At 73.2% G+C, this 230,686-nt stretch carries 171 protein-coding genes, 3 pseudogenes and 1 riboswitch (1 of these 175 cut by a window edge); of the genes and pseudogenes, 77 read left to right on the top strand and 97 right to left on the bottom strand.

Translation table 11 applies throughout. The features are described 5' to 3' along the window. From ACYVLT_RS04065 to ACYVLT_RS04015, 11 genes are all read right to left on the bottom strand, one after another. A protein-coding gene (locus ACYVLT_RS04065; RefSeq protein WP_461118726.1) for a non-ribosomal peptide synthetase crosses the window boundary here: on the bottom strand, positions 1 to 8,303 show its 5' portion. Its footprint begins 1,822 nt before the window's first position; only the first 8,303 of its 10,125 coding nucleotides appear in the window; the start codon lies at positions 8,301 to 8,303; the stop codon falls past the left edge of the window. Beyond that, on the bottom strand, positions 8,300 to 22,597 hold the full coding sequence (locus ACYVLT_RS04060; RefSeq protein ID WP_461118725.1) for an amino acid adenylation domain-containing protein: 14,298 nt from the start codon (positions 22,595 to 22,597) through the stop codon (positions 8,300 to 8,302). The genes ACYVLT_RS04065 and ACYVLT_RS04060 overlap by 4 nt, the downstream gene beginning before the upstream one ends. A 39-nt stretch (positions 22,598 to 22,636) precedes the next feature. Continuing rightward, positions 22,637 to 22,843: an MbtH family protein gene (locus tag ACYVLT_RS04055; protein WP_461118724.1), complete on the bottom strand. Its 207-nt coding sequence runs from the start codon at positions 22,841 to 22,843 to the stop codon at positions 22,637 to 22,639. 270 nt (positions 22,844 to 23,113) lie between these two features. Beyond that, entirely contained in the window at positions 23,114 to 24,520 is a 1,407-nt protein-coding gene (locus ACYVLT_RS04050; protein WP_461118723.1) for an amidase family protein, read from the bottom strand. Next, a complete protein-coding gene (locus ACYVLT_RS04045) occupies positions 24,513 to 25,730 on the bottom strand; it encodes an MFS transporter (protein WP_461118722.1) in 1,218 nt (405 codons plus the stop codon). Before ACYVLT_RS04045 ends, ACYVLT_RS04050 begins: the two co-directional genes overlap by 8 nt. Then, positions 25,727 to 25,861 (bottom strand): hypothetical protein, encoded by a 135-nt coding sequence (locus tag ACYVLT_RS04040; protein ID WP_461118721.1) that lies wholly within the window; start codon positions 25,859 to 25,861, stop codon positions 25,727 to 25,729. The genes ACYVLT_RS04045 and ACYVLT_RS04040 overlap by 4 nt, the downstream gene beginning before the upstream one ends. Then, positions 25,858 to 27,138 (bottom strand): glutamate synthase-related protein, encoded by a 1,281-nt coding sequence (locus tag ACYVLT_RS04035; RefSeq protein WP_461118720.1) that lies wholly within the window; start codon positions 27,136 to 27,138, stop codon positions 25,858 to 25,860. The genes ACYVLT_RS04040 and ACYVLT_RS04035 overlap by 4 nt, the downstream gene beginning before the upstream one ends. Continuing rightward, a complete protein-coding gene (locus ACYVLT_RS04030; RefSeq protein WP_461118719.1) occupies positions 27,135 to 28,160 on the bottom strand; it encodes an asparagine synthetase A in 1,026 nt (341 codons plus the stop codon). Before ACYVLT_RS04030 ends, ACYVLT_RS04035 begins: the two co-directional genes overlap by 4 nt. A gap of 45 nt (positions 28,161 to 28,205) precedes the next feature. Next, on the bottom strand, positions 28,206 to 29,510 hold the full coding sequence (locus ACYVLT_RS04025; RefSeq protein WP_461118718.1) for a methylaspartate mutase: 1,305 nt from the start codon (positions 29,508 to 29,510) through the stop codon (positions 28,206 to 28,208). Then, positions 29,507 to 29,947 carry a cobalamin B12-binding domain-containing protein gene (locus ACYVLT_RS04020; RefSeq protein WP_461118717.1) on the bottom strand — a complete coding sequence of 147 codons (441 nt, stop codon included), beginning with the start codon at positions 29,945 to 29,947 and terminating at the stop codon, positions 29,507 to 29,509. The genes ACYVLT_RS04025 and ACYVLT_RS04020 overlap by 4 nt, the downstream gene beginning before the upstream one ends. Positions 29,948 to 29,985: 38 nt before the next feature. Beyond that, the gene (locus ACYVLT_RS04015) at positions 29,986 to 31,209 is read right to left on the bottom strand and encodes a helix-turn-helix domain-containing protein (RefSeq protein ID WP_461119239.1); all 1,224 of its coding nucleotides are present in this window, start codon (positions 31,207 to 31,209) and stop codon (positions 29,986 to 29,988) included. Between the two features lie 284 nt (positions 31,210 to 31,493). Here ACYVLT_RS04015 and ACYVLT_RS04010 point away from each other — a divergent pair, with 284 nt between their 5' ends. Further along, complete coding sequence (locus tag ACYVLT_RS04010; RefSeq protein ID WP_461118716.1) at positions 31,494 to 31,751, top strand: hypothetical protein; 258 nt, start codon at positions 31,494 to 31,496, stop codon at positions 31,749 to 31,751. A 1-nt stretch (position 31,752) separates the two neighbouring features. Here the strand turns inward: ACYVLT_RS04010 and ACYVLT_RS04005 are convergent, their stop codons facing one another. The 9 genes from ACYVLT_RS04005 to ACYVLT_RS03965 all read right to left on the bottom strand — a co-directional run bounded on the left by ACYVLT_RS04005 (position 31,753) and on the right by ACYVLT_RS03965 (position 45,216). Continuing rightward, the gene (locus ACYVLT_RS04005) at positions 31,753 to 34,743 is read right to left on the bottom strand and encodes an AfsR/SARP family transcriptional regulator (protein ID WP_461118715.1); all 2,991 of its coding nucleotides are present in this window, start codon (positions 34,741 to 34,743) and stop codon (positions 31,753 to 31,755) included. Between the two features lie 125 nt (positions 34,744 to 34,868). Further along, positions 34,869 to 35,255, bottom strand: a complete 387-nt coding sequence (locus tag ACYVLT_RS04000; RefSeq protein WP_461118714.1) for a nuclear transport factor 2 family protein — start codon at positions 35,253 to 35,255, stop codon at positions 34,869 to 34,871. A gap of 142 nt (positions 35,256 to 35,397) precedes the next feature. After that, entirely contained in the window at positions 35,398 to 36,939 is a 1,542-nt protein-coding gene (locus ACYVLT_RS03995; protein WP_461118713.1) for a thiopeptide-type bacteriocin biosynthesis protein, read from the bottom strand. Beyond that, the gene (locus ACYVLT_RS03990) at positions 36,936 to 38,045 is read right to left on the bottom strand and encodes a hypothetical protein (RefSeq protein ID WP_461118712.1); all 1,110 of its coding nucleotides are present in this window, start codon (positions 38,043 to 38,045) and stop codon (positions 36,936 to 36,938) included. The genes ACYVLT_RS03995 and ACYVLT_RS03990 overlap by 4 nt, the downstream gene beginning before the upstream one ends. Continuing rightward, positions 38,042 to 39,727 (bottom strand): YcaO-like family protein, encoded by a 1,686-nt coding sequence (locus tag ACYVLT_RS03985; protein ID WP_461118711.1) that lies wholly within the window; start codon positions 39,725 to 39,727, stop codon positions 38,042 to 38,044. Before ACYVLT_RS03985 ends, ACYVLT_RS03990 begins: the two co-directional genes overlap by 4 nt. After that, the gene (locus ACYVLT_RS03980; RefSeq protein ID WP_461118710.1) at positions 39,724 to 41,475 is read right to left on the bottom strand and encodes a hypothetical protein; all 1,752 of its coding nucleotides are present in this window, start codon (positions 41,473 to 41,475) and stop codon (positions 39,724 to 39,726) included. The genes ACYVLT_RS03985 and ACYVLT_RS03980 overlap by 4 nt, the downstream gene beginning before the upstream one ends. Further along, a complete protein-coding gene (locus ACYVLT_RS03975; RefSeq protein WP_461118709.1) occupies positions 41,472 to 42,548 on the bottom strand; it encodes a hypothetical protein in 1,077 nt (358 codons plus the stop codon). Before ACYVLT_RS03975 ends, ACYVLT_RS03980 begins: the two co-directional genes overlap by 4 nt. Then, positions 42,545 to 44,974: a lantibiotic dehydratase gene (locus tag ACYVLT_RS03970; protein ID WP_461118708.1), complete on the bottom strand. Its 2,430-nt coding sequence runs from the start codon at positions 44,972 to 44,974 to the stop codon at positions 42,545 to 42,547. The genes ACYVLT_RS03975 and ACYVLT_RS03970 overlap by 4 nt, the downstream gene beginning before the upstream one ends. Before the next feature lie 71 nt (positions 44,975 to 45,045). After that, positions 45,046 to 45,216: a thiazolylpeptide-type bacteriocin gene (locus ACYVLT_RS03965; RefSeq protein WP_461118707.1), complete on the bottom strand. Its 171-nt coding sequence runs from the start codon at positions 45,214 to 45,216 to the stop codon at positions 45,046 to 45,048. 344 nt (positions 45,217 to 45,560) lie between these two features. On the opposite strand from ACYVLT_RS03965, the gene ACYVLT_RS03960 reads away from it, so the two are divergent. Next, positions 45,561 to 46,361, top strand: a complete 801-nt coding sequence (locus ACYVLT_RS03960) for an AfsR/SARP family transcriptional regulator (protein WP_461118706.1) — start codon at positions 45,561 to 45,563, stop codon at positions 46,359 to 46,361. A gap of 27 nt (positions 46,362 to 46,388) precedes the next feature. On the opposite strand, the gene ACYVLT_RS03955 is transcribed toward ACYVLT_RS03960, so the two are convergent. Continuing rightward, positions 46,389 to 47,225, bottom strand: coding sequence for an NYN domain-containing protein (locus ACYVLT_RS03955; RefSeq protein ID WP_461118705.1), 837 nt, complete (start codon positions 47,223 to 47,225; stop codon positions 46,389 to 46,391). A 113-nt stretch (positions 47,226 to 47,338) separates the two neighbouring features. On the opposite strand from ACYVLT_RS03955, the gene ACYVLT_RS03950 reads away from it, so the two are divergent. Then, positions 47,339 to 47,515: a hypothetical protein gene (locus ACYVLT_RS03950; protein WP_461118704.1), complete on the top strand. Its 177-nt coding sequence runs from the start codon at positions 47,339 to 47,341 to the stop codon at positions 47,513 to 47,515. Between the two features lie 78 nt (positions 47,516 to 47,593). Further along, positions 47,594 to 47,998: a hypothetical protein gene (locus tag ACYVLT_RS03945; RefSeq protein WP_461118703.1), complete on the top strand. Its 405-nt coding sequence runs from the start codon at positions 47,594 to 47,596 to the stop codon at positions 47,996 to 47,998. Here ACYVLT_RS03945 and ACYVLT_RS03940 read toward each other — a convergent pair. Then, positions 47,988 to 48,821: a DMT family protein gene (locus tag ACYVLT_RS03940; RefSeq protein WP_461118702.1), complete on the bottom strand. Its 834-nt coding sequence runs from the start codon at positions 48,819 to 48,821 to the stop codon at positions 47,988 to 47,990. The two genes, ACYVLT_RS03945 and ACYVLT_RS03940, sit on opposite strands and share 11 nt — an antisense overlap. Positions 48,822 to 49,082: 261 nt before the next feature. On the opposite strand from ACYVLT_RS03940, the gene ACYVLT_RS03935 reads away from it, so the two are divergent. Continuing rightward, positions 49,083 to 50,738 carry a tannase/feruloyl esterase family alpha/beta hydrolase gene (locus ACYVLT_RS03935; protein WP_461118701.1) on the top strand — a complete coding sequence of 552 codons (1,656 nt, stop codon included), beginning with the start codon at positions 49,083 to 49,085 and terminating at the stop codon, positions 50,736 to 50,738. 246 nt (positions 50,739 to 50,984) lie between these two features. On the opposite strand, the gene ACYVLT_RS03930 is transcribed toward ACYVLT_RS03935, so the two are convergent. Continuing rightward, positions 50,985 to 52,892 (bottom strand): helix-turn-helix domain-containing protein, encoded by a 1,908-nt coding sequence (locus ACYVLT_RS03930; RefSeq protein WP_461118700.1) that lies wholly within the window; start codon positions 52,890 to 52,892, stop codon positions 50,985 to 50,987. 280 nt (positions 52,893 to 53,172) lie between these two features. Here ACYVLT_RS03930 and ACYVLT_RS03925 point away from each other — a divergent pair, with 280 nt between their 5' ends. Together ACYVLT_RS03925 and ACYVLT_RS03920 are read left to right on the top strand one after the other, a co-directional pair. Continuing rightward, positions 53,173 to 55,407: a WD40/YVTN/BNR-like repeat-containing protein gene (locus tag ACYVLT_RS03925; protein ID WP_461118699.1), complete on the top strand. Its 2,235-nt coding sequence runs from the start codon at positions 53,173 to 53,175 to the stop codon at positions 55,405 to 55,407. A gap of 46 nt (positions 55,408 to 55,453) precedes the next feature. Next, entirely contained in the window at positions 55,454 to 56,680 is a 1,227-nt protein-coding gene (locus ACYVLT_RS03920) for a M20 metallopeptidase family protein (RefSeq protein ID WP_461118698.1), read from the top strand. 46 nt (positions 56,681 to 56,726) lie between these two features. Here ACYVLT_RS03920 and ACYVLT_RS03915 read toward each other — a convergent pair whose 3' ends face one another. Together ACYVLT_RS03915 and ACYVLT_RS03910 are read right to left on the bottom strand one after the other, a co-directional pair. After that, positions 56,727 to 57,797 (bottom strand): cellulose binding domain-containing protein, encoded by a 1,071-nt coding sequence (locus ACYVLT_RS03915; protein ID WP_461118697.1) that lies wholly within the window; start codon positions 57,795 to 57,797, stop codon positions 56,727 to 56,729. A gap of 28 nt (positions 57,798 to 57,825) precedes the next feature. Beyond that, on the bottom strand, positions 57,826 to 59,169 hold the full coding sequence (locus ACYVLT_RS03910; protein WP_461118696.1) for an extracellular catalytic domain type 1 short-chain-length polyhydroxyalkanoate depolymerase: 1,344 nt from the start codon (positions 59,167 to 59,169) through the stop codon (positions 57,826 to 57,828). Between the two features lie 485 nt (positions 59,170 to 59,654). On the opposite strand from ACYVLT_RS03910, the gene ACYVLT_RS03905 reads away from it, so the two are divergent. After that, positions 59,655 to 62,792 carry a TIR domain-containing protein gene (locus ACYVLT_RS03905; RefSeq protein ID WP_461118695.1) on the top strand — a complete coding sequence of 1,046 codons (3,138 nt, stop codon included), beginning with the start codon at positions 59,655 to 59,657 and terminating at the stop codon, positions 62,790 to 62,792. An 88-nt stretch (positions 62,793 to 62,880) separates the two neighbouring features. Here the strand turns inward: ACYVLT_RS03905 and ACYVLT_RS03900 are convergent, their stop codons facing one another. Further along, positions 62,881 to 64,266, bottom strand: a complete 1,386-nt coding sequence (locus ACYVLT_RS03900; RefSeq protein ID WP_461118694.1) for a pectate lyase family protein — start codon at positions 64,264 to 64,266, stop codon at positions 62,881 to 62,883. Positions 64,267 to 64,599: 333 nt separating this feature from the next. Between ACYVLT_RS03900 and ACYVLT_RS03895 the strand changes: the two genes are divergently transcribed. From ACYVLT_RS03895 to ACYVLT_RS03885, 3 genes are all read left to right on the top strand, one after another. Then, entirely contained in the window at positions 64,600 to 65,943 is a 1,344-nt protein-coding gene (locus ACYVLT_RS03895) for an alpha/beta hydrolase (protein WP_461118693.1), read from the top strand. A gap of 61 nt (positions 65,944 to 66,004) precedes the next feature. Next, a complete protein-coding gene (locus ACYVLT_RS03890) occupies positions 66,005 to 66,457 on the top strand; it encodes a VOC family protein (protein ID WP_461118692.1) in 453 nt (150 codons plus the stop codon). 41 nt (positions 66,458 to 66,498) lie between these two features. Then, on the top strand, positions 66,499 to 67,707 hold the full coding sequence (locus ACYVLT_RS03885) for an amidohydrolase (protein WP_461118691.1): 1,209 nt from the start codon (positions 66,499 to 66,501) through the stop codon (positions 67,705 to 67,707). Positions 67,708 to 67,791: 84 nt separating this feature from the next. On the opposite strand, the gene ACYVLT_RS03880 is transcribed toward ACYVLT_RS03885, so the two are convergent. Then, positions 67,792 to 70,131, bottom strand: coding sequence for a SpoIIE family protein phosphatase (locus tag ACYVLT_RS03880; protein ID WP_461118690.1), 2,340 nt, complete (start codon positions 70,129 to 70,131; stop codon positions 67,792 to 67,794). A gap of 208 nt (positions 70,132 to 70,339) precedes the next feature. Here ACYVLT_RS03880 and ACYVLT_RS03875 point away from each other — a divergent pair, with 208 nt between their 5' ends. The 4 genes from ACYVLT_RS03875 (at position 70,340) to ACYVLT_RS03860 (ending at position 78,524) form a co-directional block, all read left to right on the top strand. Beyond that, positions 70,340 to 72,166, top strand: a complete 1,827-nt coding sequence (locus tag ACYVLT_RS03875; protein WP_461118689.1) for a hypothetical protein — start codon at positions 70,340 to 70,342, stop codon at positions 72,164 to 72,166. 795 nt (positions 72,167 to 72,961) lie between these two features. Continuing rightward, positions 72,962 to 74,854 (top strand): FG-GAP repeat domain-containing protein, encoded by a 1,893-nt coding sequence (locus ACYVLT_RS03870; protein WP_461118688.1) that lies wholly within the window; start codon positions 72,962 to 72,964, stop codon positions 74,852 to 74,854. Continuing rightward, positions 74,851 to 75,843, top strand: a complete 993-nt coding sequence (locus ACYVLT_RS03865; protein WP_461118687.1) for an enediyne biosynthesis protein UnbU — start codon at positions 74,851 to 74,853, stop codon at positions 75,841 to 75,843. The genes ACYVLT_RS03870 and ACYVLT_RS03865 overlap by 4 nt, the downstream gene beginning before the upstream one ends. Then, on the top strand, positions 75,840 to 78,524 hold the full coding sequence (locus ACYVLT_RS03860) for an SDR family NAD(P)-dependent oxidoreductase (RefSeq protein WP_461118686.1): 2,685 nt from the start codon (positions 75,840 to 75,842) through the stop codon (positions 78,522 to 78,524). Before ACYVLT_RS03865 ends, ACYVLT_RS03860 begins: the two co-directional genes overlap by 4 nt. Here the strand turns inward: ACYVLT_RS03860 and ACYVLT_RS03855 are convergent. Next, the gene (locus ACYVLT_RS03855) at positions 78,521 to 79,171 is read right to left on the bottom strand and encodes a winged helix-turn-helix transcriptional regulator (RefSeq protein WP_461118685.1); all 651 of its coding nucleotides are present in this window, start codon (positions 79,169 to 79,171) and stop codon (positions 78,521 to 78,523) included. The genes ACYVLT_RS03860 and ACYVLT_RS03855 overlap by 4 nt on opposite strands. Before the next feature lie 267 nt (positions 79,172 to 79,438). Between ACYVLT_RS03855 and ACYVLT_RS03850 the strand changes: the two genes are divergently transcribed. Then, complete coding sequence (locus ACYVLT_RS03850; RefSeq protein WP_461118684.1) at positions 79,439 to 79,882, top strand: SRPBCC family protein; 444 nt, start codon at positions 79,439 to 79,441, stop codon at positions 79,880 to 79,882. A 66-nt stretch (positions 79,883 to 79,948) separates the two neighbouring features. Here the strand turns inward: ACYVLT_RS03850 and ACYVLT_RS03845 are convergent, their stop codons facing one another. After that, positions 79,949 to 81,145 (bottom strand): HEAT repeat domain-containing protein, encoded by a 1,197-nt coding sequence (locus tag ACYVLT_RS03845; protein ID WP_461118683.1) that lies wholly within the window; start codon positions 81,143 to 81,145, stop codon positions 79,949 to 79,951. 287 nt (positions 81,146 to 81,432) lie between these two features. Here ACYVLT_RS03845 and ACYVLT_RS03840 point away from each other — a divergent pair, with 287 nt between their 5' ends. The 4 genes from ACYVLT_RS03840 to ACYVLT_RS03825 all read left to right on the top strand — a co-directional run bounded on the left by ACYVLT_RS03840 (position 81,433) and on the right by ACYVLT_RS03825 (position 86,095). Then, on the top strand, positions 81,433 to 82,794 hold the full coding sequence (locus ACYVLT_RS03840) for an ABC1 kinase family protein (protein ID WP_461118682.1): 1,362 nt from the start codon (positions 81,433 to 81,435) through the stop codon (positions 82,792 to 82,794). A 75-nt stretch (positions 82,795 to 82,869) separates the two neighbouring features. Further along, positions 82,870 to 83,490 carry a cysteine dioxygenase gene (locus ACYVLT_RS03835; RefSeq protein WP_360465016.1) on the top strand — a complete coding sequence of 207 codons (621 nt, stop codon included), beginning with the start codon at positions 82,870 to 82,872 and terminating at the stop codon, positions 83,488 to 83,490. A 76-nt stretch (positions 83,491 to 83,566) separates the two neighbouring features. Continuing rightward, positions 83,567 to 84,745, top strand: a complete 1,179-nt coding sequence (locus tag ACYVLT_RS03830; RefSeq protein ID WP_461118681.1) for an SMP-30/gluconolactonase/LRE family protein — start codon at positions 83,567 to 83,569, stop codon at positions 84,743 to 84,745. 72 nt (positions 84,746 to 84,817) lie between these two features. Continuing rightward, positions 84,818 to 86,095 carry an MFS transporter gene (locus tag ACYVLT_RS03825; protein WP_461118680.1) on the top strand — a complete coding sequence of 426 codons (1,278 nt, stop codon included), beginning with the start codon at positions 84,818 to 84,820 and terminating at the stop codon, positions 86,093 to 86,095. Positions 86,096 to 86,170: 75 nt separating this feature from the next. Here ACYVLT_RS03825 and ACYVLT_RS03820 read toward each other — a convergent pair whose 3' ends face one another. The 3 genes from ACYVLT_RS03820 to ACYVLT_RS03810 all read right to left on the bottom strand — a co-directional run bounded on the left by ACYVLT_RS03820 (position 86,171) and on the right by ACYVLT_RS03810 (position 88,350). Continuing rightward, positions 86,171 to 86,863: a cation transporter gene (locus tag ACYVLT_RS03820; RefSeq protein ID WP_461118679.1), complete on the bottom strand. Its 693-nt coding sequence runs from the start codon at positions 86,861 to 86,863 to the stop codon at positions 86,171 to 86,173. Next, on the bottom strand, positions 86,860 to 87,207 hold the full coding sequence (gene cmtR, locus ACYVLT_RS03815) for a Cd(II)/Pb(II)-sensing metalloregulatory transcriptional regulator CmtR (RefSeq protein ID WP_461118678.1): 348 nt from the start codon (positions 87,205 to 87,207) through the stop codon (positions 86,860 to 86,862). The genes ACYVLT_RS03820 and cmtR overlap by 4 nt, the downstream gene beginning before the upstream one ends. 66 nt (positions 87,208 to 87,273) lie before the next feature. Continuing rightward, entirely contained in the window at positions 87,274 to 88,350 is a 1,077-nt protein-coding gene (locus ACYVLT_RS03810) for a GNAT family N-acetyltransferase (RefSeq protein WP_461118677.1), read from the bottom strand. A 55-nt stretch (positions 88,351 to 88,405) separates the two neighbouring features. Between ACYVLT_RS03810 and ACYVLT_RS03805 the strand changes: the two genes are divergently transcribed. The 5 genes from ACYVLT_RS03805 (at position 88,406) to ACYVLT_RS03785 (ending at position 94,717) form a co-directional block, all read left to right on the top strand. Next, on the top strand, positions 88,406 to 88,855 hold the full coding sequence (locus ACYVLT_RS03805) for a MarR family winged helix-turn-helix transcriptional regulator (RefSeq protein WP_461118676.1): 450 nt from the start codon (positions 88,406 to 88,408) through the stop codon (positions 88,853 to 88,855). A 111-nt stretch (positions 88,856 to 88,966) separates the two neighbouring features. Then, positions 88,967 to 89,194, top strand: coding sequence for a hypothetical protein (locus ACYVLT_RS03800; protein WP_461118675.1), 228 nt, complete (start codon positions 88,967 to 88,969; stop codon positions 89,192 to 89,194). A gap of 158 nt (positions 89,195 to 89,352) precedes the next feature. Continuing rightward, positions 89,353 to 90,972: an outer membrane protein assembly factor BamB family protein gene (locus ACYVLT_RS03795; protein WP_461118674.1), complete on the top strand. Its 1,620-nt coding sequence runs from the start codon at positions 89,353 to 89,355 to the stop codon at positions 90,970 to 90,972. A gap of 165 nt (positions 90,973 to 91,137) precedes the next feature. Next, complete coding sequence (locus tag ACYVLT_RS03790; protein ID WP_461118673.1) at positions 91,138 to 93,963, top strand: AfsR/SARP family transcriptional regulator; 2,826 nt, start codon at positions 91,138 to 91,140, stop codon at positions 93,961 to 93,963. Positions 93,964 to 93,967: 4 nt separating this feature from the next. Then, positions 93,968 to 94,717, top strand: coding sequence for a DinB family protein (locus ACYVLT_RS03785; RefSeq protein ID WP_461118672.1), 750 nt, complete (start codon positions 93,968 to 93,970; stop codon positions 94,715 to 94,717). Between the two features lie 58 nt (positions 94,718 to 94,775). Here ACYVLT_RS03785 and ACYVLT_RS03780 read toward each other — a convergent pair whose 3' ends face one another. From ACYVLT_RS03780 to ACYVLT_RS03770, 3 genes are read right to left on the bottom strand one after another with little or no spacing between them, the layout of a single operon-like run. After that, positions 94,776 to 96,431 carry a serine/threonine-protein kinase gene (locus ACYVLT_RS03780; RefSeq protein WP_461118671.1) on the bottom strand — a complete coding sequence of 552 codons (1,656 nt, stop codon included), beginning with the start codon at positions 96,429 to 96,431 and terminating at the stop codon, positions 94,776 to 94,778. Between the two features lie 44 nt (positions 96,432 to 96,475). Beyond that, positions 96,476 to 97,249, bottom strand: coding sequence for an ABC transporter permease (locus ACYVLT_RS03775; RefSeq protein WP_461118670.1), 774 nt, complete (start codon positions 97,247 to 97,249; stop codon positions 96,476 to 96,478). After that, the gene (locus ACYVLT_RS03770) at positions 97,246 to 97,995 is read right to left on the bottom strand and encodes an ABC transporter ATP-binding protein (protein ID WP_461118669.1); all 750 of its coding nucleotides are present in this window, start codon (positions 97,993 to 97,995) and stop codon (positions 97,246 to 97,248) included. The genes ACYVLT_RS03775 and ACYVLT_RS03770 overlap by 4 nt, the downstream gene beginning before the upstream one ends. 114 nt (positions 97,996 to 98,109) lie before the next feature. Between ACYVLT_RS03770 and ACYVLT_RS03765 the strand changes: the two genes are divergently transcribed. Together ACYVLT_RS03765 and ACYVLT_RS03760 are read left to right on the top strand one after the other, a co-directional pair. Then, a complete protein-coding gene (locus tag ACYVLT_RS03765) occupies positions 98,110 to 99,252 on the top strand; it encodes an ABC transporter substrate-binding protein (protein WP_461118668.1) in 1,143 nt (380 codons plus the stop codon). Next, complete coding sequence (locus ACYVLT_RS03760) at positions 99,249 to 99,938, top strand: class I SAM-dependent methyltransferase (RefSeq protein WP_461118667.1); 690 nt, start codon at positions 99,249 to 99,251, stop codon at positions 99,936 to 99,938. The genes ACYVLT_RS03765 and ACYVLT_RS03760 overlap by 4 nt, the downstream gene beginning before the upstream one ends. Positions 99,939 to 100,028: 90 nt before the next feature. On the opposite strand, the gene ACYVLT_RS03755 is transcribed toward ACYVLT_RS03760, so the two are convergent. From ACYVLT_RS03755 to ACYVLT_RS03745, 3 genes are all read right to left on the bottom strand, one after another. Then, on the bottom strand, positions 100,029 to 100,580 hold the full coding sequence (locus ACYVLT_RS03755) for a carboxymuconolactone decarboxylase family protein (protein ID WP_461118666.1): 552 nt from the start codon (positions 100,578 to 100,580) through the stop codon (positions 100,029 to 100,031). 1 nt (position 100,581) lies between these two features. Next, complete coding sequence (locus ACYVLT_RS03750) at positions 100,582 to 101,187, bottom strand: TetR/AcrR family transcriptional regulator (RefSeq protein WP_461118665.1); 606 nt, start codon at positions 101,185 to 101,187, stop codon at positions 100,582 to 100,584. 519 nt (positions 101,188 to 101,706) lie between these two features. Next, positions 101,707 to 102,222: a mycothiol transferase gene (locus ACYVLT_RS03745; RefSeq protein ID WP_461118664.1), complete on the bottom strand. Its 516-nt coding sequence runs from the start codon at positions 102,220 to 102,222 to the stop codon at positions 101,707 to 101,709. A gap of 142 nt (positions 102,223 to 102,364) precedes the next feature. Between ACYVLT_RS03745 and ACYVLT_RS03740 the strand changes: the two genes are divergently transcribed. Then, the gene (locus tag ACYVLT_RS03740; RefSeq protein WP_461118663.1) at positions 102,365 to 102,580 is read left to right on the top strand and encodes a hypervirulence associated TUDOR domain-containing protein; all 216 of its coding nucleotides are present in this window, start codon (positions 102,365 to 102,367) and stop codon (positions 102,578 to 102,580) included. A gap of 75 nt (positions 102,581 to 102,655) precedes the next feature. Here ACYVLT_RS03740 and ACYVLT_RS03735 read toward each other — a convergent pair whose 3' ends face one another. Then, on the bottom strand, positions 102,656 to 103,276 hold the full coding sequence (locus tag ACYVLT_RS03735; RefSeq protein WP_461118662.1) for an RICIN domain-containing protein: 621 nt from the start codon (positions 103,274 to 103,276) through the stop codon (positions 102,656 to 102,658). A gap of 469 nt (positions 103,277 to 103,745) precedes the next feature. Between ACYVLT_RS03735 and ACYVLT_RS03730 the strand changes: the two genes are divergently transcribed. The 4 genes from ACYVLT_RS03730 to ACYVLT_RS03715 all read left to right on the top strand — a co-directional run bounded on the left by ACYVLT_RS03730 (position 103,746) and on the right by ACYVLT_RS03715 (position 110,308). Next, entirely contained in the window at positions 103,746 to 104,747 is a 1,002-nt protein-coding gene (locus ACYVLT_RS03730) for a carbohydrate-binding protein (RefSeq protein WP_461118661.1), read from the top strand. 460 nt (positions 104,748 to 105,207) lie between these two features. Further along, entirely contained in the window at positions 105,208 to 105,834 is a 627-nt protein-coding gene (locus ACYVLT_RS03725; protein ID WP_461118660.1) for a hypothetical protein, read from the top strand. Positions 105,835 to 105,941: 107 nt separating this feature from the next. Then, the gene (locus ACYVLT_RS03720) at positions 105,942 to 107,282 is read left to right on the top strand and encodes an MFS transporter (protein WP_461119238.1); all 1,341 of its coding nucleotides are present in this window, start codon (positions 105,942 to 105,944) and stop codon (positions 107,280 to 107,282) included. Beyond that, positions 107,279 to 110,308 carry an ATP-binding protein gene (locus ACYVLT_RS03715; RefSeq protein WP_461118659.1) on the top strand — a complete coding sequence of 1,010 codons (3,030 nt, stop codon included), beginning with the start codon at positions 107,279 to 107,281 and terminating at the stop codon, positions 110,306 to 110,308. The genes ACYVLT_RS03720 and ACYVLT_RS03715 overlap by 4 nt, the downstream gene beginning before the upstream one ends. 20 nt (positions 110,309 to 110,328) lie before the next feature. Here the strand turns inward: ACYVLT_RS03715 and ACYVLT_RS03710 are convergent, their stop codons facing one another. Further along, positions 110,329 to 112,167 carry an ABC transporter ATP-binding protein gene (locus ACYVLT_RS03710; protein ID WP_461118658.1) on the bottom strand — a complete coding sequence of 613 codons (1,839 nt, stop codon included), beginning with the start codon at positions 112,165 to 112,167 and terminating at the stop codon, positions 110,329 to 110,331. 150 nt (positions 112,168 to 112,317) lie between these two features. Between ACYVLT_RS03710 and ACYVLT_RS03705 the strand changes: the two genes are divergently transcribed. From ACYVLT_RS03705 to ACYVLT_RS03695, 3 genes are all read left to right on the top strand, one after another. After that, the gene (locus ACYVLT_RS03705) at positions 112,318 to 116,040 is read left to right on the top strand and encodes a S8 family serine peptidase (RefSeq protein WP_461118657.1); all 3,723 of its coding nucleotides are present in this window, start codon (positions 112,318 to 112,320) and stop codon (positions 116,038 to 116,040) included. Positions 116,041 to 116,263: 223 nt separating this feature from the next. Further along, positions 116,264 to 116,932: a polysaccharide deacetylase family protein gene (locus ACYVLT_RS03700; RefSeq protein WP_461118656.1), complete on the top strand. Its 669-nt coding sequence runs from the start codon at positions 116,264 to 116,266 to the stop codon at positions 116,930 to 116,932. Positions 116,933 to 116,964: 32 nt separating this feature from the next. After that, complete coding sequence (locus ACYVLT_RS03695) at positions 116,965 to 118,218, top strand: SGNH/GDSL hydrolase family protein (RefSeq protein ID WP_461118655.1); 1,254 nt, start codon at positions 116,965 to 116,967, stop codon at positions 118,216 to 118,218. A 188-nt stretch (positions 118,219 to 118,406) separates the two neighbouring features. Here the strand turns inward: ACYVLT_RS03695 and ACYVLT_RS03690 are convergent, their stop codons facing one another. The 4 genes from ACYVLT_RS03690 to ACYVLT_RS03675 all read right to left on the bottom strand — a co-directional run bounded on the left by ACYVLT_RS03690 (position 118,407) and on the right by ACYVLT_RS03675 (position 122,584). Next, a complete protein-coding gene (locus tag ACYVLT_RS03690; RefSeq protein WP_461118654.1) occupies positions 118,407 to 119,078 on the bottom strand; it encodes a DUF2306 domain-containing protein in 672 nt (223 codons plus the stop codon). 147 nt (positions 119,079 to 119,225) lie between these two features. After that, on the bottom strand, positions 119,226 to 119,894 hold the full coding sequence (locus ACYVLT_RS03685) for a response regulator transcription factor (protein WP_461118653.1): 669 nt from the start codon (positions 119,892 to 119,894) through the stop codon (positions 119,226 to 119,228). Beyond that, positions 119,891 to 121,030 (bottom strand): sensor histidine kinase, encoded by a 1,140-nt coding sequence (locus ACYVLT_RS03680; protein ID WP_461118652.1) that lies wholly within the window; start codon positions 121,028 to 121,030, stop codon positions 119,891 to 119,893. The genes ACYVLT_RS03685 and ACYVLT_RS03680 overlap by 4 nt, the downstream gene beginning before the upstream one ends. Positions 121,031 to 121,183: 153 nt before the next feature. Beyond that, on the bottom strand, positions 121,184 to 122,584 hold the full coding sequence (locus tag ACYVLT_RS03675) for an aminotransferase-like domain-containing protein (protein WP_461118651.1): 1,401 nt from the start codon (positions 122,582 to 122,584) through the stop codon (positions 121,184 to 121,186). Between the two features lie 63 nt (positions 122,585 to 122,647). On the opposite strand from ACYVLT_RS03675, the gene ACYVLT_RS03670 reads away from it, so the two are divergent. Continuing rightward, on the top strand, positions 122,648 to 123,805 hold the full coding sequence (locus tag ACYVLT_RS03670; RefSeq protein ID WP_461118650.1) for a trans-sulfuration enzyme family protein: 1,158 nt from the start codon (positions 122,648 to 122,650) through the stop codon (positions 123,803 to 123,805). A 112-nt stretch (positions 123,806 to 123,917) separates the two neighbouring features. Here the strand turns inward: ACYVLT_RS03670 and ACYVLT_RS03665 are convergent, their stop codons facing one another. Next, positions 123,918 to 124,955 carry a LacI family DNA-binding transcriptional regulator gene (locus tag ACYVLT_RS03665; RefSeq protein WP_461118649.1) on the bottom strand — a complete coding sequence of 346 codons (1,038 nt, stop codon included), beginning with the start codon at positions 124,953 to 124,955 and terminating at the stop codon, positions 123,918 to 123,920. A 244-nt stretch (positions 124,956 to 125,199) separates the two neighbouring features. Between ACYVLT_RS03665 and ACYVLT_RS03660 the strand changes: the two genes are divergently transcribed. After that, entirely contained in the window at positions 125,200 to 126,864 is a 1,665-nt protein-coding gene (locus ACYVLT_RS03660; RefSeq protein WP_461118648.1) for a sigma-70 family RNA polymerase sigma factor, read from the top strand. Positions 126,865 to 127,017: 153 nt separating this feature from the next. Continuing rightward, positions 127,018 to 127,413 carry an ATP-binding protein gene (locus ACYVLT_RS03655; RefSeq protein ID WP_461118647.1) on the top strand — a complete coding sequence of 132 codons (396 nt, stop codon included), beginning with the start codon at positions 127,018 to 127,020 and terminating at the stop codon, positions 127,411 to 127,413. A gap of 13 nt (positions 127,414 to 127,426) precedes the next feature. Here the strand turns inward: ACYVLT_RS03655 and ACYVLT_RS03650 are convergent, their stop codons facing one another. Genes ACYVLT_RS03650 through ACYVLT_RS03625 form a run of 6 tightly spaced genes read right to left on the bottom strand, consistent with a single transcriptional unit; the run spans position 127,427 to position 131,927 of the window. Beyond that, entirely contained in the window at positions 127,427 to 128,986 is a 1,560-nt protein-coding gene (locus tag ACYVLT_RS03650) for a serine/threonine-protein kinase (protein WP_461118646.1), read from the bottom strand. Next, positions 128,986 to 129,717, bottom strand: a complete 732-nt coding sequence (locus ACYVLT_RS03645) for a spermine/spermidine synthase domain-containing protein (protein WP_461118645.1) — start codon at positions 129,715 to 129,717, stop codon at positions 128,986 to 128,988. Before ACYVLT_RS03645 ends, ACYVLT_RS03650 begins: the two co-directional genes overlap by 1 nt. 9 nt (positions 129,718 to 129,726) lie before the next feature. After that, positions 129,727 to 130,140, bottom strand: coding sequence for an arsenate-mycothiol transferase ArsC (locus ACYVLT_RS03640; protein ID WP_461118644.1), 414 nt, complete (start codon positions 130,138 to 130,140; stop codon positions 129,727 to 129,729). After that, positions 130,137 to 130,841, bottom strand: coding sequence for an aquaporin (locus ACYVLT_RS03635; protein ID WP_461118643.1), 705 nt, complete (start codon positions 130,839 to 130,841; stop codon positions 130,137 to 130,139). The genes ACYVLT_RS03640 and ACYVLT_RS03635 overlap by 4 nt, the downstream gene beginning before the upstream one ends. Continuing rightward, a complete protein-coding gene (locus tag ACYVLT_RS03630) occupies positions 130,842 to 131,531 on the bottom strand; it encodes an arsenate reductase/protein-tyrosine-phosphatase family protein (protein WP_461118642.1) in 690 nt (229 codons plus the stop codon). Positions 131,532 to 131,564: 33 nt separating this feature from the next. Further along, on the bottom strand, positions 131,565 to 131,927 hold the full coding sequence (locus ACYVLT_RS03625; protein WP_461119237.1) for an MmcQ/YjbR family DNA-binding protein: 363 nt from the start codon (positions 131,925 to 131,927) through the stop codon (positions 131,565 to 131,567). 154 nt (positions 131,928 to 132,081) lie between these two features. Between ACYVLT_RS03625 and ligD the strand changes: the two genes are divergently transcribed. Continuing rightward, complete coding sequence (gene ligD, locus ACYVLT_RS03620; protein WP_461118641.1) at positions 132,082 to 133,074, top strand: non-homologous end-joining DNA ligase; 993 nt, start codon at positions 132,082 to 132,084, stop codon at positions 133,072 to 133,074. A gap of 64 nt (positions 133,075 to 133,138) precedes the next feature. Continuing rightward, the gene (locus ACYVLT_RS03615; protein ID WP_461118640.1) at positions 133,139 to 133,615 is read left to right on the top strand and encodes a DinB family protein; all 477 of its coding nucleotides are present in this window, start codon (positions 133,139 to 133,141) and stop codon (positions 133,613 to 133,615) included. Here the strand turns inward: ACYVLT_RS03615 and ACYVLT_RS03610 are convergent. Continuing rightward, positions 133,612 to 134,061 carry a hypothetical protein gene (locus ACYVLT_RS03610; RefSeq protein WP_461118639.1) on the bottom strand — a complete coding sequence of 150 codons (450 nt, stop codon included), beginning with the start codon at positions 134,059 to 134,061 and terminating at the stop codon, positions 133,612 to 133,614. The two genes, ACYVLT_RS03615 and ACYVLT_RS03610, sit on opposite strands and share 4 nt — an antisense overlap. A 123-nt stretch (positions 134,062 to 134,184) precedes the next feature. Here ACYVLT_RS03610 and ACYVLT_RS03605 point away from each other — a divergent pair, with 123 nt between their 5' ends. The 3 genes from ACYVLT_RS03605 to ACYVLT_RS03595 are packed head-to-tail and all read left to right on the top strand — an operon-like array spanning position 134,185 to position 135,994. Next, a complete protein-coding gene (locus ACYVLT_RS03605; protein WP_461118638.1) occupies positions 134,185 to 135,279 on the top strand; it encodes a VanZ family protein in 1,095 nt (364 codons plus the stop codon). Positions 135,280 to 135,311: 32 nt separating this feature from the next. Continuing rightward, on the top strand, positions 135,312 to 135,608 hold the full coding sequence (locus ACYVLT_RS03600) for an ArsR/SmtB family transcription factor (protein WP_461118637.1): 297 nt from the start codon (positions 135,312 to 135,314) through the stop codon (positions 135,606 to 135,608). Then, complete coding sequence (locus ACYVLT_RS03595; protein ID WP_461118636.1) at positions 135,605 to 135,994, top strand: VOC family protein; 390 nt, start codon at positions 135,605 to 135,607, stop codon at positions 135,992 to 135,994. The genes ACYVLT_RS03600 and ACYVLT_RS03595 overlap by 4 nt, the downstream gene beginning before the upstream one ends. Positions 135,995 to 136,074: 80 nt before the next feature. On the opposite strand, the gene ACYVLT_RS03590 is transcribed toward ACYVLT_RS03595, so the two are convergent. The 3 genes from ACYVLT_RS03590 to ACYVLT_RS03580 all read right to left on the bottom strand — a co-directional run bounded on the left by ACYVLT_RS03590 (position 136,075) and on the right by ACYVLT_RS03580 (position 139,415). Then, complete coding sequence (locus ACYVLT_RS03590; RefSeq protein WP_461118635.1) at positions 136,075 to 137,688, bottom strand: acyl-CoA carboxylase subunit beta; 1,614 nt, start codon at positions 137,686 to 137,688, stop codon at positions 136,075 to 136,077. A gap of 219 nt (positions 137,689 to 137,907) precedes the next feature. Then, positions 137,908 to 138,567 carry a hypothetical protein gene (locus ACYVLT_RS03585; RefSeq protein ID WP_360458551.1) on the bottom strand — a complete coding sequence of 220 codons (660 nt, stop codon included), beginning with the start codon at positions 138,565 to 138,567 and terminating at the stop codon, positions 137,908 to 137,910. Next, on the bottom strand, positions 138,564 to 139,415 hold the full coding sequence (locus ACYVLT_RS03580) for a hypothetical protein (protein WP_461118634.1): 852 nt from the start codon (positions 139,413 to 139,415) through the stop codon (positions 138,564 to 138,566). The genes ACYVLT_RS03585 and ACYVLT_RS03580 overlap by 4 nt, the downstream gene beginning before the upstream one ends. Before the next feature lie 231 nt (positions 139,416 to 139,646). Then, positions 139,647 to 139,733: riboswitch (ZMP/ZTP riboswitch) on the top strand. 28 nt (positions 139,734 to 139,761) lie between these two features. On the opposite strand from ACYVLT_RS03580, the gene ACYVLT_RS03575 reads away from it, so the two are divergent. Continuing rightward, positions 139,762 to 141,018 (top strand): serine hydroxymethyltransferase, encoded by a 1,257-nt coding sequence (locus ACYVLT_RS03575; RefSeq protein ID WP_461118633.1) that lies wholly within the window; start codon positions 139,762 to 139,764, stop codon positions 141,016 to 141,018. Here ACYVLT_RS03575 and ACYVLT_RS03570 read toward each other — a convergent pair. Then, positions 140,994 to 141,797, bottom strand: coding sequence for a Clp protease N-terminal domain-containing protein (locus ACYVLT_RS03570; protein WP_461118632.1), 804 nt, complete (start codon positions 141,795 to 141,797; stop codon positions 140,994 to 140,996). The genes ACYVLT_RS03575 and ACYVLT_RS03570 overlap by 25 nt on opposite strands. A gap of 71 nt (positions 141,798 to 141,868) precedes the next feature. Beyond that, positions 141,869 to 142,792: a prolyl aminopeptidase gene (gene pip, locus ACYVLT_RS03565; RefSeq protein ID WP_461118631.1), complete on the bottom strand. Its 924-nt coding sequence runs from the start codon at positions 142,790 to 142,792 to the stop codon at positions 141,869 to 141,871. Positions 142,793 to 143,039: 247 nt separating this feature from the next. On the opposite strand from pip, the gene ACYVLT_RS03560 reads away from it, so the two are divergent. After that, positions 143,040 to 144,440, top strand: coding sequence for a carotenoid oxygenase family protein (locus ACYVLT_RS03560; protein WP_461118630.1), 1,401 nt, complete (start codon positions 143,040 to 143,042; stop codon positions 144,438 to 144,440). On the opposite strand, the gene ACYVLT_RS03555 is transcribed toward ACYVLT_RS03560, so the two are convergent. Continuing rightward, positions 144,421 to 144,705 (bottom strand): isoamylase early set domain-containing protein, encoded by a 285-nt coding sequence (locus ACYVLT_RS03555; RefSeq protein ID WP_461118629.1) that lies wholly within the window; start codon positions 144,703 to 144,705, stop codon positions 144,421 to 144,423. The two genes, ACYVLT_RS03560 and ACYVLT_RS03555, sit on opposite strands and share 20 nt — an antisense overlap. A 262-nt stretch (positions 144,706 to 144,967) precedes the next feature. On the opposite strand from ACYVLT_RS03555, the gene ACYVLT_RS03550 reads away from it, so the two are divergent. The 5 genes from ACYVLT_RS03550 to ACYVLT_RS03530 all read left to right on the top strand — a co-directional run bounded on the left by ACYVLT_RS03550 (position 144,968) and on the right by ACYVLT_RS03530 (position 150,250). Beyond that, positions 144,968 to 145,783 (top strand): helix-turn-helix domain-containing GNAT family N-acetyltransferase, encoded by an 816-nt coding sequence (locus ACYVLT_RS03550; protein ID WP_461118628.1) that lies wholly within the window; start codon positions 144,968 to 144,970, stop codon positions 145,781 to 145,783. A 155-nt stretch (positions 145,784 to 145,938) separates the two neighbouring features. Continuing rightward, complete coding sequence (locus tag ACYVLT_RS03545; RefSeq protein ID WP_461118627.1) at positions 145,939 to 147,195, top strand: glycosyltransferase; 1,257 nt, start codon at positions 145,939 to 145,941, stop codon at positions 147,193 to 147,195. A 96-nt stretch (positions 147,196 to 147,291) separates the two neighbouring features. Next, positions 147,292 to 147,957, top strand: coding sequence for a TetR/AcrR family transcriptional regulator (locus ACYVLT_RS03540; protein WP_461118626.1), 666 nt, complete (start codon positions 147,292 to 147,294; stop codon positions 147,955 to 147,957). A 26-nt stretch (positions 147,958 to 147,983) separates the two neighbouring features. Beyond that, a complete protein-coding gene (locus tag ACYVLT_RS03535) occupies positions 147,984 to 149,519 on the top strand; it encodes an MDR family MFS transporter (protein ID WP_461118625.1) in 1,536 nt (511 codons plus the stop codon). A gap of 131 nt (positions 149,520 to 149,650) precedes the next feature. Continuing rightward, a complete protein-coding gene (locus ACYVLT_RS03530) occupies positions 149,651 to 150,250 on the top strand; it encodes a TetR/AcrR family transcriptional regulator (protein WP_461118624.1) in 600 nt (199 codons plus the stop codon). Between the two features lie 5 nt (positions 150,251 to 150,255). Here ACYVLT_RS03530 and ACYVLT_RS03525 read toward each other — a convergent pair whose 3' ends face one another. Continuing rightward, complete coding sequence (locus ACYVLT_RS03525; RefSeq protein ID WP_461118623.1) at positions 150,256 to 151,044, bottom strand: MBL fold metallo-hydrolase; 789 nt, start codon at positions 151,042 to 151,044, stop codon at positions 150,256 to 150,258. A 291-nt stretch (positions 151,045 to 151,335) separates the two neighbouring features. Between ACYVLT_RS03525 and ACYVLT_RS03520 the strand changes: the two genes are divergently transcribed. From ACYVLT_RS03520 to ACYVLT_RS03510, 3 genes are all read left to right on the top strand, one after another. After that, positions 151,336 to 151,794 carry a MarR family winged helix-turn-helix transcriptional regulator gene (locus ACYVLT_RS03520; protein ID WP_461118622.1) on the top strand — a complete coding sequence of 153 codons (459 nt, stop codon included), beginning with the start codon at positions 151,336 to 151,338 and terminating at the stop codon, positions 151,792 to 151,794. Continuing rightward, on the top strand, positions 151,791 to 153,332 hold the full coding sequence (locus ACYVLT_RS03515; protein WP_461118621.1) for an MDR family MFS transporter: 1,542 nt from the start codon (positions 151,791 to 151,793) through the stop codon (positions 153,330 to 153,332). Before ACYVLT_RS03520 ends, ACYVLT_RS03515 begins: the two co-directional genes overlap by 4 nt. Positions 153,333 to 153,449: 117 nt before the next feature. After that, positions 153,450 to 153,896, top strand: coding sequence for a DUF6010 family protein (locus tag ACYVLT_RS03510; protein ID WP_461118620.1), 447 nt, complete (start codon positions 153,450 to 153,452; stop codon positions 153,894 to 153,896). Here the strand turns inward: ACYVLT_RS03510 and ACYVLT_RS03505 are convergent. From ACYVLT_RS03505 to ACYVLT_RS03490, 4 genes are all read right to left on the bottom strand, one after another. Next, the gene (locus ACYVLT_RS03505) at positions 153,816 to 154,367 is read right to left on the bottom strand and encodes a hypothetical protein (RefSeq protein WP_461118619.1); all 552 of its coding nucleotides are present in this window, start codon (positions 154,365 to 154,367) and stop codon (positions 153,816 to 153,818) included. The genes ACYVLT_RS03510 and ACYVLT_RS03505 overlap by 81 nt on opposite strands. Further along, a complete protein-coding gene (locus ACYVLT_RS03500) occupies positions 154,367 to 156,088 on the bottom strand; it encodes a PHP domain-containing protein (RefSeq protein ID WP_461118618.1) in 1,722 nt (573 codons plus the stop codon). Before ACYVLT_RS03500 ends, ACYVLT_RS03505 begins: the two co-directional genes overlap by 1 nt. A gap of 183 nt (positions 156,089 to 156,271) precedes the next feature. Beyond that, the gene (locus tag ACYVLT_RS03495; RefSeq protein ID WP_461119236.1) at positions 156,272 to 158,113 is read right to left on the bottom strand and encodes a helix-turn-helix domain-containing protein; all 1,842 of its coding nucleotides are present in this window, start codon (positions 158,111 to 158,113) and stop codon (positions 156,272 to 156,274) included. A 352-nt stretch (positions 158,114 to 158,465) separates the two neighbouring features. Further along, positions 158,466 to 158,807 carry an ArsR/SmtB family transcription factor gene (locus tag ACYVLT_RS03490; RefSeq protein WP_461118617.1) on the bottom strand — a complete coding sequence of 114 codons (342 nt, stop codon included), beginning with the start codon at positions 158,805 to 158,807 and terminating at the stop codon, positions 158,466 to 158,468. A gap of 167 nt (positions 158,808 to 158,974) precedes the next feature. Between ACYVLT_RS03490 and ACYVLT_RS03485 the strand changes: the two genes are divergently transcribed. Continuing rightward, positions 158,975 to 160,438 carry an MFS transporter gene (locus ACYVLT_RS03485; protein WP_461118616.1) on the top strand — a complete coding sequence of 488 codons (1,464 nt, stop codon included), beginning with the start codon at positions 158,975 to 158,977 and terminating at the stop codon, positions 160,436 to 160,438. A gap of 85 nt (positions 160,439 to 160,523) precedes the next feature. After that, on the top strand, positions 160,524 to 162,029 hold the full coding sequence (locus tag ACYVLT_RS03480) for an FAD-dependent monooxygenase (protein WP_461118615.1): 1,506 nt from the start codon (positions 160,524 to 160,526) through the stop codon (positions 162,027 to 162,029). Positions 162,030 to 162,097: 68 nt separating this feature from the next. Here the strand turns inward: ACYVLT_RS03480 and ACYVLT_RS03475 are convergent, their stop codons facing one another. After that, a complete protein-coding gene (locus tag ACYVLT_RS03475; RefSeq protein WP_461118614.1) occupies positions 162,098 to 163,807 on the bottom strand; it encodes a BBE domain-containing protein in 1,710 nt (569 codons plus the stop codon). A 5-nt stretch (positions 163,808 to 163,812) separates the two neighbouring features. Further along, positions 163,813 to 164,307, bottom strand: a complete 495-nt coding sequence (locus tag ACYVLT_RS03470) for a cupin domain-containing protein (RefSeq protein ID WP_461118613.1) — start codon at positions 164,305 to 164,307, stop codon at positions 163,813 to 163,815. 238 nt (positions 164,308 to 164,545) lie between these two features. Here ACYVLT_RS03470 and ACYVLT_RS03465 point away from each other — a divergent pair, with 238 nt between their 5' ends. The 3 genes from ACYVLT_RS03465 to ACYVLT_RS03455 are packed head-to-tail and all read left to right on the top strand — an operon-like array spanning position 164,546 to position 167,987. Further along, positions 164,546 to 165,514 (top strand): oxidoreductase, encoded by a 969-nt coding sequence (locus ACYVLT_RS03465; protein WP_461118612.1) that lies wholly within the window; start codon positions 164,546 to 164,548, stop codon positions 165,512 to 165,514. Beyond that, the gene (locus ACYVLT_RS03460) at positions 165,514 to 166,617 is read left to right on the top strand and encodes an AMP-binding protein (RefSeq protein ID WP_461118611.1); all 1,104 of its coding nucleotides are present in this window, start codon (positions 165,514 to 165,516) and stop codon (positions 166,615 to 166,617) included. Before ACYVLT_RS03465 ends, ACYVLT_RS03460 begins: the two co-directional genes overlap by 1 nt. After that, positions 166,617 to 167,987, top strand: coding sequence for an aldehyde dehydrogenase family protein (locus ACYVLT_RS03455; RefSeq protein ID WP_461118610.1), 1,371 nt, complete (start codon positions 166,617 to 166,619; stop codon positions 167,985 to 167,987). Before ACYVLT_RS03460 ends, ACYVLT_RS03455 begins: the two co-directional genes overlap by 1 nt. A 114-nt stretch (positions 167,988 to 168,101) precedes the next feature. On the opposite strand, the gene ACYVLT_RS03450 is transcribed toward ACYVLT_RS03455, so the two are convergent. Genes ACYVLT_RS03450 through ACYVLT_RS03430 form a run of 5 tightly spaced genes read right to left on the bottom strand, consistent with a single transcriptional unit; the run spans position 168,102 to position 173,814 of the window. After that, positions 168,102 to 169,298, bottom strand: coding sequence for a 3-hydroxybenzoate 6-monooxygenase (locus ACYVLT_RS03450; protein ID WP_461118609.1), 1,197 nt, complete (start codon positions 169,296 to 169,298; stop codon positions 168,102 to 168,104). Positions 169,299 to 169,308: 10 nt separating this feature from the next. Next, positions 169,309 to 171,177, bottom strand: coding sequence for an anthranilate synthase family protein (locus ACYVLT_RS03445; RefSeq protein ID WP_461118608.1), 1,869 nt, complete (start codon positions 171,175 to 171,177; stop codon positions 169,309 to 169,311). Then, entirely contained in the window at positions 171,174 to 171,836 is a 663-nt protein-coding gene (locus tag ACYVLT_RS03440; RefSeq protein WP_461118607.1) for an isochorismatase family protein, read from the bottom strand. Before ACYVLT_RS03440 ends, ACYVLT_RS03445 begins: the two co-directional genes overlap by 4 nt. 21 nt (positions 171,837 to 171,857) lie before the next feature. Further along, positions 171,858 to 172,628 carry a 2,3-dihydro-2,3-dihydroxybenzoate dehydrogenase gene (locus ACYVLT_RS03435; protein ID WP_461118606.1) on the bottom strand — a complete coding sequence of 257 codons (771 nt, stop codon included), beginning with the start codon at positions 172,626 to 172,628 and terminating at the stop codon, positions 171,858 to 171,860. 16 nt (positions 172,629 to 172,644) lie between these two features. After that, positions 172,645 to 173,814, bottom strand: a complete 1,170-nt coding sequence (locus ACYVLT_RS03430) for a 3-deoxy-7-phosphoheptulonate synthase (RefSeq protein ID WP_461118605.1) — start codon at positions 173,812 to 173,814, stop codon at positions 172,645 to 172,647. A gap of 419 nt (positions 173,815 to 174,233) precedes the next feature. On the opposite strand from ACYVLT_RS03430, the pseudogene ACYVLT_RS03425 reads away from it, so the two are divergent. Further along, a pseudogene (locus ACYVLT_RS03425) lies at positions 174,234 to 175,370 on the top strand (IS701 family transposase); the annotation flags it as partial. A 181-nt stretch (positions 175,371 to 175,551) separates the two neighbouring features. Beyond that, positions 175,552 to 178,092, top strand: coding sequence for an FxSxx-COOH system tetratricopeptide repeat protein (gene fxsT, locus ACYVLT_RS03420; protein ID WP_461118604.1), 2,541 nt, complete (start codon positions 175,552 to 175,554; stop codon positions 178,090 to 178,092). Positions 178,093 to 178,158: 66 nt separating this feature from the next. On the opposite strand, the gene ACYVLT_RS03415 is transcribed toward fxsT, so the two are convergent. Beyond that, entirely contained in the window at positions 178,159 to 179,304 is a 1,146-nt protein-coding gene (locus ACYVLT_RS03415) for a hypothetical protein (RefSeq protein ID WP_461118603.1), read from the bottom strand. Between the two features lie 97 nt (positions 179,305 to 179,401). Here ACYVLT_RS03415 and ACYVLT_RS03410 point away from each other — a divergent pair, with 97 nt between their 5' ends. Both ACYVLT_RS03410 and ACYVLT_RS03405 read left to right on the top strand, forming a co-directional pair. Next, a complete protein-coding gene (locus tag ACYVLT_RS03410) occupies positions 179,402 to 180,262 on the top strand; it encodes a fructosamine kinase family protein (protein ID WP_461118602.1) in 861 nt (286 codons plus the stop codon). Between the two features lie 121 nt (positions 180,263 to 180,383). After that, on the top strand, positions 180,384 to 183,608 hold the full coding sequence (locus tag ACYVLT_RS03405) for a S8 family serine peptidase (protein WP_461118601.1): 3,225 nt from the start codon (positions 180,384 to 180,386) through the stop codon (positions 183,606 to 183,608). 46 nt (positions 183,609 to 183,654) lie between these two features. Here ACYVLT_RS03405 and ACYVLT_RS03400 read toward each other — a convergent pair whose 3' ends face one another. Next, a complete protein-coding gene (locus tag ACYVLT_RS03400) occupies positions 183,655 to 184,257 on the bottom strand; it encodes an HD domain-containing protein (protein ID WP_461118600.1) in 603 nt (200 codons plus the stop codon). 145 nt (positions 184,258 to 184,402) lie between these two features. Between ACYVLT_RS03400 and ACYVLT_RS03395 the strand changes: the two genes are divergently transcribed. Beyond that, positions 184,403 to 185,269, top strand: a complete 867-nt coding sequence (locus tag ACYVLT_RS03395; RefSeq protein WP_461118599.1) for a DUF4082 domain-containing protein — start codon at positions 184,403 to 184,405, stop codon at positions 185,267 to 185,269. A gap of 4 nt (positions 185,270 to 185,273) precedes the next feature. Here ACYVLT_RS03395 and ACYVLT_RS03390 read toward each other — a convergent pair whose 3' ends face one another. From ACYVLT_RS03390 to ACYVLT_RS03375, 4 genes are all read right to left on the bottom strand, one after another. Then, positions 185,274 to 185,660, bottom strand: a complete 387-nt coding sequence (locus ACYVLT_RS03390) for a nuclear transport factor 2 family protein (protein WP_461118598.1) — start codon at positions 185,658 to 185,660, stop codon at positions 185,274 to 185,276. Positions 185,661 to 185,673: 13 nt separating this feature from the next. Beyond that, positions 185,674 to 187,689: an FAD-dependent oxidoreductase gene (locus ACYVLT_RS03385; RefSeq protein WP_461118597.1), complete on the bottom strand. Its 2,016-nt coding sequence runs from the start codon at positions 187,687 to 187,689 to the stop codon at positions 185,674 to 185,676. Further along, positions 187,686 to 188,231, bottom strand: coding sequence for a PadR family transcriptional regulator (locus ACYVLT_RS03380; RefSeq protein ID WP_461118596.1), 546 nt, complete (start codon positions 188,229 to 188,231; stop codon positions 187,686 to 187,688). Before ACYVLT_RS03380 ends, ACYVLT_RS03385 begins: the two co-directional genes overlap by 4 nt. Positions 188,232 to 188,333: 102 nt before the next feature. After that, the gene (locus ACYVLT_RS03375; protein ID WP_461118595.1) at positions 188,334 to 189,041 is read right to left on the bottom strand and encodes a TetR/AcrR family transcriptional regulator; all 708 of its coding nucleotides are present in this window, start codon (positions 189,039 to 189,041) and stop codon (positions 188,334 to 188,336) included. Positions 189,042 to 189,174: 133 nt separating this feature from the next. Between ACYVLT_RS03375 and ACYVLT_RS03370 the strand changes: the two genes are divergently transcribed. After that, positions 189,175 to 189,579 (top strand): VOC family protein, encoded by a 405-nt coding sequence (locus tag ACYVLT_RS03370; protein WP_461118594.1) that lies wholly within the window; start codon positions 189,175 to 189,177, stop codon positions 189,577 to 189,579. A 75-nt stretch (positions 189,580 to 189,654) separates the two neighbouring features. Here ACYVLT_RS03370 and ACYVLT_RS03365 read toward each other — a convergent pair whose 3' ends face one another. After that, positions 189,655 to 190,161, bottom strand: a complete 507-nt coding sequence (locus ACYVLT_RS03365) for an RICIN domain-containing protein (protein WP_461118593.1) — start codon at positions 190,159 to 190,161, stop codon at positions 189,655 to 189,657. A gap of 162 nt (positions 190,162 to 190,323) precedes the next feature. On the opposite strand from ACYVLT_RS03365, the gene ACYVLT_RS03360 reads away from it, so the two are divergent. Next, positions 190,324 to 191,358 carry a helix-turn-helix transcriptional regulator gene (locus ACYVLT_RS03360; protein WP_461118592.1) on the top strand — a complete coding sequence of 345 codons (1,035 nt, stop codon included), beginning with the start codon at positions 190,324 to 190,326 and terminating at the stop codon, positions 191,356 to 191,358. An 84-nt stretch (positions 191,359 to 191,442) separates the two neighbouring features. On the opposite strand, the gene ACYVLT_RS03355 is transcribed toward ACYVLT_RS03360, so the two are convergent. The 4 genes from ACYVLT_RS03355 to ACYVLT_RS03340 all read right to left on the bottom strand — a co-directional run bounded on the left by ACYVLT_RS03355 (position 191,443) and on the right by ACYVLT_RS03340 (position 196,309). Next, a complete protein-coding gene (locus ACYVLT_RS03355) occupies positions 191,443 to 192,714 on the bottom strand; it encodes a M28 family metallopeptidase (RefSeq protein ID WP_461118591.1) in 1,272 nt (423 codons plus the stop codon). 174 nt (positions 192,715 to 192,888) lie between these two features. Then, complete coding sequence (locus ACYVLT_RS03350; protein WP_461118590.1) at positions 192,889 to 193,833, bottom strand: DNA polymerase domain-containing protein; 945 nt, start codon at positions 193,831 to 193,833, stop codon at positions 192,889 to 192,891. An 88-nt stretch (positions 193,834 to 193,921) separates the two neighbouring features. Further along, positions 193,922 to 195,310 carry a glycosyl hydrolase family 18 protein gene (locus ACYVLT_RS03345; protein WP_461118589.1) on the bottom strand — a complete coding sequence of 463 codons (1,389 nt, stop codon included), beginning with the start codon at positions 195,308 to 195,310 and terminating at the stop codon, positions 193,922 to 193,924. A gap of 108 nt (positions 195,311 to 195,418) precedes the next feature. Next, complete coding sequence (locus ACYVLT_RS03340) at positions 195,419 to 196,309, bottom strand: sigma-70 family RNA polymerase sigma factor (RefSeq protein ID WP_461118588.1); 891 nt, start codon at positions 196,307 to 196,309, stop codon at positions 195,419 to 195,421. A gap of 104 nt (positions 196,310 to 196,413) precedes the next feature. On the opposite strand from ACYVLT_RS03340, the gene ACYVLT_RS03335 reads away from it, so the two are divergent. Further along, a complete protein-coding gene (locus ACYVLT_RS03335) occupies positions 196,414 to 196,872 on the top strand; it encodes an SRPBCC family protein (RefSeq protein WP_461118587.1) in 459 nt (152 codons plus the stop codon). 195 nt (positions 196,873 to 197,067) lie between these two features. Further along, positions 197,068 to 197,394 (top strand): DUF1540 domain-containing protein, encoded by a 327-nt coding sequence (locus ACYVLT_RS03330; RefSeq protein ID WP_360465313.1) that lies wholly within the window; start codon positions 197,068 to 197,070, stop codon positions 197,392 to 197,394. A 79-nt stretch (positions 197,395 to 197,473) separates the two neighbouring features. Here ACYVLT_RS03330 and ACYVLT_RS03325 read toward each other — a convergent pair whose 3' ends face one another. Genes ACYVLT_RS03325 through ACYVLT_RS03310 form a run of 4 tightly spaced genes read right to left on the bottom strand, consistent with a single transcriptional unit; the run spans position 197,474 to position 201,850 of the window. After that, positions 197,474 to 197,965, bottom strand: a complete 492-nt coding sequence (locus tag ACYVLT_RS03325) for a DoxX family protein (protein WP_461118586.1) — start codon at positions 197,963 to 197,965, stop codon at positions 197,474 to 197,476. 56 nt (positions 197,966 to 198,021) lie between these two features. Then, positions 198,022 to 199,641: a hypothetical protein gene (locus ACYVLT_RS03320; protein ID WP_461118585.1), complete on the bottom strand. Its 1,620-nt coding sequence runs from the start codon at positions 199,639 to 199,641 to the stop codon at positions 198,022 to 198,024. 17 nt (positions 199,642 to 199,658) lie between these two features. Then, complete coding sequence (locus ACYVLT_RS03315) at positions 199,659 to 200,657, bottom strand: FkbO/Hyg5 family chorismatase (RefSeq protein WP_461118584.1); 999 nt, start codon at positions 200,655 to 200,657, stop codon at positions 199,659 to 199,661. Positions 200,658 to 200,671: 14 nt separating this feature from the next. Beyond that, positions 200,672 to 201,850: a 3-deoxy-7-phosphoheptulonate synthase gene (locus tag ACYVLT_RS03310; protein WP_461118583.1), complete on the bottom strand. Its 1,179-nt coding sequence runs from the start codon at positions 201,848 to 201,850 to the stop codon at positions 200,672 to 200,674. A 269-nt stretch (positions 201,851 to 202,119) separates the two neighbouring features. Here ACYVLT_RS03310 and ACYVLT_RS03305 point away from each other — a divergent pair, with 269 nt between their 5' ends. The 4 genes from ACYVLT_RS03305 (at position 202,120) to ACYVLT_RS03290 (ending at position 205,122) form a co-directional block, all read left to right on the top strand. After that, entirely contained in the window at positions 202,120 to 202,668 is a 549-nt protein-coding gene (locus ACYVLT_RS03305; protein WP_461118582.1) for a hypothetical protein, read from the top strand. After that, on the top strand, positions 202,656 to 203,906 hold the full coding sequence (locus ACYVLT_RS03300; protein ID WP_461118581.1) for a sensor histidine kinase: 1,251 nt from the start codon (positions 202,656 to 202,658) through the stop codon (positions 203,904 to 203,906). Before ACYVLT_RS03305 ends, ACYVLT_RS03300 begins: the two co-directional genes overlap by 13 nt. Further along, positions 203,903 to 204,604, top strand: a complete 702-nt coding sequence (locus ACYVLT_RS03295) for a response regulator (protein WP_461118580.1) — start codon at positions 203,903 to 203,905, stop codon at positions 204,602 to 204,604. The genes ACYVLT_RS03300 and ACYVLT_RS03295 overlap by 4 nt, the downstream gene beginning before the upstream one ends. Before the next feature lie 251 nt (positions 204,605 to 204,855). Then, positions 204,856 to 205,122: a hypothetical protein gene (locus ACYVLT_RS03290; RefSeq protein WP_461118579.1), complete on the top strand. Its 267-nt coding sequence runs from the start codon at positions 204,856 to 204,858 to the stop codon at positions 205,120 to 205,122. Positions 205,123 to 205,356: 234 nt separating this feature from the next. Here ACYVLT_RS03290 and ACYVLT_RS03285 read toward each other — a convergent pair whose 3' ends face one another. Beyond that, entirely contained in the window at positions 205,357 to 208,422 is a 3,066-nt protein-coding gene (locus ACYVLT_RS03285; RefSeq protein WP_461118578.1) for a discoidin domain-containing protein, read from the bottom strand. Between the two features lie 189 nt (positions 208,423 to 208,611). Here ACYVLT_RS03285 and ACYVLT_RS03280 point away from each other — a divergent pair, with 189 nt between their 5' ends. Next, positions 208,612 to 209,025, top strand: a complete 414-nt coding sequence (locus tag ACYVLT_RS03280) for a hypothetical protein (protein ID WP_360463757.1) — start codon at positions 208,612 to 208,614, stop codon at positions 209,023 to 209,025. Positions 209,026 to 209,112: 87 nt separating this feature from the next. Here ACYVLT_RS03280 and ACYVLT_RS03275 read toward each other — a convergent pair whose 3' ends face one another. From ACYVLT_RS03275 to ACYVLT_RS03245, 7 genes are all read right to left on the bottom strand, one after another. Further along, entirely contained in the window at positions 209,113 to 210,489 is a 1,377-nt protein-coding gene (locus ACYVLT_RS03275; protein ID WP_461118577.1) for an FAD-binding oxidoreductase, read from the bottom strand. Continuing rightward, a complete protein-coding gene (locus ACYVLT_RS03270; protein WP_461118576.1) occupies positions 210,482 to 212,368 on the bottom strand; it encodes an ABC transporter ATP-binding protein in 1,887 nt (628 codons plus the stop codon). The genes ACYVLT_RS03275 and ACYVLT_RS03270 overlap by 8 nt, the downstream gene beginning before the upstream one ends. Continuing rightward, positions 212,365 to 215,250: a type 2 lanthipeptide synthetase LanM family protein gene (locus ACYVLT_RS03265; RefSeq protein WP_461118575.1), complete on the bottom strand. Its 2,886-nt coding sequence runs from the start codon at positions 215,248 to 215,250 to the stop codon at positions 212,365 to 212,367. The genes ACYVLT_RS03270 and ACYVLT_RS03265 overlap by 4 nt, the downstream gene beginning before the upstream one ends. Next, entirely contained in the window at positions 215,187 to 215,378 is a 192-nt protein-coding gene (locus tag ACYVLT_RS03260; RefSeq protein WP_360463768.1) for a DUF6229 family protein, read from the bottom strand. The genes ACYVLT_RS03265 and ACYVLT_RS03260 overlap by 64 nt, the downstream gene beginning before the upstream one ends. Before the next feature lie 83 nt (positions 215,379 to 215,461). Beyond that, a complete protein-coding gene (locus ACYVLT_RS03255) occupies positions 215,462 to 216,235 on the bottom strand; it encodes an AfsR/SARP family transcriptional regulator (protein WP_461118574.1) in 774 nt (257 codons plus the stop codon). 149 nt (positions 216,236 to 216,384) lie between these two features. Further along, positions 216,385 to 217,866, bottom strand: coding sequence for a bifunctional 3-(3-hydroxy-phenyl)propionate/3-hydroxycinnamic acid hydroxylase (locus tag ACYVLT_RS03250; RefSeq protein ID WP_461118573.1), 1,482 nt, complete (start codon positions 217,864 to 217,866; stop codon positions 216,385 to 216,387). Positions 217,867 to 217,924: 58 nt separating this feature from the next. Beyond that, positions 217,925 to 220,951: a BTAD domain-containing putative transcriptional regulator gene (locus ACYVLT_RS03245; protein WP_461118572.1), complete on the bottom strand. Its 3,027-nt coding sequence runs from the start codon at positions 220,949 to 220,951 to the stop codon at positions 217,925 to 217,927. Here ACYVLT_RS03245 and ACYVLT_RS03240 point away from each other — a divergent pair. Next, positions 220,950 to 222,629, top strand: a complete 1,680-nt coding sequence (locus ACYVLT_RS03240; protein ID WP_461118571.1) for an NAD(P)/FAD-dependent oxidoreductase — start codon at positions 220,950 to 220,952, stop codon at positions 222,627 to 222,629. The two genes, ACYVLT_RS03245 and ACYVLT_RS03240, sit on opposite strands and share 2 nt — an antisense overlap. Positions 222,630 to 222,634: 5 nt before the next feature. Beyond that, positions 222,635 to 224,083 (top strand): ATP-binding protein, encoded by a 1,449-nt coding sequence (locus ACYVLT_RS03235; RefSeq protein WP_461119235.1) that lies wholly within the window; start codon positions 222,635 to 222,637, stop codon positions 224,081 to 224,083. Positions 224,084 to 224,297: 214 nt separating this feature from the next. On the opposite strand, the pseudogene ACYVLT_RS03230 reads toward ACYVLT_RS03235, so the two are convergent. Continuing rightward, positions 224,298 to 225,074: pseudogene (locus ACYVLT_RS03230) on the bottom strand (WD40 repeat domain-containing protein); the annotation flags it as partial. Here ACYVLT_RS03230 and ACYVLT_RS03225 point away from each other — a divergent pair. The 3 genes from ACYVLT_RS03225 (at position 224,982) to ACYVLT_RS03215 (ending at position 227,424) form a co-directional block, all read left to right on the top strand. Further along, a complete protein-coding gene (locus tag ACYVLT_RS03225) occupies positions 224,982 to 225,461 on the top strand; it encodes a WD40 repeat domain-containing protein (protein WP_461118570.1) in 480 nt (159 codons plus the stop codon). The pseudogene ACYVLT_RS03230 and the gene ACYVLT_RS03225 overlap by 93 nt on opposite strands. 805 nt (positions 225,462 to 226,266) lie before the next feature. Next, the gene (locus ACYVLT_RS03220) at positions 226,267 to 226,560 is read left to right on the top strand and encodes a hypothetical protein (protein ID WP_461118569.1); all 294 of its coding nucleotides are present in this window, start codon (positions 226,267 to 226,269) and stop codon (positions 226,558 to 226,560) included. Between the two features lie 366 nt (positions 226,561 to 226,926). After that, complete coding sequence (locus ACYVLT_RS03215; RefSeq protein ID WP_461119234.1) at positions 226,927 to 227,424, top strand: LGFP repeat-containing protein; 498 nt, start codon at positions 226,927 to 226,929, stop codon at positions 227,422 to 227,424. A 555-nt stretch (positions 227,425 to 227,979) separates the two neighbouring features. On the opposite strand, the pseudogene ACYVLT_RS03210 reads toward ACYVLT_RS03215, so the two are convergent. The 3 genes and pseudogenes from ACYVLT_RS03210 to ACYVLT_RS03200 form a co-directional block, all read right to left on the bottom strand. Beyond that, positions 227,980 to 228,516: pseudogene (locus ACYVLT_RS03210) on the bottom strand (transposase); the annotation flags it as partial. Between the two features lie 778 nt (positions 228,517 to 229,294). Next, positions 229,295 to 229,423 (bottom strand): hypothetical protein, encoded by a 129-nt coding sequence (locus tag ACYVLT_RS03205; protein WP_461118568.1) that lies wholly within the window; start codon positions 229,421 to 229,423, stop codon positions 229,295 to 229,297. A gap of 609 nt (positions 229,424 to 230,032) precedes the next feature. Further along, positions 230,033 to 230,524, bottom strand: a complete 492-nt coding sequence (locus tag ACYVLT_RS03200) for a hypothetical protein (protein ID WP_461118567.1) — start codon at positions 230,522 to 230,524, stop codon at positions 230,033 to 230,035. Positions 230,525 to 230,686 lie beyond the last annotated feature (162 nt).

The raw sequence follows: 230,686 nt of genomic DNA, 5'->3' as shown, positions 1-230,686 counted from the left end.
TGCGCCGTGGTGACGCCCTCGCGGCGGATCAGGTCGGCCAGGTACGCGGGGTCGCGGTGCCCGTCGGGCCGGGCCACGACCAGCGCCGCGCCCACCTGGAACGGCCAGAAGAACTCCCACACCGACACGTCGAAGCTCGACGGCGTCTTCTGCAGCACGCGGTCGCGCGGGGTGAGCCGGTACTCGTCCTGCATCCACAGCAGCCGGTTGACGATCGCGGTGTGCTCGACCACCACGCCCTTGGGACGGCCGGTGGAGCCGGAGGTGTAGATGACGTACGCCGGGTCGCCGCCGCGCACGTCCGGCAGCACCACCCCGGGCACGGGCTCGTCCGCCAAGCCGCGCAACGCCTCCGCGTCGAGCACCAGCACGGGGTCGGCGTCGGCGAGCATGAACGCCACCCGGTCGGCGGGGTAGCCCGGGTCCACCGGCAGGTAGGCCGCGCCCGCCCGGTGCACCGCGTGCAGCGCGACGACCAGGTCGACCGACCGGGGCAGCACCACGGCCACCACCCGTTCGCGTGCCGCGCCCTTGGCGTGCAGTGCCGCCGCGAGCCGTTCGATCCGGGCGTCCAGCTCGGCGTAGGTGATCGACTGCGGTTCGCCGCCCGGCCCTTCGGCGATCACGGCGACGGCGTCCGGCGTGCGGCGGGCCTGGGCGGTGAACAACGCGGGCAGCGTCGTGTCGGGCACGGTCCGCGCGGTGTCGTTCCACGCCACCAGCACCCGTTCGCGCTCGTCGTCGCCGAGCAGGTCCACCTCGCCCAGCCGGAGGTCGGGCTCCTCGGTGACGGCGGTCAGGACGCGGACCAGCCGGTCGGCCAGCGACCGCGCGGTGCCGGCGTCGAACAGGTCCTCCCGGTAGAGGAGGGCGCCCTCGACGCCGGCGGGCGCGCCGGCACCGTCGCGGGTCTCGCGCAGGCCGACGCTCAGGTCGAACGCGGTGGTGCCGGACGTGACGCCCACCGGTTCGACGGTCAGGTCCGGCAGGCGCAGGGTCGCCTCACCGGTGTTCTGCAGGGTCAGCAGCACCTGGCACAGCGGGTGCCGGGTGAGCGAGCGGGGCGGGTTGAGCCGTTCCACGAGCCGTTCGAACGGGACGTCCTGGTGGTCGTAGGCGGCGAGGTCGGTGTCGCGGACGCGGGCGAGGAGTTCGCGGAACGTGGGGTCGCCTGAGGTGTCGGTGCGCAGTACGAGGGTGTTGACGAAGAAGCCGACCAGGTCGTCGAGGGCTTCGTCGGTGCGGCCCGCGACCGGCGTGCCGATCGGGATGTCGACGCCCGCGCCGACCCGCGTCAGCAGCGTCGCCAGCGCGGCCTGGAACACCATGAACGGAGTGGTGCGGGTGGTCCGGGCCAGGTCGAGGACGGCGCGGTGCAGGTCGGCGTCCAGCACCAGCGGCACCCGGCCTCCGTGCTGCGCGGACGTCGCGGGCCGGGGTCGGTCGACCGGCAGCTCCAGCTCGTCGGGCACGCCCGCCAACGCGTCGACCCAGAACCCGAGCCTGCCCGCGCCGTCCGGGCCGTCCTCGTCGCCGAGCAGCTCCCGTTGCCAGAGCGCGTAGTCGGCGTACTGGACGGGCAGCGGCGCCCAGCCCGGCGCGGTACCGGCGCGGCGGGCGGTGTAGGCGTCGGTCAGGTCGCGCAGCAGCGGTCCCATCGACCAGCCGTCGCCCGCGATGTGGTGCAGCACCAGCATGAGCACGTGCTCGTCGTCGGCCAGGCGCACCACGGCGGTGCGCAGCGGCAGGTCCGCGGTCAGGTCGAACGGCGTCGAGACGATCCGGCGCAGTGCCGCGTCCAGGTCGTCGGGGGTGCGGTCGAGCAGCGTGAACGGCGCCGTGACGCCGTGGCGGACCTGTTGGTGGGGCGTGCCGCCGACCTCGGGGAACACCGTCCGCAACGCCTCGTGCCGGTCGACCACGTCGGCCAGCGCGGCCCGCAGGGCGGCCACGTCCAGGTTCCCCCGCAGGCGCAGCGCGACCGGCACCGCGTAGCTGGGGTTCCGCTCGTCCAGCCGGTTGACGAACCACAGGCGGCGCTGCGCGAACGACAGCGGCACCAGGTCGGGCCGGGTGGTCGGGCGGAGGGCGGGACGGGTGGGCGTGCCGCGGTCCAGGCACGTGTCGAGCCCGGCGGGCGTGGGGTGGGTGAACAGGTCGGCCACCGCGAGCTCCGCGTTCAGGGCGGTGCGGACCCGGCTGACGAGTCGGGTGGCCAGCAGCGAGTGCCCGCCCAGGTCGAAGAAGTCGTCGTCCGGCCCCACCGCGGGCACGCCCAGCAGCTCGGCGAACAAGCCGCACAGGATCTCCTCGCGCGGCGTGCGCGGGGTGCGGTGGCCGGTGACGAGTTCCGGTGCGGGCAGGGCGCGGCGGTCGAGCTTGCCGTTGGGCGTCAACGGGAGCGCGTCGAGCACGACCAGCGCGGTCGGCACCATGTGTTCGGGCAGCACGGTCGCGAGATGCGTGCGGAGGACGCCGGTGTCCAGCGGTCCGCGCGGCACGACGTACCCGACGAGGCTCTTCAACCCCGGCCGGTCCTCCCGCACCACGACCGCCGCGTGCGCCACGGACGGGTGGCCCGCCAGCACGGACTCGACCTCGCCCAGCTCGATGCGGAACCCGCGCAACTTCACCTGGTGGTCGGCGCGGCCCGCGAACTCCAGCTCGCCCCGCGCGTTCCACCGCACCAGGTCGCCGGTCCGGTACATGCGCTCGCCCGGCGCGCCGAACGGGCACGCGGTGAACCGCTCGGCGGTCAGTCCGGGACGGTCGTGGTAACCGCGCGCCAACCCGGCGCCCGCCAGGTACAGCTCACCCACGACACCGACGGGCACCGGCCCCAGCCGGGCGTCCAGCACGAGGGCCCGGGTGTTGGCGACCGGCCGGCCGATCGACGGCGCCACCTCGGCCCGCGCCACCTCAGCCAGTCCGACTTCGGCCGGTCCGCCCTGAGCCCGCCCGACATGAGCTGGTGCGGCATCGGTTCGGCCGACATCGGTTCGCGGGTCGGGTGGCACGTCACCGGCCGTTGCCACGACCGAGAACTCCGTCGGACCGTAGTGGTTGACCAGTCGGAACGGTGCGTGCGCCGGTGGACGGCGGCGCAGTGCGTCACCGCCGGTGAGCACGACGCGCAGCCCGGTCGGCCGCGCCGCCAGGTCGTCCAGCACCAGTTCCAGCCGGGGCGTGGGCAGGAAGCACGTGGTCAGCCCGGTCTCGGCGATCCAGGCCACCAGCGCGTCGCCGTCGGCCAGTACGTGGTCCTCCGGCAGGTGCACGGACGCACCCGCCGTCAGCTGCGGCCAGACCTCCCAGACCGCCGCGTCGAAGCCCTGCGCGGCGACCTGCCCGGTCCGGTCGGCCGGGGTGACGTCGTACTCGCGGACGTGCCACGCGCACAGGTCGGCCAGCCCGCCGTGGTCCACCACGACACCCTTGGGCCGACCGGTCGAGCCGGACGTGTAGATCACGTAGGCGGCGTCGTCCGCGCGCACCGGCACGTCCACGGCCGGCGCGTCCGGCAGGTCCTCCAGGCACACCGCGACAGGCCCCGTCACGCGGTCCCGCAACGCCCGCTCGGTCACCACCACGGGCGCGGCGGAGTCGGCGAGCATGTGCGCCAGCCGTTCGGCCGGGTAGTCGGGGTCCAGCGGCAGGTAGGCGGCGCCGGTCCGCAGGACGCCCAGCAGCGCGGCGATCCCGGCGGGGGAGCGGTGCAGGCACACGCCGACCACCGAGCCGGGCCGCACGCCGAGCGCGAGCAGCCGGTGCGCCACCCGGTTCGCCGCCACGTCGAGCTCGGCGAACGTCACGGCCCCGACCGCCGGGGCGTCCGGCGTCTCCCGAACCCACCGCGCCACCTGCGCCGGCACCGACGCCCACCCGTGCACCGGGACCGCGGTGTCGTTCCAGTCCGTGAGCACCCGGTCCCGCTCGCCGGGCACGAGGACGTCGAGGTCGCTCAACCGGGTGGCGGGGTCGGCGGTGGCGAGCAGCCGCTCCAGCCGCGCCACCAGCGCGCGGGCGGTGCCGTCGTCGAACAGGTCGGCGGCGTACTCCAGGTTCGCGGTCAGCCCGCCGTCGTGCTCGGTGACCGCCAGCACCAGGTCGAACTTGGCCGTCGGGGTCCACGCCGACACGGGCTCGACGGCCAGCCCGGGCAGGGACGACCCACCGCCGCCCGCGTTGTTCTGCACGACCAGGGTCACCTGGAACAGCGGGTGCCGCGACAGCGAGCGCGTCGGGTTCAGCTCCTCCACGACCCGCTCGAACGGCACGTCCTGGTGGTCGTAGGCGGCCAGGTCGGCGGCGCGCACCCGGGCCAGCAGCTCGCCGAACGCGGGGTCGCCGGAGGTGTCGGCCCGCAGCACGAGCGTGTTGACGAAGAAGCCGACCGCGTCGTCCAGCGCCTCGTCGGTGCGGCCCGCCACGGGCGAGCCGATCGGGATGTCGGTGCCCGCGCCCAACCGGGTCAGCAGGGCGGCGAGGGCGGCGTGCAGCACCATGGACGTCGTGCTGCCGGTCGCGTCGGCCAACGCCCGCACCGCGTCCCGGGTGGCGGTCCCGAACTCGGCCGCCACCAGTCCGCCGCGCCCGGACGGCACCGCCGGCCGGGGCCGGTCCGCGGGCAGGTCGAGCTGCTCGGGCACACCGGCGAGCGTGTCGCGCCAGAACGCGAGCTGGGTCGAGACCAGGCTGTCCGGGTCGTCCTCGTCGCCGAGCAGCTCCCGTTGCCACAGCGCGTAGTCCGCGTACTGCACCGGCAGCGGCGCCCAGTCGGGCGCGTCACCGCCGACCCGGGCGCCGTAGGCGGTGGCGAGGTCGCGCAGCAGCGGGGCCTTGGACCAGCCGTCGCTGGCGATGTGGTGCAGCACCAGCACGAGCACGTGCTCCACCGGCGAGATCACGAGCAGGTGCGCGCGCAGCGGCGGTTCCGCGGCGAGGTCGAACGCGTACGACGACAGCTCCGCCACGGTCGCGTCCACGTCGGTGTCCGGTCCTCCGGCGGACACGACGGTCAACTCCGCCGCGGTGTCCAGGACCCGCTGTACCGGTTCGCCGTCCACCTGCGGGAACACCGTGCGCAGCGATTCGTGCCGCGCCACCACGTCGGCGAGGGCGGCGCGCAGCGCGGTCACGTCCAGGTCGCCGCGCAGCCGCAGCGCCCACGGCGAGTTGTAGGCCGCCGAACCCAGCTGGTGCAGCACCCACAGGCGTTGCTGCGCGAACGACAGCGGCAGCGGGTCGGGGCGGTCGGCGGGGCGCAGCGGGGGCCGGGTGGAACCGGTCGTGAGGCGGCAGGCGAGACCGCGCGGAGTCGGCGCGGCGAACAGGTCGCGGATGCCGAGCTCCGCGCCCAACGCGCCGCGCACCCGGCTCACCAGCCGTGTCGCGAGCAGCGAGTGCCCGCCCAGCGCGAAGAAGTCGTCCTCCGCGCCCACCGCCGGCAGCCCCAGCACCTGCGCGAACAACCCGCACAGGATCTCTTCCTGCGGTGTGCGCGGCTCACCGTCACCCGCCGCGTGCGAGGGTGCGGGCAACGCGCGTCGGTCCAGCTTGCCGTTCGGTGTGCGCGGCAGCTCGTCCAGCACGACCACGGCCGACGGCACCAGGTGCTCGGGCAGCAGCGCCATGACGTGCTCGCGCACCTCGGCGGGAGTCACGCCGCCGACCACGTAGGCGACCAGCCGGTCCTCGCGCACCACCACGGCGCTCTGCCGCACGCCGGGGTGCCGGTCGACGGCGGCACGCACCTCGGCCGGCTCCACCCGGAACCCGCGCAGCTTCACCTGGTCGTCGGCCCGGCCCACGTACTCCAGCACGCCGTCGTGCCGCAGCCGCACCAGGTCGCCCGTGCGGTACATCCGCCGTCCCACCCGGAACGGGTCCGCGACGAACCGCTCGGCGGTCGCGGCCGGCGCGCCGAGGTAGCCGTGCGCGAGGCCCGCGCCGGCCAGGTGCAGCTCGCCGACACCGCCGGGCGGCACCAGCTCCAGCCGCCCGTCCAGCACGTAGCCGTGCTTGCCGCCGACCGGCCGCCCGATCGGCACGGACCGCGCGGACAGGTCGGCGTCGGTGATCTCGTGCGCCGTGCTGTAGCCCATGCTCTCGGCCGGACCGTAACCGTTGGTCAGCCGCACGTGCGGGTGCTCGGCCAGGGCCTTCGCCACGTGCGCCTGCGACGCGGCCTCGCCGCCGGTCATCGCCCGGCGCACGGCCGCGAACACCTCGGGGTGCTCGTCCAGCACGTGGTTGAACAGGCTGGCGGAGGCCTTGAACACGGTGACGCCGTGCTCGACGACCAGCCGCGCGATGTCGGCGGGGTCGGGCGGTCCGGCTGGGTGCAGCACGCACGTGCCGCCGTGCAGGAGCGCCCCCAGCAGTTCGGTGGCGAACGCGTCCCACGAGACCGGCGCGGCCTGCAACCACACCTGGTCGGCGTCGAACTCCGCGTAGTGCTGCCCGGTGAGCGTCGCGACCAGCGCGCGGTGCGGTGCCAGCACGCCCTTCGGCTCGCCGGTGGAGCCCGAGGTGAACATGACGACGGCGGGTGACTCGGGCGAGACCGCCACGGCGGGCGCGTGGTCGGGGCTGGTCGCGCCGGGGTCGACGAACCGGGCTTCGACGCCGTCGAGCGGCGTGCCGACGACCGCGGTGACACCGGCCCGCCGGACGACCTCGCGCAGCCGGTCGGCCGGGAAGGCGGTGTCCAGCAACGTGTAGCAGCTCCCGGCCTTGAGCACGCCGAGCAGCGCGGCGACCAGCGCCGGTCCCCGGTCGAGGTGCACACCGACCACCGCGTCGGCAGGCACCCGGTGCGCGATCCGGTTGGCCCACCGGTCCAGTTCGGCGTACGTGACGCGTCCGCCGTCGTGGACGAGCGCGGTCTTCTCGGGCGTCGCGGCGGCACGTGCGGCGAACAGCTCGTGCACGGTGGCGTCGAGGTGCCCACGACCGGGGTCGGTCAGCGCGGCGCGTTCGTCGTCGTGCAGCAGGGGCAGCGTGCCGATCCGGGCGCCGGGGTCGGCGGCCGCGGCCTCCAGCAGCCGGACCAGCCGCCGGCCGAACGCGGCCACGGTGGGCCGGTCGAACAGGTCGACCGAGTAGTCCCAGTCGATCCGCAGGCCGCCCGCGTCGGGCCGCTCGCGGAACCCGATGGTCATGTCGAACTTCACCGCGCCGGTGCCCAGGGACACCGGTTCGAACGTCCCGGCCGGACCGGAGGCGTCCTCGGTGCCGTGCACCAGCATCACCTGGAACAGCGGGTGCCGGGACAGCGAGCGCGGGGGGTTCAGCTCCTCCACCACCCGCTCGAACGGCACGTCCTGGTTCGAGTACGCGGTCAGGCCCGCGTCGCGGACCCTGGCCAAGAGTTCGGTGAACGTGGGGTCGCCGGAGGTGTCGGTGCGCAGCACGAGGGTGTTGACGAAGAAGCCGACCAGGTCGTCGAGGGCCTCGTCGGACCGGCCCGCGACCGCCGTGCCGAGGGGGACGTCCACGCCGCCGCCGTGCCGCGTGATCAACGCGGCCACCGCCGCCTGCGCCACCATGAACAGCGTCGCCCCGGTGTCGGCGGCCAGTTCGGTCAGGGCTCGGTGCACGGCCGCGGGCACCTCCAGGGGCACGGAGTCACCCCGGTGCCCGGCCGCCGCCGGACGAGCCCGGTCGGCGGGGAAACCCACCTCCGCAGGCAGGTCCGCCAACGCCCGGGCCCAGTGCTCCACCTGCCGGGCGAACCGGCTGTCCGGGTCGTCGGGGTCGCCCAGCACGTCCTGCTGCCAGTAGGTGTAGTCCGCGTACTGCACCGGCAGCTCGGGGAACTCCGGCGCGCGACCGCCGAGCCGGGCCGCGTAGGCGGTCTCCAGGTCACGCGTGAGCGGCCCGGTCGACCCGCCGTCACCCGCGATGTGGTGCAGCAGCACCAGCAGCACGTGTTCGGCGGCACCGTCCACCCGGAACAGCCGGACGAGCACCGGCGGTGCGGCGGTCAGGTCGAACACGTGCCGCGCCGCGTCCTCCAGCGCGGGCGTCAACCCGTCCGCCGGCACCACGGTCACCGGCAGGTCCACCGGCGAGGCGGACCGGATGTCCTGGCACGGCTGCCCGTCCACCTCCGGGTACGCCGTGCGCAGCACCTCGTGCCGTGCCACCACGTCCGCCAGCGCGGCACGCAGGGCGGCGACGTCCACGTCACCGCGCAGCCGCAGGGCCACCGGGATGTTGTAGGTGGCGCCGGGCTCGGCCCGGCTGAGGAACCACAGTCGCCGCTGGGTGAACGACAGGGGGATGCTCGGCGCGCTCACTTGACCTCCTCCGGGCGGACCCGGCGCCGCAGCGCGGGGCGGGCCTGTTCGGCGTGGCCCAGGCGCTCGGCGAGCGCGGCCACCGTGCGGTTCTCGAACACGGACTTGATGGACAGCTCGGCGCCGAAGGCCGTCCGCACCCGGCTGATCAGCCGGGTGACCAGCAGCGAGTGCCCGCCCAGGGCGAAGAAGTCGTCGTCCGCGCCCACCTCGCCGTCCAGGCCGAGCACCTCGGCGAACAGCGCGCACATGACCTCTTCACGCGGTGTCGCCGGGGTGCGCCCGGCGGGCCGGTCGAGGTAGTCGGGCGGTGGCAGGGCGGCCCGGTCGAGCTTGCCGTTGGCGTTGCGCGGCAGGACGTCCATCCGCACGTACGCGCTGGGCCGCATGTGCTCGGGCAGGTGCTCCTCGGCGTGCGCCCGCAGCGACGCCGGATCCGGCTCCGCACCGGGTTCGGCCACCACGTACGCCACTAGGCGCCGGTCACCGGGCCGGTCCTCGCGGACCACGACGGCCGCCTGCCGCACGGTCGGGTGGTGGGTCAGCGCGTTGGACACCTCGCCCGGCTCCACCCGGAACCCGCGGATCTTGATCTGGTCGTCGGCCCGGCCGAGGAAGTCCAGGACCCCGTCGGCCCGCCACCGCACCAGGTCCCCCGTCCGGTACATGCGCTCACCGGGGGCGCCGTGCGGGCAGGCGACGAACCGCTCGGCGGTCTGCCCCGGCGCGCCCAGGTAGCCCCGGGCCAGGCCGACACCGGTCATGTAGAGCTCGCCGACCACACCGGGCGGCAGCAGGTTCAGGTGGGCGTCCAGCACGTAGAAGCCCTTGTTGACGATCGGCCGGCCCACCGGGATCGACGGCAGGTCGGTGTCCTCCAGGCGCACCTGGTGGCACACCGTGAAGATCATGTTCTCCACCGGCGAGTAGCCGTTGACCAGCCGCACGCCGGGGTGGCGGTCCAGCAGCTTGCGCAGGTGCGCCACGGACGCCGGCTCGCCGCCGGTCATGATCTGCCGCACCCCCGCCAACGCGGTCGGGTACTCGTCGAGCAGGTGGTTGAGCAGGCTCGCCGACAGGTGCACGGTGGTGATCCGGTGCCGCGCCACCAGCGCGTCGATCACCGCGGGCTCCGGTGTCGGACCCGGTTGCAGCACGCAGGTCGCGCCCGCGAGCAGCGGACCGAACAGCTCCAGGGCGAACGCGTCCCACGACACCGGGGAGCACTGCAACCACACGTGGTCGGGGGAGAAGTCGACGTACTCCTGGCTGAGCAGGGTGCCGACCAGTGCGCGGTGCGGCGCGACGACGCCCTTGGGCACGCCGGTCGAGCCCGAGGTGAACATGACGCACGCGACGTCCTCGGGTGACACCGCGACGCCTGGCGAAGCCGTCGGGTGCCCGGCGACGCGGGCGGCGGTGCGGGGGTCGTCCACGACGAGCGCGGGCACGTCCGGCAGCCGGTCGGCCAGCGACGTCGAGGTGACGACCAGCGGCGTGCCGGTGCGGCCGACGAGCTCGGCCAGCCGCTTGCGCGGGAACCTCAGGTCGAGCGCCGTGTACCCGGCGCCCGCGGTGAGCACGCCGAGCACGGCGACCACCAGGTCCACGTCCCGGTCCAGCAGCACGCCGACGACCTGCCCGGCCCGCACACCCCGCGCGGTCAGCTCGTGGGCCAGCCGGTTGGCCCGGACCACCAGCTCCCGGTAGGTGACCCGGTGGTCGCCGTGGACCAGCGCCACCGCGTCCGGCGTCCGCTCGGCCTGCGCCGCGACCAGCTCGTGGGCGCAGCGGTCGACGGGCGCGTCGGCGTAGGTGTCCGTCCAGGCCGTCAGCAGGCCACGCCGCTCCTGGCGGTCCAGCAGGTCGGGCTGGCTGATCCGGGTGTCCGGGTCCGCGATGACCGCGGCGAACATCCTGGTCAGGCGCGTGGCGAGGGCGGCGGCCGTGCTGCGGTCGAACAGGTCGGTGGCGAACTCCAGGCTGCCGGTGATGCCCGCGGGCGCGCCCGCGTCGTCGTGCTCCTCGCGCAGCCCGAGGGTCAGGTCGAACTTCGCGCCGGCCGTGTCCACCGGGGCGACCTCGGCGGTCAGGCCCGGCATCTCGACCAGGGCCGCGCCGTTGTTCTGGAGCACCAGCATGACCTGGAACAGGGGGTGGCGGGACAGTGATCGGGTCGGGTTGAGCTCTTCGACGAGCCGTTCGAACGGGACGTCCTGGTGGTCGTAGGCGGCGAGGTCGGTGTCGCGGACGCGGGCGAGCAGTTCGCGGAACGTCGGGTCGCCGGAGGTGTCGGTGCGCAGTACGAGGGTGTTGACGAAGAAGCCGACCAGCTCGTCCAGCGCCTCGTCCGTGCGGCCCGCCACCGGTGAGCCGGCGGGCACGTCGGTGCCCGCGCCCAGGCGGGTCAGCAGGGCCGCGAACCCGGCCTGGAGCACCATGAACGGTGTGGTGCCGGTGGTGCGGGCCAGGTCGAGCAAAGCCCGGTGCAGGCGCGCGTCCAACTCCACCGGCACCGACTCGCCCCGGCCCGACGCGGTCGCCGGTCGGGCCCGGTCGACGGGCAGCGGCAGCTCGTCGGGCACGCCGGCCAGCGCCTGCCGCCAGAACCGCAGCTGCCGGGCCAGCGGGCTGGTCGGGTCGTCCGGGTCGCCGAGCAGCTCCCGTTGCCACAGCGTGTAGTCGGCGTACTGCACGGGCAGGGGCGCCCAGTCGGGGGCACGGCCGCCCAGCCGGGCCGTGTAGGCGTCGGTCAGGTCGCCCAGCAGCGGCCCCATCGACCAGCCGTCACCCGCGATGTGGTGCAGCACCAGCAGGAGCACGTGGTCGTCCTCGGCGATCCGCAGCAGCAGCGCCCGCACCGGCAGCTCCGCGGTCAGGTCGAACGCCTCCCGCGCCGCCGCGGGCACCGCGACGTCCACTTCGGACTCGGCGACGACGAGCACCGGCAGCGGCAGGGCCACGTCCGACGCGGGCCGCACGACCTGCTGCGGCACGCCGTCGATCGACGGGAACACGGTGCGCAGCGACTCGTGCCGCCGCACCACGTCGGTCAGCGCCGCGTGCAGCGCGGTGACGTCGAGCGACCCGCGCAGCCGCACGGTGTGCGGCACGTTGTACGACGCGCCCGCGCCCTCCAGCTGGTCGATGAACCACAGCCGGGCCTGCGCGTACGACAGCGGGACCTCGTCCGGCCTCGGCGCGGGGGTCAGCGCCAGGCGGTCGGCGACCCGGTCCAGCCGGCCGCACAGCCCCGCCGGTGTCGGCGCGTCGAACAGGTCGCGGATCGCGAGTTCCGCGTCGAGCGCGGTGCGCACGCGGCCCACCAGCTTCGCGGCCAGCAACGAGTGCCCGCCGAGTGCGAAGAAGTCGTCGTCGACGCCCACCCGGTCCGCCGTCAGGCCGAGCACGTCGGCGAACAGGCCGACCATGATCGTCTCACGCGGTGTTCGCGGCGCACGCCCGCCGACGCCGGAGGTGACCGCGGGCGCGCGCAGCGCGGCCCGGTCGAGCTTGCCGTTGGCGTTGAGCGGGATGCGGTCGAGCAGCACGTACGCGGCGGGCCGCAGGTGGCTCGGCAGCACCGCCGCCGCGTGGGCCGCCAGCTCGGCCGGGTCGACCGCGGCGCCGGCCTCGGGCACGACGTAGGCGACCAGGCGCTTGTCGCCGGGCCGGTCCTCCCGGACCACGACCGCGCTGCGCCGCACGCCGGGGTGGCCGTCCAGGGCGGCCCGCACCTCGCCGGGCTCGATCCGGAAGCCGCGGATCTTGACCTGGTCGTCGGCGCGGCCCACGAAGTGCAGGACCCCCGACCACGTCCGGTCGTCGGCCCCGTCGACGGCCTGCCACTTCACCAGGTCGCCGGTGCGGTACATGCGCCGACCCGGCTCGAAGGGGCAGGCGACGAACCGCTCGGCGGTCAGACCCGGTTCGCCCGCGTAGCCGTGCGCGGCACCGGCCCCGGTGACGTACAGCTCGCCGGGGACGCCGGGCGGGACGAGCCGGAGGCGGTCGTCCAGCACGTAGGACCGCTTGTCGGCCAACGCGGTCCCGATCGGCACCGGGCCGTCGGCGTCCTCCGGCCGCACGTCGTGGAAGCTCGTGTAGACCATGTGCTCGGCCGGCCCGTAGCCGTTGACCACGCGGACGCCGGGGTGGTCGCGCAGCAGCCTGGTCAGGTGCGGCGCGGACGCGGCCTCGCCGCCGGTCATGACGACCCGCAGCACGTCGAACACGCCGGGGTGCTCGTCCAGCATGTAGTTGAGCAGGCTGGCCGACAGGAACGCCGTGGTCACGCCGTGCTCGGCGACCAGGTCGGCGATCCGCGCGGGCTCGGGGGCCTGGCCGGGTTGCAGCACGCACGTGGCGCCCGACAGCAGCGCGCCGAACATCTCCAGCACGAAGCCGTCCCACGGCAGCGGCGCGCTCTGCAACCACACGTGCTCCGGCGAGCCGTCGAAGAAGTCCTGCCCCACGAGCGTGCGCACCACCGCGCCGTGCGGCGCGAGCACGCCCTTGGGCCTGCCGGTGGAGCCGGAGGTGAAGATGACGCAGGCCGCTGCGGCGGGGTCGACGTCGACCGCCGGCGCGTGGTCGGGCCGTGCGCCGACGTCCGTCGCGATGTCCAGCATCCGGTAGGCGCCGTCCAGGCGGGTCAGGCCGGCCGCGTCGGTCACGACCGCGACCGCGTCGGCGGCGCGCAGGACCGCGGCCACCCGCTGGTCCGGGACACCGGGGTCGAGCAGGGTGAACGCGGCCCCGGACTTGAGCACCGCGAGGACCGTGACGACCAGTTCGGTCCCCCGGTCGAGCAACACGCCGACGAGGTCGCCGGGGCGGACCCCGGAGTCGAGCAGGTGGTGGGCGAGCCGGTTGGCCGCCGCGTCCAGCCCGCCGTAGGTGGTGCGGGTGCCGTTGAAGACGAGGGCGGTGGCGTCCGGCGTGGCTTTCGCGTGTCCGGCCACCACTTCGTGCGCCGTGCGGTGGTCCACCACCCGCGCCGGCCCGCTCGGCGAGCCGGCGGCCAGCAGGTCCCGCTCGGCCGGGGTGAGCACGTCGAGTTGCCCGATCCGGACGCCCGGGTCGGCGGCCACGGCCCGGAGCACGGCCGCCAGCCGGTCCACGAGCGTGGTCGCGGTGCGGCGCTCGAACAGGTCGGCGGCGTACTCCAGGCCGCCCACCACGCCCGCCGGCCTGCCGTTCTCGTACTCCTCGCCGAGGCTCAGCGTGAGGTCGAACTTGGCCGCACCGGTGTCGACCGGCGTGACCTCCACGTCCAGACCGGGCAGCCCGGGCCGGGCGCCCGCGTTGTTCTGCACCGCGAACGCGACCTGGAACAGCGGGTGCGTGCCCGGCGTGCGCACCGGGTTCAGCTCCTCGACCAGCCGGTCGAACGGGATGTCCTGGTGGTCGAACGCGGCGAGGTCGGTCTCGCGGACGCGGGCCAGCAGTTCGCTGAACGTGGGGTCGCCGGAGGTGTCGGTGCGCAGCACGAGGGTGTTGACGAAGAAGCCGACCAGGTCGTCCAGCGCCTCGTCGGTGCGACCGGCCACCGGGGCGCCCAACGGCACGTCGGTGCCCGCGCCCATCCTCGTCAACACGGCCGCGAACGCGGCTTGGAGCACCATGAACAGGGTCGCGCCGTGGCCCCGCGCGAGGTCGAGCAGCGCCCGGTGCAGGTCCGCGTCCCACCGCACGTCCACCAGGCCGCCGGCGCCGCCCTCGGCCGTCCGCGGGTGGTCCAGCGGCAGCGGCACCTGGTGCGGCAGGTCCTTGAGCGCCTGCCGCCAGAACTCCAGCTGCGCGTCGCCTGCCTCGCCGAGCAGTTCGCGTTGCCACAGCGTGTAGTCCGCGTAGTGGACCGGCAGCGGCGTCCAGTCGGGCGCGTGGCCCGCGTGGCGCGCGGTGTAGGCGTCGGCCAGGTCGCGCAGCAGCGGTCCCATCGACCAGCCGTCGCCCGCGATGTGGTGCAGCACCAAGCGGAGCACGTGGTGGTCGGCGGCGAGGCGGAGCAACGACGCGCGCATCGGCGGTTCGGCGGTGAGGTCGAACGCCTCCCTCGCCCACGTGTCGTCCACAGTGGACCATTCGTGCACCGGTAGGTCGACCTCGTCCGCGGGCCGCACCACCTGCCGCGGCTCGCCGTCGACCGACGGGAACACGGTCCGCAACGCCTCGTGCCTGCCGACCACGTCGGTCAGCGCGGCGCGCAAGGCGTCCACGTCGAGGTCACCGCGCAGGCTCACGGTGTGCGCGACGTTGTAGGCGGGGTTCGGGCCGCGCATCTGGTCCACGAACCACAGCCGTGCCTGCGCCGGTGACAACGGGATCGGATCGGGACGGTCCATCGGCCGCAGCGGGGTGCGCGCGGCGCGGGCCGAGTCCAGCCGGTCGGCCAGCGCGGCCGGGGTCGGCGCGTCGAACAGGTCGCGGATGCCCAGCTCCGCGTGGAGCGCGCTGCGGACGCGGCTCACCAGCTTCGCGGCCAGCAGGGAGTGCCCACCGAGGTTGAAGAACCCGTCGTCCAGGCCCACCCGGTCCTCGGGCAGGCCCAGCACGTCGGCGAACAGGGCGACGACGATCTGCTCGCGCGCCGAGCGGGGCCGTCGGCGTGCGGACGGAGCCGCCGCGGGCACGGGCAGCGCGGCCCGGTCGAGCTTGCCGTTCGGCGTCAGCGGCAGCGCGTCCAGCGGCACGTACGCGGACGGGCGCAGGTGTTCCGGCAGCGCCGCCGCCGTGTGCGCCCGCACGTCCGCCACCGGCGTGCCGGGCGCCACCACGTACGCGACGAGCCGCTTGTCGCCGGGCCGGTCCTCGCGGACGACCACGACGGCGTCCACCACGCCGGGGTGCGCGGTGAGCACGGTGCGGACCTCGGCGGGCTCGACCCGGAAGCCGCGGATCTTGACCTGGTCGTCGGCGCGGCCGAGGAAGTCGAGGGTGCCGTCGGCGCGCCAGGCGACGAGGTCGCCGGTGCGGTACATGCGTCCGCCGGGTTCGAACGGGTCGGCGACGAAGCGTTCGGCGGTGAGTGCGGGTGCGCCGAGGTAGCCGTGGGCGAGTCCGCCGGTCATGTAGACCTCGCCGGGTACGCCGACGGGTACGGGGTTGAGCCGGTGGTCCAGCACGTACACGCGCTTGCCCGTGATCGGCGAGCCGACCGGGATGACGGCGCGGTGGGTGTCCTCGGGTCGGATCTCGTGGCACAGCGTGAAGATCATGTTCTCGACGGGCGAGTAGCCGTTGACCAGGCGCAGGTCGGGGCGGTCGGCCAGCAGCGCCCGGACGTGGGCGACCGACGCCGGTTCGCCGCCGGTCATGAGCTGCCGGACGCCGCGCAGGGCGTCGGGGTGCTCGTCGAGCAGGTGGTTGAGCAGGCTCGCGGACAGGTGCGCGGTGGTCACGTCATGCGTGGTGAGCAGGTCCGCGACCACCGCCGGGTCGGTGACGTGCCCGGGTTGCAGGACGCACGTCGCGCCGTGCAGGAGGGGACCGAACAGCTCCAGGGCGAACGCGTCCCACGAGACCGGCGAGCACTGCAACCACACCTCGTCGGCGGTGAAGTCGACGTAGCGCTGGCCGGTGAGCGTGCCCACCAGCGCCTCGTGCGTGGCCAGGACGCCCTTCGGCTCGCCGGTCGAACCGGACGTGAACATCACGAACGCCACGTCGGCGGGTGCGACCTCGATGACCGGTGCCGAGGCGGGACGGGTCGCGATCACGTCGGCCTCGGCGTCGACCGAGAGCGTCGGGACGTCCACCATGCCGGCCAGGTCGGTGCTCGTCACGACGACCGGCGCGGGGGTGCGCGCCACTACGGCCCGGAGCCGGTCGGCCGGGAACCTCGGGTCGAGCATCGTGCAGCCCGCACCCGCGCTCAGCGCGGCCAGTACGGCGACGACCAGGTCGGGGCCGCGGTCGAGCAGGATGCCGACCACCTGGCCGGGCCGGACGCCGGAGGCCACGAGGTGGTGCGCCAACCGGTTGGCCCGGTCGACCAGCTCGGCGTAGGTGACCCGTTCCGCGCCGCGGACCAGGGCCGTGGCGTCCGGGGTGAGCCGTGCCCGTTCGGCGACCAGCGCGTGGGCCGTCGTGGCGGGCGAGGCGGGTCCGCCGTCGTTCCACGCCACCAGCACGTCGTGCCGCTCCGCCGAGGTCAGCAGGTCGATCGAACCGATCGCGCGGTCCGGGTCGGCCGCGACGGCGGTCAGCAGCCACGTGAAGCGGTCCAGGAGGCGTTCGGCGGAGTCGCGGTCGAACAGGTCGACGGCGTACTCCAGGTACCCGCCGATCCCGTCCGCCGTCTCGGTCGCGGCCAGCGTCAGGTCGAACTTCGCCGCCGTGTTCGGCACCGGCTCCGGGACGCACGTCGCGCCCGCCAGGTCCACGGCGGCGTCGGCGTTGTTCTGGAGCACCACCATGACCTGGAACAACGGGTGCCGCGCGGGGCTGCGCACCGGGTTCAGCTCCTCGACCAGCCGCTCGAACGGGACGTCCTGGTGGTCGTAGGCGGCGAGGTCGGCTTCCCGGACGCGGGCGAGGAGTTCGCGGAAGGTGGGGTCGCCTGAGGTGTCGGTGCGCAGTACGACGGTGTTGACGAAGAAGCCGACCAGGTCGTCCAAGGCCTCGTCCTGGCGTCCGGCGACCGGCGTGCCGATCGGGATGTCCGTACCCGCGCCCATCCTGGTCAGCAGGGCGGCGAACGCCGCTTGCAGCACCATGAACAGGGTCACGCCGTGCGCGCGGGCCAGGTCGGCCAACTCTTGGCGGACGCCGGCGGGCACGTGCAGCGGCAGGGATTCGCCCCGGTGGCTGGACACGGCCGGCCGGGGGCGGTCGGTGTGCAGGTCCAGGCCCTCCGGCAGGTCGGCGAGCGCGCTCCGCCAGTGCACGAGGTCGCGGGCCAGGCGGGACTCCGGGTCGTCGGCGTCACCGAGCAGGTCGCGCTGCCACCGCGCGTAGTCCACATAGGACACGGGCAGGGGTGTCCAGTCGGGCGCCGCACCGGCGAGGCGTGCGGTGTAGGCGGTGGCGAGGTCGCCCAGCATCGGGCGCAACGACCAGCCGTCGCTCGCGATGTGGTGCAGCGTCACCAGCAGCACGTGGTCGTGCGCGCCGGTGCTCAGCAGGTGCACCCGGATCGGCGGGCGTGCCGCGAGGTCGAACCGGTGGCCGGACTCGGCCCGCACCACCGCGTCCACCTCCTCGACGTCGTGCACGGTCAGCACGGACGTGATGGCGTCCTCGGGCAGCACGTGCTGGTACGGCTCGCCGTCGAGGACCGGGTACACCGTGCGCAACGGCTCGTGCCGCCGGACCACGTCGGTGACGGCCCGGTCGAGCGCGTCAACGTCCACCGGTCCGGTGACGCGGGCGGCGAACTGCACGTTGTACGTCGTGCCGCCGTCGACCTGGTCCAGGAACCACAGGCGGGCCTGCGCCGGCGACAGCGGCGGCCGTTCGGGCCGCGCACCGGCGACCAGCGCGGGCCGGGCGGTGGACGCGCCGTCGAGACGGAGCGCCAGGTCGGCGACCACGGGCGCGGCGAACACGTCCCGGACGCCGATCTCCACGCCGAACGCCGCACGCACCCGGGCGGTGAGCTTCGCCGCCAGCAACGAGTGGCCGCCGAGCGCGAAGAAGTCGTCCTCCGGACCCGCCTCGACGCCGAGCACGTCGGCGTACAGGCCGCACAGGATCTCTTCGCGGGCACCGCGAGCGGCCCGCCGGGGCGCGGCCGCCTGGTCCGGCGCGGGCAGCGCGGCGCGGTCGAGCTTGCCGTTCGGCGTCAGGGGAAGGGCCTCCAGCAGCACGTACGCCGCGGGCCTGAGGTGCTCGGGCAGGAGGTCGGCGACGTGGGCGCGCAGGGCCGCCGGGTCGGTTGCGGCGCCGGGCTCGGGCACCACGTACGCCACGAGCTGCTTGTCGCCGGGCCGGTCCTCGCGCACCACCACCGCGCTCTGCCGCACGCCGGGGCGCCGCTCGACGGCCGTGCGGACCTCGGCGGGCTCGACCCGGAAGCCGCGGATCTTGACCTGGTCGTCGGCGCGGCCGAGGAAGTCGAGGGTTCCGTCGGCGCGCCAGGCGACGAGGTCGCCGGTGCGGTACATGCGTCCGCCGGGTTCGAACGGGTCGGCGATGAAGCGTTCGGCGGTGAGTGCGGGTGCGCCGAGGTAGCCGTGGGCGAGTCCGCCGGTCATGTACGCCTCGCCGGGTACGCCGACGGGTGCGGGGTTGAGCCGGTGGTCGAGCACGTAGACGCGCTTGCCCGCGATCGGCGAGCCGACCGGGATCGTCGCCAGGTCGGTGTCGGCGGCGGTGATCTCGTGGCACAGCGTGAAGATCATGTTCTCGACGGGCGAGTAGCCGTTGACCAGGCGCAGGTCCGGGTGCAGGTCGAGCAGCCGGCCGACGTGGGCCACGGACGCGGGTTCGCCGCCGGTCATGAGCTGCCGGACGCCGCGCAACGACGCCGGGTGCTCGTCGACGAGGTGGTTGAGCAGGCTCGCGGAGAAGTGCGCGGTGGTGACCGCGTGGTCGGTGAGGAGCCCGGCGATCACGGCGGGGTCGGTGACGTGCCCGGGTTGCAGGACGCACGTCGCGCCGTGCAGGAGCGGGCCGAACAGCTCCAGCGCGAAGGCGTCCCACGACACGGGGGAGCACTGGAGCCACACGTCGTCGGCGGTGAACTCGACGTAGTCCTGGCCGGTGAGGGTGCCCACCAGCGCGCGGTGCGTCGACAGGACGCCCTTGGGTTCGCCCGTGGAGCCGGAGGTGAACATGACGCACGCCAGGTCGTCCGGGTGGACGAGGACGTCCGGCGCGGTGTCGGGGTGTGCGGCGTGGCCGTCGACCCGGACGGTGGTCGCACCGGGGAAGTCCGTTGTGGACACTACGTGCGTCGACCCCGCCCGGCGCGCCACGGCGGTGAGGCGAGCGGTCGGGAACCTCGGGTCCAGCACGGTGTACGCGGCGCCGGCCTTGAGCACCGCCAGCACCGCCGTGACCAGCGTCGCGTCCCGGTCCAGCAGCACACCGACCACGTCACCCGGCGTGACGCCGGAGTCGATCAGGTGGTGGGCCAGGCGGTTCGCCGCCGCGTCCAGCTCGGCGTAGGTGAGCGTGCCGTCCGCGACCAGGGCCACCGCGTCCGGCGTGCGCCGCGCCCGTTCGGCGAACACGACGTGCGCGGGCCGGTCGTCACCCCGCGCCGGTGCGCCGTTCCACGTGGACAGCAGCCGTTCGCGTTCGTCGGCGTCGAGCAGGTCGACCGCCGTGATCGGGGTGTCGGGCGCGGTGGCGACCGCCGTGAGCAGGCGGGTGAGCGCGGTGGCGAAGCGCTCGGCGGTGGTGCGGTCGAACAGGTCGGTCGCGTACTTGACGGTGCCGGTGATGCCGTGGTCGGTCTCGGTGAGGTCGAGGGTGAGGTCGAACTTCGCCACGTCCAGGTCCACGACCCGGTGCTCGGCGCGCAGCCCGGTGAAGTCGGCCGTCACCGGTGGCGTGTTCTGGAGCACCAGCATCACCTGGAACAGGGGGTGCCGGGACAGTGATCGGGCCGGGTTGACCTCTTCGACCAGCCGCTCGAACGGGACGTCCTGGTGGTCGTAGGCGGCGAGGTCGGCTTCCCGGACGCGGGCGAGGAGTTCGCGGAAGGTGGGGTCGCCGGAGGTGTCGGTGCGCAGGACGAGGGTGTTGACGAAGAAGCCGACCAGGTCGTCCAGGGCTTCGTCGGTGCGGCCCGCCACCGGTGTGCCGATGGCCAGGTCGGTGCCCGCGCCGAAGCGCGTGAGCAGAGCGGCCACGGCGGCGTGCAGCACCATGAACACGGTGCTGCCGGTCCGCCCGGCGAGGCTTTTCAGCGCGGCGTGCGGCCCGGCGGCCAACGCCAGCGGGACGGTGTCGCCGCGCGTGCTCCGGATCGCCGATCGGGGACGGTCTGCCGGCGGGGTGGACTCCTCCGGCAGACCCGCCAGGGCGGTGCGCCAGTACTCGCTCCAGGAGTCCTGCTCCCACAGCGCGTAGTCCGCGTACTGCACGGGCAGCGCTGGCCAGTCGGGCGTCGTGCCGGCCGAGCGCGCGCGGTAGGCGGCGGCCAGGTCGCGCAGCAGCGGCGCGGTGGACCAGCCGTCGCCCGCGATGTGGTGCAGCACCAGCAGGAGCACGTGGTCGTCGTCGGCCAGGCGCAGCAGGTGGGCGCGCAGCGGCGGTTCGGCGGCGAGGTCGAACGGCTCGGCCGCCAGCACCCGCACCAGCTCGTCCGGGTCGGCGCACGCGTGCTCGGACCACCTGGGCGCGGCGGTGTCGAGGATCCGCTGGACCGGCGAGCCGTCCACGACCGGGAACACGGTGCGCAGCGATTCGTGCCGCGCCACCACGTCGCCGACGGCGGCGCGCAGGGCGTCCGGGCGGAGCTCGCCGCGCAGCCGCACGGTCACCGGGATGGTGTAGGTCGCGCCGCCCTCGACCTGGTCGAGGAACCACAACCGCGACTGCGCGAACGACAGCGGCAGCACGTCGGGCCGGGCGGTGGCGGTCAGCGGGGGACGTGCCGCGGCGGCCGACGGCAGTGCCGCCGCCAGCGCGCGGGGCGTGCGGGCGGCGAACACGTCGGCGATGCGCAGCTCCACGCCCAGCGCCGCGCGCACCCGGCTCACCAGGGTCGCGACCAGCAGCGAGTGCCCGCCGAGGTCGAGGAAGTCGTCCAGGGCGCCGACCGAGGGCAGGTCCAGCACGTCGGCGAACAGGCCGCACAGGACTTCCTCGTGCGCGGTGCGCGGCGCCGCGGTCGACGTGGTGGCGGCGGGCGCCGGCAGCGCGGCGCGGTCGAGCTTGCCGGTCGCCGTGCGGGGCAGCGCGTCGAGCAGCACGACGGCGGAAGGGACCAGGTGCTCGGGCAGCAGACCGGCGACGTGGGCGCGCAGCTCCCGGGTCGTGGCGGTGCCGTCGGTGACGGCGTAGGCGACCAGACGCTTGTCGCCGGGGCGGTCCTCCCGGACCACGACCGCCGCCTGCCGCACCGCCGGGTGCCCGGTCAGCGCGGACCGCACCTCGCCCGGCTCGACCCGGAAGCCCCGGATCTTGACCTGCTCGTCGGCCCGGCCCAGGAACTCCACCGCGCCGTCCTCGCGCAGGCGTCCCAGGTCGCCCGTGCGGTACATGCGCCCGCCCGGTCGCGCCGGGTCGGCCACGAACCGCTGCGCGGTGAGCCCCGGCTGCTTCAGGTAGCCGTGCGCCAGACCGCCGCTCATGTAGATCTCACCGGTGCCACCGGGCGGGACGGGGCGCAGGTCCGGCCCGAGCAGCACGGCGGTCTTGCCCGCCAACGGCCTGCCGACCGGGACGGACGTGCCGCGCGCGTCGTCACGGGTGACGTCGTGGCACAGCGTGAAGATCATGTTCTCGACCGGCGAGTAGCCGTTGACGACCCTGAGGTCCGGGCGCAAATCCAGCAGCGTCGCCAGGTGCCGGGTCGACGCGGCCTCGCCGCCCGTCATCAGCACCCGCAGGCCGGCGAACGCCCCAGGGTGCTCGTCGAGCAGGAAGTTCAGCAGGCTGGCCGAGAAGTGCGCGGTCGTGACGCCGTGCTCGGCGACGAGGTCGGCGATCAGCGCCGGGTCGGGCGCACCGCCCTCCTGCAACACGCACGTCGCGCCGTGCAGGAGCGGGCCGAACAGCTCCAGGGCGAACGCGTCCCAGGAGACGGGGGAGCACTGGAGCCAGACCTCGTCGGCGGTGAAGCGGGCGTACTCCTGGCCGGTGAGGGTGCCGACCAGGGCCCGGTGCGGCGCCACGACGCCCTTCGGCTCGCCGGTCGAGCCGGAGGTGAACATCACGCACGCGACGTCGTCCGCGCCCGCGGTGATGTCCGGTGCGGTGGACGGCCGTGCGGCGATCCCGGGCGCGGCGGGGTCCACGACGGTGAGGCCGCCTGCGAGCACGTCGTCGTCGGCGATGACCGCGGTGACGTCGGCCCGCTCGCACACCGAGATCAGCCGGGCGGCGGGGAAGCGCGGGTCGAGGACCGTGTAGGCCGCGCCCGCCTTCAGCACGGCGAGCACCGCGACGACCAGCTCCACGCCGCGCGGCAGGCGCACGCCGACGACGTCGCCCGGCCGCACGCCCAGGCCCACGAGGTGGTGCGCCAGCCGGTTGGCGCGGGCGTCGAGCTCGCCGTAGGTCACCCGGGTCCGCCCGCTCACCAGTGCCGTGGCGTCGGGGGTCCGCCCGGCCTGGCGGGCGAACAGGGCGTGCACGGCCTGGAGGGCCGTGTCGATCGGGTGTGTCGTGGTCACCGCAAACCAGCTCCCCAGTCGTCGCGTGTCGTGGTGTCGTCAGCCGCGCACGGCGGCGAGGCTCGCCGGGCGCAGGTCGGTCCAGGTGGTCTCGATGTGCTCCAGGCAGGCGGCGCGGGTGCCGGGACCGTGGGTGACGTCCCACCCGGCGGGCACGGCGATGTCGCCGGGCCACAGCGAGTGCTGGCCCTCGTCGTTGACGAGGACGAGGAACTCGCCGTCCTGGTTGTCGAAGGGGTTCGTCATCGTGGGCTCCTTGTCTTGGCGGGACAACTCGTCCTTGCGGGACAACGGTTTTGCTGCAAGGGGAACGCTAGGGGCGGCACGGGTGCGGTTCCGGCAGTGCGGGCGGCAGCTAGGCGGCAGATCCCGGATCCGCCCTGGGATCTGCCCTCCGGGATCCGCCCCCGGGATCCGCCCCGAAGACGGCGACGGAAACGGCGACGGAAACGGCGACGGGGCCGGCACGGCCGGGAATGCTCCCGTCCTGCCGACCCCGTCGCGGGTCTGCTCGCGTCACGCCTCCAGGAACCGGGGCTCCCGCCGTTCCCCGCACACCGCCTCCACCGTCGCGGCGAGCGTCAGCGCCTCGAACGTGTCCCGGGGCCCGAACACCGACATCCCGAACGGCAGGAGGCCGAGGAACCCGGTCGGCACCGTCACGTTCGGCACGCCCGCCATCGCCGGGATCGTGGACGTGTTGCGGGTCAACGGATCGCCTTCCGGCGACAGCCGCCACGCCGGTTCGGTCGTCGGCGCGACGATCCCGGCCAGCGCGTGGTCGGCCAGCACCGCGCCGATCGCGTCCCGCGCCCACCACCGCGCCCGCGCTCGCTTGGCCGCCGCCTCGGCCAGCTGCTCGTCGGTGACCTCGGCGGCGCGTTCCAGCACGTCCTGGCCGAACAGGCTGAGCTCGACCGGGTCGTTCCGATTGCCCTCCAGCACGTCGGCGAGCGACGTCACCGGTCCGCCGCGCGCGGTCAGGTAGCCCTCCAGCCCGATCCGGAACTCGGCGAGCAGCGCGTCCATCCCGGCGATCAGCGGCGGGGCGTCCCAGGGCAGCTCGACCGGCACCACGACGACCCCGGCCGCTCCCAGCCGTTCCGCGACCCGGTCCACTTCGGACCGCACGGCGTCGTTCATCCGCCGCCCGTGCCACAGGCCCAGCCTCAGCCCGTGCGCCGGTACGGCCCGCACCGCCGGTCCGCCGGTCAACGCCGCGAGGCAGGTGGCCGCGTCGGCGACGCTCGGCGCCAGCACGCCCACCGCGTCCTGCACGCGTGACACGGGCACGATCCCGCGCCCGGGCAGCAGGCCGAGGGCCGGTTTCACGCCCACCACCCCGTTGAGCGCGGCGGGGACGACGATCGAGCCGTCGGTCTCCGTGCCCAGTGCCAGCGGGACCATGCCCGCCGCCACCGCGACCGCCGACCCGGAGGACGACCCGCCGGGGCTGTGGTCGAGCACGTGCGGGTTGCGGGTCTGCCCGCCGACCGCCGACCAGCCCTCGACGCCACCGGTGGAGCGGAAGTTGCCCCACTCCGAGAGGTTCGTCTTGCCCACCACCACCGCGCCGGTCCGGCGCAACCGGGCCACCACGTCGGCGTCCCGGCGCGGCGGCGTGCCGGCCAGCAGCCGTGACCCGGCGGTGGTCGCCAGCCCCGCCGTGTCGATGTTGTCCTTGACCAGCACGGGCACGCCCTCCAACGGGCGGGCCCGGCCGGCGGCGATCCGCGAGTCGCTCTCGCGGGCCTGGTCGTGGGCCGTCGGGTCGAGCGCCAGGACCGCGCGCACGACCGGATCGACCTCCCCGATCCGGTGCAGGCAGGCCGACAGCAGGTCGCCGGCGGTCAGCGCACCGCCGGTCAGGCGTGAGCGCAGGTCGGTCAGCGACGGCCACCGCGCCGCGGTCGTCTCAGTCAAGGCGGGCTCCCCTCAGGGCAGGTGAGGACGCGTACACGCACACCGCCACGACGGCCGACAGGCCGTGCAGCGCCATCGTGGTGGTCAGGCCGAACAGGTCGATGGACGCGCCGATGACGGCGTTGCCCAGCAGGGGCGCGCCGAACACCACCAGCGACATGATCGACATGACCCGGCCGCGCACCGCCGCGGGCGTGCGGCGTTGGATCAGGGAGGTCAGCACGACCCCGGACAGCGCGGTGAGCAGGCCGAGCACGCCGTAGCCGCCGAGCAACGCGGGCAGCGTGCCCAGCACGCCCAACGCACCCAGCACCACGGCCTGCGCGCACACACCCAGCACCAGCACGGCCCCCGCGCGACGGCCGACCGGGCGTGCCAGGGTGAGCAGGAAGGCGAGCGTCGCGCCCACCGTGAACGCGGTGAGCAGGAGGCCCGCGCCCGCGTTGCCCGCGCCGATCGAGTGGGCCAGCAGCACGAGCCCGACGTTCACCGGCCCCGCCGCCGCCAGCTCCACCAGCCCCACCACCAGCACGAGGGTCCGCAACGTCGGGTCGCCGGCCACGTGCCGCAGCCCTTCGGCGATCCGCGTGCGCACGGCGACGCGGTCGAGCGGGGGCACGTGGCCGTCCGGCCGACTGCGGGCCACCGCCGCCGCGGACGCCAGGAAACTCGCGGCGTTGGCCGCCGCCACCGCCGCCACCCCGCCCAGGCCCAGCAGTGCCGCGCCGACCGGACCACCCGCCGCCTGACCGGCGCGCAGCCCGATCAGGTAGAGCGCGTTGCCGCGCACGAGGTGCTCCTGCGGCAACAGCAACGGCCGCAGCGCTCCCGAGGCGGGGATGAAGAACGCGCCGAGCACGGTCAACGCCGCCGCCACGACGGCCAGCACGGCGGCGGTCGGCTCCACCGCCAACACCAGCCCCGCCGCCACCACCATCACCGCGCAACGCAACAGGTCCGCCCACACCATCACCCGCACCGGCCCGTACCGATCGGCCGCCACCCCGCCGCCGAGCAGCGCGATCACCCGCGGCACACCGGCCAACGCGATCAGGAGCCCGGCGGTGGTGGCGCTGGACACGCCGATGAGGGTGGAGGTGAGTGCCAGCATCCACGCCGCGTCACCGAGCGAGGACAGCCCGGTGGCGGACACGAAGGTCAGGTAGGAAACGGACAACGGGCCGCGCCGGGTCCGAACGGGCGCGGTCATGCCGCCACCGCCGCGCCGGGTGCGACGACCGTGCGCCGGGCCGCGCCAACCGGCCTGCCGACGGCCGGCGCCACGCGCCGGGTTGCCGCGATCGCGTGCCCGGTCTCCGGCGCACCGCCCCTGCCCGTCACCGGGTCACCGACCCTGCCGGTGTGCGCGCGGGCACGGTCCAACCCGTCGGGGACCACAGGTCCTCCGGTGCCAGCGCCCCCACGCGGTACTTGCCCAGTGCGCTGATCAGCAGTCGCAGCTCCAGCGCCAGGCACTCCACCAGCCGCCTGAGTCCGGCCTCCGGGTCCTCGTCCACGGCGATCAACGCCGCCCGCCCCAGCCCCACCGCCCGGGCGCCCGCCGCCAGGCACTTGGCCGCGCGCAACCCCTCCCACATCCGGCCCGACACGAGCAGGCACCCGGCGGGCTCACCGATCCGGCGCAAGCACTCGGCCAACGGCAGCCCGACACCCGACAGGAACGACGTGGGCGCCCACCCGCTGCCACCCTCGGCACCGTCCACGGTCACCGCATCGGCACCCGCCTCCCACGCCACCGCCGCCGCCACCGCGACGTCCCGGCCGGGCGGCAGCTTCACCCACACCCGCGCACGCGGGAAGTTGTTGCGCATCAACCGGATCTGCTGGCGCAGGATCTCCTCGGTGAACGTCCCCGGGCTCGCGCACCGCAACACCCGCCCGGACCCCGCGCCGAACACCGGCTCCAGCACGAACTGGTCCGACAACCGGTCGGCCTCCGCCGAGTCGACCACGGTCAACCCGCCCAGCCCCGGCTTCGCGCCCTGACCCACCTTCAGCTCGAACCCCAACCTCCCGGAGTCCAGCAGCGGACGCGCCGACGGGTCGCTGTAGACGAGGTTCCACACCTCCGCGTCGGCGTCCTCCGTGCTCTGCTGCACGACCACACCACCCGACCCGTCGGGCACGGCCCCCGCGTAGGCCTCGATCCGACCCAGCAACGACCGTCCACCACCGCCGCTCAGCCGGCCGTACCCGTTGACCGGCACGACGTTCTCGCCGATCACCATCGGCACGCCCAGCGCACCCGCCTGCGCGCCCGCCGCCCGCCCCAGGTCGGCGCTGGCCACCCGGGTCGACCCGAACGCCGACAGGTACAGCGGCAGCGGCGAGCGGAAGCCGCCGACCTCCGCGCCCAGGTCCACGTCACCGTGCAACGGCTCCCGCGCCAGGTCGATCAGCTTCTCCAACCGCTCGGGCACGAACACCGGCGGCACCAGCCGTGCCGCGTCCAGCTCGTCCCCCGGCGGCCCGGCCTCGGGCGCGCCGAACAGCGCCCGCCCGTAGTCCTCCAGCGCCGGGAACGCCGCCCCCGCGCCGCCCCTGGCCCGTTCCCGCACCGCCGCCTCGGGGAACGCGCCCGCGCTCAACCCGCTCACGGCGACACCACCCCGGGCACCTTCGGGTAGGCGCTGGCCTGCCACACCGACTCCAGGCCCGCGATGTACCGGGTCAACCGCTCCAGGCCGATGCCGAAGCCCGCGCTGCCGGGCACGCCCTCGCGCACCATCTTCAAGTACCAGCCGTACTTGGCGGGGTTCTCGCCGGTCTCCCGCATCCGCGCGATGATCGCGCCGTACTCGTGCTCGCGCTCGCTGCCGCTGCACAGCTCGCCGTACCCCTCGGGGGCGAGCAGGTCGAAGTTCAGCAGGCTCCCCGGTCGCGCCGGGTTCTCCTTGTCGTAGAAGCCGCGCGAGCCCTTCGGGTAGTCGGTGAGGAAGAACGGCCTGCTGGACTTCGCCGACAGCACCGCCTCGCCCGCCCAGTCGATCTCGGCGTCGGGGTTCTGCTCGTGCCCCAGGCCGTGCAGGTCGGCGACGGCGGTGGTGTGGGAGCGCCGCTCGAACGGCTCGCCGGACAGCAGGTCGGCGAACGCGTCGGGGTCGCGCCCGAGGACCTCCAGTTCCCCGGCCGACCGCTCCACGACGCGCCGCACGATGTGCGCGACCAGACCCTCGGCCACCGCCATCGCGTCATCGCGCGAGGCGCCCGCGACCTCCACGTCGATCTGGTGGAACTCGGCGAGGTGGCGGCTCGTGGAGCTGGTCTCCAGCGGTTCCAACCGCACGTTCGGCGCGATGCAGAAGATGCGGTCGAACGCCGTCAGCGACGCCTGCTTGTAGAGGATCGCGCTGGTCATCAGCTTGTACCGGTGCCCGTAGTAGTCCACGTCGACCTGTTTCGCGCCGCGGGCGCCCGGGTCGGTGACGGGACCGATGATCGGCGGCAGCAGCTCGGTGAAGCCCGCGGCGCCCAGGTGTTCCCGGGCCGCGTCCAGCACGGTGTGCTGGAGCCGCAGGACCGCACGCGTCGTGGGTGACGACAGGTGCTCGCGCGGGCTCCCGGGCAGCGGGGTCGCCGGCCGCGGGGTCGCCGCGTCGGCGGCGCTCGTGGTGTCCATGTCGCTCTCGCTCCTTCGGTGGGTGTGGCGGGTGGTGCGGTGTGCTCAGCCGGAGCCGATCGGGTGTGCGCCGACCCGGTCCAGGGCGGCGTCGTCGAACGTCCGCTCGACGTGCGACAGCGAACGCAGCAGTTCCGTCGAGGTGATCTCGGCGCCGGTCGCCCCCGCGCCGGCGGTGGCCTCCACGACGCCGGCCAACGGCAGCGAACCGGTGCGCGACCAGCGCAGTCGCCCGGTCCGGTCGACCACCGCCCTGGTGCGGCCCGCGTTGTCGGGGTGCAGGCAGTACGGCACGTCCAGGTAGCCGCGTTCGACCGCGCGGACCAGCGCGACACCGAGGTCCGGGGCGAGGTCGAGCACCGCCTCGACGATCGCGCGGGCCTCCGCGAGCACGCCGCTGTCCTCCCGCGGCACGGCGCCGGTCCCGCCGCGCGCCGCCCGCGCCGCCGCACGGCTCGCGGTGCGCAACGCCGTCACGTTCTCCTCGACCGTGGGGATGCGGTGCGCCTCGGCCGTGGTCTTGACGATCAGGCGTTCCGCGCCGGTGCGCACGGCCAGTTCGGCGGCCTGTTCGAGCAGCGCCGACGCGCCGCGCCGGGTGCGGGGGAAGACGCCCATGTAGGTGTAGAGCACGACGTGCCAGTCCACATCGGACAGGTGCTCGGCGGCCAGCGTGCGCAACGCCAGCACCGCCTCGGCGTCCTGCCCGGCGTGGGTCTGCTGCGCGTAGCTCAACGACACGCTGTCCAGGCCGTGCCGGCGGAAGAACAGCGCCTCCAGCACGCTGATCGCCACCAGGAGCCCCGGCGGGCACAGCTGGCCCATCATGCAGCCGCCGAACGACTCCAGGTGCGGCCGGCCGCCCCGCTCCCGCAGCTCGGCGAGCAGCAGGCACGACTCGGCCCACGCGCGCACCGCCTCGGCCACCGGGACCCGGCTGTAGGGCAGGCAGTACGACAGCGGACCGCCCTCGGTGGCGTGCAGCCCGGCGTCGAGCAGCGCCACTACGATGTCCTGCGGCCGGGCCGAGCCGTGCCGCACCTGCACCGGGAACGCGTCACCGGCCACGCCGCGCAGCACGTCCCGCGTGGTCCCCGACGGGTAGGCCACGATCGGGTAGCCGTTGAGGGCGTCGCCGGCCGCGAGCGCGGCGCGCACCGCGTCGTGGTCGCCGACGCGGGTGAAGCTGTCGAGCGTGATCGTGCCGACCGCCCGCACCCCGGCCGCGCGGACCGCCACGAGCCCGGCGCGCATGGCCGCCGGGTCGCCGACGCCCATGCGCGGCTGCACGACCAGCTCGCCCTCGGCCGCGGCCCGCGCCACGAACCCGCCGAACGACCCGTCGCTCATGACCGCACGCCCACGGGCAGGCGGTCGAGGAACGCGCGGAACGCGGCCACGCTCCCGGCGTCCTCGAACACCGCGTCGTACCCGGCGGCGGTGAGCGTGGCGGCACGTGCCCGCCCGCCGGGCCCGTCGATGCCGAGCTTGCCGCCGACGACCACGGTGGTCGCGGCCAGGACCGGCACCGCGCGCAGCCGCCCGATCACCCGCTTGGCCTCGTGGAAGCCGTGCCCGTTGACGCTGCTGACGACGACCAGGTCCGGTGCGTGCCGGGCGCACTCGGCCACCAGCAGGTCGTCCGGGACGCACGCGCCGAGGTTGACCACCCGGTGCCCCAGCTCCTCCAGCACGAGCTGGAGGAACACCAGGTTCCACGTGTGCGCGTCGGACGCGAGGCTCGTCACCACGATGTCGAGTCCGGCGTCGTTCTCCACCAGGTCCATGGCACTCCCTCGGTCGCGGGGTGGTCGTCACGCCGAAACTAGGAGTCGCGCGTCGCGTCGAGCGGCAGCCCGAGCGGCAGCCGGGAGGCAGTTAGGGCGCGGGCCAGGGCCAGCACGCGGAACCGGTCGTCGCCGACCGGGCGCACCAGGCCGAGCAGCAGCAGGTGCCGGACGAGCCGCGCGCACGCCACCGGCGCGACCCGGGTCAGCCGCGCGGCGTCGGCCACCGACCAGTCGCCGTCGACCGCCGCGAGCGCGTCCAGCGCCGCGTCGTCCACCTCGGACAGCGCGTGCCGGAGGGCGTCCCGCAGGTCGGGCAGCCGGTCGGCGACCACGCCCAGCGGGTCGGCGCGGACGAGTTCCAGCAGCTCGTCGGGGCGGTGCACCACCAGCCAGGACGCCGCCGCCTCCAGCGCGCCGGGCAGGCCGTCGAGCCGGGCGGCCACCTCGACCAGCGCGGGCGCGGGCGAACCGGGTGGCACGTGGCCGGCGAGCCGGCCGAGCAGCCGCGCGGCGTGCGGCGGGGCCAGCGGGTGCAGCGGGACGACGCGTTCGCCGGGTATCGGGCGGGAACCGCGCGTGGTGCGCAGCAGCCGCAGCCGGCGGCAGTGGTGCAGCAGCGCCAGCGCCCGGTCCGGGTCGGGCCACGCCGGGTCGTGGCCGTCGAGCACGAGCACGGCCTCGCGGTCGCCGATGAGCGTCGCCAGCGCCTCCCATCCCTCGCCGTCCTCCGCGACGGCCAACGCCGAGTGCACCAGCAGCCGCAACCGGGCCGCGTCGCCGCCGGGTGCGGGTGCGGTCGCGGCGTCCCACAGCACGCGGGCCGAGCGTGACTCGTGCAGCCGCCCCGCGACCTCCACGACCAGCCGGGTCTTGCCGACACCGGGCAGACCGGTCACCGCGACCAGCCGCGCGCCACCCTCGCCGAGCAGCGCGAGCAGCGCGGCGACCTCGGTGTCCCGGCCGACCAGCACGTCCAGCGCGGCGGGCGGCGGCACGGCCGTCAGGTCGGGCGAGAGGTCGATCTCCACGCCGCCGCGCGACCGCATGGCCGCGGCCTCGAACGTGGTCAGCTCGCGCCCGCTGAGCCGCAACCCCTCGGCGATGAGCCGCACGGTGTCGCGGCGCGGCCGGCTCGCCCGCCCGGCCTCCAGGTCGCGAATGGCCCGGACGCTGATGGTGGACAGGTCGGCCAGTTGTCGCTGAGTCGCTCCACGCTTCATCCGGTGTTTTTTGAGCAGATCGCCGAATTGCCCGTACATCGAATTCCCGTCCATGCCCACTCCGGTGGCGATGAGGTCGTGCTGCGCTGACAGGCGTTGTTCCGGCGAACCGCCTTCGACCTGCGAAGAGGGGTGCTGCCGGTGGTTGCATGTCCAGCATCGTCACGCCGGTATCGCGCCGTTATCGCGGGAGTGCGCGCCCCGCGAAACCCGGGTTTCGCGGGGCGTTCGTCGCGCGATAATTCGGCAATGCCCCGCATTCCTAATGTCGGTTCCAGCACCACGGACCACCACACCGACCGCCAGGAAAAGGGAGCACGACAATGCGCATCGACCGCGTCCTCGCCGCCACCGCCGTCACCGCCGCGATCCTCTTGGCCCCCGTGATCGCCGCGACCGCCGCCCACGCCACCACTGCCACCGCTGCGGTGACCGCCGCCGACGACACCCCCTGGGGTCCGACGTCCGACGGCACGCCTGCGAACACGACATCGGACGACACGCCCTGGGGTCCGACCGGCGACGACACCCCGTGGGGCCCGACCGGTGACGACACGCCCTGGGGACCGACCGCGAGCTGAGTCAGCCGGTCCGGATCCGCTCCAGGACCTGCTGCGCACGCAGCCTCGCGGCGCCCATGTTGCGCTCCGCGAACGTCGAGATCGCCCGGCCCAGCAGGCTCACCGCCTCGGCCCGGTCACCCCGGTCGGCCAGCACGACCGCCAGTTCGGCCCGCGTCTCCGCGGCGCCACCGTGGTCCATGGCCCGCTCCCGCACCTCCAGCGCCTCCCGCAACAGGCCCTCCGCGGCCTCCGGGTCCGCCAGCGCCCCCTTCACCACCGCCAGCTTGTGCAGCACCCGCGCCTCGCCGACCGTGTCACCGGACGCGCGGACCGCCGCGAGCAGCTCGGTCAACGCCTCCTCCGCCTCACCGTGCCGCCCCTGCCGGACCATCAGGTCGCTCAACCGGTAGCGGACCTGCACCTCCACCCGCTGGTTGCCGAAGCGGCGGCAGATGTCCAGCGCCTCGTACAGCCGGTCGGCGGCCCGCTCCTGGTCGCCGTTCTCCAGGTCGATCTGCGCGACCTGCGCCAGCACCCACGCCTGCCCGACCGGGTCGCCGGACTCGCGGAACCCGTCCAGCGCGGCCAGGTACAGCGGCGCGGCGTTGTCCAGCTCGCCGAGCCGGTGGTGCACCAGCGCCAGGTTGCGCCGCGCCAGCGCCACACCCCGGTCGTCACCCAGCAACTCGAACGTGCGCAGCGCGGGCTCCACCAGCTCCCGCGCCGCACGGGCCCGCGACCACGACAGCTGCAACGACGCCATCGAGCACAGCAACGCCGCCTCACCGCGGGCGTTGCCCGCCGCGCGCACCGCCACCAGCGCCCGCTGGTGCGTGCGCTCCCAGTCGGCGAAGTAGCACCGCGCCTCGAACAACGTCACCAGCGTCACGGCCAGGTCCCACGACGCCTCGTGCAGCCCTTCCGCGGCACTCACCTCGACCGCCGAGCACAGGTTCGGGTGCTCGGTCTCCAGCCACACCAGCGGGTCGGCGAGCAGTCTGTCCACATGGGACCGCGACGGCAGCCAGCGCGCGGCGTCGCCGTGCAGCGAGGTGAAGTCGCCGCCGTAGACGCGCGCGTGCGCCTCGCCCGCCAGCGCCAGCCACCCGCCGACGACCCGCCGCAACGCCACCAGCCGCGCCTCGTCGCCCTCGTTGAGCTCCAGCTGCTCCCGCGCGAACAGGCGGATGAGCTCGTGGAACTTGTAGCGCGGGCTGCCGGTCGCGTCGACCGCGACGACCTCCAGCATCTGCGCGTCGACCAGACCCTCCAGCAGGTCCGCGGCCAGGAACACGTCCACGTCGAGCAGCGCCGCCGCGACCCAGGTCGGGAAGCTCAGCCCGTCGAGCGAGCCGAGCAGCCGCAGCAACCGGCGCGCCTCGACCTGGAGGCCGTCGTAGGTGAGGGCCAGGCTCGCGCGCACCATCATCTCGCCGTGCGCCAGCTCGTCGAGCCGCCTGCGCTCGTCGGACAGCCGCTCCAGCATCCACGCCAGCGACCAGTTGGGCCGTGCGGCCAGGCGGGCGGCCACGATGCGCAGCGCCAGCGGCAGGGAGCCGACGAGTCGGATGAGCGCCGTGGCGGCGGCGGGCTCGGCGTCCACCCGGTCGCGGCCGACGACCGTGGCGAGCATGCCCAGGGCGTCGTCGTGGTCGAGCACGTCGATCTCCAGCACGCGCACGCCCGGCAGGCCGGTGAGGCGCGTCCGGCTCGTCACGACCACCGAGCACGAGCCGCTCCCCGGCAGCAGCGCCCGCACCTGGCGCTCGGTCGCCGCGTCGTCCAGCACCACGAGCATCCGCTTGCGCGCCACCAGCTGCCGGTACATCTCGGCGCGCTCGTCCTCGGCGTCGGGGATGGACGTGCCGGGGATGCCCATCGCGCGCAGGAACCGGCCCAGCACGTCGACGGCGCTCGCCGGGTGCTCACGGGTGCCGCCCAGGTCGCAGTAGAGCTGACCGTCCGGGAAGTGGTCCTCCACCAGCAGGTGCGCGACGTGCACGGCGATCGCGCTCTTGCCGATGCCCGGTTTGCCGACCAGCGCCACCACGCTGGTCGCCAGGCCGCCCCGCGCCAGCAGCTCCCGGGCCTGCGCCACCAGTTCCGCCCGGCCGGTGAACTCGCCGATGTCGGCGGGCAGCTGGAGCGGCACGACGGTCGTGGCCGTCGGGGGAGTGGACGGTGGCCGCGGCTGCACCTGGTGCGGCGCGCCCCCGTCCGCGGCGACGGTCAGCGACGGGTCGCCCGCCAGGATCGCCGTCTCCAGGCGGCGGAGGTCCTCGCCCGGCTCCAGCCCCAACTCGTCGATCAGCAGTTCCCGCGTCGCCCGGTAGGCCTCCAACGCCTCCGCCTGCCGCCCCGACCGGTACAGCGCGAGCATCAGCTGGCCCCGTAATCGTTCCCGCAACGGGTGCTGCGCCACCAGCGCGCTGATCTCGCCGACGAGCCGGCGGTGCCTGCCCGCGTTCAGCTCCAGGTCGAACGTCGTCTCCAGCACCGCGAGCCGGTCCTCGTCCAACTTCGCGGCCTTCGCCCTCAGCCTGCTGCCCGCCGTGCCGCCCAACGCCGGACCGCGCCACAGCGCGAGCGCCTGGCGCAGCAGCACGAGCCCGCCCTTGGGATCGCCGGACCGCGCCAACGACTCGCCCTCGGCGGTCAGCGCCGCGAACAGCTGCACGTCCAGCTCGCCGTCCGCGACCCGCAGCAGGTAACCGGGCGGGCGGGTGACGATCGCCTCACCACGCCCGATCGACGCGAGGTTCGCGCGCAGCGCGGACACGCAGATCTGGATCTGCCTGCGTGCGGTGGCGGGCGGCGCCTCGTCCCACACGGCGTCGATGAGGTGGTCGATGCCCACGACCCGGTTGGCGTCGAGCAGCAGGGCGCCGAGCACCATCTGCTGCCGACCGGGCGGCACCCGGCTGACCCGGTCGGGTCCGTCCGCCACGTGCAGCGGCCCCAGGATCCGGTACACCGGGATGGGCGGCGACCCGACTGGTCCGAAATCCACGGGCTGCTCCCACTTGCATCGATCCCCGAAACGAAGATAACCGGTGGTCACCGCGCCCGCACACACCCGTAAGCCGGGTTCGCACCGGTCATTCGGCGCACGTCGATCGGAGGGACGCCGGGCCGTCAGGCGGGCGCCGCGAAGAAGAACGACTTCTGCGACCGGAGCAGGCCGTGCTCGGTGAGCGTGAACAGGTCGACGAACTCCACCTCGCGCCCGGCGCCCGTCACCCGCCCGACCACGACCACCCGGCCGGGCGCGGAGAACACCTCCTCGACCACGTGCCGGTCACCGTCGACCGCGCGTTCGGCCTGGTAGGACTCGATCCTGGCCCGCCCGCGCACCACGCCGGCGCCTGGCGCGCACAGCTCCGCGTCGGCGTCGAACAGCGAGCCGTACCCGTCCATGTCCCGCCGGTCGAGGTACTCGTAGCTCAACCGGACGTGCTCGACCCCCACGGTCGTCACCACGTCGCCGGGTCGTCCGCCACCCCGCGGCCCGTTCGCCCCCATGTCCCTGTCCCTCCGTAGACCTCCGTGTGCCTCCCACCCTTTCCCACGGTGATCAATGATCGTTATCGCTGCGGTATCACGAACCCCCGCGCGGGTCGCAGCGGCCGGTCTCCCGGGTGCTCCCGCCTCGTGGGACGGTCGGTCAGCCGACCGAGGCCAGCGGCATCAGGTAGACCAGCGCGTCCTGGACGCCGTCCAGGCACAGCACGTCGTGCGCCGCGTCGTCGTAGAACCCGCCGATCAGGCCCAGCGCGAGCCCCGCGGACGCGGCGACCAGCGCGAGGTTCTGGGCCAGGTGGCCCGCCTCGGTGAACGCCAACCGCAGCGCCCGCAGGCCGTACGCCTCGCGCAGCGCTCCCACCCGCGTGTAGAGCGCCAGCATCGCGGGCATCGCGGCCGGGTCGACCAGGTCCGGCCCGGCACCGAAGTACATCGAGGTGCCGCGCACGTCCTCGGCCGGCGGTGCGGCGGCGACGCGGACCAGCGTCCGCCGGGCTTCGTCCACTTCGTACACCCCCGGCTCCAGGCCGGTCACCCGCCACGCCACCACCCTCAGCCGTGCGCTGTGCCGCGCGCCCGCGCTCGGGTACGGCCTGCGCCCGTCGGCGAGCGCGCCCTGCGCGGTCCACAGCAGGGTCGCCAACCGCCCGGCGTCGAGCGGGCCGGACACCTCGGCGCCGCGCGCGGTGTGCCGGGTCAGCAGGGCGTCGGCCAGCGAACCGGACACGGGCGCGCCCTCGGGCAGCGGCACGTCCGGCCACCACGGAGCCGTCGCGGTCGGCGTCACGGCGGCATCGCGCGGACCCTGGTCCGGCACCCCCTGGTGGAACCTGCTGGCCGCCAGGTACCGCCGGTCGGGCGCCGCCGCGCCGTCCTCGTGGAACGGGGTGGGCCCGTCCGGGGCCTCGGCCGTCATCGCCACCAGCCGGCACGCGGTGCGCTCCTGCTCCGGGTCGAGGCCGAGGCGGTTGAACAGCATGTGCAGCTGCGAGGCCCACACGTACCGCGGCAGGTCCGCCCGCACCTGGTCGGCCCAGTACGCCACGGCGCCCGTGGCGTGCGTTTCGAGCCGGTCCCACCGGGTGGCGAGGTGGGCCGCACGGGCCTCGTGCAGCCTGCGCGCCGCGACGTGCGAGGCGAGCCCGGGCGGGGTGACCGGCTCGCGCGCCTGCCGCCACCCCGTCGCCAGCGACCGCAGCCACGACGCCGCCTCCACCCGGTCCAGCTTCAACGCGATCGTCGTGGCCATCACCAGCTCCACGGCGGCGGTGAACTTCGCGCCGGGAGCGCGGGCGGACCGCAGCACGGCGACCGCGACGTCGGTGCTGCGGCAGAACACCTCCTCGGCAACCGGCAGCGCCTCGGTGCCGCCGTACCGCTCGACCTCCGGCTCGTACGGCGTCTCCCGGACGTCGCCGTGCGGCAACCAGGAGTCCGCCGACACGACCACCGGGTGGTCCGCCCGCGCCACCAGGTCGCGCAGCGGGCCGGTCAGGTCCGCGGTGGCGTCCCGCAGCCGGATGCGCAGGTGCGGGCCGTCCTCCCAGTACCGCACGTAGAACCAGTCGGTGAACTGCCCCGCCGCGCGGCGCCCGGCCAGCTCCGGCGCGAGGACGTCGGCGATGAACGAGTCGACGTCCTCGACCGCCCACGACAGCCGGACGTGCAGGCTGGTCCACGTCATCGCGTCTCCAGTGGCGTGAGGTCGTAGGTGAAGCCCGTGCCGCGCGGGCGGCCGATCACGAGCAGGTAGAGCAGCGCGTGCGACGCGGGCGCGCCGACCAGCGCTTCCAGCGGACCGTCGTCGACGCTGCGGGCCGGTCGGCAGAACGCGCCGGCGCCCGCGACGGCCGTGCACACGTGCTGGGCGGTCGCGCCGGCCGCGCGCAGCAGGGCCCGGTAGCCGTCCGGACCGTCGGACGCCACCGCCGCCGCCGGGTCGCCGGTCGTCACCAGCGCGAGGTTCATCGAGGCGACGTGGATGGTGCCGGGCGGGTGCCCGAACACCGGCTGGAGATCGGGCACGGCCGGTCCCGGCCGGATCAGCCGCGGCCCGCCCGCCACGGCGTACCAGCCGTCGGCGAAGCCCTCGACGTTGCGCACGGCCAGCCGGTGCCTCAGGTCGGCGCGCACCGGCGACCCCGCCGGCGGGTGGTCGACGGCGTCCACGACCGCGCGCAGCACACCGGCGGCCATCGGCCGGGGATCGGCGGCGATGCCGCGCGGACCCACCCCCGAACCGCGTGGCGGCACCGGAGGCGGGTCGGCGACCTCGCCGAACGTCACGGTGACCGTCAGCCCGGAGACGCGCGCGCCCAGACCGAGCCGTGCCGCGTGCTCGACCAATGCCGCCGCCACGTGCCCCACCTCCAGTTCCGTGAGCACGTCACCGAAGTCGTGGTAACCGGCGGCGAGCCGGTCGCGGCGGCGGACCAGCTCGACCCGCACCGGCCCGTCGACCACCGGCGCCCGGTCGCCGACCAGCGCCCGCCGCACGGGATCGAGCGGCCAGCGCTCACCGTCCACGGCCACCACCAGGTCGACGGTGGCCGCGGCCCGCGCCGACGGGTACGCCCGGTGGTCGTTGTACTGGTTCCACGGTTCCCACCGCAGCGGTGTCGCCACGTCGGTCAGCAGCCGCGCCAGCGCCGAGCCGAAACGGCCCCGCAACGCCGTCAGCGGCACGCGTGGTCCCTCCGCCGCGGGCGTGCGCGGCGACGTGCCGGGCTCGACCACCCGGCCGGGTCCGTGGGTGTAGGCGGCGACCAGGGCCGCGGACTCCGCGCTCACGGGAACGGGTGGGGCAGCGGTGGACCGGCCAGGCGCAGCCGCGGCAGGCCGTGCGTGCGCCGGTTCAGCTCGCCGAACGTCATCGGCACGGCGCCCGGGACGATGACCTTCGCCGAGTGCAGGCCCAGCCGGTCGCGCACGGCGGGATCGCTCTGGTCGACCGCGATCACCTCCAGGTCCAACGCCTCCCACCGCCGCACGTAGTGCTCCAGCAACGCGTCCAGGTCGTCCCGCGGCACTTCCGGGACCACCGGGTCCACCTCGGGCCGCTCCGCGTCCAGGAAGTCGTACCGCTCGGCGGCCTCGGGCAGGCCGTTGACGTTGACGTGGTCGTCCATGCTCCGGATCAGCCGCGGGTCGTGCAGCAGCCGCCGCAGCCGGTCCGGGTCGAAGTCGTCGGGTTCGGTGCGGTAGCGCTTGGCGCCCGCCTCCACGTCCATCGCGACCTCGGCCGCCGCCGAGCGCATCGCCGCGTCCGGGTCGAGCCCGGCGCCGGCGGCGAAGAACGCCTGTGGCAGACCCGGTTGCGCGGCGCGGGCCAGGGAGAGCACGGACGGCACGCCCAGGTCGTTGGTGGCGTCGTAGAGCTCCAGCCGGAAGCCGAGTTGTTCCAGCCGGTCCGCGATGTGCGCGGTGACCTCGTCGCGCACGCGCAGGCGGGGCAGCCGGGCGCGGCCGTACCAGGCCATGAGGAACGCGTCCCGCTCGGCGACCTCGAACAACCCGTAGAGCACCGCTTCGGTGAGGCTGTTGCCGGTGCCGCACCCGTTGGAGGTCTCGTCGACGAACCGCGGCCCCGCCGAGGTGCCCCAGTAGGCCACGTGCTCGGGCACCGCGACCGGTCGGGCGCGGGTGTAGGACCAGCCGTGCACCCACCTGGTCCGCACGTCGGGGTGGAACGGGACGACGTGCGGCGACTCGTGGTCGGGCAGGCCGAGGCGGGTGGGGTCCAGCGCGCGGTCGCCGAGTTCGGCGTAGGACGCTTCCAGGACTGTGGTCACGCGCCGGGGTCGCAGGCCCGCGTGGCGTTCCACGGCTTCGTACAGCGCGACGCGTTCGGCTTCGGCGTAGTCGGCGGTGCGGCCGAACCCGGCCTGGCCGCCGACCAGTTCCGCGCTGACGGCGGCCACGGTGAGGTCGCCGATGCGGTGCATCCCGCCGACCGGGCCGTGCCGCAGGTCGAACAGCTCGCGGTGCAGGGCGTCGCCGGCGGTGCGCGGGTTCGGGCCGCGCAGCGTGCCGGGCACCACGGGGACCGGCTCGCGGACCACCGTCGCGGTGTGCGCGGAGTCGTCGGGGATCGGGCCGCACGTGGCGCAACCACCGGACCGGGTCCGGACCCGGTGCTCGCCCACCGTCGCCAGGTCGGTGCGCAGCGCCAGGACCACGTCGCGGTGGGCGTCCGGGTCGGCCAGCACCCGGTCGACCAGCGCGGAGATCAACGGGCGCAGCGCCGGGGACGCCAACCCTCCCACCCGCATCCGCCGATCACCGCGCGGCACCGACGCGCCGAGCGTGGCGAGGCGGGCGTCCTCGGCGCAGCCCACGCACACCCCGCCCGACACCGGCCCGATCAGCACCAGCGCGCCGTCGAACCGCACCGGCAGCACGGGACCGTCCGCGCCGATCCCGGCCAGGTCGCCGACCGCGTACTCGGCCAGTTCCACCACCCGCACGGTCATCGCCCGTCCTCCGGCACCGCGAACGCCACCAACCCGGCGGCCTCCAGCACCGGCCCGAGGTGCACCGGCTTCACCTCGGCCGCCAGCGCCCGCAGGTCGTCCTGGAACGCGTCCTCGCGATCGCGCAACCCGTACGGCCAGTGCCAGTCCCGGTTGGTCCACGGCGCGGCCGCACCATCGGGCTCCGCGAACGGCGCCGCTCCGGAGAGCACGACGGCTTCGGTGACCCGTGCCGCCGTGCGCCCGGTCGGCGCTGGGGGTTCGAAGGGTTCGGCCGGCGTCGGGAGTTCGGGGGGTTCGGCCGGTGTGTGCTCGGCGGTCGGGGCGGTCGGCGTTGGGCGATCGAGAGGTTCGGCCGGTGTGTGCTCGGCGATCGGGACGGTCGGCTCTCGGCGTACTGGAGGTTCGGCCGGGGGCTGTTCGGCGGCGAGCCCGGACTGCGCCAGGCCGGCGGCGGCCAGGGCGGCGAAGGCGACCGCGTCCGCCGGGTCCGCCTCGACCGCCCAGGACAGTTCCTCCCCGGCCGCGCGCACCACCGCCCGCACCACGCGCGGGCCGAGTCTGGTCACTTCCACCGCGGCAGGCAGGGCGAACCGCAGCGTCACGGCCTTCCACCAGCGGCGGGCGGTGGGGTCGGTGGACCACTCCTGCTCGGCGACCGGCGTGCCGCCGAGCCGCCGGACCGCCGTGCGCAGGGCCAGGCCGAGCGCGTGCACCCGGTCCGCGCCGATCACCACGCCCTCCGGTGCCAGGCGGCGCGCGGCGCGGAGCAGCGCGTCCAGCCGGGCGGCGTGCTCGGTGGTGCCGAAGCCGACCACGTCACCGGACGCGGCCAGCTTCACCGGCAGCTGCGGCAGCTCACCGGGCAACGGCGTGGCCACCGGACCCAACTCCCGGTCGCCCAACACGTCCAGCAGCGAACCGCCCGGCTCCCGGGGGCGGACCTCCGACAGCCACGGGTGGTACTCGGCGTGCAGCGGGTCGACCCGGGCCACCAGGACGGCCTGGTGCGGCGGTCCGGTGGGCGGCACGTCGCTCCACATGTCGACCACCTCGGTGGACGGGTCGGGCAGCCCGCCCAACGCGCACACGAGCCGGTGCGCCGCCGCCGACCCGACCAGCGCGGCCAACACCTCCGGCGGTTCGCCCGGCGCACCGGCCAACCGGTCCGCCACCGCGCCCGCGTCGGCCTGCACGTCGGCGACCGCGCCCGGCGCGACCGCGAAACCGACGTCGGCCGCGCACCCGGCCGCGACCGCGTGCGCCCCGGTGGTGAGGAGCAGACCCGCACCCGGCCGAACCGGCCCGACCTCCAGGCCGGCCGCCACGAGGGCACGGTGGGCCGCGGCGGCCAACGCACCCTCACCGGCCACCGAAACGGTCACCGACCGCAGCCGCCGCCAGGCCTCCGACGGCGACGCCGCAACGGAGTCCAGCCAGCTCGCGATGTCCGCGGGCGGCGGTGCGCCACCCCACTCGACCGGCGACTCCACCAGCATGTCGTGCTCGCGCAACTGACCGATCAGCAGCTCCAACGCCCGGGCCACCGCGGCCGGCGCGTTCTCCGGCACCGCCAACTGCTCGGGCGGCACGCCCGCGGCCAGCGGCCCGGCCAAGCGCTCCCAGATCGTCCACAGGCCCTTGCCGCCGTCGAGCGTGAAGCTGGAACGCCAACCCCGCACGTGCAGGCCGGTCGCGGTCGGCGTCGCGTGCACGATCGGGCGCAGCCGCAGCAGCACCCCGGTCATCGGGACACCTGCACCATCTGCGCGACGTGCTCCGGCCACTCGACGCCGGTGATCCGCTGCACCGCCCGCACCACGAGGCTCGCGGCGAGGTAGCGCTCCACGGGCGTCACGTCGCACACCGCCAGCAACTGGTAGAGCAGGTTGGTGCCGAAGCGGTACACGGTGACCGGACGCTGGTAGCTCGGGTGGTCGAAGTCGACCTCCCGCAACCGGGCGTGGTAGTCGCTGACGCGGTCGGTGTGGTCGCGGTGCCAGCGCCGGATCGCTTCCTCCTCGCCCATCGCCAGGGCGCGTTCGCCGAGTTGCGTCGAGTACGTGGTGGACAGCTCGCCGCGGTCGAACGCCTGCTCCACCAGCGCCCGGACGCTGTCGGTCCACGCCACCCACGGCGTGGCCACCGAGCCCTCGGCGACACCCCGGACGGTGTCCACCGCCTGGTCGGTGTTGCGCTCCCACACGCCGTCGAACCGGCCGCGCAGCACGCCGTCGGGATCGTTGTGCAGCAGGAAGCCCTCCAGGTGCGACAAGAACGAGTGGTAGCCGTTGACCAGGCCCGCCGGGAACCGGCTCGCGTGCGCCGTCATCGCGACCATGGCGAGCCGGACCCGTGACTGGCTCGTGCCGTCCACCGCCACGGCGTCGCCGATCGCGGGCACGCCGAGCCGCAGGCACCGCGAGCGCAGGTCCACCAGCTCGTCGGAACCGAGCAGCTGCCGCAGCGCCGTGACGTCCGTCGGCTCGACGACCACGGTGTTGTCCGGGTGGATCGGCTCGTACGGCGGCGGCACGAGCTCGGCGATCCCGTTGCGCCGCGCCTGCGCGAGCAGGTCCGCCGGTTCGAAGTCCACAGTGGACGGATGGTTGTCGAGGTGGGCGCGCAGTCGGGACGCGACCAGCTCGGCGGCCTCGGCCGGGCCGTCGAGCCGCACCCGCACGTGCGGCCCGTGCAACCAGTGCCGCTCCACGTGCCCGGTCGCGCCGGCGCCCTCCGCCTCGGCGAGCGCGGGCAGCACGGCATCGCGGAGCAGGGGCGCCTTCACCGGGTTGTGGTAGTAGCAGACGACGTCGGTCACGAGGCCCTCCAGTACGTTTCCGCGATCAGTTCGACCACCCGGTCGCCCGGCGACCCGGCGCCGGGCACGGGCAGCGCCTCGGTGAGCCGCACGCCGTCCGGGAACCGGGCCAGCAGGCGTGGCAGCGACCGCAGGTGCAGCGGGTCGCCCAGGTCCGCGTACTGAGGCTTGCCCGCGGTGAGCGCGCGCCGGTAGGCGTCGACCGTCTCCGGTCCCCGGTCGGGCCCGACGAAGACGTGCTCGGGCAACCCGAGCCGGGCGCGCAGCCGGGCCACGTCGAGCGCGGCGTCCTGCTCCGCGCCGACCGGTGGCGGCACGGTGAAGTCCCAGGACCGGCGTGCCAGCACGACGTCCCCGTAGGTCAGGCGACCGCCGGCGGTCACGTCGCCGTGGACCGTCGCGGTGCGCAACGGGTCGAGGTCCACCCACCCGCAGGCGAGGTCGGAGTACAGCGGCACCTGCCGGTCCGGCAACGCCACCGGGATCAGGAAACCCAGGTACAGCACGTCGAGCGGGACGCCGTGGTGCGTCACCCGGATCTCGTCGGTGACCGGGTCGTGCCGCACGTCCAGCTCGTCGGCGGCCAGGTCGGCCCAGCGGGCGTCCTCGCCGACCTCGCGCGCACCGAGCAGGGGGTGCAGGTTGGCGTTGAACCCGTGCACCGGGCGGAACTGCACCGGGTTGGTGGTGTGCCGGCGCACCTGCCGGGTCACCGCCTCGCGCGCGCCCGGCAGCAGGTCGAGGAAGCGGCTGGTGAACTTGCCGAACCCGGCGTAGACGTGGTTGACCACGAGCCGACCGTCGTGCGTCGGCTGGGCGAAGAAGCCGTACGAGCCGGTGCGGCGGGTCGCCCACCCGGGCAGCAGGTCGGCGGCGGACGCCAGCACCTCGTCGGTGACCACGCCGTCGTGCACCTGCCCGGCGAGCTTGTCGCGGGCCTCGATGACGGCACGGACACCGGGGTCGTCCACGCCGTAGGGGTCCATGGACTCCTGCCACGCCCGCGACAGCGGCTCGGCGCAGTCGGCCGGCGCGGCGACGCCACCCTCGCCGAATCGCTCCACGAACCGGGTCCGGATCAACCCGCGCAGCAGCACGTGTTGGTCGAACGCCACCAGCAGCGGGGTGAGCCGGGTCAGCGCGGGCACCGCGCCGGGCGGCACGGGCACCGGTTCGGGCAGCACCACGTCCTCCACCACCGGCGTCACGCCGGTCAGGTCCGCGCCGACCCGCTCGCCGAGTTCGCGCCAGCCCGCCGCGAGCTCCGCGAGCACGGCCACCCGGGCCGGCGGGTCGGTGGTGGCGAACGCGGCGGTGGTCGTGGCCAGCGCGGTCAGCCGGCGGGCGGTGCCGGCGTCGGTCGGCGCCAGCCAGGAGGCCAGCGAGCCCACCGCGTCCGGGTCCTGCGGGTGGATCGGGGACACCGGCACGAGCAGACCCAGCTCGCGGGTCTTGGCCACGAACCCGCGGGCCGCCCGGTCGGCGTCGGCCGTGGTCAGCTTCGCCGCCAGCGCCGCGGCGATCCGGTCCGGTGGCAGCCCTTCGGCGCCGGCCGACCGCACGATCCCGATGACGAACCGCAGGGGGCGCGTCGCCGCGACGTCCACCTCCTCCTCCCGGACCACGACGGCGCGACCGGTGCCGTCGACCGGGGTGTCCCGGCGGAACAGCAGGCGCCCGTCACGTTCGCGCAGACCCGGTGCGAGCCGGTGCGGCAGCCCGGCGCCCAGGGCGTCGACCAACCTGCTCACCAGGACGCGGTGCACCGCCGGGCGCGACACCGGCTCGACCGCGGGCCACGGTCCATCGCCCCACGTGCCCCAGCCGACGTGCGTGTACCAGGACAGGGGACTGGTCTTCGACGTCGCACGCAACGCGTACCGCAGCACCGTCGGTTCGGCCTTGCGCGCCTTGCGGTCGGGCGCGCCGCCGCCCCGTGCGGTGCGGTCCAGGCCGTGCAGCAGGTCGGGGCCGGTCAGCACGCTCGCGCGGCGCAGCTCGTCGGTCGCGCAGACCTCGGCGAGCCACGCGCGGGACCGGGCCAGGGCGTCCGGCCACGCCGCCAGCGCCGCCTCCGCCGACCGCGCCAGCTCCTCGTGCGCGGTCAGCCAGCGCGCCAGCAGCGGCACCCGTTGCGGCAGCGTGCCCAGTTCCGCCACCACCGCCGGTCGTGGCGTGCGGCCGTTGTGCACGTCACGGCGCAGCGGCAGCACCACCCTTCGGTGGAACTCGGCCGGATGACCGGCGGCGCTGTCGTGCAGGGCGTCGGCCAGCTCCGGCGCCCGTGCCGCGATCCGGGCCTCGGCCGCGACGACCGCGTCCAGGTGGGCGCGGAAGTCCGAGGAGGCGGGCCGGGGGTGCGCCAGGGCGGCGACCCGGACCAGCGCGTACGGCGCGAGCTCGGTCGTGGTGCGGCCACTGGCCATCCGGTGCTCCCGTGGGTGGTGGGACCGGGAGCGTCCGCGCGCGGACGCTCCCGGCTCGACTCGACTCGGACCTAGTGGGGCACCGTCGGCAGGTGCGGCTGCTGGCAGCAACAGCACGAGGTGCTGCTGCACGAGCACGCCGCCGTCGAGGCGCCGGTCTCCGGCAGCGCGACGGCGTCACGCATCGCGGTGACGGCCAGATCGCCGAGGTCGAGCTCCGAGTCGTCGAAGGTCAGGTCCATCGGTTTCACGTCCTTTCGGGGAGTGGTGCGGCGGCGCGGAACGGGCGGTGCTCGCCCCGTGCCGTCCGCCGCGTCGGGGTTGGTGCCGACCGGCCCGTCCCGGGATCGTCCCCGGACCCGTCGCGGCGACCGGACCGCAACGCCTGCGGCGTTGCGGGTCTCCGAATCAAAAGCGGCGGCGCCATCGGGTTCCTCCCCACGGGGCGGGTGTCGAGGCGCACGCTCCCACCTGGCGGTATACGTCCGGTATGCGTTGCCGCGCCCAGCGGTCCCCGCCATTCGGCCTCCCGCCGCGTACCTCGGGGTACGACCTACCGTGTGCGGTGACTGATGGGGGTTGGGACGTGACGAGATCCGGGGTGTCGATCTGTTCGGCGTCGCGCGCGCGGCAGGCGGTCCGCATCCGGCTGTGGGGTGGCCCGGCGGTGACCGGCCCGGACGGCCCGCACGTGGTGCCAGGCGGTGTGAAGACCCGGACGTTGTTGGCCGCGCTCGCGTTGGACGCCGGCTCGGCCGTGTCCACCGAACGCCTGATGGACTACCTGTGGGAGCGGGAACCACCGCGCAGCGCGCTCAAGAACCTCCAGCTGTACGCGTCGCGGTTGCGCCGTTGCCTCGACACCGCGAACCCCGGCGTGTCCCGCCTGCTCGTCCACGTCGGCCACGGCTACCGCCTGGACGTGCCCGTGGAGGCGGTGGACGTGCTGTGCGCGGGGGAGTTCCTCCGGTGCGGCACGACCTCGCTGCGGCAGGGCGATCCGCGGGGCGCGGTCCCCGCGTTGACCGCCGCGCTGGCCGGGTGGCCGGTCGACGGCCTGGTGGGGCTGGTGCCGTCCGGACCGGCGACGGCGGTGGCGGCGTTGTGGCGCGAACGCAGGCTGGCCGCCGTGGAGCACCTGGCGACGGCGCAGGTCGCGCTCGGCGCGTGGGAGGAGGCGGCCGACCTGCTGGCGCCGCACGCGTCCGCCCACCCCACCCGCGAGTCGTTGCAGGTGCTGCTGATGCGCGCGTTGGCGCACCTGGGCGACCGGGTGGGCGCGATCGGCGTCTACCGCCGGCTGTGGCGGGTGCTGGACGCCGACCTCGGCATCAGGCCCGGGGGTGAGGCGCGGGCGTTGTTCGACAGGCTGTGCGGCAACGCCTGACCGCGCCCGCCGGCGGTGGCGATCCGGTCACTCGGGCTGGATGGACTGCGCCCGCGGGTACTTGTGGCCCGGTGCCGGCATGGGTGATCCGGTGAACGACACCGGCGTCCCGGTGGGCAGCGTGGTCCACCCCTCGGGCAGGTCGTCCCGGGAGGCGAACCACGAGCCGCCGCGCGCGTCGGTGATGAAGCCGTGCGCCTGCCCGGCCCGCCACCCGGTCACGGTGCCGCGCCGGCGGCCGCGCGGCGAGCCGACGGGGGAGGCCACGGCCTCGCTCGACCGCACGAAGGGACGCGCGAGCGGGTAGTCCGGGCGGTCGGCGGGCGCGAACAGGTCGTCGAACCCGGGCGTCAGGGTCGCCGCGGCCCGCAGCGGCGCGGCGGTGCGCGGTGTCCACGAGGGCGGCGGTGCGCCCGGAGCCGCCCGGATGTCGACCACCGGCACGACCACGCCCACGTCACGAGCCCTCAGCCGGGTGGCCAGCGGGGTGAAGTCGGCGTCGCCGGTGACCAGCACGACCCACTCCAGCGGCGCGGTGGTGGCGCGCTCCCACACTTCGAGCGCGAAGTGGACGTCGGCGCCCTTCTCCTTGCCGCCGTGCAGCGGGAGGTCGTGCCGGACGACCCCGGCGGCGGCCAGGGCGGCGTCGAAGGACCTGGCCGGGGTGTCGATGCGGCCGCGCACGTAGTGCGCCTCGTGCACCACGCACTCGTCCAGCGCGCGCCCGGTCACGGTGTGGAGGTGCCAGCGCAGGGCGTCGTGGAAGCCGTCCAGCGCGATCCGGGCCGCCCGCGGGTGCGCGGTCGCGTAGAAATCGCTCAGGTACGCGAACCACGTTCCGTCGTAGAACACACCGATGCGCACGATCTCCCCTGCTGGTTTGGGCTGCCCACGAAGGGATACACCATGGCTGGCACCACCCGTTCGGAGGGCCCGGTCCGGTGGACCCGGGGGCGCTCCGGGGAAGGACGGCACACGTGAGCACTCCGGAACCCGACCCCGTCACCGCGGCGGCCATGGAGGAGGAGCCGGACTTCGCCGACGAGCACTCGCGGCCGACGTTCGCCGACGAGCAGCGGGGTTCCTCCGCCACGACACCGGACGAGTCGACACCCGAGGGCCGTGCGGGCGACGGGGGGATGGACCCGGACTGATACCGGGCCCGGGAGGTGTGGAGGTCGGGCGGATCGGGCATTCGGTCCGCGTTACCCGACCACCCCGAGGAGGCCTTGGTGTCGCCAAGCCGACTGGTCCGATTATTCGCCGCACTCGCCGTCCTGGTCATCGCCCCGACCACCGCTACCGCCGCGACCGCCACCGCGGCCCCGCCGAACGCCCTGGGCACCCTCGAAATCCGGTACAACGCCGGTGACGCGGACCCCGAGCACGGTCCGAACTCGTTCGTGATCACCGTCGGCGACTGCCCGCCGATGCGGTACGTCGAGTACAAGTGGGGCTCCCACTACGGGAAGGTCTCCGCGCCGTGCGGCGAGACGACGGTCTCCTCCCTCGCACCGCTGGGCGCGACCGCGTACCCGCTCCAGTGGCGCCACTGCTCGGTGACGTTGTGGCGGTCACCGCCGCGCCTGCACACCGTGTGCCACGACTACCACCAGGACGTCGTCCTCACCGACTGACCGCCGACTGCTCCGCCAGGCGACGGCGGTGGAACCGCGCGATGAACGCGATGCCGCTCAGCGACACGACGGCGCTGGTCACCAGGGCGATCAGCGTGCCGCCCCCGGCGCCGGGCGTCTCGTCGAGCAGCACCATCCCGATCCACGCCGCGACGATCGGGTTCACCACCGTCTGACCTGCCACCACGAGGTCCGCGGGCCCGCTGGCGTACCCCAGTTGGATCAACGAGGCGCCGACCAGGAACGCCAGCGCCAGCCCGACGAACGACACCCACGGCAGCCGTGGCAGCGCGGTCGCCACGTCCCGCACCAGCACCGCGACCAGCCCGTACGCGGCGCCCGCACCGGCGGCGAGCGCGAGGGCGCGCGCCGTCCCCTTCCGGAACGCGCCGACGAGCACGAACACGCAGACCACGGCGGCCACCACCTGACCGGCCCGCAACGCCACCTCGGCCGGCACGTCGACGGTCACCGCGGAACGCGCGGCGATCGCGACGAACGTGGCCACCCCGCCCGTGGCCGCCATCACGGCCACCGCGAACCCCCGGGTGACGTGCCGGACGCCGATGGCCGCGATGATCGGCAGGGACAGCACGGCGAGCGGTGCCACGACCGTCACCGGCGCCAACGCCAGGGCCAGGATCTGCAGCACGGCGGCGACGACCAGCACCGAGAAGCCGAGCAGCCACCGCCGGTTGCCGGCCAACCGGGTGAACCGGCGCACCGTGAGCTCACCGACGTCCCGGACGCCCGCGTGTTGCAGGGCGGCACCCACGGCGCTCAACACCGCACCCAGCAGCGCGCACAGGATCGCGATCCCCACTGGACCAGAGTAGGTCGCAACGAGGTCCGCGTGTCGCGACGCGAAGTGACGACCAGGTGACTGTCGGCGACCAACCGTCGCCGTTCGGCGGGACGACACCCCCAGCCGATCGGTCCACGGGACTGACCCCCGCACACCTGTTGACCGTGCTACGAGCACAGCCGCGCCGCGCGGTCGGTGTGCGCCCGACACATGGTGACGCACGGCACACCTGCCTACCGTTCGTCTTCCCGCATCGGGTGCGGGTGATGGAGGGTGGCCATGAGAAGAGCCATCACCGTGCCGGCACTGGTGGCGGCGATCGTCGTCGCGCCGGTCGCGTCGCCCGCGCACGCGGGATCGGCGGTGGCGGACTGCACGCGGCTGTCCGGTGCGTCGATCCCGGCGTCGGCGATCGGTCTGCCGACCACGGGCGGCACGATCACCGCGGCCCGGTCGGCCCCGCCGTCGGGGCAGGGCACGACCGCGATCGGCGAGCACTGCCTGGTCGAGGCCGCCGTCCACCCGGTGGACCCGGCCGCGCCCGACATCCTGCTCCGCGTCGCCCTGCCGACCCGGTGGAACCACAAGGTGGTGATGTTCGGCGGCGGCGGGTACGACGGCACCATCCCCGACGTCGCGGGCAACGTCCCGTTCGGGCCCGCCGACCGGCCGGTGCCGCCGGCCTGCGGGTACGCCACGTTCGCGAGCGACTCCGGCCACCAGGCCGACCCGGCATTCGTGCCCGCCAAGTCCCTGGACGGCTCCTTCGCCGTCAACGACGAGGCGCTGCGCAACTTCGCCGGTGACGCGTTGGAGAAGACCCGCGACGCGGCGGTGTTCGTCCTCGCCCGGCACTACTCCGGCGCGCGCCCGGTGCACGCCTACGTCGTCGGCGGGTCGAGCGGCGGACGGGAGGCGCTGGCCGTCGCCCAGCGCCGGCCGACCGACTTCGACGGCGTGATCTCGGCCTACCCGGCGTGGAACGCGGCGAACCTCGACCTGTTCTTCGGCCACGAGGCGCGGGTGCTGTCCCGACCCGGCGCCTTCCCGGGACCGGCGAAGCAGGCGCTGCTGCACCGCGCCGTGGTGCGGGCGTGCGACGGCGACGACGGGCTGGGCGACGGCGTGGTGTCTTACGAGGCGAGCTGCGCCTTCGACCCGCGCTCGCTGCGCTGCCCCGACGGCGTCGACCTCGGCGACACGTGCCTGTCCGACGCGCAGGTCCACGCCGTCGAGGCGTTGTCGTCGCCGCTGCGGTGGGACCACGCCATCGCCAGAGGCGAGACCGGGTACCCGGGTTTCCCGTTCCTGTCCGGTGCGAGCATGACCACAACGCTGCTGGGCACGGGTGCCGACGCGCCCGCCAACCCGATGCCCAGGACCAGCGGGTACGGCGTGCAGTTCTGGGACCAGTGGGTGAAGTACTTCGTGACCCGCGATCCGGGGCACGACCCGCTCGCCGTCGACCCCCTGCGCCCCGGTCGGTGGCAGCAGCGCATCAGCGAGCTGTCGGCCTCGCAGGACGTCAACGACCCCGACCTGCGGCCGTTCGCGCGGGCCGGCGGGAAGCTGCTCCTCGTGCACGGCACGGCGGACGAGCTGGTCAGCCACCGCTCCACAGTGGACTACTTCGGCCGGGTGGAGAGGACCGCGGGCAAGGGCGCGGTGCGGGGGTTCGCCAGGTTCTACCCGGTGCCGGGAGCCAACCACGCGAACGTGACGCCCGCGTTCGCGGCCGGCTGGGACTCGTTGACCGCCCTGGAGAACTGGGTGGAACACCACCGGGCGCCGCGCCACCAGGTGGTCACCGACAAGAACGCCGCCACGTCCGGTCGGACCCGGCCGCTGTGCGAGTGGCCGGCCTGGCCGCGGTACACCGGCGTCGGCGATCCGGACTCCGCGCGTGGTTTCGCCTGCACCAAGGCGGGGCGTTGACCAGGCGTGCCTCCGCCAGCCAGTCCTCGAAGGCGTCGGCGAGGTCGGGCAGCGCGCGCAGCTCGCCGACGCGGTGCCCGCGTCGCATGTTCGCCCAGACGACACCGAAGTCGGCGGGGTCCGGGCCGCGGACCCCGCTCGTGAGCCGTCGGGAAGCGTAGTCGCAACCGGTGGCGCGGTCGCCGGACCACGTCGGGTCCGGCGCCGGCGTCCGCGCGCCGGCGGCGTGCCGGTGTGGGTCGGGGTTCATCGCGCGTGGACCTCGGTGGGACCGGGGTGGCGCGCCTGCCGCCCGCCGACGCGCAGGAGCCGCAGCGCGATCTGGATCTCCGGCAGCCGCTCGGGTTCGCGCCACGACTCGCCGAGCAGTTGGCCGATCTGGGCCGGCCGCTGGGCCACCGTGTTGACGTGCAGGAGCAGCGTCTGGGCGGTGTTGGTGACGCTCCGGCCGGTCGCGCACAACGCGTCGAGGGTGCGCACCAGGTCGGTGCCGCGGGTGTCGTCGTAGTCGATCAGCGTGCCGATCACCGAGTGGATGAACGAGCCGATGTCCGCCTTGGCCGCGAAGAGGATGCCCACGGAGCCCAACGCGGTCGCGTCGGTGGCCTCGCCGACCCGGCCCAGCGCCGGCAGCGCCCGCAGGCACGTGGCCGCTTCACCGTAGGCGTCGGGGATCGAGGCGCTGCCCGACGCCCCGGCCCCGCCCGCGGTCACCGGACGCGAGCCCGCGCGGGTCAGGTCGCGCACCGCGTCGGCCGCCGTCCGGCCCGCGTCCGAGCCGGGGACCAGGAGCACGACCTCGTCCTTGCGGCAGGTCGCCAGGCCGCCGGACCGCCGCGCGAACGCCGTCGCGGCGCTGTGCACCCGGCTGCGCCGGTCCTCGTCGATCCGGGCGGCCACCACGACGTGCGGGACGTCGAGGTCCACCCCGAGCAGCGACGCCCGGTGGCGCAGCAGGTCGTGCTCCCTCGGCGAGGTGGTGAGCAAGTCTTCGAGCAGCTCACCGCGCGTCCGCGCCTCGACCTCGGCCATCCGCCTGCGCGACACCAGCACCAGCGAGGCCACCAGCGCGGCGCCCTCCAGGGTGCGCCTGCCCGTGTCGCCGAGGTCGACGGCGCCGGTCGACACCACCGTGCCGAGGAACTCCGACTCGGTGATCATCGGCACCGCGCACAGGTCGTCCCGGACGACCGTGCGGCCGGACTCCCGCGCCTGCCTGCCCGCCGCCGCGAGGTCGTCCGCGTGCGACGCCCGTGCGTCACCCGAGGCGGTGACCACCACGCCGTCCTCGTCCAGCAGCGCCACGCCGCGTTCGAGGGAGTCGGCCACCGCCTCCACCACGTGGTCGACGCCCTTGCCGTGCGGCGCCAGCCGGGTGAGCCGGCCGTGCACCTCGGCGGTGCGTTCCAGGTCGCTCGCGTGGGTGCGGTTGGTGTCGTTGGCGACCCGCAGGTCCGCCACCGCCGCCTGCGCCTCGGCCGGCAGCCGCGCGTTCTCGATGGCCACCGCCGCGTGCGCGGCGAGCATCGCCAGGACGCTGACGTCCTGGGCGCCGAACGTGCGCGTGCTGCGGTGCGCGGCCATCAGCACGCCGATGACCCGCTGCCGCAGCTTCACCGGCACGCCCAGCAGCGACCGCATCCCCTCGGCGGCGACCGCGCCGTCGATCTCCGGCGTGTGCACGATCGTCGGGGTCTCGGCGTAGCAGAGCACGCCGTACGGCTCACCCGTGCGCGCGACCATTCCACCCACGCCGGTCCCGCGCGGCAGGCGCAACCCGCGCAAGAGCCTGGAGACGTTCCCGGCTGCGGCCTTGACGTAGCTGTCGCCGCGGTCCTCGTCGCTCAGGCTGACGTAGGCCAGGTCGCAGTCCAGCAACCTGCGCGCCCGGTCGGAGATGGCTTGCAGCACGGCGTCCAGCTCGTGCAGCGCGGCCAGGTCGTTCGCGGTGTCGTTGAGCAGCTGGAGCTCGTCCTCGTTGCGGCGGTGCCCGATCAGGACCTCGCGCAGCCGCAACGCCCGCGTGCGTTCCCGTTCGAGCTCCGCCAGTCGTTCGGGTTCCTCGCCGCGCGAGCGTGCCGACGCGAGCGGCGCGTCGAAGTCGCCCACGTCGGCGGCGTCGAGCAGCAACTGGAGGAACGAGGGGTCACCCACGGCGGTCAGTTCCCCTCCCCGCCCGACGTCGTCGCCGAGTGCGGCCGAGCTTGTGGTTCCCACAAGCTAGAGAACGCCCCACCCCTGGTACATGTGGGTGACCCACACAGGATTCGCGGATGAACGGGTGCCACGAACAGCACCGCGCGCCAAGGGCCACTCCGGCGCCACCAGGGGATCACACTGTGAACAAATGCCGACGATCATCGGTGTCGCCGGAGGACGGGGTTCCCTAGCGTCGGGTCGGGCTGTGCCGACGCTCATCGTCTGGGGGTTCCCGATGCGAGTTCGCCGTCTGCTGATCGCCGCCGGTTGCCTGGTGCTGATCGCACCGCCGTCCGCGTTCGCCGACCCACCGGGCACCGGGCAGCCCGGCGAGTACCGCCCGGTGCGGGGACCTTCGGCGCCCGCCGAGCACCGGTTCCTCCAGAAGGCCCTGCGCGGCGAGACCATCCCGCGGCACGCGCACGACCTCGCCGCCGCCCAGGCCGACCGACTCCCCGCCGCCGGCGCGCGGTGGCGTTCGATCGGCCCGACGAACATCGGCGGCCGGATCGTGAGCCTGGCGCTGGACCCGCGCCGGCCCGACACCGTCTACGCCGCCGCCGCGAGCGGCGGGCTCTGGCGGTCCACCGACGCGGGCCGCACCTTCGCCCCGGCGTGGCCGGACAACGCGACCCAGGCGATGGGCGCGGTGGCGACCGCCGCCGACGGCACGCTGTACGTCGGCACCGGCGAGGCCAACCCGGGCGGCGGCAGCGTGACCTACGAGGGCACCGGCGTGTACCGCTCCACCGACGGCGGAGCGACCTGGCGCAACACCGGCCTGCGCGACTCCGGCGCCATCGGCGGCATCGCGATCGACGCGGCCGACCCGAGCCGGGTGTTCGTCGCCGCCAACGGGTCGCTGTACAGCCCCGGTGGCGACCGGGGCGTGTACCTGTCCACCGACGCCGGCGGCGGCTGGCGGCGCGTGCTCGACGTGCCGAACGAGTTCACCGGCGCGGTCGACGTGCAGATCGACCCGACCGACCCCCGGCGGGTGTACGCCGTGCTGTGGGACCACCGGCGGACCCCGGTCAAGCGGACCTACGGCGGCGAGGGCTCCGGCGTGTACCGGTCGGTCGACGGCGGCCTGACCTGGCAGCGGCTCGCCGGTGGGCTGCCGCCCGCCGGGCCCGACGTCGGCCGGATCGGCATCGGCGTCTCGGCCGCCGAGCCGGGCAGGCTGTACGCGATCGTCAACAGCACCGCCGGCCCGTTCGCCGGCTTCTACACCTCGGCCGACGCCGGCGACACCTGGACGCGGCTGCCCGAGCCGGACGTGCTGAGGTCGTCGCAGTCGACGTTCGGCTGGTGGTTCGGCAAGGTGTGGGTCGACCCGGACGACTCCCGGCACGTGCACGTGGCCGGCGTCCCGCTGCTGACCTCGAAGGACGGCGGCGCGACCTGGACCGCGGACGCCGCCTCGATCCACGTCGACCACCACGCCATGGTCTGGGACCCCCGCTACCCGGCCCGGGTCTACCTGGGCAACGACGGCGGCGTGTACCGGTCGGACGCCGACGGTGACGGCGGCTGGGTCAAGGCCGAGCACGAGCCGTGGACGCAGTTCTACAGCGTGGCGATCAGCCCGCAGGACGTCACCAGGGTCTCCGGCGGCACCCAGGACAACGGGTCGCTGCGGTCGTGGGGCGGACCGGCGTTCAACGAGTACCTCGGGGGCGACGGCGAGGAGAACATCATCAACCCGCGGGACAAGGAGAACGTCTTCGCCTGCTACCAGTACGGCAACTGCTTCCGGTCCACCGACGGCGGCACGACGATGGCGTACTTCACCCCGGCCACCACCGCCGACCGGCGCAACTGGTTCACCCCCGTGCAGTTCGACCCGTCGGACCCGAACGTCCTGTACTACGGCGGGAACCGGCTCAACCGGTCGACCGACAACGGCGTCACCTGGACGCCCATCAGCCCCGACCTGACCGGCGGACCCGGCCAGGACACCTACCCGTACGGCACGATCACCACGGTGGCCGCCGCGCCGTCGGACCCGCGCACGATCTGGGTCGGCACCGACGACGGCCGGGTGTGGCTCACCCGCGACCTGGGCGCCACGTGGGCGAAGGTGCTCGACGGCCAACCGTGGGTGACCCGGATCGCGGTGTCCGAACGCGACCCGGCGACGGCGTACGTGACGTTGTCGGGCTACCGGTCCGGATCGTCGCAGCCCCACGTGCTGGCCACCCGCTCGGCGGGCGCCCGGTGGGCCGACATCTCGGGCAACCTGCCGTCGGCCCCGGTCAACGACGTCGTGCTCGGGCGTGGGGGACAGCTGTACGTGGCCACGGACCAGGGCGTGTTCGCCGGCAACGCGATCGCGCCAGGTCACTGGCTGCGGCTGGGCCACGGCCTGCCCCGGGTCGCGGTGGACGACATCGAGTACGACGGCCGGCACCACCGGCTCGTCGCGGCGACCTTCGGCCGGGGGATCTACGAGACGATCGTGCCCTGATCGGATCGGCCGCCGCGGCCCGGCTGGGTTTTGTACCGTGCAGCGCATGACCGTGCCCGGACCCGACCGGTTCCACACCGACCGACTCGACACCGACCGCTCCGACGCCGACGGGTTCGACGCCGACGGGTTCGACGCCGACCTGATCGCGTTGCGGCGGGACCTGCACCGGTGGCCGGAGTTGGCCGGTGCCGAGAGCCGCACGGCCGCCCTGGTCGCGCGACGGCTGCGCGCGGCGGGGTTGGAGGTGTCGACCGGTGTCGGCGGCCACGGGGTGGTGGCGGTGTTGCACGGCGCCCGTCCGGGCCCCACCGTCGCCTACCGCGCCGACATGGACGCGGTCGCCGCCGACGAGCACCCCGGCTGGGAGTTCGCCTCGCGAGTACCCGGTGCGGCGCACCTGTGCGGCCATGACCTGCACACCGCGATCGGCGTGGGCGTGGCCCAGGTGCTCGCCCGGTCGCGGGAGCGGGTCGACGGGCGGGTGGTGTTCGTGTTCCAACCGGCCGAGGAGACGTTGCGGGGCGCCCGCGCGATGCTCGACGCGGGCGCCCTCGACCAGGTGACGCCGGACGAGGTGTACGCCCTGCACTGCGCACCGCTGCCGGTCGGCTCGTTCGCGATCATGCCCGGCAACGGGTTGCCCGGCCTCGACCTCGGGCACGTCGACGTGCCCGGACCGGACGCCGCCGCCACCGGTGAGCGCCTGCGCGCCGCGATCGAAGGGCTGTCCACCGTCCACCGGCCCGGCACCCCGGAGGAGTTCGCCCGGATGCTCGACGACATGCGGACCCCGGGCGGTCCGATGGCGCGGTTCGTCTCCGCCGGGGCGCAGGTCGGGCCCGACGTCGACGGCGCGGTGCGGGTCCGGTTCGCGGTGCGGGCCTGGCCCGACGACCGGTACCCCGCGCTCCGAGACGACGTGCGCCGCCTGGCGGGCGCGGTGGGAGGGCGGGTGGAGTTCGCCGGGCCGCCGTTCCCCGCGATGGTGTGCTCGCCGGAGCTCAGCCACGCGGCCGCGGCGCACCTGCGCGGCCTGGCCGAGGTGAGCGACGTCGAGGTGCTGCACGCCCCGTTCCCGTTCAACGGCGAGGACTTCGCCCTGTTCCTGCACCGGGTTCCGGGCGCGATGCTCTACCTCGGCGTGGCCGATCCGGACCGCGGGTTGAACGGCGTGCCGCACGCGCCGGACTTCGGCGCCGACGAACGGGCCATCGGCGTGGGCGTCCGCGCCGTGGCGGGCCTGCTGCTGCACCGGCTCGACGTCCTGTGACGCGGGATCCGCCGGTCGTCGTGACCGGCGGGTCCCGGGTTCGCCATCAGGGACTCGTGCAGCTCAGATCAGCCGGTCCGGTGGAGCCGGCGCCGTTGGCCACGAAGCCGAAGGTCGTCGACGTGCCGACGCCCAGCGAACCGTTGTACGGGGCGTTCTTCACCGACACGGGTCCGCTCGTCCCGGTGTTGACGCCACCCCACAGGTTGTTCACGGTGTGGCCCGACGCGAGGGTCATGCGGACCGTCCAGCCGTTGATCGCCGCGGTGCCGGCGTTGTCCACCTTCACCTCGGCCTGGTAGCCGCCACCCCACGAGTTCACCACCCGGTAGGTCGCGGTGCACGACGGGCCACCGGGCTGGTTGGTGCTCGTGGTCGTCGTCGTTGTGGTGGTCGTGGTCGTCGTAGTAGTGGTCGTGGTGGTGCCGGGATCGCCGATGCTGCCCGGGACGGACAGCAGGGCGTCGTGCCAAGCGGTGGCCATCTTGGCGTAGCCGCCCGCGTTGGGGTGCACGCCGTCGGCCAGGTCGGCCGTGGTCAGCGCGCGGTACATGTCGACCAGGTGCACCTTCTTGCCCGCGTTCCGCCTGCTCTGCACCAGCGGCGGGATCGTGGCGTTGAACGCCCGGACGTTCGCGTCGCTGCCGGACAGCGGCACGATCGTCGCGACGAACAGGTCCGCGTTCGGCGCCAGGGCGGTGATGCGGTCGACCAGGGTGGCGAGGCGTTGGGGCGCGTCGGCCGCGTCGCCGCGCATGTCGTTGGTGCCGATGTGCAGCAGGATGGTGCGCGGCGTGTAGGTGTTCAGCCAGTTGGTGACGTTGTTGTTGATCTGGGCGATGGTCCAGCCGGAGTGGCCCTCGTGGTTGCGGTCGCCCAGGCTGCTCGGGCCGTTGGTCATGGAGCCGACGAAGTCGACCGTGCGACCGCCGGCGACGAGCTTGCGCCACAGCTCGACGCGGTAGCCGCCGGGCACGTTGAAGCCGTCGGTGATCGAGTCGCCGAGCGGCATGACCTTCACGCCGCTGTCGGCCTGCGCCGTGCCGACGGCGAACACCGCGGCGGCGGCCAGGGCCAGCGCGGCGAACGCGCCGGCGAACGTGTGCGTTCGTTTCATGGACGGGACCTCCGGGGAGGGGTGGGCGTCAGACGACGGTGCAGGCTGCCCCGTTGAGGGTGAACGACGGCGGTTCGCCGGTGTCGCCGGTGTGGTTGGCCTGGAAGCCGATGCCGACCGAGGCGTTGGGCGCGATGGCGGCGTTGTGGGTGGCGTTGCGCGCGGTCACCGCGCCGCTGGTCGGGGAGTAGGTGGCGTTCCAGCCGTTGGTGATGGTCTGCCCGCCGGGGAGGGTGAAGGCGAGGCTCCAGCCGTTGACCGCCGTGCTGCCGGTGTTGGTGATGGTGACGGCCGTGGTGAGGCCGGTGTTCCAGGCGCTCACGGTGTACGCGACCCGGCAGCCGTTGCCGGGCTGCGTCGTGGTCGTGGTCGTGGTCGTGGTGCTGGTCGTGGTCGTGGCGCTGGTCGTCGTCGTGGTGGTGCTGGTCGTGGTGGTGCTGGTGGGCGAGGTGCCGTCGAGGCCGAAGAAGCGGATCACCTGGGCGGCGTCGACGGGGATGCTGTGCGTGACGCCCTGCATGCTGATCGCCTCGACCGGCGCCATCCCCCCGGTGCCGCCGTAGCGGGTGCGGGTGTAGCCGGACTGCGGGGTGTCGGTGAACGTCGGCGTCTGGCTCAGGCCGTGCACGTTGGTCCACTGCTTGACCTGCTCGCCGAAGTTCGGGTAGCGCAGGGTGTCGTCGTTGGTGCCGTGCCAGATCTGCATCCGCGGCCGCGGCCCGGTGTAGCCGGGGTAGGCGGCGCGGACCAGGTCACCCCACTGCTGCGGCGTCTTGATCGACTGCCCGCCGGAGCACTGGCTGTTCCACTCCGACCCGTTGGTGGTGGCGAAGCAGGCGAACGGGACGCCGGCGAACGAGGCGCCGGCCTTGAACACGTCCGGGTAGACGCCGAGCAGGACGTTGGTCATCATCGCCCCGGACGAGGTGCCGGTGGCGAAGATCCGGCCCGCGTCGGCGTTGTGCCGCTGCTTGACGTAGTCGACCATGGCCATGATCCCGACCGGGTCGCTGCCGCCGCCGCGCCGCAGGGCCGCCGGGGACGACACGTCCCAGCACTTGCTGCTGCGGGTCACCGACGGGTAGATCACGACGTAACCGTGCCGGTCGGCCAGGGACGCGTACTGGGTGCCGGAGTGGAAGGCCGGCCCCGAACCGGTGCAGTAGTGCAGCGCCACCAGGATCGCGGGCCTCGGCGCGACGCGGTCCGGCACGTACAGGTGCATGCGCAGGCCGGTGGGGTTGGTGCCGAAGTTCGTCACCTCGGTCAGGCTCGCCGCCGACGCGGTGGGCGGTGCGACGGTCGTCAGCACCGTGCCCACCAACCCGACGACCGCCAGGGTGGCGCACAGCATCGCGTTCTTGAGTTTCATCGGGCAGCTTCCTCCACGGCAGGGCAAGGGCGGGGAGCGTGCGAGAGCTGCCCTGCGCCCGACATCGGTGTCCGGCTCTGAAACGTTCACGAGTGTCTGCTGAAACAATTTCCTTGGCAAGGCAATCGAGACGCGCGGAAATGCCGTCGACCACCTCTCGCGTGCGGCCGTTCGCCGCCGCCGCCCGGCCTGCCACCCGGCTCCGCCCGCAGGTGGTCGAGTGCCGGGGAAACAACGGATGAGCTGATCGGTCCAACCGGGAGGTATCGCCTCCGGTGCCGGAAAGTCGACGTCTCGTTTCGGGGATTTCCGCCCAACGGCCGATGTCGCCGACGCGGTCGGACGCACCGTCGCAGGGCCGGTCGGTCGCAAGCGCCGGCCGGCGTGCCGACGGTCCGCGATCGACTTCGGTGCGGTAGCGCTCGGCCCCGTTCTCACGACACAGTGGCTGCGGGCGCGTTGCCGGTCTACGGGGAGGACAACGGGTGGAGTGGGACTTCTTCCTGGCGCACGCCGGCGCGGACAGCCCCACCGCGGAACGACTGCGGTCCCTGCTCGAACCGCACGCGACCGTCTTCGACGACTCGATGCTGCGCGCGGGCGAGGAGTGGGACCTGGTCCTCGACCGGCACCTGCGGGCATCGATGATCACCGTGGTGCTGGTCTCACGACGCACGGAGAACGCGCTTTACCTGCGCGAGGAGATCGCCCGCGCGATCGGGTTGGCCCGCGCGGACGCCCGGCGGCGGGTCGTCCCGCTGGTGCTGGAGGACGTCGACGCGCTGCCGTACGGGCTGGAGCTGCGGACGCCCGTGCGGCTGGCCGACGGCCTGGACCTCGCCGGTGCGGCGGGCAAGCTGCTGGAGTCGTTGCACCACTCGCGCCTGCCGCGCAGCGAGGGCCCGCACGTGGTCGCCGCACAGCTCGGGCCGCTGCTGGCGCGGCTCGACCTGGACGCCCTGCGCGGCGTCCGGTCGGAGCTGCTCACGGCCGCGGTGGACGAGGTCGGCGGGTCCGCCGCGCTGTGGCGGCACCTGGGGCGGCGCGGTCTCGACCCGCGGGTGTTCCTGCCCGCGCTGCCCGGCCACGACGAGGCGGCGGCCCGCTGGGCGCTCGGCGCCGAGGCCGTGCCGGGTGCTCGTGAGCTGGCGGCCGCGGTGCGCCGGCAGCTGGTGCGCCGGCTGGCCGACGGGCGCACCGACCTCGCGGCCGCGTCGGTCGAGCTGCGCCGCGAGGTGCTGTCGGGCCGGGCGCTGTCGCCGGACGCGCGACGCCTCGCGGCCGCCCTCGCCGTCGCCCTGCCGCCGGTCCGCTCGGTCTCCACCGAGGCGGTGCTGGTGCGCCGGGGCGAGCCGACCGGGCTGCCCGCCGCGCTGTCGCCGCTGCACCGCACGGCGTTGGGCATGACGGCTTTGCCGCCGCGCGAACCCGAGTTGGTCGGCCGCGACCGGCTGGTGGCCGACTTCGTCGAGCGGGTCACGGCGGTGCTCTCCCGCCGCGGTCGGGTCACGGCGTTGTGCACCGGTCAGCTCGGCGCGGGCGTCTCGGCCGTGGCGGTCGAAGCGGCCCACGTGCTGGCCGACCGGTTCCCCGGCGGCGTCCGGTACGTGGACCTGCTCGGCCTCGACGCGCGCCGGGAGGCGGCGGACGTCGCCAAGCTGGTGTGCCACAGCGTCGGCGTGACGCCCGAGCCCGGCGCGGAAGCGGCACACCTGCGGGCCGCGCTGGACGGGCTCGGCGTGCTCCTGGTGCTGGACAACGCGTTGGACGCCAAGCACGTCGCCGCCCTGGTGCCCGCACCGCCCGGCTGCGCGGTCATCGTCACCTCGCGCAGCCGCACCCAGGGCTACGCCGACGTGGTCGTGCACGTGCCGCCGCTGGACCGCGCCGCGTCGGTGGAGCTGCTGGCCGCCGTCCGGGCCGGTGCGCCCGCCAAGGCGCTGGACCGCATCGCGGCGGCGTGCGCCGACCTGCCGATGGCGTTGCGGCTCATCGCGGCCTGGATGACCAACCACCCGGAGACCGGCGCCGAGGGCGTCGCCCGGCTGGTGGCGCGCGAACGGACCAGGCTCGCGTTCCTGGACGACGACGTGCTGCCGATGCGGCTGGCCATCGAGCTCAGCTACCGGCACTTGGACGACGACGCGCGCACGGCGTTCCGGTACCTGCCCGCCGCGCCGGGCTCGGCCGCGACCGCCGAGGACCTCGGCCGCGGCTTGGCGCGCGACCCGGACGTCACCCGGCTCACCCTCTACCGCCTGGTGGACCGCAGCGTGGCCGGGTACGAGGAGCCGACCGACCCGCCCGAGCCGGTGTTCCGGCTGTTCGAACTCGTCCGCCTGTACGCCTTGGAGCGGCTGGAGGAAGAGGAGTCGCCGGCCGCCGTGGCCCGCTTCCGCCTGCTGCTGCTGACCCGGCTGCGCGACGACCTGCGCACGAGCCCCGAACCCGGCCTCGCGCTCCGGCTCGACCCGACGCCACTGGTTGCCGCACGTGACCTCGCCGAGCGCGAGGAGTGGTTCGACCTGGCGGGCGACCTCACCGACGAGCTGCGCGGCGTGCACGAGGCGGAGGCCGACGAGGAGTCCGTCCGCGAGGACCGCGCGCACGCGGCCCGGCTGCGGCACCACGGCGGGCGTGACGAGGCGGCCGCGCGCGAGTACCTGGAGCTGGCGCGCACCCTCGACGGCCAGGCCGCGGAGGACGCGTTCGCCGCCGCCGAGCGCATCGCCGCCGACGCCGGGCTGCACGAGCTGGCCGGGCTCGTCGCGTTCGAGCTGGCCGTGCACCGCGAGGGGAGGACGGACCTGGCCGGCGCGCTGGACGCGGGAGGGCGGTCGGTCGAGGCGTTCACCGCCGCGCGGAAGAACGCCACCGCGCTGCCCGTGGCGATCAACAACACCCGGCTCGCCCTGCGCCTGAACGACTACCGGGCCGCCCGGCGCTGGGTCGCGGTGACCCACACCCTGGTGGACGCCCGGACGCCGCTCGGGCTGCGCGCCGACGCGGCCTACGAGGAAGCCAGGGCGGCGACCGGGCGTTCCGCGCCGTCCCTCTGGCGCACCGCCTCGGACCTCTACCGCCGGCACGGGAAACCCGGCAACGCGGGCCTCGCCGCGCTCTTCGGCGCCCGCGCGGCACGCGCGCAGGCGTCCCACGCGGAGGCGACCGAGCTCTTCCTGGCCGCCGCCGACCTGCACCGCAAGGCGGGCGACGACGACCGGGCGGTGTGGGCGACGGTCGAGCTCGCGGCCGTGCACGCCGGCATCGGCCAACACGCCCACGCGCGGGACCTGCTGACGGCGCTGCTCGACCGGCCGGCCAAGGCGTGGCACCCCGGTGTGGCGGCCGAGGTCGCCCTGCGCGTCGCCGTGCTGTCCTACCTGGCCGACAGCTTACCTCCGCCCGCTGCGCACCTGCCCGCGTTGCCCGCCGCCGACGACGACCGGGCACGGCGGCTGGCCGTGGTCGCGGACGCGCTGCGGCGACCGGAGCGCCACGAGGGCGTCCTGCGCCGGTTCGCCGAGTCGACCATGGTGTACGAGCCGCCGGGCCACGACCCGTGGCTGCACCGCACCCTCGGTGAGGAGCCGGTCGACCGGAAGCAGTTGGGCACCGGGTGACGGCGACCGGCCGGCACCGGTCGCCGCCACCCGTCGTCCTCCGGACGGCCGGACCGCCGGACCGCAGACGGCATCGTCGCGGACGGAGTCAGAGCTTGCCCGCGCCCGCACCCGCCGTGACCGACGACTTGACCGTGCCGACACCGTCGGCGGTGTAGCCGTACGGGATGGCCGCCACCGTGCCGTTCACCTCGCACGGCCCGGAGTCGGTGAGCGAGTTGTCGCGCGCCACCAACCGCCCGGGGTCGGAGTCCGCGTACCCGCTCGCCGACCAGCACGCCTGCCGCACGTTCTCGAAGACGTTGCCCTCGACGAGCAGCCCGGCGTCCATGAGCGAAGCGATGGCGTAGGACGAGGAATTGTTGTTCACGTTGGAGTAGTAGTTGTTGAACACATGCACCGTCTCGCCGAAGCGCACCCGCGGGCTGCGCTCGAAGGTCCGGTCGAACCAGTTGTGGTGGTAGGTGACCCGCAGGTGCCCGCGGTCCTCACCGCCGTTGCCGTCGGAGTGGCCGACGAGCGAGGTCTTCCAGTGGTTGCGGATGACGTTCCACGACACCGTGATGTAGTCGGCGGCGTGGGTGATGTCCAGCATCCCGTCGTAGAAGTCGGGGTCGCCCTCGATGGTGCTCGACATGGTGTTGTGGTCGATCCAGACGTGCGTGGCGCTCTCGATCTGGATCGCGTCGTTGCCGGGCACCCCGCGGATGTTCATGTTCTGGATGATCACGTTCGCCGGGGTCATGTCCTCGATGTTCAGGGTGGTCCCGGAAATCCCGGAGTTGGCGCCGACACCCCGGATGGTCTTGTCGGCGCTGATCTCCACCGTGCCCGAGCCGCTGATCATGCCGTTGACCAGGATGGTCCGGGCGCCCGGTGCCTGCGCCTGCGCGCGGAAGTCGGCCAAGGTGCTCACGGTGACCGTGGCTCCGCCCGCGCCACCGGTGGTGCCGCCCGCCTGCGTGGCCCACCCGACGATCCCGCCCGGCGGTTGCGGCTGCGTGCCACCGGCTTCGAAGTCGAGGAAGTCGACGTTGGGCAGGCCGGCGGACGTGGTCGGGTTCAGCCGGACGGTGTTGCCGCCCGCGGCGACCGGCACGGTCAACGTCTTGGTCACCCAGGTCGACCAGGCGCCGGTGCCCTCGAACGACGGTGTCTGCACGGCGGACCCGTTCACCACCAGGTTCGCCGGCCGGGCCGTGGTCGTCCCGTTGGCGAACCGGACGCCCAGCGTCGCGGTGCCCGCCGCCGCGGCGGTCACGGTGAACTGGACGTAACCGCTCGTGGAGTTGGTGCCGTTGCAGAACCCGCTGCCGGAATACCCGGACCAGTTGGCGTCGATCGTGCCGGCGCACACCGAGGGCGAACCCTCCGCCTCGTGCCGCGTGGGCGCGGCCTGCGCGGCGGAGGACGCCACGACGACCAGCGCACCGGCTAACAGGCCGACACAAGAAAATAAGGATCTCGAACGCATGATGAGTCTCCGTGGGGGAGCCGCGAGCGGGGATGGCGAAATCGAATGAATGCGAAGTGAATCGCGACGCCGAGGAGGGATCTTTGCGCCGCCGGGCGAGGAAATCGCTTTCCCTTCGGATGCTATGAGGTCCGCGACGTGCGGTCAATGATCGGTCATACCTGTGAACAAAAGCGCCGGACGGTTGGTCATACTCGTGAACACGGGCGTGCGAACGGCGGTCCGCGGATTTCGAATTGCGCCCGCCGCGGTCGGTGGGAACGGTTTCGGGGCTTGCGTTCGAGGCGACGGCCTCGCGACACTGCACCCTTCCGCTGACGGTAGGGGGACACCATGCGGACGTTGCTCGTCACCGCGTTGGCCGCGAGCCTGCTGGTGGTCGTGCCCGAGGCCGAGGCGGCGACGATCGCCTGGCGGCCCTGCCCGGAGCAGCCCGCGGCCGAGTGCGGCACGGTGTCCGTCCCGGTCGACTGGGCGGACCCGCGCGGTGCGAAGGTGGACCTGGCCGTGTCACGGGTCCGGGCCACCGATCCGTCGCGCCGGATCGGCGTGGTGTTCGTCGACGCGGGCGGTCCGGGCGGGTCCGCCGCGGAGTTCGCCCGCGCCCCGTACCTGAGCGCCGAGGTGCGGGCGCGGTTCGACGTCGTCGGTTTCGACCAGCTGGGCACGAACGGCAGTGCGGCGATCCGCTGCTCGCCGGAGTTGATGGCGCGCAACCCCGGTGACGACCCGGCGGACGAGGCCGCGTTCGCCGCACTGGCCCGGCACAACCGCGCGGTCCGCGACGACTGCCGTGCCCGGCACCCGGTGTTCGACCACGTGGACACGGCCCGTTCGGCGCGGGACCTGGACGCGGTGCGCAAGGCCCTGGGCGAGCGGCGGATCAGCTTCTACGGCATCTCCTACGGCACGCTGCTCGGCCAGCAGTACGCGGAGCTGTTCGGCGCGCGGGTCCGGTCGATGGTGCTGGACGGCGTGATCGACCACAGCGTCGACCTGCACCACTTCGTGCTGGACCGGGCGAGGGCGGCGGAGGAGGCGTTCGACGTGTTCGTCGCGTGGTGCGCGGAGAACGCCACGTGCGCCCTGCACGGGCAGGACGTCCGCGCGGCCTGGGAGCGGGCACTGCGCGCGGCGGACGAGAGCGGGATGGGGCGGCGCAACCTGATCGAGTGGGCGTTCGTCGAGATGCGCGGCGGGGCGTGGGAGAGCCTGGCGACGCTCATCGCGGAGGTCGGCGGCGCGCGGACGTCCTTCGAGCCGAACTACGAGTCGCTGCGCTACGCGGTGGTGTGCCAGGACTTCGCGCTGCGGTTCGAGGACTTCGACGAGTACCGGGCGTTGCGCCGGGCCGAGCTGCGCGCGGCGCCCACGATGCGCGGCACCTTCCTCGGCCACCACGAAGCCGCCGCCTGCGTCGGCTTCACCGACCGCCCGACCAACCCGCCGCACCGCCTCGACGTGGCCGACGCGCCGCCGCTCCTGCTGCTGACCAGTCGCTACGACGTGGCCACGCCCTACCAGTGGGCGCGCAACGTGCGCCGGCAGGCGAAGGGCTCGCACCTGGTCACCTTCGACGGGCCGGGCCACGGCGTCTACCACGCCAACGACTGCACCCGGACGGCCGCGGACGCGCACCTCCTCGGCACGGCGCCCGGACGCGACACGACCTGCTGACCGGGCCACGCCCGCGTTCGCGCGGTTGTGACGGTCCGCTGTAACCACTATTGTCGGTTACATGGCATTGAGCTGGAAGCTGGTCGTCGACAGCGGGAACGCGCCCGTCCTGGCGGACTTCTGGGCCGCGGCGCTGGAGTACGAGGTGGAGGATCCCAGCGCGCTCATCGAGCAGCTGCTGGCCGCCGGTCACCTCGGCGAGGAGGCGGTGACCGAGCACCGCGGCCGCAAGAACTTCCGCGGGTACGCCGCGATCCGCCACCCCGAGGACCCGTTCGACGAGACCAGCGGCATCGGCCGCGGCAGGCGGCTGCTGTTCCAGGACGTGCCCGAGGGCAAGACGGTCAAGAACCGCCTGCACATCGACGTCCACGGCGGTCCCGGCGGCCTGGAGGAGCTGGTGACCAGGCTGGAAGGGCTGGGCGCGACGCGGGTCCGCGAGTTCGACCGGGGGCCGGCCGGGCACTGGTGGGTCATGCTGGACCCCGAGGGCAACGAGTTCTGCGCGTCCTAGGTCCGGCGGTGGCCTCGGACCAGACCCGGAGGTGACCGCACGTGTCCGAACGCGGTGTGCGCGACCTGGTGCTCCGAGGTGGTCGCCGGTGGCTGGGTGCCGGCCTCGACCTCGAACCCGTCGACCTGCTGATCCGGGGCGGTGTCATCGCCGGGGTGGCCGCCGGGCCCGGCGACACCGGGCCGGGCGACGCCGAGGTCGTCGACGTGGCCGGCGGCCTGATCGTCCCCGGCCTGGTCGACGCGCACTGCCACCTCGACAAGACGCTGTTCGGCGGCGAGTGGGTACCGCACTCCGCCGGTGACCCCCTCGCCGAGCGGATCGCGAACGAGCGCCGTCGGCGCGGCGAACTCGGGCTGCCGAACGTGGACAACATGGCCGCCCTGGTGGAGCGGATGAGCGCGGCGGGCACGACGCACGTGCGGACCCACACCGACGTCTACTCCGACGTCGGTCTCGCCGGGGTCGAGGCGGTGCGAGCGCTGGCCGAGCGGTTCGCGGACCGCGTGACGATCGAGCAGGTCGCCTTCCCCCAGCAGGGCATCCTGACCGACCCCGGCACCGCCGCCCTGCTGGACGAGGCGTTGCGGCTCGGCGCGACGACGGTCGGGGGCATCGACCCCGCCGGGTTGGACCGCGATCCCGTGCGGCACCTGGACGTCGTGTTCGACCTGGCCGAGAGGCACGGCGCGAACGTGGACGTCCACCTGCACGACGGCGGTTCGCTCGGCGAGTGGGAGCTGGAGCTGATCATCGAGCGGACCAGGGCGCTCGGCATGGGCGGCATGGTCGCCGTCAGCCACTGCTACGCCCTCGGGCAGGCTGGGGAGTCGCGTCAGGACCAGCTCGTGGCGGGCCTCGCGGAGGCGGGCGTCGCGCTGGTCACCGCCGCCGCCTACAACTTCCCGGTGCCACCGCTGAAGAAGCTGCGGGCCGCCGGCGTGGCGGTCGCGTCGGGTCACGACGGGATCCGGGACCTGTGGGGGCCTTACGGGTCGGGGGAGATGCTGGAGCGCGCGATGCAACTCGCGTACCGCAGCACGTTCCGCCGTGACTCGGACATCGAGCTGGCGCTGGAGACGGCGACGTACGGCGCGGCCCGGGTGCTGCGGCTGGAGGGCCACGGCGTGGGCGTCGGTTGCCGGGCCGACCTCGTGGTGCTGGACGCCCGGACGCCCGCCGAGGCCGTCGTGACCCACCCGACCCCGTCGCTGGTGCTGAAAGCGGGCGCGGTCGTCGCGACGGGCTGACGCGACCCGCGCGACCGCGGATGAGCGCGTCGGCTGACGCGACCCGCGTCGATCGCGGGCGAGACGGCGTCGCGGATCGTCGTCTCACGCGGTAATGGTGGCCGCCACGATGCACGTGTCGTCCAGCGGCGTGGCCGGGACCAGGCGCGAGGTCAGCGCCTCCGGCATGTGCGCGGGGTCCAGCTCCGCGACGAACCCGAGGATCTCCTCCATCAGGTGTTCCAGGTCGTCACCGCGGGCGCCCGACGAGGGGCGGCGCTCGATGAGCCCGTCGGTGAACATCAGCACCGTGTCGCCGGGCGCCAGGAGCGTGCGGGCCGTCGCGTACACCGCTCCCGGCACGGCGCCCAGGATCGGACCCGCCGGCCGGTCCAGCCGGCGCACCTCGCGCGAGCGCAGCAGCAGTGGCGTCGGGTGCCCGGCCTGCGCCCACGACAGCCTGCGGGTGGTCGGCTCGAACCTGCCGACGACCGCCGAGGCGAGCGTGATGTCGTCACCACCGGTCAGCATGCGGTTCAGCACGTCCAGGACACCGGCCGGGTCGGGGTTGGTGAGCGCGGCGCCGGTGAGCGCGAACCGCAACTTCGCCATCGCGGCCGCGGTCGCCAGGCCGTGGCCCGCCACGTCGCCGATGGCCAGCAGCGTGCTGCCGTCGTCGATCGGGAACGCGTGGTACCAGTCGCCGCCGACCTCCGCCCACTGCTCGGCCGCCAGGTAGCGCACCGCGACCCGCATCCCCGGCAGCTCCAGCGGCCGGCTCGGCAGCGGCAGCACGGCGGAGCGCAGGTGGTTCGCGACCTGGTGCTCCTGCGCGAACTGCTCGCTGAGGTCGAACATCCGCTGCTCCGCGCGCCGCGTCGCGGTCACGTCCTGGAGCACCACGTCCAACCGGATGGGCCTGCCCTGGACGTCCAGCACGGGCTCGCCGATGAACCGACCGCACCGGATCTGCTCGCCGGCCTTGAGGTGCAGCTCGGAGTCGGTCCGCTCGCCCAGCTCCACCATCCGCCGCACGGCGTTCTGCAGGATCGGCAGGTCCTCGCCGACCACGGACGCCCGGATCTCGTCCAGCGACATCGGGCCAAGCACCGGGTCGCGGTCGAAGATGACGTAGAGCTGGTCGGACCAGTCGATCTCGTTGGTCACCAGGTTCCACTCGCCCCAGCCGATGTTGCCCAGGCGCTGGACGCTGCGCAACCGCTCCAGCTGCAACGGGTCCTCGTGCTCGCGCCAGGCCAGGATCAGCCCGTCGCCGAACTTGCCGACGGTCAACGTGTACCGGCCGTGCTGCGGCAGCCCGGGCGTGTTCTCCTCGTAGTCGAACGTGTCGACGACCTCGCGGACCCCGGTGCGCAGCACCCGGTGGAACGCCGCCCACAGCTCGCTCCCGGCGATGGTCGGGTAGCTGGTGAGCATGCTCCGCCCGACCAGCTGCCGGTAGCGGCGGCCGGCGAGGTCGACCGCGTCGGGACTGGCCGCCTCGAACCGGAAGTCGACCACCGCACCGTCCTCGTCGTGGACCGCGCCGAGCAGCGCCACCGAGCCGGGCAGCACGTCCAGCAGGTGCTGGGCCCAGAGCGTCCAATTGCGACCGTGCGCGGCGCCGTCCGTGCTCACCAGCGACAGCAACGTGGATCCCGCCGCCCGGATCAGCACCTCCAGCTCCCACTGCTCGTCGGACGAGAAGTCGTGGTCCTCGGTCCACAGCAGACCGATGACGCCGGCGGTGCGCGTCTGGTCCCGGAACGGCAGCCAGGCGCGCGACCTCCACACCGTTTCGGGGTCCCCGATCAGGTGGTACCGCTGACGCGCGTCGGCCAGGTCCGGCAGCCACTGCGGCAGTCCGCTGCGCACCGACGCGAGGACACCGGTGTTGAGCCGCAGCGGCACCCGTTCCCACTCCAGCCGCACCTTGGCCGGCACGTCCGCGGCGGCCTCCAGCCGCATCCCGCCGTCGGGTTCCAGCACGTAGACCAGCACGCCGTCGCAGCCGACGTGCTCGCGGACGAGTTCGGCCAGCTCCTCGGGGTCGGCCGCGGTGCCGATCGCGGCGAGGGCCACCGGCTGCGGCGTGCGTTCGCCCATCGGCGCCGGCGAGGGCTTCGGGATGTCGATCCGCCCCTCGTAGCGGGTCGGGTCGAAGGAACCGTCGCCGGACGCGGGGCGCGGACCGGGTGGCGGCGCCGGCACGCCGAGCACCCCCGCCGCGATGACGGTCAGGTCGCTGCCCGTCGCCTGGGAGAGCCGCAGCATGTCCTCGAACGCCTCGTCGGGCCGGCACGACAGCCGCTCGGCGAGCACACCCTTGGCCTGCTCGACCACGGCCTGCCTGCGCGCAGCGGTTCTCAGCCGGTCGATCTCGTCGCGCTGGCGGGCGACGAGGTCGGCCAGCGCCGAACCGGTCGGATCACGCTGGACTGCCATCGCGTCCAGCATCACCCGCGAACCCACTCAGCGCCACGCGATGGGACGACAATCAGGAGCGCCGCCGCGCCGACCCCCGACCGGTGGTGACTGGGCGTCACCACTCACCCGTGGCCGCTTGTCACGCTTCGACGCCCGCCCGCGCGCACCGGCCTCAACTACGTTCGGAGGTCGGGCAGTCGCCGCGACGGCGCTGGAGGTGCGGGAGATGCGTCCACGACTTCGTGCCGACGTCCGGTACGCGAAGACCCCCGACGGGGTGCACGTGCGCGGCTCGGCGGGTGCGTGCACGCTGACCGGTGACGCCGGCTACGAGTGGCTGGACCGGCTGGCCCCGCTGCTCACCGGCGAACACGCGTTGAGCGACCTGGTGGAGCCGCTCCCGAGCGACCAACGCGCCGTGGTGGAGCACCTCGTCCGGGCGCTGTTCGAGCAGCGGTTGCTGGTGGACGCGGCCGACGACCTGCCCCACACGCTCAGTGACTCCGAACAGCGGGTCCACCGGTCGGAGATCGCGTCGATCCGGTCCGTGGCGGACGCCGCCGAGCACCGGTTCGAGCGGTTGCGGTCGGCGCGCGTCACCGTCCTCGGCGGTGGGCCGGTGCTGCCCGCGCTGCTGGCGGCCGGGTTGCGCTCGGGGTGGCGGCGGGTGTCGGTCCGGGTGGGCGAGGACGACGTGGACGGCTTGGCCGCGGTGGCCCGCGACGCCGTGCGCGACAGCGCCCAGCAGGTGACGGTCGACGTGGCGCGCGGAGTGCCGCTGGACGACACCGACCTCCTGCTGTGCGTGTCCGACCGCCCGGACGACCTGGTGGCCGCGGCGCACGCGTGCGGCCGGGCCGGGGTGGCGCTCGGGCAGGTGCTGGTGGGCGGTGACGAGGCGTGGGTGACGGCGGTCGGTCCACCGCAGCGGGTCGCGGCCGAGTCGTGCTGGCGTCGGCTGGGCGCGTGGCGCGGCGGGGACGCGGGCGAGGGGCTGCTGACCGGTCCCGTGCCGGGCGTGATCGCGTCACACCTGGTGCGGTCGTGCTCCTCGTACCTGACCGGCTCGGCCCCCGAGGTCGCCGAGCCGGTGTTGATCCGCGTCGACCTGCGCGACCTGACCACCCGCGTGCACCGACCCCGGCCCTACCTGGTGACCGGGGCCGTGCGGCCGGACGCGGTGGCGGACGTGGACGGGTTCCCCGAGCGGATCGGGGCGTTCGTCGACGACCGGGTCGGCGTGCTCCGCGGGCTGGACGAGGACGACCTGCCGCAGGCGCCGCTGGCGGTCTGCCGCGCGTCGGTGTCCGACCCCGAGTCGGTGCTGCCCGCCGGTGCGCCCGCGCCGGTGGTGGCGGGGTGGGGCGGTGACCGGGACGAGGCGCGGTGGCGGGCCGCGCTGGCGGGGTTCGCGACCTACGGGAGCCTGGTCGACCCGGGCGGTGAGCGCGTCGACCTGCTCACCGGCGGCGCGTGCGAGATCACCGCGGTCGACGGCCCGGTCCCGTACCGGGCGCCGGTCGGGGTGGCCGCGGGCCGGTCGTGGGGTGACGCGGTCGCGGCCGGGCTCCGGGCCCACTGCGAGGTGGTGGTCGCCGAACGCGCCGAGACCGGGCGGCGCTGCGAGCTCGCCACGGCGGTGCGGGAGGTGGGCGACGAGCGGGCGCTGCGGCTGCTGCGGTTCTTCGAGACCGCGGGCGTGGAGGTGGGGGTGACCGACCTGGGCGGCGTGCTGGGCGTGCCCGCGTTCCGGTTGCTGGTCGGCGGCACCCCGATCACCTCCTGCGCGACCACGGTCGCCGAGGCGTTGCGCGACGGGCTGGAACGCGCGGTGCTGCACTGGCAGTGCGGCCTGCCGGAGGACGCCGCCGTGACGCGGTGGGCGGCGGAGGGCGACCAACCGCCACCGGCGCCCGCGGCCGACCCGCGTTGCCAGGCCCTGTTCGCGGCGCTGCGCCGGGCGGGACGCGCACCGGCCGCGGTCGCGCTGCTGGTGGACGACGACGTGCGGACCCTGGTGCCCTGCCTGGTCCGGGTGGTGGACGAGGACTGAGACGATCGCCGCGACGCATGCGCGGTTCTTCCGGGGACTCCACATCGAACGCGGTGGCTTGACCGTTCCGGTACGGAACCCCGCACTTCGGCGTGGATAACCGCAGTGGCGACGACTCGCTAACTATATGTCAAGTATCCTGTTCCACCTCTACGGTGGGTGGCGTCGTCGCAACTGCATGTGTTCGTCCTCTGTGGACGGTGCACTGAGGTTAATTCTGTGAAAACGAGCCAACCTGCTCTGATCGGGTGAAGCGGGATCCGCCCTCCTTGCTGGTCACAGACCTGCGGTGCTAGACACTCAATGCGAGCAATCGTTCAAATAGATCATCACGCGTATAGCAATCGTGATCTCGGCCTGGGGGAGCTGTGGGGGAATCGGGCGCGTTACCGTGGGCAACCGTCCCGGGCACTGCGCCCAGGGTCTCCCGGTTGCCGACCACCGCCGACCCCCCTCGTTCCGGGCGCGCTCCCGGAACGGGGCCGCCCGCCCTTCGCCCCACCTCCCGCACCGACTGCCCGCCGGGGCCCGACCCGCCCCGTGCGGCGGTGCGTGGCCGACCGGTGCGGGCGACGGCGCGACGGGCGGGATCGGACGCACCTCGGTCGAGGCGCCCCGCGCGGTGCCGACACCGGGGCGCACACCCGTGACCCGCGCGCGGATCGACGGTGTCCGCGCCGAACGGCGCCCGGCGTGGACCGGCGCCGACGCGGACGGCCGCGGCCGGCCGCGCACCCGGTCCGAACAGCAGTCCGTCACCACCGACCCGCCAACCCGGGAAGAGGTCGTGGTCCCATGACCAAAGCCGTTCGCACGGCAGTCGCCGCCGCCGGCACGTTGCTGGTCTGCGCCGCGTTCGCGGTGCCGGTGATCCGGCCCACCCTCGGCTCCGCCGAGGAGTCGAGCCTGGCCGCGACGTTCCGCTTCGACACCGAGCAGCTGAACGCACCGCCACCCGACGCGAGGGCGGAACGGCCCGTCGCGCCCACCCTGCACGGCATCCGCAGCTGGATCTCCGCGGTCGGCGCCGCGGTCGCCTCGGCCGACCTGCGCGGTGCCGGGAGGCCGGGCGACGTGTGCCTGGTCGACCCGAGGGACGACTCGGTCACCGTGCGCGCGGTGCCGGGCGACGCCGACCGGTACCAGCCCGTGCGCCTGACGCCGACGGGCGTCGCCTACGGCCCCACGATGGCCCCGATGGGGTGCGTCCCCGCGGACCTCGACGAGGACGGCGACCTCGACCTGCTGGTCTACTACTGGGGTCGCACGCCGCTGCTGTTCGTCAACACCGGTCTCGTCCAGGGCGTGCCCGGCCCGGGCACCTTCCGCGCGCGGGAGCTGCTCAACCCGGTCGAGGTGTGGAACTCCACCGCCCTCAACGTCGGCGACGTCGACGGCGACGGCCACCTCGACCTCCTGGTGGGCAACTACTTCCCGGACGGGGCACGGGTGCTCGACCCCGGCGCGACCGACGACATGCGCATGGCGGTGCAGGACTCCATGTCCCGCGCGCGCAACGGCGGGCGGAACCGCATCCTGCTCACCAAGCCGCGCGGCGCCGACCAGGCCCCCGAGCTGGTGGACGCCAGCGACGCGCTGTCCCCGACCGCCTCCGGCTCCTGGACGCTGTCGATCGGCCTGCAGGACCTCGACGGCGACGGCCTGCCGGAGGTCTACCAGGCCAACGACTTCGGACCCGACCAGCTGATGGTCAACGAGTCCTCTCCCGGCCGGGTGGTGCTGACCGAGGTCGAGGGCACGCGCGACCTCGTCACGCCGAAGTCGGAGGTGCTCGGCCACGACTCGTTCAAGGGCATGGGCGTGGCGTTCACCTACGACCCGGGCGCCGCGCTGCCGATGATCGTGGTCAGCAACATCACCACCCCGTACGCGCTGCACGAGAGCAACTTCGCGTTCACGCCCCGGGGCGAGGGCGCCCGGCTGAGGGACGGCGAGTTCCCGTACCGGGAGAGCAGTGAACGCCTGGGGCTGGCCCGGGCGGGGTGGTGCTGGGACGTCAAGGCCGGTGACCTCAACGGCGACGGCGTGGACGAGATCATGCAGGCCAACGGTTTCCTCAAGGGGGAGGTGGACCGGTGGCCGCTGCTCCAGGAGCTCGCGATGGGCAACGACGAGTTGGTCCGCCACCCGTGGGCGTGGCCCGCGTTCGGTCCCGGCGACGACCTCTCGGGCCACGAGTCGAACCCGTTGTGGGTCCGGGGCGCCGACGGCGTGTACGCCGACCTCGCGCCGGCCGTCGGCATCGCCGAGCCGGACAACAGCCGGGGTCTGGCGCTGGGCGACGTGGACGGCAACGGCTCGCTCGACGTGCTGGTCGCCAACCAGTGGGAGGACTCCGTGCTGCTGCGCAACCGGGCACCGGCGGACCGCACGGCGAACCTGCGGTTCGTGCGCGTCACCGGGCCCGGCGCGACCGAGGTGCAGGCGCTGGGCGTGCACGTCGAGCTGCACCACCCCGACCGCACCCAGCGGGCGCAGCTCTACCCGGCGAACGGGCACGCGGGGGTGTCCGCGGCCGAGGTGCCCCTGTTCCTGCCCGACGGCGAACCCACGCGGGCGACGGTGCGCTGGCGCGACGCCTCCGGGACGCACGACGCCCGGGTAGAGGTGGCGCCCGGCCGCTGGACGGTGGTCCTCAACGGCGACGGAACGGCGGTAGTGCGATGACCACGACAGCATCGGCCGAGCTCCAGACCGGGGTTCCCGGTGGCGCGGAGAGGCCGGCCGAGCCCGCACCGGTCGCGCTGACGCCCGAGCTCCGGCGTGAGCGCGCGTTGCGCCGGTTCGCGGCGTCGATCACGATCTTCACCGTGGTCGGCCACGTGCTGCTGGGTTTCGAGCAGTCACCCATCACCCCGATCACGACCGTGCTCGTCGGGTACGCGACCGCGTTGTTGTTCGAGGCGCTCGACGCGTGGGCGACCGGCCGCACGCCGCAGTACCGGGGCGGGCCGCGCGCGTTGGTGCTGTTCCTGCTGCCGTCCCACATCGCCGCGCTGGCGTGCGCGATGCTGCTGTGGGGCAACGCGGCGCTGTGGCCCTACCTGTTCGCGGTCACGGTGGCCAACGCGAGCAAGTACCTGGTGCGGCTGGACGTGCGGGGCAAGCGGCGGCACGTGCTCAACCCGTCCAACAGCGGCATCGTGGTCACCCTGCTGTTGTTCCCGTGGGTCGGCATCGCCCCGCCGTACCAGTTCACCGCGAACACCGGTGGTGCGATCGACTGGCTCGTGCCGCTCGCCATCCTGATGCTCGGCACGATGATCAACGCGAAGCTCACCGGCAAGGTGCCGCTGATCCTCGGGTGGGTCGTCGGGTTCGCCGCCCAGGCCGTGGTGCGCTGGCTGCTGCTGGACCACCACCTGGTCGGTGCGCTGCTGCCGATGACCGGCGTCGCGTTCGTCCTGTTCACCAACTACATGATCACCGACCCGGGCACCACCCCGTTCGGCAGGCGCAACCAGGTGGTGTTCGGGGTCACCGCCGCGGCGGTGTACGGCCTGCTCGTGGTCAACGAGGTCGTGTTCGGCCTGTTCTTCGCCCTGGTGATCACGTGCGTGCTGAGAGGCCTGGTGCTCGTGGGCGCGAAGTTCGTGCCGGCGCGCGCCGCGGGCGCCGCGGCTCCGGCCCGTCGATCGGAGAGGTCGCCCGGATGATCGAGGTCGCGGCACGCACGAGGCACGACGGCGCGGAGGTCGTGGCCGGCGTGGGGCCCTGGGTGCGCGCGTTCGAGCACCGGTGGGTCGACCACCACGGCCGGCCCGACACCTCCGACACCGTGGACTGGGCCCGCTACCTGCCCCACACGGACTACTACCGGCCACCGGCGGCGCCGCGGCCGGGTGCGCGCAAGGGGTTGGTGGTGGAGCTCCGCGACGCGTGCGTGACCGTGCGCACCGTCGGGGGGATCACCGCCGCGATCGAGCGGATCGCGGCCGACCGCCCGGATCTGCTGGTCGTGCTGCACGACGGGCACCCGGCCGCGGCGGCGGTCGCGCGCAGCGTCGCGGCGGAGCAGCCCGGGTGCGCCGTCACCGCGGTCGACCGGCCCGCCCACCACGACTTCGACCTGCGGCTCGCCGCCCGGGGCGGTTACCTGGAGCTGCGCCTGGGCGGCGACGGGCGCTACCAGCGGCTCGTCACGCAGGCGCACCGCCCCGGCGCGGAGGCGGATCCGGCGCTCGCACGGGGCGACGTGGTCCTGGTGACGGGCGGCGCGAACGGCATCGCCGCGCACTGCGCCGCGGCGCTGGCCGAGCGGTTCGGCGTGATGCTGGTGTTCCTCGGGCGGTCTCCCGCCGACTCGCCACCGGTCCGGGCGGGCCTCGCCCGCCTGCCGAGGCGCTCGCGGGCGCGTTACATCCAGTGCGACGTCACCGAGCCCGCCGACGTGCACACCGCCGTGGCGGCGGCCGCCACCTGCGGACCCGTCCGCGGCGTGGTCCACGGCGCGGAGGTCGAGGCACCCCGGCCGCTCGGCGCGATCTCGGACGCCGCGCTGTGCGCGACCGTCCGACCGAAGGTCACCGGTCTGCGGCTGCTGCTGGACGCCGTCGGCGAGCAGGCGACCCTGGTGCTGGCCCTCGGCTCGACCGCCGGCCGCACCGGCATGGCGGGCTGGGCCACCCGGTGCATCGCCGACGACTGGATGCGGGTCGAGGTCGAGCGGTGGGCGGCGCGCCACCCCGGCTGCCGCACGCACCTGCTGGAGTGGACGAGGTGGTCCGGGCTCGGCACGGGTGAGCGGGAGGACGCGGGCGAGCCGTCGGTGCCGGGTGTCCACCCCGAGTCGCGGTCGGGTGTCCAGCCGGTCATGCCCGAACTGCCGCGACCGGGCGTCTACCCCGCGTCGTCCGAGCCGCCGTCGGGTGTGCAGCCGGTCGTGCCCGAGCCGCTGCGGCCGGGTGTCCACCTCGCGTCGCCCGAGCCGCGGTCCGGTGTCCAGCCCCTCACGCCCGAGCAGGGCACCGCCGCGCTCCTGGTGCTGCTCGCGGACCGGACCGCGCCCGTCACGGCCATGCTGACCGGCCGGCTGCCCGCCTCCCCGACCGTGACCCGACGTCCCGCCGGTGAGCGCGGTCTGAGGTTCAGCGAGGAGGAGCTGGCCGGCACGCCCGGCGTCGAGGCGGTGCTGCGCGCCGAGCTGTCCCCGGCCACCGACCCGTACCTGGACGACCACCGCGTCCACGGCACCCCCGTGCTGCCCGCCGTGGTCGGTCTGGAGGCGATGGCGCAGGCGACCGCGTCGCTGCACGGCGGCCGGGCGCGGTGGGCGTTCGAGGAGGTCCGGTTCGCCTCGCCCGTCGTGGTGGGCGACTGGGGCACGCGGACGCTGAGGGTCGCGGCGCTGGCCGACGACCGCGGCGACCGGACCGACCTGGTGCTGCGCGACGACGCCGACGAGTACCGGGCGGTCCGTGCGACGGCCCGGTCGTGCGGCGCCGTCACCGGGCCGCCCGCGCCGGCGACCCTGCCGCCCGTCCCGGTGATCCCGCCGTGCGCGCTGGAGCCCACGGGGCCGCACCCGTTCTACGGTCCGCTGTTCCGCCACACGGGCCGGTTCCGCCGGGTGCTCCGCTTCGACCGGCTGACCGCGTACGAGGTGCGGGCCTGGGTGGTCGCGGACGAGCACACCCGCTGGTTCTCGCCCTTCCACAGCGATCGCCTGCTGCTCGGCGATCCCGGCGTGCACCACGCGGCGGCGCACCTGCCGCTCGCCTGCGTGCCGCACCGCGAAGCGCTGCCCGTCGGCGTCGACCGGGTGACGTTCTGGGCCCGTCCCCGGGGGTTGCTGCACGTCCACGCCGTGGAGGTCGGGCACGCGGGCGACGAGTACCGGTTCGACGTCGACGTGGTGGCCGCGGACGGCACGGCGGTCAGCCGCTGGGAGGGCCTGCGGATCCGCGCCGCGGGCGCCCGTGCCTGGCCGCAGCCCATGCCGGCGCCGCTGGTGGGTCCGTGGCTGAGCAGGCGCCTGTCGGAGCTGGGCGTGCACGGCCGTGCTGAGCTGGTCTCCGACGGCGGCCGGCTGGTGGCGACGGACCCGGCGGTGGGGCTGGTGACCCGGCGGCCCGCGGCCGTGTCGGTCACCGGCCTGGCGCAGGAGATCGCGGTCCGCACGGGCGAGGACATCGCCACCGCGGCGGGCCGGGTCTCGTGCGCGGTGCTGGCGCTCGGCCTGCCGGAGGAGGACGGCGGCGACCTGGTCGACGTGGCCGACGTCTGCCACGACGGGCTGGTGCTGTTGCGCGTGGGCGACCGGCGGGTGGTGACCGCGGCGCTGCCGCCGGGTGCGCTGCCGCGGTTGGTCGCGGTGACCGCGGAGGACCGGTGCTAGACCAGACCGAGCATCCTCGTGCACCGGTGGATCGACTCCGGCGCGCCGTCCACCTTCACGTCACCGGTCACGATGGCGTCGAACGGGGTGAGCAACCGCGCGCCGATGCGCACGAAGACGTCCGCCGCGCACGTGATGGTCAGGTCGGGCGTGCCGACCGGGTTGAGCACGAACGAGAGCTCGCCGCCGCGGACCTCGATGGCGTAGCTGCTGTCGCCGACCCGGAACTCGTAGGTCTCGTCCACGTCCGGGATGCTGTCGTGGTCGATCATCGACTGGAGGGCGAGGAACCCCCACTCGTCGCGCACGGCCTTCTTGGTGTCCTCCTCGGTGAGGAAGCCCATGCCCCACTTGGCCAGCGCCAGCACCGGCGCGCGCAGCTCCGCGCCCCTGGCGGTGAGCTTGTACATCCGGCCACGTGAGTCGCCCTCCACCGGCAGCTGCTCGATCACGCCGTGCTCCAGCAGCATCCGGAGCCGGTCGGTGAGCAGGTTGGGGCCGATGCCGGGCAGGTTGTCCAGCAGGTTGTTGAAGCGCGTGGGCGTGATCAGCAGCTCGCGCACGATGAGCAGCGTCCAGCGCTCGCCGATGACGTTCAGCCCGCTGGCCAGCCCGCAGAACTGGCCGTAGTCACGCCGGACGCTCATGGTGCGTGGCACCTTTCTCACAGTGGCTGCCGCCAAGCCGAAAGTGGCTCACAAGTCAGATAGTAGCATCGCGTCTACTGCGTTTGGCTTCCTCCGTCATGCGATAGATGCTACTTCCCAGGTCGTGGTATTCCGCAGGAACGATCGTGCCGTTGGTCGGCACGCGCCGGCACCTCGGTCCGACGTCGTCGCCATGTCATCGCTACGGAAAGATAGTAGTATCCGGCGGGTACTCGACGGACCCGCCGGTTGGCTGGAGGTACCAGGATGTCCTCGACCCCGCCCATCGAGATCGCGACGTGGATCGCCCTGCCGCCGGAGGAGGTCTGGCCCGCGATCGGCACCGGTGCGGGCTGGGACGGCTGGTTCACGTCGGGGACGGAGTTGGAGCAGCGGGCGGGTGGCGCGTTGCGCCTGGTGTGGCACGAGTTCGGCGCGGAGCGGTTGACCCTTGAGGACGGCGGCGCCGTCCTGACCTACGACGAGCCCTCGACCTTCGCGTTCACCTGGAACAGCCCGCCGTCGCGGGTGACGTTCACCCTGGCCGCCGAGGACGGCGGCACCCGGGTCACCGTGGTGGAGGACCAGCTCCCCGACGGCGAGGAGGGCACGAAGCGCGCCATCTACTGCGCGGGTGGCTGGGGCGAGGCGCTCACGCTGCTCAAGTTCTGGTTGGAGCACAAGGTGACCTTCGACAGCGCGAGGTCCTGATGGCGGCGTGCCCCACCAGCTCGCTGGTGGGGCACGCCGGACGTCGTCGAGCTCAGGTCAGCGAAGTCACTCGCTGGCCAGCTCGCCGCCGTTCTCGACCACGTCGATCGTCCCGTCGGGACGGCCGTGGCACTTGATCGAGTTGAGCGTGAGCCGGCCGGAGCCGGTGTAGTCGCCCGACTTGCCGCGGAACGCGCCGTACAGCTTGGCGTTGGTCATCGGGCCCGCGACCGGGTCCGTCGGGTTGGACAGCTGGATCTCGCCCGCGCCGACCGTGCCCTGGTCGAAGGCGACCTCCAGGTTGACCGCGGCCCAGCCGTAGTAACGGCCGCGCACGCTCTGCACGAACGGCATCGGGGCCGCACGCAGGCGGTCGGCCCGCGCGCCGGTGCCGTGGATCTCGACGTCGCCCTGGCCGGCCAGGTTCGTCAGCGCGACGCGCTCCAGCGACACCGGGACCTGGATCTCCTCGCCCTTGCCGGTGACACCGCTGGGGTAGAACGGCCGCAGCGTGGAGGACAGGTAGTTGTGCTCCAGGTTGTTGCCGTCGTACTCCACGCTCAGGCCGCGGAACGGGAAGATCTCGTAGTGGCAGGTGCCGTCTTCCTTGAGGCCCTTGAGCTCCTTCTCGATCGTCAGCTCGGTGCGGAAGGTGCTGACGTTGGTGCTCGCCAGGACGCGGCCCTGGATCGACTCGAACCACAGCGGCGACAGCACGGCACGCACCGCGCCGACACCCGGCATCATGATGACGACCTTGCCGCCGATGATCAGCGGGACGGTCTGGTCGAAGTAGCCCGTCTCCTCGACCTCGGCCTCGTTGTAGATCCGGGTCGGCGCGATGCCGGTGATGTCACTGGCCAGCACCCGCGCGTAGTCGGCGACCTCGGGGTCGGCGTCGCTCGAGTACTTCTTCAGCACGCTCAGGGCGGCCGGGCCCGCGGAGCGCAGCGCCAGCCAGAGGGCGCCCGACCGCACGGCGCGGTCGGACTCGGTGCCGATGAAGTGGTCGATGAACGACAGGCTCTCCTCGGGCTTGCGGTCGGCGAGCTCCCAGATCGCGCGCTCGCGCTCCAGCGGGCTGGAGTGCCCCTCGGCCACCTCGCGCAGCTCGCTGTCGTTCCGGCTGTCGAACGGCAGGAACTTCTCGGTGATGGGCCGGGCGAAGTCGAGGTACTCGGCCGGGTCGTGGTACCGCGCCGCGGGGGGCGGGGTGAGCGACACCAAGCCTGTCTTCAGACCAGATTCGATCGACTGCGTCATGGTTCCTCCGTTATCGGTTTCGCGGCGTCCCCGCCAGCAGCGGAGAAGTAGCTACATGAAAGCGAAGATACTTTGCCGTTGTCAACGTCCGTTCGGCCGATACCTCGAACGGATCCATCCTGCCTAGACTGCAGGTCGGAGCTTGGTATTACTGGGGTACGCCACGGAGGAGCGCGGTCGACCGCCGTAGGGCGGCGGCCCGGGCTTGTTACCGTGCGTTCATTTAGCTAATGATAAGTAAAGTAGTTCGCCTCGATGGCATGCCGGTGACGGACCACGGAGGACTCATGGCGGACATGGCGGACGCGGATCGCGCGCCGGGGGGCATCTCGCGGACCGAGGCGGTGGGCCGGGTCGGGCGGATCGGCTGGACCGTGCTGAGCGGCGTCGTCCGGGCCGCGGTCCGCCGGGGGACGATGCGGATCACCGGCCGGGGCGCGGGCCTGGGCACCTGGTCGGACGAGTTCGCGGTCGTCGTGGAGCGGCTTGGTCCGGCGTTCATCAAGTTCGCCCAGATCGCCAGCACCCGTGCCGACGTCCTGCCGCCCGGGGTGTGCCGCGCGCTGACCCGCCTGCACGACGCGGTGGCGCCGATGCCCCGTCGGGAGGTCGAGATCGCGCTGGCCAGGACGTTCGGCGTCGACTGGCGGTCCACGCTGACCGGGTTCGACCCCGATCCGGTCGGTTCGGGCAGCATCGCGTGCGTGTACCGGGCCCGGTTGGCCGACGGCCGGGTCGTGGCGGTGAAGGTGCGCAGGCCCGACCTGGAGGCGACCGTCCGCCAGGACGTGGCGATCCTGCAGGCCCTGTTCGACCGGCTGGGCCGCCTGCGGCCGCTGCGCGGCGTGCCGCTGTCGGACATGGCCCGGTCCATCGGCACCGCCGTGCTGGGTCAGCTGGACCTGGACGACGAGTCGGCGAACATGGGGGCGCTGCGCCGCGACTTGGCCGCACTGGACTTCGTGCACGTGCCCGAGCCGGTGTCGGCGTTGTGCCGGGAGACGTGCGTGGTGATGACCTTCGCCGAGGGCGTGCGCGACCGGGTCGAGGTGACCGAGCTGCCGCCCGATCGGCGCCAGGTGCTCGCCGACCAGGTCCTGCGGGCGGTGTTCGAGATGCTGTTCCGCACCGGCCTGGTCCACTGCGACCTGCACCCCGGCAACCTGCGGCTCACCCGGGCCGGGTCGATCGTCGTGCTCGACGCCGGTTTCGTGTACCGGGTGTCCGAGAAGGTGCGCACCCACCTGGCGCTGTTCTTCCTCAACCTGGGGTTCCGGCACGGCGAGAACTGTGCGAAGGCCGTGCTGGCGAGCGCGGAGCACGTGGGCAAGAGCGCCGCGACGGAGGCGTTCACCGCGGACATGGTCCGCCTCGTCGACCGGTTCGGCGGGGCCACCGCCCGCGACTTCGACCTCATCGAGTTCGCCACCGAGCTGTTCGCCAGCCAGCGCAGGCACGGCATCTACGCGGCCTCGGAGTTCGTGTTCCCGCTGCTGGCGCTGCTGATGGTGGAGGAGACCGTGCGCCGGCTGGACCCGGACATCGACTTCCAGGCGATCGCCCGACCCATCGTCTTCCGCGCCGCGCAGGCGGGCACGGCGGCCGGTGGGGTCGGCTCGAAGTTCGAGCTGTTCGCGACCTCCTCTTGACCAAGAAACTACTGTTTCCTACAGTGAATTGCCTTCTGGCATTTGCGGTATCGCACCAGGCAGGAAGGGAAGCCGATGACACCCGACGAACTGATCGGTGAAGTCGCGAAGGTCCACGCCGACAGTGGCCGCATCCCAAGGGATGCCGTGCTCGCCCGCCTGGCAACGGCTCTGCGCGACTTCGCCGGCGACGAGGAGAACCAGCGCCTGGTGGGAAAGTTGGTGCCCAGCACCAACTACGCCCGGCTGCTGCTGAACTCGCTGGACGACCCGTTCCAGATCGTCCTCGTGCTCTGGGCGCCCGGACGCGGCAGCCCGGTGCACGACCACGACGGAACCGTCGGCATGGTCAGCGCCGTGTTCGGTCGCACTCGCGAGATCAAGTACGAAATCCTGCACCAACACGGCTCCGAAGTGGCCCTCGCGCCCAGCGGTGACATGTTGATCGTCCCCGGCTGCACCACGCCGATCTACCCGGAAGACGACATGCAGCTCCACCTCATGGTGAACGAGACCTCCGAGTGGGCCGCGACCGTGCACATCTACATGACCGCGATCCACAGCTACCGCACCTACGCCCAGCAGAGCGACAAGCTCTACCGGTCCACGGCGATCGACCTGTGGTTCGACCAGATCAACGTGGCCCGTGACCTCCAGGGGCGACGCCGGGGCGCGAACCTGCTCCCGACGACCTGAGGCCACCACCCGAAGCGATCGAACAGACCGAGCCGACTCCGCCCGCGAAGGCTCGCACCAGCCGTGGAGGATTGCCATGACATCGCAGATCGACGACGACCGCCTCACCAGCTCGGAGATCAGCCCGGAGGAACGCAAGCCGCGCAACACGAAGACGCACTACTCCATCTCCGTGCTCACCCTCGACTCGTCGGACTCGGGTCTGCGCGAACTGCAGGAGTACATGACCTCCACGCTGGAGACCCGCGGCCTGGCCTACCTGCCGACCCTGCACCGCACCAGCGAGACCAACTACATCGTCGTCTCGCACATGCCGTTGACGTTGCAGCGCGGCGACCTGCTGGTGACCGACCAGGCCACGTTCAGCGTGAAGCTCGTCCGGGACGGTGTGGCCCGGCCGTACCTCGACCTGTCCAGCTGGTGCAACGCCCACGTCTGGTCGACCGCCGTGTCGCCGGACTACCGGCACGTGTACGTGTCGATGAGCGGCATGCGCGGCCCGATCTCGGACAAGGTCGGCCTGCCGGGCACCAGCGCCGTGCTGGAGATCGACACCGAGACCGGGAAGCTGACCAGGGCCATCACCGGCTTCCGCGGCGGCGTCGGGATGCCGTACGACGACAAGTTCATCGACCTGGCCGGGATCGTCGTGTCCCCGGACGGCCGCTACGTCTACGGCTGCGACTTCAACAACTGGCAGGGCAACGGCAAGGTCGTGTCGGTCGACCTGGAGACCGGCGCCATCGACGTGGTGACCGACGGCCTCGACCAGCCGTCCACGCTGAGCCTCGACGGCCCGTACCACCTGCTGGTGGCCAACACCCGCCAGCCGCACGGCAAGGCCAGCGGTGGCCAGGTGATCCGGGTCGACACCCGTTCGGGTGCCAAGGCGCAGGTCGCGGACATCACCGGCGTGGACGCGTCGCTGATCGGCGTCGTCCGGCTGGACTCGGGCGAGTACATCGCGTCGATGAGCGAGGGCACCCAGGACCAGTGCTTCGTGGTCAAGATCGACCCGGACGGGAAGAACTGGCGGCGCATCTGGCACCCGGAGCCGGGGTTCATCGGCTCGGGCATCTTCTCCGACGGCAAGCACGTCTGGGTGGCCGAGACGCTGCGGGCCCGGGTCTACGAGCTCGACGCCGAGGGCAACCCGGTCCGCTTCCATCAGGTCCACGACAACGTGGACCTGAACAACCCCAGCAAGATGATCCGCGGCTTCGACTCGCTGGAGGCCGTCACCGTTCTGACGTAACCCGCGCGGTGGTGTTGATCGGTAGTCTGCGGAGTTGCCCTGATCGCCATCGCGAGTGAAAGGCGTCACCAGATGAGCACCGACCCGGCCCAGGCCGCGGACGACTCCGCACCGCAGACGTCCTTATCGGATCCATCGTCGTCGGATCGATCCGCACGGCAACAGGACGACGGCGGCGGGGGCGGCGGCGGTGGCCACAAGGTCACCCAGGCCGCGTTGCTCACGCAGAGCCTCGCGTTCGGCGTGATCCTCGGCGTGCAGGGCGTGGTGTGGACCGAGGTCCTGATCCGGCTCGCGCTCAGCGACGGTGTGTTCGGCAGCGCGCAGCTCGCGCTGCCGCTGGTCGGGATGGTGGTGCTCGCCCTCAACGCCAAGATCTACTCCGCGCTCGGCGCCAAGAACCAGTCCCTCCTCGCGCTCGCGTTGCTGCTGGCGGGCATGGTGACCATCGGCCTGGTGCAGAACCTGGTCGGGCTGATCCTCGGGTTGCTGCTGTGCGGCCTGGGCTTCGCCAGCCTGGACGCGGCGACGAGCGCCGCGGCCATCGACCTGGAGAAGGCCACCGGCAAGCACTTCCTCAGCTTCATGCACGGTGTGCAGGCGGCGTCGGTCGTCCTCGGCGCGCTGATCGCGGGCGGTGCGCTGGCCGCGGGGTGGGCGTACCCGCAGGTCATGATCGTCGTCTCGCTCGCGGTCTGCGTGCCGGTCGGGTTGTTCACCGCGGTGGTGCCCTTCGTCAAGTCAGCCGGGCTGGTCGACGAGGAGCAGATCCCGAGCAGCCTGTGGAAGAACAAGCAGTTCGTCACCCTGGTGGCGGTGTGCTTCGCGGGCAGCGCCGCGGAGGCCATCGCGGTGGTCTGGTCGGTGATCTACCTCCGCGAGGAGGGCATGAGCATCGGCGTGGCGGGCGTGCTGTTCGCGGCGTTCAACGGCGCGATGATCCTGGCCCGCTTCGGCAACGGCTGGTTGATCCGGAGCAAGGGCGTGCGGGCGTCGTTGTGGCTGTCCGGGGTGGGCATCCTGGTGGCGGGCGTGCTGCTGCTGACCGCCGGCAACCTGGCCCTGGCGGGCCTCGGCCTGGTCGTGCTCGGCCTCGCCGTGGCGGGCATCCAGCCGTCCACCATCAGCGCCGCGGGCAGCCTCGGCGAGAACAGCGGCGCCGCGGCGTCCGGGGTGATGCTGGCGGCCTACTTCGCCCTGCTGGCCGCGCCGTTCCTGTATGGCTGGCTGGCCGAGCTGTCGTCGTTGCAGGTGGCGATGATCCTGGTCGCGCTGTGCGGCGTGGCGAGCTCGCTGTTGGTGTTCTCGCTCGCGTCGGGCCGCGGCCAGACCGCTCCCGAGCCGGCGTAACCCGCTCGCCGAACCTCCCGGCGGAACGGCCCTTTCCGTTCCGCCGGGAGGTTCCGCCGTCCGGTCGTCCGGTCGTCAGCAGCAGTGGTCGCCGCGCCAGGCGTCGCGGCCTTCCTTGACCGCGAGGGCGGCGATGACCAGGGCGACGGCCGGGTCGGCCCACGACCAGCCGAACAGCGAGTTGAGCAGCAGGCCCACCAGCAGCACGCCGGACAGGTACGTGCACAGCAGCGTCTGCTTGGAGTCGGCCACGGCGCTGGCCGATCCCAGCTCGCGCCCGGCGCGGCGTTGTGCCGTGGACAGCACCGGCATCACGGCGAGTGACACCGCCGCCAGCACGATTCCCACTGTCGAGTGATCCGCGGCGTGCCCGCCGAACAGGGTGCGCAGGGAGTCGACCGTGACGTAGGCGGCCAAGGCGAAGAACGACACGGCGATCACCTTCAACGCCGTCCGCTCGCGCGCCTCGGGATCCGCGCCGGAGAACTGCCAGGCCACCGCCAGCGCGGAGGCGACCTCGATCACCGAGTCGAGGCCGAACCCGATCAGCGCCGTGGAGGAGGCGATCGTGCCCGCGGTGATCGCCACGACGGCCTCGACCACGTTGTAGGTGATCGTCGCCGCGACCAGCAACCGCACCCGTCGTCCGAGCACCGCCCGCCGCTGCGGGTCGCCGGTGCCGCGAGGGATCGGAGTGCAGCAGCCGTCCGCGCACCCGTCGGTCGACGCCGTGCTCGTCAGTCCCAGGTCGACGCGGTTCTCGCTCACCTGTCCACCCCGACCGGCACGGTGGCCTCGTCGTCGAGGCACGGTTCGGCCGTGTCCACTGCCAGCACGACCTTGACCAGTTCGCCGAGTGCGCGGGCCAAGTGCGCATCAGCCAGCGCATACCTCACCTGACGACCCTCGTAGGCGGCCACGACCAAACCACAGCCCCGCAGGCACGCCAGGTGGTTGGACACGTTCGAGCGAGTCAGCTCAAGGTGGTCGGCCAACCGGGCCGGGTAACTGATCCCGTCCAGCAGCGCCACCAGGATGCGACAACGGGTGGGGTCGGCCAACGCCTTGCCCAACCGGGCCAACGCATCCTCCCGCGTCTCACATTTCAGCATGCGGGTAACCATACAGCGGACGCTGTACTACAGTCACCACTGAACCGTGGCCACCGCAGCCGGCGGCTACGGCGTCGTGGTTGGTTTGGTCAACGGGACGGTGCCGTGGTGGACCGTGCCGCGGTGGTAGCCCCAGTGCTCGTACCGGGCGATGTTGTGATGGCTGTGGGCACCGGTGTGGAGGCGCAGTGTCCGGGTACCGGCCGGTGCCTGGGTTTCCGCGAAGCGCAGCAGCCAGCCGCCCAGTCCCCGGCCCGCCAGGTCGGGGGCGACCATCAGGCGTCCGATGTCCCACGTGTCGCCGTCACGGCGGGCGCGGACGGCGCCCGCCAGGCGGTGGTCCAGGCGTGCGCACCACACCGACCAGTCGTTGGTCCACGTCCGGACGTCGTCGGCGGTCTCGTGCAGCGGCCTGAGGTCCCAGGTGTTGTTGGCGATGGCCTCGTCGACCCAGCAGCAGCGTTGCAGCACCACGAGTTCGGCCGCGTCGGCGGCAGCGGCCGGTCGCAGGCGCACGCCCGGCAACGGCGGCGGGGTGGCCGGGTGGACCGGCTCGGGGTCGGGTCGGTACAGCGGGCGCAGCACGCGGGCCAGGCGGACGAGTTCGCGGAGGGTCTTGCGCGCGGTCTCGTCGCGGGCGGGGTCGTCGAGCAGTCGTCCGTCCTCGACGTGGTCGCCGATGCGCAGCGCCACGGTCGCCCCGGTCGGCATCATGCGCAGGGTGGTGGCGACCTGCTTGGCCATGTGCACGGCGCGGGTGCCGGCCGAGGTGTGGCCGTACCCGACGAAGGACACCGGCTTGTACGCCCACTCCGCCGACAGGTGGTCCATGGCGTTCTTCAGGCCGGCCGGCATCGAGTGGTTGTGCTCCGGGGTGACGATCACGAACGCGTCGGCCTCGGCGACGAGGCGGCTCCACGCCCGGGTGTGCTCGTGGTGGTAGATGCCGGTGGAGGGGTGTTCGGGCTCGTCCAGGATCGGCAGCGCGATCTCCCTCAGGTCGGCGGTGTCGATCCGGGCGCCGGAGTCGACCGCGACCTGGTCGTTGACCCGGGCGAACCACTCGCCGACGGTGGGGCCGAGCCGACCGGGCCGGGTGCTCGCGACGATCAGCAGGACGCGGACGGCGGGGTTCTTTGACATGTCAATGAGCGTAGGCCGAGTTTCGTTGACATGTCAAAGGTGGCACGATGAGGCGGTGACCGACGTGCCGTGGTTGACGCCAGACGAAGAGCGGGCGTGGCGGGCGTTCCGACGCCTCCTCACCGTGCTGCCCGCGCGCACCGGCCGCGACCTCACCGCGCTCGGCCTGTCCACGACCGACTACGAGGTCCTGAGCACGCTGTCGGAGCAGCCGGGCCGGCGGTGGGGGCTGCGGGACCTCGCGGCGAAGATGCAGTGGTCGCGCAGCCGACTCTCGCACCACGCCGCCCGGATGGAAGCCCGCGGCCTGCTCGAACGCACCGAGGACGTCAACGACGGCCGCGGCAGCATCTACCACCTCACCGACGAGGGCTTCGCCGCCCTGGAACAGGCCGCGCCCGGACACGTGCGCTCGGTGCGGGCCCGGTTCATCGACCACCTGTCCGCCGACGAGCTGAAGACCCTGGAAGTCATCGCCACGCGCATCGCCGACCTGCCCGACTAGGAGCGGCGGCGCGACCGGTCAGGAATCGAGAAGCGCGGGCCGGTGGGCCGCTCCTAGCGTTCGTTCTCACCGGCCGGTCGACCCGGCGCCCCCCTCCTCAAGGAGACCGCGATGAGCTGGAACAAGTGGATCCGGCGGTTCCACCGCTGGGTGTCCGTCGCCTTCACGGTGACCGTCCTCGCCACCGTCGTCGCGCTGTCCCAGGCGGAACCCGTCGTCTGGGTCTCCTACGTGCCGCTGCTCCCGCTGGCCCTGCTCCTGTTCAGCGGCCTGTACCTGTTCGCGCTGCCGCACGTCGCCCGGTGGCGCGACGGACGGCGCACCGCTCGCGCCGACTAGCGGCACCCGCCCGGCTTGCGCAACTCCTGAGGGTGGATCAGCCGAACGGGCCGCACCCGATCGACGTCATCGAGACGCCATTGCCCGGTTCGCGCCCTCGTGCCGGTCACGCACCCGTGCCACGGTGGGCCGACCCGTCGTCGGGAGGGGATGAGGACATGGCACGCAGGCGCAGGGCCACGGCCCTGCTCGCGGTCGCGGCGGTGATCACCGTGCTGGGCGCGGGCGTCACCTCGGCGGCACCGCTCGGCGCCCGCGCCGGTGACTGGCCTACCTGGCAGAAGGACCTCAAGGGCAGCAGGCACAACGCCGCCGAGCGGCGGATCACCCCGTCCACCGTGGACCGGTTGAAGCTGAAGTGGGCGTTCGCCTATCCCGCCGTCCAGTCGCCGCTGCCGGTGCGCAGCCAACCCGCCGTGGTCGACGGCACGGTGTACTTCGGCGGTCCGGACGGCAAGTTCCGCGCCCGCGACGCCCGCACGGGTGCCGAGCGGTGGACGTTCGACCTCGGCGGCGTCGCGCCGGGCGCCAAGCCCCGACCGGCGGTGCCGTGGGACGGGCCGTCGGTGTCGGGCGGGCGCGTCTACTTCGGCGATGTCCGGGGTTACGTCTACGCGCTGGACCAGCGCACCGGCGGCCTGGTGTGGGCCAAGGACGTCGACACCCACGGCGCCGGCACGGTGACCAGCTCCCCGCTGGTGCACGACGGGCTCGTGTTCGTCGGCACGTCCAGCGGCGAGAACTCGTTCAACGGCCCGGACGGCACCTCCGACGACCCGAACTACCCGTGCTGCACCTTCCGCGGGCACGTCGACGCGTTGGACGCCGACACGGGCGAGCTGGTGTGGCGGCACTACACCGTGCCCGAGCCGCAGGCGGTCGGGACGTGGCCCAGCGGCGCGACCCGGTACGAGCCGTCCGGGGCGGGGGTGTGGTCGTCGCCGGTGATCGACCGGCGCACCGGCACGCTGTACGTGGGCACCGGCCAGCTCTACACCGGCACGACCGGCGACTTCGACACGTTGCTCGCGCTGGACCACCGGACCGGCGCGGTGCGGTGGCGCAACCAGGTCACCAAGGCCGACACGTGGCGCCTGCTGTGCAACGCCCCGGAGGGCGCGCCCTACTGCCCGGGCCTGGCGGACGGCACGGCGCTGGACTACGACATCGGGGCCACGCCCAACCTGTTCACCGTCGACGGCCGCGCCCTGGTGGGCGTCGGGCAGAAACTCGGTGTGTACCACGTGTTCGACGCCCGGACCGGCGAGGTCGTGTGGCGCCGGGCGCTCGGCCTGCCGATCCCGGGCGCGGGCTTCGGCGGCATCCAGTGGGGCACGAGCTTCGACGGCGACCGGCTGTACGTGGCGACCTACTTCGCCGATCCGGGCACGGTGTTCGCGCTCGACCCGGCGAACGGCGACGTGCTGTGGGAAACGCCCAACCCGCCCGACGGCTGCACGACCGGCGGCGCGGCCGCGTACCCGGACATCTGCACGCTCGCCCACGGCCCGGGCGTGACCAGCAGCCCCGGCCTGGTCTACGAGGGCGGCAACGACGGCAAGCTGCGGGCGTACGCGGCCCGTGACGGCCGGGTGCTGTGGACGTTCGACACGCTCCAGGACTTCACCGGGGTCAACGGCCTGCCGGGCCGGGGCGGTGCGATCTCGGGCAGCGGCGGCGGCGCGGTGGTGTCCGGTGGCATGGTCTACGTGCAGGCGGGCTACTGGCCGACCTACCCGAACCCGCACGGCAGCGTGCTGCTGGCCTTCGGGCTGTGACCGACGTGCGGCTCGGCGGTGGCGAGACGGCCCGACCCCCAGTCGGGCCGCCTCGGGCACAGGGTCGTCGGCCGTTCGTGTGAACCGCTTGCGAGAGTTCTGCATTGCGCAGGTCGGCCCGCCACCCTCGGCGGGGTACGGGCACGGCGGGAGGACAGGACAGCGGTGGAACTGGGTCTGCTCGGCGAGGTGACCGCGCGCCTGGGCGGTCGGCCCGTGGACCTGGGCCCGGCCCGGCAGCGGTGCGTGCTGGCCGCGTTGGCGGTGGACGCGGGCCGGGTGGTGCCGGTGGACCTGCTGCTGTGGCGGGTCTGGGGCGTGGACACGCCCCGGCGGGCGCCCGCCACGTTGCACAGCCACATCTCGCGCCTGCGCCGTGCCCTGAACGACGCGGGCAGCGACGACACCCCGATCGTGCTGCGCTCGGGCGGCTACGCGCTGGTGCTGGACCGGGCCGACCAGGCGGTGGACCTGCACCGGTTCCGCGACCTGTGCGCCCGTGCCCGCGCCACCGACGACGACGCGCACGCCGTGACGTTGCTGGCCGAGGCGTCGGCGCTGTGGCGCGGAGACCCGTTGACCGGGCTGAGCGGGGAGTGGGTGGAGGTCGAGCGCGACCGGCTGCGGCAGGAGCGCCTGACCGCCGAGCACGACCTGGTCGACGCACGGTTGCGGGTGGGTGAGGGCGAGGAGCTGGTGGCGGAGCTGTGCGCGCGTGCCGCGGTGCACCCGTTGGACGAACGGGTGGCGGGCCAGTACCTGCTCGCCCTGCACCGCGCGGGCCGGTCGGCGGACGCCCTCCAGCACTACCAGCGGCTGCGGGAGCGGCTGGTGGAGGAGCTGGGCACCGACCCCGGTGAGGCGGTCCGCGAGCTGCACCGGCGGATCCTGGCCGCCGACCCCGCCCTGCTGCCGGCACCGCCGAGCGCGGTGACCGGCTCGGCGCCACCGCCGACGCGGGCCGCGCCCGCGCCACGCCAGCTGCCCGCCGCACCCGCGCCGTTCGTCGGCCGGCGCACCGAGTTGGACCGGCTCGGCCTCGCCGTGGGCGACGCACCGGGCCCGGTGGTGATCTCCGCCATCGCCGGTGCGGGAGGCATCGGGAAGACCTGGTTGGCGCTGCACTGGGCACACCGGCACGTCGACCGGTTCCCCGACGGGCAGCTCTTCGTCGACCTGCGCGGCTTCGGGCCCGAGGGCGACCCGATGCCGCCCGCGGTCGCGGTGCGCGGTTTCCTCGACGCGCTGGGCGTCGAGCCGCGCCGGCTGCCGGTCGACCCGCACGCCAACTTCGCGCTGTTCCGAAGCCTGGTGGCGGACCGCCGGATGCTGCTCGTGCTCGACAACGCCGCCGACACCGCCCAGGTCACGCCGCTGCTGCCGGGCGGCGGGTCGTGCACCGTGGTGGTCACCAGCCGCAACCGCCTGCCCGGGCTCATCACCGGGCACGGCGCGCGGCACGTGCCGCTGGACGTGCTGCCCGACGCCGAGGCGCGCGCCTTGCTGACCGATCGCCTCGGCCCGGCGCGGATCGACGCCGAGCCCGCGGCGGTGGACGCGCTCATCGAGCTGTGCGGCGGCTACCCGTTGGCGCTGAGCATCATCGCGGGCCGCGCCCACGTCGACCCGCACCTGCCGCTGGCCGTGCTCGCCGAGGAGTTGCGCGACCTCGGCCTCGACGCGCTGCACGACGACGACCCGGCCGCCAGCCTGCCCACCGTCCTGTCCTGGTCCCGGCGCGCGCTCACCCCGGACCAGGCGCGGGCGTTCGCCCTGCTGGGCGCCGCGCCCGGGCCGGACATCGGGCTGCCGGCCGCGGCGAGCCTCGTCGGCCTGCCGCCGCACGAGACCAGGGCGGTGCTGCGCGGGTTGGAACAGGCGTCGCTGCTCACCCAGGACGGCGCGGGCCGCTACCGCGCGCACGACCTGATCCGCCGCCACGCCGCCACGAGCGCCCGCGAGGAGCTGGACGACGGCACGCGGGAGGCGGCCCTGCGGCGGCTGCTCGACTTCTACACCCACACCGCCCACGCGGCCGACCGCCTGATCCACCCGCACCGCCCGGCGATCCGGCTCGACCCGCCCGCACCCGGCGTGCACACCCACCACCTGTCCGACGGCCGGGAGGTGCTGGCCTGGTTCGAGGGCGAGCACGCCAACCTGCTCGCCGCCCAGCACACCGCCGCCGGCGCCGGGCTGCACCGCACCGCGTGGCGGCTCGCGTGGGCCACGGCCGACTTCCTCGACCGGCGCGGACACCTGCACGACCAGCTCACCGTGTGGCGGACCGCGCTGGGTGCCGCCGAGCACCTGCCCGAGCACGGCGAACTGGTCCTCGCCCACCGGCTCCTCGGCCGCGCCCACGCGTACCTGAAGAACCACGAGGAAGCGATCGGTCACCTGCGCCAAGCCCTCGTTCTGGCCGAACGCCACCACGACGTGCCCAACCAGGCACACACCAACCAGGTGCTCGCGCGGGCGTGGGAACGGCGGGGCGACCACCGGCAGGCGCTGGCGCACGCGACCCGGGCGTTGGAGCTCTACCGGGCGCTCGGCGAGCCGGTGGGTGAGGCCAACGCGCTCAGCGGCGTGGCCTGGTTCGCCTCGCGGCTCGGCGACTTCGACGCGGCGCGCGAGCACTGCCGTGCCGCCCTCTCCCTGTACGACCGCCACCACGACCCCGAGGGCGAGGCGAACAACCTGGACACGCTCGCCTGGGTCGACCACCGCACCGGACGGCACGCCGACGCGGTCCGCCGCCACGAGCGCGCCATCGCCCTGTTCCGGGACCACGGCTACGCCTACCGGGCCGCCGACGCCCTCGACCACCTCGGCCACCCCCACGTGGCCCTCGGCGACCACGACCGGGCACGGGCGGTGTGGCGGGAAGCGCTGGAGCTGTACCGGCAACAGGGTCGCGACGACGACGCCGACCGGGTGCGGCGGCAACTGGACGAACTCGACCGCACCCGTCCCGTGCCGCGGCACTAGTGCCGTGACCGGGAAGGTTCGCCGGGGTGGTGGTTGGCACGGCATCACCTTCCAGCGCACCAAGACCTGGCAGGAACCGCCCGACCCCGACCGCATCGAGCAGGTGCCGGCCCGCTTCCCCGACTGCGTCTTCGCCTTCGACGAGTTCGGGCCGCTGGGGATCAGACCGCAAGGAGGGTGCTGCATGGATCAACGGGACGTTGACGCCGCCGTGGCGGAGATGCTGCGGGTGCTCAGCCCTCATACCGCCGAGGACTGGACGGTGCCGGCCGGACCGCTTGAATGGACCTGCTGGCAAACCGCGGCGCACATCGGCCACGATCTGCTGGCCTACGCGGGGCAGCTGGCAGCACAGCCCACCGACGCCTACCTTCCTTTTGACCTGAACGTCCGCCCCACCGCCTCACCGGCTGAGGTGCTCCAAGCCGTCACCGCCTGCGGCGGGCTGCTCAGCAGCGCGTTGGCCGCAGCCGACCCGACCCTGCGTGCCTGGCACTGGGGGCCGTGCGACCCCGAAGGGTTCGCCGCGATGGGCGTCGCCGAAATCCTGCTGCACACCCACGACATCACACAGGGACTGTCCTTGGACTGGCTACCACCGGCACCGCTGAGTGCGGCCGTACTCAACCGGCTCCTCCCCGCCGCCCCACCCGGAGACGCCACCCGGGTACTTCTCTGGTGCACCGGCCGAGGGGAGCTCGACGGCTTTCCCCGCCAAACCTCATGGAGGTGGGAAGCAGCGCGATCGGACTGATCGAGCTGACCTCGGCGAACCTTCACCGTCACAGCACCAGGTCCCGCCCGGACCGGTGTCAGTCCTCGGTCATGATCGGCTCGGTCAGCCGCGCGCCGTCCGCCCGGCCGACGAAGCAGGAGGAGCCGCGGTGGGAGACGCGGTGGCCGTTCTCGACGCGCAGCCGCCACGCGGCGGCGGTCGGGACGACCACCCAGAACCGCAGCGTGGCCTCCTTGTTCTCGCCACGCACCTTGTCGGAGAGGAAGACCCGCGTGCACGCCGCGCCGACCTGCCTGGCCAGCTCCTCCACCGACGGGTACGGCACGTCCTCATCGGAGTCGGCGTCCGGGTAGACCTCGTGCATCACCTCCACGTCGTGCGGGCCGTAGCAGCCCACCGTCCGCTCGCCGCCGATCCGCGACGCGCCCTTCGCGGGCACCCAGGTCAGGCACTCGCCCTCGATCACCACCAACGTGTTGACCGGGATGTCGCCGTCCGGCCCCACGGTCAGCACCGGCTGCATCGCGGGTGAGGACGTCGGCGGCACCGATGAGCTGGTGGTCGCGGCGGCCGGGGTGGTGGTGGCGCGCGATGTGGTCGTGGTCGTGTCCGGGACGCCCACGCTCCAACCGAGGTACGGCTTGGCGACCGTGAAGTACAGCAGGACCGCCGCGCCGAGGACGAACAGCGGCGTCAACGCCATGGAGAGGACCATGCCGGTCGGGCGCCGGTCCGCGACCGGCGATCCGGGCGCCTGCGGTGAGGGGACCGAGGGCGGTTCGGTCTGCGGTGCCCGGCCGGTCGGGGCTGTCGGGGCGGCCGGCGCTGTCGGGCCGGTTGAGGCTGTCGGGCCGGCCACGGGTGTTCCGCCGGTCGGGGGCGTCCGGACGGTCGGCGGGTCGACCGGCGTGGTGGGGCCCGGCGCCGCGGCCAGTGCCCGCTCGACCAGCCGCTGGGCCTCTGGCGCGCGCAGGCGGCGCGCCGGGTCGGGTTCGAGCAAACCGACGACGAGCTCGGCCAGCGGACCCGGTGTCGACCGCGGCCGGGGGCGTTCGGTCATCACCGCGAGCATGGTCGCCGACGTGCTGTCCCGGTCGAACGCGCCGTGGCCCTCGGTGGCGAAGAACAGCGTCGCGCCCAGCGCCCACAGGTCCCAGGTCGGCGAGGCCTGCCCGCCCGAGAGCCGTTCCGGCGACATGTACGCGGGCGAGCCGATCAACGAACCGGTGGCGGTCAACCTCGGGTCGTCCAACGACTGCGCGATGCCGAAGTCGGTCAGCTTCGCCGACCCCTTCGCGGGCACCATCACGTTGCCGGGCTTGACGTCGCGGTGCACCACACCGGACTCGTGTGCCGCTTCCAGCGCCGACAGCAGCTGCCCGGCCAGCGTCGCGGCGGCCTTCGGCGCCAGCGGGCCGTCCCGTTCGACCAGCTCGGCCAGCGTCGGGGCCCGGATCAGCTCCATCACGATGTAGGTCTGGTCGCCCTCCTCGATCAGGTCGTAGACCGTGACCACGGCGGGATCGGCCAACCGGCCCGCGATCCGCGCCTCGCGCAGCACCCGTTCCCGGTAGACGGCCCGCTCGGCGACGGGCACGCCACCGGGGACCACCAGCTCCTTGACGGCGACTTCCCGGTCCAGCACGGTGTCCTGCCCGAGCCACACCGCGCCCATGCCGCCCCGGCCCAGCTCGCGGATCAGCCGGTAGCGCCCGTTGCCCACCTCACGCATGGTCGGGAAGTCTCGCAGTCCCACCGGGCCGCCCGGACGCGAGGTCAGCCGTCGGCGGACTCATGCCAGCGGCCCACCGCCCACCTCGCCAGCGCGCCGAACACGAGGAAGACCGCGATGCCCAGCCCGCTGGCCAGCACCACGGCGGCGAACATCCGGGCCGAGGCCAGCTGCGACCGGTAGTTGTCGATCAGCACGCCCAGGCCGGGCTCGCCCTGGCGGAAGAAGAAGTCACCGACCACCGCCCCGATCACGCTGCCGCCCGCGGCGATGCGCAGCCCGGTGAACAGCGCGGGCAGCGCGGCGGGCAGCTGCAACTTCCACAGCCTGGCCCAGCGGCCCGCGCGGTGCAGGTCGAACAGCTGGTGCTGCGCCTCGGGCACCGAGCGGATGCCGAACAACGTGTTGGCCACCAGCGGGAACAACGACAGCAGCACGCACACCAGCACCCGGCTCGGGAACCCGAAGCCGAACCAGAACCCGAACAGCGGCACCAGCGCCAGCACCGGGATCGTCTGCACCACGACGACGTACGGGTACACCGCCCGTTCCAGCAACCGCGACTGGGCCATCACCACGGCCAAACCGACGCCGAGCACCACGGAGATCGCCAGACCCGTCCCGGCGACCCGCGTGGTCAACGCCAGGCCCGCCAACAACTCGGCCCGGTTGTCCGGGTCCAGGAAACCGACCCGGATCACCTCGTCCACCGGGGGCAGCAGGAACCGCCGGCGCGGTGACAGCACGCCGTAGCTCACCGCAGTCCACGCGCCGAGCATCGTGACCAGCACCACCAGCGGCGGCAGCACCCGCTTCACGACGCGGCCACCATGGCCCGCGACACCGCGCCCACCAGCGCGGCGTGCTCCGGCGAGGTCCGCGCACCCGGCGGTCGCGGCCGGTCGAACGGCACCGCGACCTCCGCCACCACCCGACCCGGTCGCGGCGACATGACCAGCACCCGGTCGGCGAGGTGCACGGCCTCGCCCGCCGAGTGCGTGACGAACAGCGCGCCGAAGCCGTGCCGGGCGAACAGCCGCAACAACTCGTCGCCCAACTCGTGCCTGGTCAACTCGTCCAGCGCGGCGAACGGCTCGTCGAACAGGAACAACTCGGGTTCCACCACCAGCGCACGGGCCAGCGCCACCCGCATCCGCATCCCGCCGGAGAGCTGCGCGGGCCGGTGGTCGACGAACTCGGCGAGCCCGACGGCGGCCAGCGCCCGCTCGGCCCGCTGCCTGCGGTCGGCCTTGGCGGTGCCGTCCAACTCGCCGAACAGCTCCACGTTGCGCCGCGCGGTGCGCCAGGGCAGCAGCGTCGGGTCCTGCCAGACGTAACCGATCCGCTCGGTGTGCCGGGCCACCGCACCCGAGGTCGGCCGGTCGAGCCCGGCCGCCAGTTGCAGCACGGTGCTCTTGCCGCAGCCCGAAGGTCCCATCAACGCGACGATCTCGCCGCGCCGGACCGTGAGGGCGACGTCGGTGATCGCGGTCACACCACCGGGGAACGACCTGGTGACGCCGGTGAGGTCCAGCAGCGGTTCGGCCGGGCCGGGTGCCGTCATCGCGCCTCCGTCTCCGACCGCCGGCGGCCGTGACCGCCGCGGTGTCGATGTGACAGCCTGGGCAGGCCACCGCCGTCGCTGTGGATCGTCGTGGTTCTGAGGGGGACCTAGCGCATGGTAACCGGGCGTCGCCTGCTGTCGATCATCGTCTTCGCCTCGGCCGTCGTGGCGTGCACGACACCGGCCGACCCGGGCGCCGGTGCGCCGCCGCCCGCCGCCGAGTCCCTGGCGGGCACCTGCCCGGACACGGTCGTGGTGCAGATGAACTGGTTCCCCCAGGCCGAGCACGGCGGCCTGTACCGGTTGCTGGGCAGCGGGTTCACCGTGGACTCCCAGCGCAAGGCGGTCGAGGGCCCGTTGCTGGAGGACGGGCGCGACACCGGGGTGCGGTTGCAGGTGCGGGCGGGCGGCCCGGTGACCGGTTTCCAGCGGGTGTCGGCGCTCATGGCCGCCGATCCCGCGATCACGCTCGGCAGCATCGCCACCGACGAAGCCGTGCAGGAGGCGGGGTCCTTCCCGACCCGCGCGGTGTTCGCGCCGCTGGACAAGAGCCCGCAGATGATCATGTGGTCGCCGGAGCACCACCCGGACTGGCGCACCATCGAGGACATCGGCCGGACCGACACCCCGGTCGTCCACGCCAACGGCGCCTCCTACGTCGACTACCTGGTGCACAGCGGCAAGCTGCGACAGTCGCAAGTGGACGGTTCGTACGACGGCTCGCCCGCCCGGTTCGTGGCCGCCGACGGCGCCATCGCCCAGCAGGGCTACGCCACCAACGAGCCGTACCGCTACGAGCACGAGATCGAGCCGTGGCGGCGGCCGGTCGCCTTCGCCCTGGTGCACGACAGCGGTTACCCGATCTACCCGGAGGCGCTGGCGGTCGCGGCGACCGAGCAGGAACGGCTGGCGCCGTGCCTGCGGCGGCTCGTGCCGATCCTGCAACGCAGCACCGTCGCCTACGTCCGCGATCCCGGCCCCACCAACGAGGCGCTGGTGCGCATGGTGCGCGAGCTGAACGCGGGCACGCAGTACAGCGTCGAACGCGCCCGGTACGCCCAGGAGCAGATGCGGTCGCTGGGGTTGAGCCACGACGGCGTCACGCCGGTCGTCGGCGACTTCGACCTCGCCCGCGTCGACCGGCTGGTGGCGGACCTGAGGCCGCTGGTGGCGGCGAAGCGCGGCGCCGTCCCGGACGGCCTGAGGTCCGGGGACGTGGTGAGCAACGAGTTCCTCTCCTCCGAGGTGACGTGGTGACCGCGCACTTCGACGTGCTGGCGCGGCACTACCAGCGGTACGCCGAGATCACCGACGTGCTGTACCGGCCGTGGTTGCGGGCGGCGGTGCCGGGTGGCGGCGGCCGCGCGCTCGACCTGGGGTGCGGCTCGGGCCGGTACAGCGGTCTGCTCGCCGACCGGTACGACTCGGTGCTCGCGGTGGACGCCGCCGAGCGGGAGATCGCCATCGCACGGGCGGAGCGCGGCCGGCCGAACGTCGACTACCGGGCGCGCGACCTGTTCGACGTGACGGCCGACCGGGACGGCCGCTTCGACCTGGTGCTCGCGGTCAACACCCTGTTCGCCGTGGGCGACTACCCCCGCGTGCTGCCCCACGTGCGCGACCTGGTCGCGCCGGGCGGACGCCTGGTGGCCGTCGAGGTGGTCAACCCGCCCGGCCGGTCTCGCCGGTGGCACCGCGCGCAGGCGTTCCGGGTGGCCGCGATGATGGCCACCCGCCACCGCTCCCTGCCGGTCGCCGCCGACGTGCTGCGCCTGCGCCTGCACCCGGTGTGGCTGGACCACGTCACCCGCAACCGGCCGCCGTCGCGCCGCGAGTGCCACGCGCGCTACCGCGAGGCGTTCCCCGGCGTCCGCGTGGACGACACCATGGACCGGTACCTGTGCGGCATCACGTGGACCGCACCACCGACCTCGGACGGCTGAACGGGGTGCGGGGACCGGCCGGGCTCGGCCGGTCCCCGCACGCGACCCGTGCCTCCTCGACGAAGCCCTCCGGGGCGGTCGAGGTCCGGGTCAGGGCCGCTGCCACTCCTGGCCCTGCCAGGCCTCGTCGAGGGGCGTGTGCGCGATGTGGTTGGTGTAGTTGGACAACGTCTTCAGGCCCACGCCGAGGAGGACGTCCAGCACGTGCCGGCGGGTGTGGCCGGCGGCCAGGAACGCCTCGACCTCCTGCTCGTCGACCCAGCCCCGGTCGGTGACCACCAGCTCGGTGAACCTGCGGACCGCCTCCAGGGTGTCGTCGGGCAGCGGCTTGCCGGCACGCAGGGCCTGCACGACCTCCTCGGGCGCGCCGAGCTTGAGCGCGATCGTGGAGTGCGCCGCCACGCAGTACTCGCAGCCGTTCAGGATGCTGGTGGTGATCAGCACGACCTGCTTGGCGTTGCCGGGCAACGAGGACTTGCCGAACTGCTCGGCCAGGGCGTTGTAGCCCGCCAGGAGTTCCGGGGACTCCGCCATCACGCCGTTGAGGGAGCTGACGAACCCCAGGCGCTTGCGGCCCGCCTCCAGGAAGGGGCGGGCCGGCTCGGGCGCGCTGGTCTCGTCGTGGACGGTGAACTGCACCATGTCAGCGGATCTCCTCGGGTCGGTTCGCCAGCGAAGTGAGCACGGCGGTGACGGTGTCGTCGAGCGCTTCCGGGGACGCGCCCGCGCGGGAGCGCAGGTTCACCCCGTATGCGAGCAGGGCCAGCACGTCGGCCGAGGTCGCGGGTGTCGTGCCGGGCCGCAGCGCGCCCGCGTCGCGCGCGCGTTCCAGGGCCGCGCACAACGCCTCCCGCAACCGGTTGTGGTGCTCGTGCAGCACCGCTCGGACATCGGGGTCGTCGTGCTCCGCGGCCGCGTGGGTGTTGGTGATCATGCAGCCCCAGCCGGCGTGCTCGCCGGTGCAGCGGACCCGGATCAGGCCGCGGAAGAACTCCGTGATCGCCGGCAACCCGCGTTCGTCCTCGGCGAGCCGCCGGAAGACCGGCCCCGAACGCCGATCGGCGTACCGGCGCAGCGCGGCGAGGTGCAGCTCACGCTTGTCGCCGAACGTCGCGTACAGGCTGGACCGGTTGACGCCGGTGGCCGACACGATGTCCCGCACGCCGGTCGACGACACTCCCTGCCTCCAGAACAACTCCTCCACCGAGTCGAGCACCGCCTCGGGGTCGAAGTGCTTCAGGTCCGGCATGCCCGCCTCGCTATCTTGGAATGACCGTTCCAAGATAGCAGTCCGCCCGGGTCCCGCCGCGGCGGTCCTTCGGCGCTCCGAACCCGGCTGATCGACCAAGGGCATGATCGCGTCGGGCGGGACGTCGAGCTCGCTCTTGGCGCGTCGGGCGCGTTCGCCGCCGACCACACCCCTGGCCGACCGCGCCTGTCGCCCTGGGAGGTCGAGGTGCTGCGGGCGTGGTTCGCCTCCTCCTCCAAGGAACTCGTCGCCGCGAAGCTCGACATCACCGTGAAGACGGTCGACACGTACACCGCCCGGGGCGGGTGAAGTACGCCAACGTCGGCCGGGCGGCAGCCGGCGATCGCGCCCGCCGCGTCGAACGCAGCAGCGACTGCGGCGGCGTGTCGAGCTCATCGGTCAGGTGACCGGCGTCGAGGTCGGCGTGGTCCGGCGTGCCGCCGCCGGCGGAACGCAGCCGTGCCAGGTCGCGCCGGGCCGTAGCGGCCGGGATGAGCACGCGGTGTGGGTTCGCCGAGGTCAGCTCGCGGGCAGCACGCCGCGCACGAAGGCGGCCTGGCCGACGTGCTGGAGGTCGTCGTCCAGCACGCTGACCAGCCGCACGGCCAGGGTCACGGGCGGGTCCCAGGCCTCGTCCACGACCCGCGTCAGGTCTTCGGCGCTCAACCCGCGCAAGTAGGCCGTGGTGCGGTCGTGCACGGCCCGGTGGTAGCCGAGCAGCAGGTCGGCCGGGGCGGTGATCGACTCGACCCGCGCGCTGTCGTGGCCGTAGCCGGTGTCGTCGTCCGGCACCGGCAGGTCGAAGCGCTCGGCCCAGCCGTCGGCGGTCCACACCTGGTCGGTGCCCGCCACCTCGGCCACGTGGTCGTCCTGGACGCGGGTGAGGTGCCAGACCAGCCAGGCGATGGAGTTGCCCGTGCCGCCGACCCGGTGGGCCGACCCGTGCGGCGGCAAGCCGTCCAGCACTCGTTCGACGGATTCGCGGACCCGGCCGAACCCGTCCAGCAACACGTCCACCGCGGTGACCTCGTTCATGAACGCCCATCCTCCGACGCTTGTGCGGTGCCCGGGACCGTGGTGGCCACCGAGCACTCCGTCGAGTGAAAGTAGCCGGTCGTGCGCCTGGTCGGCGGGCGGCCTGCCTGCGCGGCACGACGTGGCGACGCAGAATTCTCCCATGGGCGAGAAGAAGCTCCACAAGGGCGACCACGTCACCTGGTCCAGCCACGGGCAGGAGGTGCCCGGCGAGGTGGTCGAGGAGATCACCGAGGACACCGAAGCCGCCGGCCGACAGGTCCGCGCATCGGAGGACGACCCGCAGTACCGCGTGCGCAGCGACAAGAGCGGCAAGGACGCGGTGCACAAGCCGAGCGCCCTGCGGGACGACTCGTGAGCGGCGGGCGGATGGTAAAGCCGGCCGTCACGATCCGCGACGGCCGGCGTCACCTGGTCGTGCCGGTCAGGCTCGTCAGTAGGTGACGGCCCACTCCTCGTTGTACGGGGCGGCGTACTCGCAGGTGTGCTGGACCGCCCAGGCCCGCTCGTCGTGGCTGGCCCAGTTGACCGCCAGGCACTTGCCGGTGTGCTGGTTGACGAAGTGCGAGTAGCCGCTCGCCAGGTACTCGCGGTTCCAGTTCTCGTTGTACGGCGCGGAGTTCTCGCAGGTGTGCTGGACGACCCAGGCGCGCTCGTCGTGGCTGGCCCAGTTGACGGCCATGCACTTGCCGGTGTGCCCGTTGACGATGTGCGCGCCGTCGAAGTACCACTCCTCGTTGTACGGCGCCGAGTACTCGCAGGTGTGCTGGACGATCCAAGCGCGCTCGTCGTGGCTGGCCCAGTTGACGGCCAGGCACTTGCCGCTGTGGCGGTTGACGATGTGCCAGGGCCCGTCGAGCATCTCGGCGGACAGGCCGGCCCGTCGGGCGACGTCGGCCCGTCTCGCCTCGACCTGCGCCGGTGCCGGGCGCACATCGGATCGTTGCACGGCGACCGGGCTGGAATCGTCGGCGTGCGCCGGGGCGCCCGCGAGGTTCACCGCGCCGATGGTGAGTAACGCCGCCGCTATCGCGGCCGCTTTCCGCAAGGACATGAGCAGGCTCCATCGTGGTCGACAGGTGAGGTCACTTCGGGAGCGGAGTCGTAGAATTCGGCCGATTCCGGACAGGTGGCCTTGTGAGGTGGAATGCGTTTGTGGCATTGCCGGGGTGTCGCCCGCGTTGACCTGCTCGACGACCCCGTCGAACTCGCCATTCGCACCGAGGCGCTGGTCGTGGCTTCCTCCGGGACCGGCTCCCGCCAACGTAACACGGTTCCACAACGACGGCGGAGCTGCGTTCGGGAATTCGCAACGAGCGGCCCGGTTCGGTTCTCCGAATCACGTTTCCGGCCCGGGCGCACCCGGCGCAACGCGTGACGGCCGGTTGACGTATGGCCGTATTCGCCGGCGCGGTGCAGGCTTCAGGTGTCGCGGTGTGCCGGGGGGCAGCTGAAATGTGTCACCTGCGTCCTCTTCGCCTGCGGCGTGTCGATTTCGCCTAGTGAGAGGACCACTGGTGGCAATGTCATCATCGTCAACGCGCCGGGTGGCGGCCGCGCTGCTCGCCTTGGGCGTGGTGTTCGCGGCGGGTGCGCCGGTGTCGGCGTCCGCGGCGGACCGGGCCGTCCCGGTCGCCGCGCCGACACCGGACTCGCCCGTGAGCGGGAGACTCGTGCCGGCGGTGCGCGGTGACGCCGCGAGAGCCGCCGCGGGCGGTGCGGTCAGCGAGAAGTTCCAGGCGCTCGGCGCGGCGCGGCACACCGACCGGGCCGGCGCAACGCAGCGCGGCGACCGGGCCGATGGGGACTGGAGGACCGGTACCGCCGACCTCCCGCCGTGGAGCGGCTCGTTGCACACCGTCTGGGGCGCGTTCCCGAACGTCGCGTCGGACGGCGCGCAGGCCACCCACACCATCAACCCGGGCATCCGGATGTCGGCGGGCAACCCGGACGTGGTGTACGCGCCGACGCTCGACCCGAGCGGCAAGACGTGCATCGAGGTGACCACGTTCTACTGGCAGGGCGGCAACGGCGTCGGGGCGTGGGACTGGTGCGCGGCCTCGCCCGGCTTCGCCGCGGTGGCCTGGATCGACGCCAACTTCGTCAGCACGTACACCACGCCGTTCCAGGGGCTGCCCGCCTACACGGTGCTCGACGTGCAGACCAACGCGGTCACCAACTCGTGGACCGCCTACCTGTACAACTACACCACCGGTGCCTGGGACGCGCTGTTCACCAGCGCCGACCCGGCCAAGCTCGGCATCACCCACGGTGGCTGGAGCATGTTCGAGGTCTACACCGAGTACAACCCCGCCACCGGTGAGGGCTACTACTGCACGGAGACCTACGGCACCCAGTTCCACGCCGCCAACATCCAGATCAAGGTCGGCGGCACGTGGAGCGCGCTGACCACGAGCAACTCCTCGGTGACGCCGCCGGGCAGCGTGTCCAGCACGGACTTCGGCTGCTACAGCCTGTCCTTCACGCTGCCGACGGCGAACAGCCACTGGCAGGTGTCGCACTGAGCCCGTTCGCCTGACCCGCCTGACCCGCGGTGTGGTGCCCGTGCCCGCGTCGGCACGGGCACCACACCGCCCTGCGCCGTTGTCTCGCGTTGTTTGTCCGGCGTGACGGTCACACCCGGACAACCGGGGCGCCGGCTACACAAGTGGTGCGCCACCCCTGAGTGGTCCATTGAGGATCCCTGGAAGGAACACCACATGCGAACATCGCCGAGGTTTCGCGGAGCGCGGGCCGCGCCCGTCGCGCCGCTCTCCGCCTCGATGCTCAGCGTTCACCCGGTCGAGGCGAGCGATACACCCGTCCGTGCAGGACCGCGGCCGAGGTCGACACCCGGTCGAGCGAGAACTTCCCGCTCCACTTCACCCGAGGGCAGTGGTGCCCCGTGGCACGCCGAGGGTTGGGGAACTGCCCGCTACCGGTAGGCGTGGTAGCAACCGTCTTTTCGAAGAAAGGGATTTCGTCATGCGTAAAGCACTGCGCTCCATCGCGTCCGCCGTCGTCTTCGCCATTGTCGCCACGGCGGTACCGGCATCGGCGGTCGGTGCAGCGGCGACCGATTCGGTGTCGACCGATCCGGTGTCGTCCCGATCGGATCACGAGGTCCGGCAGATCGCTCCCGGCGTGCTGCCCCAGGAAACCTACGAAGCGACGCTCGACGTCCTCTCCGTGGTGTACGGCATCCCGGAGCACTTCATCACCTTCGGCGACGAGGCGGGCGCCGCCCAGTGGGTGACCGACGAGTTCCACCGGCGCGGCTGGCTGGGCTGCCCCGAGTGCGTCCTCCTGGACCCCGGCCCGGACCCCGGCGTGCACTACGACAAGGGCAAGTGCCTGGCCGGGTGGGCGTTGGCGCTCGCGTCCGCCGCGCTCTGGATCGGCAAGGCGCTGAAGCTCTGGTACCTGGTGCACGAGGCCGGCGGGTTCAAGAAGGTGATCGACCTGATCATGCAGGCGTTCAAGCGCTCCAGCGAGCAGCGGCGGGACGCGTTGAACACCCTCCAGGAGGTGTTCAACGAGGTGGCCGCCGGCATGGGCGCGGTGGCCGCCGAGGTGCTGGCGATCGACGGCATCATCGACAACTGCTTCTGACCCGCACCGCGACCGGGCGCCCCGTCGGCACGTCCGACGGGGCGCCCGGCCTCGCCCCTCTGGCGGTCGCCCGAACGTTGGCGGAGCGGCACCCTTGATGTCTTCGGCTGGGACTTCGGCCCGGTCGCCGGACGCCGGGAGCTGCCGGAGGAGGTCTTCTGCTGAGCCAGCGCTTCGGTTGGTACACCTACGCCTGGGCGAGCCACGCCTTCCCGACGACGGTCACCGCCGTGTTCATGAGCCGCTACCTGCCCACCGTGGCCGAGAACGCGGTCGGTCGGGACGGTCGGCTGCACGTGCTCGGCATCGCCATCGCCCCCGGCTCGCTGTTCACCTACACGGTCTCGGCGTGCAGCGTCGCGTTGGTCGTCGTCATGCCCGCGGTCGGGGCGCTCGCCGATCGGACCGGACGACATCGCGCGCTGCTGGCCGGGTTCGCCTTCCTCGGCGCCGCGCTGTGCGGTGGCATGTGGTTCGTCGGGCCCACGGACTGGCGACTGGGCACGGCGCTGTACGCGACGGCGTACATCGGGTACAGCTGCTCGATCGTCCTCTACAACTCGATGCTGGCGGGCCTGGCCGACCTGGGTGGTCGGGACCGGGTGTCGTCGGTCGGCTGGGCGGTCGGGTACCTGGGCGGCGGTGTGCTGCTCGCGGTGAACCTGGCCTCCTCCTTCGTGCTGACCGACCGGGCGTTGCTGGCGCGTGCGTCGCTGGCCGGGGCCGGCCTCTGGTGGGCGGTGTTCGCGGCGATCGCGCTGTGGCTGTTGCGGGGGTACGAGTCGCCGCCGCGCGGGTCTGCGGCCACCAGCCTGGCCCAGCTCGTCGGCACGCTGCGGGAGGCGCGGCGCTACCCGGTGACGCTGCTGCTCCTGGCCGCGATCCTGCTCTACTTCGACGGCATCCACACCGTCACGCTGGTGGCGGCGGACTACGGCGAGAAGGAGCTCCGGCTGAGCGACCAGACGTTGCTCAACGGCATCCTGATGATCCACTTCGTGGCGTTCGCCGGTGCGCTGGCACTGGGGCGGCTCGCCTACCGGTGGGGCGCCAAGAGGGTCGTGCTGGGCAGCCTCGTGGTGTGGCTCGCGATCATCCTGGCGATGTACCTGGTGCAGCCGGGACGGGCGTGGCAGTTCTACGCGGTCGCGTTCGTCGTCGCACTGGTCCTGGGCGGCAGCCAGGCGCTGTCGCGCTCGTTGTTCTCGAAGATGGTGCCGCGCGGCCGTGAAGCCGGGTACTTCAGCCTCTACGAGATCTCGAACTCCGGCATGAGCGCGCTCGGGCCGCTGTTGTTCGGCATCGCGTTGCAGAACACCGGCAGCTACCGCTCCGCGCTGGTCTCGCTGGTGGTGTTCTTCGTCCTGGGCTTCATCCTCCTCACCTCGGTCGACGTGCGGCGCGGGGTCGTGATGAGCGGCAACGGACCCGAGGGGAGACCACCGTGACGCGTGACGCGACACCGGCCGCGGTGCACCGGACGATCGTCCTGGTCGACGTCGAGGGGTTCGGCAAGCGGCGGACCAACCCCCGGCAGCTGGCGGTCCGCGACGGGATGTACCGGGCCCTGCGGCGGGCGTTCGACCTCGCCGGCATCCCGTGGGACGACTGCCGGCACGAGGACCGCGGCGACGGCGTCTTCGTCCTGGCGCCGGCCGACCTGCCCAAGGGCCCGTTCGCGGACGCGCTGCCCGCGGCGCTGGCGCGGGCGCTGAACGAGCACAACGCCGGGCGCCCCGCCGACGAGCGGATCAGGTTGCGGCTCGCGCTGCACGCCGGCGAGGTCAGCTACGACGAGCAGGGCGTCACCGGCGCCGCGGTCGTCCTCGCGTTCCGGTTGCTGGACGCGCGTCCGCTCAAGGTCGCGCTGGCCGACTCGCCCGGGGTGCTCGCGATGATCACGTCGTCGTGGTTCTACGAGGAGGTCGTCCGCAACGGCACCTCGGTCGACCCGGCCACGTACCGCCGCGTCCCGGTGGCGGTCAAGGAGGTCGACACGGTCGGCTGGGTCGCGCTGCCGGACCACCCGTACCTGCCGGACCACCGGCGGGCGTTGACCGACGAGCCCCTCGCCGTCGTCGAGGCAGGGTCCACGCCGCAGCAGCTGCCCGCCCACACACGGCACTTCGTCGGCCGGACCGAGGAGCTCAAGCACCTCGACGACCTCGTGGTGGAGACCGACCCGGGCGGCCCGGTGCTGATCTCCGCCATCGGCGGTACTCCCGGGATCGGCAAGACCACCTTGGCCGTGCACTGGGCCCGCCGGGTCGCCGAGCGGTTCCCGGACGGGCAGCTGTACGTGAACCTGAGGGGCTTCGACCCGACCGGTGAGCCGATGCGACCGGAGGAGGCGCTGCGCGGCTTCCTCGACGCGCTCGGCGTGCCACCGGAGCGGGTACCGGCCTCGCCGGACGCGCAGGCGGCGTTGTACCGGACGGTGGTGAGCGGGCGGCGGGTGCTGGTGGTGCTGGACAACGCCCGCGACGAGACGCAGGTCCGGCCGTTGCTGCCGGGTGTGGCGTCGTGCCTCGCGCTGGTCACCAGCCGCAACCGCATGACCGGGCTGATCGCGGCGGAGGGCGCGCACTCCGTGGACCTCGACGTGCTCGACGTCGACGACGCGGCGATGCTGCTGCGCCGGTACCTGGGCGCGGAGCGCGTCGCGGCCGAGCCGGGCGCGATGGCCGAGCTGATCACGCGCTGCGAGCGGCTCCCGCTCGCGCTGGCGATCGTGGCCGCCAAGGCCACCGCCAACCCCGACTTCCCGCTGACGGTCCTGGCCCGGGAGCTGCGCGAGGAGGAGGGGCGGCTCGACGCGCTCGACGCGGGGGCGCCGGGCACGTCGGTGCGGGTGGTGTTCTCCTGGTCCTACCGCGCGTTGGGGCCCGCGGCGGCGCGGATGTTCCGGCGGCTCGGGCTCGCGCCCGGCCCCGACATCGGCACGCACGCCGCCGCGCACCTCCTCGCCGTGCCGGTCACCGTGGCCCGGGCACTGCTGGCCGAACTCACCCGGGCCCACCTGCTCGACGAACACCGCCCCGGGCGGTACCGCTGCCACGACCTGCTCCGCGCCTACGCCGCCGAGCTCGCCGCGGCCGAGGACACCGGGCCGGAGCGGCGGGCCGGGATCACCCGGCTGCTCGACCACTACGTCACCACGGCGACCAGGGCGATGGCCGTCGTGACACCGCACGAGGCCGGCCACCTGCCCCCGGCCGACAGGACCACCGGTCCGGCGCTCGACGACTACGACGCCGCCATGGCCTGGTTGGACGTCGAACGGCCCAACCTGACCGCGGTCGCGCACGTCGCCGGCACCGACTGGCCCGCGCACGCGAGCCGGCTGTCCCGGGCGCTGCTGCGCTACCTCGATCTGCGCTCCCACCACCTCGACGCCAAGAGCGTGCACCAGGACGCGCTCGACGCGGCCCGGCGCACCGGCGACCGCGCCGCGCAGGCACACGCGTTGACCGGGCTGGCCACCGTGGCGTGGCGGCTGGGCCGGCACGACGAGGCGCTCGGCCTGTTCGGGCAGGTGCTGGACGCGTGGACCGAGACCGGCCACGCCGCGGCGCGGGGCCGGACCCTGGCCCTGATGGGCGGCGTGTGCTGGCAGTTGGGGCGTTATCGGGAGGCGATGACCCACTACGCGCCCGCGTTGGCGCTGAGCCGCACCATCGGGGACGCGGTCGCCGAGGGCCAGACCCTGGCCGGCATGGGCAACGTCTCGTGGTGGCTGGGGGACTACGGGCAGGCCGTCGAGCACTATCGGGCCGCCCTCGACCTGGCCCGCCGCAGCGGTGACCGCAACGCCGAGGCACACGCGCTGACGGGCCTGGCCAACGTGTCACTGCGCGTGGGCCGGTACGAGAGGGCGCTCGACGAGTACCACTGGGCGCTGGCGATGTGCCGGATGACCGGCGAGCAGAAGATCCGGAGCTACGCGCTGGCCGGGCTCGGGTACGTCCACTGGCGGTTGGGACGTCACGCCGAGGCCGCCGACCAGCACCGCAGGGTGCTCGCGCTGGCCAGGGAACTCGGCGACCCGATCGTGGAGAGCTACGCGTTGGCGGGCCTGGGTTTCGTGTACGCGACCCTCGGCCGCTTCGACGAAGGTGCCCAGCGGCACCGGGAGGCGTTGGCGGTGTGCCGCCGGACCGGCGACCGCGGCTTCGAGGCCGCCGTGCTGAACGCGCTGGGCGAGGTCGCCGCCGCCACGGGGGAGTGGTCGGCGGCGACGGAGCACCACCGGCGGGCGCTGGCCATCGCGGACGAGCTGGGCAACCGCTTCGAGCAGGCCAACGCCTGGCGCGGCCTGGCCTCGGTCGCGCACCACGAGGGCAGGCGCGATGACGCATCCGGGTGGTGGCGCCGAGCGGAGGCCGTGTACCGCGAACTAGGCGTCCCCGAGGCCCGCGAACCGCCCGAGCCGTTGCGACTCGCGGGCCACGACGGTGACGACAGCCGCACGTGAGCGATCTCCGAGGCGCGCTCTTACGACGGTTTCGCACCCACCGCGTCCGCGACGACCTCGTCGGCCGCCGTCTCGTCCAGGAAGCCGCCGGACTGGTGACGCCACAGCTTCGCGTACGTGCCGTCGGCGTCGAGCAGCTCGGCGTGCGTGCCCTGCTCGACGATCCGGCCCCGGTCGAGCACGACCAGTCGATCCATCCGCACGACGGTGCTCAGCCGGTGCGCCACGACCAGCGCCGTGCGGCCTTCCATGAGCTGCCACAGCGCCTGCTGCACCAGCACCTCGCTCTCCGAGTCCAACGCGCTGGTCGCCTCGTCCAGCAGCAGCACCGGCGCGTCGCGCAGGATCGCCCGGGCCAGCGCGACCCGCTGCCGCTGCCCGCCGGACAGCTTGATGCCGCGTTCGCCGACCATCGTGTCGAACCCGTCGGGCAGCGCGTCCGCGAACTCCGTCACGTGCGCGGCCTGCGCGGCGCGCCGGATCTCGGCATCGGTCGCGCCGGGCCGCGCGAACGCGATGTTCTCCCGCAGCGTCCGGTGGAACATGGCCGGGTCCTGGGGCACGTACGCGATCAGGCTGCGCAGGTCGGCCTGGCGCAGGCGCGCGATGTCCTGGCCGCCGATGAGGATGCGGCCGCCGTCGACGTCCATCAGCCGCAGCAGCAACCGGGTGAGCGTGGTCTTGCCGCCACCGGAGCGGCCGACGAGCCCGATCCGGGTGCCCGGCGCTATGTCCAGGTCCAGTCCGGTGAACAGCGGCTTGCCGCCGCCGTGCGCGAACACCACACCGTCGAACCTGACCCGGGAATCCGCCACCCGCAACGGTTGCGGGTCCGGCGGGTCGAGCACGGTCGGCGGGTCGAGCAGCAGCTCGGTGAACTGGGCGGCCTCGGTCAGGGCGCTCTCCAGCCGCCGGTAGATCTGGTTGAACTCGAACATGATCCGCGTCGCGTTGCCGAAGTACGCGAACGTCACCACGATCGCCTCCACGCCCAACCCGCCGCTGACCCCGACGGCGACCGCGAGGCCGAGCACGTTGGTGAGCACGGACAGCGGCGCGACCACGGTGTCGATGCGCAGGTTGCCGTAGTCCCAGGACCGCAGCGCCAGCGCCCGGCTCTCCGCGGCCCGGTCCCGGTGCTCCGCGCCCTCGCGCCGTTCGGCGGAGAACGCCCGCACCGTCTCCATGTTCATCAGCGTGTCGGCGACGTGGCCGGAGACCCGCGCGTAGGCGGCTTCCCGCTCGTCGACCAACCGCTGGCGGCGGCGGATGAGCGGCGCGACCACGAATCCCGTGACGAGGATCAACCCGAGCAGCACCACGACCAGCAGCGGGTCGTAGCTCCACAGCACGACGCACGCGAAGCCGAGCGGGATGACGTTGGCCACGACCTTGAACGCGACCGTGTCCACGAACTCCTCGAAGCGGGAAGCGAAGCTCAGCACCCGCTTGGTGAGCGAACCGGCGAAGTTGTCGTGGAAGAACGCCGCGTCCTTGCCGAGCAGCGCGTCCATGCCGTAGACGGACAGGTGCTCGATACCGCGCCCGTCGGTGCGGTTGAGGCAGTGGACGCCGATGCGCCACAGCAGCTCCGCGAACAGCATCAGGCCGGCGAACGTCAGCAGGTACGGCAGCACGGTGGCGAAATCGGTGTCGCCGTCGGCCGCCAGACGACCCGCGAGGGCGCCGACGGCCAGCGGCGCGAGGTAGAGCAGGCACGTGTTGCCCAACGCGGGCAGCACGACCGCGCCCACGCCGAGGAAACGGTGCCGCCGCAATTCCCTGCCGTACAGGCGCAGGGCGAGCAGCACCGCTTTCTTGCGGTTGTTGACGGGTTTTTCGGACCTTGGCGCGACCATCCGACTCCCTTCGGAGGCACCTTGGCCGGGTCGATGTTGCCGTAGAGGACCCGTGAGAGCGATCGAATAACGCCGCACGAACGCGCAACCACGGCGCCGGTCGGAGGCGTCAGTGTGGTGGGACGAATTCCCCCATCCACGGGAGTGCGCATGAAACGACGAGTGCGACTGCTCGCGGGCGTGGCTGCGTTGTCCGCGGCGATGGCGGTGGCTCCGCCGGCGGGCGGCACGGCGACCCCGCTGTCGCCCGGCGGCCCGACCGCGACCGCGTCCGACGGGCGGTGGGTGACGCTGGTCACCGGCCACCGCGTGCACGCCTCGCGCACCGCGCAGGGCCGGTGGTCGGTGCTCACCGAGCCGGAGCCGGGTGGCCGGGCCGCCGGCTTCATCCGGTACGGCAAGCGCCGCGCCGCCGGGACCGACCTGTACGTCGTGCCGCAGGAGGCCGCGGCGCTGGTGCGGGCCGGCACGCTGGACGAGGAGCTGTTCAACGTTTCCGGGCTCGTCCGGCAGCGCTACGACGACGCGCGCAGCGACACCGTGCCGCTGCTGGTCGAGTACCCGGACGTGGCGGCGGCCGCGGCGCCGGAGGGCGCCCGGGTCGAACGGCGGCTGCCCGACCTGGGCTTGGTCGCGGTCGCCGAGCGCAAGGCCGACGCGCGCCGGTTCTGGTCGGCGATCACGGCGGGCGAAGCAGGCGCGCTGGCGGGCGGTCCGCGGCGGATCTGGCTGAACGCGCGGGTGGAGGCGTCGCTGGACGTCAGCGTGCCGCAGGTGGGCGCACCCACCGCCTGGGCCCGGGGCCTGACCGGCCAGGACGTCACGGTGGCCGTGCTGGACACCGGTTACGACGGCGACCACCCCGACCTGGCGGGCCGGGTGGCGGTGAGCCAGGACTTCAGCGGCTCCGGCAGCGCGCGGGACGGCAACGGGCACGGCACCCACGTCGCGTCCACCATCGCGGGCTCCGGCGCCGCGTCGGGCGGCAAGTACCAGGGCGTCGCGCCCGGGGCCAGGCTGGCCATCGGCAAGGTGCTGGACGACTCCGGCTCCGGTCAGCTCGACGACGTCATCGCCGGGATGCGCTGGGCCGCCGCCGAAGCCGGGGCCAAGGTGGTGAACCTGAGCCTGGGCTCGGGTCCCACCGACGGCACCGACCCGGCGTCGCAGGCGGTCAACGCCCTCAGCGCGCAGTACGGCACGCTGTTCGTGGTGGCGGCGGGCAACTTCGGCCAACCGGACTCGGTGTCCAGTCCGGCCGCGGCCGACGCGGCGCTCGCGGTCGGCAGCGTCACCAAGTCGGGCGCGCTGTCGGACTTCTCCAGCCGCGGCCCGCGCCTGGTCGACGCCGCCGTCAAGCCGGAGATCGCCGCGCCCGGCTCGGACATCGTGGCGGCCAGGGCCGCGGGCACGCAGCTCGGCGAGCCGGTGGACGAGCACCACACCAGGCTGTCCGGCACGTCGATGGCCACGCCGCACACCGCGGGCGCGGCGGCCATCCTGGCGCAGCAGCACCCGGACTGGACCGGCGACCGCCTCAAGGCCGCGCTGGTGGCCACGGCCGCACCGGTGGCGGACGCGGGCGTGTTCGCGGTCGGCGGCGGCCTGGTCGACCTGGCCAGGGCGACCGCCCAGCCGGTCCAGGCCTCACCGAGCACGATCGGCTCGTACCTGAAGTGGCCCGGCACCCAGCCGGACAAGCGCACGGTCACCTACACCAACCCCGGCACCACGCCGATCACCCTGGCGCTGGACCTCAGGCTCGCCGACGGCCAGGGACAGGCGCCGCCGGCCGGGTTGTCCACGCTGTCCGCGTCGGCGGTGACGGTCCCGGCCGGGGGCCGGGCGGACGTCGCGCTGACCCTGACGCCCCGGTCCGGCAAGCCGGGCGTGTACGGCGGCGTGCTCAGCGCGACCTCGGCGGACGGCGAGGTCCGGCTGCGCACACCGGTCAGCGTCCACGACGAGCCGGAGATGCACGACGTGACCGTGGCGGTGAAGAACCGCGACGGCGTCGCACCGGGCCCGCAGGACCGCTCGGTCGCGCTGGTGGTCAACGTGGACACCGGCGACACGTGGTTCGGCGCGGCGGGGGAGCGCGTCCGCGTGCCGGCGGGCAAGTACTCGGTGGTCGGCGCGGTCAGCACACCCAGGCCGGGCGCGTTGCCCCTGGAGAGCACGTTCGTCGACCCGGACGTGCGGGTGTCGCGGAACACGACCGTGAGCTTCGACGCGCGCAAGGGCAAGCGGATCTCGCACACCACCGACCAACCGGCGGCACGCGCCGGCGTGGCGCACACCCAGTTCCGCACCGCGATCACCGACCGCGAGCAGTACCCGACCGTCTTCTCGTACTCGGTCGACCCCCGGTTCGGTGAGTTGTACGCGCAGTCGGAGGAACGCAGGTTCGTGCCCTGGTTCGGCTACGCGGACAACGTCCGGCTGGAGGAGCCCGAGCTGGAGGTGTTCGCCGAGGGGCCGCAGCGGTTCGAGGTGCCGGCGGGCTGGCTGCGCGGGTCGCCCTCGCCCAGCGGCAGCCAACGGCTCGCGACCGTCCACGGTGGACTCGGCACGCCGGAGGACCTGGCGGGCATCGACGCCGAGGGCAAGCTGGTGGTGCTGGAGCTACCGGGTGAGCTGACCTACGAGGAGGTCTACGCGCGCATCCGTGCGGTGCGGGACGTGGGCGGCAAGGCGGTGGCCGTGGGCGTGCTGGAGGAGGCGGCGACGGCAACCCGGCTGGACGACGGGTTCCCGGCCGTGCTGCCGACGTTGCGGCTGTACGACGAGCCGGGCAAGCGGTTCGCCGACCTGGTCGAGGCGGGCGGGGTGACGGCGAGCATCACGGCCCGGTCCGGCAGCGCGTACCGGTACGAGTTGTCCTACCCGTCGGCCGGGCTGCTGCCCCGGCAGCTGACCACGGTGGCCAAGACCGCCGACCTCGCCGCCGTGCGCATGGTCTACCACGGGGGCACCGAGGAGGAGCCGCCGATCACGTCGGCGTGGGTCGAGGCGCTGGGTGACGAGATCGGCACCCAGTGGGGCCTGCCCGGCGTGCCGCACGCCGAACGCGTGGAGCACTTCACCCCCGGCACGTGGCGCATCGGGGTGGGCGGCTGGTGGGCCGCCGCGGGCACCGCGCACGAGCGGGCGGTGCTGGAACGCGGCAAGTCCTACCGGATGCGGTGGCACGCGGCGGTGGCCGCGCCGGTGTTCGCCGGCACGACCACGAACGAGCTGGGCGAGAACCACCCGTGGGCGTGGCGCACGGGCGACCTGCTCGACATCACGGTGCCGTTCTTCACCGACGCCGCCGGGCACTCCAGGGCGGCCGAGCCGTTCTTCGGCTACGACAGGGGATCGACCGCGCTCCACCTCGACGGTCGGCTGGTGGGCAGCCAGGACCAGCCGGGGCGCGGCGTGTTCGTGGTGTCACGGGAGGAGGGCGAGTACCGGCTGACCGCCGACGTCAGCCGCGAGGACCGGCCGTGGTGGCCGCTGTCCACGAAGGTCAGCGGGAGCTGGACGTTCCGGTCCGGGTTCCGCCAGGGCCCGGGCGGCGCGCTGCCGCTGCTGTCGGTGGGCTTCGCGCCGGCCGTCGACCTGCACAACGTCGCACCGGCCGGCCACTTCACCTTCCCCGTCACGGTGCACCGGCAGGACAAGGCGCCCGAGGTGAGGTCGTTGGACCTGGAGGTCTCCTTCGACGACGGCGCCACCTGGGCGGCCGTTCCGGTCGGCCGTGACGGCGCCCGGTGGACCGCGACGGTCACCAACCCGGCGGGCGGGTTCGCGTCGCTGCGCGCCAGGGCGTCGGACACCGAGGGCAACGCCGTGGAGCAGACCGTGATCCGGGCGTACCGGATCGGCTGACCGACGGTCCGGCACCGGCGGGCCGTCCGTTCGGCGGACGGCCCGCCCGCACCGACGGCGGGCGCTGGGTGAAACGGCACCCTCGCCGTGCCGAGGTCCGATGGTGGGTGAGACGGCGCGGGTGTCGGCCAGTTGAGACCCGAAACTTCCGCGAAACGTCTGGTAGGCGGCTTGATTGCGACCTGATAGTGGTCAGCGCTCGTCCGACGGAAGGGGTTCCGCGATGCGGTGGAGAACGGTCCTGCTGACCACCGGCCTGGTGCTCGGCCTGAGTTCGGCGCCGGCCGGCGCGGCCGAACCGGTGATCGTCGACTCCACCCGGCACGGCGGGCGGACGGTCGCGTTCACCTTCGACGACGGCCCCAACCCGGAGGACACGCCGCGGCTGCTCGAAGTGCTGCGCCGACACCACGTCAAGGCGGTGTTCTGCCTGTGGGGCGATTACGTCGAGGCCAACCCGCGGCTGGTCCGCAAGATCGTCGCGGGCGGGCACGTGCTGTGCAACCACAGCATGCGCCACGACAACATGGGTGAGTGGACGCCCGAGCAGATCGAGGCGGACCTGCGCCGGACCAACGCCGCCATCCACCGCGCCGCACCCGGAGTGCCGATCCGCTACTTCCGCGCGCCCTACGGCAGCTGGGGGCAGACGCCGCAGGTCGCGGCCAAGCTGGGCATGACGTCGCTGGGCTGGAAGCTCGCGATCGGCGACTGGGAGCCGCCGGGCGTGGACGAGCTGGTGCGCCGGGTCAAGGACGGCCTCACCGAGGGCGCCGTGGTCCTGATGCACGACGGCCCGAACGACCGCGGCCAGACGGTGGACGCGGTGGCCCGGCTGATCCCCGAACTGCGCGCCGAGGGCTGGCGCTTCGACCGGCCCGCACGCGGCTGAACGGGAAGGGCACCGAGGTGAAGGGCTCAGAGGTGACGCGCTCGACGACGGCGGCGTTGGCCGCCCTGCTGCTCCTGCTGCCGACGGCGGCGTCCGCGTCGGCGCGGCCGACCTGGGTGGGCGCGTGGGCGACGTCCCCCACCACCGTGCCCGCCTCGGACACCACGTCGTTCGAGGACCAGACGCTGCGCCAGGTGGTGCACCTGAGCGTCGGCGGTGACGCGGTCCGGGTGCGGCTGTCCAACGAGTTCGGCACGCAACCGCTGGTGGTGGGCGAGGCCCGCGTCGCCCGGCGGGCGGGCACGGGCGCGGCGGTCGAACCGGGCAGCGACCGGCGGCTGACGTTCGGCGGTCGCACGTCCACCACGCTGCCGCCCGGCACCCCGCTGCTCAGCGACCCGGTCGCGCTGCGCGTGGCGGCCGACTCCGACCTGGTGATCAGCATCCACCTGCCGCAGCGCACGCCCGCGACCACGGTGCACGCCTTCCCGTTCCAGGACGGGTACGTGGCGGCGGGCAACGTCACCGGTCGGACCGACATCACGCCGACCGCCGTGCTGGGCAAGTGGCACTTCCTCACCGGTGTCAGCGTGTCGGGCAAGGGCAAGCCCGGGTCGACCGTGGTGGCGTTCGGCGACTCCATCACCGACGGCGCGGAGACCACGCGCGGCGCGAACCGGCGCTGGCCCGACTTCCTCGCCCGCCGCTTCGCCGCCGAGCCGCGGCTGCGGCACCTGGGCGTGGTCAACGCGGGGATCAGCGGCAACCGACTGCTGCACGACCCCAACCCGCCCGCCGGTCACCCGGCGGAGGCCTACGCGGCCTACTTCGGGCAGGCGGCGCTGCGCCGCTTCGACCGGGATGTGCTCGCACAACCGGGGGTCGGGCACGTGGTCGTGCTCCTCGGCGTCAACGACCTAGGCCACCCCGGCACGAGCGCGCCGTTGTCGGAGAAGGTGACCGCGCAGGACATCATCGGCGCGCACCGGCAGCTGATCGCCCGGGCGCACGCTCAGGGCCTGCGCATCTACGGCGGCACCATCACGCCGTTCCGCGCCGACACGTTCGGCTTCTACAGCCCCGAGAACGAGGCCGCGCGCCAAGCCGTCAACCACTGGATCCGCACCGGCGGCGAGTACGACACCGTGATCGACTTCGACCGCGCGATCCGCGACCCCCACCAACCCGACCGCCTGCTACCGGCCTACGACAGCGGCGACCACCTGCACCCGAACGACGCAGGGATGGCCGCCATGGCCGCGGTATTTGATTGCCGCTGTGCTTGATTGCCGCTGCTCCGCAGACGGCGGCTCGGTCGCCGGGAAGTCGGTCGTTCGCGCCCTGATTCCCCGACGATCGAAGAGCGTGATCGTCGGGGAATGAGGACGCGAACGACCGACGCGACCTCGCGGGTGGGGTGGCCCCAGGGCATCCCCGTCCATGACGACGGTGGCATCTCCTGACCCCGTCCCGGCTAGGCCGCTGGGCCGACGACGGCGGGTGTGGCGGTGGGGCGGGTGGGCCTGGTCGGGCGCCTGCGGATGAGCCACTCCGCCACCGCGACGTTGATCACCCAGCCCGCGCCGAGCAGCAGCGTCCTGGTCAGCGGGCCGGGATCGCCGGCGAACACCATCCACACCACCGTGACGACCGCCTGCGTGCCCGCGCCCTGGGCGATCGCGTAGCCGCGGATCATCCACGCCCGGTGTCGGACGACGTCGCGCCGCCGGATGGCGGTGAAGCCGAGGGCGATGGCCGCGATCATGGCCGAGCCGAACACCACCCGGAAGGCGGCGAGGAGGTGGCCATCGCCTTCCGGATAGGGGTAGAACAGCGCCATCCACACACCTGACAGGCCCATGACGAGCCCGCTGGGCACGAGGAGCCTGCCGAGCGCGCGGTGCCTGCCGGGCCGTCGCCTGCGGAACCGGGGTGCGAACTGGAACGCACCCACGACGCAGAACAGGACGGCGGCGATGATGTGCGCCACCACCGGGAGCGGTGCGGCGAAGAACCGCGCGTTGTCCTCGGTGACCTCCCCGCCGGCCAGGTCGGCGAGGCGGACGACGCCACCGCCCATCGGAACGAGGGTGAGCGCGATCAGCCCGGTGGGTATCAGCCACTCGGCCCTGGTGGAGGAGGTCACGAGGCAGGCCCTTCTTCGTCTCGGTCGGGGTGAGCCGAGTCTGACGACCGACGTGGTGGCCGATCATCGGGAGAAGGGCTCGAACCGAGCCGTCCTATCGGGCGGGGAGGGCCTCGTACTTTCGGCGGCGGGCCCGGGATCCCCGGGTCAGCGGCCGAACCCGTGGCGCACGCGGTTGGTCTCGTAGGCCCACATGGCGATCTCGACGCGGTTGCGGGCGCCCAGCTTGGCCATCAGGCTCGCGATGTGCGTCTTGACGGTGCTCAAGGTGATGTGCAGCTCGTCGGCGATCTCGCTGTTGGTCCGTCCCCGTGCGACGGTGACGACAACCTGCTCCTCCCGGTCGGTGAGCGGTTCGACGGGTTGCCGCGGCGGCGCGGCGGGTCCGGCGGCGGCGAACGTCCGGAGCAGGCGCGCGGTGACGTTCGGGGCGATGAGCGCGTCGCCCGCGGCCGCCGCGCGGACGGCCTGGGTGAGCAGGGCCGGCCCCGCGTCCTTGAGCAGGAACCCCAGGGCGCCCGCCCGGAGCGCGGCGTAGACGTACTCGTCCAGGTCGAAGGTGGTGATGACGACGACGGCCAGCGGGTCGTCCACCTCCGGTCCGGCCAGCAGCCGGGTGGCCTCGATGCCGTCCACGCCGGGCATCCGGATGTCGAACAGGCACACGTCGGGGCGCAGGCGTCCGGCGAGCTCCACGGCGCGTCGCCCGTCGCCGGCCGTCCCCACGACCTCGATGCCCGGTTGGGCGTCGAGGATCATCGTGAGCCCGATGCGCACGATCTCCTGGTCGTCCGCGACGACCACGCGGATGCTCATGACGCCGACCCCGTCCGGGGCAGCGTGGCGGTCACGGTCCAGCCCCGTTCCGGGTCCGGGCCCGCCGCGCAGGTGCCCCCGAGCAGGTCGACGCGTTCGAACATGCCGATGAGCCCGAACCCCGGCGCCGAGGTCGACCCCGCCCCGTCGCCGTCGTCGCTCACGCGCAGGTGCACGGACGTGTCGTCGGCGGCGACGTGGACCTCGATGCGGGTGGCGTGCCGGGCGTGCCGCCGCGCGTTGGTGATCGATTCCTGGGCCAGCCGGTAGATCGCGGCGCCGACCGACGGGTGCACGTCGTCGAGGTCGCCGACGAGGCCGACCTCGACCGACGGTCCGGTGCGGGCCCGGGTCGCCAGGTCACCGAGATCGGTGATGCGCGGGCTGGGTGTCGGCGTCAGGTCCGCCGGGTCGTCCCGGCGCAGCACGTGCACCATCGCCCGCATCTCGGCGAGGGCGCGGGAGGCCTCGGCCTCGATCACGCGCAGCGCGTCGGCCGCCGCCGCCGGCCGCGACGACACCGTCGCCAGGCCCGCCTGGGCGCGGATCGCGATCGCGGACACGTGGTGCGCGACCGTGTCGTGCAGGTCCCGCGCCAGCCGTTCCCGTTCCAGCAGCTTGGCCTGGTCGAGTTCGCGCGCCCTGGCCCGGACCCGGTACCGCGCCGCCGCACCGAGCGCGACGGCCGAGAACACCACGGTGAGCCCGCCGATCGCGTCGGCGAGCACGAGGTGGCGCGAGACCATCGAGACGACCGCGCCGCCGAGCACGATCGCCAGGCCGAGCACGACCTCGCGCCCGGAACCCCACCTGACCAGCGAGTACACCAGGATCAGCAGGAACGCCGCGGTGTAGGGCTCGACCTGCTCCCCGCCCGTCACCAGCGGGAGCAGCCCGGTCGTGCCGAACGCGACCGCGACCGTCGCCAGCGGCCGGACCCGGCGCAGGAGCAGGGTGGGCACCAGCCCGACCACGACCGCCACCGAGAGGACCCGCCACGGCAGGTCCGGCCGCAGTGCCCCTTCGAGCACCGCGGCAGGCACGAGCACCGCCACGAGCGCCCAGTCCCGCCACACCCGCCTCGGGGCGTGGCCGGGCCGGGGCTCGTCCCACGTCGAGCGGAGAAGATCCTGCACCCGGCGATGGTACGAGAGCCCGGCCCGCGCCGAAGCCGCCCGGAGCCGCAGGACGCCGTCAGCACACGGCGCGGAGAAGCCCCGGAGGCGAGCGGCGCCGGCTCCAGGTGGGCCGCGTAGGTGACGCGCTGCCCGACGCGAGGCGGACGGTCGCTAGACCGACATCGACGGCACGAGCGGCCGGCGGGTCGACTCTGCGGCGAACGCGCGCCACGCGGCCGCGAGAGCGGCGACGGCGGCGCCGATCACCGGTGGCTCGGCGGTGAACGGCAGCCGCAGCCGGTCGGCGCTGCCGCCCGTCGGGTCGAGCGAGCCGCCGGGCAGCACGGCCACCCCGTGCCGCAGCGCCACCTGGGCGTAGGACGCGGAGTCCGCGTCGGGCAACCGCACCCACAGCGTCTGGCCGCCCCCGGCGGGCGTGAACTCCCACTCCGGCAGCTCTTCGCGCAGCCGTGCGCAGAGGTGGTCGTGCTGCCGCCGCAACGCCGTGACGCGGGCGGCACGGACGGCGGCGAAGTCGGTCAGCAGCTCCACCGCGGCGAGCTGGTCCAGCACGCCGCTGCCCAGGTCCTGCACCGCCTTGAACCGGGCCAGCCGGGCGACCAGCGCCGCGTCGGCCCGGACCCAGCCGACCCGCAACCCGCCCCACACGACCTTGCTCAACGACCCCACGGTGATCGCCCCCGCGACGGGCGGCGCCGCCGGCGCACCGGTGAGGTCCAGCTCCGCCAGCACCTCGTCCAGCACGAGCGGCACGTCACCCGCCGACCGGACCAGGCGCGAGCGCTCCAACGGGCTCATCGACGTGCCGGTGGGGTTGCGGAACGCGGGCATCGCGTACACCAACGCGGGCTTGTGCCTGCCCAGCGCGCCCGCGAGGTCGTCGTCCGCGCGGACCACCGCACCGACCTCCCGGAACAGGTCCAGGGCGCCCGAGTAGGTCGGCGCCTGCACCAGCACCTCGTCGCCCGGCCGCACGAGTGCTCGCGTCACCAGCGCCAACGCCTGCTGCGCCCCGGTCGTCACCAGGATCTGCCCCTCGGTGGTCGGCACGCCGAGATCGCGGTAGCGCGCGGCCAGCGCCGCCCGCAGCGCCGGGTGCCCCGACGGGTGGTAGCCCAGGTCGACGTCGCCGACCCGGTCCACCGCCCGCCGGTGCGCATCGACCAGCGCCGCGGGCGGGGACAGCGGCCCGGCGCAGGCGAACTGGAGCACGCCGTCGGGCGGCTCCAGCAGGTTCACGAACATCGGGTTGGCGGTCTCCGCGCGGGCCGCCGCCGCCCGTCCGCCCGGCGACACCCACGTGCCGCTGCCGCGCCGCCGCGTCAGCCGCCCCTCCTGCCGGAGCAGGTCGTAGGCCGCGATCACGGTCGTCCGCCCGACCGCGAGACCCGACGCCAGCGAGCGGTCGGGCGGCAGCACCGTCCCCGACGGCAACAGCCCTCCGTCGATCAACTCCCGCAGGCGCGCGGCCAGCAGCAGGTACAGCGAGCCGCGGCCCGCGGACCAGCGCCCGAGCCGTCCGGCCAGGTCGTCCACCGCGATTGGCTTCATGATGAGACCAATCTAGCCGAATTGGACCTACAGCCATACCGCTTCATGACCGACGCTCGGTCCATGAAGCCTGACACCCGCGTCGTGCACACCGAGGCGCCCGCGCTGACCAGCACGCCCCTGTCCGTCCCGCTCTACCAGACCTCCGGGTTCTCCTTCACCGACCTCGACGCCTTCGCCGACGGGATGACCAGGCCGGACGGCGCGTTCGTGTACACCCGGCTGGGCAACCCGACCGTCCGGGCGCTGGAGGACGCCGTCGCCGCGCTCGAAGGCGGCACGGCGGCGCTGGCCACCGCGTCGGGGATGGGCGCGATCAACGCGGTGCTGCTCGCGCACCTCAAGTCCGGCGACCACGTGATCGCCCAGCACGCGCTCTACGGCGGCACGCTGGCCCTGCTGCACGACCTGGAGCGGCGCTGGGGCGTCGCGGTCACCTACGTCGGCGGCCACGACCCGGACGAGGTCCGCGCGGCGCTGCGGCCGGAGACCCGGGTGCTGTACCTGGAGACCATCGCCAACCCCACCGGCCACGTCAGCGACCTGCCCGCGCTGAGCGCCGCGGTGGACGACGACGTCCTCGTGGTCGTGGACAACACCTTCGCCTCACCCCTGCTGTGCCGCCCGATCGAGCAAGGCGCGGACGTCGTCGTGCACTCGACCACCAAGTACCTCGGCGGGCACAGCGACGTGACCGGCGGCGTGGCGGTCTTCGCCGACGACGCCCGTTACCGCACGACCTGGCACCACTCGATCGAACTGGGCGTCACCCCGGACCCGTTCGCCGCCTGGCTCACCATCCGCGGCCTGCGCACGCTGGCGTTGCGCGTCCGCAAGCACGAGGAGAACGCCGAGGTGCTCGCCCGGCGGCTGGCCGCGCACCCGGCGGTGCGCGTGGTGCACTGGCCCGGTCTGGACACCCACCCCAGCCACGCCGTGGCGCGCCGCGTCCTCGACGGTTGCGGCAGCACGTTCTCGTTCGACCTGGCGGACGTGGCGGCGGGACGCCGGTTCGTCACCGCGTTGGAGCTGGTCCGGCTCGCGCCGTCGTTGGGCGGCACGGAGACGTTGGTGCTGCACCCCGCGAGCACCTCGCACCGGCAGCTGGACGAGGAGCAGCTGACCGCGAGCGGCATCACCGGCGGCACGATCCGGCTGTCGGTGGGCATCGAGGACGTCGACGACCTGTGGCACGACCTCTCCCGGGCACTGGACCGCTGACCCGGCCAGGCCTCGACCCCGGTGTCTACAGTGGACGGTTGAGCGGATCGGCTCGGAAGACGAGCCCGAAGAGACGCACGGGGTTCAGTGGCCCGGCGTGACGCGCCGTGGTTCAGGCCGGCGGCGCGGTGCTCTCGCGCACGACCAGCGTGGTGGCCAGTTCGACGCGGGGCTGGGCGGGCCGGCTGCCACCGGCGAGGGTCAGCAGCATCCTGGCCGCGGTCGCGCCCATCTCGGTCAGCGGCTGCCGCACGGTGGTCATCGGCGGGCAGCACCAGCGCGTGTTGTCGATGTCGTCGAAGCCGACCACGCTGAGGTCGTGCGGGATGCGCAGGCCGAGCCGCCACGCCGCCGCGTAGACCCCCAGCGCCTGGAGGTCGTTGCCGCACAACACCGCGGTCGGCCGGTCGGGTCGCGCCACCAACTCGCGGCCCAGGTCGCGGCCGTGTTCGAAGGTGTATTCACCGGTGCGCACCAGCGCGTGGTCGAGTCGGGCGCCGGAGGCGTCCATCGCGGCGCGACAGCCCTCCAGCCGGGCGCGGGCGCCGAGCGAGTGGAGTGGTCCGGTGATCACGCCGATCCGCCGGTGTCCCAGGTCGAGCAGGTGCCGGGCCGCGGCGATGCCGCCGCTCCAGTTCGTCGCCCCGACGGAGGGCGTGGTGTGCAGCGGTTCCCCGGACGGGTCCAGCGCCACCAGCGGGATCGCGCTGGCGTCCAGCAGCGCGTGCTGCTCCGGGGTGAACGCCGAGTACACCGCGATCACGCCCAGCGGGTGGCGGGCCAGCAGCTGCTCGGCCCACGAGCGGCCCGCCGGCGTCGGCTCGCCCACCTCGGTGAACGCCACGGCCGGCTCGTGCTCGCGCGCCACCGGTTCCACCCCGCGCATGATCTCGATCGCCATGTGCCGTTCGAGCCCGTAGAAGACCACTTCGAGGATGGCGGCGGGCGCGATGGCGTCCGGGCGCCGGTAGCCGTGTTCCCGCAACAGGGCCTCGACCCGTTGCCGGGTCTCCGACGCCACGCCCGCCCGGCCGTTGAGCACCTTGGACACGGTGGGCTTGGACACCCCGGCCAGTCGGGCGATCGTCGCGACCGTCAGCTCGCCCCGTCGACGCCCGCGCCGCTGACCGTCCGCGATGCTCCCCGTCACGGTCCGCAGTGTACGGAAGCGGCGTCACCGGCTGGATCATGATCGTCGGACTCGCGTCCACCTCCGCCGTTCGGGTTGCCGAAGCGCCGTCGGCGCCGCACCGGGTCGACCGTGTGGGCGAAACACGTGAACCATGAGGTTGGAGGTTGCGCCATAGGGGTGTATCGGTGCGACCGTGGGTGGGGGTCTTCTATATGGTCCGAGCGGAACCGCTCACATTTCGTGCTGGGGAGGTAGACGTCCGGTGATCGGACAGCCCGATGAGCGCGATCTGGAGCGGTGGGCGACCGCGGACCTGGCCGTCCTGCGCGACGACCTCGACCACGCGCTCAGCTCCGACGCCGGCTCGTCGGGCGTGGCGCCACCGTCCCGGCCGCCGTCGGACGCCGAGCTGATCGAAGCCGTGCGCGGTGGCCGGATCCAGGCGTACGGGCAGTTGTTCGAGCGCCACGTGGGCGCGGCCCGCAACCTGGCCCGGCACCTGTCCTGGTCGAGCGCCGAGGCCGACGACCTGGTGTCGGACGCGTTCGCGAAGGTGCTCGACACGGTGCGCGCGGGCGGTGGCCCGGACTCGGCGTTCCGGGCCTACCTGCTCACCGCGCTGCGCCACACCGCGTACGACAAGACGCGGCGGGACCGCAAGCTCAAGCTGGCCGACGACGTGGAGGCCGTGTCGGGCGTCGAGAGGGTCACCACCGTGCCGTTCAACGACCCGGCGGTGGCGACGCTGGAGCGAACGCTGGCCACCAAGGCGTTCGCCAGCCTGCCCGAGCGGTGGCAGACGGTGTTGTGGCAGACCGAGATCGAGGGCCAGTCGGCCGGCGAGTTGGCGAAGCTGCTGGGGCTGACCGCCAACGGCGCGTCGGCGTTGGCCTACCGGGCCCGTGAAGGTCTCAAGACCGCCTACCTCCAGGCGCACCTGGCCCACAACCCGACCACCCGCTGCCGCGCCACCGTGGCGAAGTTGGCCGCGTGGACCCGAGGCGGCCTGACCAAGCGGGAGACCGCCCAGGTCGAGGTGCACCTGGACGAGTGCGAGTCGTGCCGCGCGATGGCCGCCGAGCTGGCCGACGTCAACGGCACCCTGCGCGCGGTCGTCGCGCCCCTGGTGCTCGGCGCGGGCGTTTCCGGCTACCTCGCCTCGACCGGGGGCACGGCGGAAGCGGGCGCGGCGGTCGCCGGTGCGGCCGCCAACTCGGTCACGACGACGACGCAGTGGCTCGGCGTGGCCGCCTCCACGGTGGTGGTGGTCGGTGCCGTGATGCTGGGCCTGAACACCGAGCAGCAGGCGGTCGCGCCGCCGGCCGAGGACCGGCCGCCCACGGTGAAGGTGGACCAGCAGACGTCGGTGGTGGTCTCGGGGACGTCGTCCGTCGCCGTCACGGGGTCCGGCGCGCCGTCGGTGACCGCCACCGCACCCGACGGCACCTCGTCCGCCCCGGTTCTGCCGGGTGTGACCACGACGACCACGACCACCACCACGGCCGCGGGACCGGCGGCGGAGCCGTTGGTCCCGGAGGTGCCCGACCGGTTCGCCATGAGCACCGGTGGCCCGCCCGTCGAGCTGCCCGTCACCATCCGCAACACCGGTTCGACGCCCGTCGAACCCGCCACGCTGGTGCTGGCCCTGCCCGAGGGCGTCCACGTGGTGGGTCCGGGCAACAACCTGCGGCGCGGGCCGCTGGTGGGGTTCGACGGCGCGGCGCGGCAGACGGTCGGGTGCCCGGCGGGCAAGGGCACGGTGACGTGCACGGCCGAGGCGGAGCTGCCCGCCGGTGGTTCGGTGACGTTCGTCTTCCGGTTGCTCGCCGGGCCCAAGGCGGTCGGCGGCACGATCAGCGGCACGGTCACCGCCGGTCCCGGGCGACCGGTGCAGGTCGTGGTGCCCCTCGCGGTCACGCAGAAGTAGCGCTACCGACACGGCCGGTTGCCCTGAATCGTTCACGTGCGCCGCAGACGCCGTGCTGAGGTCGGCGTCACTGTTTGCGGGCAGGGTCGTGGGGAACCCGGCACCTACGCCCCGAGCGCCAAGGGGAGCGTCGATTGCTGGAAGGCTCGTGTTGTGAACGTCGTCGAACGGTCCCTTGACCACGTCGACTTCGATCTGGAGGAGAACTTCCCACCCGTGCGCCGGGCACGGAGGTGGATCACCGAGAGCGTGCCGGAACTGGACACGTCGACCCTGCTCGACCTGCTGCTGATCGCCGACGCGCTGCTGACCAACGCGCTCGAGCACGCCAGGTCGCCTCGTCGGTTGCGGCTGAGCCGCAGGCCTGGCGGGCACGTGATCCGGGTGGAGGTCCACGACGCCAGCCCGGAACTGCTGCCGGTGCTCGGCAAACCGGGCGAACTCGGGCTGGGACACCGCGGTCTGCTGCTGGTCAACCGGTTGGCCTCGCGGTGGGGCGTCGATCCGCGGGCCGGCTACAAGTCGGTCTGGGGCGAGGTCACCGCCTGAACCCGGACGCGGGTCAGCCTTCACCGCTCTTGCCGCCACCGCGCTTCCGGTCGTCCTTCTTGTCGCCGTCGTCCCCGTCGCCGTCGCCGTGCTTCTCGTCGATGCGTTGTGAGGACACGACTTCGACGGAGTCGATCAGCGGTGTTCCGTTCCGGACGACCAGGCGCAGGCGGTGCGACTCGCGCAACCTCTTGCCCTCCGCGCCGGTGAGGTCGATGCCGACCGTGACGGTGTCGGCTCCGGAAGCGGCGGGTGGCGTGCTGACGGCGAGGTCCTTCACGCCACGCCAGGACTTCTCGTACTGCTCGCGACCCTGCGCCCGCAGACCCGGCCCGAGCCGTTCCCACGCACGGGCGGTGTCCTCGGGCAGCAACGCGTAGTACTCCGCCACCGCGCGTTCCAGCTCTGCCGGGGCGGGCGCGCTGGACGCCGATGTGGACGTGACCGCACCGCCCGCGCGGTCGGTGGGCCTGTTCCCGTTCGTCACCACGAGAACCAGCACGACGATGCCGACGAGCGCGGCCGCGGCCACCGCGACGAGCCCGACCCGCGCCCCACGTCCCCGCCGCGGCGCGAGTGCCGCCGGGTGTGGTGCGAGGGCGGTCGCGTCCGGCCCGGTCAAGTGCGGTGCGGTTGCGTCCGGCCCGGTGGAGTGCGGTGCGGGGGCGGCCGGGTGCGGGCCGGTCGTGGTCGGCGGCGGGGTGGCCGGGTGCAGGTCCAGCCGGGTCGGCGCGGGTGTGGTCGGCGCGGATCGCGTCGGCGTCGGTCGGTCCGCGTTCGGCGTCTGGAGCCGTTCGGCGGCCTGCGCCATGGTCGGTCGGGTCGCCGGGTCCGTGCGCAGCACGTCCAGCAGCACGTCGGTCAGCGGACCCGCCTTCGTCGGCGGGGCGTAGCGGCCCGCGGCGACGGCGTGCAGCAGCGCGATGGCGTTGTCCCCGTCACCGAACGGCGGGCGTCCCTCCACCGCCGCGTACAGCGTGGCGCCGAGCGCGAACACGTCGGACGCGGGCCCCGGCTCGCCGCCGCGCGCCACCTCGGGCGAGAGGAACGCGGGCGTGCCGGCGAGCAGGCCGGTCTTCGTGACGGTGACGTCGCCGACCGCGCGGGCGATGCCGAAGTCGGTGATCTTCGCGGTCCCGTCGTCGGTCAGCAGGATGTTGCCCGGCTTGACGTCCCGGTGCACGACACCCGCCGCGTGCGCCGCCGCCAGCGCCCCGGCGACCTGCGCCCCGATGCGCATCACCTGCTCGGCCGGCAGCGGGCCGCGCGCGATCAGGTCGGCCAGGGTCCGCGCGTCCAGGTACTCCATGACCAGCACCGGCCTGCCGTCGTCCTCGACGACGTCGTGCACGGTCACCGCGTTGGGGTGCCGCAACCGCGCGGCGATGCGCCCTTCCCGCGCCGCGCGGTTCACCGCCTCGACCGGGTCCGCGCCCTCGGGCACCACGAGCTGCTTGAGCGCCACCTCGCGGTCCAGCCGCTCGTCCAGCGCCTGCCACACCACGCCCATCGCACCGGCGCCCAGCCGCCCGCGCAACCGGTACCGACCGGCCACCAGGCGCCCCACGTCCATCACCGGCGATCCCGCCCTCCCGGCACGGTCGCCACGTAGACCGTGCTGGTCGCGTCACGTTGTTGCAGCGGGTTGTGGAAGCGGACGACCTCGGCGGTGACGTGGGCGAACCGGTCGGCGAGCGCGGCGGTGTAGTCGTCGTCCGGTGGCTCGTTGGACCACAGGGCGAACACGCCGCCGGGGTGGAGTCGGGCGGCCAGGCGGCGCAGGCCCTCCGGTGCGTAGAAGTCGGCGTTGTCGGGGTGCAGCAGGTGGCGGGGCGAGTGGTCGATGTCCACGATGATCGCGTGGAACAGCCGGTCGGGGTCGGCCGGGTCGAGGCCCCGGTCGCCACGCGACAGGGCGAAGAAGTCGTCGTGCACCAGCCGGCAGCGCGGGTCGGAGGCCAACGCCAGACCGCCCGGCAGCAGTCCGCGCCGGTGCCAGTCGATCACCTCGCCGAGCGCGTCGATCACCAGCACCGACCGCACGTCGGGGTGCTCCAGCACGGTCCGGGCGGTGTAGCCCAGGCCGAGGCCGCCCACGACGACGTCCAGCGGCCCCGGCAGGTCGGCGAGCGCCAGGCGGGCCAGTTCCACTTCGGACACCGTGAACAGGCTCGACATCAGGAACTCGTCGTTGAGCTTGATCTCGTGGACCTCGCGGTCGAACACCGGGTCCCACCGGCGGCGCAGGACGAGTTCACCCAGCGGTGTCTGACGCCAGTCGAGTTCCTGGAAACGCGCGCTCATCCGGACAACCTACGCGGGTGCCCCGTCGAGCAGCTCGGCGAGGAGGCCGCGGACGCGGCGGTCGATGTCGTCGCGGATGGGTCGGACGGCGGCCACCCCCTGTCCCGCGGGGTCCTCCAGCTCCCAGTCGAGGTAGCGCTTGCCCGGGAAGACGGGGCAGGTGTCGCCGCAGCCCATGGTGATGACGACGTCGGAGGCCTCCACGTCCTCGGTGGTGAGCTTGGACGGCACCTCGGCGGTGATGTCCAGGCCGAGTTCGGCCAACGCCTCGGCGGCGGCGGGGTTGACCTGGTCGGCGGGCGCGGAGCCGGCCGAGCGGACGGTGACGCGGCCCATCGCGTAGTGCTGGAGGAGGGCGGCGGCCATCTGGGAGCGACCGGCGTTGTGGACGCAGACGAACAGGACTTCGGGCTTGGTGTTCAACGGACTTGTCCTTCGGTGACGGGTGCGTCGGCAGGTGCCTGGGTGGGGTAGAGCAGGCGCAGCAGCGGCACGGCCACCGCGACGCCGAGGAGCTGCGCCAGCACGAAGGCCGGCACCGACCCGGGCGCGATGCCGGCGAAGGTGTCGCTGAACACCCGGCCGACGGTGATGGCCGGGTTGGCGAAGCTGGTGGAGCTGGTGAAGAAGTACGCGGCGCCGATGTAGGCGCCGACGGCGGCCGGTGCGAGCGCTGCCCGGCCCGACCGGACGAGCGAGAAGATCACCAGCAGCAGGCCCACCGTGGCCACGACCTCGGACACCCCGTGGGCGAGCGTGGCCCGTTCGGTGGTGCTGATGCTGACCGGCGCCGCTTCGAACATGACGTTGGCCAGCACGGCGCCGGTGGCGCAGCCGAGGACCTGGGCGAGCGCGTAGGCGGGGACGTCACGCCAGGCCAGTCCGCCGAGCACGGCGTCGGTGATCGACACGGCGGGGTTGAAGTGGCCGCCGCTGACGGGGCCGAAGACGAGGATGATGGCGTAGAGGCCGACGGCGGTGGCGGCGGCGTTCTCCAGCAGTTGCAGGCCGACGTCACCGGGGGACAGGCGCTGCGCGGCGATGCCGGAGCCGATCACCAGGGCGGCGAGCAGCAGGCTGCCCAGGTACTCGGCGAGCAGCCGGTGGGGGAGCGGGCGGGGCATTCAGGATCCCTCGGTGGCGGGGCGGACGGCCGGGACGAGGCGGTCGACGCGGTCGGCGAGGTCGCGGTAGGCGGCGTCGAAGGCGTCCGGGGTGCCGACGGCGGCCGGATCGGGCACGGACCAGTGCAGGCGGTCGTCGTGGTCGGTCAGCTCTTCGTGCGCGTTGTCGCACACCGCGACCACGAGGTCGTCCGGCCGCAGCACGTCGTCCAGGTGGTGGGGACGGGCGCGGGTCAGGGACAGCCCGTGGGTGCGGGCGGTGGCGACGGCCAGCGGGTGCACGCGCTCGGCCGGTCGGGTGCCCGCGCTCGCCGCCGGCACCGGGCTGCGCTCCTTCCACAGCGCCGCGGCCAGCTGGGAGCGCGCCGAGTTGTGGCTGCACACGAACACCACCCGGGGCGCCTGCCGGAGCCCGCTGGGCACGAGGTCGGTGAGCGCGGCGGTGCGCAGGCGCAGGTAGGTGCGCCGGTGGTCGCCCTCCGAGCGGGACCGCTCCACCACGCCTGCCTGTTCGAGCAGCTTGACGTGGTGGGCGAGCAGGTTGCTGGGCAGCCCGAGCGCGCGGCCGACCTCGCCGGGGGAGGCGTCGCCGAGCACGAGCAGGTCGACCAGGGCGAGCCGGGCGGGCTCGCCGAGGGCCGCGTGCACGCGGGCACGAGCCACCGTGTCGGAAGACCAGTCAGTAGACATTGACTCAATGATGATTGAGTCATGGCCCCGCTGTCAACGCGGCGAGGCCCGCCGCGCCGGATCGGGCGCCTGTTCGACCAGCTCCTCCGGGGCGGTCAGGCGCCAGGCCTCGAACACCAGTTCGGCCAGCTCGTCGGCCTCGATGCCCGCCAGGTAGACGACGACCCAGCCGAAGCCGCCGGAGGTGAACTGCTCCTCGAAGACGTCCGGCCGTTCGGCCACCAACGCCTGCTGCTCGGACAGCAGCTGCTTCAACCCCGCGGTGTTCGTGCGCGGCCAGTAGTAGCCGAACCGCTTGCCGCGCACGCTGAACGAGCTGTACTGCCCGCTCTCCGCGCGCTCGACGTCGACGAGCGCGTTCACCATCCGGTCGAACTCGTCCCTGCTCACCGCCACCGCAGCCCCCACGGGAAGTCCTGGATCCCCAGTGTAGGTCTCACCCCCTGGGGTGACAGCGGCGGTGCGGTCCACGATCGAGGCGTCGATGTGCGGCTGCGGGCGACGCGGGCGACACTGGGCTCGCCGTGATCGGTCTACAAGGGACGGTCGCATGCCGTGGCGCGCCGAGTCCGGGTTCCCCGACCTGATCCGGCCCATGCTGGCCTCGTCGGGACAGCTCCCCGCCGGCGCCGGCTGGGCGTTCGAGTTCAAGTGGGACGGTGTCCGGGCGGTCACCTACGTCCGCGGTGGACGGGTGCGGGCGATGACGCGCAACGACCTGGAGGTGTCCGCCACCTACCCGGAGGTCGGGGCGCTGTCGGCACTCCTGGGTGACCGCGAGGCCGTTCTCGACGGTGAGATCGTCGCCCTCGGCACCCGGAAGCAACCGGACTTCGGCCGGTTGCAGTCCCGGATGCACGTCGCCCGACCCGGTGACGACCTGCTGGCCCGCGTCCCCGTCGTGTACTACGCCTTCGACCTCGTGCACCTCGACGGCCGTTCGCTGCTCGGCGTGCCCTACTCCGAACGGCGCGCGGAGCTGGCGGCCCTCGGGCTGGGCGGCCTGGCGGAGGTGCGCGTCCCGCCGTGCTTCACCGACGTCGACGGTCGGGACGTGCTCGCGGTGGCCGCGGACTACGGGCTCGAAGGCGTGGTCGCCAAGCGGATCACCTCCCGCTACGAGCCGGGACGCCGCTCCACGGCGTGGGTGAAGGCGCCGCTGGTGCGCACGCAGGAGGTGCTGATCGGCGGCTGGCGGCCGGGCGACGGTCGGCGGGCGGGCACGGTCGGGTCGCTGCTGCTCGGCGTGCCGTCCGACGACGGGTTGCGCTACGTGGGCAAGGTCGGCACCGGGTTCACCCACTCGGCGCTGCTCGACCTGCGGGAACGACTGCAGCCGCTGGCGCGGGCGGCGTCGCCGTTCGTCGACCCGGTGCCCACCGAGCACGCCCGCCGCGCGCACTGGGTCCGACCCGAACTGGTCGGCGAGGTCGAGTACCGCACCTGGACCACCGACGGCAGGCTGCGGCACTCGTCGTGGCGCGGGCTGCGGCCGGACCGCAACCCCGACGACGTCCGGATGCCCGGGCCGCCCACGTCCTGATCGGGATTGTCGGTGCCGACTGTTAGCGTCCGGCAACGATCCGACGGACAGGGGGAACGCACCGGTGGACGACGAGAAACGGGCTCTGTGGACGTTCTTGGACGCGCAGCGCGGCGTCGTGGTGGCGATCCTCGAAGGGCTCGACCCGGCGGCCCTGACGACCCCGGTCCTGCCGTCGGGGTGGACGCCGCTGGCGATGGTCGAACACCTCGGTTACGCCGAGCGGCACTGGTTCGAGGAGGTCCTGCTCGGCCACGCCGAACCGCTGCCGTGGCCGGACCCGCCGCCGTTCACCACGCCGCGGTCGGCCGAGGAGGTCTTCGCGTTCTACCGGCGCCAGTGCGAGCGGTCCGACGCCATCCTCGCCGCCACGCCGCTGTCGACGCGCCCGATCGGCCGCCACCCCGGTCCGCTCGGCGCCGAGACCACCGATCTGCGCCGGATCGTCCTGCACGTGATCGAGGAGACCGCCCGCCACGCCGGCCACCTCGACGCCGCGCGGGAACTGCTCGACGGCACGACGGGGCTCGGGCCGCGCTAGCGCGTCGCCCACCGCGGCGCCACCGCGGGCGTGACCGGTCGCAGCAGCCGCAGCACGGTGGTCAACCGGGGCAGGTGGTCGCCGGGTTCGCGGACCCACCGCACTGGGCCGTCGGCGGTGACGCTCGGCGGCAGCGGCAGGTACCGGCCGTCGCTCACCAGTCGCACCCGCGGCGGCAGCACGGGCATCCCGGCGTCGAGGGCGTCCGCAGTGTCGACCAGGAACGCCCACAGGTCCGCCGACAGCGCGAGCGCGGGCAGCGCCGCGTCGACCCGCGCGCCGACCGAGGCGCTCACGAGCAGACCGGCGATGCCGCGCCCGGTCGGCAGGTGCACGTTGCCGTCGGCCAGCACCAGCGACCAGCGCCGGCCGATGGCCAGGCGTTCCACGGTCGCGTGGACCTGGTTGGCGTAACGGGTGGCGGCGCAGGCCGCTGAGTCGTCCATGGATCCCCCATCCCTCGGCGGAAGCACTCCGACAGGGGTTCGTCGGCCGGGCACCGGTCGGTTCGACCGCCCGATCAGGTGACCGGCGAGCGGATCTTGGTGGTGCGGCCTAGCGTGGCCGCCGTGTCGGTTCGGGTGAGCGAGTCGATCATCACGCTGGTGCTGTTCGCGCTGCTGGTGCCGGTGGCGGTGCTGCCGTGGGTGCACCGGCAGTACCGGCGCCACGGCCGGCTGCACGGCTGGTCTGCGGTCGTGGCGGCGGCGAGCGCGTTGTACGGGTGTGCGTTGGTGGCGTTCACGCTGTTCCCCTTGCCGGACGTGACCGACGAGTTCTGCACGGGCCGGTCGGTGCGCGCCTACTGGCAGACCCGGCCGTTCGCGTCGCTGGACGACATCGCCGCCGCCGGGTACTCGCCGACGAGCCCGGCGTTCGTCCAGGTGGCGTTGAACGTGGTGCTGTTCGTGCCGCTGGGCTTCCTGCTGTGCTACCGGTTCCGGCGCGGCCGGGTGGCGGCGACCGCGATCGGGCTGCTGGTGTCGCTGGCCGTGGAGACGACGCAGGGCACCGCGGTGTTCGGCCTCTACCCGTGCCCGTACCGGGTCGCCGACGTGGACGACCTGATGACCAACACGGCGGGCGCCGTCCTGGGGTGGCTGCTCGCGCGGACGGTCGGGCGGCGGCTGCCCGCGGCCGTGCCGGAGCCCGTGGCGGACACCGGGCCGCCCGGTCTGGCGCGCCGCGGGTTGGCGTTCGCGGGCGACCTGCTCACCCTGTCGTTGACGCAGTTCGCCTGCCGCGTGGTGCTGGTGCTGGTGGGCGAGGGGACGGGGACGCCCCGGTTGACCGAACTCGCTACCTCCGACCGGTTCGGGGCGGCGCTGGGTGTGCTGGTGCCGGTCGTCGCCACGGTCGTCGTGCCGCTGCTGCGCGCCGACCGGGCCACGCCGGGGCAGGTGGCGTTCAACCTGGCCCTGGTCGACGCGGGCACGGGCGGGGTGGCCCCGGCGCGGGCGGTGCTGCTGCGGTTCGCCGTGTGGTGGCTGCCGGTGCTGCTGCTGATCTCGGCCGGGCACGGCGGTCTGGTGCTGCTGGTCGTGGTCGTGCTCGGCTTGGCGGCCCGGTCGCGCGGTGACCGGCGCAGTCCGCTCGGCCTCGTCTCCGGCACCACGACCACCACCCGCGACGCGCGCACGCCGACCGTGCGGTCACCGACTTGACAGGCAAGTGAGGGCTTGCCTATAACTGTGCCGTGGACGCAGACCCCGACCTGTTCAAGGCACTCGGTGACGCGACGCGACGCACCATCCTCGACGAGCTGACCGAGAGGGACGGTCAGACGCTGTTCGAGATCTGCGGCAGGCTGACCACGAAGCACGGCCTGGCCTCCTCGCGCCAGGCCATCTCGCAGCACCTCGCGGTGCTCGAACAGGCCGGTCTGGTGCACACCCGGCGCCAGGGCCGGTACAAGTTCCACCACCTCGACACGAGCCCGTTGCGCTCGATCGTCGAGCGGTGGCCCATCGACCGAGAGGCACCGAACCAGTGATCCGCATCAACCTCACCAGCGTGTTCGTCGACGACCAGGCGAAGGCGCTGGCCTTCTACACCGGGAAGCTGGGGTTCACCAAGAAGACCGACGTGCCGGCCGGCGAGTACCGCTGGCTCACCGTGGTCTCGCCCGCCGACCCGGACGGCGTCGAGCTGCTGCTGGAGCCGGACGCCCACCCGGCGGCGCGGCCGTTCAAGGATGCCCTGGTCGCCGACGGCATCCCGTTCACCCAGTTCGCGGTCGAGGACGTGCACGCCGAGGTCGAGCGCCTCAAGGGGCTCGGCGTCGAGTTCACCCAGGAGGCGACCGACCTGGGTCCGGTGGTCACCGCCGTGTTCGACGACACCTGCGGCAACCTGATCCAGCTCGCCACCATGAAGTAGTCGACCCCCGGCACGCCCGACCTCGACCACGCGGGTCGGGTGGGCCGGTCGTGGACGCCCGCGCCGGCCCGCGTCGAAGCTCAGAGCGGCGCGTTGCCGTGCTTGCGGCGGGGTGGCTCGGTCCGCTTGTCCTGCAGCATGGTCAGGCCGCGCGCGATCGCCGCCCTGGTCTCCACCGGGTCGATCACGTCGTCCACCAGCCCGTGCTCGGCCGCGTGGTAGGGGTGCATCAGCTCCGACGCGTACTCGGCGACCAACGCCGCGCGCAGCCGTGCCGGATCCTCCGCGGCGGCCAGCTCACGCCGGTACAGCAGGTTCACCGCGCCCTCGGCGCCCATCACCGCGATCTCGTTCGTCGGCCACGCCAGCGACAGGTCCGTGCCCACCGAGCGCGAGTCCATCACGATGTACGCGCCGCCGTACGCCTTGCGCAGGATCACCTGCACCCGCGGCACGGTCGCCTCGCAGTACGCGTACAGCAGCTTCGCCCCGTGCCGGATCACGCCGCCCGCCTCCTGCTCGGTCCCCGGCAGGAACCCCGGCACGTCCACCAAGGACACCAGCGGGATGCCGAACGCGTCGCAGAACCGCACGAACCGCGCCGCCTTCTGCGCCGCGGCGACGTCGAGCACGCCCGCCAGCACGATCGGCTGGTTGCCCACCACACCGACCACGCGCCCGTCGATCCGCGCCAACGCGCAGACCACGTTGGGCGCCCAGTGCTCGTGCACCTCGAAGTAGTCGCCGTCGTCCACGACCTCCGCCAGCACCCACCGGATGTCGTAGGGCTTGTTCGGCTCCACCGGCACGATCTCCGCCAGCCGGGGCCGGTAGTCGGTGGACGCGTTGCGGGCGGGCAGCGCCGGCGGCGGTTCCACGTTGTTCGACGGCAGCAGCGCCAGCAGTTCGCGCACGCCCTCCAGGCAGCTCTTCTCGTCGTCGTACACGAACGACGCCACGCCGGAACGCGAGCCGTGCACGTCCGCGCCGCCCAGCTCGTCGTGGCCGACCCGCTCACCGGTCACCTGCGCGACGATGTCCGGCCCGGTCAGGTACATCCGCGCGGTCTCGCGGACCATGAACGTGAAGTCGGCCAGCGCGGGGGAGTAGGCCGCACCGCCCGCGGACGGCCCGAGCACGACGGCGATCTGCGGTATCACGCCGGACGCGGCCACCTGGCGGCGGAAGATGCCGCCGTAGCCGTGCAGGGCGAGCACGCCCTCCTGGATGCGGGCTCCGCCGCTGTCGTTCAGCCCGACGACCGGCGAGCCGGTGGACACCGCCAGGTCGAGCACCTTCTGGATCTTGGCCGCGTGCGCCGCGCCGAGCGAGCCGCCGGAGATGGTGAAGTCCTGCGCGTAGACGAACACGCGCCTGCCGTCCACGGTGCCCGACCCGGCGACCACGCCGTCGGTGTGCGGTCCCGCGCCCGCGCCCCGCCGGTACAGGTCGACCTCGACGAACGAGCCGACGTCCAGCAGCAGGTCCAACCGCTCCCGCGCGGTGAGCTTGCCCAGCCCGTGCTGCCTGGCCACCGCCTCCGGCCGGCCCGCCGCGATCCGCGACCGCTGCCTGCCGTGCTCCTCACGCAGCGCCGCCATCGACCGCGGCGCCTGCCCGGCGTCCTCGGCCGGCCCGGCCTCCTCGTTCGGGACCTGCCGGACCGGCACGAAGTCGAGTTCCGAAGTGCTCATCCGGACACCCCCTGGCGTCGGTCGGGATGCCGCCGAATGTAGTCAGGGCCGTCTATACGGCAGCCATGATCGAGCAATGTCGACGTCACCCGGCACGGGCGGGGCCGCGGCCCGAGGTCTCGCGCGCCCGAGGTCTCACGTACGAAGTCTCACGCGCACGAACGGGCCCGCGAGCCGAAGACGACTCGCGGGCCCGTCGACCGGTGACGCGTCACCCGGTCAGAACGCCTGGTTCGCGAAACCCTTCCGCGCGGCCGCGGACAGGAACGACTGCCACGCCGCGCTGCTGGTGTGCGGGTCGCCGGTGGTGCCGAGCCGGGACTTGGCCGTGGTGAACGCGCTCTGCGTCTTCGGGCCCCAGATGCCGTCCACCACCAGGCCCGAGCTCATGAAGTTGTTGCACAGCGACTGGACGAACTTCGCGTCGCTCTCCGAACCCGTCACGCAGCGCACCGGCAGGCCGCCGAAGTCGGAGTGGATGTGGTCGGCGTGGTCGGCGTTGTACCACCCGTCCAACGCGTACCGGAACCGCCTGCGGCACACCGCGTCCACCGCCAGGTAGCGGCGGCGGACGGCGAGCGTGCCGGACGCGTGGTCGCGGTCCAGCGGCGAGGACACCTGGCCGCCGCTCCACCGCACGTGGTCGAGGTCCATCGCGGTGCCCGCGCCGTGCTGGCCGGGCTTGTTCACGTAGAAGCCCGCGGACACCAGGTAGGTGATGCTGCCGTACGCCGAGGACAGCGACCGCAGGTCGCGGATCCACAGCACCAGGGAGTCGTAGAAGCCCTGGGTGGCCTGCCAGTTGCGCAACGTCGTGTTGCCGCGGCTGGACCGCCAGTAGTAGACGGGCGTGCCGTCGATCCGCTGGAACGTGATCATCGGGTCGCCTCCGCGGTGATCAGCCGGCCGTCGGTGAGCCAGCCGGAACGGGTACCGGCCACGCCCAGTGCCTTCGCGTCCCGCGGCACGGCGGGGTGGGTCCGGTCGGCGTCCAGCACGCCGGTGAGCGGGGTGGCGTCGACCACCTCGTTGCCGACCCAGTGCACGCGGCCGCCCACCGAGGCCAGGCCGCGCACGGCGACACCGTCCAGGCGGGGGCGGGAGGTCCACGTGACGCCGTCGCGCGAGGTGTGCAGGACGGTGCCGGAGATGTCGACGGCCGCCACGACCCACCCGTCACCGGTCGCCGCGACGGCGGTGGCGGACAGGCCGTCGGTCCACTCCAGGCCGCGGACGGGCACGGTGTGCCAGCCCGACGGGGTGCGCCGGGCGGCGATGCGGACCACCGAAGCGCGCTCGTGCTTGAGCACGGAGCCGAACGCCAGGCCGCCGCCGACCGCGGTGAACTCCGAGCGCACGCCGTGCAGGCGGCGTGCCTCGCGCCACGCGAGACCGTCGGTGGACTCCCAGATCGTGGCGACCGGGTCGCCGCTGAGCGCGCCGACCGCGTGGAAGGTGGTGCCGTCGCCGGTGACGTCGACCAGGTCCGCGCCGGCGAGGCCGTCGGTGATGCGCACCGAACCGCCTTCGTCGACGAGCACCCACTGGCCGTCCTGGTGGGTCAACATGGAGGGAGCGCCGTCGGCCGCGAGGAACACGCCCGCGGCCTTGCGGGGGTTGTCGGTGGTGCCCGACGCGGGTGCCGCGGCAGCCGCGTGGGCCGGTAGTGCGCTGGTGAGTGCCGCGGTCGCGGCGGCACCCAGCACGAACGTTCGCCGATCGAGCACGTCAGTCCTTTCGGGGGCAGGGGGAAGTGCTGACGTGGCACAGGGCCGGTTGGAAGTTTTCCAACCCACAAAGTATGGGTGGCCGCCCGTTGCGGCAATGGCCCGTTCCGCCCAAACCGTTCACGGCCACCGCGTTCCGCGACCGCGACCGGTCGGCTCGTCGTCCCCGTCGCGTCGCCGTGGCGCACCGGCCGAAATCACGGGCGGGTGAGCGCGACCGGAGGTAGGCTGCCGGGTGTTCGCGACTGGCGTGCCGAGGGTGGGAACGACCACCGGGGAGCGTTGAGCCGATCCGCACCGCGCGCCTGGGTGCCACGGCAGCGTTCCCGCGCGCGTGGAGGTCGTCGTGCACGAACCCGCAATCCCGTCGTTGACCGGAGCCGACCCCGAGGTCGCCCGCCTGGTCCAGGCCGAGGCCCGCCGGCAGTTCGAGAAGGTCCGCCTGATCGCCTCGGAGAACTACGTCTCCACCGCCGTCCTCGAAGCCACCGGCTCCGTGCTGACCAACAAGTACTCCGAGGGCTACGCGGGCCGCCGGTACTACGAGGGCCAGCAGGTGGTCGACCCGGTCGAGCGGCTCGCGGTCGCTCGGGCCGAGGCCCTGTTCGGCGTCGACCACGCCAACGTCCAGCCCTACTCCGGCTCACCGGCCAACCTCGCCGTCTACCTGGCGTTCCTGAACCCCGGCGACACCGTCATGGGCATGGCCCTGCCCGCCGGCGGCCACCTCACCCACGGCTGGAGCGTCTCGGCCACCGGCAAGTGGTTCCACAGCGTCCAGTACGGCGTGACCAAGGAGACCGGTGTGGTCGACCTCGACCAGGTCCGCGACCTGGCCCGGGCCGAACGCCCGAAGGTGATCTTCTGCGGCGGCACGGCCATCCCGCGCACCATCGACTTCCCCGCGTTCGCCGAGATCGCGGCCGAGGTCGGCGCGGTGCTGGCGGCCGACATCGCGCACATCGCGGGCCTGGTGGCGGGTGGTGCGCACCCGTCACCGGTCGGGCACGCCCAGGTGATCACCACGACCACCCACAAGACGCTGCGCGGCCCGCGCGGCGCGATGATCCTCACCGACGCCGACCACGCGAAGGCGATCGACAAGGCAGTGTTCCCCGGCCTCCAGGGCGGGCCGCACAACCACACCACCGCCGCCATCGCGGTCGCGCTCGGCGAGGCGTCGGAGCCGTCGTTCGGCCTCTACGCGCACGCCGTCGTGCAGAACGCCCGCGCCCTGGCCACCGCCCTGCTCGACCGGGGGTTCGACCTGGTCTCCGGCGGCACCGACAACCACCTCATCCTGCTCGACCTGACCAACAAGGGCATCGGCGGCAAGCCCGCGGCCAAGGCGCTGGACCGCGCGGGCGTCGAGGCGAACTACAACACCGTCCCGTTCGACCCGCGCAAGCCGTTCGACCCGTCCGGGGTGCGCCTCGGCACGGCCGCGATCACCACCCGCGGCCTCACCGAGGAGCACATGCCGTTGATCGCGGAGTGGATCGACCGGGCCGTCGGCGCGGCGGACGACGAGCAGGCGCTGGACCGCATCGCCGCCGAGGTCGCCGACGTGATGGCGGGCTACCCGATGCCCGGCTGGGCGTAGCGGACCACGTCGGCCAACCGCGTCACGTCCGCCCGGAACGTCTCGTGCCGGACGGTGACGTGATCGGTCCCCGGCAGCTGGTCGACGGGCAGCACCGCCCCGTCGACCAGCACCGGGATCACCGGCACCGAACGCCGCGACGCCCGTTCCACCTCCACGCGCATCAGCTCCGTCGGCACCCAGTCGGGTCCGACCACGGCGAGCAGCACGTCGCAGTCGCCGACGTCGCCGACCACGGACCGGCCGATGTCGTCCAGCCGGTCCGCGATGCGCCCCGCGAGGTGCAGGTCCTGCGGCCGCCGGTAGCTGAGGAACAGCCGCGCGGCCCGCTGCCCGGGTGACAGGTCGATCCCGGCCAACGCGGCGAACGCCCGGTCGCGCACGTCGGCCCGCTCCGCGCCGCACCGGGCCAGCACGTCGACCGCCACGCCCTCGTCCTCGGCCAGCACGCCGAGCAGCAGGTGCCCGGTGTCGACGTGCCGGTGCCCCAACGCCAGGGACTCCCGCACCGCCGCCGCCAGCGCCCGCTTCGCGCCCGGCGTGAACGGCAGGTACCCGCGCACCGGCAGGCTGCCCCGCCCGTCCACCGCCAGCACGTGCGCCCGGCACGCGTGCAGGGACAGCCCGACCGACGCCAGCACCGACGCCGCCGCGCCGCCCTCGCCGATCAGCCCCAGCAGCAGGTGCTCGGTGCCGATGGCGGTGTGGTTGAACCCCCGCGCCTCCTGGAGGGCCGCCACGGACACCCGGCGCGCGCTCTCGGTGAACCTCTCCAACATCAAGTCCTTCGCCGACGTCGACCAGCCCGGCATCGGGCTGCGATCAGTGCATCGCACCGAGTTTCCGGGTGTTACCGGAATTTGTCAGTAGCCGCACACCTCGCCTCGGTCATCGCGTCACTGCCGCCGTGCGCGGTCTCGGGGACGAGGACCAGCTCGGCGTCGGGCCAGGCGTGGGCGAGCTCGAACGGGGTGCCGATGAGATTGCCCAGGTCCAGCACCCCTTGCACGATCACGCCCGGGATGCCCGCGAGCTTCCACGCCTCCTCCAGCACGACGCCCTCCCGCAGCCACGACCCGTGCGCCCAGTAGTGCGTGACCAGCCGGGCGAACGCCAACCCGTCCTCCGGGCGGTCGAACCGCAGTCCGCCGGAGGACAGGGGCTGCAACGCGTCCTCCCACGCGCACCACTCCCGCGCCGCCCGGTCGTGCACGGCCGGGTCCGGCGAGAGGAGCAGCTCCAGGTACCCGGCCGCCGGGTCGCCGGACGGCGCCAGTGCGCGGAACCGGGCGTGGGCCTGGGGGAACATCGGCGCCAAGCCCGTCGTCAGCAGGTCGGTCTCCGCCCGCCGCCCGGTCGCCACGCCCGCGTGCACCATCTCCGAGACCCGGTGCGGGAACCGCTGCGCGTACACCAGGCCGAGCACCGAGCCCCACGACGCGGCGAACACCAGCCACCGGTCGACGCCCAGGAACTCGCGCAACCGCTCCAGGTCACCGATCAGGTGGTCGGTGGTGTTGGTGGACAGGTCCACCACCGGTCGGCCCGCGTGCGGCGTGCTCCGCCCGCACCCGCGCTGGTCGAACAGCACGACCCGGTACGCCCGCGGGTCGAAGTAGCGGCGGGCCCGGGACGTGCAGCCCGAACCCGGTCCGCCGTGCAGCACCACCGCCGGTTTCCCGTCCGGGTTGCCGCACACCTCCCAGTAGAGGTGGTGCCCGTCGCCGACGCCCAGCATCCCGTGGTCGTACGGCTCGATCTCCGGGTACAGCACGATCTACCTCCTCGAACAGAAGCAACAGTGCTGTTACATTAGCTTGCGGAAACGTCGGGGACATCGACCGGGCATCCGCGCCGCCGACCGTGAGCCCGCCCGCACGTTCTTCTCCCTTGCTCGAAATGCTTGACCGCGACCGGGATCAGGAAGTCCCACGGTGTACCGACAGGGTCAGGCTTGACGGACGAACCAAAACGATGTTTTATAACGATGTTGCATAACACCGTTGTGTGGAGGTGGCGTGATGGGCGTCGAAGCCGGGTTCCAGACCCTCGACCGCGAGGTCGTCGTGGACTTGGAGGTGCGCGGCGAGCTGCCGCGGTGGTTGTCCGGCACCTTGGTGCGCAACGGGCCCGCCAAGTTCGAGACCGGGAAGGGCTCGTTCCGCCACTGGTTCGACGGCCAGGCGATGCTGCACCGCTTCGGTTTCGCCGACGGCGCCGTCGACTACCGCAACCGGTACCTGGAGACGCCCAGCTTCCGCGCGGCGCGGGAGGAGGGGCACATCGCGTTCGGCGAGTTCGCCACGGACCCGTGCCGGTCGCTGTTCAACCGCTTCTTCACCCACCCGAGCCTGCGCCGCACGTCGAACACCAACGTCAACGTGCTGTCCGACGGCGACCGGGACTGGGCGCTCACCGAGACGCCCATCGCGGTGGAGTTCGACCGCGAGACCCTCGCCACCGTCGGCCTCACCGACTACGACGACGCGATCACCGGCCACGTCACCACGGCGCACCCGCACCGCGCACCGCGCACCGGCGACCTGGTCAACTACGTGCTGAGGTTCGGCAGGCGCAGCGTCTACCAGATCTACCGGCAGCGCGGCGACACCCGCGAGCTGCTCGCCACCCTGCCCGCGGACCGCCCCGGCTACATGCACAGCTTCGCCGTCACCGAGCGGCACGTGGTCCTGGCCGTGTTCCCGTTCGTGGTCAACCCGCTGTCGCTGCTGCTGCGCGCGAGGCCGTTCATCGAGAACTACCGGTGGCGGCCGGAGCTGGGCACCCGGTTCGTGGTGTTCGACCTGGAAACCGGCGCCGTGGTCGCCGACGAGCGCACCGACGCGTTCTTCGGCTTCCACCACATCAACGCCTTCGACGCGGACGGCCGCGTGGTCGTGGACATCTCCGCCTACCCGGACGCCACCGTGGTCGACGCGCTGTACCTGGACAAGCTGCGCGGCGACGCCGAGCTGCCGCTGGCGTTCCCCACCCGCTACGAGGTCGACCTCGCGGGCGGCGGTGTCACGTCACGGCGGCTCGCCGAGGACTCGCTGGAGCTGCCGCGCATCGCCTACCGGTCGCACAACGGCCGTGACTACCGCTACGCCTACGGCGTCGGCGCCCACGACAACGGCACGCACGACTTCATCAACCAGCTGGTCAAGCTGGACGTCCGGAGTGGACGGACCAGGCGGTGGCACGAACCGGGCCGCTACCCGGGCGAGCCGGTGTTCGTGCCCGCGCCGGGCGCCAGGGCGGAGGACGACGGCGTGCTGCTGTCCGTGGTGCTCGACGCCGCCGCCGGGCGGTCCGGCCTGCTGGTGCTCGACGCGGCGACGTTCCGGGAGATCGCCCGGGCCGACGTGCCGCACGCCATCCCGTTCGGCTTCCACGGTCAGTTCACGTCGCGTCGATCGTGAGCACGCACCCGTCCGGGCCGACGGTGGGTACGTCGGGCTCGTCGAACCAGAGGCCGCCGTCGGCGAGGTAGCGGAAGCGGTGCGTGCCCGGCGGGAGGACCAGGGTCACCGTGCGCGTCCCGTCGCGGCGGGGCAGCAGCTCGTGCACGCCGGGCGTCCAGTCGTTGAACGTGCCGACCACGCTCACCGGCCCGCTCGGCTGGTCGAGGGGCAGCGAGAAGGTCACGCGGCGCTTCGGGCCGAACAGGCGAGTGCTGCGGAGCATCGTTCTCCCTCGCGAGTCGATCTTGCGATGCCTTCGGGGCACAGCGTTCCGGTGCCGTGCCGGTGTTTCAAGCGGCGCGCCGGTGTTCGAAGTGGATGGTCACCTGTCCGGGTGAAGTGCGCTGCCCGCCGGGACCCGGGGATGACCTCGACGAGTGAGTGGCGTGCGAGGTCAACCATAGATGGCCGTCTATGAAGTGAGTCGTACTGCATCGACCGCTTTCGATTGACCGAGCGCTCTCGGGCGGCCAACAATCCGTGGCATGAGCTCCGCCGTGACACCTCCAGCGGTCCTGCCGGCCGACCAGGCCGCCGCCTACGCCGAGCGGTTCGCCTGCCTCGCCGACCCGACCAGGGTCCGGCTGCTGCACGCGGTGGCCGCCGCCGAGACCACCGTCGGCGCGCTGGCCGCCGTGCTCGGCGTGAGCCAGCCCACCTGCTCGCACCACCTGCGCAAGCTCGCCGCCGCCGGCTTCGTCCAGCTCCGCCGCGACGGCACCGCGACCTTCGCCTCGGTCGACCCCTCCGGCCGCGTCGTGCTGCCGCACGCCGTCGACGCGGTGCTGGGCGCGATCCCCGCCGCACCGCTCGACCCGCCCGCGGACGTCGCCGTGCGCGCGATGGTGGACGACGACTGGGCCGACGTGCGGCGCATCTACGGCGAAGGCATCGCGACGGGCAACGCCACGTTCGACACCGAGGCGCCGAGCCGGCGCACGCTGGAGGTCAAGTGGCTGCTCGGCCACCGGTGGGTCGCGGTGGCCGACGGGCGGGTCGCGGGGTGGGCGGCGGCCACGCCCGTGTCGCCGCGCGAGTGCTACGCCGGGGTCGCCGAGACCTCGCTGTACGTCGACGCGCGGTTCCGGGGGCGCGGGGTGGGCAAGGCCTTGTTGCACCGGCAGGTCACGGCGGCGGACGCGGCCGGCCTGTGGACGTTGCAGGCCGTCGTGTTCCCGGAGAACCGGGCGAGCATCGCGTTGCACCGTTCGGGCGGGTTCCGGACCGTCGGGTTCCGGGAGCGGATCGCGGTCCACCGAGGGGTCTGGCGGGACACGATCGTGCTGGAGCGCCGCGCCTGAGAGGTCCGTCTACAGCGGACGAAGGGGAGGAGGGGGAAGAACCGGCTTCCCGCCACCTTCAACTTATAGCGCACAGGGGGTCTTGCGGCAAGACCCCGGTGGTGCCGCAGAATCGCCGCTCGAAGCTGGAAGCCGCGGAAAAACTGGAGTCGCGAATGCGCGTGTTGTTGTCGACGTACGGATCACGGGGGGACGTCGAACCGCTGGTGGCGCTCGCGGTGCGGTTGCGGGAACTCGGTGCGGAGGTGCGGGTGTGCGCGCCGCCCGACGAGGACTTCGCGCAGCGGCTGGCCGGTGTCGGCGTGCCGATGACGCCGGTCGGCCCGTCGGCCCGCGCGCTCACGGCCGAGGCGGCGCCACCGTCGGCGTCGAACCTGCCCCAGCGCGCGGCCGCGGTGATCGCCGCCCAGTTCGAGGGCGTCACCGCGGCGGCGCGGGGGTGCGACGTGGTGGTGGCGACCGGTGCGATGCCCGCCGCGGCCGGGGCGCGGTCGGTGGCCGAGGCGCTGGGCATCCGCTCCGTGTCGGTGACCTTCCAGCAGCTCACCCTGCCGTCCCCGCACCACTCGCCGCTGGCCTACCCCGGCCGGCCGTTCCCGCCGGAGGTGACCGACAAGCGGGTCCTGTGGGACCTGGACGCGCGGAGCATCAACGCGTTGTTCGGCGAGGCGCTCAACACCCACCGGACGTCGGTCGGCCTGCCGCCGGTGGACAACGTCCGCGACTACGTCATCGGTGACCGGCCGTGGCTGGCCACGGACCCGACCCTGGACCCGTGGCGGGAGCCCGCGGACTTCGACCCCCCGTACTTCGACGTCGTGCAGACCGGCGCGTGGGTCCTGCCCGACCTCCGCCCGCTCCCGGCCGGGTTGGCGGCGTTCCTGGAGGCCGGCGCGCCGCCGGTGTACGTGGGCTTCGGCAGCATGCCCATGCGCGGTGCCGAGGACCTCGCGGGCGTGGTCGTCGAGGCGATCCGCGCGCAGGGTCGCCGTGCGCTGGTCTCGCGCGGGTGGGCCGACCTGGGGCTGATCGACGACGCCGACGACTGCTTCGTCGTCGGCGAGGCCAACCACCAGGCGCTGTTCGGCCGGGTGGCCGCGGTCGTGCACCACGGCGGCGCGGGCACGACGACGACCGCCGCCGGGGCCGGCGCGCCCCAGGTGGTGGTGCCGCAGCTGGCCGACCAGCCGTACTGGGCGGGCCGGGTGGCCGACCTCGGCGTCGGCGTGGCGCACGACGGTCCGGTGCCGACCACCGAGTCGCTGTCGGCCGCGCTCAAGGTCGCGCTGGCACCCGAGACCCGTGCCCGGGCGACCGCCGTGGCCGGCGCGGTCCGCACCGACGGGGCGGAGGTGGCCGCGAAGCTGCTGCTCGACGTGGTCGACCGGGGAAGGTCGTCCGCCTTCGCGTGAGCCGCGCGGTTCGACCACCCGAGGGGGAGAGGGGGATCACAATAGTGCAGGCAGTGCAAACTTGCAGTACGTGCATGTTTTTCTTACGCTGATCGAGTGACGACGGAGGGGGCCGAAGGGCTGCGCGACCGCAAGAAGCGGCAGACCCGGAAGGCCTTGGGGCACGCCGCCGTCCGACTGGTCGCGGAGCACGGCCTCGACCACGTGACCGTCGAGGACATCAGCGCCGCCGCCGACGTCTCGCCCCGGACGTTCTTCAACTACTTCGCGAGCAAGGAGGACGCCGTCCTCGGGCCCGACCCGGGAGCGGGTCCCCGCATGCGCGCCCGCGTGCTCGCCGAACCGGCGGACCTGTCCGCCGTCGCGGCCGTGCGCGAGGCGTTGCTGGCGGAGGTCGCCGCGGAACTGGCCGACGACCGCGACCTCTGGTTGCGGCGGATGCGCGTGGTGCAGCAGCACCCCGTGCTGCTGGCGAAGGTGTTCGCCGGCGGCGAGGCCGTCGAGCGCGACCTGGTCGCGGCCGTCGCCGAACGCGTCGGCCTGCCCGCCGACGACACCTACCCGTTGCTCCTCGCCGCCGCGGCGGGCGCGGCGTTCCGGGTGGCGGTGGCCCGCTGGTCGACCACCGCCGCACCGCTGCGCGAACTGCTCGCCGAGGCGTTCGACCTGCTCGGCGCCGGGCTCGCCGACCCGCCGCGGACCCCGACCGGGGCCGGATCCGCGGCTGGGACGGGCGCCGGGACCGCGAGCCCGCCGTCTTGACACACCGCGACAACCTGGGGGATCAGATGTCCACCGAAACCGGCACGACCTCGCGCCGGGACGTCATGCAAGCGATGTCCGGCCTCATGCTGGGCATGTTCATGGCCATCCTGGCCTCGACCATCGTGTCCAACGCGCTGCCGCGCATCATCGCCGACCTGCACGGCTCGCAGTCGGTCTACACCTGGGTCGTCACGACCGAGCTGCTGGCCATGACGGCGACCGTGCCGCTGTGGGGCAAGCTCGCCGACCTCTACAGCCGCAAGCTGCTCATCCAGCTCTCGCTGGGCCTGTTCGTGGTGGGCTCGCTCATCGCCGGGTTCTCCCCGAACGTCGAGGTGCTCATCGCCAGCCGCATCGTGCAGGGCCTCGGCGCCGGTGGCATGACGGCGCTGGCCACGATCGTGATGGCGGCGATGATCCCGCCGCGCGAGATGGGCCGCTACGCGGGCATCTTCGGCGCGGTGTTCGGCGTCGGCACGGTCGCCGGCCCGCTCATCGGCGGTGTCATGGTGGACACCTCGTGGCTGGGCTGGCGCTGGTGCTTCTTCATCGGCGTGCCGTTCACGCTCGCCGCGATCCTGCTGCTCCAGCGCACGCTGAACCTGCCCGTGGTGCGCAAGGAAGTCCAGATCGACTACCTGGGCGCGGCGCTGATCGTCGGCGGCGTGTCCACGCTGCTGGTGTGGTCGACGCTGGCGGGTCACCAGTTCGAGTGGGCCTCGGCGTGGACGGTGCTGCTGGTGGCCGTCGGCGTGGCGCTGCTGGGCCTGGCGGTGTGGGTGGAGTCGCGGGCGGCCGACCCGATCGTGCCGCTGACGATCTTCGCCAACCGCACGGTCGCGATGACGACGCTGGCCAGCGCGCTGGTGGGCGTGGCGATGTTCGGCGGCACGGTGTTCCTGTCCCAGTACTTCCAGATCGGCCTGGGCAAGACGCCCACGCAGGCGGGCCTGATGAGCCTGCCGCTGATCTTCGGCCTGCTGGTGTCCTCGACCGTCGCCGGTCAGCTGATCACCAAGTGGGGCCGGTGGAAGGCGTTCCTGGTGGCCGGAGGCGTGATCATGGTCGGCGGGATGCTGCTGCTGGCCACGATCGACGCGAACACGAGCGTGTTCGTCGTGAGCGTGCACATGGCGGTGCTGGGCGTCGGCGTCGGCCTGCTCATGCAGAACCTGGTGCTGGCCGCGCAGAACGACGTGCCCGCGCGCGACCTCGGCGCGACCACCTCGACCCTCACGTTCTTCCGCAGCCTCGGCGGGGCGATCGGCGTGAGCGCGTTGGGCGCGGTGCTCGCGAACCGGGTGACCGCGTTGAGCGAGGAGAAGTTCGGCCCGGCGCCCGACGGCGCGGAGAACGCGGTGCCGGACCTGTCGCTGCTGCCCGAGCCGGTGCGGGTGGTCGTGCGCGAGATCTACGCCACGGCCACCGCGGAGCTGTTCCTGATCGGCGCGCCGATCGCGGTGCTGGCCCTGGTCGCGGTGCTGTTCATCAAGGAGAAGCCGCTCAAGACGCTCAGCGGTGACGAGCGGTTGGCGGCGGAGATGGCGTCGGGCCACTAGCCGAGCCGGCCGACGCCCGGCGTCCGATGTCCGCTCACCAGGCAACGGGCGTCGGGCGTCGGGCGTCGGGCGTCGGAGACACGGTGTCGCACTTGTCCGGCTCGCGGTCGGGCAGGTGCGACACTTCGCGCGTGTCAGGACTGCGCGAACGCAAGAAGCTCGCCACGCGGACGGCGTTGGCCGATGCCGCCCTGCGGCTGTGCGAGGCGCACGGCCTCGACGGGGTGACCGTCGAACAGGTGGCCAACGAGGCCGGCGTCTCACTGCGCACGTTCTTCAACTACTTCTCGTCCAAGGAGGAGGCCGTGGTCGCGGGCGACGTCGCCACCGCGGCCGCGTTCGTCCGGGCGTTCGCCGACCGGCCGGACGCCGAGCCGGTGTTGCCGGCCCTGCGCGCGGCCCTGGTCGAGGTCGTGCCCGACCGGATCGACCCGCAACGGGTGGCGCAGTTGCGCGCCCTGCGCCGGACCCCGGCCCTGCTGCCGCACCAGATCGCCGCCTTCTCCGCCCAGGAACGGGAACTCGCCGCCGCCGTGGCGGCACGGGTCGGCGTCGACCCGGCCACCGACCTCTACCCGGTGATGTTCGCGGCCACCGTCATGGCGACCCTGCGGGTGGTGGTCGGCTGGTGGCTGGACGCCGCCGAACGGCCCGAGCTGTCCGACCTGATCGACGTGATGATCGACCGGCTGGACGTCGGCTTCGCCGCCGTGCGCCCGGGCCGCGACTAGCCGGGTCAGTCGCCGAGCGTGATCGGCTTGGCGTCGACCGGGTCGATCGTGGTGACGTCCGCCGCGCCGCAGGCGCTCAACAACTCGGCGCGCCGACCCGCGTCGGCGTATTCCTGGCCGAAGTGGAATGGCACCACGAACTTCGGTCGGGTGGCCGCGACCAACGCGCCGAGGTCCTCGGCGGTCATGTGCCCGCGGCGGTGGATGCTCTCGCCGACGTCGGTCGTCAGGCCGAACGCCTCACCGATGAGGATGTCGCAGTCGGCGAAGTCGCGCTCGTGCGTGGGAACCGGTCCGGTGTCGGCGGTGAACCCGATCCTCGCCCGTCCGGTCTCGACCACGACGCCGTAGCACGGCACCGGGTGGTCGGTCTCCACGAGCCGCATCCTGAGCTGCCCGCCCAGGGCCACGGGCTGGTCGAGGCACTCGACCCACGCCAGGTCGAACGTTCGCTCCGGGTACTGCAGGTGCAGCAGCTCCTGGAGCCCGGCCAGGATCGTCGGGTGCCCCACCACGGTCAGCTTGAGCAGCGGGACGTCACCTTCCCGGTTGAGCAGGGAGCGGGTGAACACGAAGTTGGCGAACCCGCCGACGTGGTCGGAGTGCAGGTGCGACACGTACACGTGGGTCACGTCGGTCGGCGACAGCCCGTTGGCCTGGAGCCTGCCGATCGGGTCGAGGCCCACGTCCAGCATCACCACGGCGTCGTCCACGGCTAAGTGGAACGACGTGGTCGGGCCCGCGTTGGAATTCGACCAGTGGCCGAGGGTTGTCATGTGAATGTCGGTCGTCACAGAGAACCTCAATTCAGACGACGATGGGTTTGTGTTCCCAGCCGAATCGGCGTGATGGCCGAGGTGAACGGTAGGGAATGTCCTTTGTGGTCGCCACCGCTCGCGTGTCGAACTCATCGTGAGCGAGTGCGAAATCGAATGGTTGCTCTTGTCGAGTGCCCGTGGCCGGCGGGGGGTAAACGCCGCCGTTCGGGGCGGTGTAACTCACTGCACACTGGGCAAACTTGCACGTCGTGCAACTTTGGATGATAGTTGTATGCGACAAGCAATGCCAGGGGACAGGGGTGCGGCATGGACGCCGTGGCGCGGCAGCTCGAAGACCGGGTACGTGACCTGCTCAAGGTCGTGCGGATGGTCAAGCAGCGCCGCCACCGACTGGCTCCCGGCCTGATCGGCGCGCTCTCGCTGATCGACCGCGCCGGTGCGACCCCCTCCGGCTGCCACGCCAAGGAACTGGCCGCCCGCGCCGGGCTCGACCCGTCCACGGTCAGCCGCACGGTGGCCGCGCTGGTCGCCAACGGCCTGGTCGAACGGCGCGCCGACCCCGGCGACGGCCGCGTCGGCATCCTCGTGGTGACCGAACGCGGTCACGCCGAGCTGGCGGCCGCCCGCGACTGGTACGACGAGCTGCTGTGCCGCGCGCTCGCCCACTGGAGCCCTGAAGAGGTCGAGGCGCTGACCGAATCCCTGGGGCGCTTGACCACCGACGTCGAAGGAGCCCTCGGCTCCACCTTGGAGGCCGCGCGATGAGCGCACCCACCGCCACCGGCACGATGAGCCACCGGCAGGTCCTGGAGGCTCTGAGCGGCCTGCTGCTGGTGCTGTTCGTCGCGATGCTCAGCGGCACCGTCGTGTCCACGGCCCTGCCGCAGATCATCGGCGCGCTCAACGGCTCGCAGACCCAGTACACCTGGGTGGTCACCGCCACCCTGCTCACCGCGACCGCCACCACCCCCGTGTGGGGCAAGCTCGCGGACCTGTTCGACAAGAAGTCCCTGGTCCAGGTCGCCATCGTGATCTTCGTGGTCGGCTCGGTGGTCAGCGGTTTCGCGCAGAGCGCGGGCCAGCTCATCGCCGCACGCGCGTTCCAGGGCATCGGCGTCGGCGGGTTGCAGGCGTTGGTGCAGGTGGTGATCGCGGCGATGATCCCGCCGCGCGAACGCGGGCGGTACAACGGCTACCTCGGCGGCGTGATGGCGTTGGCCACGGTCGGCGGACCGCTGCTCGGCGGCCTGATCGTGGACACGCCGTGGCTGGGGTGGCGCTGGTGCTTCTTCATCGGCGTGCCGGTCGCGGTGATCGCGTTGTTCGTGCTCCAGGCCACGTTGAAGGTGCGGACCACCCAGCGGGAGGGCGTGCGGATCGACTACCTGGGCGCGAGCCTGATCGCGGTGGGCGTGAGCGTGCTGCTGGTCTGGATCTCGTTCGTGGACGGCTCGTTCGGGTGGCTGTCGTGGCAGAGCCTCGCGATGGTCGGCGCGTCGGTGGTGCTGCTCGGCGCGGCGGTCGCGGTCGAGGCACGTGCCGCGGAACCGGTGGTGCCACTCGGCATCGTCCGGCAGCGCACCACCGCGCTGGCGATCCTGGCCAGCGTGGCGGTCGGCACGGCCATGTTCGGCGGCGCGGTGTTCCTCGGCCAGTACTTCCAGATCGGCCGCGGCTACAGCCCGACCGAGGCGGGATTGCTGACCATCCCGATGATGGTCGGCGTGCTGGGCACGTCCGTCGTGTCCGGGCGGCTCATCACCAAGACCGGCGAGGTCAAGCCCTACATCGTGGCGGGCGCCGCGACGTTGGTCGTCGGGTTCCTCGCGCTGGGGCAGGTCGACCACGACACGTCGCTGGTGCTGGTCGGCGGCGCGATGCTGCTCGTCGGCGCCGGTGTCGGCCTGAGCATGCAGAACCTGGTGCTCGCGGTGCAGAACACGGTGCCGTTGAAGGACATCGGCGCGGCCGGCTCGACCATCGCGTTCTTCCGGTCCCTCGGCGGCACGATCGGCGTGTCGGTGCTCGGCGCCGTGCTGGCGCGCCGGGTCGAGGACGCCATCACCCGCGACCTGACCGCGGCGGGCATCCCGGTGTCCGGCGCGGGCGGCGGCAGCCTGGACCTGGCCGCGCTGCCGGACCCCGTGCAACACATCGTCCGCGCCGCGTACGGCGACGCCACCGGCCAGGTCTTCCTGATCTCGGCGGCCATCGCGGTGGTGGGCGTGGTCGCGGCGCTGCTGCTCAAGCCGATCACCCTGCGCACGAGCCTCGACCTGGCCGAGACGCCCCCGGTGGCCTGAGGGCGGGAGTTGGCGAGAACCCGTTGGGGTGTGGCGCCGCGGCCACTGCCGTGGCGGGCGCGGTGCTCCTAGCGTCCAGGGCGAACCGAACTCCTGCGACGACAAGGAACGTCAGCCATGGTCGTGGTCTCGGCACTGCTCATCGGCGTGCTGTACGTGCTCCTGAACTCCCTCGCCCCCGACCGGCACCGCCGACCGTTCAACGCGATCATGGTCGGCGGTGCCGGGGCGGCGTACCTCAGCGGTGGGGGGCTGGGTGCGTGGGAGTTCGCCATCACCGCCGTGATCACCTACTGCGCCTACCGGGGCCTGACGTCGTGGACGTTCATCGGCATCGGGTGGCTCGTGCACACGGCCGCGGACGTGGTGCACCACGTGCACGGCAACCCGATCGTGCCGTTCGCCGAGCACTCGTCGCTCGGCTGCGCGATCTGCGACCCGGTGATCGCCCTGTGGGCGTTCGCGGGCGGTCCCGGCATCCGGTCAATGACCCCCGCAGCACTCGTGCGGGGTTTCCGCCTCCGCCGGGCGCAGCACGCCGCCGACGGCGGGCTCCACGAGTAGCACCAGCTCACCCTCGCGGCACACCGGGCGCAGGAAGCCCAGCGTCTGCACCGGGTCGGTCGGCGCGACCTCGACACCGATGCCGACCACCCGGTCGATCGCCGACCTCGCCACCACCTCGGCCGCCGGGTGCGTACCGGTCAGCGCGTCCTGGCCGGGGAACCGGACACAACGGCCTTCGGCTCGGTCGCGGCCCGCCTGGGCCGCGCGGGCGGCGAGGCCGTGGGAGTCGTCGGAGTCGTGGGAGTCGTCGAGCACGACCACCGGGCCGCCCAACGCCTCCGCCAGCCGGTCGACGTCCACCTCGCCCGGCACGTGCGCGGACAACGTGGTGACGGCGACCGGGCCGAGCCGGTCGACGTGCGTGCACACGAAGTCCGCCGCACCGTCGAACGCCTCCAGCAGCAACGCGTCCACGTGCGCCGCGCGGTGCTCGCCCGGCACGGCGGGCACCGCGCCCAGCCACACCATCAGATGACGTCCACGAACACCGGGTTCGCGTAGAACCACAGGTCCGACCACGGGTCGGCGTCACCGACGACGTCCATCACCGGGTTGCCGTCCGACGTCAGCCGGTTGCCGTCCGACCCGCGCAGCCGCAGGTAGAACGCGCCGTCCACGCCGCGGAACGTGTGCGTGAACCGCACCGTGCCGCGCGCGGAGCGGGCCACCTCGAACTGCTTGACCACCTTCGTCGCGGGCGCGGCCAACGCGTCGCGGTCCGCCACCGGGCCGGTGACCGGACCGGCGATCAGGTCGACCTTCGCCAGCCGCGGCACCACGCCCGCGAAGTTCGCGCCACGCGCCAGGTCGACCTCGATCACCACCTCGACGTCGTCACCGCGCCGCACGAACGTGCGTCCGCCGATGGTGACGCCCCGGTTGTCGCCCTGGCCGAGCGACCGCACCCGCAGGTTCAGCCCGTCGATGATCCGGCCGTGCACCGCGACGACCTTGCCGCCCTGCATGCCGCGCATCACGTCCACGTAGGACTTCGAGTCGGCGCCGACCAGGGTCGAGCTGTAGAAACCGGGCCAGTAGTCGCTGTTGACCTGCGGGACGCCGGTGTCGATGGGCGCGCCGCGGCTGCCGGTCGTGGCGTGGTCGCCGGTGCCCTGCTTGTGCGTGTCCTTGTGCACCCCGTGCGCGTCGGAGGTGGCGGTGACCCACCACGGCCTGCCCTCGGCCAGCAGCGAGTCCCACAGGCCGCCGACCTTGGCGGTCATCCAGTCGAACCCGCCGTAGGTGCGGTAGGGGTTCTCCGCGGCGGTGGGCGCGTAGCCGGGGAAGCTGTCCTGGTTGGGCGAGGCGTCGTAGCCGCCCCGGCCCCCGCCGCGTCCGCCGTCCGCCGCCTTGATGCCCGCCGCCTGGTGACCGGGCGCGCCCTCCATGCCCACCGCCACGCCGGGCGCGGCGTCGCGCCAGCCGCGGAACTCGTGCGGGCTGTCCACGCCGCGCCGCGCCGGGTGGTTGGCGAACATCAGCGCGATCTCGGTGCGGCCGGACAGCACCTGCGCCTCCAGGTACCGCAGGGCCGCCAACGCGTACGGCTCGCCGTCGGCCGAGGTCGAGCGGGTGATCAGCCCCTTGCCGCCGTTCGCGACCGGGGTGGACAGGACGCCGCCGTCGTAGCCGGCCTCGAACGCCCGCAGGATGTCCACGGTGGACCGGCCGGGCGGCAGGAAGACGGTGGCGTGCTCGGCGCCCGGGATGTTCCACTCCAGGCCTTGGTAGACCAGCACGTCCCGGTGCGACCTGCGGGCCCGCTCGATGTCCGGCGCGACCTGGTCGATGGAGAACTTCTCGTGCGCCACGCCGCCGTGGTCGGTGATCACGACCCAGTCCAGCCCGTGCTCGCGGGCCTTGGCCACCTGCTGGGCGACCTCGTACTGGGCGTCGGAGGAGTACTTGGTGTGGATGTGGTGGTCGCCCGCGAACCAGCGCCCGCGCCCGTGCCACGGGTTCACCGGGGTGGCCGGCCGGTCGCCGTGCGCGTGGGCCGGTGCCGCGCCCAGCGCCGCGCCCATCGTGCCGGCCACGCCGGCCGCGCCCAGACCGGCCAGGAAACGGCGTCGTGCCACCGAGAGCGGCCGGTCGTCCTGCGCGTCGCGCCAGCTGCCCTCCACTTCCTCGTGGTGGTGCTCGTGGCTGTGGTCGTGGTGGTGGTCGTGCGACATGGGAACTCCGATCATGACCCGAACGGCGGCAGGCCGAAGTATCGTTTTCCGGCCATGTGTCGGGTGGTGCGCGGAGTCGAACACCCGGTGAACACTTCGGCACCGGGCCGGGGTGCGGCCGCTCGCGTGCGCTGGATCAGGCGCGCCGGCGCGTGCGCTGGCTCGTGTGCACCGGATCAGGCGCGCCGAGGGCGTTGCCTAGTCGTCGCCCAACAAGGTCTTGCGGGTGCGGTGCAGCTTCAGCGCGAGTTGGAGCTCCACCGCCCTGGCCGGCGCCTGCCAGTCCTGGCCGAGCAGGGCGGTGATCCTGGCCAACCGGCGGGAGACGGTGTTGGGGTGCACGTAGAGCGACTCCGCCGCGTACGTGGGGCTGCCGCCCGACTCGAAGTACGCCTCCAGCGTGCGGGTCAGCTCGGTGTAGTGCGTGCGGTCGTACTCGATCACCGGCCGGAGCGTGGCGTCGACGAACCCGTCGACGTCGTGGTCGTCGGACAGCAGCACACCGAGGAAACCCAGCTCGCGGGGCGAGGCCACCCGGCCGGGGGTGTCGAGCAGGGTCAGCACCTCCAGGCACCGCGCGGCCTCCCGGTGCACGCGCGGGATCTCCGCCAGGTCGTTGGCCGGGCCCGCCGCGCCGACCGACACCGGGTGCCCGAGCCGCGGCGACAGCTCCGCGGCCACGGTCCGACCGATGGCGGTCGCGTCCTCGCCGGGCAGCAGCATCACCACCGAACCCTCGTGCGGCTTGGCCAGGCCACCGGTCCGGAGGGCGTACGACGACGCCCACACCATGGCCCGGCCGGGCGAGCCGCCCTCGGGACGGGCGATCACCACGACGTGCGGCATGGACAGGTCGATGGCCAGCCTGCGGGCGCGTTGGGTGAGCGAGCGCGGCGAGCGCTGCCGGGGGATGAGCAGGTCGTCGAGCAGTTCGTCGCGGACGTGGCCCTCGGCGGCGACGGTGCTGCACTCCACCAGCCGCACGACCGCGATGCTCTGCGCCACCGCGCGCAGCAGGCGGACCGCGGCGTCGTCCAGCGGGAGGTCGCGGTGCAGCACCAGACCGCCGTGGTCGCCGTTGTTGATGGTGATCGGCGTGATCCAGGTGTGCTCGTCCAGCCGGCGCGGCGCGCCGTCGGTGTGCGCGTCGAGCAGTCCCTCGCGCACGTCCAGGTCGGCCAGGGCGTCGACGGGACCCGTTGCCGCGATCACGCGCTCGGCCGGGTCGAGCACCACGAGGGTGCCCCGCAGCGCATCGGCCGCCGCGGTCGCCAGCGTCGCGAGGTCGGCTCCGCCGAGCACCCGGTCGGTCAGCTCGCTCTGGTCGCGTTGCACCGCGTCCAGCGCCGTGACGGTGTCGGTCACCTGTTCCAGTCGTTGGTGGAGGTGGGCGATCGCGGCGGCGTCGCGCTCGAAGCGGTGCGCCTGCTCGACGGCCACCTCGACCAGCGCGGCCAGCGACGTGACCAGCGAGACCTCGTCGGGGGTGAAGTAGCGGATGTCGCGGTCGGCCACGTAGAGGGTGCCGAACGCGCGCTCCCGGCCCTGTATCGGCACGGCGACCAACGCGTGCACGCCGTCCGCGGTCATCACGCGCGCCAACTCGGGTGGCAGCCAGGACGCGTCGTCGGCGGTGTGGTCCGGTGTCCACATCGGACCGGGCTGCTGGTCGGCGGGCGGGTCGGCGAGCGGGAGGACCAGGCCGCCGGAGGTCCGCAGCCGGCCGTGGGGGAGCGACGGGTCGTAGACGGTGAGGTACGCGGAGTCGGCGCCCAGGAGCAACCGGGCCCGGCGGGGGATGACCGAGAGCAACGCGTCGAGGTCGTCCGGCGAGATCAGCTCGCGGGCGATGTCGATGAGCGCGGTCAGGCCCGCCTCGCGCCTGCGGCGTCGGCCGAACATCTCGTGCACCTCTTGCGCCAGGGCGCGGGCGCTCGCCAACTCGTCCAGCACCTCGACCGACGCCCCGCCCTGCCGCGCGTCGCGGACCAGGTCGTCCACCTTGCACAGCGGTGCCTCGTTCGCCAGCAGTTCGAGCACGGCCAAGGCAGCTTCATTGCGGGTGGTTAATCGCGACACCATCGAATCCAGTCCCCCAAACCGAGTATGGTGCTCCGACATTTCGAGTGGGAGTCGGCGACGAGCCGAACGGGCGACTGTCGACGCCGACAATCCATTCCAACATAGGGCACGTGTGTGGGAATCGTCAACGAATCAGCGGTGGGGTCGGCCCTGGAGCAAGCGTCCTACCAGTGGCGATTGCCCGCCTCGCCCGTGGCGTGCCGCTCGGCTACCGCCATTTGGCGGCCGTCTGGGCCTACTTCACGCAATTGTCGGTTGCGCTTCACGGACGGCTGTTGTCGGTTCGAGCGGCATTCCGTCGCGGAAATGCTCAGTCGACGGGGCCGAACGCCGCGGCGTGCACCGGCGCGCCGTTCATCACGGCGTTCAGCACGGCGTCGAGCAGGCCGGGGAACCGGGCCTCCAGGTCTTCGTGGCGCAGCGACACCAGCAGCTCGCGGCCGACCGGCCGCTGCCGGATGATCCCGCCCTCGCGCAGCACCCGCCAGTGGTGGGTGAGCGTCGACTTCGACATCTCGCTCAGCACGCCACCGCACCGCTGCTCACCGCCCGCGGCCAGGATGCGCACCATCTCCAGGCGCACCGGGTTGCCCAGGGCGGCGAACACGTCCTGGAGCCGAATCTCGTCTCGCGATGGGTGGCGCGCGTCCATGTCTTCACATTAGCCCAGCTGTCGGTAGGTCCGGCTGCCGCCGGCACGGGGGTCCCGGTTAACCCGATCGGGCGAAGGTGACCGATCGGCTTGTGCTGACAGTACGACTGTACAAGGATATACGTACAGTCGTACGATCGTCCCGACGACGGAAGGCCCCAAACCTCATGTCCACACACTCATCGGCTCCCCCCGGCACGGCGGGTCGCCTCGGCTGGGCCATCGCACCCCTCGCGTTCGCGCAGCTCATCGTGTCGCTGGATATCTACATCGTCTTCGTCGCCATGCCGGAGATGGGCGCGGAGCTGGGGTTCTCCGCGCAGAACCTGCAATGGGTGGTCAGCGCCTACGCGGTGGCCTTCGGTGGCTTCCTGCTCCTCGGCGGCCGGGCCGCCGACCTGTTCGGCAAGCGCCGGATGTTCATGGTGGCACTGGCCCTGTACGGGTTCTCGTCGCTGCTCGGCGGCTTCGCCGGCGACCCGCTGACGATCATCATCGTGCGCGCGGTGCAGGGCCTCGGCGGCGCGCTGCTGTTCCCCACCACGCTGTCCCTGGTCAACACCCTGTTCGAGGAGGGCCGCTCCCGCAACCGGGCGCTGGCCGTGTGGGGTGGCGCCGGCGCGAGCGGCCTGACGCTGGGCTCGCTGCTGGGCGGCGTGCTCACCGGCGCGTTCGGCTGGGCCTCGGTGTTCTTCGTCAACGTGCCGCTGGCGGCGGCGATCGCGCTGATGGCGTTCCTGCTCATCCCGGCCGACAAGCCGAGGGCGGTCGCCAAGCGGACCTTCGACCTGCCGGGCGCGCTGACCGTGACGGTGGGCGTCACGCTGATCGTGTTCGTCCTGGTCCAGGGACCCGAGTCGGGGTGGTTCGCCACGCCGATCGTGATCAGCGCCGTGCTCGGCGTGCTGCTGCTGGTGGCGTTCGCGGTGATCGAGTCCAAGACCGCCGACCCGCTGATGCCGTTGCGGCTGTTCGGCAACCGCAGCCTGGTGACCGCCATGGCGATCACGTTCACGTTCATGGGCACCTTCGGGACCGTGCCGTACTTCCTGACCGTGTTCTTCCAGGACGTGTTCGGCTACACGGCGCTGATGACCGGTGTCGCGTTCCTCACCCAGGCGGTGGCCATCGCGGTGGGCACCCAGGTCGGCGAGCGGATGACCAGCCGTGCGGGCACCCGGCCCAGTCTGCTCACCGGCTTCGCGGTGGGTGGCGTGGGCACCGTGGTCCTCGCCGTGGGCGTGATGGCCGACGGCTCGTACTGGGGCCTGGTGCCCGGCCTGGTGGTCATGGGCGTCGGGCAGGGCATCGCGTGGACCGCCATGTGGATCGCGGCGGCGTCCGGTGTCGCGGCCGACGAGCAGGGCATCGCCTCCGGCATGGCCTCCACGACCCAGCAGACCGGCTACGCGGTCGGCCTCGCGATCTTCGTGGCGATCGCCAACTCGGGCACGCGCGGGCTGACCGGCGACGCCCTGCGGGTGGCCGAGTCCGACGGCATCCGGCTCGCGTTCTACCTCACCGGCGTCGCCGCGCTGGTCGGCGCGGTGATCGCGTGGACGTTGCCGAAGTCGCGCGCCCAGGCCGGGACGCCCGTCCCCGCGGACGCGGTGTCCTCGCGGCAGCAGTGAGAGCGGTCGGTGACAGGCCGGCGCCGGGCGTGGTGGCAGCCACGCCCGGCGCCGGCCGCGACGGGAGCTTGGAGGGACGGCGACGATGACCACCCGACCGACCGACCACGACGTGGCCATCGCGGGCGGCGGGCCAGTGGGGATGCTGCTCGCGGCGGAACTGGCGCTGCACGGCGTGCGCACCGTCGTGCTGGAGCGGCTGCCCCGGCCCACCGGCGAGTCCAAGGCGGGCACGCTGCACGCCCGCACCGCCGAGACCCTGCACCGCCGCGGTCTCCTGGAAGCCGTGCAGCCCAGGCCCGCGGCGTACTCAAGGGGCGGCCCGGTCACCTTCCACTTCGCGGGTCTGTTCAACCTCGACATCTCCCGGGTGGTCGACGAGGGACCGGCGCTCGTGGGCAGCCCGCAGGCCTACGCCGAGCAGGTGTTCGCCGACCGCGCCGTCGGGTTGGGCGCCCGGATCGAGCGGGACAGCGAGGTCGTCGGCCTGACCGAACACGAAGACCACGTGGTGCTGGACGTGCGCTCCGAGGGTGGCGACGTCCGGCAGGTCAGCGCGCGGTGGGTGGTCGGTTGCGACGGCGCGCGCAGCACCGTGCGCAAGCTCGCCGACATCGCGTTCGTCGGCACGCCGGGCACGGTGTCGGCGTTGATGGGCGACGTGCGGCTGCTCGACCCGCTGTCCGCGCCGACGGGGTGGCAGCGCAACCACCGCGGCTGGACGTTGTTCTGGACCAACCCGTTCGGCCACAGCCGGGTGTGCACCTACGACTTCCGCGGGCCGCACCCGGACCGGTCGGCGCCGGTCACGCTCGACGAGCTCGGCGCGGAGGTCGAGCGCATCGCGGGCTACCGGGTGCCGATGGACCAGCCGCGCTGGTTGACCAGGTTCACCGACGCGGCGTTGCAGGCCCAGACCTACCGGCGCGGGCGGGTGTTCGTGGCGGGCGACGCCGCGCACGTGCACTTCCCGGCCGGCGGGCAAGGGGTCAACCTCGGCCTGCAGGACGCGGTCAACCTCGGCTGGAAGCTGGCCGGGCAGGTCCGCGGCTGGGCGCCGGCCGGCCTGCTCGACACCTACGACGCCGAACGGCGTCCCGTGGCCGCACGGGTGCTCTACAACGTGCGCGCGCAGGTCGGGCTGATGCTGCCCGACCCGAGGGTGGACGCGCTGCGCGAGCTGTTCGTGGAACTGATGCAACTGCCGCAGGTCAACGACTACCTGGCGGGCATGATCACGGGTGTGGACGTGCGGTACGACACCGCGCACCCGGCCGACCCGCTGGGCGGCCTGTTCGCGCCGGACCTGAGGCTGAAGGTGGGCACCACCGTCGGCAGCCTCGCCGAGCTGCTGCACGCTGGCCGCCCGGTGCTGCTCGACCTGGCCGACCGCGCCCGGCTGCGCGCGGTCGCCGACCGGTGGACCGACCGGGTCGACGTGGTCGCCGCGAGCTGCGACGACACCTTCGCCGCGCCCACCCTGCTGATCCGACCGGACGGCTACATCGCCTGGACCGGCAGCGGGCTCGACTCCGATCACCACACGCTGGCCGTGGCGCTGCGGAAGTGGTTCGGGGAGCCGGGGACGTGAGCCCGGCGGGGGCGCCGACATCGGCGCCCCCGCCGGGCTTCCCGGATACCCGGGGCAGGACGTGCGGCTCAGGGCAGGCGGACGGACTGGCGGTGCCGGAAGAAGTCGGTCGGGTCGTACCGCGCCTTCACCCGTTGCAACCGCGGGTAGTTCTCGCCCCAGTACAGCGTGTGCCACGGGACGCCGGAGCCGTTGTGCGCCGCCTCGCTGATGTCGGCGTCGCAGTAGTTCACGAAGCAGCCCGACGTCTGCTCGTTCGACACCGGCACCTTGCCGGTGCCCGCGTACACCTGTTCGTAGAAGCGGCGCAGCCACGCCACGTTCACGTCGTCGTCGGCCGCCTCGGTCCACCCGGACTGGTAGAGGACCTTGAACGCGCTGTCGCGGTGCACCAGCGCGGTGTCGGTGCGCCCGACCGCGTTCACCTGCCCGCCGTACGAGCTCAGCACCGCCTGCGCGAACGGGTTGGCGAAGCCGTCCCCGCCCGACAGGGTGCGGAACAACAGGGAGGTCTGCGCGTCGGTGAAACCCCTGCGGTGGTAGGCGGACTTGTGGTCGCCGCGCAGCGTCGGGTCGACCAGGCGCGGGTGGATCGTGCCCAGGTACCGGGTGGCGGTCAGCCAGCTCCACCGCTTCGGCTCGACGAACTGCGGCAGCGGACCGTGTTCGCCCGAGGGCCGGTTCACCGCGCCGGGCGGCAGGTCGACCCCGCGCGTGACGTCGGCGACGAACCGGGCCAGCAGCCGCTCGGCGTCCGGGCTGCTGCCGTCCATCTGCGTGAACAGGCTGATCTCTCCGGTGGCCCGGTGGTTGAGGTTGAGGAACGAGCACAACCCCGCGTACGGGCCGCCGGGCGCGGCGTTGGCCACGTGCCAGTCGGTGAAGTTGCGGACCAGCGTGGCGAACGTCCGCTCGGTCAACCCGTCCCAGGACCAGGCGATCGCGCTGAGCAGCACCTCCTTCGGCGGCTTGGGCAGGATGTCGGCGGGGTTGGTCGACCGGGCGGACGGCGAGCGGAACAGGTAGCGGGTGACGACGCCGAACGTGCCGCCGCCGCCACCGGTGTGCGCCCACCACAGGTCGTGGTTCGGGTCGTCCGGGTTCCGCGTGGCCACGACCAGCCGGGCCCGGCCCGCCGCGTCGACCACCACCACCTCCACCGCGTGCAGGTGGTCGACCACCAGCCCTTCCTTGCGGCACAACAGACCCCAGCCGCCGCCCGCCACGTGCCCGCCGACCCCGACCGAGTAGCACTGGCCCGCCGGGATGGTCACGCCCCACGTCTTGTACAGCAGCTCGTAGACGTCCAGGAGCGTCGCGCCGGCCTCGACCGCGAACGCGTTGTGCTCGGCGTCGTAGTACACCGACGTCATCTCCGACTGGTCGAGCACGATGTCGACCTCGGGGTTGAACACGAAGTCCTCGTAGCAGTGGCCGCCGCCGCGCACGGTCAGGCGCTTGCGGCCGGTCACCGCCTCCTGCACCACCTGGAGCGACTGCCGGGGCGACGACACGACGCGCACCGACTCCGGGTGCGCCACCCAGCGCCGTTCGAGCCCGACCACCAGGTCGGGGTAGCGGGGGTCGTCCGGGCCGACGGTCACGGGCGCGAAGCCCGCCGCCACCTCGGTCGGCGCCGCGCCGGCCGAACCGGGCGTGGCCGTGGCCGCGGCCACGCCGATCGCGCCGGTGCTCGCCAGTAATCGTCGCCTGCTCATTCGGCCGCTTTCGTGGGTCATCTCGCGCTGCGCGCCTCTCTGCTCGGGTGGAACGCTCATCGGATTCAGGTGACGATGTATTCGTCGCCGAACTGCGGGCCGATGCGCAGGCCGAGTTCGACGTCGGCCAGCCGCTGGCTCTCCGGTGGTGGCCCGGCGCCGTCGACGGCGGGCACGCCGGCTTGGTTGAAGAACCGGTCCTTGCCGCCGGGGGTGAGCAGGATCAACATTTTCGCCGGCGTGTCACCGATATTGGTGAAACTGTGCAGGGTGCCCCGTGGCACGTAGATGAAACCGCCCGCGGGCACTTCCCGCTCACCGCCCTTGTCGCGGATCTCGACCACGCCGTCGAGGACGTAGAACGCCTCTTCCTCCCAGTGGTGCACGTGCGGTGGAGGACCGCCGCCGGGCGGCACCAGAGCCTCCATCACGTACAGCATCTTGCCGGTGTTGTGCTCGCCGGACTTGATCGTGTAGCGGTCGCCGAACGCCCACCTGCCCGGGCCCTCGCCCGGCCCCACGTAGACCACCCGGTCGTCGTTCTGGCCGAGAAAACTCATGCGCGCCCTCCGGATAGGAGACGTTTTCCGGTCAACCTTGTGGTATCACGGCGCGCGGAGGGGGCCAAGGATTGTTCGGGATAGTATGTCAGGTTGTCCGCAGGGTGGTTTCCGGTGGACCGCGCGGACTTCCCCGGTACGTGACACATTCGCGGCCGTCACATTGCGCGCGCGGTCCCGACGCGATTGGCTCGGGGTCGGTGATTGAACCGACCCGCGACCGCAGGAAAGGGGCACCATGAATATCCCCGACACCGCACTGCCCGCCGCTTCGGCGGGCGAACTGACCCTCGGCGGCGACCTGCGCATCCGGCGGATGGGGTACGGCGCCATGCAGCTGGCGGGCGAGGGCGTGTGGGGACCGCCCGCGGACCGGGCCGAGGCGGTCTCGGTGCTGCGCCGCGCCGTCGAGCTGGGCGTCAACCACATCGACACCAGCGACTACTACGGCCCGCACGTGGTCAACGAGCTGATCGTCGAGGCTTTGCACCCGTACCCGGACGACCTGGTGATCGTGACCAAGGTCGGCGCCCGCCGCACACCCGACCGGGCGTGGCCGTCGGCGCTCTCGCCCGCCGAGCTGCGCCGGGCCGTGCACGACAACCTCGGCCGGCTGCGGCTGGACCGGCTCGACGTGGTCAACGTGCGCATCGTGGAGGAGGCGGGCGGCCTGACGCCGACCGACTCGATCGCGCCGCAGGTCGAGGCGCTGGCGGAGCTGCGCGAGCAGGGCCTGGTCCGGCACGTCGGCGTGAGCAACGTCAGCACCGCCCAGTTCGAGCAGGCGCGCTCGATCGTCCCGATCGCCTGCGTGCAGAACGAGTACAACGTGCTGCGCCGCCGTGACGACGCGCTGGTCGACACGTGCGCCGCGGCCGGCATCGCGTACATGCCGTTCTTCCCGCTGGCCACCTTCACGTTGCAGCACGACCGGGAGCCGGGCGCGGACGCGAAGGTGCCGTTGGCCACGCCGGTCCGCGACGAGGCGCTGGCGGCGGTGGCGCGCAGGCACGACGCCACCGTCCACCAGGTTTCGTTGGCGTGGCTGCTGGCCCGCTCGCCCGCGATCGCCGTCATCCCCGGCACCTCGTCGCGCGGGCACCTGGAGGAGAACACGCGCGCGGCGACCATCCGGCTCACCGACCAGGACCTGCGCGACCTCGACACCTCCCGCGACGCCGGCCGACCCCGACAGGAAGTGAGCTGATGGCGACGACCCACCCAGACCCCGTCCTCGACCTGCCCTTCGACGTCCGACCGGACCCGGAGGAGTTCCTCCGGGCCGCGCTGCGCTGGCACTTCTCGCCCGAGACGGGCGCGCCGTTCTGGATCGAGCGGGCACGTTCGCTCGACTTCGACCCGGTCGAGGACATCCGCGGCTTCGCCGACCTGGCCCGGTTCCCCAACCTGGCCAACGGCCTGCGCGACGCCCCGGCCCGCGACCTGGTGCCGCGCGGGTACGGGCCGGACCCGGAGATCGTCGGCGTCTACGACAGCGGCGGCACGACCGGCGCGCCCAAGCGCGTGGTGCTGCTGCGCGACTGGACCGACCGGATGCTGGCGTGGAGCAGCGCCCAGCTCGACCGGCACGGCGTGCCGCGCGACGTGGACTGGCTCCAGGTCGTGCCCACCGGCCCGCACATGGTGGGCGAGACGTTCGCCCGCCAGACCGTGGCGCGCGGCGGGTGGCCGTTCACCGTGGACATCGACCCCAGGTGGGTGAAGAAGCTCATCGCGGAGGGGCGGTCGGCCGAGGCGGGTGCGTACACCGAGCACCTGGTCGACCAGCTGGCGCACCCGTTGGAGTCGCAGGACATCGGTGTCCTGCTGCTGACGCCGCCGGTGCTGGAACGCCTGGCCCGGCGCGACGAGCTGGTCGCGCTGGTGCGCAAGAAGGTCAAGGCGATCATGTGGGTCGGCACCCAGATGGACGCCGACACCCGCGACCTCTACCGCACCGAGGTCTTCCCGGACACGATCATGGTGAGCGGCTTCGGCAACACCATGCTGCTGGGCCACACCTGTGAGCGGCCGGGGCTGACGGCGGACGACCCGTGCGTCTACGACCCGTTCTCGCCGTACATGTCCCTCCAGGTGGTGGACGAGGACACCGGCGAGCCGGTACCGCACGGCGAACGCGGCCGGCTCGTGATGCACCACGTGAGCAAGGGGCTGTTCCTGCCGAACAACCTCGAACGCGACTACGGCACGCGCATCGCCGGTCCGGAGGGCCAGGTGGGCGACTCGGTGGCCGACGTCGCGCCGGTGAAGGTCTTCGACGACGAAGTGGTCATCGAGGGGGTGTACTGATGGAACCGGTGGCCTTGGACGCCCTCGGGCCGTCCGGCCCGTACCGGGCCCGCAACCGGCGCGTGGTGCCGGACGTGCGCGGGACGCCCGTCGCCGAGCTGAGCATGGTGCCCCGCCTCTTCGTCGACCGGGCGCTGGCGGGGTTGCGCCGCGCGCCGGCGCTCGCGGTGGCGGAACGGACCGCCGCGCTGTCCGAAGCGGCTCGGATCTTCCTGGGCGACACCGTGGAAGGCATGTCCTTCGAGACCTACGAACGGTCGGTCAGCCGGGTGTCCGGCGTGCCGATCTCCATCGTGCGGCGGGCCGCCGCCGAGATCGCCGAGGCGGCCGAGCAGGCGCACCGCAGCGCCTACGGCGCCCGGCCGTGCGGCGCGGTGACCGACTGGCGCGACCCGGCGACCCGGGACGGGAGCGGCGTGTGGACCCGGCGCGGCAACGTGTTCGCGGTGCACGCGGCGGGCAACCACCCGGCGCCGCACGCGTTGTGGCTGGAGGCGTTGGCGCTGGGCTACCACGTGGCGGTGCGCCCGTCGCGGCGCGAGCCGTTCACCCCGCACCGGTTGGTCGCCGCGCTGCGCACGGCCGGGTTCGGCCCGGAGCGGGTGGTGCTGCTGCCGACCGACCACGACGGCGCCGACGCGATCCTGGCCGGCGCGGACCTCGGGCTGGTCTACGGCGGCGACGACGTGGTGCGCAAGTACGCGGGCGACGCCCGGGTCCTGGTGCAGGGACCGGGCCGGTCGAAGATCCTGATCACCGCCGACACCGACTGGCGCGAGCGGCTGGACACCATCGTCGACTCGATCAGCTTCCACGGTGGCGTGGCGTGCCTGAACACCACGGCGGTGCTGGTCGAGGGCGACCCCGGCCCGCTGGCCGCCGCGATCGCCGAGCGACTGGCCGCGCTGCCGAGCCTGCCGCCCGAGGACGACCGCGCGGTGCTGCCGGTGCAGCAGGCCGAGTCGGCCCGGACCGTCGAGCGGTACCTGCGGGCGCAGGCGCGCGACAGCAAGGCGTGGCTGGGCGGCGAGGGGATCCTGGACGAGCTGGGTGACGGCAGCACCGTGCTGCGGCCCGCCGTGCACCAGCTCGACTCGGCCGACGACCGGCGTCTCGGGGTGGAGCTGCCGTTCCCGTGCGTGTGGGTGGCACCGTGGACGCCCGAGGACGGTGTCGCACCGCTGCGCGGCTCACTGGTGCTGACGGTGATGACGCGGGACGACGACCTGGTGGACCGGCTGCTGGCCGAGCCGACCATCAGCAACGTCTACCACGGCGACCACCCGACGTACTGGCTGGAGCCCGGTGTGCCGCACGACGGGTTCCTGGGCGAGTTCCTCATGCGCAGCAAGACGGTCCTGCGCGGGTAGGCCTGTCGCACAAGCGGAACGCTCGGCCGGGACGCACCGGCCGAGCGTTCCTCGTTCGGCTGGGTCATGCGCGCCTGTGGGGGCACGCGCGCCCAGGGGCACGTGCGCCTCGAGTCAGGTCGCGCGCGGCGAGGTGGTCTCGAATCGCCGGGCGCCGTGCAGCCAGGCGACGGCTTCCCGCAACTCCTCCTGCGACATCGCCGACAGCATGGCGTTGCGCGCCACCGCCTCGGCGCCCGCCGGGTGGTAGAGCCGCTCGCCCATGAACCTGGACACCAGCTGCGCGGCCGCGGTCCGGTCGCGCCGCTCGTCGCGGAACCGGGCCAGCCGACCCGGCACGTCGGCCGGACCGCAGTCGAGCAGCTCGCCCAGCACCACCGCGTCCTCCAACGCCATGCACGCGCCCTGCGCCGCGTACTGGAGCATCGGGTGGGCGGCGTCGCCGAGCAGCACGACCCGCCCGTCCACCCACTCGTCCACCGGATCCCGGTCGCACAGCACCCACGTCTTCCAGTCCTCGCCCAGTTCCAGCAGCCGGCGGGCGCGCGGTCCCATGTCCGCGAACTGGGCGTGGACGTGCGCGGTCCGCGCGGGCGCGCCCACCACGACCTCGGACGCGCCGTCGTCACGGGTGGCCGCCAGGTTCAGGTGCCGCCCGCCGCCGATGGGGTAGTGCACGAAGTGCCACTTCGGGCCCGCCCACAGCGTCACCACGTTCCACCGCAGGTCCTCTGGGACCCGTTCCATCGGGATCACCGATCGGTAGATGGTGTGCCCGGACACCCGCGGCTCGCCGTCGCCCAGCACCCGCTCGCGCACGGTGGAGCGGATGCCGTCCGCGCCGACCAGGACGTCACCGACGACCCGCGCCCCGGAGCCGAGCACCGCGACGACCTCGTCGTCGTCCTGCTCGTACCGCACCACCGGGCTGTCCACCCGCAGGTCGACGCCGGGTGCGTGGCGGCACGCCGCCAGCAGCGGTTGGTAGAGGTCCGTTCGGTGGACCACCGCGTACGGGTTGCCGAAGCGGGTCCGGTAGTCCTCGGTCAGCGCCATCGCGGCCACCGTCCGGTCCGTCGTCCCGTCCATGAACCTCAACTCGTCCACGAACACCGCGCGGTCCCGGACCGCCTGCCCGACGCCCAGGACGTCCAGGGCGTGGAAGGCGTTGGGCGCCAGTTGGATGCCCGCGCCCAGCTCGGTGAACTCGCCGCGCCGCTCCAGCACCGTCACCCGGTGCCCGCGCGCCGCCGCGCCCAGGGCCACGGCCAGCCCGCCGATGCCGCCGCCGGCGATGAGAACCCTCGTCATCACGCACTCCTCACAGGTCCATCGCCTCGACCAGCAGGTCGCCGATGATCCGCTCGCCGTTCCTGGTCAGCACGGACTCCGCGTGGAACTGCACCGAGGTGAAGTGCGGCCCGCGCAACGCGTGCACCTCACCCGGCGTGCCCTCCACACCGTCCCGGCTCACCTCGACCACTCCTACACCGGGGCAGTCGGCCTTGTCGTGCGCGCCGCGCGCGGAGAAGGTGTTGTAGAAGCCGACGTGCTCCGTGCGGCCGAACAGCGAGATGGCCTTCTGCACGCCCTGGTTCGGCGCGTCCCGCCGGGCGACCTCGAACCCCAGCCTGCGGCTGAGCACCTGGTGGCTCAGGCACACCGCCACGAACGGCCGCCGCTGCTCCAGCAGCGTGTCGACCGCCGCCGCCAGGTGGGCGATCTTGGGGTGCCCGTCGTCGCGCGGATCGCCTGGCCCGGGGCCGAGCACGACGACGTCGTGCCCGTCGAACGAGTACTCCTCGTCGAACCGCCGCACGGTCACCACCAGGCCCAGCGACCGCAGGATGTGCGCGAGCATCGACGTGAAGGTGTCCTCCGCGTCGACCACCAGGGCCCGCAGACCGCCCAGCGCGGGCACCGGCCGCGCCCGCGTCCGCGCGTCGGCGAGCCAGAAGTCGGCGATCGGGACGTTGCGGTCGCGCAACGCCTCCCGCACGCTGGGGTGGTCGCCGAACCGGGTCGTGTCCGCGGCGCCCAGCGCGGCCAGCAGCCCCGCCGCCTTGGCCCTGGTCTCCGCGACCTCGCCCACCGGGTCGGAGTGGCGCACCAGGGTCGCGCCGACACCGATGCGCAACCGGCCGTCGCGGGCGATGTCGGCGGTCCGGATGAGGATCGCCGAGTCGAGCGCGTGCCCGCCCGCCTCGTCGTGGCCGAGCAGGGCGATCACCCCGCTGTAGTAGCCGCGGCCGCCGGGCTCGTGCCGGGCGATCACCCGGCACGCGCTCTCCAGCGGGCTGCCGGTGACCGTCGGCGCCAGCAGCGTCTCGTGCAGGATCCGCCGGGGGTCCAGCGCACTGCGCCCCTCGATGAAGTACTCGGTGTGCGCCAGCCGGGCCATCTCCTTTAGCCGCGGCCCGGTGACCCGGGCGCCGCCGTCGCACACGCTGGTCATCATCTTGAGTTCCTCGTCCACCACCATGTACAGCTCGTCGGACTCCTTGCGGTCGGCCAGGAACCGCATCACCTCGGGCAGCGACGGGCCGGCGGGCGGGTAGCGGTAGGTGCCGCTGATGGGGTTCATCACCGCCACCCCGTCCGCCAGGCTGACGTGCCGCTCGGGACTCGCGCCGACGAAGGTGCGGTCGCCGGTGTGCACGATGAACGTCCAGTACGTCCCCGTCTCGCGGCGCACCAGGCGGCGGAAGAACGCCAGCGCGGCGGCGGGGGAGTAGTCCTCCACGACCGCCACGAACGAGCGCTGGATGACGAAGTTCGCGCCCTCGCCGCGACCGATCTCGTCCGCGATGATCCGGCGCACCAGATCGGCGTAGTGGTCGTCGTCGACGTCGAAGTGCTCGTCGGACAGCCGGATCGGCAGGTCGGGTATGCGCTCCAGGGCGTCGGCCAGCGGCAGCGACTCGCGGCCGGTCACCGACAGGGCGATCAGCGGCTCGCCGTCGTCCACCGCGGCGAACCCGCGTTCCAGGATCTGGCGGAACGGCAGCAGCAGCAACGTCTCGGCCGGCGAGCGCCCCTGTTCGGGCACCTCCACGTCGGCGAGCCGGGCCGGCTGCGACACCGAGCCGACCAGGACCTCCAGCGCGTCCGGGTCGACGTGCGGCCGGTGCAACAGGGCGAACGGCGGCGGTGACGCGTCGAGCACGGCGTCGAACGGCGTGGCGCTCATCGGACGCCCAACCGCGCCTGGACCGGCGTGCAGCCCAACAACGACCCCGTCGGCACGACCGCGGCGCACCGCTTCGCCATGTACTCCAGCGCATCGCGGTGGTGGCGCTCGGAGAAGTCGCCGACCGCGTCGGCCACCACGAACGGCGCCACGTCGTGGCTGAACGCGTCGACCGCGGTGGCCTGCACGCCGACGTGCGCGTACACACCGCACAGGATCAGTTGGTCGCGACCCGACTCGCGCAGGCGCCGCACCAGGTCCGAGCGGAAGAAGGCGCTGTAGCGCCACTTGGTGAGCCGCCAGTCGCCGGGGTGCGGCTCCAGCCGGGGCACGATCGTGCGGTCCGCCGGGTCCACCCTCATGCCGGGGCCCCAGAAGTCGCTCAGCAGACCGCGCTGCTCGCTGGTCATGTCGCCCGGCTGGGCGGTGTAGGCCACCGGGATGCCGTGCGACCGGCCCCAGCGCAGCAACGCGGCGATGTTGTCCACCAGCTCGTCGCGGAACTCCGGCATCACGTCGAACGGGCGCAGGAAGAAGCGCTGCATGTCGTGCACGAGCAGGACCGCGCGCCCGGGCGCGACGGCCCAGTCGACCTCGTTGCCGGGCAACGTGCCGGGTGTCGGCATCGCATAGGGTTCGATGGGTGGGATGCCTGTCATGGGCTCCTCCAGAGGTGTCGCCTAGACGCCGAGCGTGGCGCCGCCGTCGACGGTCAGGTCGTGCATGGTGATGTGCCGGGCCTGGTCGGACAGCAGGAACGCGACCGCCTCGGCGATGTCGTCCGGGCTCGCGATCCGGCCCAGGGGTATGCCGACCCGGTACGCGCCCGGGTTGCCCTTGATGGTCGTGGTCCGGCCGTCGGGGTCGTGCCACATCGAGGTCAGCATCGGTGTGTCGGTCGAGCCGGGTGCCACGAGGTTGCAGCGGATGCCGTGCTCGGCCACCTCCAGCCCGAGGCACTTGGTGAGCATCGAGGCCGCCGCCTTCGACGCGGCGTACGCGCCCATGTCCGCCCGGGCGGTTCCCGCAGCGTTGGAGGTGACCGTGACCACGGCGCCGCGGCGGCGCGGCACCATCCGCCGCACCACCGCGCGGGAGACATGGAAGACGCCGCCGCAGTTGACCGCCAACGTCGTGGCCCAGTCCTCTTCGGACAGGTCGAGCACGGCGCCCAGGCGCAGCACGCCCGCCGCGTTGACCAGGAAGTCCAGCGGGCCGACCGCGCGCTCGACCCGGTCGACCAGGGCTTCGACCTCGGCGGGGTCGGCCACGTCCGCGGTGTGCCCGGTCACCGGCCACCCGCGGGCGGTGAAACCGGCCACCGTCTCGGCGAGCCGCTCGGGGTCGCGGTCCACGGCGGCGACGGTCGCGCCGCGCCCGGCCAGGGCGCCCACCACCGCCGCGCCGATGCCGCCCGCGGCGCCGGTCACCAGTGCGATCTTGTCGCGCATCAGGCCTCCCGACCGCTCAGCCGACCCACGCCGACACCACCGTGGCGGCCTGCCCGGGGTTCAGCCGCGGGTCGCAGAAAGTGGTGTACTTGTCGCCGACGTGGTCGTAGTCGCCCGTGTTGGACACGCACTCGGTGACGTCGTCGGTCGCGGTCTCCAGGTGCAGCCCGCCCGCGACACCACCCGCCTCGGTGATCGCGCGCTGCGCCGCGCGCACCTCCCGGATGATGGTGTCCACCGCCCGGGTCTTGAGCCCGGACGGCGTCTGCACGGTGTTGCCGTGCATCGGGTCGCACAGCCAGATCACCGGGTGCCCCGCCGCGCGCACCGCGTGCACCAGCGCGGGCAACCGCTCGTCCACGGCCTGCGCGCCCATCCGGGCGATCAGCGTCAGCCGGCCGGGATCGCGGTCGGGGTCGAGCCGTCCGCACAGCGCGACCACCTCCGCGGGCGTCGCGTTCGGCCCGACCTTGCACGCCACCGGGTTGACCACCTTCGCCAGCAGGGCGACGTGCATCCCGTCCAACGCGCGGGTGCGCTCACCGATCCACGGCCAGTGCGTCGAGGTGAGCATCAGCTCGCCGGTCGCGGTGCGCCGGACCATCGGCAGTTCGTAGTCCAGCAGCAGCGCCTCGTGGCTGGTCCACACGGCCGGGTCGAAACCGGCGCCCGCGGACGCGGGCCAGCCGAGGTTGCCCATCGCCTCCCGGGCGGCGAGGTAGCCGGTGAGCAGTCGGCGCGGGTCCGGCTTGCGGCGCTCGGGGTCGGGCTCCGGGCTGTTCACCATGTGCCCCCGGTAGACCGGCAGCTCGACGCCGCCGAACGTCTCGGTCGGCTTCGACCGGGGCTTGGCGAACTGGCCCGCGACCCGGCCCGCGCGCAGCACCGGCTTGTGCGTGTTGAGCTTCATGGTGCCCGCGAGCACGTCGAGCAACGCGGCCTTGCGGGCCACGTAGCCGACGGTGCACTCGGACGGGTCCTCGGCGCAGTCGCCGGCTTGGATCACGTGCGCCTCGCCGGCCGCGACCCGGGCCAGCAGGGCCCGCAGCGTCCGCACGTCGTCCACCCCGACCAGCGCCGGACGGGTCGCGAGGTCCCGCCGGACCCGGTCCAGCCGGGTCGGGTCGGGCCACGGGGGCTGTTGCGGCGCCTGGTGGGGGATGATGTCGAGCAACTCCTGGTCCACTTGACTTCTCCCGTTCGCTGTACCGCGCTGGAATGCGACGGCTACCCCGAGCGTGGTGTGCCGCGGCAATGGCGGCGGAGAAAAGCAGCCCGAGTCCATCGGGTCCACGCGAATCCGTCAGATCGGCCGGCAGGTGTGAGGTGGACCACCCGGCAGAATGCGCACCGGTGTAATGTGGTCCGTCGGACGTGCGACGGGTTTCCAGTGCAGTGCGAATCGCCCCGCCGTCCACAGTGTCGTTCCTGCCCAGGTCGCCGCAGGTGGAAGCGGTAAACGTGCCGGGACCAACCGCATCCGCGGTAGGGGTGGTGAGCTGAGCACCTATCCACGACCGGGCCGCTCCCGGACACTCAAGTCGACGACTCGATGAGTGTCTCCATCGAATTCGATGGTTTGGGGGAAACTACGTGAGCGTCGTCTTGTCGCCGCCACTCGACCTGCACCACGATGTGCTCGACGAGTTGAGCAGTGGTTTGTTCACCTCGATGGGCAGAAGCGATCAGCGTCGTAAGGGAATGTCCTACCTGTACGGCCTGCTCACCACGCCGGGCCGCAAGTCCATGCGCAACGTGGCCGCCGCCGTCGGCGGTCACGCCACCGAGCAGAGCCTGCACCACTTCATCAGCGACTCGACGTGGGACTGGACCCCGGTCCGCGAGGCCCTCACTGACTACACCGTCTCCGCGATGCCCCCGCAGGCCTGGGTGGTCCGGCCGATGGTGATCCCGAAGGCGGGCAACGACTCGGTCGGCGTCGGCAGGCGGTTCTGCCCGTCGCTCGGCCAGGCGCTCAACGCACAGCACGCGTTGGGCGTGTGGGCCGCGTCCGACGAGGTCAGCAGCCCGGTGAACTGGCGGTTGCACCTGCCGCGGACCTGGCTGCGCGACGAGCGCAAGCGCAGTCGCGCGTCGATCCCCGACGGTGTCGACGAGGAGAGCCTCACCGACTGCGTGGTGGAGGCCTACCTGGAGGTGGCGTCGAGACCGGGCGTGCCGCTGCGGCCGGTGGTCTTCGACGCCCGGTGCCTGGACATCGAGCACCTCGCGGGCCGGTTGCGGTCGGCCGGGATGCCCTGGCTGGTCCGGATCGGCACCAACCACCAGCTCACCACCGACGACGTGCGGCTGCCGGGCCTGACGACCGGCGCGACGCCCGCGTTCCGGCTGATCGGCGCGCTGCGGTCGGCCCGGCGGCTGCTCAGCTGGACCGACCACGAACCGATCCCGACCACCCGCACGGACCTGGTGGCCGCGGTGCGGGTCGGCCTGCCCACCGAGCCGGGCGCGGACCACGTCGCCGACCTGCACCTGATCGGCACCGGTCCGGTCGGCCACCCGTGGCCCGCGCAGCTGTGGCTGACCGACCTGGGCGACACCGCGCCGCTGGGCGCGTTGCTGCACCTGGCCAAGCTGGTCGACCGGGTGGACCGGGACGCGGTCGACGTCGGCGACCAGGTCGGCCTGCGCGACTTCAGCGGCCGCTCGTTCGCCGGCTGGCACCGCCACGTGACCCTGGCGTCCGCGGCTCACGCGCTGTTCGTGTCGACCGACCCGGGCGCCCGGATGCGCGCCGTCCGCGGCGTCACCGACAACCCCCACGACGGCTGGCGAACCCCGCCCGCACCCCGCTACGAGCACACGGGAACCCGCGGACCGCAGGTGCGGTGAGCCCGAGGCCTCGACCGTCACGACACCCTCGCTGCCTACGTGGCCTCAGCCGTCTGACCACCACACGCTGATGCCGAGGTCCGCGTGTTGCATGGCGCAACGCGGCGGGGTGTCGGGACGATGTGGGTGTATCGGTGTTCTTGGGGTGTGGGGGTTCATGGTGGGTGGGTCGGCTCGACGGGTGTTCATCAGTCACACTTCCGAGCTGCGCGAATACCCGGTGGGTGGGTCATTCGTGGCGGCGGTGGAGTCGGCGGTGTCGCGTGCCGGGGATGCGGTGGTCGACATGGCCTACTTCGCCGCCCGTGACCGGGCTCCGGCGGGGGTGTGCCACGAGGCGGTGGCCCGGGCGGATGTGTACGTGCTGGTGGCGGGGTTCCGGTACGGGTCCGCGGTGCGGGATCGACCGGAGGTCTCGTACACGGAGCTGGAGTTCGAGGCGGCCTCGGAGCTGGGGTTGCCCCGGTTGGTGTTCGTGCTGGGTGAGGACACCGAGGGTCCGGTGGGGTTGACGCGGGATCTGGAGCACGGCAAGCGCCAGGAGGGTTTCCGGGAGCGGTTGCGCGACAGCGGGGTGACGGTGGCGGTGGTGTCCTCGCCGCGGGAGTTGGAGCTGGCGGTGTTCCAGGCCCTGTCCGAGTTGGCCCGGCCTGAGCCGCTCCCGGTCGACGCCGGCGGCACGGGCGATCCGCGCGCGGGGCGGTCGTTGTGGAACGTACCGCCGCGGTTGCCCGGTTTCACCGGCCGCGAGGACCTGCTGGCCGCGATGGCCGGGGCGTTGACGCGGGACGGTCCGGTGGTGGTGTCGGCGATCGCGGGGATGGGCGGTGTGGGCAAGACGAGTACCGCGATCGAGTACGCCCACCGCCACGCCGCCGTCTTCGACGTGGCCTGGTGGATACCCTCGGAGGACCCCACGCTGATCCCCCAGCACCTGGCCGCCCTCGGTCGAGCGCTGCGCCTGCTCGACCCCGGCGACACCACCGACGTGGCGGTGCCGCGGGTGCTGGCCGAACTGCGGCGCCGGGAGAGGGTGGTGCTGGTGTTCGACAACGCCGAGCACCCCGACGCGATCGCCGCCTACCTGCCCGGCGGTGCGACCCGGGTGGTGATCACCTCACGCAACCCCCATTGGGAGAGCGTCGCCGCCACCGTCACCGTGGACGTGTTCACCGCCGCCGAGTCCGCCCGCTTCCTGCACGCCGAAGTCCCCGCTCTCACCGGTGCCCAGGTCGAGGCGATCGCCGAAGCGCTCGGTCACCTTCCCTCGGCCCTGCACCAGGCCGCCGCCCTGCTGACGCACGGCGACCTCACCCCCGACCACTACCTCGACCTGCTCCACACCCGCGCTCAGGACCTGCTGCGCCGCGGACACGACCACGACGCCTCCGGCGGCCGCGTGTCGGTGGCCGCCTCGTGGTCCCTGGCCTTCGACGCCCTCGCCACCCATGATCCCGCCGCGCTGCAACTGCTCACCCTGCTCGCCTGGCTCGCCCCCGAACCCGTCCCGCTGACCCTGATCACCGACCACCCCGACCTGCTGCCCGAACCCCTGGCGGGAGTCGCGGCCGACCCGCTGACCGTCGCCGACACGATGCGCGTCCTGCGCCGACGCGCGTTGGCCCGGATCGAGGCCGACAGCCTGCTGCTGCACCGCATCCCCGCCGCCCTGCTGCGCACCAGCCCCGACCGACCCCACCACCGGCCACCCGAACACGGGTGGCCGGCCACCGCCCTGCTCCTGGTGCACCGCAACCGACCCGAAGACCCCTGGAACAACCCCGCGGTGTGGCCGCAGTGGCAGCGGCTGCTGCCCCACCTGCTCACCGCCACCGCACCCGGTCGTCAAGGCCTTCTCGCCGCCCACCACGACATCCTCATCCACCTGCTCAACGAAATCTCCAGCTACCTGGAAACCAGCGGACAACCCCGCCAAGCCCTTCCCCACGCCCACCGAGCGCACCGACTCGCCCACGACCACCACGGCCCGGACCACACCACCACCCTCGACACCACCACCCACCTCACCCTCCGGCTACGCGCCGTGGGCGAGTACCAGGCCGCGCGCGAACTGGACGAGGACACCCTGCCCCGCTACCGCCGTGTCCTTGGTGATGACCACCCCAACACGCTCAACTCCGCCAACAGCCTCGCCGTCGGCCTGCGGGCGTTGGGTGAGCATCAGGCCGCGCGCGAACTGGACGAGGACACTCTGACCCGACGGCGCCGTGTCCTTGGTGATGACCACCCCGACACCCTTAGCTCCGCCAACAACCTCGCCATCGACCTGCGGGAGTTGGGTGAGCATGAGGCCGCGCGCGAACTGGACGAGGACACTCTGACCCGACGGCGCCGTGTCCTTGGTGATGACCACCCCGACACCCTTGGCTCCGCCAACAACCTCGCCATCGACCTGTGGGCGTGGGGTGAGCATCAGGCCGCGCGCCAACTCAACGAGGACACTCTGACCCGACGGCGCCATGTCCTCGGCGACGCCCATCCAGCGACGCTGCGCACAGCAAGAAACCTCGTCAAGGTCTTACGTGATCTCAACCAGCACGACCAAGCCGACGCGTTGCAGACCTGGATCGACAACACAGCCAAAGCCTGACGACCACAGACCAAGCCTCAGGGCCGTGCTCGGAGTGCCGGACGGTTGACCGCGGCGCAGCGGCGGTCAGATGGCGGGTGTCGTGCTGATCAGGTTCCACTTCACCGCCTTCAGCGTGCCGTCCGCCGTGGTGCTCTCGCCGACGATCGTGCCCCGGTCGTTCAACGCGGTCGGCAGGCTGTGGGCGCCGCCGAGCGAGCCGAGGTAGACCACCTTCCCGGCGCGCCACAGGAACGCGCGGGGCGCGGCGGGGTTGTCCGCCGACGTCCAGCCGATCACGTCACCGCGCTCGTTGATCGCGACCGCCTCGGACGGACCGGGCACGCCCAAGTCCACCGGCTTGCCGCCGGCCGGCCACAGCGTCGCCTTGCGGGTGCCGCCGAACTCCGTGGACCAGCCCACGACGTCGCCGCGCTCGTTGATCGCCTGCGGGCCGTTCGCCACGCCGCCGGCCGTCGACAGCACGGTGACGCCGGCGGCGTCCCAGCGCAGCGCCTGCAAGTCCTTGTTGCCGACGACGACGCCGGCCTCGTTGACCGCCTCGACCGAGTAGGAACCGGAGCCCGGCACGGTGGCCAGAGGCTCGCACCCCGCGGCGTCGACGCACCGGAACGCGAACGGCTCCGGGCCGAACATGGGCAGCTTCGAACCGGCGATCACGCCGGCGTCGTTGATCGCGCTGAGCGACAGGTGCGACCCGGACACCGGCAACGACGAGTGCTTGCCGTCCCGCCACACCGCCGCGCTCTCCTGGTGGTACCCGGACGGGGACGTGGAGTAGGTCATCGGCACCACGCCGTTGTTGTTGATGGCCGCCGCGATGACCCAGCCGGAGCCGCTCGGCGTGATGTCGGTGACCTTGCCCGCGTGCCAGATCCGCGGCCGCTGCACGTAGGGGCCGACGCCGCTGACCGCCTCCTGGATGACCACCTGGCCGATCTGGTTGAGGCCGGACGGTATGCCCGGACCGAGGTCGGTGGCCGTGCTGCCGCGAGCCCACTGGACCGTGCGCGGCGCACCGTTGCCGGACGTGAAGCCGATGATCTGGCCGAGGTCGTTGACCGCGACGGTGCGGTGGGTGGGGTAGCCCGGCAGACCGGGCAACTCGGTGACGAAGGCGGTGAGCCGCGCGGCCTGCGCGCCGGGCGCGGTCACCAGCGGCAGGGCGACGGCCAGCGCGAGGACGGCCGCGAGCGTGCGTGACTTGGGCATGATCGCTCCATTGCGAGATGTCCGCTGAATCGATCCGAACGGTAGTCTCGACCGCGTCCCGCCGGCGTCGGCCGGACAGCGGAATGAGGGGGGAACCTTGACCGCGCAAGGAGTTTCGGCCGAGCAGCTGCTGGCCCGGCTGGGCGCGGACGCCGAGGTCGTCCGGTTGACCGGTGGCGTGGTCAACGCGGTGTGGCTGATCCGCGGCGCCGACCGCGAGGTCGTGCTCAAGACGGCCGAGAACGCGCCGCGGTCGTTGTTCGAGATCGAGGCCGAAGGGCTGGCGGTGCTGCGCGAACACGGCCTGCGCACGCCCGACGTGCTCGACGTCGGCGAGGACTGGCTGCTGCTGGAGGCGTTGACACCGCTGCCGCGCGAGACCGACGCGTTCTGGGAGAGCGCCGGACGGGCGATCGCCGCGCTGCACGACGTGCGCGGCCCGCGGTTCGGCTGGGAGCACGACGGCTGGCTGGGCGTGCTGCCGCAGCACAACGCGTGGCACGACGACGGGCACGCGTTCTTCATCGAGCACCGGCTGCTGCGCTACGTCGAGGAGCCGAAGGCCGACGCCGTGCTGACGGCGGACGACCGGGCCGCGCTGGAACGGCTGTGCGCGCGGCTCCCGGAGATCGTGCCGGCCGCACCGCCCGCGTTGACCCACGGGGACCTGTGGCACAACAACGTGGTGGCCACGGCGGCGGGCGAGCCGGTGTTCATCGACCCGGCGGTGTCGTGGACGTGGCCCGACGTGGACCTCAGCATGATGTTCTGCGGCGCCGACTCACCCGCCCGGTTCTTCGACGCCTACCACGAGGTGCGACCACTGGACCGCGACTGGCGCGACCGGATGCCCGTGGTGTTCCTCCGGGAGGTGCTCAGCACCTTGGCGCACGAGGGCGACCGGTGGGGCGCGCTCGACCACCTCCGCGAGGTGCTCCACCCGTTCCGCCGCACGTGATCGTCCGGGACTCGCGTCCCGAATACGCGTCCCCGAAGCAACGCGGTAGCTCTCCGAGGTGTCTTACTTCCGGAGGGCAGTGGCGGTCGGTGAGGTACCGCCACGGCGAGGGGAGTTCCACATGTCCCGCAGAATGTTCCGCAGAACACGGGCACCACTGGCGTTGGGGCTGGTCACGGCGGTGGTGATGACCGCCGCGAGCGTCCCGTCGGGCGCCGAGCCGCCACGACCGGACGGTGGGCGGCAGGCAGGCGCGTTACCGGAGGGCACGATCACCCTGGTGACCGGCGACGTCGTCACCGTCCGCGCGGGCCGCGCCGACGTGCGCCCCGGCCACGGACGTGCCGACGTGCAGTTCGTGCAGCAGCTCGACGAGCACGGCGACCTGCACGTGCGGCCGACCGACGTGCTGGCGGACCTGCGGTCCGGCCGGTTGGACGAGCGGCTGTTCGACGTCACCGGCCTGATCCGGGCGGGCTACGACGACCGGTCGACCCGCGTCACGCCGCTGATCGTGACGTCGTCCGGCCCGGCGGTGGCCGGGCAGCCGTTGCCCAGCATCGGCGGGTACGCGGTGCGGGCGCCGAAGGACACCGCGTTCTGGGCGGGCGCGCGGGCCTCGGGCGTGCACGAGGTGTGGCTGGACGGTCCGGTCCGGGCCACCCTCGACCGCAGCGTCCCGCAGATCGGCGCGCCGAACGCGTGGCAGGCCGGGCACACCGGCGCCGGCGCGAAGGTCGCGGTGCTCGACACCGGCATCGACCCGACGCACCCGGACCTCGTGGGCGCGGTCGTGGAGTCCCGCAACTTCAGCGACAGCCCTGACACCGACGACCGCGTCGGCCACGGCACGCACGTCGCCGCCACCATCACCGGCTCCGGCCGGTACCAGGGCGTGGCGCCGGACAGCGCGGTGCTCAACGGCAAGGTGCTCGGCGACTACGGCGGCGGTTACGAGTCCGACATCATCGCGGGCATGGAGTGGGCCGTGGCGGCGGGCGCGGACGTGGTCAACATGAGCCTCGGCGCGTCGATGCGCACCGACGGCACCGACCCGATGTCGCAGGCCGTCGACCGGCTCACCGCGAGCAGCGGCGCGTTGTTCGTCGTCTCGGCGGGCAACAGCGGGCCGAGCGAGCAGACCATCGGCAGCCCGGCGGCGGCGGATTCCGCGCTCACCGTGGGCGCGGTGGACCGGGAGGACCGGCTGGCCGAGTTCTCCTCGCGCGGACCGCGCTGGTTCGACGACGCGATCAAGCCGGACATCACCGCGCCGGGCGTGGGCATCGTCGCGGCCAAGGCGGCGAACGGCCGCATCGGCAGCCCGGTCGGCGACGCGCACGTCGCGCTGTCCGGCACGTCGATGGCCGCGCCGCACGTGGCTGGCGCGGCCGCGATCCTGGCCGCTCAGCACCCGGACTGGACCGCTGGCCAGATCAAGCGCGCGCTCATGGCGAGTGCGCGGCCCCACGCCGACCTGACCGCGGACGAGCAGGGCGCGGGCCGGGTCGACGTGGCCGCGGCCGTGACGCAGTCGCTGGCGGCCGAACCCGCCTCGCTGAGCCTGGGCCTGGCCGAGTGGCCGCACGACGACGACCAGCCGATCGAGGCGAAGGTCGCCTACCGCAACACCGGCGCCACCCCGGTCACCCTGGCGCCGACCGCCGACCTGCGCGACCCGGACGGCAACCCCGTGCCCGCGGGCATGGTCGCGGTGTCGCCGTCGTCGGTCACCGTGCCGCCGGGCGGCGAGGCGTCCGTCGCCGTCACCGTCGACACCTCGCTGGACTCGCCGGACGGCCGGTACAGCGGTGCCGTCGTGGCCACGGGCGGTGCCACGCCGTTGCGCACGCCGATCGCGGTGACCAAGGAGGTCGAGAGCTACGAGGTGAAGTTCACCTTCCTCGACCACACCGGCGCGCCCACGCCGGACTACTTCTACCGGCTGGTCGACATGGACCACCGCAAGGCGTACGTGCACCACGACCCGTCCGGCACGGTCGTCGCACGGGTGCCCAAGGGCACGTTCTACGCCGACGCATTCATCCAGACCATCCAGACCAGGCAGCTGACCCAGGTGCTGGAGCCCAGCTTCACCGTCACCGGCCCCACCGAGGTCGTGTTCGACGCCCGCGCGGGCAAGCCGATCGCGCTGTCGGTGGACGAGCGGGGAGCCGAGGCCGGCTACACCGAGGTGTACTTCCGCCGCACGGCCTCCTGGGGCGAGACCGGCACCGGCTTCATCGGGTTCCGGCCGGGCGGCGTGCTGTTCGTGCCGTCGAAGACCTCCGCGCCCGGCGCGGCGAGCTTCAGCGTGGCCGGGCGGCTGGCCAAGCCCGACGGCAACGGCACCTACGTCGGCAGCCCCTACCAGTACTCGGTCGCCTGGGAGCACGACGGCGCGGTGCCCGACCGGCTCGACCGGTCGTTCCACCGCCGAGACCTGGCCAAGGTCACGTCGCTGGTGGCCTCGGCCGGACCGGGGACGACGGGGTTCCGCGACCAGATGGCGGGCGGTCCGCTGCCGCTGGAGGTCGCCGAGTACTACTCCCCGGGCCACGACTGGTACGGCGACTTCCTCCAGCTGCCGGAACCGCAGGCGTTCCCGCCGCAGAGCTCGCAGGCGACCGCGCAGCCGCGCCGGTTCACCGCGGGTCGCCCGGTGACCGAGAAGTGGAACGCCGCCGTGTTCGGACCGGCGTTCCCGACCCCGAGCTGGGCCTCCGAGTGGGCCGGGCGACGCGGTGACGAGGTCGTGGTCTCGGTGCCGATGTTCACCGACCAGGACTCGAACCACTACGGGTTCTCGGAGGTCACGGCGGGCCGGACCACGCTGCACCGCGACGGCGTGCTGCTCGCCGAGTCGCCCTACGACGGGTCCGTGTCGGGCGTCGTGCCCGCGGGCAGGGGCACCTACCAGCTGCACACCGAGGCCGAGCGGTCCGGCGTGGCCGAGCTGTCCACGCGGGTGGTGGCGGACTGGTCGTTCACCTCGGAGCACGTGGCCGGCCAGGAGCCGGCCGCCCTGCCGCTGCTCGCGGTGCGGTTCGCGCCGTCGTTGGACGCCGAGAACCGCGCGGCGGCCGGGCGGCCGTTCGCGTTCCCGGTGTACGTGCAGCGCAACGGCGAGACCGACGCCCGGGGTGTGGCCAAGCCCGCGGTGCAGGTCTCGTTCGACGACGGCAGGACGTGGCGGCCCGCGCCCCTGGTCAAGGTCGGGCAGCGCTGGCTCGCGGCGGTGGTCCACCCGGCCGGCGCGAAGTTCGTCTCGCTCAAGGCCCAGGCGCGCGACGCCGCGGGCAACGCGGTCGACCAGACCATCATCCGGGCCTACGGGCTGCGGTGAGCCGCTGAGATGAGCCGCTGAAGGGATTACCGTCGGACGCGCCCGGTCACCGGCCGGGCGCGTCCAACGGGTTGCCCGACACCCGCTGCGCCCAGCCGTCGCGCACCAGCCCGGCGATCGCGCAGTCGGGTTTGCGCTCGGCCTGGTCCTCGGCCCGGAGCAGGAACGCGTCGGCGAACCCGAGGCGCGGGTACCGGGTCACCACGTCGTCCTTGACCTGCTCGGTGAACCGGTCGAGCCCGCGTCCCGACACGTCGGCGCTCACCGCGACCTGCAACAGGTGGCTCTCCGGGTCGTCCTCGGCGGAGACGTCGTCGCGCATGTGCAGCACGATGACCTCGGCCAGCCGGTCGCGCCGCGCCCGGCCCCACCCGGCGCCGGCCGCGAACACCCACGCCACGTGCCCGCCCGCCTCCTCGAACGGCAGCGTGTGGCTGTCGAACGGCGCGGTGAGCGCGAGGTCGTGCAGGAGCGCGGCGACGTACAGCAGCTCGCCGTCGTGGGCGATGTCCACGTCGGCCGCGTACGCGACGGCCCACGAGTAGGCGCGCAACGAGTGGTTCAGCAACCAGGGCTCGGCGTACTCGTGGCACACGTCGAGCGCGGCCGCGGCGGCCTTCGAATCGGGCCGGGCGAAGATGAAGTCCACGTCGGCGAGCGTAGGCCGGCGGGCGCCGCGGGTGCGGGAACCCCGAAGCGCGCGTGTAGCGCCCGGCCCGCAGCGGGCGATTGCCCTTGTGGCAGGGGAGATCGCCGATGTCCCGCACCGCGCTCGTGATCGACCAGGAGAACCCATGTTCCGATCAACCGGGCTCGTGGGGGTGCTCACCGCGGTCGCGGTGGTCCTCGCCGGCACGGCGCCCGCGCAGGCGGCCGAGGACGATTTCCGGGCCCGCGTCCTGTTGCCCAGCTCGACCCCGCAGGCCGAGGTCGGCATCCCGCTGCTGATCACCGGCGACGTCCAGGGCACGTGGACGACCCCCATCACGCGCGTCGAGGTCACCACCGACAACGGTGAGACGTGGCACGACGCCGAGGGCACGACCGAGTGGCGCTACCTGTTCACCCCGACCGAGCCCGGCATCCACGTCACCGGGGCGCGGGCGCACACCGAGACCGACGTCGGCAAGGTGTCCTCCCCGGACCTGCTCATCCACGTCGGCGTGCCCGCGCCGCTGGTCCGGGTGGGGTGCCTGTGCATCCTCGACTCGTTCGCCTGGCGCGGCGGCTACGACCCGGACCCGGACCCGGTGGAGGTCGGCACGCGGATCCGCTTCGACCGCCCGGGCCGGGTGACCGGGATCTACCTCAAGCGCGGCGCGTACCAGGGGCCGGTCGTCGTCCACCTGTGGCGGGGCGACGGGACGCTGCTCGCGGAGCAGACCGGCCGGGGCGACCCGGTCACGTGGCAGATCGTCGGGTTCAACCAGGCCGTTGCGGTGCAGCCCGGCGTCGACTACGTCGTGTCCTACTACACCCCGGAAGGCGGCTACCGGTCCACGGAGTACTACTACACCGGGACCGTGGTCTCCGCGCCGTTCATCGCGCCGCACAACGGTGTGTCCGGCGCCGGTGTGTACCGCTACGGCGTCGGCGGCGGCTTCCCGACCGAGACGTGGCACGACAGCAACTACTGGGTCAGCCCGACGTTCTACGAGTAGGTCGTCACGACACGACACCGTCGGCGACGAGGCCCGCCCAGATCGCCTCGCCGACCGCGGTCAGCGCCGACTGGGGCCGGATCATCACGGTGAACGTGCCGATCCGGCCGTCGTCGTCCAGCTCGACCAGGTCGATGCCCTCGACCTGCTTGCCGCCCACCACGGTGCGGAAGTGCAGGACGTGGCCGTCCGGCCCGTCGTACCGGCCCACGTACCGGAAGTCCTCGAACGTCCGCTGGAGCACCCTGAACAGGGCGCGCACGGTGTCGATTCCCTCGAACGGCTGGAACTTCACCGGGCTGTGGAACCTGATGTCGTCGCTGAAGAACTCCGTCGCGCCGACGATGTCGCCCGCCTCGACGGCCGCCTGGAACCGCAGTGCCGCGTTCATCCGTGCCTCCTGGTCAGATCGTGGCCGCGAGTCGCGTGCCCTGGTCGATGGCGCGCTTGGCGTCGAGCTCCGCGGCCACGTCCGCGCCGCCGATGACGTGCGTGACGACGCCGCGTCCGGTCAGCTCGTCGACCAGGTCGCGCACCGACTCCTGACCCGCGCACACCACCACGGTGTCCACGTCGAGCACCTGCGGCCGTTCCCGCTTCGGCCCGAACGTGATGTGCAGGCCCGCGTCGTCGATCCGCTCGTAGTTCACCCCGGTCAGCTGCTCGACGCCCTTCGCGGCCAGCGCCGCCCGGTGCACCCAGCCGGTGGTCTTGCCCAGGCCCTTGCCGATCCGCGACGTCTTGCGCTGCAACAGGTACACCTGCCGTGCGGGTTCGGCGGGCTTCGGCTCGGTGATCCCGCCGCGCACCCGCTCGGGGTCGGTGACGCCCCACTCGGCCCGCCACTCGTCCACGTCGAGGGCGGGGGAGGAGGCGTGGGTGAGGAACTCGGTGACGTCCACCCCGATCCCGCCCGCGCCGATCACCGCGACCCGGTCGCCCACGGGCGCGCCGTGGCGGACCACGTCCACGTAGGACAGCGCGCGCTCCACGCCGGGGATGGCGGGCACACGCGGTGCGACGCCGGTGGCGATCACGACCTCGTCGAAGTCGGCCACGTCGTCCGCCGTGACCCGGGCGCCCAGGTGCAGCTTCACCCCGGTCAGCTCGACCCGCCGCCGGTAGTAGCGGATCGTCTCGGCGAACTCCTCCTTGCCCGGGATGCGGCGGGCGATGGCGAACTGGCCGCCGATGTCGTCGTCGGCCTCGAACAGCTCCACCTCGTGCCCGCGTTCGGCCAGCGCGGTCGCCGCCGCCAGCCCGGCCGGACCCGCGCCGACCACCGCCACCCGCTTGACCCGGCGGGTCGGCAGCAGTCGCAGCGTGGTCTCGTTGCCCGCACGCGGGTTGACCATGCAGGACGCCTTCTTCAGCGCGAACGTGTGGTCCAGGCAGGCCTGGTTGCACGCGATGCACGTGTTGATCTCGTCGGCACGGCCGGTCTCGGCCTTGCGCACCCAGTCCGGGTCGGCCAGGAACGGCCGCGCCATCGACACCATGTCCGCGTCACCGCGCGCCAGCACCTCCTCGGCGACCTCGGGCATGTTGATCCGGTTCGAGGTCACCACCGGGATGCCCACGTGCGGGCGCAGCTTGGCGGTGACGTTCGTGAACGCCGCGCGCGGCACCGACGTGACGATCGTCGGCACGCGTGCCTCGTGCCAGCCGATGCCGGTGTTGATGATCGTCGCGCCGGCCGCCTCGACCTCCTGGCCGAGCGCGACCACCTCGTCCCACGTCTGGCCGTCCTCGACCAGGTCGATCATCGACAGCCGGTAGACGATGACGAAGTCCGGTCCGGCCGCCGCACGGCACCGGCGCACGATCTCGACCGCGATGCGCCGCCGGTTCTCCGGGCTGCCGCCCCAGCGGTCGGTGCGCTTGTTGGTGCGCGGCGCGAGGAACTGGTTGATGAAGTAGCCCTCGGAACCCATGATCTCGACGCCGTCGTAACCCGCCTCGCGGGCCAGCACCGTGGCCCGGGCGAACGCGTCGACCTGCGCCCGCACGCCCCGGTCCGACAGCGCACGTGGGCGGAACTTGCTGATCGGCGCCTTGAGCGCGGACGCGGACACGCTCAACGGGTGGTAGGCGTAGCGGCCCGCGTGCAGGAGCTGGAGGGCGATCTTGCCGTCGTGCTCGTGCACCGCCTGCGTGATGACGCGGTGGTCCCGCGCCTCGCGGTGCGTGGTGAGCTTGGACGAGAACGGGTAGAGCCAGCCCGCCCGGTTGGGTGAGAAGCCGCCGGTGACGATGAGGCCGACGCCGCCGCGCGCCCGTTCGGCGAAGTAGGCGGCGAGCGCGTCGAAGTCCTTGGCGCGGTCCTCGTTGCCGGTGTGCATCGAGCCCATGAGCACCCGGTTGCGCAGTGTCGTGAAGCCCAGGTCCAGGGGCTTGAGCAGGGTGGGGTACCCGGTCATCGCCGGTCGTCCTCTCGCATCGCGGCCAGCACCTCGTCGCACCACTCGACCAGCGCGTGCTCGGCCCGGATGCCGCCGCGCAGCACCAGGTACTGGTGCAGCCGCCGACCGGACAGGGCGGAGGGGTCGGGGAAGTCCTTCTTCTCGATGGCCAGGTAGACGTCGTGGCGCTCGGCGTGCAGGTCGCGGTGCCGGGCGACCTCGTCGAGCACGGCCGCGGGGTCGCCGAGCGACGCGCCGCGGACCTTCACCGACAGCTCGTGCCGGATGGTCTCCGGTTCGCCGGGGGAGGCCAGCCAGCGGGCGAGCTCCGCGCGGCCCGCGTCGGCGACCTCGTAGACCTTCTTGTCCGGCCGGCCGTCCTGGACGACCTCGTGGCACGACACCCAGCCCAGCTCCACCATCCGCTTGAGGGTGCGGTAGATCTGCTGGTGGGTGGCCGCCCAGAAGAAGCCGATGGACTTCTCGAACCGCTGGGCCAGTTCGTAGCCCGAGCCCGAGCGCTCGTCCAGCGACACCAGGATCGCGTGCTCCAACGCCATGGCGGGGACCGTAGCTGTGCAACGGGGTGCAGTGCAACTAGTTGCATAGGTGCGCGTGAGTGGGCGGGTTCGGCGGTCGGGCACCGCCGAACCGGGTCGCGGTCAGCTCGTCGCGCTCCGGCGGCGCGCCTCGATCAGCACTTCCAGCCCGTCCAGGATCCGGGTCAGGCCGAACTCCCAGCCGTTGTCGCGCGGCGCGCCGTCGATCGACCGCGCCGCCTCGTGCAGCGCCGGGAAGCGGTCGCGGTGCTCGTGCAGGACCGACCGCAGGTGCTTGCTCTCCGTCCACGGCTGGGTGCCCGCGCTCGTCGCCGACCGCGTGTTGCGGATGTGCCCGCTGAGCAGGAACACCGCGTCCATCCGCTCACCGCCGTCGAGGCCGGTGTCGTCCAGCGCGGCCACGGCGGCCTCCGTCCACCCCACCTCGCGCGGCCCGGTCATCCGCTCGCCCGTGGTCGCGGCCGGCAGCCACGGGTGGCGCTGCCAGGTCTCCCGCATCAGGTCGGCCCACCTGACCAGCCTCGGCCGCCACCCGCCCGGCACCGCGCGCAGGTCCGGCGGCTCGCCGACGGCCGACTCGATCATCACCGCGACCAGCTCGGCCTTGCTCGCCACGTGCCGGTACAGCGCCATCTTCGTGACGTCCAACCCGGCCGCGACCTGCTGCATGGACACCGACGCCATGCCCTGCGCATCGGCCACCTCGATCGCGGCGGCGGCGATGCGGTCGACCGTGAGCGCGAGCCTGGGTGGACGTGCGGGTTCTCGCGAACCCCACAGCAGACCCGCGCCCTGATCCTCGCTCGCCATCCACTCTCGCTTCCGAAACCGGGGGTTGCTCGCGTTGTCGATCTGTGTCTATCGTACACGCAGTGTCCGGCGGACACACAAGTATCCAGAGGACACAGCGGTGTCCGACCGTGCCAAATGGGGGCTTTCGACCATGTCTGTCAAGATCTTCGTCAACCTGCCCGTGGGCGACCTGGCCAAGTCGATCGAGTTCTTCGCCGCGCTCGGCTTCGCGCACAACCCGGCGTTCACCGACGAGAACGCGTCCTGCGTCGTGTTCAGCGACACCGTCTACGCGATGCTGGTGACCGAGCCGTTCTTCAAGACGTTCACCACCAGGGAGATCGCCGACGCGCGCACGACCACGGAGGCGATCGTGGCGCTGTCCCTCGACAGCCGCGAGCAGGTCGACGAGGTGGCAGACAAGGCGCTGGCCGCGGGCGGCGGGTTCGTCCGGGAGCCGGAGGACCACGGCTTCATGTACGGCCGCAGCTTCGAGGACCTCGACGGCCACATCTGGAACCTGTTCTGGATGGACGAGGCCGCGGCGCAGGGCTGAGCCCCCGGTCGGGACGCGGACGACCGGCTGATCACCCGAGCCCGACGAGCGGGCCGGGTGATCAGCCGGCGGGCGTCAGCCGATCTGCCACTGCTGGTCGGCCGCGCCGACGCAGGCCCACATCACGACGGCGGCGCCGTTGCCCCGGTTGCCGGCGGGGATCGTCAGGCAGTTGTTGTTCGCGTTCCGCAGCTCGCTGCCGTTGAACCGCCACTGCTGCGGCGGGTTGGCCAGGCAGTCCCACTGGTTGAGGCCCGCTCCGGTGCCGCCGTTGCCGTCGTTGACGTCGAGGCACTTGCCGCTGACCACGTTGCGGTACTCGCTGCCGTTGCTCTCCCACCTCTGGTTGTCACCACCGGTGCAGGTCCACATGGCCACGGCGCCGCCGTTGCCCCTGTTGCCGTTCCGGACTTCGAGGCACAACCCGTTCATCCTCGACACGATCTGGAAACCGGCCTCCGCCTGCTCGGACCGGGACTGCGGTGCGGTGCCCGCCGAGGCCGACACGGCGACGACGCCGCTGACCGCCAGCACCGCGGCGGCCACACCCGTGAGAAGCCTTTTCGAACCGGACCGGATCATGGTTACCTCCCCGTGAACCTCTGTGCGCAGGTCCGCGCTGCCACGCGACCTGAGCTGAACCCTCCGCCGGGTGGCGGGTCGGCGGGTATCCCGAAACTTGGGGATGCCGGGCGGGCGAGCGCCGCGTTGCGGCGTGGTCGCGAACGGCTCACACTGCGCGGTGTGGACCGTTCGGGGGAGCGGTTGCTGCGCCAGTTGACCGCGGTGACCGGACAGGGTGTGAGCTGGGCCGAGTCCGGCGCGGAACTCTCACGGGCCGTCGCGTCCGTGGTGCCGCACGACGGGGCGCGCTTGACGGGCCTGGGACCGGCGACCGGGTTCGGCCCGGCGTCGTTCAGCTTCTGGCACGGCTACGAAGCGGACTTCGCCCGGGACCTGCTGCGCGGTTGCCACACGGGCCGGGACCCGTGCCTGCGCGAGGACCTGGCCCGGCGACCGGTGCCGGTCGACGTGGTGGCGGGCACGGGCGAAGGCTCGCGGCACCGCGCGGTGCGGCGCATGTTCGCCGATCACGGCGTCGCCGGCGAACTGCGGCTGCTGTTGCGGGACGCCCGCGGCGTGTGGGGGACGCTCGGCCTGATCCGGGCGCGCGGCGCCCGGCCGTTCAGCGACGAGGACCTCGGCAACGCGGCGCGACTCGGACCGGCGCTGGTGGCGTTCCTCCGCCGGTACGTGACCGCGGGCCCGCTGGTGCCCGCCACGGCGAGCCCGCCGCCGGGCGTGATCGTCCTCGGCCCGGACCACGAGATCACCGCGGCCACGCCGGCGGCGCTCGCCTGGCGGGAGCGGCTGGAGAACCGGCTGCGCGCTCCGGAGTGGACCGGCCGGTCCTTCTTCGCCGGGATGTCCGCCCTGGCCCGCACCCCGGCGGGCGCGCCGCTGGTGCTGGGCCCGGCGGCGAGCTACGGGCGGTGGATCGCGTGCCAGGCGGAGCGGCTGGACGCCGACGGTGCGGGCGACGTGGCGGTCGTCATCCAGGCGGCCACGGCCGCGCAGCTGCTCCCGTCCTTCTGCTCCTGGTACGGCATCACGGCCCGTGAACGCCAGGTGGTGGAGCAGTTGCACGCGGGTGCGGCGCCCAAGCACATCGCCCGCAGGCTCGACCTGTCGGTGCACACGGTCAACGCCCACCTGAAGGCGATCTTCCGCAAGACCGGCGCCCAGGGCCGCGACGAGCTCATCGCCGCGCTCAACTGACCGTGCCGGAGGCGGTCCGCCGGTCGTGGCCGAACGCGGCGGCGCAGGCGCAGGAACCTCCGCCGCCGCGTGGCCCGAGCAGGATCAGAACTGCAAGGACCAGCCGTTGATCCGGCCGGTGTCCGCGGACGCGACGTCCTGCACGCGCAGCTTCCACGTGCCGTTGGCGACCTCCGAGGACGCGTTCACCGTGTACGTGGTGACCACGTTGTCCGCGCTGTCGTTGCTGGAGGTCTTCACCCGGTACGCCGAGCCGTCCGGCGCGATCAGGTCGATGACCAGGTCACCCCGGTAGGTGTGGGTGATGTCCACGCCCACCGCCAACGCCGACGGCGCGTTGCCCGCCACCCCGGACACCGTGATCGGGCTCTCCACCGTGGTCAGGTCGGGGATGGTCACGTCGGCCGGGTTCTCGAAGCGCGGCCCCGGCGGGGTGCCCGCGCCGGCCAGCGTCCACAGGGCGTAGGCGATGGCGTCGCTGTTGCGGTCCAACGCGGTGACGTCGACGTTCGCCGTCGTGTCGCACGAGCGGTGGTAGCAGCGGTCGAAGGCGACGCCCGCCGTGCCGCCCCACTTCTGCGCCTGCGCCGCGGTCTTGGTGACCTCGGCGCCGGTGAACGTGCCGCCGATGGGGATGCCCGCCCGCGCGAACGCGGCGTGGTCGGACCGCCCGCCCACCGACGTCAGCTCGGTCGGCACGCTGAAGCCCGCCTGCAACGTCTGCTGCAACTGCAACGACCCGGTCGGCTGACCCGAGGCGCTGTAGACGAAGTAGCCCGCGTTCGGCGAGCCGATCATGTCGAAGTTCAGGTACGCCTTGACCTTCGAGCGCTCGGTCGTGGGCAGGTTGTTCACGTAGTAGGTGGAGCCGATCAGGCCCAGCTCCTCCGCGCCCCACCAGCCGAACCGGATGTGCTTGCGCGGCGCCAGGCCCTGCCGCGCCACGGTCAGCGCGACCTCCAGCAGGCCCGCCGAGCCGGTGCCGTTGTCGTTGATGCCCGGGCCGGCGCTGACGCTGTCGAGGTGGCCGCCGAGCATCAGCACGTCGTTCGGGTCGCCGCCCGGCCAGTCCGCGATGAGGTTGTAGCCGGTCGCGCCGCTGCTGGTGAACTGCTGCACGGACGTCTGGTAGCCGGCCGCGTCCAGCTTCGCCTTGACGTGGTTGACCGACGCCAGGTAGCCGGGCCGGCCGTGCGCCCGGTTGCCGCCGTTGTTGTTGGCGATCGCCTGGAGGTCGTTCAGGTGCGCCTGGACGTTGGCCGCCGAGATGTCGGGCACGGCCAGGGTCGCCACCGGCGTCGCGGTGGCGACGGGCGGGCTGAGCAGGGCCGCGGCGAGCAACAGGGCGCTCGCCACGGGTGTCGTCCTTCGCAAGGACATGGCTGCCTCCGCAGGGTGTAGGGAAAGCCACGCACGAGCGTGCGGGCTGCGACACCACCGCGGTAGCGACTTTCGTCGTGGCACGTTCGGACGCAGAGCGGACAGTTCTGTCCGCTCTGTCCGCTCGATAACTTCAGTGTTGACCGAAAATCACTGTTCGGCGCGCTGGGCGCGGGCCCGCCGCTTGCCCTCGTGCATCGCCTGGACACGGGCCACCGGGATGGTGTGCCCCTCGGCGACCAGGTCGTCCGGCAACCGCTGCGGCGCGGGCATCCGGGAGTTCCACGGGTCGCCGTCGCCGAGCAGCGCCGCGGCGGTCCGGACGGTGAAGTCGGCGGGGGTCACCGCGTCCAGGTCGTCCCAGTCCACCGGGAACGACACGGTGGCGCCGGGCCGGATCCGCGGGCTGTACGCGGCGGCGACGGTCGCGCCGTACGCGCGGGTGGAGTCGAGGAACACCCGCCCGCCGCGGTCGTCCTTGATGAACGCCGTCGTCGCCAGGTCCGGGTCCAGCCGTTCGGCCCGCGCCGCCAACGCCCGGGTCGCGGCGGCCACGTCGTGGTCGGCGCCCTCGACCGGCACGAACACGTGCACGCCCTTGGCACCGCTGGTCTTCAGCACGCCGGTCAGCCCGTCGTCGGCCAACGCCCGCCGCACCAGCTTCGCCGCCGCCACGACCACGTCGAACCCCGCGCCCTCCGGCGGGTCGAGGTCGAGCACGAGGTGGGTGGGCCGGTCGAACGCGCCGGCGTGCGCCAACGTGACGTGGTACTCGACCGCCCGTTGGTTGGCGAACCACAGCAGCGTGCGCCGGTCCTCGCACATCGCGTACCGGATCTCGCGCTTGGAGGTCTCGGCCCACAGGGACACCGACGGCACCCAGGACGGCGTGTACTTGGGCAGGTTCTTCTGGGTGAACGGTTCCTGGCCGGGTCGCACCCGCACCACCGACAGCGGTCGACCGGCCAGGCCGGGGATGATCCGGTCCCGCACCGCGTCGAGGTAGTCGACCAGGTCGCCCTTGGTCGCGTCGGCGCCGTCGAACAGCGGCTGGTCGAGGTTGGTCAACGCCACGCCGTCGCGCTCTTCACCCATCGCACCACCCTTCCTCGTGGTGGTGCCGCAGGCAAGCGGGACACGGGTCCGCTCCACAAGGGAGCGGGCCCGTGTCCCGGTCGGGCGCTCAGGCGGGGAGTCGCCACACCTGGTTGGTGGCGGCGGAGCAGTCCCAGATCTGGAGCCGGGTGCCGTCGGCCGAGCTGGGGCCGGTGGCGTCGAGGCAGCGGCCCGAGGCGGGGTTGCGCAGCGTGCCGTCGGAGCCGGCCTGCCACTTCTGCGCGCCGGTGCCGTTGCAGTCCCACAGCTGCACGACGGTGCCGTTGGCGGTGCCGGCGCTGGTCACGTCCATGCACTTGCCGAGCGCGCGCAGCGTGCCGTCACCGCCGACGGTCCAGCTCTGCGCGGTGGTGCCGTTGCAGGTCCACAGCTGGATCGCGGTGCCGTTGGCCGAGGACGCGCTCGCCACGTCGACGCACTTGCCCGCGATGCCGGTGACGGGGCCGGTTCGGCCGGGCGGGGTGGTGCCGCCCATGACGGTGTCGTAGATGGCGCTGAGCAGGGAGGTGCTGCCGGTGGTGTCCTGAGACAGTTCCCAGTTCATCACGCCGCCCGCGTTGGCCACCGCCCACTGGGTCTTGCGCTTGATCGTGGGGACGCCGTTGTAGCACTGCTGCACGCCGCTCACGGTGACGCAGTCGCGGTTGGCGTTGGCCGGGTCCATGGCGACCAGTTGCGCGTAGGTGTAGTAGTTGGGCCGGCTGTAGAACGGCACGCCGAGCACGGCCTTGGCGGCGGGCAGGCCGCGGGACTTCCAGTAGTTGACCGTGCCGATGGACCAGTCGTGGTTGGCGTGGGGGCTGCCGCCGTCGTAGGCCATGATGTTGAGCCAGTCGACCTGGCCGAACACGGCGGTCTGGACGCCTTCGGCGGTGCCGCCGCCGGAGACGACGGCCGCGGTGAGGAGCTTGCCGCGGCTGTGCATGGCGGTGCTGAGCTGTCCCATGAGGGCGGTGAAGTTGTTCGCCGACGTGCCGGGGTCGGGGTACTCCCAGTCGATGTCGACGCCGTCGAGGTGGTACTGGTCGACCGCGTTGACGACCGCGTTGACGAACGTGGTGCGGCTGGTGGCGTTGCCCGCCAGCGCCTCGAACGCGGAGTCGTTGCCGTCGTTCCAGCCGCCGATGGCGAGCGAGACGCGCACGCCGTTGTTGTGGGCCAGGGTGACCAGGGAGGAGAGCTTGCCCGGGTCGGGGATGGCCTGGAGCGTGCCGTTCGGGTTGGGCAGGGCGAACGCGTAGTTGATGTGGGTGAGCTTGGTGTACTGCACGGAGTTGACGCTGCCGGCCCAGGACGGCAGGTAGCCGACGCTCTTGAAGCCGTTGGGCAGGACGGTGGCCTGTGCCGCCGGTGCGGTGGCGATGGCGACCGCGAGGCCGGCGGCGGTGGTGGCGAGGGCGAGGCCCGCGGCGCCCCACCTCGTCGATGCGCGCCTCGGTCGTGCGGGGGACTGCATGGACGTGGTCCTTTCGCAGGGATTCCCGAGGTGTCGCTCGCGCGCGGATGGCGGCGGGTCCGGGCGGTCGTGGACGCGTCGGGGGTGTTTCGGCAGCCGGGGCCGACCTTACTGGCGAACTTGATTCAAGTCACGATAAAAGTCGGCGGGCACCGTGATGGCGAGTTGTCGCAGCCTGACGGGGTCGGCGATGACCTCGTAGGCGGCGATGCGGTCGTCCCGCACGGTGACGGTGAGGGCCAGCCGGAGCCGTCCGCGCGGTGCGACGACGATGCCCACGCGTCCGTTGATCATGGCCGGTTCGGCGTGGCGTGCGTTCGCGGCGAGGACGACGGTCTCGGCGGCGACCGCGTGGGCGCCGCGGACCTCGGGGGCCGTGCCGGGTGGGACGGTGGCGGGGTCGGCGCGGCGGACCACGTCGGGGTCGAGCACGGCGATCAGGGCGTCGAAGTCGCCCGCGCGTGCGGCGGCCAGGAACGCGTCCACGACGTGCCGGTCGCGGGTGGGCTCGGCGTCGGGGAGGGCGGCGCCGCGGACCTTGTGCCGGGCGCGGCTGGCGAGTTTCTTGGTGGTCGCGGTGCTGCGGCCGACGATCGGCGCGATGCGGTCGAACGGCACGGCGAACGCGTCGTGCAGGACGAAGGCGACGCGTTCGGCGGGCCCGAGGGCGTCGAGGACGACGAGCAGGGCGCGCCCGACCGAGTCGACCAGCACGGCCTCGGCCTCGGGGTCGTCGTCGGCGGCGGTGTCGGGCACCTGGTCGAGGGCGTCCTCGCGGCGGGCGCGGCGGTGGCGCAGCACGTCCAGGCAGACGCGGGAGACGACGGTGCGCAGCCAGGCGGCGAGGTTGTCGACCTCGCCGGCGTCGACCCGGCACAGCCGCAACCAGGTCTCCTGGACCGCGTCCTCGGCCTCGGGCAGCGAGCCCAGCATCCGGTGGGCCACCGCGCGCAGGTGCGGGCGGTGCGCCTCGAATCGTTCCGCCAGTCGTTCGTGCATCCATCCCCTCCTGCCGGGTGGACGAACCGGGGGCGGGAAAGGTGACGGGCTCGCTGCCCGGAGACGGGCTACCGGCGGGTAGCTTGATCGGCTAGGTTCCGGTCGTGACCGAACCGAACGCGCGGGCGCACGTCGACGTCGAGGCCACCGCCGACCGGGTGTACGCCCTGGTGAGCGATCTGCGAGGGCTGGCGGACCTGGCCGAGGAGTACTCGGGCGGTCGGTGGCTGGCGCCGGCGGTCGGGCCCGCGGTGGGTGCGCGCTTCGTCGGGGCGAACCGGCGTGGACCCAGGGTCTGGCGCACGGTGTCCACCGTGACCGACGCGGGACCGACCCGGTTCGCGTTCGAGGTCCGCTCGCTCGGGTTGCCGGTGTCGCGCTGGCAGTACGACATCGAGCCGACCGCGACCGGCTGCCGCGTCACGGAGAGCACGTGGGACCGGCGCCCGGCGTGGTTCCGGCCGCTGACCGTGCCGGCGACCGGTGTGCGTGACCGGGATTCCTGGAACCAGCGCAACATCGAGCGCACCCTGGCCCGGTTGAAGTCCGCCGCCGAGCGGTGACGCCCTGGACGGTCGGGCATCACCCCGGACACCCTGGGCGTGATCGCCGGGCAATCCGGGAAAAGACATTTCCGGTCGTTGATCCGAATCGTTTTCCTGCTTTTAGGTTAGGCTCCCCTTAATGATTTCGTGTTGCGGGGTCCGGTGGTCGGTGGCACCGTCCTGGGTAGAAAACTGCTGCCCAGAGGAGCGGTCATGACCACCACGGAAATGCCGGCCGTCAACGAGTGCACGGTGACGGGTTGTTCGTACAACCACGATGGTTGTCACGCTTTCGCGATCACCGTGAGCGGTGTCAACGGCGCCGCCGACTGCGGAACGTTCATCCCCCTCGCCCGCAAGGGCGGCCTGCCCAAGGTCGTCGCGCAGGTCGGCGCGTGCTCGCGCACCGACTGCACCTACAACCGGGAGTTGGAGTGCACCGCGTCCGGCGTGCGGGTCGGACCTGGCCAGGGCGACCACGCCGCCAACTGCCTCACCTACACCCCGGAGCGCAACGCCGCGACCCCGACGGTCTCCTGAGCACGCCCGGCACGGGCAGCGACCGCCGGTCGGTCAGCACCCCTCAGAGCTGACCGACCGGCGGCCCGCGCACGGCGTCTCAGCGCCGTCCGCGGTGGTGTCGTGCCACCACGAGCGCCGCGGCGAGCAGCACCAGGTTCTTCAACACGAACTCGCCTGTGGTGCTGAGCAGCAACGGGTTGCCGTGCCGGAACGCCACCTCCGGCTGCACCACCAGCACGAGGAACGTGCCGAGCAGGTGCAGCGCCACGAGCGCCCCGACCGGCCGCACCGCGACCGCCACGATCAGCGCCATGCCCGCCAGCACCTCGAACACGCCCACTGCGGGCACGAACCAGGACGCGGGCAGGAACGGCACCGTGTCGGCGACGAGCTCGGCCACCGGCGACGTGCCCGCGACCTTGAGCACGCCGAACCACACGAACACCACCCCCAACGCGACCCGCAGCAGCGGGACACCCAGGTCCAGCACGACGTCCACCGCACGCGACGCCGTGCCGGACCACGTCGCACGCGACCCGGTGTGCGCTGCGTGGTCGGCCTCCGGTGGGCTGGTCAATTCCCTGCTCATCGGTCATCCCCCCTAGTCGATCCCGTCGGCGCACGGCCTTCGGGTCAGGTGCCGGATCAGGCTCCGGAACGCCGCGCGGCGGTGAGCGTGTCGCCCAGCGACCGCAGCCGCTCGTCGGTGCGGGCCACCTGCTCGGCGACCACGTCGAGCGCCCGGTCCAGGTGCGGGCGCACCGTCGCGGCCCAGTCGACGTCGGCCGCCCGGTCGCGGGCCTCCCGGGTCGGCTCCGGGAACGCCGCGGCCACCGCGTACACGACCGCGCCGAGCACCGCGTCCAGCACCAGTTCCGGCAACATCGACGTGACCAGGTTCGGCAGGTGGCCCGCCTGCTCCGCACCGGCCCGCGGCTGCCACGGGTCCAGGTGCGGCCGGACGGTCTCCCACAGGCCCGCGTCGACCGCGCCCACGCCGTACCGACCGGCCCACTGCAACGTGTCCGCCCTGGTGACGGTGGCCGCCAGCACCTCGCGGGCGTCCGCGCCGATCCTCAGCAGCTCCGCCAGGTCCAGGTTCTCCGGAGCGCCCACCAGGGCGGGCCGGATGTCCATCGCCACCTGGTGGTGCCACCGCGTGGCCAACGCCGCGCGCCACCACATGGCCTCCTGGGTGGCCGGCCGGGCCAACCACACCGCGATGTTGCGGAAGTAGGCCTTGATCTCCTCGTACGCGGCCCGGCCCGCCTCCGACGCGGCGAACCCGACGCTCTTGATGGGGTCCTCCGGCACCGTGGGGTCGCCGACCAGGTTGACGTTGAAGAAGTGGTGCCACGTGGCGTCCACCGCCACCCGGCCCACGCCGACCTGGTGCCCGTCGTAGGCGCCGATCGCCCCGAACGTGCCCGCGTTCAGCCGGCCCTTGCGCGGGTCCAGCTCCGCGGCCCGGGCGTTGAGCGTGGACCACGCCACGACCTCCGGCGCCAGACCCGCCGGGTACTCGGTCGTCTCGTACCCGTCGAAGGTGAACGACCGGGTCAGGTCGTCCGGGACGTAGCACTCGCCCTCGTGCGGGTGGTCGGGCAGCACGCGGATCGTGCCGCGCGGCCCGCACAGCAGCGGGTGCGGGAAGGCCCGGTGCGCCCACTTCGGCGAGTCCGACGTGGCGTACATCCGGGGCGTGATGACCTGCGGGATGTCGTCGGACTGGTCGTTGAGCTGGAACAACGGGTCGTGGCCCTCGGACAGCGTGTCGTTGCGGTCCGGGCCGTCGATCGACGGCGCGACCGGCTCGCCGTTCGGGCCGGGGTCCGGCCAGTGCCACTTGCGCATGCTCCGCACCCGCGGCACGCCGCCGCACATCGACACGCCCAGGTCCTCGTGGTCGCCGGTGGCGAACACGCCGCCACCGCCGTCCATGAACTCCGCGATCGCCCTGAGCTCGGTCTCCGCCAACGGCGGCCGCGGCGCCCTGGCCACGCCGAACAACCAGATCTGGTCGTACTGCGCCAGGTCGTGCCCGTCGAACCGGAAGTCCGTGATGTCGGCGGACAGCGCGGGCAGGTTGTCCTCGCGGTGCGCCCTGGTCACCTCGAACCTGACCCACGGCCCGGGCGGCGTCAGCAGCACGTCCACGAGCGCGGCCAGGCCGAAGTCGGCCCGGTCGAAGCTCGCCGTGCCGTCGGTGACCATCAGGATCCGGACGGCGGGCGGGTCGGCCAACACCGACGACGTGTCGGGCATGGGTTGTTCCTCTCGGTTCACGGTGTCATCCCTTCGATCTCGACCAGCAGGTCCGGGCGGCAGACGTCGACGGTGAAGACGGCGAGGTCCGCGCGCCGGGAGAATTCGTCGCGGCACAGCCGCAGCACGGTCGGCACGTCCTCGGGGCGCTTGACGTAGACCTTGATCGCGCGCAGGTCGTCGAGCCGGTAACCGCCCTCGATCCCGTGCTCGGCCAGGTTGTCCGCGCCGATGAGGGCGGCGATGTTGGCCAGCGTTACCTGGACCTGGCGGGCCACGTCACCGGGACTGACGGTGGCGTGGTCGAGGATGCTGGCGGTGCCCGACACGTACAGCGAGCCCCGGCCGTGCGCCGGCCTCAGGTAAGTCGCCCGGGCGAAGCTCGGCGGCCTCGGCCCGTACCGCGCCGGGTACTCGTGCGCGGGCACCTGGAGCGGGTTCTCCAGGTGCACGGCCTCGTGCGACCGGTGCGCCAGGAAGTAGAACGCGACACCGCCGCCGAGCGCGCCGATACCGGTGGACGCCGGCATGGCGTGGCCGCGCTCATCGAACGCCCGCCCCCGGCCGACGCAGAAGGCCCGGTACACCTCGGTGCCGTCGGCGCCGGGGTCGGTGATGCCTTCGAGCACGTTCCACATCCGGAACACGTTCCGGTAGCCCAGGCGCTCGACCAGCTCGAACGCCGCCCGGTAGGCCGCGTGCGCCGCCTCGCCGCAGTTCTCCGACGGGCCGATCCACCCGGCGCAGAACAGCACCTCGTCGTCGTGCGCGTAGAGCAGGCCCTTGTGCTCGCCGGCCCGCACCTGTCGCCCCTCGGTGGACCACACCTCCACCAGCTCGGGCTCGTCCGGCCGCGTCATGTGCAGTTGCAGGACCGGGCGGCCGTGCTCCCAGCGCGGTGGACCGGCCCGGTTCGCGTAGCGGACCGCGCCCAGCACGCTGTCGCCGGCCAGGTCGGCGAAGTCCTCCGCCGTGCGGAACGCGCACGGCGCCGTCACGATCACGTTGTTGCGCAATGTTTTTCTCCCCCTCAGAGCCGGACCGACCGCCACGCCGCGATCACGGCGAGCGCCTGTCCGGGGTTGAGCCGCGGGTCGCAGAGACTCGTGTACGAGCCGGTCGGGAAGTCGTCCCAACCGCACTCGGCGACCTCGTCCGGCGTGGTCTCCAGGTGCAGTCCGCCCGCCACGCCGCCGGCGACGTGCACGGTCGCCAGGAAGTCCGCCACCTCGCGGACGACCGTGTCGACCAACCGGGTCTTGCGACCCCCGGCGCCGGTGATCGTGTTGCCGTGCAACGGGTCGCACAGCCAGATCACCGGGTGGCCCGCCGCGCGGACCGCGGCCACCAGCGGCGGCAGCAGCGCGGACACCCGGTCCGCGCCGAGGCGGGCGATCAGCGTCAGCCGACCCGGCTCGCGCTCCGGGTCGAGCCGCTCGCACAGCGCGCGCAGCTCGTCCGGATCCGTGCCGGGGCCGACCTTGCAGGCCACCGGGTTCGCCACCGACGCCAGCAACCTCACGTGCGCGCCGTCGACGGCACGGGTGCGGTCGCCGACCCACGGCCAGTGCGTCGTGGTGAGCAGCGGGACGCCCCTCTCGTCCCGCCGCACCATCGGCAGCTCGTAGTCCAGGACCAGCGCCTCGTGGCTGGTCCGCACCCCCCGGTGCGCGCGGCGGAGGAACTCCGTCGCCGTCCGCGCCGCGTGGTAGCCCGCGATCAGCCGCGCCGGGTCCGCCCGCCGGGCCCGCGCGTCCGGCTGCGGCGCGTTGACCAGGTCGCCCCGGTAGACCGGCAGCTCCACCCCGTCGACCACCTCGGTCGGCCGGGACCGCGGCTTGGCGAACTGCCCCGCCAACCGGCCGACCCGCACCACCGGGCGGTCCTCGCCCAGCGCCTCGGCCAGCCGGTCGACCAGCGCCGCCTTGCGCGCCACGTGCGCCGGCCCGCACTCGGCGAACGGCTCGGCGCAGTCGCCCGCCTGCACGACCAGCCGCCGACCGGCCGCCACCTCGGCCAGGTCCGCGCGCAGCGCCGCCACCTCCGCCGCCGTGACCAGACCGGCCAGCCGCGCCAGCCGAGCGCGGAACGCCCGCGCCCGGCGGTCGGGCCACGGCGGCTGCTGCGCGGCGGGCAGTGATTTCCAGTGCGCCGTCTCCCATTCGGACAACGCCCTCGCGTGACCGCGCGGAACGGGTTCCGTGGACACATGGACCTCCGTTGGTGATCCGCTTTCCCCCAGTGACTTTCGACGGCAATGGTTCCGAATCCGGCGGGGGCATTTCGTCGGTCCCCGGGTGGATTCACCGGGTCCGCTTTCCCGTGCTGCGTCGCCCGATCGAGGTAAACCGGGAGGGGGATCGTCAAGCTCCGACGCAGGGTGGACGATATCCCTGGGAGGGGGTGGTTCCCTTGTTCGCGGCGCGCGGGAAATGGGTGCGCGTCGAACGCGGGAACGCGTGACCAAGGGGAGGAATAGTGTCCAGTTCCAACGTGCGTCTTGTGGTGTCGGTCCAGGCACGCGGTTTCGAGGAGAAGCCCGGGGAGGGCCACCTGGCCACCGGGCTGCTCACCGAACCGGCCTGCGTGCTCGTCCCGCTCTCGACCGACGGCATCGCCGAGGCGACCGAGGGGATCGACCTCCTGGTGCTGCCGCTGCCGCTGGGCGAGGGCGGGCGGGTCGAACGGCTCGTCGCCGAACACGTGCTGATCGGCACGCTGCCCGGCGGGAAGGGCCGTCGGTTCGCCCTGATCCGGACGGCGAACGACTCGCGGCACGAGCCGAACGTCGGCGAGTTCACCGAGTGCCAACTGGAGGAGGCGCTCAAGCAGCACGAGGGCGACCTGTGGGCCGCCCTGGAGTCGCTGGGTGCCGTCCCGGCCGGCTCGCGTGACGCCGTCACCCCGGAACTGCTGCGGCAGGTGCCCGAGGTGGAAGCCGAGCAGCGCAGGCCGGTGTTCGACGAGCCGGAGGACGGTCTCGTGCCGGGCGACCCGTGCGACCTCCTGCCGACGTGCCGGAAGTAGCCGGGCCGGTGGCCCTGGAGGGGCGGCCGCGGTGGTTGTCCCGCGCCACGGTGGTCGACGTCGCCCTGGCGGCGTCGGCCGCCGCGGTGGACGTGTTCCTGTTCTCCGCGGTGAGCAGCCGCAAACCGGTGGGCGCGGGGATGTGGTTCTTCGTCGCCCTAGTCGTGATCGGGTTCGCGGCGCTCCTCGTGCGCCGCCGTCACCCGGTGGTGGTGTTCGGGGCCGTGTGGGTGTGGGCGGTGCTCGTCACGCCGACGAGCGAGCTGGAGTTCCAGCCGACCGCGATCCCGTGCGTCGCCCTGTTCACCGTCGCCCTCTACGGCCAGGCGCGGATGTCGGCCGGCGCGCTGCTCGCGTGCGCGGTACTCGCCGTGCTGGCCGGCCTGCGCGAGGCCGCGTCCCGGCCGCCGGACGCGTGGATGGTCGCCACCTACGCCACCCTCGTGTTCTACCTGCTGGTGTACGGCTGCGTGTGGGCCGGCGGGCGATGGGCCCGGCTGAGCCGGCAGCACGCGGAGGACCTGGAGTTCCGCCGCCGCGTCGAGGCACACGAGGCGGTGATGGGCGAACGCACCCGCATCGCGCGCGAACTGCACGACATCGTGGCGCACGCGGTGACCGTGATGGTGCTCCAGGCGGCGGGCGCGCGGCGGGTGCTCGACAGCGACCCGGTGCGCGTCGGGCAAGCGCTGGGCCACATCGAGGACGCCGGCGAGCAGGCGATGGGCGAGCTGCGCCGGATGCTCACCGCGTTGCGGCTGAGCGACGACGAGGAGGCGGCCGGTGGCGTGACCGGTCGGCCGCAACCCGGCCTGGCCGACGTGGAGCACCTGATCGGCACGATCGCGGCGGCCGGGGTGCGGGTCCACACGCGGGTGGAGGGGGAGCCGCGCCGGCTGGCGGCCAGTGTGGACCTCGCCGCGTACCGGGTCGTGCAGGAGGCGTTGACCAACGTGACCAAGCACGTCGGCACGGGTGCGGAGGCGGACGTGCGGCTGCGGTGGGCGGCGGAGGAGTTGACCGTGGAGGTCAAGGACGACGGTCGGGGGCGCAGGCCCGAGCGGACGCTGTCCACCAACCACGGGTTGGCAGGGCTGCGGGAGCGGCTCGCGATCGTGGGCGGGCGGTTGGAGGCGGAGCGGTCGTCGGCGGGCGGGTTCCGGGTGACGGCCGTGCTGCCGGTGGCCGGCCCGGTCGCCGGTCCGGCGGCCGGCGAGGTCGTGCGGGAACACCGGTGATCCGGGTGATGCTGGTGGACGACCAGCCGTTGGTGCGCGCCGGTCTGGCGATGCTGCTCGCCGCCGAGCCGGACATCGAGGTCGTCGCCGAGGCCGACGAGGGCGCAGGTGCCGTGGCGCGGGCCGGTGAGCTGCACCCCGACGTGGTGCTGATGGACGTGCGCATGCCGGGCGTGGACGGGGTGGAGGCGACCCGGCGGATCATCGACGCCGACCCGGCGGGCGAGGACCACGCCACGAAGATCATCATCTTGACGACCTACAACGTGGACGAGGCCGTGTACGCGGCGTTGCGCGCGGGCGCGTCCGGGTTCCTGCTCAAGGACGCGGTGCCGCGGGAACTGGTCGACGCGGTGCGCACGGTGGCGTCCGGCGAGGCGTGGCTGGACCCGACCGTCGCGAAAGGACTGATCCGCGAGTTCGCCGCCCGACCGCGCAACCAGATGCCGACGTCGGCGGAGATGGGCGAGCTGACGGCGCGGGAGCGGGAGGTGCTGGTGCTCGTGGCGCACGGGTTGTCGAACCCGGAGATCGCCGTGCACCTAGTGGTGGGCGAGGCGACGGTGAAGACGCACCTGGGGCGGATCCTGATGAAGCTCGGGCTGCGCGACCGCGCCCAGGCGATCGCCGCCGCGTTCCACAGCGGCCTGGTCACGCCGGGCAGCAGCCCGCCACCACCGGCCGGTCGGGCGTCTTGATCGTTGCGGTGGGTCGGCCCGCCGGTGCGCGCGGTACCGTGAGTCGTGCGCATACGCCTGCGCAGGGCACGCGGCCGTGCCGGACCGACGAGCGTGGTGCTCGACCCGACGGCGGAACTCGTGCGACTCGGTGCGTTGCTGGAGGTCGTGGTCCAGGCCGTGGCGTTGCAGGAGCGGGCGGAGGCGATCATCGTCGACTGTGCCCCAACCGGGGTGACACGTCGTGGGAGGTCGCGCGCAGCGGCCGTGCCGTGGCGGCCCAGTACGGCAGGCTGTGCGGCTGGGCGGCGGACCTCGCGTGGCAGACCGACCGGCCACCGCCGCCGCAGCGGATCGTGGAACTCCTCCGCTACCACCTGGGCATGCTCGACTGCGCGTTGCAGCTCGCGTTCCCCCGCTACCGCTCCGACCGCCTGGAACGCCGCCGCCTGGCAATGACGGGCCTGGGCTCCCCAGCCCGCGAACTCCGCGCCGCTGAAACCACCCTCCGCGCCCGCATCACCACCCTCTCCACCTGACCGCGAGAGTCCAACGCTCACACCGCGAGAGTCCAACCTCCAACACCCGCGTGTCCTACGTTCAGAACGCGCGTGTCCTACGTTCGCGTACCCCGAGTTCAACGCTCAGAACAGCCGGTCGTGTTCTGAGCGTTGAACTCGGGTGTTCTGAACGTAGGACACGCGTGACGTGAACGTAGGACACACGCAGTGTGGAGGTAGGACTCTCGCGGGGTGAGTGTTGGACTCTCGGGGTTAGAAGGTGGTTCGGCCCGAGGCGAAGGGGTAGAGCGGGGTGCCGTAGGTGGAGGGGACGGGAGCGCCGGAGTCGATGCGTGCGCGGATGTCGGCACGTTCGGCGGTGGTGGCGCCCAGGTCGTAGGGGACGTCCCAGTGCTCGACGGCGTCGGCCGGGATGTCGGTGCCGCCGGGGCGGAGGACGTCGGTCAGGGCGCGGGGCAGTTGCCACGGCAGCTTGCCCGTGGGCGTGTAGTCGCCGAACAGCAGGGACGCCAAGGCCGGGCCCATCTCCTCGCCGCCGCGGTAGGTCACGACGATCGCGCTCGCCAGGTCGTGCCACTCCGTGATCACGTACGGGCGCGGCAGGACCAGGGCGACCACGACCGGGATGCCCTGGCGGTGGAAGTCCCGGATCAGGGCCAACTGGTCCGGCGGCAGGTAGGGCTGTTCCTTGGGCCAGCTCGTCGCGTGGGTGTACGACGTCTCGCCCACCGCCACGATCGCCAGCTTCGGTGACGGGCCGGTGTCCTTGTGCACGTTCACCCCGGCCTGCGCGGCACGGGTGCGGATCGCCTCCAGCATGGTCTGCGAGCCGTACTCCTGGTGGAAGTAGCTGGTCCAGATGCAGCATGCGGCCGTGTCGTCGGCACGCGGTCCGGCCACCACGATGTTGTCACCCCGGTTGAGCCGCACCGGCAGCACGCCGTTGGTGTTCTTCAGCAACGTCATCGCCTCACGCGACGCCTGGTTGGCCAACGCCGCGTACTCGGGCTTGTGGAACCGGTAAGGCCCGTTGACCGGGTCGCCGTACGGGTTCTCGAAGATGCCGAGCTTGAACTTCAGCCGCAGCACGCGCCGCACCGCGTCGTCGATCCGCGCCGCCGGCACCGCCGAGGTGAACCCGCCGATGGTGAACCCCGGCGCACCCGGGTCGGCGCCGCCCATCACGTCCGAACCGGCGTTCGCCGCACCGACCCACGAGCCGGACGGCAACCAGTCGGTGGTGATCAGACCGGTGTACCCGAGGTTCTGCCGCAGGTAGGCGAGGATCTTCGCGCTGTCACCCGCACCCGGACCGCCGGGATCGAGCAGCGAACTGCCCGCGTACCCCGGCATGATGTTGACCGCGCCCGCCTCCATCGCGGCCCGGAACGGCGCCAGGTGGTACTTGATCGTCACGGCGTCGTACACGATCAACGCCTCACCGCCCGCGCCCTCACCCGGCCAGTGCTTCACGGTCGCCAGCACCGACGCCGGGTTCAGCTCCGGCCCGCCCTGCAAGCCCGCCACCAGCGCCCGCACCTGCGCCGAAGCGACCTCGGAACTCTCGCCGTTGCCCTCCTGGATGCGCGGGTACAGCACCTTCGTGCCCACCTCGGCCAACGGTCCCAGCACACCGCGCGTGCCGACCTCCAGCTGCTCGCGCCGCTGCATGTCGCCGAGCTTGTAGTCCAACGGGTAGTTCCGCGCCGCCGCCAACGCGCTCTGCAACGGGTACGTCGTCTTGTACCCGGCGATCGTGTCACCGGCCGACACGAACGGGATGCCGAGCCGCGTCCCGCTCGACCCGAGCAACGCGGTGTGCAGGTCCTGCGCCTCCGCCGGCCCGAAGTGCCACCCCGATCGTGGGAACACCTGGGCGTTGTAGAACATCTGGTACGCCTTCTCCTCGATCGTCATCCGACCGAGCAGGTCGTTCACCCGCGTCTCCACGGGCTGCCGCCAGTCCTCGTACGGCTCGACCGCGCCGTTCTTGTTCAGGTCACGGCTGCCGTTCACCACGCGCACACCGTCGGCCACGGCCGTCACCGCCGGCAGGTACACGCTGAACGTGCGGATGTTCGACGCGCTGGTCGCCCCGGAACCGTCCACCGCGACCACGAACCACTTGTACGTCCACCGGTCGGCGATGTCCCACGACGGCGTGTAACCGGTGCCCGTCGGCTCGGCCACCTTGGTGTAGAGGTCGATCAGGTTGCCGGACGCGGCGAAGTCGTAGTCGGTGCGGCTGACGTTCAGCCACACCTGGTACCGCACCGCACCCGGCACGGCCGCCCACGAGAACGCGGGACGCCGGGTGCCGGTGATCATCGCGTTGTCGGCTGGCGCGGACAGGGCGAACCGACCCGTCACCGCGGGCGCCTTGGTCGGCGGCGACAGCAACGGCGGCGTGGCGGCGGAGGTGTCCACGGCGCCGAAGACCTGGAACTCCCAGAGCGACACGCCGTAGCCGGTGGCGCGTGCGGTGGCGAACAACCGCAGGTAACGGCCGGTGCCGCCGACCGCGAGCCGTTCGGTGCCACCCGCGCCGGTGGTGGTGGCGTAGACCTGGGTCCAGGTCACGGCGTCGTTCGACAGCTCGATCCGGTAGCCCCTGGCGTACGCGCCCTCCCAGTGCAGCACGACCTGGTTGACGGTGGCGACGCCGCCGAAGTCGACGCGCAGCCACTGGTTGTCGGCGAACTGGCTGGACCAGCGGGTGTTCGTGCGGCCGTCGAGCGCCGCGGCGGGCGCGTTGCCGCCCTCCCAGGTGGAGGCCGTGACCTGCTTGTACTGCGAGATCGGCGTGCCCGCGGCGGCGCCGGTCGTGCCGTAGACCTGGAACTCCCACAACGAGTAGCCGTAGCCGGTGGCACGGGCCGTGCCGAACATGCGGACGTGCCGACCGGTGCCGGTGACGGGGATGTCCTGCGTGCCGCCCGCGCCGTTGGCCGTGGTGTGGATCGTGGTCCACGTGACGCCGTCGGCCGAGGTCTGCACCTGGAACGCGGTCGCGTGGGCGGCCTCCCAGGTCAGCACCACGCGGTCCAGCGTCGCGGTGGCGCCCAGGTCGACGCTCAACCACTGCGGGTCGGTGAACGCGCTGGACCAGCGGGTGCCGGTGTTGCCGTCGGTGGCGGCGGACGCGGCGGTGCCCGCGTTCTCGGTGGAGGAGGCGGTGGTGGGTTTGCCCTGCGACAGCAGGACCCCGGCCGCCCGCGCCTGCGGCGAGGTCGCGGCGAGCTGCCCGGCGGTCAGGGCGACGAGGACGGCGAGCAGGGGCAGGACCCGGCGGCGGTGCCGGGCGAGCGCTTCGGGCATGGCGACTCCAGGCAGGGGTGGCCCGCGGCCGGTGTGCCCCGGCCGCGGGTCGTCGACAAACTCTCGGAGAGCGCTCTCCCACAGCGAACTTCACCTGTCGTACCGCCGTCAAGGGAGCGGGCGACCGGTTCTCGGGTGGTCGGCGGCCCGGTTCCGGTCCGGCCCGGGAGCGGCGCATAGGATCGCCGGGTGACGATCACGATTCCCGGTTTCGGCGAGCTGTCCCCGGTGGACGACACCCCCTACGGCGTGTTGTGCTGGAACACGACCGCCGCCGGGACGGCGGTCAGCGTGCTGGTGGAGGAACCGGCGACCACCGCCGACCTCGACCTGGCGTTCATCGGCTCGGTCCTGGACGACCGCGAACGCCTGCTCGCCACCGCCCGCGAGGCCGTGGACGACCACCTCCGCGAACGCCCCGGCTACGGTCCCGACGCCGTCGCCGACCCCGAGTTCACCTTCCACCCCGGCCGCGACTGGCTGGTCCGGTTCGCCGAGTGCCGCGTGCCGGGCCTGACGGAGCTGGGCGTGGTGGTCGTGTTCAACGACAAGGACGTGGTCGGGGTGGACGACCTCGCCGACATCGACCTCTCCGACGACTGAGCCGACGGCGATCCGACGACCGGGGGCCGACGGCGGTCCGGCGACCGTGCCGGCAGTGATCCGGCGGCCGGCCGCCACGTCGGGGTGTCAGCGGCGCGTTGCCGGGACGCCCGGGATGGACTGGGCGAACCGGAACACGTCGTCCGGGTCGTAGCGGGCTTTCACCACACGCAGGCGGTCCGCGTTGGCCCCGTAGTAGGCGGTCAGCCAGTCGGCTTGCGCCGGGTCGGGGAAGTTCGGGTACACCCGACCCGTGCCCCGGGGGTGCGCGATGGCCCACGCGGCGGCGAGCCGGTCCAGCACCTCCGGCCCGCGCCGGGCCGCGCCGTTCGGACCGACCAGCACGGTGTGCTTGATCAGGAACGCCGGGTCGCGGTGCGCGAACGCGGTGGCGTCGGGCGCGATCCGCCCGTACGCGCCACGCCACGGCGTGAACGCGATCTCCCTCAGCTCGCCGTGCTCGCGGTCCGCGACGAAGTGCGCCAGCAGGTCCGCCACCACGTCGTCGGGCAGCGGTCGGTCGAAGAACTCGGTCTTGGCGGCGGACATGCCGGGCCGGTCGTGCACGAGCGGGAGGGCGTCCGGGTCGAGGGCGACGGCCGAGTGCGGGGTGGCGTGCCGCAGCACGGCGTCGGCGGCGGACACGTCGACCACCTCGGCGAACGCCGGTGTCACGCCGAAGGAAGCGACCAGCGCGTCCACCGCGGCACGGTCGGGCGCGGCACCGACCAGCATCGCGACCGGTTCCTCGTCCGGGAACTCGGGGCCGAGCGCGACCAGCTCGACCGACACCGCGTCCGGCGCGTCCGGCGCCCACCGCTGCCACCACCGGACGAGCGCGGCGGCGTGGCTGAAGTCCCAGGTCAGGCGCAGGTGCGTGCGAGGCCGGGCGGGCACGGTGCGGAACGTCGCGCGGGTCACCACGCCGAAGTTGCCGCCGCCCGCGCCGCGCATCGCCCAGAACAGGTCGGGCTCCTCGGTCCCGGACGCCGTCACGACCCGCCCCGACGCCAGCACGACCTCGGCGGACACCAGAGCGTCGCACGTGAGCCCGTGCAGGCGGCCGTGACTGCCGAACCCGCCGCCCAGCGCCGCGCCGACCACGCCGACCGACGGGCACGACCCGACCGGGACCAGCCTGCCCACCGCCGCCAACGCCGCGGACAACCGTCCGATCCGGACACCACCGCCCACCGTGACCAGGTCGTCCGCCACGCGGATCCGGTCGCACGGCGTGAGGTCGAGCAGCAGGCCGGTCGTGCTGGAGTGGCCGGCGTTGCTGTGCCCGCCGGCCCGGACGGCGAACGGCCACCCGCGGTCACGGGCCAGCGCGAGCGCGGCGACGACGTCGGCGGCCGAGGAGCAGCGGGCCACCTCGCGCGGCAGCACCTCGTGCGGGCGGCCGATGAACTGGGCGCGCGACCACGCGTACCGGGGGTCGGTCGGCCCGACCAGCTCAAGCATCGGCGTACATCCGGCTCTGCAACTCGTACAGGTCCGCGTACCGGCCGCCCAGCGCGAGCAGTTCGGCGTGCGTGCCCTGCTCGGTCAGCTCCCCGTCGTGCAGCAGGAGGATCCGGTCCGCGTGCCGCACGCTGGCCAGCCGGTGCGTGATGAGCACGACGGTCCGGTCCTCGGCGAGCGCGCGCAACGACTCGTAGACCGCGAACTCCGCCTTGGCGTCCAACGGCGCGGTCGGCTCGTCCCAGATCAGCAGCGGCGCGTCCCGGTACAGGCCGCGGGCGACGGCGAGCCGCTGCCACTGGCCGCCGGACAGCTCCACCCCGCCCCGGAACTGCTTGGACAGCAACGTGTGCCAGCCGTCCGGCAGCTGGTCGACCACCTCGTCCGCGCCCGCCTGCGCCGCCGCGTCCCGCAGCGCCAGCCCGTCCGGGTCCGGCCGGTCGTGCCGACCGACCCGGACGTTCACCCGGGCCGTGTGCGGCCAGCGGACCGGGTCCTGGAGCACCATCATGACCCGGTCGGCGAGGCGGCTCCGGTCGACCAGCGCGATGTCCTGGCCGCCCCACCGGACCGCGCCCGACGTCGGCGCGTAGAGACCGGCGACGAGCTTGGCCAACGTCGTCTTGCCCGAGCCGTTCTCGCCGACCAGGGCGATCGTCTCGCCGGGCCGGACGGTCAGCGAGACGTCCCGCACGGCCGGTCGCGCGCTGCCGGGGTAGTGGAACGTGACGCGGTCCAGCGTCACCCGGCCGGGGTCGATCGGGGCGTCGAGGCCGTCACGGTGGGTGGAGCGCTCGGCGGAGGCCAGGAACTCCTGGTAGTCGGCCACGTACATGCCCTGCTCCACGAGCTGGTTGGCGGCCAGCACCAGCCGGTTCAACGCGGTCGTGGCGACCCGGATCGCGATCACCGCCGTGCCCGCGACGGCCAGCGGCACCCAGCCGAAGCGCACCAGGCCGCCCAGCACCACGTAGGTGAGGACGAGGCCGAGCCCGGCGAACGCACGGCCGATGCCCCGCACGCGCGCCTGCGCGACGGCGAGCCGGACGTCCTCGTCCCGCAACGGGTCCGCGGCCACCCGGTACTCGTGCAGCACGAACGGTTCCGCCTGGTAGGCGCGGATCTCGGCGGCCGGCTCGCGCTCGGTGGCCAGGTCGGACACCATCTGCACGCGCCGGTCCAGCGCCACGGTCCGGCCGACGCTGGCGTAGGCGAGCTTCGCCGCCCGCTGCACCGCCCACCCGTCGGGCAGCACGGCCAGCAGCAGCACGGGCACCAGGACCGGGTGCAGCACGGCCAGGCTGCCGGTCGCGGCGACGATGCCGAGCACCGCGCCGATCAGCTCGACCAGGTTGTCGGCCGCGCGTTCGAGGAAGAACAGGCCGCGGTCGCGGGCGCGGTGCATCCGGTCGTGGAACCGGGCGTCGTCGAACGCGGCCAGGTCGGCGGCGAGGCTGGCCGCGTACAGCCGTTCCTCGGCCAACCGCCGCACGGCGGGCGTGATCCGCGCGTGGGCGAGGGAGACGCCGACGTCCATCGCGCCGCGCAACCCGAACGCCGCGCCGACCAGCAGCAGGTCCGGCAACGCGGCCAGCACCCGTTCGGTCGCCGCGCCACTGGCCAGCAGCTCGGTGAGCACACCGGTCGTGGCGAACAACCCGAACGCCGCCGCGAGCCCGGACACGACCTGCATCACCACGACGGCCAGGGCGGGCACGGGTGCGGCTCGGCGGATCATGCGCAGGACGGGCCAGGTCGCCGCCGGCAGGCCGCGCAGGACGCGGCGGGGCGCGGTGGCGGCGGTGTCGTCGAGCTGCCAGTGCGGGGTCACGAGCGCGCCGTCGCGCGGGTCGTGCTCCTCGGCCTTCGCCGTGGTCATGCCGGGCCGTCGGCCAGGAGCAGCACGGACGGCAGGTCGCAGTCCGGGTGCAGCCGCAGCAGCTGGTAGGCGATGCCGCCCGAGCCGGACATGATGCTCGGCGAGTACACCTCGCGCGCCAGCCCCGTGGTGGGGCCGTTGGCCTCCAGGCTGCCGATCGCCATCGCGTCCACCGTCGCCCGGTCGAGCCCGGCCGGCGCCACGCCCGCGTCGAGCGCCTTCGCCAGCAGCTCCCACGTGCCCATGTCGCCGTGGCACAGGGTGTGGGTCCAACCGGTGCCGTCGCGCAGCCCCGACGCCGCCGCGCGCCGCAGCACGTCCGGGTCGTCGGTGGCCAGGCCGACGCCGATCGCGCCGTGGCACCAGGCGGCGGCGACCGTGTCCGGCTCGCGCGGGTCCATCCAGGCTTCGCGCGCCGGGTCGTACCAGGTCTCCTCGTACGCCGCCGCGCCCTCGGCCAGGTCGGCGAACCGGCGTTCGCCGGTGACCGCCGCCAGCCTGCCCAACGCCCAGCCGATGCCGGTGGCGCCGTGGGCGAAACCGCCGATGCCGTCGGGCCAGTTCGGCGCGGCCCACCGGGTCCGGCCGCCGTCGGTGCGGGCCTCGGCGGCCAGCCGGTGGCCCGCTTCGCGCGCGAGGTCCACCCACCGCGCCTCGCCGGTGCGGGAAGCGAGCACCAGCAGCGGCACGATCGCGCCCGCCGTGCCCACCACCAGGTCCGGGCCCTCGCTCGCGGCGATCGCGGCGGGCATCTGCCCGGCCAGGAACTCCGCGTCCGCCAGGCAGTCCAGGCCCAGCCGGTGCAGGGTGAGCCAGCACCAGATCTGCGAGCCGAGGCCGATGTACCCGCCGACGGGGTCGGGCCGACGGCGGGTGTGCTCGGCCTGCGCGGCCCACCACCGCTGGGTCAGCCCGGCCGTCCGCACGGTCGCGTCCAGCAGGTCCGACACGCCGTCGACCGCGTCGGCACGTCCCGCCGCCACCTCCCGGCGGTAGGCCGCGAGCAGCACGGCCACGCCCAACGTGCCGCCGTACAGGTCGGGTGTCAGGGGAGTGGTCTGCCACCCGGAGCGGTCCAGGATCGGCGCGAACCAGGTGGCCGTGCCGTCACCGCCGCGCACCGCCTCCCGCGCCAGCTCGCGCACCAGCCGCGCGGCCAGTGCCCGCCGCCGTCCGTCCAGAGAGGACGGATCGGGCGCGGGTGCGGTCATCCGGCGGAGGTCGGGTTCCGCGCCCTGGTTCAGGTAGGCGCTGACGAGCGCGGCGTGCGTGACGCGGCGTTCCAGCGCGAGGTCGGCCGTGCGCCAGTTGCGCAACGCCAGCTCGACCTGGTCGACCCGCGGCCCGCAGACGAGACCACCGGGCGTGTGCAGCCAACCCTCGGCGGGTGTCGTGGTGAACACCGGGATGTCGCCGTCGAGCAGCTCGGCCACCTCGGCGGCGTGCACGTCCGGGTCGCCCGGCCCACGCGTGTTCATCGAGTGCCGCGCCAGCAACGCGCGCGCCTTGCGCTCGGCCGCGTCCTGGTCGTGCAGACCCGCCGGGTGCCACAGCATCCGAGCCAGCTCGGTGTAGGACTCGGTGTCGCGCACGATCACCCGCACCACGCAGTCGGCGAAGGTCGCGAGCAACGGCGCGAGCCGCCCTTCCCGGTCCAGGCGCGTGATCCGGTCGGCCATCTCGTCGAACCCGGCGACGACCCGCGGCCAGTGGCGGGCCAACCGGGGCTGCGGGCTGGGCAGGTTCCGCGTGGGCGGCAACCGCTGCGGCACGATCGCGACGCGCGCGGTGTCCGTGCCCGCGCCCACCAAATCCGGCAACCCGATGTCCGGCTGCTCGCCGGGCAGCCCGCCCATGGCCGAACCGTCCACGCCGCGCCAGCCCAGGCCCGCGCCCCGGCCGGGCAGCAGGCCGGTCCGCAGCACGGTCCCGTTGAGCTGCTCGGCGATCAGGTCGGTGGCCTCGCCCGCACCGGTCGGCGGGTGCGGCGGTCGTGGCGTGAACACGCTCTCGCAGTCCACGACCACCGGCACCGGGCCGCAGGCGATGATGTTCTCCGCGTGCAGGTCCGTGCCGGACACCAGCCGCATCACCGCCAGCCAGTGGCCCAGGTTGCGGTAGAAGGCGTCCAGCTCGGCATCGTTCTCGCAGTACCGGTGGACCACGTGCTCGGCCCAGCCGTAGTCGTCGGCCACGATCGCGCGCGGCACCCGGATGGCGTGCTCGCCGTCTGTCAGCACGGCGAGGAAGGCGGCCAACCGCTGGTCCACCCGCATGGGGCGCGGCTTGTAGACCACCGTGCCGCCGGTGCAGTACAGGAGCGTGACGGTGTGGCCGCCCCGGTGGCTGTCGCCCGCGCCGAACTCCACCTCGCGCAGCTCGCCCGCGTCCGCACCGAGCAGCTCGCGCAGTCGGGGCCGGTCGGCGGCGAACCGCGACGCCATCGCGTGCACGGCGCCCACCCGGTTGTCCACCACGGCGTGCAGGCGGGTCACGAGGTGCGGGTAGTGGCGGGTCAGGTCGTGCCAGAACGCCGGTTCGACTGCCCGCGCGAGGAACTCCGCCCACCGGCCGGCCGGGTCGTCGGCGACCAGCCTGCCCGTCACGCGTGCCGCGTTGAGCTCCAGCACGATCACGCGGATCACCTTGCGCCGCACGGTGTCCAGCAACGCGTCGCGGGCGGCGTCGAGCACGGCGTCCGCCTCGGCGGCGCCGAGGTCGGCGACCTCGGCCAAACAGCGGGCCAACCGGTCCAGCGCGGGACCGAGCAGCCAGTCCAGGGTTCGGTCGAGCTCGCCGACCTCGTCGGGTGCCATCGTCAGCAGCAGTACACCGGTCGGGACGCCGTGCACGACGAGCAGCGGCTGCCCGGCGGGTTGCACGCCACGATGTCGCCCTCGGCGAACTCGCCGTTGGCGAACAGCGGACCGGCCGGGTTGTCCCACTCGTCGAGCCCGGCGCGCCAGCGCGCCACCGTCTCCTCGGCGTCGAGCAGCATTGCGGTGGTCATGAACGCTCCCTTCCTTGGCGGGGGCGTGGAGTGTAAAAATGCCGTGCACACGGGCCCGCACACAAAAGTCGGCGTTCCGCCGTTCAGTTCTGCCCACCCGGTTCCGGCGCGGCGGGGTCGTTGCGCCGAACGGCCTCGTACAGCGCGATCGTGGCCGCGCTGGGCGTGACGCCGAGTTCGGAGTCCAGCACCTCGACCAGCCGCCGGTAGACCGCGACGGCCTCCGTGCGGCGGCCGGCCGCGGCCAACGCGGCGACCAGGTGCCGCCAGAGCCGTTCCCGCAACGGGTGCTCGACCACCAGACCGGCCAACGCGGGCACCAGCCCGTCGTGCAGCCCGAGCGCGAGCCGCACGCCGACCAGGTCCTCGATCGCGCCGACCCGCTGCTCGTCCAGCACCGTCACGTCGGGCCGGACCGCCTCGGGCACCGGCACACCCGCCATCACCGGTCCCCGCCACAGGCCCACGGCCCGCGCCAGGCACCCGGCCGCGGCGAAGTCGCCGCCACGGCCGCGCAACTCGTGCCCCTCGACCAGGAGCCGTTGGAACAACGTCACGTCCACCCCGTCCGGCGGCGTGACCAGCACGTACCCGTCACGTGAGGTGACGATGCCCGGCTGGTCGGGCCCGGCCTCGCGCAACAGCCGGCGCAGGTCGGCCACGTGGTTGCGGACGTTCGCGGCGGCCGACGCGGGCGGCCGGCCGGGCCACAACGCCTCGATGATCCACTCCAGCGGCAGCGCCCGGTTGGCCCGCAAGGCCAGCACGCCGAGCAGGACCCGCGCCATCCGCCGCGCCGGGTGCCGCGTCACCCCGCCGGTCCGCACCACGGGCCGTCCCAGCACCAAGACCGCCATCCGACACCCCTTCGCGGCAGAATCCCCCGATATACCAGGAGGTCGAGGCCGCGAACACCGACGTTGCCGCACGTTCGCACCGCTTCGGCCGCAGCGTCCGCACTGCTTCGGCAGCGTCCGCACGGCGGCGCCGGAGGGTCGGGCGAGGGTCACGGGGCTGCGGCGGGAGCCCGATCGGCGTGCACGAACCGGTCGGGGCGCAGCACGACGACGTCGGTGCGGTGGCGGGCGAACCAGGCGGTGAGCACGCCGGTGACGTCCACCAGGTCGTCCTCGGCGTGGGGTTCGCCGTCCGCCACCACCCGCAGGAACCGTGCGCGTGGACCCGACCAGCCCCGCGCCGTGCTCGCGTCCACACCCGGTCCGATGACCGCGAAGTCGGGCCCGAGCACGTCGTCGAGCAATCGCCGCACCCCGCCGACCACCACCTCGGGCTGGGGGAACATCGCGCGCCCGTCCGGCAGTGCGGGCAGCGGCTTGAACTCGAAGTGGCGCACCAGGCGGCGCACCCGCGGCACGGTCTGCACGGCGCGCAGCACCACGTCCCGCACGAATGCGGCGAACCTGTTGCGCACCAGGAACACCCGACCGAGCCGCACACTGGTCCGCGCCATCGCCTCGGTGTGCGGGCGACGTTCGGCCTCGTAGCCGTCCAGCAGCGCGTCGGGGGCGTCCGATCCCAGTGCCAGGGCGAGCTTCCAGGTCAGGTTGGCCGCGTCGCGCAGCCCGCTGCACAGGCCCTGGCCCAGGAACGGCGGCATCTGGTGGGCGGCGTCGCCGAGCAGGAACACCCGCCGGTCGCGCCAGCGTTCGGCGACCAGGTGGTGGAACGTGTAGACGACGGCGCGCGTGACGGTGAACCGGTCCGGGTCGACGTAGGGCGCGACGAGCCGGGCGACCGCACCGGGGTCGGTCATGGCCGCCGGCTCCTCGTCCGGGCGCAGCATGAACTCCAGCCGGTAGGTGTCGAACGCGCCGGGGGAGACGAACGCGGGCCGCCGCCAGTCGCACACGAACGTGGTCCGCGGCACCCGCACCGCGCCGGCGGCGACGTCGCCGGAGACCGCCAGCCACGGTTCGGCGTAGGACGTGCCGGTGAGCGCGATGCCGGCCGCTACCCGGGTGGTGCTGCGGGCGCCGTCGCACCCCAGCACGTACCTCGCGCGCACGTGCGACTCCTCGCCGCTGTCGAGGTCGCGCAGGACCACGGTGGCGGCCTCCTCGTCCTGGGTGAGCCGCATCAGCTCGACCCCGGTGCGCAGGGTGACGTGCGGGAACCGGTCGAGCCCGGCGCGCAGGGCCGCTTCGAGGCGTGGTTGGTCGAAGAAGTGCAGGGGACCGCTGCCCAGGCCGAAGTCGACCTCGTCCAGGGCGATGGTGGCGAACACCCGGCCCTTGGCGTTGATGTACTCGGCCCGGTCGGGCGGGTACATGTCCTTCGCGACCTCGTCCAGCAGACCTGCCTGCTGGTAGATCCGCAACGCCTCGTCGTCGCAGGAGAACGCGCGTGGTTGCCGGTGCGGCGCGGTGTCGCGTTCCACGACCAGGGTGCGCACGCCCCTGGTGCCGAGCAGGTTGGCGGTCAGCGCGCCGACCGGCCCGCAACCGACCACTACGACGTCGAACTCCATGCGTCCTCCTCCGGGTAAGGGACACATGCCAGCGCAGCGCTGTTGGAGTTCTGTGGAACTAGCGCGGGAACCGGGACCGCAGCAGGTGGGCGCCCTGTCGTTCGGCCAGTCGCGCGCCGGCGTCCAGGTCCGCCGGGTCGTCGTTGGCCAGGCCGCGCACCCGCAGCAGTTCGGCGGCGAGGACCCGTTCGCCGACCTCCTCGGCGACGGCGAGACCTTCGTCGGCCAACGCCGCCGCCGTGGCGCGCCGGCCGGCGACCAGGTGCGCGTCTGCCATCGCGGCGAGGGTGATCGTGCGGGTCGAGCGCAGCCCGAGCCGGTGGATGCCTTCCCTGGCGGCACGCATGGCGGTGAGGCGGCTGTCGTCCCCGCCGCGCACGGCGGCCCACTCGGCGAAGAAGTCGCCGGTCGTGACGAAGTGCGGCATGTGCCGGCGCAGGCCGATCTCGCGGCAGCGGCGGGCGGCGGCGAGGGCGGTGGTCACGTCGTGCTCCTGCATGGCGGTCCACGCGGCGAACAGCGCGGCGTTGGGCCGCCCGTACGGGTCGTCGGCGCGTTCGGCGAGGGCGTGCGCGGCCGCGATGTCGGCCCGGGCCGCGGCCGCGTCACCGCGCAGGGAACGCACCAAGGCGCGGAAGTCGTAGGTCGCGAGCGTGGGCGTGCGACCGGCCCGCCCGACGAGTTCGGGCGGGTCCAGCTCGTGCAGCCGGTCGATGGCGGCGGTCAGGTGGTCGTCGGCCTCGGCCAGGCGGCCGGCGAAGTAGCCGACCGCGCCCAGCAGGTAGTGGCCCGCGGCGCCGATCACGCCGTCGTCCGCCGCGAGTCGGCCGGCGAGGTCTTCGGCGATGCCGAACTCGGCGCGGTTGCAGGCCAGCTCGCCGAGCGTCCACAACGCGGGCCGCACGTCCGTGTCGACGTCGACCCGGGTGAGCAGCGCGCGGGCGCGGGCGGCGGCCAGGTCGACGGCGTCACTGCCGATGCCGACGGTGATCTGGAGCAGCGACGTGCGGTGCAGGTGCACGGCCAGCTCCCGGTCGGGCGTGGTGAGCAGGGCGGCGGCCCGGTCGAGGTGCGCCAGGGCGTCCTCGTAGGCGACGCGGCGGGTGGCGTCGTCGGCGGCTTCGAGGGTCCAGCTCAGGTGGTCGTCCTGTCGACCGCGGGCGCGGCCGTAGTGGTGGGCCAGTTCCGCCGGGGTCAGGGTGGGCCGGCCCGCGTCCGCGAGGCGGGCGTGCAGGTCGGCGCGGCGGGTCGGGGCGAGGTCGGCGTAGGCGGCCTCGGCGAACAGCGGGTGCCGGAACCGGACCACACCCGGGCCCACCTCCGTGACCAGGTGCGTCACCGGGTGGTCGAGCCGCACCTCGGTCGAGGTCACCGCGGCCAGCAGGTCCACGTCCAGCTCCCGACCGGCGACGCTCAGCACGTCCAGCCAGTCGCGGGTGGCGCGGTCCAGGGCGTGCAGCCGGAGGCGGACGGTGTCGCGCACGCTCGGCGGCGGCGCGTCATCGGGGGAGGCGAGCAGTTCGGTGAGGAAGAACGGGTTGCCGCCGGTGCGGGTGACGAGGTCGCGCACCACGTCGGCGGGCGGGCGCGTGCCGGTGTGCCCGTGCACCAGGTCGGCCACCGCGTCGGCGTCCAGCCCGGCGGGGCGCAGCCGGCGGTGGCCCGGCGCGCGGGCCAGGTCGACCAGGGTCGCGACCAGGTCGGGGTCGTGCTCGTAGGGGCGCAGGGTGGCGATGACCAGCGCACGGGACGTGTGGACGGTGGTGGCCAGGTAGCGCAGCAGGAGCAGCGAGTCGGCGTCGGCGGCGTGCAGGTCGTCCAGCACCAGGACCAGCCCGGCCGGGCGGGAGACCGCGTGCACGAGCGTGGAGACCGCGTCGTAGGCGCGGAACCGGGCGGCGGGGTCGATGTCGGTGTCGACGCCGGTGTCGGCCTCGGCGGTGGGTCCGGCGCCGAAGACCGCCAGCGCGGGGGCGGTGCCCGCGTCACCCGCCAGGGGCACGAGAGCGCGCACCACCTGCGCCCAGAGCCAGAACGGCGGGGTCTGGCCGATGTCGGGGCAGCGCCCCCGGGCGACGGGAACACCCGCGGCGGCGGCCCGGCGGGCGACGGCGTCGGCCAGGCTCGTCTTGCCGATGCCCGCCTCGCCGACGATCGCGGCGAACCGGCCGCCGGTCCGTCCCGACGCGGCGAGCAGTTCGGTGAGGACGGCGAGCTCGGTTTCGCGGCCGACGAGGTGGTGCCGGTGGTGAGGGACCGGGTCCGGTCGAGCCGCCCCGCCGGCCGGTGGGACGTCGTGCGCCAGGATCCGTTCGCGCAACTCGTGCAGGTGTCTGCCCGGTCCCACGCCGAACTCGTCGGCCAGCACCCGGCGACCCTCGTCGTAGACGGCCAGCGCGTCGGTCTGCCTGCCCGCCCGGTAGAGCGCGAGCATCAGCTGCGCGCGGGCGTTCTCGCGCTCGGGGTGGGCGTCGACGAACTGGCGCAGTTCCGGCAGCACGGCCACGTGGCGGCCGGCGGCGACGGCGGCGGTGAGGTGCCCTTCGGTCGCGGCGGACCGCGCCTCGGCCAACCTCGCCGCGTCGGGGCGGACGGCGGCCAGGTCGGCGGCGGCGACCTCGCCCCGCCACAGGGCCAGCGCCTCGGCGTAGTGCCGCTCGGCGGCGCTCGGGTCACCACCGGCGAGCGCCCGCGCACCGGTCTCGGCGAGCGCGGTGAAGCGGACGGCGTCGACGGCCTCCGGTGGCACGCTCAGCTCGTACCCGCCGGTGTGGCCGCGCAACACCTCGGCCGGCGCCCGGCGTCCGCGCCCCGGTTCGAGCGCACGGCGCAGGCCGACCACGTAGGACCGCAGGGTCGTGTGCGCCCCGGCCGGCGGCCGCCCGTCCCACAGCGCCTCGACCAGCCAGTCCGCGGTGACGACCTGGTTGTGCCGCAGCACCAGCAGCGCCAGCAGGTCGCGCGGCTTGGGCCCACCCAGCGCCACCGGCTCGCCGGCGCGCACCACCCGCATCGGCCCGAGGATCTCCCAACGCACCCGCAGGAGCCTAACCAGCCCCGGGTGGTGCTGGTTCACTGTGGACATGACGACTCCTCAGGTCGCCCGGCCCTCGATCCTGACCGTGGACGACGACCCGGGCGTGTCCCGGTCCGTGGCGCGCGACCTGCGCCGCAAGTACGGCGAGTCCTACCGGATCGTGCGGGCCGAGTCCGGCCCGCAGGCCCTCGACGCGGTGCGCGAGATCAAGCTGCGCGGCGAGGAGGTCGCGGTGCTGCTGGCCGACTACCGGATGCCCGGGATGAGCGGGATCGAGTTCCTGGAGGCCGCGATGGACCTGTTCCCCGCGGCACGCCGGGTGCTGCTGACCGCCTACGCCGACACCGACGCCGCGATCCGCGCGATCAACGTCGTGGACCTCGACCACTACCTGCTCAAACCGTGGGACCCGCCGGAGGAGAAGCTGTACCCGGTGCTGGACGAGCTGCTGCGCGCGTGGTCGGCGGCCGATCGCGGCCCGGCGCGCCAGGTCAGGGTCGTCGGGCACCGCTGGTCGTCGCGGTCCTACGAGGTGCGCGACTTCCTGGCCCGCAACTCCGTCCCGTTCCGCTGGCACGCGCTGGACGACGGCGACACCGAGGCCGGTCGGCTGCTCACCGCGTGCGGCCAGGACGGCGCACGGCTGCCCGTGGTCATCACGGCCGACGGCGAGCCGCTGGTCGAGCCGTCGGACGCGGAGCTGGCCGACCGGGTCGGCCTGACCACGCGGCCGTCCACCGACTTCTACGACCTGATCGTGGTCGGCGGCGGTCCCGCCGGGCTCGGCGCGGCCGTCTACGGCGGCTCGGAGGGGCTGCGCACGGTGCTGGTGGAGCGGCGCGCCACCGGCGGCCAGGCGGGCACCAGCAGCCGGATCGAGAACTATCTCGGCTTCCCCGACGGCGTGTCCGGCGAGCAGCTGACCGACCGCGCCCGCAGACAGGCGCTGAAGTTCGACGTCGAGGTGCTGACCGCGTGCGACGTGGTCGGGTTGGCAGCGCGCGGCGCGGCACGCGTGGTGCGGCTCGGCGACGGCACGGAGTTGGCCGCGCACACCGTCATCCTCTCCACCGGCGTGTCCTACCGGATGCTCGACGCACCCGGTCTCGGCGCGCTGACCGGCCGGGGCGTGTTCTACGGCGCGGCCACCACGGAAGGGCCCGGCTGCGCGGGCGAGGACGTCTACCTGGTCGGCGGCGCCAACTCGGCGGGCCAGGCGGCGCTCTACTTCGCCGCGCACGCCCGCCGCGTCGTGCTGGTGGTGCGCGGCGACTCGCTGGAGCGGTCGATGTCGCACTACCTGGTCGAGCAGCTCGCCCGGGTGCCCCACATCGAGGTCCGCACCTGCACCGAGGTCGTCGGCGGCACGGGGGAGCAGCACCTGGAGACGGTGACGCTGCGGCACAACAAGACCGGTGAGACGACGACCGTGCCGACGTCGTGGCTGTTCGCGTTCATCGGCGCCGCGCCGCACACGGACTGGCTCGCGGGCACGCTGGCCCGTGACGAGCGCGGGTTCGTGCTGGCCGGGCCGGACCTGGTCGCCGACGGCCGGCTGCCCGACGGCTGGCCGCTCGACCGGCCGCCGTACCACCTGGAGACCAGCCTGCCGGGCGTGTTCGTGGCCGGAGACGTGCGCGCGGACTCGGTGAAGCGGGTCGCCTCGGCGGTCGGCGACGGCGCGATGGCCGTGTCACTCGTGCACCGGTACCTGGAGAGGTCGTGACGGACGTGGAGAACCTGACGGTCGACGACCTGCGCGCGCTGTTCCTGTTCGAGCACCTGTCCGAGGACCAGCTGGCGTGGCTCGTCGCGCACGGCCAGGTCGAGACGCACCTCGCGGGCGCGCAGGTGTTGCGCGAGGGACAGCCCGCGACCTGCTTCTACGTGCTGCTGGCCGGCACGGTGACGCTCAGTCGCGTCATCGGCGGCCAACGCGTGGAGACCCACCGCACCGACCACCGCGGCGCGTACTTCGGCGCCACGCAGGCGTACCTGGGCTCCGACCTGGAGGCGACGTCGGTCTACCAGATGACCGCCGAGGCGGTGACCGACGTGCGGCTGTACCAGCTGCCCGCGCACGACTTCGGCGCGATGTTCCGCTCGTGGTTCCCGATGGCCATCCACCTGCTGGAGGGCCTGTTCTTCGGCATGCGCAACACCGAGCGGATCGTGAGCCAGCGGGAACGGCTGCTCGCGCTCGGCTCGCTGTCGGCCGGGCTGACCCACGAGCTGAACAACCCCGCCGCGGCCGCGGTGCGGGCCACCGGGGCGTTGCGCGAGCGGGTCGCCGGGATGCGGCACAAGCTGGCGCTGCTGGCGAGCGGTTCGCTCGACCAGGCCACCCTGCCCGTGCTGGTGAAGCTCCAGGAGAGCGCCGTCGAACGGGTCGCGAAAGCGCCGAAGCTCGGCCCGATGGAGACCGCCGACCTGGAGGACGAGGTCGCCGACTGGCTGGACGCGCACGGCGTCGGCGGCGGCTGGGACCTGGCGCCGGTGCTCGTCGCGGGCGGGCTGGACGTCGAGTGGCTGGACCGGGCGGCCGCGGTGTGCCCGGAGACGGCCACCGAGGCGGCCGTGCGCTGGCTGGCCTACACGGTCGAGACCGAGACGTTGATGAACGAGATCGAGGACGCCACCACGCGGGTGTCCACGCTGGTGGGCGCGGCCAAGCAGTACTCGCAGGTCGACCGCGCGCCGTTCCAGGTGGTCGACGTGCACGAACTGCTCGACTCCACCCTCGTGATGCTCGGCGGAAAGCTCCGCGACGGTGTGCGCGTGGTCAAGGACTACGACCGGTCCCTGCCCCCGCTGCCCGCGTACCCGGCCGAGCTCAACCAGGTGTGGACGAACCTGGTCGACAACGCCGTGGCCGCGATGGACGGCGCCGGCACGCTGACCGTGCGCACGTCCCGCGCCGGCGACGACCTGGTGGTGGAGATCGCCGACACCGGCACGGGCATCCCGGCCGAGGTGAAGGGGCGCATCTTCGAGCCGTTCTTCACCACCAAGGCGGTCGGCGAGGGCACCGGGCTCGGTTTGGACATCTCGTGGCGGATCGTGGTCGAGCGCCACCACGGCGACATCCGTGTCGTGTCCGAGCCCGGCGACACCCGTTTCCTGGTCCACCTGCCCTTGGTGCCGCCTGACGGACTCGCTGTTTCTCGGGGTTACTCCTGAGGCACGACTTTGAGAGGAGGGAGTTCACCGAATGTCTCAGCGGGGAGGCGGTCGATGCGCCCGTCGCGAACAGTGGACCACGCCAGCGATCGCCATGCTTGATCGGTGGCACCGATGACCTTGTTCGCGGAGGGATCGTAGATGGCGGCGACGCCGTCACCCGCATGGACATCACCAACTTGACGGTTGGTGACGGGCCGGCGTCCCACAGTTGGACTCCGTCGCTGCTGGTGGTGAGGAATCGGGCGCCGTCGGGTGACCAGGCCACCGCTTCTATGGAATGACTGGTGGTGTGGTCGTGTAGGAGTTCACCTGTACTGGCGTTCCACAGTCGGACTCCGTGCTTGCTGCCGGTGACATATTGGGTGCCGTCGGGTGACCAGGCCAGCGCATTTACTGCATGGCCGGTTGCGCGGCTGTGGAGGAGTTCGCCGGTTGTGGCGTCGAACAATCGGATCCCGGCTGCGTTGTCGCGGTTCGCGAGGTATTGGGTGCCGTCAGGTGACCAGGCCACCGCCAGGACAAACCTATCCGTAGTGTTATGGTGGAGGAGTTTGCCGGTGATGGCGTTCCACAATCGGATTCCGTCCCTGCTGCTGGTGAGGTACTTGGTTCCGTCGGATGACCAAGTCACGGCATATGTGGCATGGTCGATGGTGTGCTGGTCGAGGACTTCACAAGTAGTGGCGTCCCACAACTGAATTCCGTCGAGACTGCCGGTGAGGTATCGGGCGCCGTCCGGTGACCAGGCTGCGGCGCGTACGAATCCCGTGGTGGTCTTGTGGTGTAGGAGTTCGCCTGTGGTGGTGTCCCATAGTCGGATTCCGCGTGAGCCGCCGGTGAGATAGCGGCTGCCGTCGGGTGACCAGGTCAACGCATCCGAGAAATAACTTGTGGCGTGGCGGTAGAGGGGTTCGCCGGTGGTGTTCCACAGTCGGATTCCGTCGCGGCTGCCGGTGAGGTATCGACTGCCGTCGGGCGACCAGGTCACCGCGAGCACCTGCCCGGTGGTGGCGCCAACGCGATTGCGATCTGCGACGTGGACGCGCGGTGCCTGGTCGTCAGTTGTAATAGCGGTGCGGAGGTTCGCTGCGCCCAACCATTGTCCGGCGATAGTGAGGGCTACCTTTTCGAGGCCGCGGACGACGATCGGCCGTTGTGGGCTCTCGCGGCAGGTCACGTCGACGATCGCGCCGTGTTGGTGGCGGGTGGGGCCAGCGGGCTGATGACCGTGTGGGATGCTGCGACCGGGAAGGTCATCGAAACAAATCTCCGCGGCCACCATGAACACATCTACGCCTTGGTCATGGATGAATCCGGGCGCATCGTTTCGAGTGGCGAGGACGGCACCCTGATCTGGTGGGATTCGGTGCGGTGATCTGAACTGCTTGACAACGTGGCCATGGTATGAATCGCGGAGCCCTTTGCGAGGACCTCGTTCAAGGACCGTGATGGAGACGGTCACGGGTCCACCGAAACCCGTCATGTGATCAGTCCTGGTCAGCCAGGTCCGCAGGCAGGACATCAATGGGTCGACCAGCGGTTATCGTTTGCTTGACCGCCAAGGGACGCGCAAGCGGGCCGCCGGACACTCTACTGGTACGGCTGGGCGCGGCGATCCAGCGAACCGATCCGACTGAGCTGCGGTCGACGAACGTGCAGGACTACACGCTGCCGAGTGCCTGGTGCCGATCCTCGACGCGGCGCGTCCGCGTCTGGGTCGCTGACCGACCCGGCCCTCTCGGTGACGGCGGGAACAGGTCCAACACGACCTAATCGCGGCGTCTGTCGTTCCTGTGTGGAGACGACTCGCTGTCGATCACCGGCCAGGCGATCGACTGTGCAGCGGTCGGTGACGCCGCTTGGTGGGTGACTACGCCGTTCGAGAGTTTGTTGACGATTCACCGGAGGTGCCAGACTTGAACGCCACGGACCTGGTAGTGGTCCAGGTCGGTCTCGGTTTTCGCGGTCTGGAAGCGCTCCTCGACCGCCTATCGCGCTCCCGTGATGTCCACCAGGCGCCGCAGGGTGGTGTCGGCCGGGCCGAAGCAGGCCCAGGGTTGCTCGGGACCAATCGAGCAGAGGGCCGGTGTAGCCGCCGTCCGCCCATACCAGTACCACCCACCACCGGCGGTGGCGCGCATCCGCCGCAACAGGCTGCTGGCGCCGACCCGGTCGGTCCTGTGTCGAGGCGGACGCGGTCGCGCAACGCGTCGAGCAGCCGCTGCGACGCACTGAAGGTGCGGGCCGAGCGCCCGAACAACGTCGCGGTGTTGATCACCGTCGGCTGGAACAGCTGGCGCGACTTCACCGGCGCCGGCGTCTACACCGACGACTGGGGTCCGTCCGACTACGCGACCGTCAGGTTCACGATGCGCAAGAGCAACTACCAGGTCTCGGGCCGGCAGTCGGCGACCGTCGGCTACGGCTGCACCGAGGCGAGGCGGCCGCCGTTGAGTACCCTGAGCTGCCCGTAGGCAGCACCGACAGCACTCCGATTCGCCTCCGCTGACCGCGGGGCGTTTCCCATCAACGTCCGAGTGCCCCGCGCGGCGGAGGCTCGATCTCCGTGGCGTTGGACGGTTCGTCCTCCGTCGTCAGTCCGGCCGGTCGACAGCGGTTCCCGGCCCTTCTCGCACGTCGCTGATCATCCACTCGCGGTGTGAGGTCGTTATCCGACCGGTGCCGATCGACGCCATACCGAGATCACCTGTTTGGGTGAACGCGCTTCGCTGCGAACGGGCTGACCCTTTAGGACGTACAGGGTAGAAGGTGGCGCTCGTGGGCTGCCGGTGTCGGCGCTCATCCGCCCCGCTCGCCGACGACGTCGTGAGGAGAATGCGATGACAGCAATAGACGACAAGCGGCGTGAGTTGCCCTGGCTCGGGGCACCGGTCGACGCGGGCGCGGGCAGCGGGGAGATGGCGATGCCGGACGGCCGCGGCCGGGCTCGCGACTACGAGCACGGCTCCATCTACTGGACGCCGGAGCACGGCGCACACGAGGTGCATGGAGACATCCGGGTGAAGTGGGCACGACTTGGCGGGCACGGCGGCCTCCTCCGCTACCCCGTGACCGACGAACTGCCCTGCGGGCCCGGTGAAGGACGGTTCAACCACTTCGAGGGCGGCTCCATCTATTGGAGGGGCGACATCGGGCCACACGCGGTCCACGGGCCCGTTCGGGACAAGTGGGCGGAAATGGGCTGGCAGGACAGCCGCCTCGGCTACCCGCTCAGTGACGTCCGGGCCACCGGCGACAGGGCCAGCTGCACCTTCCAGCACGGCACCATAACCTGGACACCCTCGGGCGGCGCTGTCGTGGCGTGGAACATCGACTGACTCGGTCGTCATGGACCGGCTGTCGTTCTGCCCATCCGGCTCGGGTAGGTCCACTTCCGGCGACCAGGCGCTGGTGCCATCGCCGGACGTGCTCAGGGCCCACCTTCGATCATGGGCTTCGCGCTCGGGTTCACGCCGGGTGCGTCGGGACCGGCCTGCGTTGCTCGATCCGCTCGACCTCGATGGGACCCTGCGGTCCCGTTTGGCCGCCCCGGAGGCCGAGCGGATCGCCAACGGCAGCACGGCGACCCCGCGACCGCCAGCGGAATCAGGATGGCGCGCCGGCCTCGTCCTCGGGCAGTGAAACGCGCCCGCCACGACAGCTATCGCGTGAAGGTGCCCGACGATCCGGCCATTACCCGCCACGACGGCCCTGCCGCAGTCCGGCTCTGTGCCCTGAACCCCTACATTCACCACCTGCGCCAGGCCGGCGTCCCGATCACGCGAAGGTCGGGTGGCTATCTTCTGGCGGGCGCGTGCCTCGGCGAGTACGGTGCGCCTGCCTGCGGTCCTGACGGCTGCGAGTCCGAAATGGACGTCGGCGGGCGTGTGCAGGCCGATGCCGGTATGGCGGTGCTCGTGGTTGTACCAGTGGCCGAACTCGTCCATGAACGTCCGTGCGGCCGGGAGTGATCGAAAGCGTTCAGGGAATTCAGGACCGTACTTCAGGGTCTTGAACAGCGCTTCGGAGTACGGGTTGTCGTTGGACACCCCGGGCCTGGAGTGCGACCGGGTGACGTCGAGGTCGGCGAGCAGGGCCGCGACGGTCCTGCTGGTCATCGACGTGCCCCGGTCGGCGTGCACGACCCGCGGGACTCCGTGGACGGAGAAGATCCGTTCCATCAGCTCCTTGGCCAGGACGCCGGATTCGTGAGCGTGGACATGGACGCCGACGATGAACCGGTAGTAGATGTCGATCATCACGTAGGCGTCGTAGTAGGTGCCCTTCACCGGGCCCGCGAGCTTGGTGATGTCCCAGCTGTAGACCTGCCGCGGCGCGGTCGCGACCAGCTCCGGGCATACCCTGGCCGGGTGGCGTGCGAGCCGGCGACGTTCCCTGACCTGCCTGTTCTCCGCCAGAGTCCGGTACATCGTGGACACCGAGCACAGGTAGACGCCCTCGTCGAGCAGCTGCGCGTAGACCTGCAAGGGCGCCAGGTCCACGAACCGCGGGCTGGTGAGCACCTCGAGAACCCGCAGGCGTTCCAGGACGGTCAGCTTATTGACCGGCTCTGGCACCGGCCGGGGCGGCGCGGGCGCCAGGGCGGCCCTGCCGTGACGGATCGCCGTCGAGCGCACCAGCCCTGCCAACGCCGCGGCCCGCCTGGTCGACACGCCATCGGCGGTCAACGACGCGTAGGCATGGGTCAACGCCTCCCGCGCTTGTCGTCGGAATCCGCCCTCTCGGAGAGACTTTCCAAGAGAGCGTGCGCTCTTCCCATGATGTCCAGGGCCGCCTCGGTGGTGTCCAGGCGCTTGCTCAAACGGGCGTTCTCCCGGGTGAGCCGGGCGATCTCCGCCTGCTCCGCGGACAGCCTGCCGGCCTTCTCACCCGGCGCCTTGCCCGCCAGCGCACCGGCATCGCGCTACTTGCGCCACTCGCTGATCAACGACGAGTACAAGCCCTCCCGCCGCAAATACCCCCCCACCATCGCCGTGCTCGCACGCCTCCTCGTATGCGCTCAGGTACGCGAGCTTCTCCGACGCGCTGAACGCGCGCCGCCGCCTCGGCCCGTCACCACGCGGCTGCTGGGAATCCATCCGCCCATCATCGTCCTCGACCACCGAGGACCTGGCCTTGCGGGTCATGTCAATCGATCCGAATCTCGCCCTGCGTCAGGCCGATTTGCTGTGAACCACTGGACTCAACTCACCCTGACACGCAGGGGTTGACCTCCACCAACAGCACCGCCAGCACAAAACGCTGCCGCGTATGACCCACAGCGTGCGGCACTCCGTCGACCGCCGCACGCACCTCGCCGAACAACCCGAACTCCACCGCCGCACCTCGAACCGATGTCCCGCTTCACCGGCTTTCACCTCCAGGTAACACTGGTCGGCACAACGGGTCCACCGATGGTCGACAGCTACCGATGAGTGACCGCAGATGGACGGAGCCGGGAGGCGCGTGCGCCGGGGTCGAACCCGCCTCGACCGGCTCCGTCACAGCCGGACGTCGCTCCCCTCACGTCGTTCCGGCCACTGCAGAGGGTGCACTCACGACCTTGGACGAACCTTGGAAACCTGTACTGTTCGGAAAATTGTTGCCGCAGGGACTGTACAAACGTCGGCTCTGGCGCACTTCCGGTGGTGGTGCGGTGGGCCCCAGGCCATGACGGGAGTGAGGGTTTCCATGATCGTTTACGTCTGGGATGGCGATGCTGGTCGGCCCGGTGTTCTCGGGGGTTCCGGCACTGTCGATCGAGGATGTCGAGGACGCCGGTGATGCGATCGTGGTGTGGGCATCGGCCAGGGGGCGGTGAGGTGGCGTGTCCGGCTTGCGGCACGCCGGTGGGCAGGGTGCACGCCTTCCACGAGCGGGTCCTCGCGGATGTGTCGGCCGATGGACGCCGGGCGCCCGTCGGGCGGGAGCGTGCCGGTCGTCTTGTCAGGACCAGGGAGTGGTCCACCGCAAGCCCTTGTCGAGCAGGGCCTCCGGCCGACGTCGCACGTACCACAAACCGACCACACCGAGGGTCAGGAAGCCGAACGGGATGAGCAACATCAGCAGGACACCCTCCTCAGCCGGGTGGACCTCGTCGTCGCCCTCCGCCGAGTACCGGATCGCAACGGAACCGCCCACCGGAGGCCTACCGCCCTTGGAGCACAGCTTCGCCCGGTGCGTGCTCCTGGAGGGCGTCGTATAGGCCACGATCAAGTTGTCGCACCCCTTGGTTCCGGACAGACGCTGCTTCACCACGGCCTCGGTACGTGGATCATTTGTACGGTCGACCGCGCTCGCGACCGCCACGATCGCCATGAGCGCGGCCACACAGACCTGGAAGACCAGGAACACACGCAGGAATGGAAGATCCTTCTTCGTTAACTCCTGACCCTCGGCGGACTTCGGTAAGAACTCTTCGCCCAGCTCTCTCCCCATGGGATCAGAATGGCAGTGAGAAGCGGCGCGCACGTCCGATTCGTGAATCTCCCCGCAGGTGTGCCGGACCCCACCATCGCGCCTACGCTCTGTGCAGCGCCGGCACCCCACAGGACTCTGTTGCCCAATTCGGCTATGCGGCGAGGCCGAGTCTGGCGAGGT

The sequence above is a fragment of the Saccharothrix stipae genome, assembly GCF_054781895.1.
This window is presented reverse-complemented; position numbering and strand designations above follow the sequence as displayed.

Coding starts and splice junctions, on each gene's coding strand:
- ACYVLT_RS04055 (WP_461118724.1), bottom strand. CDS start 22,843: ATGACGAACCCCTTCGACAACCAGGACGGCGAGTTCCTCGTCCTCGTC.
- ACYVLT_RS04045 (WP_461118722.1), bottom strand. CDS start 25,730: ATGACCGCGCCCGTTCGGACCCGGCGCGGCCCGTTGTCCGTTTCCTAC.
- ACYVLT_RS04030 (WP_461118719.1), bottom strand. CDS start 28,160: ATGGACACCACGAGCGCCGCCGACGCGGCGACCCCGCGGCCGGCGACC.
- ACYVLT_RS04025 (WP_461118718.1), bottom strand. CDS start 29,510: ATGAGCGACGGGTCGTTCGGCGGGTTCGTGGCGCGGGCCGCGGCCGAG.
- ACYVLT_RS04020 (WP_461118717.1), bottom strand. CDS start 29,947: ATGGACCTGGTGGAGAACGACGCCGGACTCGACATCGTGGTGACGAGC.
- ACYVLT_RS04015 (WP_461119239.1), bottom strand. CDS start 31,209: ATGTACGGGCAATTCGGCGATCTGCTCAAAAAACACCGGATGAAGCGT.
- ACYVLT_RS04010 (WP_461118716.1), top strand. CDS start 31,494: ATGCGCATCGACCGCGTCCTCGCCGCCACCGCCGTCACCGCCGCGATC.
- ACYVLT_RS04000 (WP_461118714.1), bottom strand. CDS start 35,255: ATGGGGGCGAACGGGCCGCGGGGTGGCGGACGACCCGGCGACGTGGTG.
- ACYVLT_RS03995 (WP_461118713.1), bottom strand. CDS start 36,939: ATGACGTGGACCAGCCTGCACGTCCGGCTGTCGTGGGCGGTCGAGGAC.
- ACYVLT_RS03985 (WP_461118711.1), bottom strand. CDS start 39,727: ATGACCGTGCGGGTGGTGGAACTGGCCGAGTACGCGGTCGGCGACCTG.
- ACYVLT_RS03980 (WP_461118710.1), bottom strand. CDS start 41,475: ATGACCGGGGTGCTGCTGCGGCTGCGCCCGATCGTGCACGCGACGCCG.
- ACYVLT_RS03970 (WP_461118708.1), bottom strand. CDS start 44,974: ATGGCCAGTGGCCGCACCACGACCGAGCTCGCGCCGTACGCGCTGGTC.
- ACYVLT_RS03965 (WP_461118707.1), bottom strand. CDS start 45,216: ATGGACCTGACCTTCGACGACTCGGAGCTCGACCTCGGCGATCTGGCC.
- ACYVLT_RS03935 (WP_461118701.1), top strand. CDS start 49,083: ATGAGAAGAGCCATCACCGTGCCGGCACTGGTGGCGGCGATCGTCGTC.
- ACYVLT_RS03925 (WP_461118699.1), top strand. CDS start 53,173: ATGCGAGTTCGCCGTCTGCTGATCGCCGCCGGTTGCCTGGTGCTGATC.
- ACYVLT_RS03920 (WP_461118698.1), top strand. CDS start 55,454: ATGACCGTGCCCGGACCCGACCGGTTCCACACCGACCGACTCGACACC.
- ACYVLT_RS03915 (WP_461118697.1), bottom strand. CDS start 57,797: ATGAAACGAACGCACACGTTCGCCGGCGCGTTCGCCGCGCTGGCCCTG.
- ACYVLT_RS03910 (WP_461118696.1), bottom strand. CDS start 59,169: ATGAAACTCAAGAACGCGATGCTGTGCGCCACCCTGGCGGTCGTCGGG.
- ACYVLT_RS03900 (WP_461118694.1), bottom strand. CDS start 64,266: ATGCGTTCGAGATCCTTATTTTCTTGTGTCGGCCTGTTAGCCGGTGCG.
- ACYVLT_RS03895 (WP_461118693.1), top strand. CDS start 64,600: ATGCGGACGTTGCTCGTCACCGCGTTGGCCGCGAGCCTGCTGGTGGTC.
- ACYVLT_RS03890 (WP_461118692.1), top strand. CDS start 66,005: ATGGCATTGAGCTGGAAGCTGGTCGTCGACAGCGGGAACGCGCCCGTC.
- ACYVLT_RS03880 (WP_461118690.1), bottom strand. CDS start 70,131: ATGGCAGTCCAGCGTGATCCGACCGGTTCGGCGCTGGCCGACCTCGTC.
- ACYVLT_RS03875 (WP_461118689.1), top strand. CDS start 70,340: ATGCGTCCACGACTTCGTGCCGACGTCCGGTACGCGAAGACCCCCGAC.
- ACYVLT_RS03870 (WP_461118688.1), top strand. CDS start 72,962: ATGACCAAAGCCGTTCGCACGGCAGTCGCCGCCGCCGGCACGTTGCTG.
- ACYVLT_RS03865 (WP_461118687.1), top strand. CDS start 74,851: ATGACCACGACAGCATCGGCCGAGCTCCAGACCGGGGTTCCCGGTGGC.
- ACYVLT_RS03860 (WP_461118686.1), top strand. CDS start 75,840: ATGATCGAGGTCGCGGCACGCACGAGGCACGACGGCGCGGAGGTCGTG.
- ACYVLT_RS03855 (WP_461118685.1), bottom strand. CDS start 79,171: ATGAGCGTCCGGCGTGACTACGGCCAGTTCTGCGGGCTGGCCAGCGGG.
- ACYVLT_RS03850 (WP_461118684.1), top strand. CDS start 79,439: ATGTCCTCGACCCCGCCCATCGAGATCGCGACGTGGATCGCCCTGCCG.
- ACYVLT_RS03845 (WP_461118683.1), bottom strand. CDS start 81,145: ATGACGCAGTCGATCGAATCTGGTCTGAAGACAGGCTTGGTGTCGCTC.
- ACYVLT_RS03840 (WP_461118682.1), top strand. CDS start 81,433: ATGGCGGACATGGCGGACGCGGATCGCGCGCCGGGGGGCATCTCGCGG.
- ACYVLT_RS03835 (WP_360465016.1), top strand. CDS start 82,870: ATGACACCCGACGAACTGATCGGTGAAGTCGCGAAGGTCCACGCCGAC.
- ACYVLT_RS03830 (WP_461118681.1), top strand. CDS start 83,567: ATGACATCGCAGATCGACGACGACCGCCTCACCAGCTCGGAGATCAGC.
- ACYVLT_RS03825 (WP_461118680.1), top strand. CDS start 84,818: ATGAGCACCGACCCGGCCCAGGCCGCGGACGACTCCGCACCGCAGACG.
- cmtR (WP_461118678.1), bottom strand. CDS start 87,207: ATGCTGAAATGTGAGACGCGGGAGGATGCGTTGGCCCGGTTGGGCAAG.
- ACYVLT_RS03810 (WP_461118677.1), bottom strand. CDS start 88,350: ATGTCAAAGAACCCCGCCGTCCGCGTCCTGCTGATCGTCGCGAGCACC.
- ACYVLT_RS03800 (WP_461118675.1), top strand. CDS start 88,967: ATGAGCTGGAACAAGTGGATCCGGCGGTTCCACCGCTGGGTGTCCGTC.
- ACYVLT_RS03795 (WP_461118674.1), top strand. CDS start 89,353: ATGGCACGCAGGCGCAGGGCCACGGCCCTGCTCGCGGTCGCGGCGGTG.
- ACYVLT_RS03780 (WP_461118671.1), bottom strand. CDS start 96,431: ATGCGTGAGGTGGGCAACGGGCGCTACCGGCTGATCCGCGAGCTGGGC.
- ACYVLT_RS03770 (WP_461118669.1), bottom strand. CDS start 97,995: ATGACGGCACCCGGCCCGGCCGAACCGCTGCTGGACCTCACCGGCGTC.
- ACYVLT_RS03765 (WP_461118668.1), top strand. CDS start 98,110: ATGGTAACCGGGCGTCGCCTGCTGTCGATCATCGTCTTCGCCTCGGCC.
- ACYVLT_RS03755 (WP_461118666.1), bottom strand. CDS start 100,580: ATGGTGCAGTTCACCGTCCACGACGAGACCAGCGCGCCCGAGCCGGCC.
- ACYVLT_RS03750 (WP_461118665.1), bottom strand. CDS start 101,187: ATGCCGGACCTGAAGCACTTCGACCCCGAGGCGGTGCTCGACTCGGTG.
- ACYVLT_RS03745 (WP_461118664.1), bottom strand. CDS start 102,222: ATGAACGAGGTCACCGCGGTGGACGTGTTGCTGGACGGGTTCGGCCGG.
- ACYVLT_RS03740 (WP_461118663.1), top strand. CDS start 102,365: ATGGGCGAGAAGAAGCTCCACAAGGGCGACCACGTCACCTGGTCCAGC.
- ACYVLT_RS03735 (WP_461118662.1), bottom strand. CDS start 103,276: ATGTCCTTGCGGAAAGCGGCCGCGATAGCGGCGGCGTTACTCACCATC.
- ACYVLT_RS03730 (WP_461118661.1), top strand. CDS start 103,746: ATGTCATCATCGTCAACGCGCCGGGTGGCGGCCGCGCTGCTCGCCTTG.
- ACYVLT_RS03725 (WP_461118660.1), top strand. CDS start 105,208: ATGCGTAAAGCACTGCGCTCCATCGCGTCCGCCGTCGTCTTCGCCATT.
- ACYVLT_RS03710 (WP_461118658.1), bottom strand. CDS start 112,167: ATGGTCGCGCCAAGGTCCGAAAAACCCGTCAACAACCGCAAGAAAGCG.
- ACYVLT_RS03705 (WP_461118657.1), top strand. CDS start 112,318: ATGAAACGACGAGTGCGACTGCTCGCGGGCGTGGCTGCGTTGTCCGCG.
- ACYVLT_RS03700 (WP_461118656.1), top strand. CDS start 116,264: ATGCGGTGGAGAACGGTCCTGCTGACCACCGGCCTGGTGCTCGGCCTG.
- ACYVLT_RS03685 (WP_461118653.1), bottom strand. CDS start 119,894: ATGAGCATCCGCGTGGTCGTCGCGGACGACCAGGAGATCGTGCGCATC.
- ACYVLT_RS03675 (WP_461118651.1), bottom strand. CDS start 122,584: ATGAAGCCAATCGCGGTGGACGACCTGGCCGGACGGCTCGGGCGCTGG.
- ACYVLT_RS03670 (WP_461118650.1), top strand. CDS start 122,648: ATGAAGCCTGACACCCGCGTCGTGCACACCGAGGCGCCCGCGCTGACC.
- ACYVLT_RS03650 (WP_461118646.1), bottom strand. CDS start 128,986: ATGGACGTGGGGCGCCTGGTGGCCGGTCGGTACCGGTTGCGCGGGCGG.
- ACYVLT_RS03645 (WP_461118645.1), bottom strand. CDS start 129,717: ATGAGCGCGCGTTTCCAGGAACTCGACTGGCGTCAGACACCGCTGGGT.
- ACYVLT_RS03635 (WP_461118643.1), bottom strand. CDS start 130,841: ATGCCCCGCCCGCTCCCCCACCGGCTGCTCGCCGAGTACCTGGGCAGC.
- ACYVLT_RS03630 (WP_461118642.1), bottom strand. CDS start 131,531: ATGTCTACTGACTGGTCTTCCGACACGGTGGCTCGTGCCCGCGTGCAC.
- ligD (WP_461118641.1), top strand. CDS start 132,082: ATGCCGTGGCGCGCCGAGTCCGGGTTCCCCGACCTGATCCGGCCCATG.
- ACYVLT_RS03610 (WP_461118639.1), bottom strand. CDS start 134,061: ATGGACGACTCAGCGGCCTGCGCCGCCACCCGTTACGCCAACCAGGTC.
- ACYVLT_RS03590 (WP_461118635.1), bottom strand. CDS start 137,688: ATGAGCACTTCGGAACTCGACTTCGTGCCGGTCCGGCAGGTCCCGAAC.
- ACYVLT_RS03585 (WP_360458551.1), bottom strand. CDS start 138,567: ATGATCACGTTCCAGCGGATCGACGGCACGCCCGTCTACTACTGGCGG.
- ACYVLT_RS03570 (WP_461118632.1), bottom strand. CDS start 141,797: ATGTTGGAGAGGTTCACCGAGAGCGCGCGCCGGGTGTCCGTGGCGGCC.
- ACYVLT_RS03560 (WP_461118630.1), top strand. CDS start 143,040: ATGGGCGTCGAAGCCGGGTTCCAGACCCTCGACCGCGAGGTCGTCGTG.
- ACYVLT_RS03555 (WP_461118629.1), bottom strand. CDS start 144,705: ATGCTCCGCAGCACTCGCCTGTTCGGCCCGAAGCGCCGCGTGACCTTC.
- ACYVLT_RS03550 (WP_461118628.1), top strand. CDS start 144,968: ATGAGCTCCGCCGTGACACCTCCAGCGGTCCTGCCGGCCGACCAGGCC.
- ACYVLT_RS03545 (WP_461118627.1), top strand. CDS start 145,939: ATGCGCGTGTTGTTGTCGACGTACGGATCACGGGGGGACGTCGAACCG.
- ACYVLT_RS03535 (WP_461118625.1), top strand. CDS start 147,984: ATGTCCACCGAAACCGGCACGACCTCGCGCCGGGACGTCATGCAAGCG.
- ACYVLT_RS03520 (WP_461118622.1), top strand. CDS start 151,336: ATGGACGCCGTGGCGCGGCAGCTCGAAGACCGGGTACGTGACCTGCTC.
- ACYVLT_RS03515 (WP_461118621.1), top strand. CDS start 151,791: ATGAGCGCACCCACCGCCACCGGCACGATGAGCCACCGGCAGGTCCTG.
- ACYVLT_RS03510 (WP_461118620.1), top strand. CDS start 153,450: ATGGTCGTGGTCTCGGCACTGCTCATCGGCGTGCTGTACGTGCTCCTG.
- ACYVLT_RS03505 (WP_461118619.1), bottom strand. CDS start 154,367: ATGGTGTGGCTGGGCGCGGTGCCCGCCGTGCCGGGCGAGCACCGCGCG.
- ACYVLT_RS03500 (WP_461118618.1), bottom strand. CDS start 156,088: ATGATCGGAGTTCCCATGTCGCACGACCACCACCACGACCACAGCCAC.
- ACYVLT_RS03490 (WP_461118617.1), bottom strand. CDS start 158,807: ATGGACGCGCGCCACCCATCGCGAGACGAGATTCGGCTCCAGGACGTG.
- ACYVLT_RS03485 (WP_461118616.1), top strand. CDS start 158,975: ATGTCCACACACTCATCGGCTCCCCCCGGCACGGCGGGTCGCCTCGGC.
- ACYVLT_RS03480 (WP_461118615.1), top strand. CDS start 160,524: ATGACCACCCGACCGACCGACCACGACGTGGCCATCGCGGGCGGCGGG.
- ACYVLT_RS03475 (WP_461118614.1), bottom strand. CDS start 163,807: ATGAGCGTTCCACCCGAGCAGAGAGGCGCGCAGCGCGAGATGACCCAC.
- ACYVLT_RS03470 (WP_461118613.1), bottom strand. CDS start 164,307: ATGAGTTTTCTCGGCCAGAACGACGACCGGGTGGTCTACGTGGGGCCG.
- ACYVLT_RS03465 (WP_461118612.1), top strand. CDS start 164,546: ATGAATATCCCCGACACCGCACTGCCCGCCGCTTCGGCGGGCGAACTG.
- ACYVLT_RS03460 (WP_461118611.1), top strand. CDS start 165,514: ATGGCGACGACCCACCCAGACCCCGTCCTCGACCTGCCCTTCGACGTC.
- ACYVLT_RS03455 (WP_461118610.1), top strand. CDS start 166,617: ATGGAACCGGTGGCCTTGGACGCCCTCGGGCCGTCCGGCCCGTACCGG.
- ACYVLT_RS03450 (WP_461118609.1), bottom strand. CDS start 169,298: ATGACGAGGGTTCTCATCGCCGGCGGCGGCATCGGCGGGCTGGCCGTG.
- ACYVLT_RS03445 (WP_461118608.1), bottom strand. CDS start 171,177: ATGAGCGCCACGCCGTTCGACGCCGTGCTCGACGCGTCACCGCCGCCG.
- ACYVLT_RS03440 (WP_461118607.1), bottom strand. CDS start 171,836: ATGACAGGCATCCCACCCATCGAACCCTATGCGATGCCGACACCCGGC.
- ACYVLT_RS03435 (WP_461118606.1), bottom strand. CDS start 172,628: ATGCGCGACAAGATCGCACTGGTGACCGGCGCCGCGGGCGGCATCGGC.
- fxsT (WP_461118604.1), top strand. CDS start 175,552: ATGCCGAGGTCCGCGTGTTGCATGGCGCAACGCGGCGGGGTGTCGGGA.
- ACYVLT_RS03415 (WP_461118603.1), bottom strand. CDS start 179,304: ATGCCCAAGTCACGCACGCTCGCGGCCGTCCTCGCGCTGGCCGTCGCC.
- ACYVLT_RS03405 (WP_461118601.1), top strand. CDS start 180,384: ATGTCCCGCAGAATGTTCCGCAGAACACGGGCACCACTGGCGTTGGGG.
- ACYVLT_RS03395 (WP_461118599.1), top strand. CDS start 184,403: ATGTTCCGATCAACCGGGCTCGTGGGGGTGCTCACCGCGGTCGCGGTG.
- ACYVLT_RS03390 (WP_461118598.1), bottom strand. CDS start 185,660: ATGAACGCGGCACTGCGGTTCCAGGCGGCCGTCGAGGCGGGCGACATC.
- ACYVLT_RS03385 (WP_461118597.1), bottom strand. CDS start 187,689: ATGACCGGGTACCCCACCCTGCTCAAGCCCCTGGACCTGGGCTTCACG.
- ACYVLT_RS03380 (WP_461118596.1), bottom strand. CDS start 188,231: ATGGCGTTGGAGCACGCGATCCTGGTGTCGCTGGACGAGCGCTCGGGC.
- ACYVLT_RS03375 (WP_461118595.1), bottom strand. CDS start 189,041: ATGGCGAGCGAGGATCAGGGCGCGGGTCTGCTGTGGGGTTCGCGAGAA.
- ACYVLT_RS03370 (WP_461118594.1), top strand. CDS start 189,175: ATGTCTGTCAAGATCTTCGTCAACCTGCCCGTGGGCGACCTGGCCAAG.
- ACYVLT_RS03365 (WP_461118593.1), bottom strand. CDS start 190,161: ATGATCCGGTCCGGTTCGAAAAGGCTTCTCACGGGTGTGGCCGCCGCG.
- ACYVLT_RS03350 (WP_461118590.1), bottom strand. CDS start 193,833: ATGGGTGAAGAGCGCGACGGCGTGGCGTTGACCAACCTCGACCAGCCG.
- ACYVLT_RS03345 (WP_461118589.1), bottom strand. CDS start 195,310: ATGCAGTCCCCCGCACGACCGAGGCGCGCATCGACGAGGTGGGGCGCC.
- ACYVLT_RS03340 (WP_461118588.1), bottom strand. CDS start 196,309: ATGCACGAACGACTGGCGGAACGATTCGAGGCGCACCGCCCGCACCTG.
- ACYVLT_RS03330 (WP_360465313.1), top strand. CDS start 197,068: ATGACCACCACGGAAATGCCGGCCGTCAACGAGTGCACGGTGACGGGT.
- ACYVLT_RS03325 (WP_461118586.1), bottom strand. CDS start 197,965: ATGAGCAGGGAATTGACCAGCCCACCGGAGGCCGACCACGCAGCGCAC.
- ACYVLT_RS03320 (WP_461118585.1), bottom strand. CDS start 199,641: ATGCCCGACACGTCGTCGGTGTTGGCCGACCCGCCCGCCGTCCGGATC.
- ACYVLT_RS03285 (WP_461118578.1), bottom strand. CDS start 208,422: ATGCCCGAAGCGCTCGCCCGGCACCGCCGCCGGGTCCTGCCCCTGCTC.
- ACYVLT_RS03275 (WP_461118577.1), bottom strand. CDS start 210,489: ATGCTTGAGCTGGTCGGGCCGACCGACCCCCGGTACGCGTGGTCGCGC.
- ACYVLT_RS03270 (WP_461118576.1), bottom strand. CDS start 212,368: ATGACCACGGCGAAGGCCGAGGAGCACGACCCGCGCGACGGCGCGCTC.
- ACYVLT_RS03260 (WP_360463768.1), bottom strand. CDS start 215,378: ATGACCACCGCAATGCTGCTCGACGCCGAGGAGACGGTGGCGCGCTGG.
- ACYVLT_RS03255 (WP_461118574.1), bottom strand. CDS start 216,235: ATGGCGGTCTTGGTGCTGGGACGGCCCGTGGTGCGGACCGGCGGGGTG.
- ACYVLT_RS03250 (WP_461118573.1), bottom strand. CDS start 217,866: ATGGAGTTCGACGTCGTAGTGGTCGGTTGCGGGCCGGTCGGCGCGCTG.
- ACYVLT_RS03240 (WP_461118571.1), top strand. CDS start 220,950: ATGACGACTCCTCAGGTCGCCCGGCCCTCGATCCTGACCGTGGACGAC.
- ACYVLT_RS03245 (WP_461118572.1), bottom strand. CDS start 220,951: ATGTCCACAGTGAACCAGCACCACCCGGGGCTGGTTAGGCTCCTGCGG.
- ACYVLT_RS03215 (WP_461119234.1), top strand. CDS start 226,927: ATGACAGCAATAGACGACAAGCGGCGTGAGTTGCCCTGGCTCGGGGCA.
- ACYVLT_RS03200 (WP_461118567.1), bottom strand. CDS start 230,524: ATGGGGAGAGAGCTGGGCGAAGAGTTCTTACCGAAGTCCGCCGAGGGT.